General features: G+C 63.0%; 224 protein-coding genes, 1 tRNA gene and 1 pseudogene (1 of these 226 cut by a window edge). 105 read left to right on the plus strand and 121 right to left on the minus strand.

The features are described 5' to 3' along the window. Positions 1-46 precede the first annotated feature (46 nt). Together LPJGGPFB_RS02910 and LPJGGPFB_RS02915 are read left to right on the plus strand one after the other, a co-directional pair. Positions 47-1,474, plus strand: a complete 1,428-nt coding sequence (locus LPJGGPFB_RS02910) for a phosphomannomutase (RefSeq protein ID WP_173418656.1) — start codon at positions 47-49, stop codon at positions 1,472-1,474. 77 nt (positions 1,475-1,551) lie between these two features. Further along, a tRNA-Leu gene (locus LPJGGPFB_RS02915) sits at positions 1,552-1,638 on the plus strand. Between the two features lie 5 nt (positions 1,639-1,643). On the opposite strand, the gene LPJGGPFB_RS02920 is transcribed toward LPJGGPFB_RS02915, so the two are convergent. Continuing rightward, positions 1,644-1,850: a hypothetical protein gene (locus LPJGGPFB_RS02920; RefSeq protein ID WP_173418657.1), complete on the minus strand. Its 207-nt coding sequence runs from the start codon at positions 1,848-1,850 to the stop codon at positions 1,644-1,646. Positions 1,851-1,986: 136 nt separating this feature from the next. On the opposite strand from LPJGGPFB_RS02920, the gene LPJGGPFB_RS02925 reads away from it, so the two are divergent. Then, the gene (locus LPJGGPFB_RS02925; RefSeq protein ID WP_173418658.1) at positions 1,987-2,937 is read left to right on the plus strand and encodes an adenylate/guanylate cyclase domain-containing protein; all 951 of its coding nucleotides are present in this window, start codon (positions 1,987-1,989) and stop codon (positions 2,935-2,937) included. Positions 2,938-2,958: 21 nt separating this feature from the next. Here LPJGGPFB_RS02925 and LPJGGPFB_RS02930 read toward each other — a convergent pair whose 3' ends face one another. The 3 genes from LPJGGPFB_RS02930 to LPJGGPFB_RS02940 all read right to left on the minus strand — a co-directional run bounded on the left by LPJGGPFB_RS02930 (position 2,959) and on the right by LPJGGPFB_RS02940 (position 6,583). After that, positions 2,959-4,926 (minus strand): adenylate/guanylate cyclase domain-containing protein, encoded by a 1,968-nt coding sequence (locus LPJGGPFB_RS02930; RefSeq protein ID WP_173418659.1) that lies wholly within the window; start codon positions 4,924-4,926, stop codon positions 2,959-2,961. A gap of 172 nt (positions 4,927-5,098) precedes the next feature. Continuing rightward, the gene (locus tag LPJGGPFB_RS02935; RefSeq protein ID WP_173418660.1) at positions 5,099-6,130 is read right to left on the minus strand and encodes a hydroxyacid dehydrogenase; all 1,032 of its coding nucleotides are present in this window, start codon (positions 6,128-6,130) and stop codon (positions 5,099-5,101) included. A 141-nt stretch (positions 6,131-6,271) separates the two neighbouring features. Beyond that, positions 6,272-6,583: a hypothetical protein gene (locus tag LPJGGPFB_RS02940; protein WP_173418661.1), complete on the minus strand. Its 312-nt coding sequence runs from the start codon at positions 6,581-6,583 to the stop codon at positions 6,272-6,274. 111 nt (positions 6,584-6,694) lie between these two features. Between LPJGGPFB_RS02940 and LPJGGPFB_RS02945 the strand changes: the two genes are divergently transcribed. Next, positions 6,695-7,321, plus strand: a complete 627-nt coding sequence (locus LPJGGPFB_RS02945; protein WP_173418662.1) for a ribonuclease D — start codon at positions 6,695-6,697, stop codon at positions 7,319-7,321. A gap of 4 nt (positions 7,322-7,325) precedes the next feature. Here the strand turns inward: LPJGGPFB_RS02945 and LPJGGPFB_RS02950 are convergent, their stop codons facing one another. Both LPJGGPFB_RS02950 and LPJGGPFB_RS02955 read right to left on the minus strand, forming a co-directional pair. Then, positions 7,326-7,670 (minus strand): YqaA family protein, encoded by a 345-nt coding sequence (locus LPJGGPFB_RS02950; protein WP_173420932.1) that lies wholly within the window; start codon positions 7,668-7,670, stop codon positions 7,326-7,328. An 83-nt stretch (positions 7,671-7,753) separates the two neighbouring features. Further along, positions 7,754-8,035 carry an Rdx family protein gene (locus LPJGGPFB_RS02955; protein ID WP_025425523.1) on the minus strand — a complete coding sequence of 94 codons (282 nt, stop codon included), beginning with the start codon at positions 8,033-8,035 and terminating at the stop codon, positions 7,754-7,756. 298 nt (positions 8,036-8,333) lie between these two features. Between LPJGGPFB_RS02955 and LPJGGPFB_RS02960 the strand changes: the two genes are divergently transcribed. Continuing rightward, complete coding sequence (locus LPJGGPFB_RS02960; protein WP_173418663.1) at positions 8,334-8,789, plus strand: DoxX family protein; 456 nt, start codon at positions 8,334-8,336, stop codon at positions 8,787-8,789. 143 nt (positions 8,790-8,932) lie between these two features. Here LPJGGPFB_RS02960 and rnk read toward each other — a convergent pair whose 3' ends face one another. Both rnk and LPJGGPFB_RS02970 read right to left on the minus strand, forming a co-directional pair. Then, on the minus strand, positions 8,933-9,340 hold the full coding sequence (rnk, locus tag LPJGGPFB_RS02965) for a nucleoside diphosphate kinase regulator (protein ID WP_173418664.1): 408 nt from the start codon (positions 9,338-9,340) through the stop codon (positions 8,933-8,935). 169 nt (positions 9,341-9,509) lie between these two features. Further along, a complete protein-coding gene (locus tag LPJGGPFB_RS02970) occupies positions 9,510-9,647 on the minus strand; it encodes a hypothetical protein (RefSeq protein WP_173418665.1) in 138 nt (45 codons plus the stop codon). Between the two features lie 77 nt (positions 9,648-9,724). On the opposite strand from LPJGGPFB_RS02970, the gene LPJGGPFB_RS02975 reads away from it, so the two are divergent. Genes LPJGGPFB_RS02975 through LPJGGPFB_RS02990 form a run of 4 tightly spaced genes read left to right on the plus strand, consistent with a single transcriptional unit; the run spans position 9,725 to position 12,054 of the window. Further along, complete coding sequence (locus LPJGGPFB_RS02975; protein WP_173418666.1) at positions 9,725-10,480, plus strand: type 1 glutamine amidotransferase; 756 nt, start codon at positions 9,725-9,727, stop codon at positions 10,478-10,480. Then, positions 10,480-10,959 carry a GFA family protein gene (locus LPJGGPFB_RS02980; protein WP_173418667.1) on the plus strand — a complete coding sequence of 160 codons (480 nt, stop codon included), beginning with the start codon at positions 10,480-10,482 and terminating at the stop codon, positions 10,957-10,959. Before LPJGGPFB_RS02975 ends, LPJGGPFB_RS02980 begins: the two co-directional genes overlap by 1 nt. 20 nt (positions 10,960-10,979) lie before the next feature. Beyond that, positions 10,980-11,522 carry a sugar O-acetyltransferase gene (locus tag LPJGGPFB_RS02985; protein WP_173420933.1) on the plus strand — a complete coding sequence of 181 codons (543 nt, stop codon included), beginning with the start codon at positions 10,980-10,982 and terminating at the stop codon, positions 11,520-11,522. Between the two features lie 40 nt (positions 11,523-11,562). Beyond that, entirely contained in the window at positions 11,563-12,054 is a 492-nt protein-coding gene (locus LPJGGPFB_RS02990; protein ID WP_427858193.1) for a GNAT family N-acetyltransferase, read from the plus strand. A gap of 132 nt (positions 12,055-12,186) precedes the next feature. Here the strand turns inward: LPJGGPFB_RS02990 and lepA are convergent, their stop codons facing one another. Then, the gene (gene lepA, locus LPJGGPFB_RS02995; protein WP_427857525.1) at positions 12,187-14,013 is read right to left on the minus strand and encodes a translation elongation factor 4; all 1,827 of its coding nucleotides are present in this window, start codon (positions 14,011-14,013) and stop codon (positions 12,187-12,189) included. An 82-nt stretch (positions 14,014-14,095) separates the two neighbouring features. Continuing rightward, entirely contained in the window at positions 14,096-15,337 is a 1,242-nt protein-coding gene (locus tag LPJGGPFB_RS03000) for an MFS transporter (protein WP_173418669.1), read from the minus strand. 209 nt (positions 15,338-15,546) lie between these two features. Here LPJGGPFB_RS03000 and LPJGGPFB_RS03005 point away from each other — a divergent pair, with 209 nt between their 5' ends. The 4 genes and pseudogenes from LPJGGPFB_RS03005 to LPJGGPFB_RS03020 all read left to right on the plus strand — a co-directional run bounded on the left by LPJGGPFB_RS03005 (position 15,547) and on the right by LPJGGPFB_RS03020 (position 18,391). Further along, the gene (locus tag LPJGGPFB_RS03005; protein ID WP_173418670.1) at positions 15,547-16,125 is read left to right on the plus strand and encodes a helix-turn-helix domain-containing protein; all 579 of its coding nucleotides are present in this window, start codon (positions 15,547-15,549) and stop codon (positions 16,123-16,125) included. Positions 16,126-16,127: 2 nt separating this feature from the next. Continuing rightward, positions 16,128-16,655, plus strand: coding sequence for a GNAT family N-acetyltransferase (locus LPJGGPFB_RS03010; RefSeq protein ID WP_173418671.1), 528 nt, complete (start codon positions 16,128-16,130; stop codon positions 16,653-16,655). A 222-nt stretch (positions 16,656-16,877) separates the two neighbouring features. Next, positions 16,878-17,902 (plus strand): annotated as a pseudogene (locus LPJGGPFB_RS03015) (histone deacetylase family protein). 141 nt (positions 17,903-18,043) lie between these two features. Then, on the plus strand, positions 18,044-18,391 hold the full coding sequence (locus LPJGGPFB_RS03020) for an antibiotic biosynthesis monooxygenase (RefSeq protein ID WP_173418672.1): 348 nt from the start codon (positions 18,044-18,046) through the stop codon (positions 18,389-18,391). A gap of 82 nt (positions 18,392-18,473) precedes the next feature. On the opposite strand, the gene LPJGGPFB_RS03025 is transcribed toward LPJGGPFB_RS03020, so the two are convergent. Next, complete coding sequence (locus LPJGGPFB_RS03025) at positions 18,474-19,112, minus strand: exopolysaccharide biosynthesis protein (RefSeq protein ID WP_173418673.1); 639 nt, start codon at positions 19,110-19,112, stop codon at positions 18,474-18,476. A 205-nt stretch (positions 19,113-19,317) separates the two neighbouring features. On the opposite strand from LPJGGPFB_RS03025, the gene LPJGGPFB_RS03030 reads away from it, so the two are divergent. Then, on the plus strand, positions 19,318-19,983 hold the full coding sequence (locus LPJGGPFB_RS03030) for a YiaD family glycine zipper/OmpA-like lipoprotein (protein ID WP_173418674.1): 666 nt from the start codon (positions 19,318-19,320) through the stop codon (positions 19,981-19,983). Positions 19,984-20,070: 87 nt separating this feature from the next. On the opposite strand, the gene LPJGGPFB_RS03035 is transcribed toward LPJGGPFB_RS03030, so the two are convergent. From LPJGGPFB_RS03035 to epmA, 5 genes are all read right to left on the minus strand, one after another. Then, positions 20,071-20,886, minus strand: a complete 816-nt coding sequence (locus LPJGGPFB_RS03035) for a class I SAM-dependent methyltransferase (RefSeq protein WP_173418675.1) — start codon at positions 20,884-20,886, stop codon at positions 20,071-20,073. A 153-nt stretch (positions 20,887-21,039) separates the two neighbouring features. Beyond that, the gene (locus LPJGGPFB_RS03040) at positions 21,040-22,482 is read right to left on the minus strand and encodes an MFS transporter (protein WP_173418676.1); all 1,443 of its coding nucleotides are present in this window, start codon (positions 22,480-22,482) and stop codon (positions 21,040-21,042) included. Positions 22,483-22,677: 195 nt separating this feature from the next. Continuing rightward, the gene (gene sigJ, locus LPJGGPFB_RS03045; protein ID WP_210264343.1) at positions 22,678-23,562 is read right to left on the minus strand and encodes an RNA polymerase sigma factor SigJ; all 885 of its coding nucleotides are present in this window, start codon (positions 23,560-23,562) and stop codon (positions 22,678-22,680) included. A gap of 112 nt (positions 23,563-23,674) precedes the next feature. Next, on the minus strand, positions 23,675-24,727 hold the full coding sequence (locus tag LPJGGPFB_RS03050; protein ID WP_173418678.1) for a lysine-2,3-aminomutase-like protein: 1,053 nt from the start codon (positions 24,725-24,727) through the stop codon (positions 23,675-23,677). After that, positions 24,724-25,776: an EF-P lysine aminoacylase EpmA gene (epmA, locus tag LPJGGPFB_RS03055; RefSeq protein WP_173418679.1), complete on the minus strand. Its 1,053-nt coding sequence runs from the start codon at positions 25,774-25,776 to the stop codon at positions 24,724-24,726. Before epmA ends, LPJGGPFB_RS03050 begins: the two co-directional genes overlap by 4 nt. A 177-nt stretch (positions 25,777-25,953) precedes the next feature. Here epmA and efp point away from each other — a divergent pair, with 177 nt between their 5' ends. Next, positions 25,954-26,523 carry an elongation factor P gene (efp, locus tag LPJGGPFB_RS03060; RefSeq protein WP_065773805.1) on the plus strand — a complete coding sequence of 190 codons (570 nt, stop codon included), beginning with the start codon at positions 25,954-25,956 and terminating at the stop codon, positions 26,521-26,523. A gap of 285 nt (positions 26,524-26,808) precedes the next feature. Continuing rightward, complete coding sequence (locus LPJGGPFB_RS03065) at positions 26,809-28,050, plus strand: SAM-dependent methyltransferase (RefSeq protein WP_173418680.1); 1,242 nt, start codon at positions 26,809-26,811, stop codon at positions 28,048-28,050. 16 nt (positions 28,051-28,066) lie between these two features. On the opposite strand, the gene LPJGGPFB_RS03070 is transcribed toward LPJGGPFB_RS03065, so the two are convergent. Next, positions 28,067-28,876: a C40 family peptidase gene (locus LPJGGPFB_RS03070; RefSeq protein ID WP_173418681.1), complete on the minus strand. Its 810-nt coding sequence runs from the start codon at positions 28,874-28,876 to the stop codon at positions 28,067-28,069. A 164-nt stretch (positions 28,877-29,040) separates the two neighbouring features. Here LPJGGPFB_RS03070 and mbfA point away from each other — a divergent pair, with 164 nt between their 5' ends. Beyond that, positions 29,041-30,024 (plus strand): iron exporter MbfA, encoded by a 984-nt coding sequence (mbfA, locus tag LPJGGPFB_RS03075; RefSeq protein WP_173418682.1) that lies wholly within the window; start codon positions 29,041-29,043, stop codon positions 30,022-30,024. 70 nt (positions 30,025-30,094) lie between these two features. Here mbfA and LPJGGPFB_RS03080 read toward each other — a convergent pair whose 3' ends face one another. Both LPJGGPFB_RS03080 and LPJGGPFB_RS03085 read right to left on the minus strand, forming a co-directional pair. Then, entirely contained in the window at positions 30,095-30,715 is a 621-nt protein-coding gene (locus LPJGGPFB_RS03080) for a transglutaminase-like cysteine peptidase (protein ID WP_173418683.1), read from the minus strand. A gap of 286 nt (positions 30,716-31,001) precedes the next feature. Then, positions 31,002-31,811, minus strand: a complete 810-nt coding sequence (locus tag LPJGGPFB_RS03085; RefSeq protein WP_173418684.1) for an alpha/beta hydrolase — start codon at positions 31,809-31,811, stop codon at positions 31,002-31,004. Between the two features lie 218 nt (positions 31,812-32,029). Between LPJGGPFB_RS03085 and infC the strand changes: the two genes are divergently transcribed. The 10 genes from infC (at position 32,030) to pheT (ending at position 41,857) form a co-directional block, all read left to right on the plus strand. Next, entirely contained in the window at positions 32,030-32,566 is a 537-nt protein-coding gene (gene infC, locus LPJGGPFB_RS03090) for a translation initiation factor IF-3 (protein ID WP_077503129.1), read from the plus strand. Positions 32,567-32,782: 216 nt separating this feature from the next. Continuing rightward, a complete protein-coding gene (locus LPJGGPFB_RS03095; RefSeq protein ID WP_173418685.1) occupies positions 32,783-33,367 on the plus strand; it encodes a hypothetical protein in 585 nt (194 codons plus the stop codon). 133 nt (positions 33,368-33,500) lie between these two features. Further along, positions 33,501-34,226, plus strand: coding sequence for a PepSY domain-containing protein (locus LPJGGPFB_RS03100; RefSeq protein ID WP_234902756.1), 726 nt, complete (start codon positions 33,501-33,503; stop codon positions 34,224-34,226). A gap of 7 nt (positions 34,227-34,233) precedes the next feature. After that, on the plus strand, positions 34,234-34,899 hold the full coding sequence (locus LPJGGPFB_RS03105) for a response regulator transcription factor (RefSeq protein WP_173418686.1): 666 nt from the start codon (positions 34,234-34,236) through the stop codon (positions 34,897-34,899). Then, on the plus strand, positions 34,896-36,263 hold the full coding sequence (locus LPJGGPFB_RS03110) for a sensor histidine kinase (protein ID WP_173418687.1): 1,368 nt from the start codon (positions 34,896-34,898) through the stop codon (positions 36,261-36,263). The genes LPJGGPFB_RS03105 and LPJGGPFB_RS03110 overlap by 4 nt, the downstream gene beginning before the upstream one ends. Positions 36,264-36,434: 171 nt before the next feature. Beyond that, positions 36,435-36,638: a 50S ribosomal protein L35 gene (gene rpmI, locus LPJGGPFB_RS03115; protein WP_025425550.1), complete on the plus strand. Its 204-nt coding sequence runs from the start codon at positions 36,435-36,437 to the stop codon at positions 36,636-36,638. 39 nt (positions 36,639-36,677) lie between these two features. Next, positions 36,678-37,082, plus strand: coding sequence for a 50S ribosomal protein L20 (rplT, locus tag LPJGGPFB_RS03120; RefSeq protein ID WP_025425551.1), 405 nt, complete (start codon positions 36,678-36,680; stop codon positions 37,080-37,082). A 91-nt stretch (positions 37,083-37,173) separates the two neighbouring features. Continuing rightward, entirely contained in the window at positions 37,174-38,001 is an 828-nt protein-coding gene (locus LPJGGPFB_RS03125; RefSeq protein WP_173418688.1) for a BUD32 family EKC/KEOPS complex subunit, read from the plus strand. A 317-nt stretch (positions 38,002-38,318) separates the two neighbouring features. Further along, the gene (gene pheS, locus LPJGGPFB_RS03130; RefSeq protein WP_173418689.1) at positions 38,319-39,401 is read left to right on the plus strand and encodes a phenylalanine--tRNA ligase subunit alpha; all 1,083 of its coding nucleotides are present in this window, start codon (positions 38,319-38,321) and stop codon (positions 39,399-39,401) included. Between the two features lie 29 nt (positions 39,402-39,430). Then, positions 39,431-41,857: a phenylalanine--tRNA ligase subunit beta gene (gene pheT / locus LPJGGPFB_RS03135; protein ID WP_173418690.1), complete on the plus strand. Its 2,427-nt coding sequence runs from the start codon at positions 39,431-39,433 to the stop codon at positions 41,855-41,857. 108 nt (positions 41,858-41,965) lie between these two features. On the opposite strand, the gene LPJGGPFB_RS03140 is transcribed toward pheT, so the two are convergent. Together LPJGGPFB_RS03140 and LPJGGPFB_RS03145 are read right to left on the minus strand one after the other, a co-directional pair. After that, entirely contained in the window at positions 41,966-42,325 is a 360-nt protein-coding gene (locus tag LPJGGPFB_RS03140) for a nuclear transport factor 2 family protein (RefSeq protein ID WP_173418691.1), read from the minus strand. A 105-nt stretch (positions 42,326-42,430) separates the two neighbouring features. Continuing rightward, positions 42,431-43,426 (minus strand): aldo/keto reductase, encoded by a 996-nt coding sequence (locus LPJGGPFB_RS03145; protein ID WP_173418692.1) that lies wholly within the window; start codon positions 43,424-43,426, stop codon positions 42,431-42,433. Between the two features lie 220 nt (positions 43,427-43,646). Between LPJGGPFB_RS03145 and LPJGGPFB_RS03150 the strand changes: the two genes are divergently transcribed. Continuing rightward, on the plus strand, positions 43,647-44,537 hold the full coding sequence (locus LPJGGPFB_RS03150; RefSeq protein WP_173418693.1) for a LysR family transcriptional regulator: 891 nt from the start codon (positions 43,647-43,649) through the stop codon (positions 44,535-44,537). Between the two features lie 6 nt (positions 44,538-44,543). Here the strand turns inward: LPJGGPFB_RS03150 and LPJGGPFB_RS03155 are convergent, their stop codons facing one another. Then, positions 44,544-44,999 (minus strand): GNAT family N-acetyltransferase, encoded by a 456-nt coding sequence (locus tag LPJGGPFB_RS03155; RefSeq protein WP_173418694.1) that lies wholly within the window; start codon positions 44,997-44,999, stop codon positions 44,544-44,546. Between the two features lie 19 nt (positions 45,000-45,018). Then, entirely contained in the window at positions 45,019-45,969 is a 951-nt protein-coding gene (locus LPJGGPFB_RS03160; RefSeq protein ID WP_173418695.1) for an aldo/keto reductase, read from the minus strand. A 177-nt stretch (positions 45,970-46,146) separates the two neighbouring features. Between LPJGGPFB_RS03160 and LPJGGPFB_RS03165 the strand changes: the two genes are divergently transcribed. Continuing rightward, entirely contained in the window at positions 46,147-47,133 is a 987-nt protein-coding gene (locus LPJGGPFB_RS03165) for a Gfo/Idh/MocA family protein (RefSeq protein ID WP_173418696.1), read from the plus strand. 350 nt (positions 47,134-47,483) lie between these two features. Here the strand turns inward: LPJGGPFB_RS03165 and LPJGGPFB_RS03170 are convergent, their stop codons facing one another. Beyond that, positions 47,484-47,891: a hypothetical protein gene (locus LPJGGPFB_RS03170; protein ID WP_173418697.1), complete on the minus strand. Its 408-nt coding sequence runs from the start codon at positions 47,889-47,891 to the stop codon at positions 47,484-47,486. 195 nt (positions 47,892-48,086) lie between these two features. Between LPJGGPFB_RS03170 and LPJGGPFB_RS03175 the strand changes: the two genes are divergently transcribed. Continuing rightward, positions 48,087-48,866: a helix-turn-helix transcriptional regulator gene (locus LPJGGPFB_RS03175; RefSeq protein WP_173418698.1), complete on the plus strand. Its 780-nt coding sequence runs from the start codon at positions 48,087-48,089 to the stop codon at positions 48,864-48,866. Positions 48,867-48,872: 6 nt separating this feature from the next. Here the strand turns inward: LPJGGPFB_RS03175 and LPJGGPFB_RS03180 are convergent, their stop codons facing one another. Beyond that, positions 48,873-49,100 (minus strand): hypothetical protein, encoded by a 228-nt coding sequence (locus tag LPJGGPFB_RS03180; RefSeq protein ID WP_173418699.1) that lies wholly within the window; start codon positions 49,098-49,100, stop codon positions 48,873-48,875. Positions 49,101-49,276: 176 nt separating this feature from the next. Between LPJGGPFB_RS03180 and xseA the strand changes: the two genes are divergently transcribed. From xseA to LPJGGPFB_RS03195, 3 genes are all read left to right on the plus strand, one after another. Beyond that, on the plus strand, positions 49,277-50,875 hold the full coding sequence (gene xseA, locus LPJGGPFB_RS03185) for an exodeoxyribonuclease VII large subunit (RefSeq protein WP_173418700.1): 1,599 nt from the start codon (positions 49,277-49,279) through the stop codon (positions 50,873-50,875). A 135-nt stretch (positions 50,876-51,010) separates the two neighbouring features. Next, positions 51,011-51,595: a chloramphenicol phosphotransferase CPT family protein gene (locus tag LPJGGPFB_RS03190; protein WP_173418701.1), complete on the plus strand. Its 585-nt coding sequence runs from the start codon at positions 51,011-51,013 to the stop codon at positions 51,593-51,595. A gap of 184 nt (positions 51,596-51,779) precedes the next feature. Continuing rightward, on the plus strand, positions 51,780-52,370 hold the full coding sequence (locus tag LPJGGPFB_RS03195) for an NAD(P)H-dependent oxidoreductase (protein WP_173418702.1): 591 nt from the start codon (positions 51,780-51,782) through the stop codon (positions 52,368-52,370). A 31-nt stretch (positions 52,371-52,401) separates the two neighbouring features. On the opposite strand, the gene LPJGGPFB_RS03200 is transcribed toward LPJGGPFB_RS03195, so the two are convergent. Beyond that, entirely contained in the window at positions 52,402-52,884 is a 483-nt protein-coding gene (locus LPJGGPFB_RS03200; RefSeq protein ID WP_173418703.1) for a MarR family winged helix-turn-helix transcriptional regulator, read from the minus strand. A 105-nt stretch (positions 52,885-52,989) separates the two neighbouring features. Between LPJGGPFB_RS03200 and LPJGGPFB_RS03205 the strand changes: the two genes are divergently transcribed. Beyond that, positions 52,990-53,868: an EamA family transporter gene (locus LPJGGPFB_RS03205; RefSeq protein WP_173418704.1), complete on the plus strand. Its 879-nt coding sequence runs from the start codon at positions 52,990-52,992 to the stop codon at positions 53,866-53,868. Positions 53,869-53,961: 93 nt separating this feature from the next. Here the strand turns inward: LPJGGPFB_RS03205 and LPJGGPFB_RS03210 are convergent, their stop codons facing one another. From LPJGGPFB_RS03210 to LPJGGPFB_RS03225, 4 genes are all read right to left on the minus strand, one after another. Beyond that, positions 53,962-54,756: a pyrroline-5-carboxylate reductase family protein gene (locus tag LPJGGPFB_RS03210; RefSeq protein ID WP_173418705.1), complete on the minus strand. Its 795-nt coding sequence runs from the start codon at positions 54,754-54,756 to the stop codon at positions 53,962-53,964. After that, positions 54,753-56,006: an aminopeptidase gene (locus LPJGGPFB_RS03215; RefSeq protein WP_173418706.1), complete on the minus strand. Its 1,254-nt coding sequence runs from the start codon at positions 56,004-56,006 to the stop codon at positions 54,753-54,755. The genes LPJGGPFB_RS03210 and LPJGGPFB_RS03215 overlap by 4 nt, the downstream gene beginning before the upstream one ends. An 80-nt stretch (positions 56,007-56,086) precedes the next feature. Continuing rightward, the gene (locus LPJGGPFB_RS03220; protein ID WP_173418707.1) at positions 56,087-56,974 is read right to left on the minus strand and encodes an MBL fold metallo-hydrolase; all 888 of its coding nucleotides are present in this window, start codon (positions 56,972-56,974) and stop codon (positions 56,087-56,089) included. Positions 56,975-57,052: 78 nt separating this feature from the next. Next, on the minus strand, positions 57,053-57,724 hold the full coding sequence (locus tag LPJGGPFB_RS03225) for a glutathione S-transferase family protein (protein WP_173418708.1): 672 nt from the start codon (positions 57,722-57,724) through the stop codon (positions 57,053-57,055). Between the two features lie 86 nt (positions 57,725-57,810). Between LPJGGPFB_RS03225 and LPJGGPFB_RS03230 the strand changes: the two genes are divergently transcribed. Beyond that, positions 57,811-58,266, plus strand: coding sequence for a MarR family winged helix-turn-helix transcriptional regulator (locus LPJGGPFB_RS03230; RefSeq protein WP_234902757.1), 456 nt, complete (start codon positions 57,811-57,813; stop codon positions 58,264-58,266). 4 nt (positions 58,267-58,270) lie between these two features. Here the strand turns inward: LPJGGPFB_RS03230 and LPJGGPFB_RS03235 are convergent, their stop codons facing one another. The 5 genes from LPJGGPFB_RS03235 to LPJGGPFB_RS03255 form a co-directional block, all read right to left on the minus strand. Further along, the gene (locus tag LPJGGPFB_RS03235; protein WP_173418709.1) at positions 58,271-58,855 is read right to left on the minus strand and encodes a dual specificity protein phosphatase family protein; all 585 of its coding nucleotides are present in this window, start codon (positions 58,853-58,855) and stop codon (positions 58,271-58,273) included. A gap of 68 nt (positions 58,856-58,923) precedes the next feature. After that, complete coding sequence (gene ybaK, locus LPJGGPFB_RS03240) at positions 58,924-59,397, minus strand: Cys-tRNA(Pro) deacylase (RefSeq protein ID WP_173418710.1); 474 nt, start codon at positions 59,395-59,397, stop codon at positions 58,924-58,926. Between the two features lie 16 nt (positions 59,398-59,413). Further along, positions 59,414-59,773, minus strand: a complete 360-nt coding sequence (locus LPJGGPFB_RS03245) for an ArsC family reductase (protein WP_173418711.1) — start codon at positions 59,771-59,773, stop codon at positions 59,414-59,416. Between the two features lie 78 nt (positions 59,774-59,851). Beyond that, positions 59,852-60,472 carry a YitT family protein gene (locus LPJGGPFB_RS03250; protein WP_173418712.1) on the minus strand — a complete coding sequence of 207 codons (621 nt, stop codon included), beginning with the start codon at positions 60,470-60,472 and terminating at the stop codon, positions 59,852-59,854. 30 nt (positions 60,473-60,502) lie between these two features. After that, entirely contained in the window at positions 60,503-61,672 is a 1,170-nt protein-coding gene (locus LPJGGPFB_RS03255; protein ID WP_173418713.1) for an amino acid aminotransferase, read from the minus strand. A 230-nt stretch (positions 61,673-61,902) separates the two neighbouring features. On the opposite strand from LPJGGPFB_RS03255, the gene LPJGGPFB_RS03260 reads away from it, so the two are divergent. Continuing rightward, positions 61,903-62,376, plus strand: a complete 474-nt coding sequence (locus LPJGGPFB_RS03260) for an Lrp/AsnC family transcriptional regulator (protein ID WP_115418698.1) — start codon at positions 61,903-61,905, stop codon at positions 62,374-62,376. A 44-nt stretch (positions 62,377-62,420) separates the two neighbouring features. Here LPJGGPFB_RS03260 and LPJGGPFB_RS03265 read toward each other — a convergent pair whose 3' ends face one another. Next, positions 62,421-63,479, minus strand: coding sequence for a M14 family zinc carboxypeptidase (locus tag LPJGGPFB_RS03265; protein ID WP_173418714.1), 1,059 nt, complete (start codon positions 63,477-63,479; stop codon positions 62,421-62,423). Positions 63,480-63,645: 166 nt separating this feature from the next. Here LPJGGPFB_RS03265 and LPJGGPFB_RS03270 point away from each other — a divergent pair, with 166 nt between their 5' ends. Beyond that, positions 63,646-64,272, plus strand: coding sequence for a glutathione S-transferase family protein (locus tag LPJGGPFB_RS03270; protein WP_173418715.1), 627 nt, complete (start codon positions 63,646-63,648; stop codon positions 64,270-64,272). Positions 64,273-64,362: 90 nt separating this feature from the next. On the opposite strand, the gene LPJGGPFB_RS03275 is transcribed toward LPJGGPFB_RS03270, so the two are convergent. The 6 genes from LPJGGPFB_RS03275 to LPJGGPFB_RS03300 form a co-directional block, all read right to left on the minus strand. Continuing rightward, positions 64,363-65,274, minus strand: coding sequence for an alpha/beta fold hydrolase (locus LPJGGPFB_RS03275; protein ID WP_173418716.1), 912 nt, complete (start codon positions 65,272-65,274; stop codon positions 64,363-64,365). A gap of 162 nt (positions 65,275-65,436) precedes the next feature. Beyond that, positions 65,437-65,850, minus strand: coding sequence for a GFA family protein (locus tag LPJGGPFB_RS03280; protein WP_173418717.1), 414 nt, complete (start codon positions 65,848-65,850; stop codon positions 65,437-65,439). 206 nt (positions 65,851-66,056) lie between these two features. Then, the gene (locus tag LPJGGPFB_RS03285; protein WP_173418718.1) at positions 66,057-66,521 is read right to left on the minus strand and encodes an SRPBCC family protein; all 465 of its coding nucleotides are present in this window, start codon (positions 66,519-66,521) and stop codon (positions 66,057-66,059) included. Further along, positions 66,518-66,847 (minus strand): ArsR/SmtB family transcription factor, encoded by a 330-nt coding sequence (locus LPJGGPFB_RS03290; protein WP_173418719.1) that lies wholly within the window; start codon positions 66,845-66,847, stop codon positions 66,518-66,520. The genes LPJGGPFB_RS03285 and LPJGGPFB_RS03290 overlap by 4 nt, the downstream gene beginning before the upstream one ends. Before the next feature lie 186 nt (positions 66,848-67,033). After that, the gene (locus LPJGGPFB_RS03295; protein WP_173418720.1) at positions 67,034-67,438 is read right to left on the minus strand and encodes a nuclear transport factor 2 family protein; all 405 of its coding nucleotides are present in this window, start codon (positions 67,436-67,438) and stop codon (positions 67,034-67,036) included. Positions 67,439-67,513: 75 nt separating this feature from the next. Further along, positions 67,514-68,569 (minus strand): SDR family oxidoreductase, encoded by a 1,056-nt coding sequence (locus LPJGGPFB_RS03300; protein ID WP_173418721.1) that lies wholly within the window; start codon positions 68,567-68,569, stop codon positions 67,514-67,516. Between the two features lie 136 nt (positions 68,570-68,705). On the opposite strand from LPJGGPFB_RS03300, the gene LPJGGPFB_RS03305 reads away from it, so the two are divergent. After that, positions 68,706-69,278 (plus strand): TetR/AcrR family transcriptional regulator, encoded by a 573-nt coding sequence (locus tag LPJGGPFB_RS03305; protein WP_234902758.1) that lies wholly within the window; start codon positions 68,706-68,708, stop codon positions 69,276-69,278. Between the two features lie 92 nt (positions 69,279-69,370). Here the strand turns inward: LPJGGPFB_RS03305 and LPJGGPFB_RS03310 are convergent, their stop codons facing one another. The 5 genes from LPJGGPFB_RS03310 to LPJGGPFB_RS03330 all read right to left on the minus strand — a co-directional run bounded on the left by LPJGGPFB_RS03310 (position 69,371) and on the right by LPJGGPFB_RS03330 (position 73,413). Continuing rightward, complete coding sequence (locus tag LPJGGPFB_RS03310) at positions 69,371-70,117, minus strand: class I SAM-dependent methyltransferase (protein WP_173418723.1); 747 nt, start codon at positions 70,115-70,117, stop codon at positions 69,371-69,373. Positions 70,118-70,130: 13 nt separating this feature from the next. After that, the gene (gene guaA / locus LPJGGPFB_RS03315; RefSeq protein ID WP_173418724.1) at positions 70,131-71,693 is read right to left on the minus strand and encodes a glutamine-hydrolyzing GMP synthase; all 1,563 of its coding nucleotides are present in this window, start codon (positions 71,691-71,693) and stop codon (positions 70,131-70,133) included. Positions 71,694-71,787: 94 nt separating this feature from the next. Continuing rightward, on the minus strand, positions 71,788-72,426 hold the full coding sequence (locus LPJGGPFB_RS03320; protein ID WP_173418725.1) for a 5'-methylthioadenosine/S-adenosylhomocysteine nucleosidase: 639 nt from the start codon (positions 72,424-72,426) through the stop codon (positions 71,788-71,790). Further along, positions 72,423-72,875, minus strand: coding sequence for a PaaI family thioesterase (locus LPJGGPFB_RS03325; protein ID WP_173418726.1), 453 nt, complete (start codon positions 72,873-72,875; stop codon positions 72,423-72,425). Before LPJGGPFB_RS03325 ends, LPJGGPFB_RS03320 begins: the two co-directional genes overlap by 4 nt. An 85-nt stretch (positions 72,876-72,960) precedes the next feature. Continuing rightward, positions 72,961-73,413 carry a TspO/MBR family protein gene (locus LPJGGPFB_RS03330; protein ID WP_173418727.1) on the minus strand — a complete coding sequence of 151 codons (453 nt, stop codon included), beginning with the start codon at positions 73,411-73,413 and terminating at the stop codon, positions 72,961-72,963. An 83-nt stretch (positions 73,414-73,496) separates the two neighbouring features. Here LPJGGPFB_RS03330 and LPJGGPFB_RS03335 point away from each other — a divergent pair, with 83 nt between their 5' ends. After that, positions 73,497-74,051, plus strand: coding sequence for a GNAT family N-acetyltransferase (locus tag LPJGGPFB_RS03335; RefSeq protein WP_173418728.1), 555 nt, complete (start codon positions 73,497-73,499; stop codon positions 74,049-74,051). A 9-nt stretch (positions 74,052-74,060) separates the two neighbouring features. Here the strand turns inward: LPJGGPFB_RS03335 and LPJGGPFB_RS03340 are convergent, their stop codons facing one another. The 10 genes from LPJGGPFB_RS03340 to LPJGGPFB_RS03385 all read right to left on the minus strand — a co-directional run bounded on the left by LPJGGPFB_RS03340 (position 74,061) and on the right by LPJGGPFB_RS03385 (position 85,760). Beyond that, positions 74,061-75,152 (minus strand): DUF1513 domain-containing protein, encoded by a 1,092-nt coding sequence (locus tag LPJGGPFB_RS03340; protein ID WP_173418729.1) that lies wholly within the window; start codon positions 75,150-75,152, stop codon positions 74,061-74,063. A gap of 83 nt (positions 75,153-75,235) precedes the next feature. After that, complete coding sequence (locus tag LPJGGPFB_RS03345) at positions 75,236-76,225, minus strand: magnesium transporter CorA family protein (protein WP_173418730.1); 990 nt, start codon at positions 76,223-76,225, stop codon at positions 75,236-75,238. A gap of 310 nt (positions 76,226-76,535) precedes the next feature. Next, a complete protein-coding gene (locus LPJGGPFB_RS03350; protein WP_173418731.1) occupies positions 76,536-77,660 on the minus strand; it encodes an imelysin family protein in 1,125 nt (374 codons plus the stop codon). Further along, positions 77,660-79,201, minus strand: a complete 1,542-nt coding sequence (locus LPJGGPFB_RS03355) for a di-heme oxidoreductase family protein (protein ID WP_173418732.1) — start codon at positions 79,199-79,201, stop codon at positions 77,660-77,662. The genes LPJGGPFB_RS03350 and LPJGGPFB_RS03355 overlap by 1 nt, the downstream gene beginning before the upstream one ends. Before the next feature lie 48 nt (positions 79,202-79,249). After that, on the minus strand, positions 79,250-80,530 hold the full coding sequence (locus tag LPJGGPFB_RS03360) for an imelysin family protein (protein ID WP_173418733.1): 1,281 nt from the start codon (positions 80,528-80,530) through the stop codon (positions 79,250-79,252). 198 nt (positions 80,531-80,728) lie between these two features. Continuing rightward, positions 80,729-82,018, minus strand: coding sequence for an RsmB/NOP family class I SAM-dependent RNA methyltransferase (locus tag LPJGGPFB_RS03365; protein ID WP_173418734.1), 1,290 nt, complete (start codon positions 82,016-82,018; stop codon positions 80,729-80,731). Positions 82,019-82,176: 158 nt separating this feature from the next. Then, positions 82,177-82,551 carry a septal ring lytic transglycosylase RlpA family protein gene (locus LPJGGPFB_RS03370; RefSeq protein WP_077503071.1) on the minus strand — a complete coding sequence of 125 codons (375 nt, stop codon included), beginning with the start codon at positions 82,549-82,551 and terminating at the stop codon, positions 82,177-82,179. 470 nt (positions 82,552-83,021) lie between these two features. Then, positions 83,022-83,897 (minus strand): SDR family oxidoreductase, encoded by an 876-nt coding sequence (locus LPJGGPFB_RS03375; RefSeq protein ID WP_173418735.1) that lies wholly within the window; start codon positions 83,895-83,897, stop codon positions 83,022-83,024. Further along, positions 83,885-85,057 carry a tRNA epoxyqueuosine(34) reductase QueG gene (queG, locus tag LPJGGPFB_RS03380; RefSeq protein ID WP_345790956.1) on the minus strand — a complete coding sequence of 391 codons (1,173 nt, stop codon included), beginning with the start codon at positions 85,055-85,057 and terminating at the stop codon, positions 83,885-83,887. Before queG ends, LPJGGPFB_RS03375 begins: the two co-directional genes overlap by 13 nt. A 10-nt stretch (positions 85,058-85,067) precedes the next feature. Next, entirely contained in the window at positions 85,068-85,760 is a 693-nt protein-coding gene (locus LPJGGPFB_RS03385) for a glutathione S-transferase family protein (protein ID WP_173418737.1), read from the minus strand. A 162-nt stretch (positions 85,761-85,922) separates the two neighbouring features. On the opposite strand from LPJGGPFB_RS03385, the gene LPJGGPFB_RS03390 reads away from it, so the two are divergent. After that, positions 85,923-86,729, plus strand: coding sequence for an undecaprenyl-diphosphate phosphatase (locus LPJGGPFB_RS03390; protein WP_173418738.1), 807 nt, complete (start codon positions 85,923-85,925; stop codon positions 86,727-86,729). A gap of 177 nt (positions 86,730-86,906) precedes the next feature. Here the strand turns inward: LPJGGPFB_RS03390 and LPJGGPFB_RS03395 are convergent, their stop codons facing one another. From LPJGGPFB_RS03395 to dnaN, 7 genes are all read right to left on the minus strand, one after another. Beyond that, positions 86,907-87,068, minus strand: a complete 162-nt coding sequence (locus LPJGGPFB_RS03395) for a hypothetical protein (protein ID WP_173418739.1) — start codon at positions 87,066-87,068, stop codon at positions 86,907-86,909. 241 nt (positions 87,069-87,309) lie between these two features. Beyond that, a complete protein-coding gene (locus LPJGGPFB_RS03400; RefSeq protein WP_173418740.1) occupies positions 87,310-88,290 on the minus strand; it encodes a complex I NDUFA9 subunit family protein in 981 nt (326 codons plus the stop codon). Positions 88,291-88,410: 120 nt separating this feature from the next. Next, positions 88,411-88,698 carry a DUF1330 domain-containing protein gene (locus tag LPJGGPFB_RS03405; RefSeq protein WP_173418741.1) on the minus strand — a complete coding sequence of 96 codons (288 nt, stop codon included), beginning with the start codon at positions 88,696-88,698 and terminating at the stop codon, positions 88,411-88,413. Positions 88,699-88,838: 140 nt separating this feature from the next. Then, positions 88,839-89,543 carry an orotidine-5'-phosphate decarboxylase gene (gene pyrF, locus LPJGGPFB_RS03410; RefSeq protein ID WP_173418742.1) on the minus strand — a complete coding sequence of 235 codons (705 nt, stop codon included), beginning with the start codon at positions 89,541-89,543 and terminating at the stop codon, positions 88,839-88,841. 7 nt (positions 89,544-89,550) lie between these two features. Continuing rightward, entirely contained in the window at positions 89,551-90,135 is a 585-nt protein-coding gene (locus LPJGGPFB_RS03415) for a histidine phosphatase family protein (protein WP_173418743.1), read from the minus strand. Positions 90,136-90,147: 12 nt separating this feature from the next. Further along, entirely contained in the window at positions 90,148-90,750 is a 603-nt protein-coding gene (gene pmtA, locus LPJGGPFB_RS03420; RefSeq protein ID WP_173418744.1) for a phospholipid N-methyltransferase PmtA, read from the minus strand. A 221-nt stretch (positions 90,751-90,971) separates the two neighbouring features. Continuing rightward, entirely contained in the window at positions 90,972-92,090 is a 1,119-nt protein-coding gene (gene dnaN / locus LPJGGPFB_RS03425) for a DNA polymerase III subunit beta (RefSeq protein ID WP_173418745.1), read from the minus strand. Positions 92,091-92,345: 255 nt separating this feature from the next. On the opposite strand from dnaN, the gene rsmI reads away from it, so the two are divergent. From rsmI to LPJGGPFB_RS03470, 9 genes are all read left to right on the plus strand, one after another. After that, on the plus strand, positions 92,346-93,275 hold the full coding sequence (gene rsmI, locus LPJGGPFB_RS03430; protein ID WP_173418746.1) for a 16S rRNA (cytidine(1402)-2'-O)-methyltransferase: 930 nt from the start codon (positions 92,346-92,348) through the stop codon (positions 93,273-93,275). Next, positions 93,265-93,633, plus strand: a complete 369-nt coding sequence (locus tag LPJGGPFB_RS03435) for a YraN family protein (RefSeq protein ID WP_173418747.1) — start codon at positions 93,265-93,267, stop codon at positions 93,631-93,633. The genes rsmI and LPJGGPFB_RS03435 overlap by 11 nt, the downstream gene beginning before the upstream one ends. A gap of 160 nt (positions 93,634-93,793) precedes the next feature. Continuing rightward, positions 93,794-95,092, plus strand: coding sequence for an extracellular solute-binding protein (locus LPJGGPFB_RS03440; protein ID WP_173418748.1), 1,299 nt, complete (start codon positions 93,794-93,796; stop codon positions 95,090-95,092). 5 nt (positions 95,093-95,097) lie between these two features. Beyond that, a complete protein-coding gene (locus LPJGGPFB_RS03445; RefSeq protein WP_234902759.1) occupies positions 95,098-96,093 on the plus strand; it encodes an ABC transporter permease subunit in 996 nt (331 codons plus the stop codon). A gap of 10 nt (positions 96,094-96,103) precedes the next feature. After that, the gene (gene ugpE / locus LPJGGPFB_RS03450) at positions 96,104-96,946 is read left to right on the plus strand and encodes a sn-glycerol-3-phosphate ABC transporter permease UgpE (protein WP_173418749.1); all 843 of its coding nucleotides are present in this window, start codon (positions 96,104-96,106) and stop codon (positions 96,944-96,946) included. A 64-nt stretch (positions 96,947-97,010) separates the two neighbouring features. Continuing rightward, positions 97,011-98,126: a sn-glycerol-3-phosphate import ATP-binding protein UgpC gene (locus LPJGGPFB_RS03455; protein WP_173418750.1), complete on the plus strand. Its 1,116-nt coding sequence runs from the start codon at positions 97,011-97,013 to the stop codon at positions 98,124-98,126. Continuing rightward, complete coding sequence (locus LPJGGPFB_RS03460) at positions 98,123-99,115, plus strand: endonuclease/exonuclease/phosphatase family protein (protein ID WP_173418751.1); 993 nt, start codon at positions 98,123-98,125, stop codon at positions 99,113-99,115. The genes LPJGGPFB_RS03455 and LPJGGPFB_RS03460 overlap by 4 nt, the downstream gene beginning before the upstream one ends. Positions 99,116-99,280: 165 nt before the next feature. Beyond that, a complete protein-coding gene (gene gshB, locus LPJGGPFB_RS03465) occupies positions 99,281-100,228 on the plus strand; it encodes a glutathione synthase (protein ID WP_173418752.1) in 948 nt (315 codons plus the stop codon). A gap of 270 nt (positions 100,229-100,498) precedes the next feature. Beyond that, positions 100,499-102,031: a YifB family Mg chelatase-like AAA ATPase gene (locus LPJGGPFB_RS03470; protein WP_173418753.1), complete on the plus strand. Its 1,533-nt coding sequence runs from the start codon at positions 100,499-100,501 to the stop codon at positions 102,029-102,031. A gap of 139 nt (positions 102,032-102,170) precedes the next feature. On the opposite strand, the gene cysK is transcribed toward LPJGGPFB_RS03470, so the two are convergent. Beyond that, entirely contained in the window at positions 102,171-103,139 is a 969-nt protein-coding gene (gene cysK, locus LPJGGPFB_RS03475; RefSeq protein WP_173418754.1) for a cysteine synthase A, read from the minus strand. Between the two features lie 138 nt (positions 103,140-103,277). Continuing rightward, positions 103,278-103,895, minus strand: coding sequence for a LysE family translocator (locus LPJGGPFB_RS03480; RefSeq protein ID WP_173418755.1), 618 nt, complete (start codon positions 103,893-103,895; stop codon positions 103,278-103,280). 174 nt (positions 103,896-104,069) lie between these two features. On the opposite strand from LPJGGPFB_RS03480, the gene LPJGGPFB_RS03485 reads away from it, so the two are divergent. After that, entirely contained in the window at positions 104,070-104,702 is a 633-nt protein-coding gene (locus LPJGGPFB_RS03485) for a LysE family translocator (protein ID WP_173418756.1), read from the plus strand. 22 nt (positions 104,703-104,724) lie between these two features. Here the strand turns inward: LPJGGPFB_RS03485 and LPJGGPFB_RS03490 are convergent, their stop codons facing one another. Both LPJGGPFB_RS03490 and LPJGGPFB_RS03495 read right to left on the minus strand, forming a co-directional pair. Further along, positions 104,725-105,030, minus strand: a complete 306-nt coding sequence (locus tag LPJGGPFB_RS03490) for an NIPSNAP family protein (RefSeq protein ID WP_173418757.1) — start codon at positions 105,028-105,030, stop codon at positions 104,725-104,727. After that, a complete protein-coding gene (locus tag LPJGGPFB_RS03495; RefSeq protein ID WP_173418758.1) occupies positions 105,027-105,941 on the minus strand; it encodes a DMT family transporter in 915 nt (304 codons plus the stop codon). The genes LPJGGPFB_RS03490 and LPJGGPFB_RS03495 overlap by 4 nt, the downstream gene beginning before the upstream one ends. 134 nt (positions 105,942-106,075) lie before the next feature. On the opposite strand from LPJGGPFB_RS03495, the gene LPJGGPFB_RS03500 reads away from it, so the two are divergent. Beyond that, positions 106,076-106,513: an Lrp/AsnC family transcriptional regulator gene (locus tag LPJGGPFB_RS03500; RefSeq protein ID WP_173418759.1), complete on the plus strand. Its 438-nt coding sequence runs from the start codon at positions 106,076-106,078 to the stop codon at positions 106,511-106,513. Positions 106,514-106,576: 63 nt separating this feature from the next. Here LPJGGPFB_RS03500 and dut read toward each other — a convergent pair whose 3' ends face one another. Beyond that, positions 106,577-107,044: a dUTP diphosphatase gene (gene dut / locus LPJGGPFB_RS03505; protein WP_173418760.1), complete on the minus strand. Its 468-nt coding sequence runs from the start codon at positions 107,042-107,044 to the stop codon at positions 106,577-106,579. A gap of 96 nt (positions 107,045-107,140) precedes the next feature. Between dut and LPJGGPFB_RS03510 the strand changes: the two genes are divergently transcribed. After that, the gene (locus LPJGGPFB_RS03510) at positions 107,141-108,724 is read left to right on the plus strand and encodes a peptide chain release factor 3 (RefSeq protein WP_173418761.1); all 1,584 of its coding nucleotides are present in this window, start codon (positions 107,141-107,143) and stop codon (positions 108,722-108,724) included. A 65-nt stretch (positions 108,725-108,789) separates the two neighbouring features. On the opposite strand, the gene LPJGGPFB_RS03515 is transcribed toward LPJGGPFB_RS03510, so the two are convergent. From LPJGGPFB_RS03515 to LPJGGPFB_RS03530, 4 genes are all read right to left on the minus strand, one after another. Then, the gene (locus tag LPJGGPFB_RS03515; RefSeq protein WP_173418762.1) at positions 108,790-109,158 is read right to left on the minus strand and encodes a hypothetical protein; all 369 of its coding nucleotides are present in this window, start codon (positions 109,156-109,158) and stop codon (positions 108,790-108,792) included. 188 nt (positions 109,159-109,346) lie between these two features. Further along, positions 109,347-110,075, minus strand: coding sequence for a B3/B4 domain-containing protein (locus LPJGGPFB_RS03520; protein WP_173418763.1), 729 nt, complete (start codon positions 110,073-110,075; stop codon positions 109,347-109,349). A gap of 33 nt (positions 110,076-110,108) precedes the next feature. Then, positions 110,109-111,011 (minus strand): DMT family transporter, encoded by a 903-nt coding sequence (locus LPJGGPFB_RS03525; RefSeq protein WP_173418764.1) that lies wholly within the window; start codon positions 111,009-111,011, stop codon positions 110,109-110,111. A gap of 152 nt (positions 111,012-111,163) precedes the next feature. Next, positions 111,164-111,976, minus strand: a complete 813-nt coding sequence (locus LPJGGPFB_RS03530) for an AraC family transcriptional regulator (RefSeq protein WP_173418765.1) — start codon at positions 111,974-111,976, stop codon at positions 111,164-111,166. 230 nt (positions 111,977-112,206) lie between these two features. Between LPJGGPFB_RS03530 and LPJGGPFB_RS03535 the strand changes: the two genes are divergently transcribed. Continuing rightward, entirely contained in the window at positions 112,207-112,908 is a 702-nt protein-coding gene (locus LPJGGPFB_RS03535) for a DUF2268 domain-containing putative Zn-dependent protease (protein WP_173418766.1), read from the plus strand. A 6-nt stretch (positions 112,909-112,914) separates the two neighbouring features. Here the strand turns inward: LPJGGPFB_RS03535 and LPJGGPFB_RS03540 are convergent, their stop codons facing one another. The 7 genes from LPJGGPFB_RS03540 to LPJGGPFB_RS03570 all read right to left on the minus strand — a co-directional run bounded on the left by LPJGGPFB_RS03540 (position 112,915) and on the right by LPJGGPFB_RS03570 (position 121,772). Next, positions 112,915-113,319 carry a GFA family protein gene (locus LPJGGPFB_RS03540; protein WP_173418767.1) on the minus strand — a complete coding sequence of 135 codons (405 nt, stop codon included), beginning with the start codon at positions 113,317-113,319 and terminating at the stop codon, positions 112,915-112,917. Between the two features lie 349 nt (positions 113,320-113,668). Next, complete coding sequence (gene iolB, locus LPJGGPFB_RS03545; protein ID WP_173418768.1) at positions 113,669-114,469, minus strand: 5-deoxy-glucuronate isomerase; 801 nt, start codon at positions 114,467-114,469, stop codon at positions 113,669-113,671. A 201-nt stretch (positions 114,470-114,670) separates the two neighbouring features. Next, entirely contained in the window at positions 114,671-115,573 is a 903-nt protein-coding gene (iolE, locus tag LPJGGPFB_RS03550; protein ID WP_173418769.1) for a myo-inosose-2 dehydratase, read from the minus strand. Positions 115,574-115,666: 93 nt separating this feature from the next. Beyond that, on the minus strand, positions 115,667-117,520 hold the full coding sequence (iolD, locus tag LPJGGPFB_RS03555) for a 3D-(3,5/4)-trihydroxycyclohexane-1,2-dione acylhydrolase (decyclizing) (protein WP_173418770.1): 1,854 nt from the start codon (positions 117,518-117,520) through the stop codon (positions 115,667-115,669). Between the two features lie 89 nt (positions 117,521-117,609). After that, the gene (locus LPJGGPFB_RS03560) at positions 117,610-119,547 is read right to left on the minus strand and encodes a bifunctional 5-dehydro-2-deoxygluconokinase/5-dehydro-2-deoxyphosphogluconate aldolase (RefSeq protein WP_173418771.1); all 1,938 of its coding nucleotides are present in this window, start codon (positions 119,545-119,547) and stop codon (positions 117,610-117,612) included. Between the two features lie 115 nt (positions 119,548-119,662). Continuing rightward, the gene (locus tag LPJGGPFB_RS03565; RefSeq protein ID WP_173418772.1) at positions 119,663-120,526 is read right to left on the minus strand and encodes a MurR/RpiR family transcriptional regulator; all 864 of its coding nucleotides are present in this window, start codon (positions 120,524-120,526) and stop codon (positions 119,663-119,665) included. Between the two features lie 115 nt (positions 120,527-120,641). After that, the gene (locus LPJGGPFB_RS03570) at positions 120,642-121,772 is read right to left on the minus strand and encodes a Gfo/Idh/MocA family protein (RefSeq protein WP_173418773.1); all 1,131 of its coding nucleotides are present in this window, start codon (positions 121,770-121,772) and stop codon (positions 120,642-120,644) included. A gap of 277 nt (positions 121,773-122,049) precedes the next feature. Between LPJGGPFB_RS03570 and LPJGGPFB_RS03575 the strand changes: the two genes are divergently transcribed. Further along, a complete protein-coding gene (locus LPJGGPFB_RS03575) occupies positions 122,050-122,856 on the plus strand; it encodes a class II glutamine amidotransferase (RefSeq protein ID WP_173418774.1) in 807 nt (268 codons plus the stop codon). A 257-nt stretch (positions 122,857-123,113) separates the two neighbouring features. On the opposite strand, the gene coaBC is transcribed toward LPJGGPFB_RS03575, so the two are convergent. Then, complete coding sequence (coaBC, locus tag LPJGGPFB_RS03580; RefSeq protein ID WP_173418775.1) at positions 123,114-124,334, minus strand: bifunctional phosphopantothenoylcysteine decarboxylase/phosphopantothenate--cysteine ligase CoaBC; 1,221 nt, start codon at positions 124,332-124,334, stop codon at positions 123,114-123,116. 398 nt (positions 124,335-124,732) lie between these two features. Here coaBC and LPJGGPFB_RS03585 point away from each other — a divergent pair, with 398 nt between their 5' ends. The 3 genes from LPJGGPFB_RS03585 to LPJGGPFB_RS03590 all read left to right on the plus strand — a co-directional run bounded on the left by LPJGGPFB_RS03585 (position 124,733) and on the right by LPJGGPFB_RS03590 (position 127,056). Further along, positions 124,733-124,924 (plus strand): hypothetical protein, encoded by a 192-nt coding sequence (locus LPJGGPFB_RS03585; protein WP_173418776.1) that lies wholly within the window; start codon positions 124,733-124,735, stop codon positions 124,922-124,924. A gap of 164 nt (positions 124,925-125,088) precedes the next feature. After that, complete coding sequence (locus tag LPJGGPFB_RS33415; RefSeq protein WP_268833697.1) at positions 125,089-125,211, plus strand: hypothetical protein; 123 nt, start codon at positions 125,089-125,091, stop codon at positions 125,209-125,211. A gap of 231 nt (positions 125,212-125,442) precedes the next feature. Continuing rightward, positions 125,443-127,056: an ABC-F family ATP-binding cassette domain-containing protein gene (locus LPJGGPFB_RS03590; protein ID WP_173418777.1), complete on the plus strand. Its 1,614-nt coding sequence runs from the start codon at positions 125,443-125,445 to the stop codon at positions 127,054-127,056. A gap of 21 nt (positions 127,057-127,077) precedes the next feature. On the opposite strand, the gene LPJGGPFB_RS03595 is transcribed toward LPJGGPFB_RS03590, so the two are convergent. From LPJGGPFB_RS03595 to ubiE, 9 genes are all read right to left on the minus strand, one after another. Further along, the gene (locus tag LPJGGPFB_RS03595) at positions 127,078-127,980 is read right to left on the minus strand and encodes a cation diffusion facilitator family transporter (RefSeq protein ID WP_173418778.1); all 903 of its coding nucleotides are present in this window, start codon (positions 127,978-127,980) and stop codon (positions 127,078-127,080) included. A 236-nt stretch (positions 127,981-128,216) separates the two neighbouring features. After that, positions 128,217-129,485 carry an MFS transporter gene (locus LPJGGPFB_RS03600; protein WP_173418779.1) on the minus strand — a complete coding sequence of 423 codons (1,269 nt, stop codon included), beginning with the start codon at positions 129,483-129,485 and terminating at the stop codon, positions 128,217-128,219. 264 nt (positions 129,486-129,749) lie between these two features. Next, complete coding sequence (locus LPJGGPFB_RS03605; protein ID WP_173418780.1) at positions 129,750-130,220, minus strand: nucleoside deaminase; 471 nt, start codon at positions 130,218-130,220, stop codon at positions 129,750-129,752. Positions 130,221-130,234: 14 nt separating this feature from the next. Next, complete coding sequence (locus LPJGGPFB_RS03610) at positions 130,235-130,828, minus strand: ankyrin repeat domain-containing protein (protein ID WP_173420938.1); 594 nt, start codon at positions 130,826-130,828, stop codon at positions 130,235-130,237. Between the two features lie 242 nt (positions 130,829-131,070). Next, positions 131,071-131,850 carry an SDR family oxidoreductase gene (locus LPJGGPFB_RS03615; RefSeq protein ID WP_173418781.1) on the minus strand — a complete coding sequence of 260 codons (780 nt, stop codon included), beginning with the start codon at positions 131,848-131,850 and terminating at the stop codon, positions 131,071-131,073. A 174-nt stretch (positions 131,851-132,024) separates the two neighbouring features. Further along, positions 132,025-132,282, minus strand: a complete 258-nt coding sequence (locus LPJGGPFB_RS03620) for a hypothetical protein (protein WP_173418782.1) — start codon at positions 132,280-132,282, stop codon at positions 132,025-132,027. Positions 132,283-132,447: 165 nt separating this feature from the next. Continuing rightward, on the minus strand, positions 132,448-132,957 hold the full coding sequence (locus LPJGGPFB_RS03625) for a GNAT family N-acetyltransferase (protein ID WP_173418783.1): 510 nt from the start codon (positions 132,955-132,957) through the stop codon (positions 132,448-132,450). Positions 132,958-133,197: 240 nt separating this feature from the next. Further along, complete coding sequence (gene ubiB / locus LPJGGPFB_RS03630; RefSeq protein ID WP_173418784.1) at positions 133,198-134,772, minus strand: 2-polyprenylphenol 6-hydroxylase; 1,575 nt, start codon at positions 134,770-134,772, stop codon at positions 133,198-133,200. A gap of 4 nt (positions 134,773-134,776) precedes the next feature. Further along, the gene (ubiE, locus tag LPJGGPFB_RS03635; RefSeq protein ID WP_173418785.1) at positions 134,777-135,553 is read right to left on the minus strand and encodes a bifunctional demethylmenaquinone methyltransferase/2-methoxy-6-polyprenyl-1,4-benzoquinol methylase UbiE; all 777 of its coding nucleotides are present in this window, start codon (positions 135,551-135,553) and stop codon (positions 134,777-134,779) included. A 174-nt stretch (positions 135,554-135,727) separates the two neighbouring features. Here ubiE and mutM point away from each other — a divergent pair, with 174 nt between their 5' ends. The 4 genes from mutM to dnaA all read left to right on the plus strand — a co-directional run bounded on the left by mutM (position 135,728) and on the right by dnaA (position 140,391). Next, the gene (gene mutM / locus LPJGGPFB_RS03640; protein ID WP_173418786.1) at positions 135,728-136,618 is read left to right on the plus strand and encodes a bifunctional DNA-formamidopyrimidine glycosylase/DNA-(apurinic or apyrimidinic site) lyase; all 891 of its coding nucleotides are present in this window, start codon (positions 135,728-135,730) and stop codon (positions 136,616-136,618) included. Positions 136,619-136,672: 54 nt separating this feature from the next. Continuing rightward, the gene (locus tag LPJGGPFB_RS03645; RefSeq protein WP_173418787.1) at positions 136,673-137,446 is read left to right on the plus strand and encodes an enoyl-CoA hydratase; all 774 of its coding nucleotides are present in this window, start codon (positions 136,673-136,675) and stop codon (positions 137,444-137,446) included. 192 nt (positions 137,447-137,638) lie between these two features. Next, positions 137,639-137,905, plus strand: a complete 267-nt coding sequence (rpsT, locus tag LPJGGPFB_RS03650) for a 30S ribosomal protein S20 (RefSeq protein WP_053248916.1) — start codon at positions 137,639-137,641, stop codon at positions 137,903-137,905. A 1,040-nt stretch (positions 137,906-138,945) separates the two neighbouring features. Next, positions 138,946-140,391, plus strand: a complete 1,446-nt coding sequence (gene dnaA, locus LPJGGPFB_RS03655; RefSeq protein ID WP_427857557.1) for a chromosomal replication initiator protein DnaA — start codon at positions 138,946-138,948, stop codon at positions 140,389-140,391. A 57-nt stretch (positions 140,392-140,448) separates the two neighbouring features. Here the strand turns inward: dnaA and gcvA are convergent, their stop codons facing one another. Further along, the gene (gene gcvA / locus LPJGGPFB_RS03660) at positions 140,449-141,333 is read right to left on the minus strand and encodes a transcriptional regulator GcvA (protein WP_173420939.1); all 885 of its coding nucleotides are present in this window, start codon (positions 141,331-141,333) and stop codon (positions 140,449-140,451) included. A gap of 143 nt (positions 141,334-141,476) precedes the next feature. On the opposite strand from gcvA, the gene LPJGGPFB_RS03665 reads away from it, so the two are divergent. The 8 genes from LPJGGPFB_RS03665 to LPJGGPFB_RS03700 all read left to right on the plus strand — a co-directional run bounded on the left by LPJGGPFB_RS03665 (position 141,477) and on the right by LPJGGPFB_RS03700 (position 147,282). After that, positions 141,477-142,439, plus strand: a complete 963-nt coding sequence (locus LPJGGPFB_RS03665) for a DMT family transporter (protein ID WP_234902760.1) — start codon at positions 141,477-141,479, stop codon at positions 142,437-142,439. A gap of 150 nt (positions 142,440-142,589) precedes the next feature. Next, positions 142,590-142,964: a YciI family protein gene (locus tag LPJGGPFB_RS03670; RefSeq protein WP_173418789.1), complete on the plus strand. Its 375-nt coding sequence runs from the start codon at positions 142,590-142,592 to the stop codon at positions 142,962-142,964. Beyond that, positions 142,961-144,235, plus strand: a complete 1,275-nt coding sequence (locus LPJGGPFB_RS03675) for an RNA polymerase sigma factor (protein ID WP_173418790.1) — start codon at positions 142,961-142,963, stop codon at positions 144,233-144,235. The genes LPJGGPFB_RS03670 and LPJGGPFB_RS03675 overlap by 4 nt, the downstream gene beginning before the upstream one ends. Positions 144,236-144,310: 75 nt before the next feature. Continuing rightward, positions 144,311-144,787, plus strand: coding sequence for an SRPBCC family protein (locus LPJGGPFB_RS03680; protein ID WP_173418791.1), 477 nt, complete (start codon positions 144,311-144,313; stop codon positions 144,785-144,787). A 58-nt stretch (positions 144,788-144,845) separates the two neighbouring features. Then, positions 144,846-145,712, plus strand: a complete 867-nt coding sequence (locus tag LPJGGPFB_RS03685; protein ID WP_173418792.1) for a nuclear transport factor 2 family protein — start codon at positions 144,846-144,848, stop codon at positions 145,710-145,712. A 40-nt stretch (positions 145,713-145,752) separates the two neighbouring features. Then, positions 145,753-146,178 (plus strand): DoxX family protein, encoded by a 426-nt coding sequence (locus tag LPJGGPFB_RS03690; RefSeq protein WP_234902761.1) that lies wholly within the window; start codon positions 145,753-145,755, stop codon positions 146,176-146,178. Positions 146,179-146,191: 13 nt separating this feature from the next. After that, positions 146,192-146,560: a DUF1801 domain-containing protein gene (locus LPJGGPFB_RS03695; RefSeq protein WP_173418793.1), complete on the plus strand. Its 369-nt coding sequence runs from the start codon at positions 146,192-146,194 to the stop codon at positions 146,558-146,560. 107 nt (positions 146,561-146,667) lie between these two features. Further along, a complete protein-coding gene (locus LPJGGPFB_RS03700; RefSeq protein ID WP_173418794.1) occupies positions 146,668-147,282 on the plus strand; it encodes a glutathione S-transferase family protein in 615 nt (204 codons plus the stop codon). A gap of 51 nt (positions 147,283-147,333) precedes the next feature. On the opposite strand, the gene hemW is transcribed toward LPJGGPFB_RS03700, so the two are convergent. From hemW to rph, 4 genes are all read right to left on the minus strand, one after another. Further along, complete coding sequence (hemW, locus tag LPJGGPFB_RS03705; RefSeq protein ID WP_173420942.1) at positions 147,334-148,515, minus strand: radical SAM family heme chaperone HemW; 1,182 nt, start codon at positions 148,513-148,515, stop codon at positions 147,334-147,336. A 124-nt stretch (positions 148,516-148,639) separates the two neighbouring features. Then, on the minus strand, positions 148,640-149,284 hold the full coding sequence (gene rdgB / locus LPJGGPFB_RS03710; RefSeq protein WP_173418795.1) for an RdgB/HAM1 family non-canonical purine NTP pyrophosphatase: 645 nt from the start codon (positions 149,282-149,284) through the stop codon (positions 148,640-148,642). A 42-nt stretch (positions 149,285-149,326) separates the two neighbouring features. After that, on the minus strand, positions 149,327-149,746 hold the full coding sequence (locus LPJGGPFB_RS03715) for a VOC family protein (protein WP_173418796.1): 420 nt from the start codon (positions 149,744-149,746) through the stop codon (positions 149,327-149,329). A gap of 17 nt (positions 149,747-149,763) precedes the next feature. Then, positions 149,764-150,483 carry a ribonuclease PH gene (rph, locus tag LPJGGPFB_RS03720; RefSeq protein WP_173418797.1) on the minus strand — a complete coding sequence of 240 codons (720 nt, stop codon included), beginning with the start codon at positions 150,481-150,483 and terminating at the stop codon, positions 149,764-149,766. A 159-nt stretch (positions 150,484-150,642) separates the two neighbouring features. On the opposite strand from rph, the gene hrcA reads away from it, so the two are divergent. After that, entirely contained in the window at positions 150,643-151,722 is a 1,080-nt protein-coding gene (gene hrcA, locus LPJGGPFB_RS03725) for a heat-inducible transcriptional repressor HrcA (protein WP_173418798.1), read from the plus strand. 165 nt (positions 151,723-151,887) lie between these two features. Then, positions 151,888-152,499 (plus strand): nucleotide exchange factor GrpE, encoded by a 612-nt coding sequence (gene grpE / locus LPJGGPFB_RS03730; protein WP_173418799.1) that lies wholly within the window; start codon positions 151,888-151,890, stop codon positions 152,497-152,499. 87 nt (positions 152,500-152,586) lie between these two features. Here the strand turns inward: grpE and LPJGGPFB_RS03735 are convergent, their stop codons facing one another. Together LPJGGPFB_RS03735 and LPJGGPFB_RS03740 are read right to left on the minus strand one after the other, a co-directional pair. Continuing rightward, complete coding sequence (locus LPJGGPFB_RS03735; protein WP_173418800.1) at positions 152,587-153,822, minus strand: D-arabinono-1,4-lactone oxidase; 1,236 nt, start codon at positions 153,820-153,822, stop codon at positions 152,587-152,589. Between the two features lie 14 nt (positions 153,823-153,836). Continuing rightward, entirely contained in the window at positions 153,837-154,604 is a 768-nt protein-coding gene (locus LPJGGPFB_RS03740) for an SDR family NAD(P)-dependent oxidoreductase (RefSeq protein WP_173418801.1), read from the minus strand. A 136-nt stretch (positions 154,605-154,740) separates the two neighbouring features. Between LPJGGPFB_RS03740 and LPJGGPFB_RS03745 the strand changes: the two genes are divergently transcribed. Beyond that, positions 154,741-155,547, plus strand: a complete 807-nt coding sequence (locus LPJGGPFB_RS03745; protein WP_173418802.1) for a response regulator transcription factor — start codon at positions 154,741-154,743, stop codon at positions 155,545-155,547. Between the two features lie 35 nt (positions 155,548-155,582). On the opposite strand, the gene ptsN is transcribed toward LPJGGPFB_RS03745, so the two are convergent. The 6 genes from ptsN to lptC all read right to left on the minus strand — a co-directional run bounded on the left by ptsN (position 155,583) and on the right by lptC (position 160,802). Then, on the minus strand, positions 155,583-156,047 hold the full coding sequence (gene ptsN, locus LPJGGPFB_RS03750) for a PTS IIA-like nitrogen regulatory protein PtsN (RefSeq protein ID WP_077503002.1): 465 nt from the start codon (positions 156,045-156,047) through the stop codon (positions 155,583-155,585). A 172-nt stretch (positions 156,048-156,219) separates the two neighbouring features. After that, positions 156,220-156,789 (minus strand): ribosome hibernation-promoting factor, HPF/YfiA family, encoded by a 570-nt coding sequence (gene hpf / locus LPJGGPFB_RS03755; protein WP_077503001.1) that lies wholly within the window; start codon positions 156,787-156,789, stop codon positions 156,220-156,222. 238 nt (positions 156,790-157,027) lie between these two features. Further along, positions 157,028-158,587, minus strand: coding sequence for an RNA polymerase factor sigma-54 (rpoN, locus tag LPJGGPFB_RS03760; protein WP_173418803.1), 1,560 nt, complete (start codon positions 158,585-158,587; stop codon positions 157,028-157,030). A gap of 142 nt (positions 158,588-158,729) precedes the next feature. Next, on the minus strand, positions 158,730-159,548 hold the full coding sequence (lptB, locus tag LPJGGPFB_RS03765; RefSeq protein ID WP_173418804.1) for an LPS export ABC transporter ATP-binding protein: 819 nt from the start codon (positions 159,546-159,548) through the stop codon (positions 158,730-158,732). A gap of 13 nt (positions 159,549-159,561) precedes the next feature. Next, positions 159,562-160,119 carry an LptA/OstA family protein gene (locus tag LPJGGPFB_RS03770; protein ID WP_077502998.1) on the minus strand — a complete coding sequence of 186 codons (558 nt, stop codon included), beginning with the start codon at positions 160,117-160,119 and terminating at the stop codon, positions 159,562-159,564. Between the two features lie 14 nt (positions 160,120-160,133). Beyond that, entirely contained in the window at positions 160,134-160,802 is a 669-nt protein-coding gene (gene lptC, locus LPJGGPFB_RS03775) for an LPS export ABC transporter periplasmic protein LptC (protein WP_173418805.1), read from the minus strand. 261 nt (positions 160,803-161,063) lie between these two features. Here lptC and sppA point away from each other — a divergent pair, with 261 nt between their 5' ends. The 3 genes from sppA to LPJGGPFB_RS03790 all read left to right on the plus strand — a co-directional run bounded on the left by sppA (position 161,064) and on the right by LPJGGPFB_RS03790 (position 162,880). Next, the gene (gene sppA / locus LPJGGPFB_RS03780) at positions 161,064-162,023 is read left to right on the plus strand and encodes a signal peptide peptidase SppA (RefSeq protein WP_173418806.1); all 960 of its coding nucleotides are present in this window, start codon (positions 161,064-161,066) and stop codon (positions 162,021-162,023) included. 129 nt (positions 162,024-162,152) lie between these two features. Then, positions 162,153-162,452: an integration host factor subunit beta gene (locus LPJGGPFB_RS03785; protein ID WP_077502995.1), complete on the plus strand. Its 300-nt coding sequence runs from the start codon at positions 162,153-162,155 to the stop codon at positions 162,450-162,452. A gap of 83 nt (positions 162,453-162,535) precedes the next feature. Beyond that, positions 162,536-162,880: a DUF1049 domain-containing protein gene (locus tag LPJGGPFB_RS03790; protein WP_173418807.1), complete on the plus strand. Its 345-nt coding sequence runs from the start codon at positions 162,536-162,538 to the stop codon at positions 162,878-162,880. A gap of 18 nt (positions 162,881-162,898) precedes the next feature. Here LPJGGPFB_RS03790 and LPJGGPFB_RS03795 read toward each other — a convergent pair whose 3' ends face one another. Beyond that, a complete protein-coding gene (locus LPJGGPFB_RS03795) occupies positions 162,899-163,357 on the minus strand; it encodes an SRPBCC family protein (RefSeq protein ID WP_173418808.1) in 459 nt (152 codons plus the stop codon). 314 nt (positions 163,358-163,671) lie between these two features. Here LPJGGPFB_RS03795 and LPJGGPFB_RS03800 point away from each other — a divergent pair, with 314 nt between their 5' ends. The 5 genes from LPJGGPFB_RS03800 (at position 163,672) to olsB (ending at position 169,505) form a co-directional block, all read left to right on the plus strand. Beyond that, positions 163,672-164,823: a class I SAM-dependent methyltransferase gene (locus tag LPJGGPFB_RS03800; protein WP_173418809.1), complete on the plus strand. Its 1,152-nt coding sequence runs from the start codon at positions 163,672-163,674 to the stop codon at positions 164,821-164,823. Then, entirely contained in the window at positions 164,823-165,683 is an 861-nt protein-coding gene (locus LPJGGPFB_RS03805; RefSeq protein WP_173418810.1) for a TrmH family RNA methyltransferase, read from the plus strand. The genes LPJGGPFB_RS03800 and LPJGGPFB_RS03805 overlap by 1 nt, the downstream gene beginning before the upstream one ends. After that, on the plus strand, positions 165,680-166,171 hold the full coding sequence (gene lspA, locus LPJGGPFB_RS03810; RefSeq protein ID WP_173418811.1) for a signal peptidase II: 492 nt from the start codon (positions 165,680-165,682) through the stop codon (positions 166,169-166,171). The genes LPJGGPFB_RS03805 and lspA overlap by 4 nt, the downstream gene beginning before the upstream one ends. A 55-nt stretch (positions 166,172-166,226) precedes the next feature. Next, the gene (locus tag LPJGGPFB_RS03815; RefSeq protein WP_173418812.1) at positions 166,227-168,494 is read left to right on the plus strand and encodes a hybrid sensor histidine kinase/response regulator; all 2,268 of its coding nucleotides are present in this window, start codon (positions 166,227-166,229) and stop codon (positions 168,492-168,494) included. Positions 168,495-168,614: 120 nt separating this feature from the next. After that, complete coding sequence (olsB, locus tag LPJGGPFB_RS03820) at positions 168,615-169,505, plus strand: l-ornithine N(alpha)-acyltransferase (RefSeq protein ID WP_173418813.1); 891 nt, start codon at positions 168,615-168,617, stop codon at positions 169,503-169,505. A 347-nt stretch (positions 169,506-169,852) separates the two neighbouring features. On the opposite strand, the gene LPJGGPFB_RS03825 is transcribed toward olsB, so the two are convergent. After that, on the minus strand, positions 169,853-172,138 hold the full coding sequence (locus LPJGGPFB_RS03825; RefSeq protein WP_173418814.1) for an NADP-dependent malic enzyme: 2,286 nt from the start codon (positions 172,136-172,138) through the stop codon (positions 169,853-169,855). 103 nt (positions 172,139-172,241) lie between these two features. On the opposite strand from LPJGGPFB_RS03825, the gene mutS reads away from it, so the two are divergent. From mutS to trmB, 17 genes are all read left to right on the plus strand, one after another. Beyond that, a complete protein-coding gene (gene mutS, locus LPJGGPFB_RS03830; RefSeq protein WP_173418815.1) occupies positions 172,242-174,986 on the plus strand; it encodes a DNA mismatch repair protein MutS in 2,745 nt (914 codons plus the stop codon). A 201-nt stretch (positions 174,987-175,187) separates the two neighbouring features. Further along, the gene (locus LPJGGPFB_RS03835; RefSeq protein ID WP_173418816.1) at positions 175,188-178,031 is read left to right on the plus strand and encodes a [protein-PII] uridylyltransferase; all 2,844 of its coding nucleotides are present in this window, start codon (positions 175,188-175,190) and stop codon (positions 178,029-178,031) included. Continuing rightward, positions 178,028-179,632 carry a murein biosynthesis integral membrane protein MurJ gene (gene murJ / locus LPJGGPFB_RS03840; RefSeq protein WP_173418817.1) on the plus strand — a complete coding sequence of 535 codons (1,605 nt, stop codon included), beginning with the start codon at positions 178,028-178,030 and terminating at the stop codon, positions 179,630-179,632. The genes LPJGGPFB_RS03835 and murJ overlap by 4 nt, the downstream gene beginning before the upstream one ends. Before the next feature lie 155 nt (positions 179,633-179,787). After that, positions 179,788-180,852: a tryptophan--tRNA ligase gene (gene trpS / locus LPJGGPFB_RS03845; RefSeq protein ID WP_173418818.1), complete on the plus strand. Its 1,065-nt coding sequence runs from the start codon at positions 179,788-179,790 to the stop codon at positions 180,850-180,852. A gap of 52 nt (positions 180,853-180,904) precedes the next feature. Then, positions 180,905-181,396 carry a universal stress protein gene (locus LPJGGPFB_RS03850; RefSeq protein WP_077502983.1) on the plus strand — a complete coding sequence of 164 codons (492 nt, stop codon included), beginning with the start codon at positions 180,905-180,907 and terminating at the stop codon, positions 181,394-181,396. A 106-nt stretch (positions 181,397-181,502) separates the two neighbouring features. Then, positions 181,503-182,069 carry a NifU family protein gene (locus LPJGGPFB_RS03855; protein ID WP_077502982.1) on the plus strand — a complete coding sequence of 189 codons (567 nt, stop codon included), beginning with the start codon at positions 181,503-181,505 and terminating at the stop codon, positions 182,067-182,069. 119 nt (positions 182,070-182,188) lie between these two features. Next, positions 182,189-182,848, plus strand: a complete 660-nt coding sequence (gene tsaB / locus LPJGGPFB_RS03860; protein ID WP_173418819.1) for a tRNA (adenosine(37)-N6)-threonylcarbamoyltransferase complex dimerization subunit type 1 TsaB — start codon at positions 182,189-182,191, stop codon at positions 182,846-182,848. 6 nt (positions 182,849-182,854) lie between these two features. Then, complete coding sequence (locus LPJGGPFB_RS03865; RefSeq protein ID WP_173418820.1) at positions 182,855-183,352, plus strand: GNAT family N-acetyltransferase; 498 nt, start codon at positions 182,855-182,857, stop codon at positions 183,350-183,352. Positions 183,353-183,445: 93 nt separating this feature from the next. Then, complete coding sequence (gene olsA, locus LPJGGPFB_RS03870) at positions 183,446-184,237, plus strand: lyso-ornithine lipid O-acyltransferase (protein ID WP_173418821.1); 792 nt, start codon at positions 183,446-183,448, stop codon at positions 184,235-184,237. 72 nt (positions 184,238-184,309) lie between these two features. Beyond that, positions 184,310-185,707 (plus strand): tRNA (N6-isopentenyl adenosine(37)-C2)-methylthiotransferase MiaB, encoded by a 1,398-nt coding sequence (miaB, locus tag LPJGGPFB_RS03875; RefSeq protein ID WP_173418822.1) that lies wholly within the window; start codon positions 184,310-184,312, stop codon positions 185,705-185,707. A gap of 26 nt (positions 185,708-185,733) precedes the next feature. Continuing rightward, a complete protein-coding gene (locus LPJGGPFB_RS03880; protein WP_173418823.1) occupies positions 185,734-186,792 on the plus strand; it encodes a PhoH family protein in 1,059 nt (352 codons plus the stop codon). A 14-nt stretch (positions 186,793-186,806) separates the two neighbouring features. After that, positions 186,807-187,313, plus strand: coding sequence for an rRNA maturation RNase YbeY (ybeY, locus tag LPJGGPFB_RS03885; protein WP_173418824.1), 507 nt, complete (start codon positions 186,807-186,809; stop codon positions 187,311-187,313). A gap of 12 nt (positions 187,314-187,325) precedes the next feature. Beyond that, on the plus strand, positions 187,326-188,489 hold the full coding sequence (locus tag LPJGGPFB_RS03890; RefSeq protein ID WP_173418825.1) for a hemolysin family protein: 1,164 nt from the start codon (positions 187,326-187,328) through the stop codon (positions 188,487-188,489). Positions 188,490-188,711: 222 nt separating this feature from the next. Beyond that, positions 188,712-190,307, plus strand: coding sequence for an apolipoprotein N-acyltransferase (lnt, locus tag LPJGGPFB_RS03895; protein WP_173418826.1), 1,596 nt, complete (start codon positions 188,712-188,714; stop codon positions 190,305-190,307). A gap of 147 nt (positions 190,308-190,454) precedes the next feature. Then, positions 190,455-190,871 (plus strand): helix-turn-helix domain-containing protein, encoded by a 417-nt coding sequence (locus tag LPJGGPFB_RS03900; protein WP_077502973.1) that lies wholly within the window; start codon positions 190,455-190,457, stop codon positions 190,869-190,871. Positions 190,872-191,069: 198 nt separating this feature from the next. Then, complete coding sequence (gene metK, locus LPJGGPFB_RS03905; RefSeq protein ID WP_173418827.1) at positions 191,070-192,308, plus strand: methionine adenosyltransferase; 1,239 nt, start codon at positions 191,070-191,072, stop codon at positions 192,306-192,308. A 100-nt stretch (positions 192,309-192,408) separates the two neighbouring features. Then, on the plus strand, positions 192,409-193,107 hold the full coding sequence (trmB, locus tag LPJGGPFB_RS03910; protein WP_173418828.1) for a tRNA (guanosine(46)-N7)-methyltransferase TrmB: 699 nt from the start codon (positions 192,409-192,411) through the stop codon (positions 193,105-193,107). A gap of 111 nt (positions 193,108-193,218) precedes the next feature. Here the strand turns inward: trmB and LPJGGPFB_RS03915 are convergent, their stop codons facing one another. Next, positions 193,219-193,476: a BQ00720 family protein gene (locus LPJGGPFB_RS03915; RefSeq protein WP_053248868.1), complete on the minus strand. Its 258-nt coding sequence runs from the start codon at positions 193,474-193,476 to the stop codon at positions 193,219-193,221. A 47-nt stretch (positions 193,477-193,523) separates the two neighbouring features. Beyond that, a complete protein-coding gene (locus tag LPJGGPFB_RS03920) occupies positions 193,524-193,955 on the minus strand; it encodes an Hsp20 family protein (protein WP_077502970.1) in 432 nt (143 codons plus the stop codon). 159 nt (positions 193,956-194,114) lie between these two features. Between LPJGGPFB_RS03920 and LPJGGPFB_RS03925 the strand changes: the two genes are divergently transcribed. Beyond that, on the plus strand, positions 194,115-195,059 hold the full coding sequence (locus LPJGGPFB_RS03925) for a nucleoside hydrolase (protein WP_173418829.1): 945 nt from the start codon (positions 194,115-194,117) through the stop codon (positions 195,057-195,059). Between the two features lie 72 nt (positions 195,060-195,131). Here the strand turns inward: LPJGGPFB_RS03925 and LPJGGPFB_RS03930 are convergent, their stop codons facing one another. The 3 genes from LPJGGPFB_RS03930 to LPJGGPFB_RS03940 form a co-directional block, all read right to left on the minus strand. Next, positions 195,132-197,534, minus strand: coding sequence for a methyl-accepting chemotaxis protein (locus LPJGGPFB_RS03930; RefSeq protein WP_173418830.1), 2,403 nt, complete (start codon positions 197,532-197,534; stop codon positions 195,132-195,134). Positions 197,535-198,142: 608 nt separating this feature from the next. After that, entirely contained in the window at positions 198,143-199,042 is a 900-nt protein-coding gene (locus LPJGGPFB_RS03935) for a ribokinase (protein WP_173418831.1), read from the minus strand. A 52-nt stretch (positions 199,043-199,094) separates the two neighbouring features. After that, positions 199,095-200,288 (minus strand): DNA recombination protein RmuC, encoded by a 1,194-nt coding sequence (locus tag LPJGGPFB_RS03940; protein WP_173418832.1) that lies wholly within the window; start codon positions 200,286-200,288, stop codon positions 199,095-199,097. Positions 200,289-200,441: 153 nt separating this feature from the next. Between LPJGGPFB_RS03940 and def the strand changes: the two genes are divergently transcribed. The 3 genes from def (at position 200,442) to truA (ending at position 202,750) form a co-directional block, all read left to right on the plus strand. Then, complete coding sequence (gene def, locus LPJGGPFB_RS03945; RefSeq protein ID WP_173418833.1) at positions 200,442-200,966, plus strand: peptide deformylase; 525 nt, start codon at positions 200,442-200,444, stop codon at positions 200,964-200,966. A gap of 105 nt (positions 200,967-201,071) precedes the next feature. Then, entirely contained in the window at positions 201,072-202,007 is a 936-nt protein-coding gene (fmt, locus tag LPJGGPFB_RS03950; protein ID WP_173418834.1) for a methionyl-tRNA formyltransferase, read from the plus strand. Then, positions 202,007-202,750, plus strand: a complete 744-nt coding sequence (gene truA / locus LPJGGPFB_RS03955) for a tRNA pseudouridine(38-40) synthase TruA (RefSeq protein ID WP_173418835.1) — start codon at positions 202,007-202,009, stop codon at positions 202,748-202,750. The genes fmt and truA overlap by 1 nt, the downstream gene beginning before the upstream one ends. 56 nt (positions 202,751-202,806) lie before the next feature. Here truA and LPJGGPFB_RS03960 read toward each other — a convergent pair whose 3' ends face one another. The 5 genes from LPJGGPFB_RS03960 to LPJGGPFB_RS03980 form a co-directional block, all read right to left on the minus strand. After that, positions 202,807-203,403 carry a hypothetical protein gene (locus tag LPJGGPFB_RS03960; protein WP_173418836.1) on the minus strand — a complete coding sequence of 199 codons (597 nt, stop codon included), beginning with the start codon at positions 203,401-203,403 and terminating at the stop codon, positions 202,807-202,809. Beyond that, a complete protein-coding gene (gene dapE / locus LPJGGPFB_RS03965) occupies positions 203,390-204,583 on the minus strand; it encodes a succinyl-diaminopimelate desuccinylase (RefSeq protein ID WP_173418837.1) in 1,194 nt (397 codons plus the stop codon). Before dapE ends, LPJGGPFB_RS03960 begins: the two co-directional genes overlap by 14 nt. 186 nt (positions 204,584-204,769) lie before the next feature. Further along, the gene (locus LPJGGPFB_RS03970) at positions 204,770-207,955 is read right to left on the minus strand and encodes an efflux RND transporter permease subunit (RefSeq protein ID WP_173418838.1); all 3,186 of its coding nucleotides are present in this window, start codon (positions 207,953-207,955) and stop codon (positions 204,770-204,772) included. Between the two features lie 139 nt (positions 207,956-208,094). Further along, a complete protein-coding gene (locus LPJGGPFB_RS03975) occupies positions 208,095-209,300 on the minus strand; it encodes an efflux RND transporter periplasmic adaptor subunit (protein WP_173418839.1) in 1,206 nt (401 codons plus the stop codon). An 83-nt stretch (positions 209,301-209,383) separates the two neighbouring features. Next, on the minus strand, positions 209,384-210,208 hold the full coding sequence (locus LPJGGPFB_RS03980; RefSeq protein WP_173420943.1) for an alpha/beta hydrolase: 825 nt from the start codon (positions 210,206-210,208) through the stop codon (positions 209,384-209,386). Positions 210,209-210,348: 140 nt separating this feature from the next. Here LPJGGPFB_RS03980 and LPJGGPFB_RS03985 point away from each other — a divergent pair, with 140 nt between their 5' ends. Continuing rightward, the gene (locus LPJGGPFB_RS03985) at positions 210,349-211,260 is read left to right on the plus strand and encodes a LysR family transcriptional regulator (protein WP_173418840.1); all 912 of its coding nucleotides are present in this window, start codon (positions 210,349-210,351) and stop codon (positions 211,258-211,260) included. Positions 211,261-211,262: 2 nt separating this feature from the next. Here LPJGGPFB_RS03985 and LPJGGPFB_RS03990 read toward each other — a convergent pair whose 3' ends face one another. Then, a complete protein-coding gene (locus LPJGGPFB_RS03990) occupies positions 211,263-211,658 on the minus strand; it encodes a winged helix-turn-helix transcriptional regulator (RefSeq protein ID WP_173418841.1) in 396 nt (131 codons plus the stop codon). A gap of 88 nt (positions 211,659-211,746) precedes the next feature. On the opposite strand from LPJGGPFB_RS03990, the gene LPJGGPFB_RS03995 reads away from it, so the two are divergent. Continuing rightward, positions 211,747-212,064, plus strand: a complete 318-nt coding sequence (locus LPJGGPFB_RS03995; RefSeq protein WP_173418842.1) for a DMT family transporter — start codon at positions 211,747-211,749, stop codon at positions 212,062-212,064. Between the two features lie 90 nt (positions 212,065-212,154). On the opposite strand, the gene LPJGGPFB_RS04000 is transcribed toward LPJGGPFB_RS03995, so the two are convergent. The 3 genes from LPJGGPFB_RS04000 to dapD all read right to left on the minus strand — a co-directional run bounded on the left by LPJGGPFB_RS04000 (position 212,155) and on the right by dapD (position 215,524). Next, the gene (locus tag LPJGGPFB_RS04000; protein WP_173418843.1) at positions 212,155-214,122 is read right to left on the minus strand and encodes a DEAD/DEAH box helicase; all 1,968 of its coding nucleotides are present in this window, start codon (positions 214,120-214,122) and stop codon (positions 212,155-212,157) included. A 156-nt stretch (positions 214,123-214,278) separates the two neighbouring features. After that, positions 214,279-214,662: a DUF805 domain-containing protein gene (locus LPJGGPFB_RS04005; RefSeq protein WP_173418844.1), complete on the minus strand. Its 384-nt coding sequence runs from the start codon at positions 214,660-214,662 to the stop codon at positions 214,279-214,281. Between the two features lie 4 nt (positions 214,663-214,666). Beyond that, a complete protein-coding gene (gene dapD, locus LPJGGPFB_RS04010) occupies positions 214,667-215,524 on the minus strand; it encodes a 2,3,4,5-tetrahydropyridine-2,6-dicarboxylate N-succinyltransferase (protein ID WP_173418845.1) in 858 nt (285 codons plus the stop codon). 310 nt (positions 215,525-215,834) lie between these two features. On the opposite strand from dapD, the gene LPJGGPFB_RS04015 reads away from it, so the two are divergent. Then, positions 215,835-216,734 (plus strand): LOG family protein, encoded by a 900-nt coding sequence (locus LPJGGPFB_RS04015; protein WP_173418846.1) that lies wholly within the window; start codon positions 215,835-215,837, stop codon positions 216,732-216,734. A 185-nt stretch (positions 216,735-216,919) separates the two neighbouring features. Here LPJGGPFB_RS04015 and LPJGGPFB_RS04020 read toward each other — a convergent pair whose 3' ends face one another. Both LPJGGPFB_RS04020 and LPJGGPFB_RS04025 read right to left on the minus strand, forming a co-directional pair. Then, a complete protein-coding gene (locus LPJGGPFB_RS04020) occupies positions 216,920-217,441 on the minus strand; it encodes an EF-hand domain-containing protein (RefSeq protein WP_173418847.1) in 522 nt (173 codons plus the stop codon). 128 nt (positions 217,442-217,569) lie between these two features. Next, on the minus strand, positions 217,570-218,283 hold the full coding sequence (locus tag LPJGGPFB_RS04025) for a pyrimidine 5'-nucleotidase (RefSeq protein WP_173418848.1): 714 nt from the start codon (positions 218,281-218,283) through the stop codon (positions 217,570-217,572). Positions 218,284-218,439: 156 nt separating this feature from the next. On the opposite strand from LPJGGPFB_RS04025, the gene LPJGGPFB_RS04030 reads away from it, so the two are divergent. Then, positions 218,440-219,009, plus strand: partial view of a sterol desaturase family protein gene (locus tag LPJGGPFB_RS04030; protein WP_173418849.1) — the 5' portion only. Its footprint extends 222 nt past the window's final position; 570 of the gene's 792 nt are visible here — the first part of the coding sequence; it begins with the start codon at positions 218,440-218,442; its stop codon lies off the right edge, out of view.

Genomic DNA, 219,009 nt, shown 5'->3' on the forward strand with positions numbered 1-219,009 from the left:
CTGTTATTCTTGCTATTGCCGGTCGTCAGCGATCACGGAGTATGAGATGCAATTGAAGTTCGGTACCAGCGGCCTGCGCGGCCTGTCGGAAGAGCTGACGGGCGAGCCGTCTGCACGCTATGCGAAGGCCTTCGCGCGGCACCTGATCGCCTCCGGGCAGGCGAAGGCGGGGGATCCGATCCTGATTGCCCGCGATTTTCGCGATTCCAGCCCCGAAATCGCGGCCGTATGCACCGACGCTCTGAAGAGCGAAGGGTTTCGCGTCTTCGACTGCGGTACTGTGCCGACCCCGGCACTGGCCCTCTATGGTCTTGTCCATCAGGCCGCGGGCCTGATGATCACCGGTTCGCATATTCCCGCCGACCGCAACGGCATCAAGTTTTACCGGCCGGACGGTGAAATCGACAAGAACGACGAACTGGCGATCAGCGCTCTTGCCGATGCGATCGTCGGCGAGGCCGTGCCTTCGGCTGGCGTGGGAGAGGACCATGTGTCGTTGGCCGCAGAGCAGTTCCTTCAGCGCAACCGGGATCTGTTGCCGCCGGGCTCGCTTGCCGGTCTGCGCATCGGCGTCTATCAACACAGCACCGTCGCCCGCGACCTCCTGGTCGATGTGCTCTCGTTTTATGGTGCTGAGACGGTGGCCTTGGGGCGTTCCGAGGATTTCGTGCCTGTCGATACCGAGGCCGTTTCGTCTGAAACGCTTTCCAGGCTTGCCGCCTGGGCGCCGGAACATGGCCTGGATGCGATCGTCTCGGCCGATGGCGATGGCGACCGACCGCTGGTGGCCGACGAGAAAGGCGCACCGCTGCGCGGCGACCTCTTGGGTCTTGTCGCCTGCGAGTTCCTCGGCGCGCAGGTGGCCGTGACGCCGGTTACCTCCAACTCCGGCCTCGAGCGGGCCGAGGGGCTGTCGGTCGTCCGCACCCGTGTCGGCTCGCCCTATGTGATTGCCGGGATGGCGCAAGCGGTCCGCGAGGGCGCGACGAAGGTCGCCGGCTTCGAGGCGAACGGCGGTACGCTGACGGCGAGTGATTTCTCGGTTGGCAATGGCGTCCTCAAGGCCCTGCCCACCCGCGACAGCTTCCTGCCGATCCTTGCGCTGCTTGCACGCGCGGCCGAGCGCCGGATGACCCTCTCGGCGCTGGCGGCGTCCTATCGCCTTCCGGTCGCGCTCAGTGACCGGCTGGAAAACTTCCCGGTGGAAACCAGTGCACGCCTTATGGCGCATCTGCGGGGTGGGGCAGAAAATCTCGGCGAGTTCCTCGCTCCGATCGGTCGTCCGGCCGCGGTCAGCGACATCGACGGCCTGCGCGTGACCCTCGCCGATGGTCGCACCATCCACTTCCGCCCATCCGGAAACGCACCGGAGATGCGCTGCTATGTCGAGGCCGAAACGGCGGCAGAGGCGGAAGAGCTGCTTGCTCAAGGACTTTCCACAATCAGGTCCTGGGCAAAAGCGACACCAAACTGACTTTTTTGCGTCCTGACACGAAAACTTCAAAATGCCTGTTGACACTTCGGCTCGGGCCTTTTACACCCCCGCTCGTCGCCCAGATGGCGGAATTGGTAGACGCGCCAGCTTCAGGTGCTGGTACTCGAAAGGGTGTGGAGGTTCGAGTCCTCTTCTGGGCACCATTCCTTTAACCAAACATTTGTTTTGGTTTGAAAAACCCCGGCTTGCCGGGGTTTTTTCGTTTCTGGCTTTTGGCCTGCCCCGACGGCATCACCACCAGTTTCCCTGATGAAAAGTGGCCTGTTTCGTGCGCCCGAAGCGGCGCAGTCGAGGCTGCGTTGCTGCATCGGGTTTGCGGGCCTGCCAGCACGCCACAGGCGCCGTTTCGAAGCATCTGGTGTTCTTGCGCGGTCGTGGGTCGTTCATCCTTCAGGAGGGCCCTTGTGGCGGCGCATCTTGCGATCCGTGTCAGGCTCACTACTATCTCATGATCCGCTGCGGCGGCGGATTTCAAGCGAGGATCAACCGTGATGGCTGAAACGCGTCGCAAGCTGACGACCATCTTCTCCGCTGACGTCCAGGACTACTCCCGCCTGATGCGTGCGGACGAGGAGGGTACGCTTGCCACTCTCAAGCGGTACCGGGATGCCATGACACGCCTGATCGAGGCGCATGGCGGCCGGGTCATCAATACCTGGGGCGATGGGCTGATCGCCGATTTCCCGAGTGTCGTCGAGGCTTTGCGCGCGGCGATCGACGTCCAGAGCGAGCTTGCCGGATACAACGCGAAAAGCGCAGACAGCGCGCCGATGCTTTTTCGTATCGGCATCAACCTCGGAGACGTGATCACCGAGGATGACGACATCTACGGCGATGGCGTCAACGTGGCCGCGCGCCTGCAGGCCTCCGCCCCCGCCGGCGGCATCGTGATTTCCAATACAGTCTACGACCAGGTGCGCAACAAGGTTGCCGTCGGCTTCGAATTCTTGGGCCAGCTCGAGGTCAAGAACATCGACGGCGGCGTGCCGAGCTACGCCGTGCGCATCGGCGCGGCCGATGACGCCGCGGGCGGATCGGACCCTGGGGGCGAATGGGGGCGGCCGGTCGAGCGTCCCGTTCAGCCCGCACTGGTACCTGTCGAAACCACCGCCAGACCGACGAGCCTGACCGGCAAGCTTCTGGGCGCGCTGGCCGTGATCGGAGCCGGCCTCGTCGCGCTCAATCTGTTGAGCTGGCGCGGTGTGTTCTGGGCGACCTGGCCACTTCTGGGACTTGCGGTCGTCGCTGCCCTGGAATGGGTGCGGGCAAACAACAGGATAGACCGGGTGATTGGCACGCTCGCGATAGTTGGTCTGACGCTCGTCGCAATCAATGTCCTGTCCTGGCGGGGAGTGTTCTGGGCGGTGTGGCCGCTGCTTGCCATCGCTGTTGCCGCCGGCATCCGTTGGGTCATGCGCGGGAGAGATGGTGCGAAGTTTTGACCGAGCGAGCAGTCCAGCCCGTCAGGAGGGCGCTTCCGGCGGCGTTGCCTCGACAACCGGGCGCGCGCTGACCACCTCGTAGATTTCCAGCGCCGTGGCGCGCCCCTTGGCCTGCGCAGTGCCGAGAGGCCGGAAGGTGATCGCATCGGATGCCTGGGCGACTACGGCATCGCTTGCCATGATTGTCGTGCCGTAGTTCTTGTTCATGCCTTCGAGCCGCGAGGCGACGTTCACCGTGTCGCCCATGGCCGTGTATTGCAGCCGCTCTTTCGCGCCGACGCTGCCGACGACGGCGGTGCCGGTGTGAATGCCGAAGCGGGTACGGAACTCCGGCAATCCCTTCCTGCGCTGCGCGTCGTTGAACACCTGCAGCCGTGCCTCGACCGCCAGTGCGCAACGACAGGCATTTTCCGCATGGCGCTCATCAGCGGCAGGCGCGTTCCACATGGCAAAGACCGAATCGCCGAGGAACTGGATGATCGTGCCGTCATGGGCATCGACCACTTCGCTGAAGATGTCGAAATATTCCGAAAGCATCGCCACCACCTCTTCCGGCGCGTGCTGCTCGCTCAAGGTGGTGAAGTCGTAGATGTCGGTGAAAAGCGCCGTCACCTCCTGGCGCCAGGCCGCGCGGCCACTGAACTGACCGGATTCGATGCCCTTGCGCACCAGTTCCCTCGGGACGTAGAGCGCGAAGGTGAAGATCGCGTCGCGCGCGCGGTTCATCGCGCCGCCGAGGGTGGAGATCTCGCTGACATGCGACGACACGTCGATTGGCGTGGTGAAGTCCAGGTCCTGCAGCCGGTTGGCGCTGGCGGTCAGCTGGTTGAGCGATTTGGTGATCAGGTGCGCAAGCACGAGCGACGACAGCACGGCAAGCGCGACGACGGCGCCGGATATGGCCAGTCCCTGGACCAGCGTCCTGTTGGCGTCGGCCATGAGCTCGTCGAGCGGTGCGGCCACCACGGCGCGGTTGCCGGAGAGAAGCAGCGCGGATTCGAGCGGCGTCACCATGACGAGATAGGTTCGGTCTCCGACTTCGACGAAGTCGGCCTTGCCGGGCGCTGGCGGATTGAGACGGATGCTCTTGATCAGGGGGTCGCTCTCAGCCTGAACGATCGGCCCATCCTTATCCTTTGCCGCCATGATGCGTCGCATCATCACCCGGTCGGAATGGATGATCGGTTTACCGACGGCATCGAGAATGAAAGAGACCGAGCCCGCCGTCAGCCGCTCGCGGGCGAGGAAGTCGGTGATCGTATCGAGGACGACGTCGGCGCCAATGACGATCTGCGGATTGCCGCGATGGGCCTGCGAGATCGTCATTTCAAGCGTTTCGGTCGTGGCACTTTCGTAGGGGCCGATCGAAACCGCAGCCTTTCCGTTTACGGCCGCTCGATACCAGGGCCTGGTTCGTGGGTCGAAGCCTGAGGGCGGCACGAGCCGTTCGGAGAATTGCGTACCGTCCTTGTCCAGGAAGAGCACCCGCTGGAGGGGATTGCTGCTTGCATCCTTTTCCATCGAGCGCACGGCAATGGCCGCGCCGCGCGGCGCATCGAGTGCCACGCGCCATGCGACCTGCTTGAGGTCGACCATCTGAAAGAAGGCGCCGTCGGGGTAGCCGACATAGACACCGTCGATATGTGGCGAACGGGTAATGCCCTCGCGCAGGACCGCCACCTTGTCGTTCATCCGCTCCGGTGGCGGCACGAGGAAGGAGTTGGCAACCGATGAGACGAGGCTGACGAGTGCGGAGGTATCACCTGAGAGAACGCCCAGCCGGTCGACCAACCGGCTCATGAAGCCATGCATATTGGCCTCTGCATCCGCGATCGCGGCATTGCGCGAGCGGTTATAGTCAAGTCCGACGAGGATCGTGGAAACGGCGATCAGCATGGCGACCATAACCAGGCTGAACAGTGACCGCAGCGAACTGTTCCAGCCATCGCCTGTTCTGCTTTGTCGAGCGTCGGGCGCCTTGTCTGCCATTACGGGCCTCTGGTTTCGCTCTACCCTACGGTTTGTACTGTTCCGGCGCCTTTTGCGTGTGCCGATGACGCGCATGTCGCCGTTACGTTGAACTCTATATGCAATTCCCATAAAACACGTTAATCGGCGGGAGGAACGAACCCGCCGAAATCCACACGTGAAAAACGGTGGCTCAGTTGACCGTCACCGGCTTGGAGCGCATCCGCGCCACCGTTTCGCGCTCGGCGCGCTTGCAGCGCATCGGCGGCAGATCTCGGTCCATCAGGTCCATGTCTTCCAGTACCATGTCGCCCATCTTCTTGAAGGCGCTGTCGAGCGCGCCCGCCCGGTGTGCCGAGCGCAGGAAGCCGGGCAGGCGGCGTACCTTGTGGTCGAGCGGCAGCGGCTCTTGCGGAAACACGTCGCTGGCCGCAACGATGTGTCCGCTTTCGACGGCCGACATCAGTGCGTCGAAATCGACGACGCCGGCACGGCTGAGCAGGATGAAGGCCGCACCTGGACGCATGCTGGCAAAAGCCCTTGCGCCGAGAAAACCCTCATTTTCGCTGGTGACCGAGGCGACGACGAAGACGAAATCACTTTCCGTTAGCACGGTTTCGAGCGCCGCCGGCTCGACGCCATTTTCCCTGAGGATCGAGGCTGGCATCCAGGGATCGAAGACGCGGATTTTCGCGCGGAAGCCTGAAAGCACCCGGTTCAGCGCCTTGCCCAGGTCCCCGAAGCCGATAATGCCGATGTCCGCGCCGGACAAGAGCCGCGCCGAGCGATTGCCGTCTCCGCCCCAAAGCTCCCGGCCGTCGCGAAAGGCGACATCGGCCTCGACGATGCCGCGCGCGATGTTGAGGGCCATGGCGAGCCCCAGTTCTGCCACCGGCTCGGCAAACACCTGGCCGGTCGTGACCACGTGAATACCGCGTTCGAACAGCACGTCGTAGGGCATGTTGTTGATCAGGTTGCTCTCGACGTTGAGAATGGCGCGCAGCTTCGGCATCCGCCGCAGCGTATCGTGATCGAGCGGCGGCTGGCCGATGATGTAGCGTGCCTGTGACAGCACTTCGTCGCCGAGGCCGGCGATATCTTCGGGGTCGACTTCGACGATGCGGTAGCGCGCGTGCAACTGCTTGAGGGCGTCGTCCGTGAAGATCAGGTCGAGCGTGCGGGGCGCGGGCACGCTGATGGCAAGCGGCCGGTTGGTGTCGAGCATTGTTCCTCCTCGGCGAAGGCATGGCCCCCGCGTTTCCTCTTTCAAATTTCTAGGAACAAATCCACGCCTTGCCAAGCGCGAGCCGGAATGGCCCGGAGCATCTCTCCTTCAAGCGGCTTCATTGAAGGCGGCTACGTTGCTTCAGTAGCCGAGCCCGCGCTTCTGCCGGTAGAGCGACGGTGGCAGATCGGTACCCTGGAACACCGGACCGTCGCCGCGGCGGCAATTGTAGATCGTGTCGTATCGCGGTCCGCCGCGTGAACTCGATTCGAACGGATAGTCGCGGTCGATCAGCGACTGTTCGCACACCACCTTGTCGCCGTTGTCGTTCAGAGGATCCATAGGGCGCACGCCCGGCAGATCCGTATAGTTCTGTGCCAGCGCCGGCATGGTGAAGAGGCCAAAAGCGACGGTGAGGACTGAAAGAGCGAGGGCAGGGCGGCGGGATGTCATCAATGCGAGCTTTCGAAGACAGCACCCGCAGGGAGGTGCCATGACACGGTTTCGCCAGAACCCAACTTGCGCTATAGGCGACACCACTTCCGTTTCATCTGGGGATTTTCGATGGCGAATGCAATACGGTTTCACGAAGGCGATATTTCCGCAGCCGATGCCGCTCGCTACAGAGGCGCGATTGCTATCGACACCGAAACGCTTGGCCTTGTCCCCCGCCGTGACCGGCTCTGCGTGGTCCAGCTTTCACCGGGAGACGGCACGGCCGACGTGATCCGGATTGCCGCCGGCCAAAAGGAGGCGCCGAACCTCGTCGCCATGCTCGAAGACCCGGCGCGCCAGAAGATCTTTCATTTCGGCCGTTTCGATATCGCCGTGCTGTTCCACACCTTCGGCGTGACGACGACGCCGGTGTTCTGCACCAAGATCGCCTCCCGCCTGACCCGTACCTATTCGGACCGCCACGGATTGAAGGACAATCTCAAGGAAATGCTCGACGTCGACATTTCCAAGCAGCAGCAGTCCTCCGACTGGGGGGCGGCGGTCCTGTCGCCGGCGCAGCTCGAATATGCCGCATCCGACGTGCTGTACCTGCATGCGCTGCGCGAAAAACTGACGGCGCGGCTCTTGCGTGATGGCCGCATGGAGCACGCGGATGCCTGCTTCACCTTCCTTCCGACCCGCTGCAAGCTCGACCTGCTCGGCTGGGACGAGACCGATATTTTCGCACACAGCTGAAGCGTCAGGGTGTCAGCCAGAGAACGACGCCGTAACGCGCTGCCTTGCCGATCGCCACGAACACCAGGAACAGCGCGAAAGGCATGCGCAGCAACCCGGCGACGAGCGTCAGCGGATCGCCGACAATGGGCAGCCAGGAGAGCAGCAGCACCGGCTGGCCGTAGCGCGCAAACAGCGTCTCCGCCTTCTGTCGCGCTGCAGGCGAAATCGGGAACCAGCGTCGCCCCTCAAAGCGGATCAAAAACCGTCCAAGCACGAAGTTGACGACAGCGCCGAGCACATTGCCGGCCGTGGCCGCAACGAAAAGGGCGAAACGGCTCGTTTCACCATGAAGCGCCGCAGCGACGATCGCCGCCTCCGACATGCCGAACAGAAGTGTCGCTGAGAGGAAGGCTGCCGAAAAAACGCCAGCAAGAATGCCGAAATCCAGGATCAGCTCCTGTCCGTATGGCCGAGATCGCGCTCCGGCTCGATGATGTCGCGGATGCGCTGCTTCAGTTCCTTGGGTCCTGGGAAACCGCCGTCGCGCTTGCGCTCCCAGATCAGTTCGTCATTGACGCGGATTTCGAAATTGCCGCCGGTGCCGGGAATGAGCGCCACTTCGCCCAGCGATTGGCCGAAGGTCTGCAGCAGCTCCTGCGCCATCCAGCCGGCGCGCAAAAGCCAGTTGCACTGCGTGCAATAGAGAATGGTTATCCGCGGTTTCTCATCCATCTGTGCTTCCCGGGTGGTTTGTGCGCGGCAACATACTGCATAACGCCGCAAGACAGGAACCTGTCTGCGCAGAAAAATAGGCTGTAAATTTCGGGCGTTACCGCGTCCTTTGGCGAAAATGGCCGTCTGTTGCGCAGACACGACGACGGACAGCAACTTGTGGTCACGCGCCTCTCACATATTTGTCAACTGAATTAGTCATGTTTTTATCGATGGCACCCTTGCAAAGGGAAAGGCGCCCGGCGAGACATTGCTGCATTGCACATATTGTCGCAGCCACCTCCAAGAGGACTTAACCATGACTGATGCCACCGTTTCGACTTCCCGTCCCCGTGCAATCCTGCCGGCACTGGAAAAGATCTATCTGCCGCTCGACACCTTTGCTGAAACGCTGCTGCGCGTTCTGTGCGGCGTGCTGCTCGTAACTCACGGTTACGGCAAGATCGTCAATCCCTTCGGCGCCGTCGGCATGGTCGAAAGCCTCGGCTTTTATCCCGGCGTCTTCTGGTCGCCGTTGCTTGCCGCGACCGAGTTCTTCGGCGGCATTCTGATCGCCATCGGCCTTTTCACCCGCCCGGCCGCTTTCGCCGCCACGATCGTGCTGCTCGTTACCGTCTACTTCCACGGCATCGTGCAGGGAGAAGGCCTCGGCGGTGCCGAGAAGTCGATTCTCTGGGCAGCGATCCTGTTCTTCTTTGCCATTCGCGGCGCCAACAGCCAGTCCGTCGACGCCAAACTCGGCAAGCAGTTCTGACAGGCTTCTGCCTCGTGAAATGCGGGGAGGGCGGTTTGACCACCGGCCTCCTCGACTCGTTTTTGGGGAAGGGATGCGCATCCTCAAACTTCCCCATCGGCCACCGCGAGGATTTTCGCCACCCGGCGGTTGAAGCAACACGTTCAGGCCTTCTCGGCGGCGGTCACGTTGCGGATCGTCATCCGGTGAACCTTGCCGGAGCGGTCGTGCCAGTCGATCGACTGGCCGACGGAGAGTCCGATCAGGGCCGCGCCGATCGGCGTGAGAACTGAAATGCGCCCAGCCTCGATATCGGCTTCGCCGGGATAGACCAGCGTCACCTGCTTGGCAAAACCATTGTCGGCCTCGAAGGCGACGGTGGACCCCATCTGCACGCTGTCGGCCGGGAGCTTTGCTGGCGGGGCAATGCGCGCCCGCTCGAGCTCCGTCAGGAGCGCTTCGGCGACTTCGGGAATGCGATCGAGGGCGGAAGAGGCAAGCGCCGTCAGGCGCTTGTGGTCCTCGGCATTGATGATGATTGCGGGAAGCTTGTTGCGGGCGGTGGTCGCCATGATGATACCTGACATTTTCTGCGACGGGCCATGAGCGCCGTCGTTGCTGTTCTAGGATAATTCTATCGGGAAAAACTCGGCGCTCGGATCGCGGCCTGGGAACGGGCGTTCTCATTTGCCGACGCGAAAGGCTCCCCTGACCCGGAGAGCGCAAGCATCCGGGCTGGGGTCAGGTTCCTGCGATCGGGCACACCCGGAAGCAGCGAAGAGAAGAAATCGCGAGCATCATGATGCCGGGAAGGTCGGAAAGTTTGGCGCGGAAGTCAAGTCCCGGATGCTTCGTGCCCGATTGCCTGGCAATGCGCATGGCGTGCTTTCTCGCCTCTTGAACCGAGACGCCTGTCGTGTTCAATCTTCAGCCGAGACGGCGAAGGGAAGGTTCTGATGCGGGTACTGGTGGTGGAAAACATGGCGAAGACCGAGCTCGGCCAGGTCGGCACGGCGCTTCGCGAGGTCAAGGCGGAGATCGAGGTTCGCCGCGCCTATGCCGGCGACCCGGTTCCGGAAACACCCGATGGTTTCGATGCGCTGGTGGTGCTGGGCGGCGAGCAGAGCGCGCTTGATGACGCGGCTTTCCCCTACCTGCCGCAGCTCGCGGCTCTGATGCGCCGGTTCGGCGACAGCGAACGTTCCGTGCTCGGCATCTGCCTCGGCAGCCAGCTGCTCGCGCGTGCCTATGGTGCGAAAAACCTGCTCGGTGAAGCCAAGGAATTCGGCTGGCACGAGGTGCGGGTGCGTACCGAAGGGCAGAGCGATCCGGTGCTGGCATCCGTCGGCGAAAGCTTCCCGATCTTCCAGTGGCACGGCGATACCTTCACGCTTCCGGAAGAGGCCGTGCACCTTGCCGAAAACGACGTAACGCGGCATCAGGCATTTCGCGTCGGGCGTGCGGCCTATGGAACGCAGTTCCACTTCGAGGCCGATACGGATCTTGTCGAAGACTGGAACCGTTCGTTCCCGCAGACCATCAATCGCCTCGATCCGACCTGGCTGGCGCAGTATCCCGCCCATGCAAAGCGGCATGGCGAGAAGGCCAATGCAGCGGGCCTCGCCTTGGCGCGCGCCTGGGTCGCCACCATCAGGCGCGAAGATGCCTCTGTCGCGGCGCCGAGCAACGAGGTGCTGGAGGAGGCCTGCTGATGGACGAGGGGATTGACGGTGGCTGTTTCTGCCGACGGATCCGCTACCGGCTGAAACGCAAGCCGATGTTCGTCAATTGCTGCCATTGCACCGATTGCCAGCGCCAGGTCGGAAGCGCCTTCGTCGTCAACGGCGTCATCGAACGGGAGAATATCGAGCTGACGGCCGGCGACCCCATCGTTGTGACGCTGCCGACCGAGAGTGGCCGTCCGCACGACGTCTATCGCTGCGCTGAATGCCAGACGGCGCTCTGGAGCGATTACGGTCGGCGCGGCTGGCTCGCCTTCCTGCGCATCGCAAGCCTCGATCGCCCATCGGATTTCCCGCCGGATGCCCATATCTTCACCCGCTCGAAGGTCTCCTGGCTGTCGCTGCAAGGTGGGGCCCCGGCCTTTGAGATCTACTACGACACGAAGACGCTGTGGCCGGCCGAGAGCCTGGCGCGGCGGGAAGCAGCCGAGGCAATGGCAAAGACGTGAGCGTCGGCGAGCGCGACAAGATGGCGGCGGGCGAATGGTATTGCTGCCTCGATCCGGAGCTTGAGCGGCTGCGCCAGCGGGCGCGTGACGCCGTGCACCAGCACAACACCATGGCCCCCGATGCGCGTGGCTCGATGGCTCCAGCACTCCGGGCGCTTTTTTCCAGCGTTGGCGACGATGTCTTCATCGAGGCGCCGTTTCACTGTTCCTATGGCATCAACATATCGCTCGGCCCCCGCGTCTATCTCAATGCCGGCTGCACCATGCTCGACAGCGGTCGCATTTCGATCGGCGAAGGCTCGATGCTCGGTCCAGGCGTGCAGATCTATTGTGCCGAGCACCACAAGGACGTGCCGCTTCGAAGCCGCGGCATCGAGATCGCGAGGCAGGTCGTGATCGGCAAGGACGTCTGGATCGGCGGCGGCGCCATCATCCTCGGGGGTGTAACCATCGGCGACGGTGCCATCGTCGGGGCCGGATCTGTGGTCACGAGAGGCGTGGCGGCCGGTGCGACCGTTGTCGGCAACCCGGCGCGGCTTCTTCCGCCATCCGGCAAGCGATAATTCAACAAGGAGATTTTTAGTGGTCGACGAGATGGCAACGATCAAGGTGCGCCCGGCAACCCCTGGCGACGTGCCGGAGCTCTGCAGCTTCCTCAACGAGATCATCCGGATCGGCGGCACCACCGCCAACGAAACGCCGTTCACATCAGAAAGCTTCACGGCGCATTATCTCGCCGGCCCGGGCTTCGTCAGCTGCTTCGTCGCCGAGGATACGGATGGCCGCCCCTGCGCGTTCCAGGCGCTCGAGCGCTATGACGCATTGCCGGAGGGCTGGGCCGATATCGGCACGTTCTCCCGACCCGACGCCAAGGTGCGCGGCGCCGGCACGGCACTCTTTGCCGCGACGAAAGACAATGCCCGTGCGCTGGGTCTGACGGCGATCAACGCCACCATCCGCGCCGACAATGTCGGCGGCCTCGCCTACTACGGCAAGATGGGCTTCGTCGAATACAAGGTCGACAAGGCGGTGCCGCTGAAAAGCGGCCGACTGGTGGATCGGGTTTCCAAACGGTACTTGTTGACCGAAACCTGAGGCGAGCGTTTCCGCTTCCGCTTGTGCGTGTTTAGCTCACGCGTTCCCACTCTTGGCCGATGCATGGATCAAACAGAACGGGCGACCCTCAGGTCGCCCGTTCTCTACGTTGATGGAGCGGCAGTCGAACCGCTACTCGTCGCCCATCTTGAGCGCAGCGATGAAGGCTTCCTGCGGGATTTCCACCTTGCCGAACTGGCGCATGCGCTTCTTGCCGGCCTTCTGCTTTTCCAGAAGCTTGCGCTTGCGGGTGGCGTCGCCGCCGTAGCACTTGGCCGTCACGTCCTTGCGGAGCGCTGAAATGGTTTCGCGGGCAATGACGTTGCCGCCGATGGCCGCCTGGATCGGGATCTTGAACATGTGCTTCGGGATCAGCTCCTTGAGCTTCTCGCACATTTCACGACCACGCTTTTCGGCCGCCATCCGGTGCACCATCATCGACAGCGCGTCGACCGGTTCGCCGTTGACGAGGATCGACATCTTCACAAGGTTGCCTTCCTTGTGGTCGGTGATCTGGTAGTCGAACGAGGCGTAGCCCTTGGAGATCGACTTCAGCCGGTCGTAGAAGTCGAACACGACTTCGTTGAGCGGCAGATCGTAGGTCAGCATCGCGCGGGTGCCAACGTAAGTCAGCTCGATCTGGATGCCGCGCCGGTCCTGGCAGAGCTTCAGGATGCCGCCGAGATAGTCGTCGGGCGTCAGGATCGTCGCGCGGATCCACGGCTCGTGGATCTCGGCGATCTTGACGACGTCGGGCATGTCGGCCGGGTTATGCAGCTCGCGCTCGGTGCCGTCGGTCATGAACAGCTTGTAGACGACCGAAGGCGCCGTCGCGATCAGGTCGAGGTCGAACTCGCGCTCCAGGCGTTCCTGGATGATTTCGAGGTGCAGCAGGCCGAGGAAGCCGCAGCGGAAGCCGAAGCCGAGAGCGGCGGACGATTCCATTTCGAACGAGAACGACGCGTCGTTGAGGCGCAGCTTGCCCATGGCCGAGCGCAGGTCCTCGAAGTCGGCGGCATCGACCGGGAACAGGCCGCAGAACACCACCGGCTGCGCCGGCTTGAAGCCCGGCAGGGCCTTGGCGGTCGGGCGCTTGTCTTCGGTGATGGTGTCGCCGACGCGGGTGTCGGCCACTTCCTTGATCGAGGCGGTGATGAAGCCGATCTCGCCGGGGCCAAGCGCATCCATCGCCACCATCTTCGGCGTCAGCACGCCGATGCGTTCGACGGAATACTTGGCATCCGTGCCCATCATGCGGATGGTCATGCCCTTCTTCAGCGTGCCGTCGATGATGCGCACGAGAACCATGACGCCGAGATAGGTGTCATACCAGCTGTCGACCAAGAGCGCCTTCAGGGGAGCCGCATCGCCGCCCTCGCTCTTTGGCGCCGGCAGCTTGGTGACGATCGCTTCGAGGACGTCAGGAATGCCGAGGCCGGTCTTTGCCGAGATCAGCACGGCGTCGGACGCGTCGATGCCGATCACTTCCTCGATCTGTTCCTTGATCCGCTCCGGTTCGGCGGCGGGAAGGTCGATCTTGTTGAGCACGGTAACGAGCTCGTGGTTGTTGTCGATCGCCTGGTAGACGTTGGCGAGCGTCTGGGCTTCGACGCCCTGGGAGGCGTCGACGACCAGCAGCGAACCTTCGCAGGCCGACAGCGAACGCGAGACTTCGTAGGCGAAGTCGACGTGGCCGGGCGTGTCGATGAGGTTCAGCACGTAGGTCTCGCCGTCATTGGCCTTGTAGTGCAGACGCACGGTCTGGGCCTTGATGGTGATGCCGCGCTCGCGCTCGATATCCATGCTGTCGAGCACCTGCTCGGACATTTCCCGCTCGGCAAGGCCGCCCGTCGACTGGATCAGTCGGTCGGCCAGCGTCGATTTGCCGTGGTCGATATGGGCCACGATCGAGAAGTTACGGATATGCGACAGGGGCGTCTTGGAAGATGTTGTGCTCATGGGCCGCATATAGCAGTGCCTTCAAGCCGCGCAAAGCGGGAAATGAAGGCTTCGTTCACTATAAATCGCAGGGCGCGCGCGGTTATTCGGCTCTCGCCTCGGCGTCGATCAGCGCACCGGCATTCGGGATCTGCGCGCTCTTCAGTTCGAAGGTCTCGCGCTCGCCCGCCGGCACCTCGTCGCGTTTCCTCAGGCGGGCAAGCACGAACAGCGCGTAGAGGGCAGCAACGGCCATGGCGGCATAGATGAAGGTACGTGGCCCGAACACCGGCGTCAGCACCGTCACCAGCATTGGCACCAGGGTTGCGGCCACCGACCAGGCGACAAGCATGGTGCTTGCCAGCGGTACGAAATCTGCCGGATCGGTGCGGTCGTTGGCATGGGCGTTGGCGATGGAATAGACGGTCTCGACGGCACCGGCAAAGAGCGCGAAGACCACCATCAGCAAGAGGAGATTCCCGAAGGTTGCGGAAAGCGCGAAGAAGCCGGCGATAACGATGATGAGGCAGGTGGCGATCAGCACCAGCCGGCGGTCGACCCGGTCCGACAGCGTGCCCATCGGATACTGGATGGCGATCAGCCCGAGCTGCATCACGAACATCAGGTTGGCGACGTCGCCCTGGCTGACCTGGTTGGCCGCCGCATAGATCGGCGTGAAGCCCTGCACCACCATCGACAGGCCGCCGGCGGCAAGCACGCCGATGAAGGCGACGGGCGAAGCGCGCCAGACCATCGGGATGTCGATGCTGACCTTGGCCGGCGCCGGCGGCGTCGGCAGGCGGGTGAGGCCGATCGGCAGGATGGCAAGGGCGGTGAAGAAAATGGTGATGAGCGGCGGCAGATTGCCGTCGGCGGGGATCTGTCCAAACAGCCAGGCGCCTGTGCCGAGCCCGATCACATAGGCCATGTAGAACATCGCCATTGCCCTGCCGCGCCAACGATTGTCGCTGGCATGGTTGAGCCAGCTCTGGCTGATGATGAAATTGGTGTTGCCGGCAGCGCCGTAGAGGCCGCGGGCGAGCACCCAGAGGATCGGGTGCATGCCGAGGCTGATGGTCAGCGCCGAAAGGATGACGAGCGCCATCGAGCAGGAGAACGCCCGGGCATGCCCGACGCGGCGGATCATCGGCCCGGCGATGACGCAGCCGACAAGGCCACCAAAGGCAATCATGGTGACGGCGGCGCCCGGAACCCATTCCGGCGCATCGGATCGGGTGAGCATGAAAGGCACATAGGCGAGCATCATGCCGTTGCCGATCGCCACGGATGTCATCGACGTCACGATGCTGGCGATCGAGGTCAGCGAGGAGGGTTGCTTGTCCATGTCGTGCCGATCCGTTTCGTAAGGCGCAACGGTTTGTTGCATGAGGGGCGTCTAAATTATTGAGGCGGAACGTCTTTTCGCTTCGGATACTCGTTGCCGACCTTAGCCGAAATCGCCTCGTCGCAATGTCGCCAAAGCGGCATCTGCCGCCTCTATTTTCAGATGGTTATGGTCTTGACTCCAATATATGAGAAATGCAATCTCAAATAATGGAAAACATGACCGATCCACTCGAACAGGCCATCGGCGACCGCGTCCGTTCGCTGCGCATCGAACAGAACCTGACGCTCGACGATCTGGCGACGCGGTCGGGCGTCAGCCGGGCGATGATCTCGCGCATCGAGCGCGGCGAGGTGAGCCCGACGGCGCAATTGCTGGCAAAGCTCTGCAGCGCACTCTCGACCACGCTCTCGGCGCTCTTCGCCTTTGAGGTCGAGCAGGCTTCGCCGGTTGCGCGGCGCGCCGATCAAAGACTTTGGCGGGATCCGGAATCCGGCTATCTGCGCCGCTCGGTCTCGCCCGAAGGTGTCGGCTCGCCGGTCGATATCGTCGAGGTCGAGTTTCCTCCGGGCGCGCGCGTCGTGTTCGAGCGGCAACCGGCCGACCGCGGCATCACTCAGCATCTCTGGCTTTTCTCCGGCCGGCTCGAACTGACGATGGAATCGGGGCTCTGCGTGCTCGAGGCAGGCGACTGCCTGTTCATGGGGCTCGAACAGGCCCACGTCTTTCACAACCCTCATGATGAGCCGGCTCACTATGCCGTTATCCTCAGCCGAACCAGGAACTGACCATGCCTGACATCAAAATCCGTCTCCTCGAGGAAATCGAGGCCCGTTCCGCCATGCCGGCGCTTGCCGAAGTGCTGTCCGATTGCGTTGAGGGTGGCGCATCCGTCGGCTTCATGCAGCCCTATCCGCCGCAGGCAGCGCTCGCCTACTGGCAGGGCGTTGCCGATGCGGTCGCCGCCGAGGAAACGCTGTTGATGGTCGCCGAAGACGAAGGGCGGATCGTCGGCACCGTCCAGGTCGGTGTCGCGCAGATGCCCAACCAGCCGCATCGCGGCGACCTGAAGAAGCTGCTCGTCCATCGCGCCGCCCGCGGCAAGGGCGTCGCCCGGCTGTTGATGCAGGCCGTCGAGCAGGAAGCAGCTCGGCGCGGCAAGACGCTGCTGGTGCTTGACACGGCAACCGGCAGCGAAGCCGAAGCGATCTATCCGCGACTTGGATGGGAGCGCGTCGGCGTCATCCCCGATTATGCGATGTGGCCGGAAGGCGGCCTTTGCGCCACCACGCTCTTCTACAAGCGCATCGCGGCTTAGGGATTGTTGCTCTTTTTTTGCATGCGCCCCTCACCCCGACCCTCTCCCCGCTTGCGGGGAGAGGGTGAACGGGAGGCTGCCGCATGTCTCCTTCGCCCCGCGTGCGGGGAGAAGGTGGCCGGCAGTCCGGATGAGGGGTGTCCGCGGCGGTAGCCAGCGGCCCGGACCCTGGGCTAGGTTGACGACGCTTCTTTGCTTCGCCAACTCAACCGGGACATTGCCATGCGCGTTTTCTTTTCCGAGGACCATAAGCTCCGTGACGCCAGGACCGAACTGTTCGGCGGAGAGCTCGTGTCGCCGTTCGAAGCGCCGTTTCGGGCCGAATGGATCCTCGCGGCGGTGAAGGAAGCGGGCTTCCGTGACGTTGTCGCGCCGGCTCGCCATGGGTTGGAAACGGCCGCCAAGCTGCACGCGGCCGACTATCTCGAATTCCTCGAAACGCCTGGTCGCGTTGGGTCGCCGACGGCTATCGCGGCGAGGCGATCCCGACCAGCTTTCCTGCCCGCCGCATGCGCCAGCACCCGCCCAGGGATATCGACGGCGCACTTGGCTACTACGCCTTTGCCGCGGAAACGTCGATCACCGAAGGCACCTATGCGGCCGCGCGAGCGGCGATGGATTGCGCGCTTTCGGCGGCCGAGCACATCAATGGTGGCGCAAAAGCAGCCTTCGCGCTTTGTCGTCCGCCCGGCCATCACGCGGCGATCGATCTCTACGGTGGCTATTCGTTCATCAACAATGCCGCCTGCGCCGCTGAGCGTCTGCGCGATCTCGGTGCCGCCAGGGTGGGCGTGCTCGATGTCGATTTCCATCACGGAAACGGCACTCAGGACATTTTCTACGAGCGTGGCGACGTCTACTTCGCCTCCCTGCATGGCGATCCCGTCGACGCCTTCCCTTATTTTCTCGGCTTCGCCGACGAGGAGGGGGCAGGCGAAGGGCTCGGCTCCACGAAGAACTACCCGCTGCCGCGCGGCACCGAATTCGCCGCCTGGTCGGCCGCGATGGACGATGCGCTTCACCGCATCGAAGCCTTCGGCGCCGAAGCGCTGGTGGTCTCGCTCGGTGTCGACACCTTCGAGCGCGATCCGATTTCGACATTCAAGCTGAAGTCGGAGGACTATCTTCTCATGGGCGAGCGGTTGAAGAAGGCCGCCCTGCCTGTTGTCGTCTGTATGGAGGGCGGTTATGGCGTGCCGGAAATCGGGCTCAACGTCGCCAATGTGCTCAAGGGCATTGCCTCCTGAGCTGCTCCGGCCGTCAGGCGGTAATGAAGATTTTTCCCGACTCCCTGTTGACCTCAACTTTGCTTGAGGTCGTAGGCATGTTTCTGCCCGCTGCCGAATGGTCGCCGGTGGGCCTTGAAGAGACACGTAAGGGAGAATTTCATGAGCAGCAGCACACAGGCTGACGTCATCGCGCCACTCTATCGCATCAACAAATTCGTCGTCCCTGCGTCGGCGCGAGCCGATTTCGTGGACCTGGTGGAAAAGACGCTTGCGGTCATCCGCAGCCAGGAAGGCTACGTCAAGGATCTGTTCCTCGAGCAGCATGCCGGCCCGGGAAAGTTCAACTTCTGCACCATGATCGAATTTGCAAGCGAAGAGTTTGCGCCGAAGGTCGCGGCAACGATCGCCGGCTTCGATCAGAGCCTCGGCATCGACCGCGCCACGCTAATGGCAAAGCTCGGGGTCGAGACCGATTCCGCCAGCTACAAGAGCTTCCAGGCGGCCTGACATTCCGTCGCTCCGACCTCCCTGCCGGACTGGCACCCGGCGCGTCGATCGTGACGCGTCAGGATCGCTGTGGCGATGCGGATTAGGAAACGAAGAAGGTGGACAGGCCCTGGCCGGCCGCAAAGGCCATGTAGGCGAGAACGGTGAAGTAGATCGTCGTGGCAATCAGGAACAGATAACCGCCGGCGACCATCAGCCCGTCGCGTTGGATGATGCCGAGCGACAGGAGCAGGATAGCAATGCCCGGCAGCGTGTTCGATAGCGGAATGAGGCCGAGCGGGAACATCAGGAGCACGCCACCGGCCATGATCATCAGGCCGTTGAAACGGTTCATCAGCGCCCCTTGCGTCAGGAAGCCGAAGCGCGGCCGCACGAAACGGTCGAGCTTGGAGACGAGCGCCGCCCCCTTCTTGAGCGTCGGCACGAGTTTTTCCGTCTCGATCTGCCGGTCGAGGATGCGTTGCGGCATCCAGGGCAGGCGGTTGAGCGTGATCGAAATCGAAATCAGGATGATGGCCGCGCCAAAAACGGTGCTGACGCCGGGAATGGAAACCGGCAGCAGAAACGGCAGTGTCAACAGCGCGCACAAGAGCAGAAAGCCCTGTTCGCCGATCCCCGTCATCAGGTCGCGAAGGGTGATCGTGTTGCCGCGGATGGAGCCGATCATGCCGTTCAGCGTGTCGCTGAGACTGCGTTGCGTGTCGCCAAACTCGATTGCCATCAGATCGTCCGCCTCGATTTTTCCAGAACGCCCTTGCTATCAACGGCGTGTGAAGGATCGGTTAGTGTCCGGCCGTTTCGTGACTTCGTTGCGGCCGATGCGCCATTTGTCGTCAAACCGTGGCATCAGTGGGACGCCTCTTCATCTTCCTGCCGCAATCGCTAGTATGAAGCACTTTAGAGCACGAATAGGGACCATTGATTCTATGATCAAGAAATGCGCCATATTGGCTGTTGCGGCCATCTATCTCTCGGGATGCACGACCACCGATCCCTATACGGGTGAGCAGAAGATGTCGAACACGGCCGGTGGCGCGCTGATCGGCGCGGGCCTCGGTGCGGCGACCGGCCTTCTCGTTGGCGGCAGTGCTGCAGGGCGGCGCGATGCAGCGCTCGTCGGCGCCGGCATCGGCGCGCTCGGCGGCGGCCTCGTCGGCAACTACATGGACAGCCAGGAATCGGAACTGCGCGCCCAGCTGCAGGGTACCGGCGTTTCGGTCACCCGCGCCGGCGACCGCATCATCCTGAACATGCCGTCGAACATCACGTTTGCCACCGACCGCGACCAGGTAATCCCGGCCTTCTACGACACGCTGAACTCCGTGGCGATCGTGCTGCGCAAGTTCAACAGAACCTTGATCGACGTCGACGGCCATGCCGATTCCACCGGCAGCGCCTCGCACAACCAGGGCCTCTCCGAGCGCCGCGCCGCGTCCGTTGCCAACTATCTGGCAAGCCAGGGCGTCGACCAGCGCCGCATGGCCACCATGGGCTTCGGCCCGCAACGGCCGGTCGCCTCCAACAGCACTGAAGCCGGCCGGGCGCAGAACCGCCGCGTCGAAATCTCGATCGCGCCGATCAAGCAGGGCTGATCGGATCGCATCGATCGCTGATATCGAAGGGTTGCGCCGCAACCGGTGCGGCCCTTCTTCTTTTCGGGTAACTCAGCGGCAGTGGCGTCAGAAGCGGTAGCGCAAGAGCCGCCCCATCCGGTGCAGGGTGGGAACCATGCTGAAGACGTGGACGGCGATGCGGGCGGCGGCCGACATCCTGTCGATCTGGCCCGGATCGTAGGCCGTGACCTCTTCCAAAAGGCTGAGACCCGGCACCTGGCGCTCCAGCATGCGGGGATCGTCGATACCCCAGGAAAGCGCGGCACCCGTGGCGCGGATGGCCGGATTGAAGCGCAGCAAATGCAGGCCGAGATGGCTGTATCCGTCGAAGACGATCTCGCCAGCGGGCAAATGATCGACAAGACGCCGGAGCAGGCCGTAGACGTCGTCTGCCGCCAGATAGGGCAGGAGGCCTTCGGCGACGACGATCGCCGGCCTGTCGTCTGGTATGGTCGCAAGCCATCCAGCCTCCGTCACCGATGATCCGATCAATGTGGTGTTGGCGCGATCCGGATAGAGCCGGCGGCGCAAGCCAATCACATCAGGGAAATCGATGTCGAACCACCGCACCTCGGGCGCCGGGTCGATGCGGAAAACTCGGCTGTCGAGGCCGCAGCCGAGATGGAGGACGGTGGCATCCGGGTGCCGGGTGATGAAGGATTGCGTCCATTGGTCGACCAGATAGGCGCGCATGGCGATGCCGATCGTCATGTCGTGGCTGACGTCGAGATGTGGTGCCGCCTGCCCGAGCCGCCGCATGGCATCGGCGGCGAACCGGTCGCCGAGCAACGAATCGGGCAGCGCGCTTTCGGCGGCCTTTGCCTGCAGAGTGATCAGCAGCGTTTCCCGAGCACCGCTCAGGCCGATCCCGTCGGCATCCATCGTTTCCTCCACTAAAGTGCCGCGTGTCCGATAGGACCCGCAGAGGACGTCGCAGCGCTTCAAGCCTGCCGCATATTTTATCCCCGAATCCGCTTCGATTTAAGGGTTTATGCAGGACAGGCGGCCGAGGAGGCGACGGCGCAGATCTGCGTCTTACGCGTCAGCGGCTCTTGCCGCTCGCGCCCGTCGGACGCGCCTCGCCGTCAGCATCGCCAGCGCCGGTGCCAGCGCAAACAGCCAGAAGAGCCACTGCGTCGCGCGCGCGACGCCTTCGGCGCTGCTCGCCTCGATACCCGCCAGGTTGGCGGTCAGGCCGGCAAGCGCGGCGCCGAGGGCAGCGGCGAAAAGCTGCACGGTGGTGATCGAGCTCGATGCCTTCTCCTCTTCGCCCTTGGGCGCCAGCTCGTAGACGGCCGTGACGATATGCGGCCAGGCGAAGCCCATGCCGAAGCCGACCGCCATGATGCCGATGGACAGCGGTATTGCGATGGTAGCGAAGCCGAAACCGGTCATCGGCATGAACACGGCGATCAGCGCCAGGCCGGCAAAGCCGAAGCCTGGTCCGGCGAAAATCGTGCGCTGCGCCCTGTCGCCATGCCAGTGCGCGCTCGTCATCGATCCGGTGGTCCAGCCGATCGACATCAGCGCGGCGATGTAGCCGGCTACAAGTGGCGACAGCCCATGCAGTTCCTGCAGCAGATAAGGCACGTAGATCTCCGGCTGCATGCCGATCATCAGAAGCGTGATCGTCGCATAAAGGGCTGCCAGTGGGGCGGTTATGGTGAAGCTGCCGGTCGGCAGGAGCTTGCCGACGGCCCGGCGTTCGGCGAAGAGAAGCACGGCGAACATCACGACGGCCGCGCCGACCGAGGCGAGCTGTTCGCCCGAGGTGGGCAACGTGCTGGCGATCGACAGCGCAAGGACAATGCCGATGAGAAGCAGGAGCTGCAGCACCGGCAGCGGGCTGCGGCTGCCTTCGGACGAGGCGTTGCGCGGCAATGTCCAGAAGGCCAGCGCCGCCAGAAGTGCGGTCAGCGGCAGCAGCGACCAGAAGGCCGCGCGCCAGGTGGCAAACTCCGCAAACATGCCGCCGACGGCCGGGCCAATCAGCGTTGCCGTGCCCCAGGTCGCCGAGATCAGGCCGATGGCGCGGGTCCAGAGAACAGGAGCAAACACCAGGCGGATAACGCCATAGGCAAGCGCGTAGAGCAGGCCGCCGCCAAAGCCCTGGATTGCCCGGCCGCCGAGCAGCAACAGCATATCGGGGGCGGAGGCACAGAGCAGCGTGCCGAGCCCGAAGACAAGCGCGCCGATCGCATAGGCCGATCCGGCGCCGACGGCGGCAAGCAGCCGGGCCGAGAGCGCCGCGCCAAGGATGGAGGCAGCGACGAAGACTGTGGTGCTCCAGGCATAATATTCGAGCCCGCCGATCTCGCGCACGATCGACGGCATGATGGTGGTGACGACATAGATGTTGAGGGCATGCAGCGCTACGCCGCCACTCAAAACGATGGAATGGATGGCGTTTTCGCCAGACAGCAGCGCGAGCCAGCCGCTCTCGGCCTTCTCGGTGGTTTCAGGTGCCTTGTCGAGCATATGTCTGCGCCTTTCCTGTGCGTCACGACGGTGCATGTCGACTGCGGCGCATCTGTCCGCGCCCGTCGACATGACCCTTCGGTCGCAAGAGAACGCTCCCGCCTTGAACAGGGCCGGGGAGCCGCTCTATCCGTTTGTTGCCACGCATGTCCCGGCGGAAGACCGCCTCGCGCTTTTCCCTGGAAATGTTCTAAGTCAATGGACCGCAGCGTCACCGAGATGGGTGAGCTTGTCCGGATTGCGAACGATGAAGATATCGTTGACGTTTCCATCGCCGTCATAGCCGAAGGAAACGCTGGCGGCGATATCATTTTCGGTCTCGCCCCGGAGCACTATGCCGCGGCCGCCGTTGATCTCAGCGATTTCCCAGACGTAGTGCGCCCAGTATTCGGTGAGCCGGTCAGCGATGAAGGCAACCACGGTCTCCTTGCCAGCGAGCACGCCGAGCACGGTCGCCACCTTGCCGCCGCCGTCGGCCGTCAGGCGCACGTCGGCGGAGAGCAGGCTCGAAAGGCTGGCAATGTTGCCGCCGTGGATCGCCGCGTGAAAAGCTGACAGCAATTCGTCCTGGCGTTCGCGCGGCGTCTGGTGACGGCTCTTTTCCACCCCGATATTGCTCTTGGCGCGCGACACCAGCTTGCGCGCTGCTGCCTCCTGCATGTCGAGCGTTTCGGCAACCTCCTCATAGGGTTGCCCGAAGATCTCGTGCAGCAGATAGGCAGCTCGCTCCTTCGGCGTCAGCCGCTCCAGCATCAGGAGGAAAGCGGTGGTGAGCGACGAGGTGAGCGCCAGCTTTTCCTCGGCATTGTCTTCGCTTGCCGTGTGGATCGGCTCCGGCAGCCAGGCCCCGACATAATCGACGCGCTTGCGGTGCGCCGCCTTCAAAAGGTCGAGGCAGCGGCGGGTGCAGGCCGTCGTCAGCCAGGCGGCCGGCGTTTCGATCGCCTTTTGATCGGCTTCCTGCCACTTGACGAACGTGTCCTGCACCGCGTCTTCCGCGTCCGCGCGCGACCCGAGGATGCGGTAGGCAAGGCCGAGAAGGCGCGGACGCGCCGCTTCAAAGATATCGATACTGTTCATGCCACCCATCTCAGCGCCTTGGTTACAGTTCAAACGGCCGATGGCCGCGATCGTTGCTCGTGACCATCTGACGATTGGCATTTCGCAGCTGTGACGCGTCTTGAAAATTTTCTCAGATCTTTGCCGGGTAGGTGTGCTCTTTGCCGCGGAAGTCCGTGACGGTGTAGCAGCCGCCGCCGTCCGCCGCGATCGACGCGGCGCTAATCACTGCCTTGCCGTGGCCGCCGGGAATGTCGAGGATATAGGCCGGCTGGCAAAGGCCGGAGACCCGGCCGCGCAGCGACGCGACAAGGGCCTGGCCTTCCTCGATCGACAGCCGGAAGTGGCTGGTGCCGGGCGCAAGGTCCGGATGATGCAGATAATAGGGCTTGATCCGGGTTTCGACGAAGGCGCGCATCAGGCTGGCCAGCACGTCCGCATCGTCGTTGACGCCTTTCAGAAGCACCGACTGGCTGACCATGACGACGCCGGCATCGATCAGCCGGGCCGAGGCGTCGCGCGCTTCCCGCGTCAGTTCACGCGGATGGTTGGCATGCAGCGCCACATAGGTCGCCTTGCCACTCGCCTTCAGCGCCGCGACAAGATCGGCATTGATGCGCTCGGGCTCGACCACTGGCACGCGCGTATGAAAGCGGACGATCTTGACATGGTCGATCGGCTTCAGCCGTTCCATGATTTCGGCAAGACGGCGCGGCGACAGCACCAGCGGATCGCCGCCGGTGAGGATGACCTCCCAGATCTCCTCATGCTCAGTGATATAGGCGATCGCCGCGTCGAGTTCGGCCGGCGTCAGCGTGCCCAGTCCCTGCGGGCCGACCATTTCGCGGCGGAAGCAGAAGCGGCAATAGACCGGGCAGACATGCACCGCCTTCAAGAGCACGCGATCGGGATAGCGGTGGACGATGCCGGCAACGGGGCTATGCGGTTTGTCGCCGATCGGGTCCTCGCGCTCCTCGGGCAACAGCGTCAGCTCGGCGGCATCCGGCACGAACTGGCGGGCGATCGGGTCGTTCGGGTCGTTACGGTCGATGAGTTTTGCGATCGCCGGGCTGATGGCCACGGCATAGCGCTCGGCCACACGCGAAACGGCGCCGTGCTGCGACGGTTCGACAAGGCCGGCGTCGACGAGTTCTCCGGCCGTCTTGATCGGGCGGTGGACGTTCATGATGCCGTCTCCGCCACCGGCGCCCAGAGCACCTGGTCGATGCGCGTCGCACCGGTCGCCAGCATGACCAGACGGTCGAAGCCGAGCGCGATGCCGCTGGCTTCGGGCATAATGGCGAGCGCTGCCAGAAAGTCCTCGTCGAGCGGGTAGGTTTCGCCATAAACGCGGCACTTTTCCGCCATTTCCATCTCGAAGCGCCGGCGCTGCTCGGAAGCATCGGTCAGTTCACCGAAGGCATTGGCGAGTTCGACACCGCAGGCATAGAGCTCGAAGCGTTCGGCGACGCGGCGGTCGCGCGCGGTCGGCCGGGCAAGGGCTGCTTCTGCAACGGGATATTCATCGAGGATCGTGGCGCGGCCAAAGCCAAGATGCGGTTCGACCTTTTCGACAAGCACGCGGCTGAAGAGATCCGCCCAGGTGTCGTCGGCGGCAACCCGCAGGCCCGCCGATCTCATGGCGGCGGCGAGCATCTCGCGGTCGGTTCCGCCATCGGGCGCGATCGAGGCGAGCAGGTCGATGCCAGCAAAACGCGCGAAGGCTTCGGCCACCGCCAGCCGTTCCGGCTCGGCGAAGGGGTCTGAGGTGCGGCCCTGGAAGGTGAACTGGTGCGTGCCCGTCGTCTCCGCCGCGAGCGCCAGGATCTCGGCACAGTCACGCATCAGCGTCTCGTAGGTCTCGCCGGCCCGATACCATTCGAGCATGGTGAACTCAGGATGGTGCAACGGCCCGCGTTCGCGGTTGCGATAGACATGGGCAAAGCAGGCGATGCGTTTCTCGCCGGCGGCGACCAGCTTCTTGCAGGCAAACTCGGGCGAAGTGTGCAGATAGAGCGGATGGGCCGAGCCGTCATGGTTGAGCGCCTCGGTGGCAAAGGCGTGCAGGTGAGCCTCGTTGCCGGGTGAAATCTGCAGCGTCGCGGTGTCGACTTCGATGAAGTCGCGCGCGTCGAAGAACCGGCGCAAAGCCGACTGGATCCGGTTGCGCCCGAGAAGAAACGGACGCCGGTCGGCATGGACATCAGGCGTCCACCAGGGTGAGGCATGCGACATGGTCGTTCGGTCCAGGCTTTCTTCGCGCCCCAGGGCTTTCTTCGCGCCAATGCCGGCGCAGGCTGGCTATTTGCACGAAATTAGGGTAGTGGCGGCGCGATATCATATTTTCGCGTCTTTCGGGGCCGGCTTTCCCGGCGCGCCGTGTCGCGCATACCTCTGTTACAAGGAAGACTAATGGTCAAGGTCATCGCTTCATCTGTCCGCAAGGGCAACGTTCTCGACGTTGACGGCAAGCTCTATGTCGTTCTTACCGCGCAGAACTTCCATCCGGGGAAGGGCACGCCGGTCACCCAGGTCGACATGCGCCGCATTTCCGACGGCGTGAAGGTCTCCGAGCGCTACCGCACGACCGAGCAGGTCGAGCGCGCCTTCGTCGAAGATCGCGAGCACACCTTCCTTTATGAAGATGGTGAAGGCTTCCACTTCATGAACCCGGAAAGCTACGACCAGCTGGTCATGACCACCGACGACATCGGCGACCTCAAGGCCTACCTGCAGGAAGGCATGGCCTGCATTCTTTCGATCCACGAAGGCCTGGCGATCGCCATCGACCTGCCGCGTCACGTGACGCTCGAAATCACCGAGACCGAGCCGGTCGTCAAGGGCCAGACGGCATCGTCGTCCTACAAGCCGGCGGTTCTTTCGAACGGCGTCCGCACGCTCGTGCCGCCGCATATCCAGGCCGGCACCCGCGTCGTCATCGCGACCGAAGACGGCTCCTATGTCGAGCGCGCCAAGGACTGACACGGTCTGAAGACCGGCACGATCGAACGATCGCATGAAACGGGGACGGCAGGTAGAACCTGCCGTCCCCGTCGTCGTTTCTTCGACAGACCTTTTCCTTGGTCGTTGACATCCCAGGGGGCAGAACCCTTTGCGCGGCCACGGCGTTCCGTGCGCGTCGGCGCGCGCCGTGACCTGCAGGCCGTGCCAAAGGCTCGATAAGCAACCACAAATTTAGGGGGAGCATTTCGAAAAACGGGTGCTAGGATGCCGGCGCACCGACGTTTCTGTCACGAGAGGGTCCGCATGTTTCCATTGTCGCACATGATGAAGTCGTTCATTCGCAAGGGTCGCCTGACGGTGATCGACGCCGATGGCAAGAGGCACATTTTCTCCGGCGAGCCCGGACCTCACGTGACGATGCGGCTCACCGACAAGAAGCTCTATCGCAGCCTCGTCTTCAATGCGGAGCTGGCGGCCGGCGAGGCCTATATGGACGGCACCATGCGCTTCGAGGAAGGCTCGACGCTCAAGGATTTCCTGACGCTGTTTTCGATCAACCGGTTGTCGCTCGGCTCCTACCCGATCCAGAAGGTGCTGCGCGCGATCAAGATGCGCTTCCGCAAGCGCCAGCAGGCCAATCCCAAGGGCAAGGCACAGGAGAACGTCGCCCATCACTATGACCTCGGTAACGACTTCTACAAGTTGTTCCTCGACGAGAACATGCTCTATTCCTGCGCCTATTTCCGCGAGCCGGACGAGAGCCTGGAAAAGGCCCAGCGCAACAAGCTGCGCCTGCTCGCTTCCAAGCTCTGCCTGGAGCCGGGCATGAAGGTGCTCGATATCGGTTCCGGCTGGGGCGATCTGGCCATGTACCTGGCCAAGCTCGAAAACGTCGAGGTGCTTGGCGTCACGCTTTCGAAGGAACAGCAGGCGCTGGCGACCCAAAGGGCAAAGGCCGCAGGGCTTGCCGACCGCGTTCGCTTCGAACTCAAGGACTACCGCGATGTTCAGGGGCCATTCGACCGTATTGTTTCCGTCGGCATGTTCGAGCATGTCGGCGTGCATCACTACGACGAGTTCTTCAAGAAACTCAATGCCTTGATGCCGGATGACGGCGTGGCCGTGCTGCATTCGATCGGTCACATGAGCCCGCCGGGCATGGCGAGCGCGTGGCTGCGCAAGTACATCTTCCCCGGCGCCTATTCGCCGGCACTTTCCGAGGTCTTCGACGTTGTCGAGCGCAACAGCCTCTGGGTCTCCGATCTCGAATTCCTGCGGGTGCATTACGCCACCACGCTGGCGCATTGGGGCGCGCGGTTCGAAGCCAACCGCGACAAGGTGATCGCGATGTATGACGAGCGCTTTGCCCGCATGTGGGAGTTCTATCTGATCAGCGCCGAGATGATGTTTCGCACCGGAAGCCAACTCGTCTTCCACATGCAGCTGTCGCGGTCGCGCGACGCGGCGCCGATCGTGCGCGATTACATCACCGACCGCCAGCGCGACTTCATAGAACGCGAGCAGGCGCTCGACCTCAACATCTGACCGGCTTTTCTGCCGGTCAGTCTCCGTTCCAGCGCAGTCGCTTGTAGTCGAAGCCGAATTCGAGGGTCGGCTTGACGATCGAGAAGAACGGCGAGAGGTCGAAGTCGCGCGGCGTGTAGAGCGAGTAATGGCGGATATGCAGGATTTCTTCGCGTGAATAGGTGGAGGTTGCCGATGCCCGCCCTGGTGCGCGCGTAACCTCCGGCAAGATCGGGTATCGTATCTGCTCGAAGGCTTCGGCAATCAGCGTCGAGCAGATCGCCCGCGTCGGATCGCCGGAGCCGAGCGCCAGCAGGCGTCGTCGCCAGCGCACCGGCACCGGCGGTGCCGGCATGAAATAGCGCAGCATGTCGAGAATGTTCTTCAGGTCGTACTTCATGCCGAGCCGGGAGATCATGAAGCCGACCAGCGCGGACCGGTCGTCGGGCGTCAGCGCCACCGGTCGGCAGATGCGGGTGTTGAACGACGCATATTTCTTCAATGGCACGGCGACACAGCCTTCCCCGATGTTCACTTCGATCAGCTGTGGCCTTTCGATGATCGGCAGGGTTGCCTGGTCCAGCGTCAACGGCATCTGGTCGCCGGCAAAAAACGCCGCGTGCGACCAGGTCGACTGGGTCAGATACTTGATCGCAGCGGAAACCTTCTGGTTGCCCTCGATCAGCAGGACGTCGCCGGGGCGCAGCGTGCGTGCCAGCGTTTCCTGGTCGGATGGCGTGTAGGGTTCATAGCCAAGCGTCTGCGTCTGCAGCCTGGCGGCCATGCGGGTGCCAAGCCGGTCCAGAAACGTATCCTTGCTTTCGGAAAGCGGGTAGATGGTCTTCATGGAGGCGATTGCTCCAGCGACGGGAGAGGGATTCGCATGCACGTATATGGTGGCCGAGCCGCGACACTCTGTCGAGTGATTGTCGCGTGATTGCATGGCTTTGGCCTTGACGCACATTCTCGGGGTTTCTATTTTAGAATAATTCTAAAGAAGGTTTTTCGTCGATGTTCTCCCGTCTCTTCTCCCGCTCCAAACGTCCGTTTCTCTCCCTCAACGAACAGGAAATCCTGGCGCTGGCGATTTCCTCCGAGGAGGATGATGGCCGCATCTATCTCGCCTACGCCGATGCGCTCAGAGAAAAATATCCGCACTCGGCAAAAGTGTTCGAGGAGATGGCCGAGGAAGAGAGCCATCATCGGCAATGGCTGATCGACATGCATGTGCAGCGTTTCGGCAACCGCATCCCGCTTATCCGCCGCGAGCATGTTCGCGACTTTCCCGATCGCAAGCCCGACTGGCTGATCGGAGAAATGCCGATCGAAAAGGCGCGCGCGGAAGCCGAGGCAATGGAGGAGACGGCGCACCGTTTCTATGTCGAAGCGGCAGCGCGCACCCAGGATGCGGCGACACGCAAGCTGCTGGGCGATCTCGCCATCGCGGAAAAATCGCATGAATCGCTTGCCCGAAGGCTGGGCGAAAAGCACACGCCGAACGATGTGCGCGAGGAGGAGGATCAGACCGCCCGCCGGCAGTTCATCCTGACTTACGTTCAGCCGGGGCTGGCGGGGCTGATGGACGGCTCGGTATCGACGCTGGCGCCGATCTTCGCGGCGGCTTTTGCCACTCAGGATACCTGGCAGACCTTTCTCGTCGGCCTGTCCGCCTCCGTCGGTGCGGGGATTTCCATGGGCTTCACTGAAGCGGCCCATGACGATGGCAAGCTCTCCGGACGCGGTTCGCCGATCAAGCGCGGCCTTGCTTCGGGCATCATGACGGCGCTCGGTGGTCTCGGGCACGCGCTGCCCTACCTCATTCCGCATTTCTGGACGGCGACCATCACGGCGGCAGTCGTTGTCTTCTTCGAGCTTTGGGCGATCGCGTTCATTCAGAACCGCTATATGGAAACGCCGTTTCTGCGCGCCGCATTCCAGGTTGTGCTGGGCGGCGGGCTGGTGCTGGCCGCGGGCATCCTGATCGGCAATGCCTGATCAGGCGTACGCTTGAAACGAAGAAGGGCCGGTTCGACCGGCCCTTTCATGAAACTCTATTGCTGCGCTATCAGTTGCCGACCGAGCCGACGACCAGTTCCGCTCCGTTGTCGATGGTCACCCAGCGACCGCTGTTGAACGAAGCCTGGCGCTTGAGATAGCGGTAGGGCGTCTGGGTCCAGAGCTTCACGCCGTTTTCGAGATTGTCGAGCACGAAGTCGCCCTGGGCGGTGCGCACCGTCAGAACCGCGTGGCCTTCGCCGTCGGGTTTGCGAACGACGGTGATCAGCAGCTCGCCTGCGGAAAAGCCCTTGCGCATCAGGCGCTTGCGCTTTTCGAGGACAAAGTCCTCGCAATCGCCGGCGTCTTGCGGGTAAGCCCAGACTTCATCCCTGCCGAAGAGCTCCTGATCGGTGACCGGTGTGATCTCCCGGTTCACCTGGGCGTTGACCTGACGGATCGTCGCCCAGCCGCGTTCGGTGACGCGCGGTGCCACGGTCGCCTTCGACTTGACGTTGCATTCGCCCTTGTGCTTCTGGCAGAACTCGTAATGTCCGATCGGCTGCGACGTAACCGAGCCAGTCTGCATCCAAGGAGTGGATCCCGCCTGTGCGGGAATTGCCGTGTTCGCTGAAATGAAAAGTGCGCAAAACGCCGCGATACTTCCCTTAACTCCAGTCCAAGACGCCATTCATGTCCCCTGCGTAACGCGGTATGCCGAACTCTCATGTTCGGACGTATTCGCGCAATCCTGAGTTGCGGGCAGCTTGTTCAGGTCTTCCGCCTCACGCTGCTCTAATCGTTAATAAAGAGTTAATAGCGTTGGGGTCGGAGAGTCAATCTACTGATTCGGGCATTGGACTTTATGGTTAAAGTCGTTGCCGGAAAGCAGCGCAAAGCCCTGCACCGCAGGGGATCTGCAGCGCATGGAGCCGAAAATCGGGGGGAGAAGGGGTGTCGCGCGCCGTCCTTGCGGCTTAAACCGAAGGCAGCATGTTGCCGATTGCCTGCTTCATTTTAGCAATGTCTTCCTCGCGCGAAAGACGATGGTCGCCGTCGCGGATCAGCGTCATGACGACGTCGTCTGCGGGCAGATGCTCCATCAGTTTCAGCGCGTGCGTGTGGGGGACGTCGGGGTCGCGCATGCCCTGGAGGATGTGAACCGGGCAGCCGGTGGTGATCGTGCCGACGAGCACGCGGTTGTCGCGGCCATCCTCGATCAGGGCGCGTGTATAGATGTTGGGCTCGGGGCTGTATTCGGACCGTTCCTCGAAATAGCCGCGCTCTTCAAGCGAGCGCTGCTCTGTCTCGGTCAGGTTCGGTTCGATGAGGTCGGCGGTAAAGTCGGGGGCGGGGGCGATCAGCACCAGCCCGGCGACGCGCTCGCCCATGCCACGCAGGCGCAGTTCCTGGATCAGCCTGAGGGCGATCCAGCCGCCCATCGACGAGCCGATCAGGATCAGGCGTTGCTTGGGCGCCGCGTGTTCGACCACGGCAAGGCTCTCTTCCAGCCAACGCGAGATCGTTCCGTCCTTAAAGGCGCCGCCGGAGGCGCCATGGCCGGAATAGTCGAAGCGGATGCAGTCGGTTGCGCGGTCTCTCGCCAGGTGTTCGACCGCGACGGCCTTCGTGCCCGTCATGTCGGAGCGGTAACCGCCGAGCCACACGAGAGCCGGCCTTTCGGAAGGCTTTTGCGCACGCAGAATCCGCATGGCGATGCGGCGACGGGCGGCATCCTTGCCAACCTCGATGAAGGTCGTTTCGGTTTCGGCTGTCGTCGTTTGCATCGCAATTCTCTCCAAATGCCCGGATTGGCGGCGAATTTCTTTCTAAAACAGATTCGTCTTGGCTTCGACAGGTGGTGATTTTCCCTGCAAGCCATGCTATTGACTCTCGCGTCGCAATTCACACATTGCCGTCGGCGGCAGATTGAAGCATTTCGGCCAAGGCCGCGCCGACTATTAATTGAACCGCATTTCGGAAACAGCTCGAGGAGAGTACGACCATTCGCAGACCGTTCAAAACGGACGCCCCCGTCAAGGAGGGACCGCGCTCAAACAAGGAAATCCGGGTACCCCGGGTTCAGCTTATCGATGCCGAAGGCCAGAATATCGGTGCCGTCCCGATCGACCAGGCGCTCCGCATGGCGGAAGAGGCCGGTCTTGATCTGGTTGAGATCGCACCGAACTCCGAACCGCCGGTGTGCAAGATCCTCGATCTCGGCAAGCTGAAATACGCCAACCAGAAGAAGGCGGCCGAAGCGCGCAAGAAGCAGAAGATCGTCGAGATCAAAGAGATCAAGATGCGTCCCAACATCGACACGCATGACTATGAAGTGAAGATGCGGGCGATGAATCGTTTCTTCGAAGAAGGCGACAAGGTCAAGGTGACCCTGAAGTTCCGCGGTCGCGAAATGGCGCACCAGGAACTCGGCATGAAGCTCCTGCTTCAGGTCAAGGACGACACCCAGACGATTGCCAAGGTCGAAGCCGAGCCGAAGCTCGAAGGCCGCCAGATGATGATGGTCCTCGCTCCGCGTTGACCGCCGCTGTCGGACGGATCGTCCGTGCACCGTATCAGGTAGGAAGCCGCCCTTGGGGCGGCTTTTTGCGTTTGAGCGCATCCCGATGTCCCAAACGATCTCCAGTGGCGTCATTCTCTTCGCCTCGCTGACAGAATGCTGACAACCGGCCTCAGCGAGCTGTCAGCGGCGGCATGGCAATCTGGCGTCATCGAATTCAGGAGAAGGACGAAAATCATGTACGTCACGCTTCGAAAAGCTTTGCTTGTGTCCACCATGGGCGTTTGCGGCCTCGTCTCGGCGCCTGTCGGGTTCTCGCTGGTGGCCACCGGTCCGGCGCATCCATTTGCCATGTCCGCACTTGCCAGCGGCGACGACGACAACAGCGGTCGTGGCGGCAGTGATGATCGTGGCGGCGACGACCGCAGCAGCGAAGATCGCAGCCACGACGATCGGGACGATCACGGCGGCAACAGCGGCCGCGGCAGCGATCATGATGACAACGACAACGACAACGATGATGACAACGATCATCGCGGTCGCCACGGCCATGACAATGCCAATGACGATGATGCGGACGATGATCGCGACAATGACCGCAATGACCGTGACGAAGTCACACTCAGCGTTTCCGAGGACAGCCTGCGCGGACTGCGCGACGGCTCATTGGTTGCAGTCGACAATCTCGGCCGTGCGCTTGAGGTGGAAGTCGAGTTCGAACACGGTCAGCGCGTGGTGACGGTCAAGCCGCATGGTGGCGATGCCCGCCGCAATCCGGGTCCCATTACCAGCGTTTCGATCGTGCCGGCTTCGGCTCGCTGATCTGAACAACGAATGTCCGGTGCATCCGCCCCCGTAGTGCACCGGAATGATGGGCTCCTTCCGCTTAACGCCCGCCCAGCGGATTGGCCCAAGGAACGCATGACCCCCTGCGCCGGAACCGACGCAGGGGGTCATGCGCTTTTCCATGTCTTGCCCACGCATCTGGCCTCTTGCGCTCGGCAGCGCAGGGGATCAGTCTGAGGCCAGACGAGCGAGGGGATTTTACAAGCGCATTGGGGGAATGCGCCTTCGGAATGCGGGCCGCCGGACGATGTCGCGAAGGACGCGGCGTTTTTCGCAAAGGTTTGAAAATGTGGAACTGGACGAAACCATGCCGATGACGCGACGAAATCTGATTGCGATGGCCTGCTGCTCGTTGCTGCTGTCGCTTGCGCCGCAGGTGGCAGGCATTTCCGCCTTTGCCAAGGACGGTCGCGATGATGACGACAGCAGCGGCAGCGGCAGCAGTGGCAGCAGCGGCGGTAGCGGGTCGAGCGGGTCCAGCGGCCACGGCGGCGATGATTCCGACGACGACCGCAGCGGTCGCGGCGGCGGCGATGACGACGACAACAGCGGGCCTGGCGGCGGTCACGATGACGATGACGATGACGACAACTCCGGCCGCGGCCGGCGCAGCGATCAGGAACGGGCTCGCGACGGCGTCGAGAAGGGGCGCATCCTGGCGTTGAAAGATGTGCTGCGGCTCGTCGACGAGGACAAATACGGCGCAGTCATCGCTGTGGATCTGAGAAACAATGGCGAAGTCTACCGGCTGCGCACGCGCGACCGGCAGGGCACCATCCGAAATCTGCGTATCAATGCGCGCACGGGAAAATTCATGAACATATTCGGATTCTGAGGACAGAATGCGCATTCTTCTGGCGGAGGACGATCGCAACATCGCCACCCATGTGGTGACGAAGCTGGAGGCCGAAGGTTACGGCGTCGATACGCTGGCCAATGGTCCCGACGTGTGGGAGCAGGGTGAAAACGGCACCTATGCCGCGATCATTCTCGATCTGGGCCTGCCGGGCATGGACGGCCTGTCGATCCTCAAGCGCTGGCGCAAGGCAGGGCTGGAAACGCCGGTGCTGGTGCTGACGGCGCGCGGCTCCTGGATGGAGCGGGTCGACGGTTTCGACGCCGGGGCCGACGACTACCTGCCGAAGCCGTTTCGGGCCGAAGAACTGGTCGCGAGGTTGCGCGCGCTGCTCAGACGCGCCGGTCCGCGACTGCAATCCGTGCGCTCCGCCGGACGCTTCACCCTTGATGAAACGACGCGCCGGGTCACGTTCGACGGTCAGGTTCTGGAGTTGAGCCCGCTCGAGTACCGCATGATCGCGCTGTTCATGGAGCGCAAGGGCCAGGTTTTGACGCAGCTCGAACTGGCAAGTCACGTGCAGGGTCGAGAGGACGACGCGGCCAAGAATGCTGTCGAGGCGATGATTGCGCGGCTGCGCAAGAAGACCGAGAGTTCGGCGATCGAGACCCGGCGGGGCTTCGGTTACCTGTTGCCGGACGACGGCAGATGATCCGTTCGCTTCGGCTGCGACTGGCGATCGGCGCGCTGATTGCCGTCGGCGTGGTGCTGCTGGTGGTCTGGTTCTCGCTTTCTCGCCTTTTTACCGATTATGTCGTCGGCCGCTATCGCGCGGAAATGATCACAACCGTCGATACGATTGCCGCCCAGGTGGTCGTCAGGGACGGCGAACTCGCTCTGCCGCGCGAGCCGGCGGATCCACGCTTTTCGCTGCCGGCCGGCGGTCGTTACTGGCAGCTCACGCCGAAAGCGGGCACGCCGATCCGATCTCGTTCCCTTTGGGATACCGTCATCGATCCCAAGACCCCCTCCGCCGGTCATTACAAAGACTTTGTGGAACTCGAAGGTCCTGACGGCGCGCCGATGCTTGTTCATACCCAGACGCTGGCTCTCGGCGATGGCCCCGACGCCGAACGCTTTTCCGTTCAGGCCGGATTTGGTCGCCAGGAGCTCGACGATGCGCTCGAGTCATTTCACGGGCGGATGCGGCTGATGCTGCTTGCGACCGCCGCCGTGCTTGCCGGCGCGGCCTTCCTGCAGGGCGCACTCGGTCTGGCGCCGCTGCGAAAACTGCGTGAGCGGGCAGCGCTCGTGCGTGCCGGCGGTGAAAAGGACTTCGGTTCGGCCGGCCCCAGCGAGGTCGGACCCGTTGTCAACGAGATCAACCTGCTGCTGGCCGAGCGCGAGCAGGCCGTCGAGCGCGCCCGCGCTCGCGCCAGCGATCTCGCCCATGGCCTGAAGACGCCGTTGACCGTGCTTGCCCAGCTTGCCGAAAGCCTGCCCGACAACGAACGCCGGCTGGCCTTGCAGCAGGTCGATCTGGTACGCCAGCGTGCCGACCGGCAACTGCAGGCCGCCCGCATGGGCGTCGAGCGCATGGCGACCACATCGGTCGCCAGCATGGCGGGCAAGCTCGTCAGCGTGTTGCGGCCGGTCACCGCCGAGCGTGGCATCGCCTGGGACGTGACGATCGATCCTGGCCTGTCTCTCGATATGGATCCGGCCGATCTGGCGGAATGCCTTGGCAACCTGCTCGACAATGCCGTCAAATGGGCGCGCTCGCGCATCCGCGTTTCTGCCGCGCGCAACGACGATCGATTGCACATCGTCGTCGGCGACGACGGACCGGGCATCGCCGACGGCGATCGCGAGAGGGTGATGCAGCGGGGCGGCCGCGTCTTGGATGGCGAGGCTGGCCAGGTGCCCGGCACCGGGCTCGGCCTTGCCATCAGCGCGGATATCGCCGATGCCTATGGCGCGACGCTGACACTCGGGCAGTCGCCGCTCGGCGGGCTGGAGGCGGTCCTGACCTTTGAAACGGTGGGCCGGCGCAAGCGTCCGCGCGATCCGGTTTGATGCGGCCTGTCGCTTCTGCAGCGCTTCTTCGATTCCGCAGTTGCGCTTTTGGGGATGTCCGGGTATAAGCCCCCGTCCGAACGGTCCGGCAGGGCATGCCGTGGCCGTTCTTAACGCTGGAAATGGACCTCGTCTGTCCGTTTCGAATTCTTAAGAAAATGGAGTAGCAAAATGCCCAAGATGAAGACGAAATCGTCTGCCAAGAAGCGGTTCAAGATCACCGCTACCGGCAAGGTTCGTGCAGCTGCTGCTGGCAAGCGCCACGGCATGATCAAGCGTTCCAACAAGTTCATCCGCGACGCACGTGGAACCATGGTTCTCGCGGAGCCCGATGGCAAGAAGGTCATCAAGAACTACCTGCCCAACGGTCTCTAAGACTTTCAGGCATTTTGGACACGTTAAGGAGATCATGACATGGCACGTGTAAAACGCGGCGTAACCGCTCACGCCAAGCACAAGAAGACACTCAAGGCAGCCAAGGGCTTCTACGGCCGCCGCAAGAACACCATCCGCGCTGCAAAGGCTGCGGTTGATCGTTCCAAGCAGTTCGCTTACCGCGACCGCAAGGTCAACAAGCGCAACTTCCGCGCTCTCTGGATCCAGCGCATCAACGCTGCCGTCCGCGAATTCGGCCTGACCTACGGCCGCTTCATCGACGGCCTGAACAAGGCTGGCATCGAAGTCGACCGCAAGGTTCTGTCCGACATGGCTATCCATGAGCCGGCAGCATTCGGCGCCCTCGTCGAAGCTTCCAAGAAGGCGCTTGCCTACCTCAAGGAAGCCGGTACGACCAACGAGTTTGAAAGCGCTGTTCGTTAAGCCAGCGTTTTCCCAAAACCGTTCTTGAATTTTGTTGGGAAACCCGCGCTGGCAGGGCTAGCGCGGGTTTTTCTTATTTTGCGAGACGAAAGTGCACGACGATCGAAGAGGGCCGCTTGCGGTTCCGCAGCTTGACGACGACGACATGGCGGCTCTGCTGGCAGCACTTGCCGGCGGATCGTCCCGTGTCGAGCACTGCCAGCTCAAGAAACGTGCGGTCTGGATCAAGCGTTACCAGCGCCTCGGTGCCCGTATCGGCCAACGCCTGCAGTGGCTTGCCTCGCGTCTGACCGGCGTTACCATTCTTCGCCCGGCGCCCATTCTCGATCCGCAGGGCATGCTCGACCGCGAGGTCCGGCAGATCAACGCTTTCTCCGCCGCCGGCTTCAAGACGCCGCAAATCCTCTATCGCGGCACGACGGCGCTGGTGCTTTCTCATCTGGGCCTTCCAGTCAGCAAACAAATGGGCGCATTGCGCGACACGGATGCCGACGGGCACGACGCGCTCCTGGTGCGCTGCGCCGCCGAGCTCGGCCGTCTGCATGCAGCAGGGCTTTGCCATGGCCGCCCGCATCCCCGCGATTTCATCATCGACGACGGCGAGTTCTGCTTCCTCGATTTCGAGGAGGAGCCAGCGGCGGTCATGCCGCTTGCCACCGCTCAGGCGCGCGACGTCTGGCTGTTGTTCCTGCAGATCGCAAGCCGCGCGCTGAAGGCCGAAACGCCGGATCGGGCCTTTGCCGCCTGGAAACTTGCCGCTCCGGCCGAGACAGCCGTCGCTCTCTCGCAGATCATGCCATTTTTCACGCGACTGCTTCCGCTGGCGCGCTTCCTCCTGCGTATCCAGAACGGCCAGGATCTCGTGCGCTTTGTGGCGGCCACGGACTACCTGGCAGGCGCGACGCAATCACAATCCTGAAGACAACAACCGATTGATACCAAGTCTCGATGATAGGAACCTATAGGATGGACCATGGTTGACCTCTGGCTAGGCGCGGTGCGCAGCGCGATGCTGACGCATCGGGCAAGCACCGCAACGACGCCGGAGGTCAACCATGGACCACCTTCGGCAGGCTTCTCGGGCTTTCTGGCGGCGTCAAGGTCCTTGACCGATGCATCAGCATCGCTCCGCGTACCTCTCCTGGCCAGAAAACCCGATCGAGCCTGTCCTATAGGTTTCTATCATCGAGACTTGGTATTAGAACCGAACCCATTCCCGCATCGAGGCAGGACAGAATGAGCGAACTGGAAACACTGGAACGGACACTGCTGGCGGACATCGATGCCGCCGGCGACGAAGGATCGATCGAAGCGGTGCGCGTTGGCGCGCTCGGCAAGAAGGGCTCGATCTCCGAGCTCCTGAAGACGCTCGGGACGATGACGCCGGAAGAACGCCAGACCCGCGGCGCCCAGATCAATGCGCTGAAGACCACGGTTGCAGACGCGATCACCGCCCGCAAGTCGGCGCTGAAGGACCAGGCGATTGCCGAGCGCCTTGCCCGCGAAACCGTCGATATCAGCCTGCCGGTGCGCTCGTCGCCGGCCGAGCGTGGCCGTATCCATCCGATCAGCCAGATTGTCGACGAGATCACCGCGATCTTCGGCGACATGGGCTTCTCGATTGCCGAAGGTCCCGACATCGAGACCGACTACTACAACTTCACGGCGCTGAACTTCCCGGAAGGCCACCCGGCCCGCGAGATGCACGACACTTTCTTCTTCAATGAAGACGAGAAGGGCGAGCGCAAGGTGCTGCGCACGCACACGTCGCCGGTGCAGATCCGCACGATGGAAGCGCAGGACCCACCGATCCGCATCATCATCCCCGGCAAGACCTATCGCCAGGATTCCGACGCCACCCACTCGCCGATGTTCCATCAGGTCGAAGGCCTTGTTGTCGACAAGTCGGCAAACGTCGCCAACATGCGCTGGGTGCTGGAAGAGTTCTGCAAGGCCTTCTTCGAGGTCGACCAGGTGACGATGCGCTTCCGCCCGTCGTTCTTCCCGTTCACCGAACCGTCGTTCGAAGTGGACATCCAGTGCGACCGCTCCGGCCCGATCGTCAAGTTCGGCGAGGGCACCGATTGGATGGAAATTCTCGGCTGCGGCATGGTGCACCCGAACGTGCTGCGCTCCGGCGGTCTCGATCCGGACGAGTATCAGGGGTTTGCCTGGGGCATGGGTCTCGATCGCATCGCCATGCTGAAATACGGCATGCCGGACCTGCGTGACTTCTTCAACGCCGACGTCCGCTGGATGAACCACTACGGCTTCCGCCCGCTTGACATGCCGACGCTGTTCGGCGGCCTTTCGGCCTGATCGCGCAAAATTAGGACACAGGTGAAATCATGAAATTCACGCTTTCCTGGCTCAAGGACCACCTTGAAACCGAAGCTTCGCTGGAAGAGATCTGCGCGCGCCTGACGATGATCGGGCTCGAGGTCGAGGACGTCGACGACAAGGCCGCCTACAAGCCATTCGTCATCGCCAAGGTCGTTTCCGCCGAGCAGCATCCGAATGCCGACAAGCTGAGGGTGCTGAAGGTCGACACCGGAACAGGCGCGCCAGTTCAGGTCGTCTGCGGCGCGCCCAACGCGCGCGCCGGCCTCGTCGGCGCTTTTGCTGCTGCTGGCACCTATGTGCCCGGCATCGACGTCACGCTCTCCGTCGGCAACATTCGCGGTGTCGAAAGCCACGGCATGATGTGCTCGGAAAAGGAGCTTGAAATCTCCGACGACCACAACGGCATCATCGACCTCCCGGACGATGCGCCCGTCGGCACGAGCTATGCGACTTACGCCGGCCTCGACGATCCGATGATCGAGATCAACCTGACCCCGAACCGCCCGGATTGCACCAGCGTCTACGGCATCGCCCGCGACCTTGCAGCCTCCGGCCTCGGCACGCTGAAGGCCCGCCCGGCGCCGTCCTTTGCGGTCGAAGGCGAGACCCCGGTCAAATTGACGATCGATCTTGGCGACGACCGGCACCTTTGCCCCGGCTTCGGCTTGCGCCTGGTGCGCGGTGTCAAGAACGGCCCGTCGCCAAAGTGGATGCAGCAGCGGCTGCTGTCGATCGGTCTTCGCCCGATCAACGCGCTGGTCGACATCACCAACTACATGACCTTCGACCAGGGCCGGCCGATGCACGTCTTCGACGCGGCCAAGGTTGCAGGCAACCTGACTGTGCGCCGTGCCAAGGACGGCGAAACCGTGCTTGCGCTCGACCAGCGCGAATACAAGCTCGGCCCGAACAACGTCGTCATATCTGACGAAAATGGCATCGAGTCGATCGGCGGCATCATGGGCGGCGAACACTCCGGCTGTGACGAAAACACCACCGAAGTCCTGATCGAATCGGCGCTCTGGGATCCGATGAACATCGCCAAATCCGGCCGCACGCTCGGCATCATCACCGATGCGCGCTACCGCTTCGAGCGCGGCGTCGACCCGGAATACATGGTGCCAGGCCTCGAGCGCACAACCGAACTGGTCGTAGAACTCTGCGGCGGCAAGCCGGCCAAGGCCGAAGTCGTCGGCTATGCGGGCTACACCGCGAAGATTGTCGATTTTCCGATGTCCGAGGTCAAGCGCCTGACCGGCCTTGAAGTGTCGTCCGAGGAGAGCGTCGCGATCCTGACGAAGCTCGGCTTCGGCGTCGAGGGTTCGGGCGAGCGCGTCAAGGTTTCGGTGCCGTCCTGGCGCCCTGACGTCGACGGCAAGGCCGATCTCGTCGAAGAGGTGATGCGCATCCACGGCGTCGACAACATCGTCGCCGCACCCCTGCCAAGCCATGGCACCGTCAACGGCAAGATCCTGACGACGCTGCAGATCCGCACCCGCCTTGCCAAGCGCGCGCTTGCAAGCCGCGGCATGCTCGAGGCCGTCACCTGGTCGTTCATTTCGGAGGATCAGGCCAAGCTCTTCGGCGGCGGTTCGCCGGCGCTCAAGCTTGCCAACCCGATTGCTGCCGATATGTCCGACATGCGCCCGTCGCTGTTGCCGGGCCTGCTGTCGGCGGCTCAGCGCAACGCCGACAAGGGTTTTGGCGACGTCGCGCTCTTCGAAGTCTCCGGCACCTACGAGGGTGACGGCCCGGACCAGCAGCGCCGCGTTGCCGGCGGCGTGCGCCGCGGCACCGCATCGCTCACCGGCGCCGGTCGTCTCTGGTCGAATGCGGCCAAGGGTGGCGGCAAGCCGGTTGACGTCTTCGACGCCAAGGCTGACGCGATCGCGGTGCTCGAAGCCTGCGGCGTGCCGATGGGCAATGTCCAGTTCGAAGCCGGTGGTCCGGCCTGGTATCACCCCGGCCGCTCCGGCACGATCAAGCTCGGCCCGAAGATTGTGCTCGGCTCCTTCGGCGAATTCCATCCGAAGACGCTCGAGGCGCTCGACGTTTCCGGCGCGCTCTGCGGCTTCGAGATCTATGTCGACGCCATGCCGGAACCGAAGAAGAAGGCGACCCGCACCAAGCCGGCCCTCGATCTTTCTTCGCTGCAGGCCGTCAAGCGCGACTTCGCCTTCGTCGTCGACAAGGGCGTAGAGGCAGGCGCGATCCTGCGCGCGGCCTCCGGTGCCGACCGCAAGCTGGTGACCGGCGTCAGCGTCTTCGACGTGTTTGAGGGGGCATCGCTCGGCGAGGGCAAGAAGTCGATCGCCATCGAAGTGACGATCCAGCCGATCGAGCGCACGCTGACCGACGAGGATTTCGAAGCCTTGACGGCCAAGATCGTCGCCAACGTCACCAAGACGACCGGCGGCGTGTTGCGCGCCTGAAGGCCGTTCAAGTCATAGTCGCTACAAAGGCCGCTGCTTGCAGCGGCCTTTTTGCATTCGGCGTCCGCACAGCATCGCATCGATGCCAGCCTCCGCTCGACCCGGTCATCAGCCGTGAAGATGGTAGATCTTGTTGACGATGACCCAGCGTCCGTCGATCTTGACCAGCGACAGATAGTCGGAAAAGCGCTCGCCGGCAAAGCTGTCGATCACCTTGACCGTCGCCGCGTCGCCGGCAATGTCGGTCATCTCCACATCCATTTCCGGCTGGGTCCCGGGCGGGGCGCCTCCCTGATCCAGAACCGCTTTGATGAAGCCGTCGCGCGTCATCCATTCGAGCGCGCCTCTGTAGTTGCCGATGATCGCCGCATCAGGGTGAAACGCCTTGCGCAACGCACCCTCGTTGGCAAAGGCCATGCCGTCGACATAGAGATGCACCACCGCGCTGATCGCCTGCTCGTCGGACATTCCCGCTCCTCCGCAATTGTTGGTCACGACGGAAGAGGTAGTGCGCCCGGCTCAAAATTCGATGGGGATATGCCCCGCCTCGGCAAGGAGGCGGGGCCTGGGCGTTCAACGATTGGTGAGCGCCAGCGACGCCTCGCTGTAGCGCTTCCCGGCAACGAGCGCCGGCGACAGCGCATCGCCCAACCGGGCGCGTTCGTCGACGGTGAGAACGATATCGGCCGCCGCCGCATTCTGTTCCAGGTGGTTGAGCTTTCTGGCGCCGGGAATGGGCACGATGAAGTCGCCCTGGTTGATCACCCAGGCGAGCGCCAGTTGCGCCGCGGTCACGCCTTTTTCGCGCGCGAGCGTCTCCAGGGTATCGACGAGGGCGGCATTGGCGCCGAGGTTTTCCGCCTGGAAACGCGGCAGTGAGCGGCGGAAATCGTCGGCGGCCAGATCGTCCGCCTTGCGGATCGTGCCCGTCAGCATGCCGCGCCCGAGCGGACTGTAGGGCACGAAGCCGATGCCGAGTTCGCGGCAGGCCGCAAGCACGTCCTCTTCCGGGTCACGCGTCCAGAGCGAATATTCGCTCTGAACCGCTGTGATCGGGTGCACCTTGTGGGCGCGGCGGATGGTTTCGGCGCTTGCCTCGGAAAGGCCGAGTGTGCGCACCTTGCCCTGGCGCACCAGATCGGCCATCGCGCCAACCGTTTCCTCGATCGGAACGGCGGGGTCGACGCGGTGCTGGTAGTAGAGATCGATCACATCGATCCCCAGCCTTTTCAGCGAGGCATCGGCCACGGCCCTGGCGTTTTCCGGACGTCCGTCGATGCCCTTGATCGCCTCTGCCGCCGGCTTGCCCGGCTCGATGCGGAAGCCGAATTTGGTAGCGATCGCCACCTGGTCACGCAAGGGTTTGAGCGCCTTGCCGACAAGCTTTTCATTCTCATAGGGGCCATAGACTTCGGCCGTGTCGAAGAAGGTGACGCCAAGGTCGACGGCGCGCTGCAGCGTGCGGATCGATTCCGCCTCGTCGGCACCGCCATAGGCAAAGCTCATGCCCATGCAGCCAAGACCGACGGCAGAGACGGTCAGTTCATTCCCGAGTTTGCGGGTCTTCATGTGGTGTCCTTTCGGGGTGGGGGCGGCCATGCAGGCGAGCTGAGGTGGCCCGCAAACGCATGGCATGGAACGCCCATCATTCGTCAGCGGCCTGCCAGCAGGATTTAAGCGGTGCTGCTTCTGCGTGCCGCGTGGCCGTGACGACAGTGAAAGAGTAGGCCCGTGGCGTACGCGTGAAAATCCCTGTCAATTCTCACGGGCCGTTCTATAATTTAGATCAATGAACAGAACCCAGCTTTCTCAACTAGCAGTCCTTGCCGCCGTTGCCGCCCATGGCAGCTTTCGCGGTGCCGCCCGCGAACTTGCGATAGCGCCTTCGGCGGTCAGTCATGCTGTTGGCAGTCTTGAGACAAGCCTTGGTGTTCGGCTTCTGGCGCGCACCACCCGCAGCGTCGCACCGACCGAGGAAGGGCGACGGCTCCTGGAGCGGCTCGCGCCGGCGCTCGACGAGATCGCCCACGCGCTGGAGGCCGTGGCCGATACGCGTGACCGGCCTGCCGGTAATCTGCGCATCACCGCGCCGCGGTTTGCCGCCGATCTCATCCTGGCGCCTCGGCTCGGCGAATTCCTCGATCGCTACCCGGACATCGTGCTGGAAATCGCCAATGAAGACGGCTTCACCGATATCGTCGAGGAGGGATACGACGCCGGCATTCGGCTGGGCGAAAGCCTCGAAGCCGATATGATCGCCGTCAAGGTCGGCCCGGAACTCGAAAGTGCTGTGGTCGCATCGCCCGATTACTTCGCGCGTTTCGGCAGGCCCTCGCACCCGCGCGATCTCGCCGCCCATCGCTGCATCCGGCGACGCTTTTCCAACGGCACGCTCTATCGCTGGGAGTTCGAGAGAGAGGGCGAGGAGCTGACGGTCGCAGTGGAGGGGCCGTTGATCCTCGGTGAAGACAGGCCGATCATCAAGGCGGCGATCGGTGGGGCAGGGCTTGCCTATCTCTTCCTCGCGCGCGTGGAAACTGCGATCGCCGAAGAACGGCTGATCCGCGTGCTCGACGACTGGTGTGCGCCCTATGCCGGCCCGTTTCTCTACTATCCCAGCCGGCGGCAGATGCGCCCGGCTCTTCGCGCCTTCATCGACTTCTTCAAGTATGCCGGATAGGGGGCGTCAGCCGAACGTGCCGAAATTCAGCTTGTAGCGCACGTGCTCGTCGGTTGCCGAATAGCGGTCATAGAGGCGGCGTGCCACCGCATTGTCCCGTTCCGTGTACCAGTAGAGCCGGTCCCAGTCCGACGCCTGGCAGAGCACGATCAGATCGTCGATCATCGCGCGGGCGACGCCCTTTCCGCGTGCCGACGGATCGACATAGAGATCCTCGATGTAGCAGACAGGGCGCCGGAAGAAGGTTGCCAGCTGTTCCTGGCAGATGGCGAAGCCGACCGGTTCGTCATCGAGAATGGCCAGCCGGGCAAAAAGCGGCGCTGCGGGATCGATCAGCCGGCTCCAGGTCAGGCCGATGATATCCTCGGCGAGTTCGGTGCCCGAGAAGGCGACATAGCCGGCCCACAGGCCGCGCCAGTGCGCTTCATCGCGGGCGGTCGCCGCCCGTACATTCAATGCCATGGCCTTCGTCTTGCCTCTGTTATTCGCTGACGTCGTTGAGCTTGCGCATGGCCTCATCGCTCAACGTCAGCTCCGCCGAGCGGATGAGGCTCGCCAGTTGGTCGAGATTGGTGGCGCTGGCGATGGGGGCGGTGATGCCCTTGCGATTTCGGACCCAGGCGAGTGCGATCTCCGCCTGCGTCGCTCCGGTTTCCTCCGCAAGTTCGTCGAGAACGCCGAGAATGCGCATGCCGCGGCCATCGAGATATTTCTCGACGCCGGAGCCGCGCGCTGAGCCCTCCAGATCCTTATGGGTGCGGTACTTGCCCGAGAGGAACCCGCGCGCCAGACCGAAATAGCTGATGACGCCGATTTCTTCGCTGACGCACAGATCGCGCACGGGGCCGTCGAAACTGTCGCGGTCGTAGAGATTGTATTCCGGCTGCAGCACCGCATAACGCGGCAGGCCGCCACTGGCGGCGACATCCAGCGCTTCGCGCAGTTGCAGCGAGTTGAGGTTCGAAGCGCCGATCGCGCGCACCTTGCCGTCAGACAGCAGCTGGTCGTAGGCGGCAAGCGTTTCTTCGTAAGGGGTTTCGGGATCGGGCCAGTGCGACAGGTAAAGGTCGATGTAATCCGTCTGCAGCCGCTTCAGCGAATCTTCGACCGCCTGCAGGATCCAGCGGCGCGACAACCCCTTGCGCTCAGGCCCAAGCTCGGAGCCGACCTTGGTGACGATGACGGCCTTGTCGCGGCTATGACCGGACTGTTTCAGCCATTTTCCGATGATCGTCTCGGATTCGCCGCCCTGGTTTCCTGGCGCCCAGGAGGAGTAGACGTCGGCGGTGTCGATGGCATTGAGGCCGGCATCGAAGAAGGCATCGAGCAGGGCGAAGGACGTCTTTTCGTCCGCCGTCCAGCCGAAGACATTGCCGCCGAAGACGAGCGGCGCGATTGCGAGGTCGGTGCGGCCAAGTCTGCGTTTTTCCATGGTTTCGCTCCATTGGACTGGATGAAAGCAAGTGCGCGATCGGGAGGATTGCCGGCAGGAACATAAGGCAAGCGAACGAAGTTTGTCACCTGCCGCCGGTCTTTTTTATCGCGTGTCGCCGCTTGATAGGTACGTACCTCGCCGCTAATCTCCGGCGCTTAATCAGGGAGCCCCGCCATGTTTCGTTTCGGAATTCTGTCTACGGCCAAGATCGGCCGCGATCTCGTCGTGCCCGCCATCCAGGACGCCGAGAACTGCGTCGTTTCGGCAGTTGCCAGTCGCGACCTTTCAAAGGCGCGCGCCATGGCCGACCGCTTTTCCGCGCCGCATGCCTTCGGCTCCTATGAGGAGATGCTCGCCTCCGACACGATCGATGCGGTCTATATCCCGCTGCCAACGTCGCAGCATGTGGACTGGACGATCAAGGCCGCCAATGCCGGCAAGCATGTGCTCTGCGAAAAGCCGATCGCACTTCGGGCGTCGGAGATCGATCAGCTGATTGCCGCGCGTGACCGCAACAAGGTGCTGATCGCCGAGGCCTTCATGGTCACCTACAGCCCCGTCTGGCGCAAGGTCCGCTCGCTGCTCGAAGAAGGGGCGATCGGCCGGCTGCGGCATGTGCAGGGTGCCTTCACCTATTTCAACCGCGACCCCGGCAACATGCGCAACATCCCGGCGCTCGGCGGCGGCGGCCTGCCGGATATCGGCGTCTACCCGACGATCACCACCCGTTTCGTCACGGGCAAGGAGCCGGTGCGCGTGCAGGCGAGCACCGACCGCGATCCGGAATTCGGCACCGACATCTATTCGAGCGTGCGCGCCGATTTCGGCGATTTCGAACTGAGCTTCTATATCTCCACCCAGCTTGCCGCCCGCCAGGTCATGGTCTTCCACGGCGACAAGGGCTTCATCGAGGTGAAGTCGCCGTTCAATGCCGACCGCTACGGTCGTGAGGAAGTGGAACTGACCAATCAGAACCACGCCCAGTCCCAGCTCTTCCGCTTCCAGGATGCGCGCCAGTACAAGCTGCAGGCCGAAGCGTTTGCGCGCGCGGCCAAGGGGGAGCAGGAGGAAGTTGTGACGCTCGAAAACTCCAGGCTTAACCAGAAGCTCATCGATGCCATCTACCGCGCCAGCGACAAGGACGGCTGGGAGAAGATCTGATCAGGCAAAACGCGTTTTCAGGCGGACTGTGAGGCAGCTTTCTATCGGGACTTGTGTCAGAGCGAATAGAAGAGCGCTTTCGCAGCTCTTCCCGGGCTGTTGAGGTCCCCAGGGAGCTGCAATTGCCACCGGCTTGCGTCGGCGGCCTTGCAAGAATGACAATGTGATTGCGCCTTCCGACCTGTCTCCAGTCATCCTCGGGCTTGACCCGAGGATCCAGCCTTCCCCATGGTGTGCGGCTTGAGGGTACTGGATGCTCGGGTCAAGCCCGAGCATGACGGAGAAGGTGATCTGCTTGCGATCTGTTTCACCCAGCGCGCATTTGTCAGCGGGCTTTTGTCCCCGCGGCTTCACGCAAGCGCTGCGCGCTCCCTCGAAAACCCTTTCAGCTTGAAGAACAGGAAGTCGGCGACCCCGATGATGCCGATGATCACGAGGCCGACGCCGATGGCGGTGAGTGAGTTGTAGGCGGTCGCCAGCAGCGCGAGGCTTGCGACCTGCCACAGGATGTCGCCGCCGATGCTGACACGGGCAGCAGTCGATACAGGCCCGCCGTTGCGGGCGGCGGCGAGATGGAAAATGCCCCAGGCAAACAGTCCGACGCCGAGCAGCTTCATCATCAAGGGTGTGGCGGCCGGGCTGATCAAGACGGCGAGCGGTGCCGCGTCGACGATTAGGATCGCGCCGACGAGGAGCGAAAATGCGCCGTCGGCGATGAAGGTCTTGTTGAGCAGGCTGCGGTTGGAAAGGGTCAACATATCAGGCTCCATTGGTTGTCGATGCCAGGAGTTTGCTGCCGCAGGATCATGAAACCAATTACCTCAGGGGTAATGCGTTCCTTACGCCGGGTGTGTGCATGCATTGCCTCGGCATAATTGTTTCCATTACCCAGGACGTAATGGATTTTCCCTGGCGTCTGCGCCAATCTGCCGGCGCAACGGAGATCGGGATCGATGGAATTCGGCAATCATCTGAAGGAATGGCGCGGGCATCGCCGCATGAGCCAGCTCGACCTCGCGGTCGCCGCCGGCATCTCGACGCGACACCTCTCCTTCCTCGAGACCGGCCGCTCGAAGCCGTCGGAAGGCATGATCCTGCGGCTGGCCTCGGTGCTCGACATTCCCGCGCGCGACCAGGGCACACTGTTTTCCGCTGCCGGCTTCCGTCCGCGCATGACGACCCGTCCTGCTTCGGGCCTCGATGCCATGCCGCCGGCCGTTGCCAATGCCATCCGGCTGATCCTGGCGCGCCACGATCCCTATCCGGGCCTGGTGCTCGATCACGAATACACGCTGCTGATCGTCAACCCGGCGTTGGCGGCGCTCGCCGTTTCGGCCGATGTCCCGTTCAACCCCGGCCAGAACTTTCTCGATGCCTTTCTTTCCTCGGAGAATGTCCGCTCCCTCGTCGTCAATTGGGAGGCGGCCGCGGCCGACCTGGTCCAGCGCGTGCGCACCGAAGCCTGGCTACAGGGGCCAAGGAGCCGTCTTGGCAAGCGGCTCGAGAGGCTTGCGGCCGATCCCGCCGTCAAGCGTGCGGTCGAAAACTATCCGGATACCGACCGTCTGCCGGTCTTGCCAGTCGAGTTGCGGGTCGGGCCGGTGACCTTGAGCTTCATCACCACGCTCCAGACCTTCGGCTCGACGCAGGACGCCCTGGTGGAAGGTGTGCTGATCGAATCCTTCTTTCCCGCTGACGAGGAAACGAAAAACTTCTTCGAAAGAAAGGGCTGAACGGGCCTAGCGGTCGTGTGACAATCCGACGGCGATGGCGCCGCACAATGCGAGCGCGACACCCATGTTGTAGCCGCCAATCGCCGCCGCAATCTCCAGCCAATTGTCGGTTCCGGCGATCGAGCCGGACAGTGCGCCCGCAGCAGCCAACGCCACGGCAATGAGCACGCAGACCGGCGCCGACCGCAGGCAGCAGGTGGCAATGCCAAGAACGAAGGCGGCTATGACGATCATGGAATTCCGTTTCTGGAAGGATGCCGATCATCCTGCCGCAACGGCGCTAAATTTCGTTTAACCGACGCGGCCAACTCTAGCCATGTCCGCTTCAAGCGCGCTTGAAATGGCAAAAGGTCTGTTGAGCGTGGCGCCAAAGGCTGGCCTTCGGCAGGCGCTGGCGGCAAACTGGTGCCATGAGCTCCATCTTCGACAACGATTCTCCGAGCAATCTCGCCGAATACTCGGTCTCCGAGCTTTCCGGCTCGATCAAGCGCACGGTCGAGCAGGCCTTCGATCAGGTCCGCGTGCGCGGCGAAATCTCGGGCTATCGCGGTCCGCACTCCTCGGGGCACGCCTATTTCGCGCTCAAGGACGACCGGGCACGCATCGATGCGGTGATCTGGAAGGGCACGTTCTCGCGCCTTCGTTTCCGCCCGGAAGAGGGCATGGAAGTGATCGCCACCGGCAAGGTCACGACCTTCCCCGGGTCGTCGAAATACCAGATCGTCATCGAGACGCTGGAGCCGGCAGGCGCCGGCGCGCTGATGGCACTGCTCGAAGAGCGCAAGCGCAAACTGGGCGCCGAAGGCCTGTTCGACGCGGCGCGCAAACGACCGCTGCCCTATATGCCCAGGGTGATCGGCGTGGTGACCTCGCCGACCGGCGCCGTCATTCGCGATATCCTCCACCGCATCGCCGACCGCTTCCCTGTGCACGTGGTCGTGTGGCCCGTCAGGGTTCAGGGCGAAGGATCTGGAGACGAAGTGGCGGCGGCCATTCGCGGCTTCAACGAATGCGAACCCGGCGGGCCGATCGCCCGGCCGGACGTCCTGATCGTCGCGCGCGGCGGCGGCAGTCTCGAAGACCTCTGGGGGTTCAACGACGAGGCGGTCGTGCGGGCGGCAGCCGCGTCCGTCATCCCCTTGATCTCGGCCGTCGGCCACGAGACCGACTGGACGCTGATCGACTATGCCGCCGACCAGCGGGCACCGACCCCGACCGGGGCAGCGGAAATGGCCGTTCCGGTCAAGGCCGATCTTGAAGCTGAGGTTTCCGGCCTTTCGGCGCGGTTGAAAGCCGGCATGGTCAGGCAGATGGAAAACCGCCGTCAGGCGGTGCGATCGCTTGCCCGGGCGCTGCCGTCGCTCGACCAACTGCTGGCACTGCCGCGCCGCCGTTTCGACGAGGCCGCTCTCGGCCTCGGGCGCGGCCTGATGATGAACACCGTAAACAAGCGCCGGCTGTTCGAGCGCGCTTCCGCCGAACTCAGGCCGGATCTGCTCAAGGCAAGGCTCGGCGATCGCCGGCAGCGGATCAACGATGCGATGAGCCGTGCGGACCGGGTCGTCGAACGGCAGGTGCACCGGGGGCAGTCGCGCGTGTCGGCGGCGGATGCCGCGCTGCGCGGACTACCCTCGCGCCTGCTCGCCCAGATCCATCGTTCGACCGATCTTGTCGCCGGTCTTGCAGCCCGCTCCGACGCAGCAATCCGCACGGATATCCGCCGGTTGACGGGCGTCATCGCCGCGCAGGACCGCATCCTGCAGTCGCTGTCCTATCGCAATGTCCTGCAACGCGGTTTTGCGCTGGTGCGCGACGGGGAGGGTGGTCCGGTTCGCCAGGCTGCCGCCATCGCGCCTGGCATGGCGCTGTCGCTGGAATTTGCCGACGGCAGCGTTTCGGCGATCGCCGGTGAAGGCGGTGAGCCACCGGCGCAGGCGGCCACCAGGAAGAAGCAGCCGAAACCCGGTAATCCCGGCGGCGATCCGCCGAAACAGGGCAACCTGTTCTAGCGGAGCGTAACGCCATACGGTCGCAAATGCGGTCCGTTGCGCGCCGATCCGCTTGGGTGTGCCTGCCTTCATCCGCCTGTTGCGGGAACGGCATACCCCGACCGACAGCGGCATTCAGCGGAACGGACATCAGACATGGTCGAACGAGCCAGGATCATCTTCATTCACGGCGCTTCCAGCAGCGGAAAATCCACGCTGGCGCGTGCGGTCCAGGCGCAGCTCAACGAACCGTTCTGGCATGTTTCGATCGATCATCTTCGTGACTCGGGCATGGTGCCGATGGAACGGTTCAGGCGCGGCGACTTTCGCTGGAAGGAATACCGGGCCCGTTTCTTCGATGGGTTCCACCGCTCTCTGGTCGCCTATGCCTCGGCCGGCAACAATCTCCTGCTGGAGCATATTCTCGAGGAGCCCGGCTTGGCGTCTGACCTGGCGTTGATGCTCGAGCCTTTCGATGTCTTCTTCGTCGGGCTTCACTGCGAGCTCGAGGAGCTCGTCCGGCGGGAAACGCTGCGCGCGGACAGGCCGATCGGCAGTGCCGCAGACGATTTTCATCGGATCCACGAGGGGCAGCGCTACGACCTTGAGCTTTCTTCGGGACGGCCCGTTGAAGAGAACGTCGCGCAACTGATGTCTGCCTGGGTGTCGCGACGTTCGCCAACCGTTTTCGAGGCGCTTGCGCTGGAAGCACGGGCGTCACGCACCGACCGGTCTGCCTGACTGGGCGGATTTTCCCGGATCCGCAGACGCCCGGAAAGCCGTTGCCTTGCTGGCGTCGGGTTTCCTGTCCTGGAGAAGCACAGTTCTTTGCAAGTGGAGCGAATATGGTTGCAACGAGCTGATTTTTCACAGCATTTGTTCTGCGATCATTTTGATGCCAGCTCTATGCCATGGGAAATAATGGATGCGCATTCTGCTCGTGCTTGCCCACCCGCTCGAAGACAGCTTTGCCGCAAGCGTTGCCCGGCAAGCGCATGAGGTGCTTGTCGGCGGTGGCCATTCCGTCGATCTGCTCGATCTTTATCGCGAGGATTTCGATCCGAGGCTGAGCAAGGCGGAGCGCGACAGCTATTTCACTGAGAACTACGACGCCAGCCTGACGGCCGGGCTGATCGCGCGGCTACAGGCAGCCGATGGGATCGTTCTGGTCTTTCCGCAATGGTGGTTCAATTTCCCGGCGATCCTGAAAGGCTTCTTCGATCGCGTCTTCGTGCCGGGCGTCGCTTTCGACAACGATCCGGCCGGCGGCCGCATCATCCCGCGGCTTAAGAACATCAAGCTATTCTGGGCGTTGACGACGACCGGATCGCCCTGGTGGGTGGTGCATCTCTATATGGGCAATCCCGTGCGGCGGCTGTTGAAGCGCGGCATCGCCGCCTTCTGCGCCAAGGGTCTCGATTTCCGCATGCTCAGCCTGCACGACATGGACCGGGCAACCGACGAGAAGCGCAAGGCGCATCTGGCGCGCGTGCGCCGACTGGCGGCAAGGATCTGAGCCGGTCTGTTCGCCCGGTCTATTCGCCCCGTTATTCGAAAGCCGCGAGATACTTGCGCAGCAGCGCGTCCAGGTTCGCCCGCTCCTCGGGCGACAGCTCGGCAACGACCCGGTGCTGGTTGGACACATGGGCGGTCGCGGCCTCGTCGACGCGTTTCAGCCCTTCCTCGGTCAAGGCGATGATCACGCCGCGCCGGTCATCGGGATTGTCGAGCCGCTCTACCAGGCCTGCTTTCTCCAGCTGGTCGATACGATTGGTCATCGTGCCGGAGCTGACCATGGTGGTCGCCAGGAGGTCGCCGGGGGAAAGCCTGAAGGGTGGGCCGGAGCGGCGCAGCGTCGCGAGCACGTCGAAGCTCGACGAGGAGAGACCGCGTTCGGAAAAGGTCTTCTCGATCTCCCGGCCGATATGGGTCGACAATCGTCCGAGGCGGCCGAGAAGCCCCATGGCAGACACGTCGAGATCAGGCCGTTCCCGGTGCCATTGCGCCAATATCCTGTCGACACGATCCATAACAAAGCCTCCGCTACTTCCGTGCCAGCTATAGAGTATCTTGACGTAGAGAGAAACTCTGTTATCGTCAATTTATCTTGATATAGAGATTCTTGAGGTAAAGATATGAGCGCGACCCGCAACCTCGACCTCGCTTTGACCGCGCTGGCACCCGCCATCTGGGGCAGCACCTATCTGGTTACGACCGAATTGCTGCCGCCGGGCTACCCTTTGACAGTCGCAATGTTGCGTGCCTTGCCGGCGGGGCTGTTGCTCCTCCTCATCGTTCGCCGGCTGCCCTCAGGCATCTGGTGGCCGCGCACATTCCTGCTCGGAGCGCTCAATTTCTCGTTCTTCTGGGCGATGCTGTTCGTGTCCGCCTATCGGTTGCCGGGTGGAGTGGCCGCGACCGTCGGCGCGATCCAGCCGCTGATCGTTATTCTCCTGTCGCGCGTCTTTCTGGGGTCGCCGATCCGGATGCTCAGCATCGTCGCCGGCCTTGCCGGCATTGTCGGCGTCGGCCTGCTGGTGCTGACGCCCGGAGCCACGCTCGATCCGCTTGGCGTGCTGGCCGGTCTTGCCGGCGCCGTGTCCATGGCCTTCGGCACGGTGTTGAGCCGCCACTGGGCGCCACCGGTGCCGCCGTTGACCTTCACCGCCTGGCAACTCGCCGCCGGAGGACTGTTGCTGGTCCCGGTCGCCCTGTTCTTCGAACCGGCCTTGCCGAGCCTGACAGCCGCAAACGTTGCCGGCCTTGCCTATCTCGGCCTTGTTGGCGCCGCCTTCACTTACCTTCTCTGGTTCCGGGGGCTGTCGCGCCTCGAGCCCTCGGCCGTCGCGCCGCTCGGCTTCCTTAGCCCTGTTGTCGCCATCCTGCTCGGCTGGGGCGTTCTCGATGAGCGGCTGACCCCGGTCCAGGCGCTTGGCATTCTGGTCGTGCTCATCAGCGTCTGGCTGAGCCAGCGAGCGCAATTGGCGCCCCGGGTTCGGCCTGCCCGTGCATGAAAGGCCGAGCCTGCCACGGGGCGGGCTCGTTCGGAAAGTCGAGAAGTATGCGGCCGCAACGCAGAGCGAGCGCTTCAGAAAACGACGGCCGACCTATTGCCTTCGCGTGCCGGCCGCCGCCTTCGCCGCGGCGGCCGTCAGGCCGCGTGCGATCGGCGTGCGGATATCGGCCGCGGCCATGGCCTCAAGCCCGGCGGCAGTCGTACCGGCGTAGTCGAGGAACGTTTGTACGATTTCGGCGGGCGTCTGCTCGCTGCCAGCCATCAGCGCGCTGCTGCCAAGGAAAAGCTGGCGCACGGCGCACAAGGCGATATCCCTCCCGATGCCACTGATTACGGCGTCGGAGATCATGGCATCGGCAAAGGCGGCGAGAAACGCCGGGCCGGAGCCGGTCAGCGCCGTAAAGTAGTCGAGCTCCGCTTCCGTCGTGATCCTCTGCGCTTGACCGGATGCATTGAAGAACCGATCGGCAAATGCGCAATCCGCATCCGTCACATCGGGGCTGGCAAGCCAAGGCGTGAAGGAGAGCCGCTTTTCGGCGGCAGCGTTCGGCATTGCCCGGATGATGCGGCGAGCCTTGAAACGGGTGGCAAGGTCGTCAAGCGAAACCATCGCCATCACCGAGATGACCAGCTTGCCGGAGAGGTCGATCGCGATGGCGTCAAGATCCTGCGGGCGCACGGACAGCACTACCACATCTGCATCGGCTGCAAGTTCAGGATTGCTGTTCGTCTGGCGGACACCCGGCCAGGGATCGAACCCTGCCACAGAGCCGCTGCGCGAGGAGACGGTCAACGCCTCCCCGGCAATCACCCCATCGGCAAGGGCGGCCAGCAACAGGGCCTTGCCCAGCCAGCCGCCGCCACCGATGACGCCTAGTCGCGTCAAGCCCACTCGCCCTGGCGCATGACGGGGACGCGGCTGCCGTCGGCGCGCACGCCGTCAATATCCACCTGGCCCGAACCGATCATCCAGTCGATATGGATCAGGCTCGAATTGCCGCCCTGGGCGCGGATCTGCTCCGGGGTCAGGCTGGTATCGTCGACGAAGCAGCCGGAGTAGCACTGCCCGAGCGCGATGTGACACGAGGCATTTTCATCGAACAGCGTGTTGTAGAACAGTATGCCGCTTGCCGAGATTGGCGAGGAATGCGGCACCAGCGCCACTTCGCCGAGCCGGCGCGCGCCCTCGTCAGTATCGAGCACCTTGTTCAGCACTTCCTCGCCGCGCGAGGCCTTCGCCTCGACGATGCGTCCGCCTTCGAAGCGGACCTGGATGTTGTCGATCAGCGTGCCTTGGTGTGACAGCGGCTTGGTCGAGGAGACATGGCCTTCGACGCGCAGCGCATGCGGCGTGGTGAAGACCTCTTCGGTCGGAATATTCGGGTTGCAGATGACGCCGTTTTTCGCTTCCGAGGCGCCACCACACCACAGGTGGCCATCGGCCAGCCCGACGACCAGATCGGTGCCGGGTCCGGTGAAATGCAGCGAGGCAAAGCGTTCGCCGTTGAGCCAGGCGGAGCGGCGCGCCAGGTTGGCGTTGTGCGCATTCCAGGCGGCGACGGGATCGTCGAGATCGACGCGCGAGGCCGCGAAGATGGCGTTTGCGAGCTTCTCCACCGCGATCGGCTCCGGGTCGTTCGGGAACACCAGCCGCGCCCAGGAGGGGTTGGGATAGGAGACGATGTTCCAGTTGATGTCGAAGTTCGAGATCTTTTCCAGCGCCGGTTTGTAGGCAATGGAATTGGCCTTGTTGGCGCGCGCGACTTTGCTCGGGTCCTGGGCGGACAGCATCATCGGGTTGTCGCCGGAAATGGCGAGGCGCGCCGCACCGCCGGCAAAGGCCTTGGCCATGCCCTCGTAGAGCCAGGCGCTCGCCCGGTCGAAGCTTTCGTCGGGCGCATGTTCGTAACGCGCCAGCGTCGTCTCCTCGTCGGAGTAGAAGGTCGTCACCAGCCCGGCGCCGGCCTTGTAGGCGTGCTTGGTGATGTCGCGCACCAGCGGCATGGCGGCGATCGGCGCCGTCATCACCAGGTCCTGGCCCTTCTGCAACTGCAGGCCGACCTTGATGGCGACTTCCGCGAGCTTGTCGAGTTTGACCGGATCGATCGGGGTGGGGGTGTTGGCGGGATAGGTCATGATCTGCCTGTCGTTATGAAATCGGACGCACAAGACTTAGTGCTGTTTGCGGCGAAAATGAAGGCTGACGGTTGCAAACCTCAGTTGGCCTTGGCTGCGGCTCGCATTCTGGCGACATTGCTGTCGTGGACGTCTTCATAGGGCGCGAGATAGAGGATCGAACCGGCAGCGATCTCGTCGGCGACAAAGTCCTTGAGCGAGCCGATCTGCGCTCCCTCCGCTGCCGCCTTCTCCAAGCGTTCAAGGTAGCTTCGGTTCGCATCGATCAGCGTGCCGTCGTAACCGCCGGCCGAGATGCGGTCGCGGTCGCCATGGCTCGGCAGGATGTGGGCGATCGGCAAGCGACGCAGGCGCTTCAGCTCGGCGATATGGGTGGCGACATGCTCGGCTTCGGCGATGAAGGTGGCGCAGTCTTCGACCGTGTCGCCGGCCAGCAGCAGCTTTTCCTCAGGCAGCCAGAGCACATTGCCGTCGGCGCTGTGAATGGCGAAGTGGTGCAGTTCCACCGTCCGCTGCCCGACTTTCAGGTCGAGCCTTCCTTCGAACAGGCGGGTGGGCATGACGAGGGGGTGGATCGGCGGCGTCGCCGTTTCGATTTTTTCGCGGTTCTCGGCAAGCCGTTCTGCCGTCAACGTCAGTGCGATGATCTCGCAATCGGCAAAGACGGCGTTTCCGGCTACGTGGTCCTTGTGCCAATGGCTGAGAACCACCCGGATCGAGGTGACGCCGAGGCTTTCGAGATGGGTCCGGATCGCTTCGGCGTGTGGCAGCGAGATGTGGGTGTCGTAGACGAGCGCTTCGCCGCCATCGACGATGGCATAGGACGCGACGCCGAGCGCATAGGCGCCGTCGTCCAGCCAGTTCGGTCCCTCCGAGTGCAGCCGGGTCCCGGCGATCCGGCCGTCGTAATAGGCGAAGATGCCGGGATAGGGCTGCAGTATCGTCAGGGTTGACGTCATATCAGGCATGGCCGGCTTCTCCTTCGCCAGGTTTGCATCCGTCATAGGACGGCGCGTAGCGAAAAAGAAGTGCGAGCACGCGCTCTGTTACGCGCGCAGCAGATAGGCGTCGTGCTGTTTCAGGAACGTCATCAACCGCTCGCCGTAGTCCGATGCCACGGCAGCCTTGACGCTCGGACGCTCCGCCAGGGTCCGCCGCCAGGCGGACACACGGGTAAGGCCGTCGAAAATCCTGTGCTCGACCAGAGTGTCAAAAAGGTCGAAGTAACGGAAGATCGGTGCAAAGACCGCATCGACCAGCGAGAAGCCATGGCCGGCGAAATAGGGGCCGTCGCCGAGCACGGCTTCGACTGTCGCGAATTTTGCCGCGACCGCCTGTCGCTTCTGCTCGAAGATGTCGGCATCCCCGGTGGTCTCGAAGCCCCAGAGGTCCGAGAGGATCGACGAGCCGTATTCCATCCAGCCGCGGTGGCGCGCCCGTTCGAGCGCGTCAGTCGGATGCAGCGGGACACCGGTCTGCGTTTCCTCGAGATATTCGCAGATCACCGAGCTTTCAAACAGCACGGCTTCGCCCGACGTCTGCGGGATCTGCAGCAGCGGCACCTTGCCGAGCGGCGAGATGTTCAGGAACCAGTCGGGCTTGGCCGCGAGATCGATATTGACGCGATCGAAGGCGACGTTCTTTTCCGCAAGCGCGATTGCAGCCCGCTGGACATAGGGGCAGAGATGATGGCTGACCAAGGTGAGGGTGCTTGTCACAGGCGATCTCCAGGGTTGGATCTATATATATGCAATTGCATGTATGTAGGCTTGCCAGCGATTTCAAGTTCGATGTAATTGCATCTATGAACGATTTTTCGGAAAATACGGAGCCGCATCCGACACAGGCTGTCACCCAGGCCTGGATCGGCCTTATGCGCGCACAGCGGCGCGTGCTCCAGGCGATCGAAGTCGATTTCAAGAAGGCTGGCCTACCGCCGCTTGGCTGGTACGACGTGCTGTGGGAACTGGTACAGGCGGACGGCGGCAAGCTGCGCCCCTTCGAAATCGAGTCCCGCACCCTGCTTGCCCAATATAACCTCTCGCGCCTGATCGATCGGCTTGAGCGGGGAGGGCTTGTCCGTCGCGAGACTTTTGATGCTGACGGCCGCGGGCTCTGGGTGGTCGTCACAGACGAGGGGCGCGCCATGCGCAAGCGCATGTGGCAGGTCTATTCCGGCTCGATCGAGACCCACCTGGGCGCGAAACTGAGCGCAGATGAAGCGCAAGAACTGGCGCGGCTGCTCGGTAAATTGCGCTGAAACGCTAGCTGTCGAGCCCGAAGGATTTCTCCAGCGCTTCCCAGGTCTCGTCCATGGCGAAGGTCGGGGAAAAGTAGGGCAGGGCCACATGGCCGTAGATCGGCGACAGCTGCCATTCAGCCGTCTCTTCATCGACGCCGGCAATCTGTTGCAGGTAGATCGTCGACACCAGGCCGGTCCGGTCGGCGCCGGCCTTGCAATGGATCAGGAGCGGCTTCGGCGCATCGCGCAGGATCGCCATTAGCGCTTCTGTTTGCTTCAGGCTGATGGCCGATGACGAGGACATCGGGAAATTGATGAGACGGATGCCGTTGCGCTGGGCGGCTGCCGCTTCGTCGCGGTACCAGCGGGCATCACTCTCGCCGCGCAGGTTGAGAATGGTGCGGATGCCGTAGGCCTTGGAATAGGCGGCAATCGAACGCGAACTCGGCTGGGCCGATCGGTAGACCTCGCCCGCAACCAGGGTGTGGAAGTTGCCCGTCCATTGCAGTGCCATGAGATAAAGCACGCTGACTGCGGCGGCGACCGCCACCGCAAGGATGAGGCGACGGGCAAAGCGCTTCGGGCGCCGGATCAATCCTGATAACATGGACGGGCTTTCAAAAACCTCGAGGATTTGAGATGTAGCCAGCATCCGTGATGTTTTGATGGCGTGTTTCAGGCAATCAGCGGCACTGCCGCTGCCTTCAGGACATCCCGCGCGTCGGCAGGCGCAAGCCGCACCTGCAGCCCGCGCTGGCCGCCATTGATATAGACCTGCGTTTCGGAAAGGGCGGCCTCTTCGATCGCTGTCGGCACCAGCTTTTTCTGCCCGAACGGGCTGATGCCGCCGACATGATATCCGGTCAGCCGTTCGGCATCGGCCGGCTTCATCATCGCCGCCGACTTGCCACCGAAGGCTGCGGCCAGCCTCTTCATGCTGACCTCACGATCGGACGGCACGACGCAGCAGACCGGCTTGCCGTCGACCTCGGCCATCAGCGTCTTCAGCACCCGGCTCGGATCCTCGCCCAATGCTTCCGCCGCCTGCAGGCCGACGCGCTCGGCATTCGGGTCGTAGTCGTAGGTGTGGACGCTGAAGGCAACACCGGCCTTGGCCAGCATCTGCGTCGCGCGGGTGGTCTTGGACATCGTGCGGCTCCGGGCGTCAGGCGTTCGCCTTGTCGAACAGGGCTTCGTAGAGGTCGGGCTTGAAGCCGATCATCAGGTTGCCGTTGGCCTCAAGCGCCGGGCGCTTGATCATCGACGGCTGGGCCAGCATCAGCGCGATGGCCTTGTCGGCATCGAGGTTCTGCTTGTCGGCGTCCGGCAGGTTGCGGAAGGTGGTGCCGGCGCGGTTGAGCACGATTTCCCAGCCAGCCTGCTCGCACCAGCGATCGAGATGGTCGCGGTCGATGCCCTCGGCCTTGTAGTCGTGGAAGCGATAGGCGATGCCCTGCCCGTCGAGCCAGGTGCGTGCCTTCTTCATCGTGTCGCAGTTCTTGATGCCGTAGATCGTGACCGTCATTCCCATGCCTTTCCTGCCTTGCGGGCAATTCGTGCCGGGAGTGATAGCCTCCCTCGTTCACAGAGGGAAGACGTTGTCTCAGGTCACGCCGGCATAGCGACCCGGCTTGTGGTTGATGGCAAGGGTCATGTTGACGACGGCAGCACCCACCACGGACAGAACGAGGTTCGCTGGTGGCAGTATGAAGAAGGCCGCAGCCAGGATCGCGAGGTCCACGGCCAGCTGGAAATAGCCGGCGCGGATGCCGAACTTCTCCTGCAGATAGATCGCCAGAATGTTGATGCCGCCGAGCCCGGTGCGATGGCGAAAGAGGATCAGCAGCCCGGTTCCCATCAGCCCGCCACCGACGACGGTCGCGTAGATCGGGTCGAGCCTGGCGAACTCCACCCATCCCGCCGTCAATTTCGAAAACAGCGCCACAAGGGTGACGGCAAGAAAAGTGCGCAGCGCAAACATCCAGCCGAGCCGTTTGATCGCCAGCACGTAGAACGGCAGGTTGATCAGCGAGAACACCAGCCAGAACTGTGCGCCCGTCGCATACTGCAACAAAAGCGCGAGGCCGGAGGTGCTGCCGGTCAAGAGCATCGCTTTGCTGTAGATGATGACGCCGAGCGACATGATCAGCGTGCCCGTCAGGATCGCCAGCGCGTCTTCATAAAGGCGGTGGCGTTCCGTGGGGACTTCGGTTGTATCGATCATGCGCTCGGTCTTCATCCTGGCTGCCGGTCCTTAGAGGTTCTTGAGCTTGCCGATGACGTCACCGACTTCGGCGGTCTTCAGTCCGGCAATGTTGATGCGGCCGGAGCCCGGCATGTAGATGCCGTGTTCGTTGCGGAGCCGCATGACATCCGCCTCAGCCAGCGGCAACAGCGAGAACATGCCCTCTTGGGCCGCGATGGCGCCAAGTGCCTGCCAGCGGTCGCGCAGGCCCTCCGCCAGCGACTGCCGGATGCCGGATATGCGCAGGCGCATGGTTTCGAGCTCTTCTTTCCAGTCGCGCGCCAGGTCCGCGTCCGACAGGATGGTGCGCACGATCGCGGCACCGTGGTCCGGCGGCATCGAATAGCTGGTGCGGGCGAGACCGGCGAGGTTGGAGCGAACCGTGTCGGCCGACGAGGATGAGGTTGTGACGGCAAAGATTGCGCCGGTGCGTTCGCGGTAGAGGCCGAACGACTTCGAGCAGGAGACGGCAATCAGCGTTTCCGGAACGATGCCGATGAGATGGCGAAGACCGACGACATCTTCCTCGAGGCCGCGGCCAAAACCCTGATAGGCAAGGTCGACCAGCGGCAGCAGGCCGCGCTCGGCGACGACGGCCGCGATCTCCAGCCATTGCGCCTCGGTGATGACGCCGCCGGTCGGGTTGTGGCAGCCGGCATGCAGCAGTACCGCGTCGCCGGCCGAAGCACCCTGCAGCGCGCTCATCATGGTGTCGAAGAGAACGGTCTGGGAGGGCACGTCGAAGAATGGATAGCCGGCTGTCTCAAGGCCCGCAGCCTTGAAGATGCTGGCATGGTTCATCCAGCTCGGCAGGCCGATCCAGATGCGCTTGCCGCCCATCTGGCGGACCAGGTCGGCGGCAAGTCTGAGTGCGCCGGAGCCGCCGGGCGTCTGCACGCCGGCAAGATGGCTGCGATTGATCGTGTCGCCGCCAACTAGCGTCCAGAGATGATCGACGAAAACGAGATCGCCCTCGGGGCCGACATAGGCCTTGCTGTCCTGTGTTTCGTGCAGGCGCTTCTCCGCTTCCTTGACCGCGCGGAAGATCGGCGTGTGGCCTGTCTCGTCGCGGTAGACGCCGACGCCGAGATCGACCTTTCCGGGGCGCTCGTCCTTGCGGTAGAGCCCGATCAGGGCCAGCAACGGATCGTCGGGTTGGCGGGTCAGAGCGTCGAACATGCCGGAATTCCCCCTTGGCAGTGACAGAGTAGCGATGAGCGGTCGAGAAAGGTCGTGCCGGTGGCCGCCCTCCGGCCGCCCGACTGGCCTCTTCATTAAGGCAACCACCGCGCAAAATCGACGACGTATTTGCCACAGGGACAATATTCGCATAGATCGAATTGCGTAGATCGATGCATTTCTTTTGCCGATTTGCGCGGATCGCGGAAAATGCAGGAGAGGGTTGTCTGATGGCGGAGCGCGGAGCCACCGAACTCGATGCGATCGACAGACGGATCATCCGGCTGCTTGTCGAGGATGCATCGCGAAGCAACAACGAGCTTGCCGCGCGGGTCGGGCTGTCGCCGGCGCCGCTTTCACGCCGTCTGGCGCGGCTCTATTCGGCAGGCGTTATCCGGCAAACTGTCGTGGTCGATCCGAAGGCAGCGGGCGTCGGCTTCCAGGCCTTTCTCGAGGTGACGCTGGAGCGGACGGCCAGCAAGGTCGGGCAGCGTTTCATCGAGCTGGTATCGCGCATGCCCGAGGTGGTGGAGTGCCACACGGTGGCCGGCGATTTCGACTTCCTCTTGAAGATCGCGGTGCGCGATGTCGCCGACTACAAGCGCCTGCTTTGGAGCGAGTTCGAGCAGATCGGCGAGATCAAGACGCTGCGCTCGACAATCCTGCTCGATAGCCCGAAGATGTCTGCGACGATGGCACCCTGAAATCCGGAACGCCTTGAGGGCGTTCCGGACCAAAGACACGGGGGTCAGGCTTCCAGCGGTCCTGGCTTGCGTGCGGCGCTGGAAGCTGTTGCGCAGGCGATCTTCATCAGGTCCGAGCGGCGGCGGGCGTGGCGTGTCGATACCCGGGTAACGATCAGTCCGTCCTGCGGCGCGCGGACTTCGATGGCGCCGTCTGGCTGGCCGGGGCGATTGAGGATCGTCACCAGCAGATCGCCGGCCTTTACCTTGTCGCCGATGTCGCGGTGGAAGAGAATGGCGCCCGATTCCGGTGCGCGGATCATCTCGATATTGTCGAGCGGCGCAACCATGCCGCCGAAGGCGGGAAGTGCAGCCTGGTCGCCCGCGACCACGCCGCGCGCGACGAGGAAGCGCAAAAGACCTTCGGCGTCCTTGCGTGCCACATCGGGATAGACATCGCGCGTGCCGCGAAGCTCCACCGTGACCGAAAGCCGTCCGGGCAGGCTGGTCTTCTTCTGACCCGTCTCGTATTTCCAGGCGTAGGCCACGGCCTCTTCGAAGGCCGAGCTTTCGCCGTCGGAAAGAAACACCGCTTCCATGTCGAGCGCTGCCGCGAGGTCGGCTGCTTCCGGCCAGAAGGCGTCGTCGATATAGGCGTATTGCAGCGCTTCGTCGTCGCAGTGCAGATCGAGCATCAGTTCGGCGCCGAGCGCCATGTGCAGCAATTGCCGCTTCAGGCGGTCCGTCGCCGAATGGCGATCAAGGTCGGACAGAAGGCTGTCACGCTCGCCAAGTGCGATCAGCGGAAAATCGCGGTTGAAATTGGTGCGCGAGCCGAGATCGAACCGGCCCTGCAGCTCGCCGAAATGCGATTGCGCCGTGCCGATGGGGTTTGCCTGCGGCACCACGGTGATATCCCCGAGAATGGCGCCGTTCTTCTCGGCCTCGGCGAGCATCTGCAGGAGGAAATGCGCGGCCGCCGTTCCGGGCAGTTCGTTGGCGTGCAGTGCCGCCTGGATATAGGTCTTCGGTGCGTCCGGGCTCTTGCCCTTGAAGCGGAAGACCGGCAGGCGCCATTCGATGCCTGCGGTGTCGCCGGTGATGATGATTTCCGAGATGTCCATGGTCTCCCCCCGCTTGTCTCGTGTCGATGGCTTATCGGCATTCCCGATACGGTTCGCAAGTGGCTAGAAACGGGGAGCACACAGCGCCAGCGGGCGGAGCGAGGCTTTGACTTTTGCCGTGCGACGGGTGTCTTCTGGTCTCGTTCGCACAAGAGGGAGTTCGCAGATGATCCTGATCGGCCAATACGACTCCCCCTTCGTTCGCCGCGTCGGCATCGCGCTCACGCTTTACGGCATGGAATTCGAGCATCGCCCCTGGTCCTCCTTCGGTGATGCGGACAGGCTGCGCGCCTACAACCCGCTGACGCGCGTGCCGACCCTGGTGCTGGACGACGGAACCGCGCTGGTCGACAGCCACATCATCATCGACTATCTCGACGGCCTTGTTCCCGTTGGCCACGTGATGTTTCCAAGGTCCGAGCCATCACGCCATCGGGCGCTAAGGATCGCGGCGTTCGCCAGCGGGGTCGGCGACAAGGCCGTCAGCCTGTTCTATGAGAAACGCCTGCACAGCGAAGTCTCCGCTCTCTGGGTCGATCGCTGCCGCCGCCAGATCGAAGCGACGCTTGCCGTCCTGGAGGCGGGGCGTGCGGAGGGAACTCAGGAATTCTGGTTCGGGGAGCATATCGGTCACGCGGATATCGCCGTGGCGGTGGTCCTGCGTTTCCTGTGCGAGGTCCACCCTGAGCTGATCGCGATTTCCAACTATCCTGCCCTGCGAGCGCATGCCGAAAAGTTGGAGGCACTCCCCGTGTTCCAGGCGATCAGTCAGCCTTTCGTTGCACCAACGTAAGGCCGTACCGAGCGGATCGACATTGGCGTGGGCCGGCACAAAGCTCTTGCGCCGACCCACGCCAATGTCGAGCTCACATAAGGTGCCCGATCATTCTGTGTCGAGAAAGCTGCGGATCGCCTTCACCGTCGCCTCGGGTTGTTCCTCCATCAGCCAATGGCCGGATGCGGGGATGACCACCTCGGTAACATTATCTGCGGCCGCGCGGGCAACGACCGCCATGGTCGGGCCGAAGGATTTCTCGCCACCGATCGCCAGCACCGGCATGCCGAGCTTGCCCATTTTCAGGAAGCCCTGGTTGTCGATGACGTCCTGGTCGAAGGCGGCGAACTGGGCAAAACCAGCCCGCATTGCGCCCGGCTGGGCATAGAGCTTGGCATAGTGCTCACGCGATGCCTCGTTCCACTTTTTCGGGTCTGCGGAGAATTCGTTCCAGAAACGATCGAGGTAGATGCGCTCGCGGCCGGCAACGAGGCGTTCCATGTCGGGCCCGCCGAAACGGAAATGCCAGAGCAGCGGGCTTTTCAGGATTTCGTCCCAGGGGCCGACGCCGGGCAGCGGCGCGTCCATCAGTACCAGCCTCGTCGTTCGCCCGGGATACTGTGCGGCAAAGGCGTAGCCGACCATGTTGCCGATGTCGTGCGCCACCACATCGGCCTTGTCGACCTTCAATGCGTCGAGCACGCCGGCAATATCCTGCGCTTCTGTTTTCTTGTCATAGCCGGTGGCCGGCTTTTGCGAGAGCCCCATGCCCCTGAGGTCGGGCACGATGACGCGGTGATCGCGGGCAAGCTCGGCGGCAAGCGGAACCCACATGTCGCCAGTCTCGCCATAGCCATGCAAGAGCACGACCGTCGGGCCCGAGCCGCCGACACGCACGTGAAGGGTCGTGCCGTTGGTGGCGATGTCCTCCGTCGTAAAGGTCGGGGGATAGGGCTTGATGTCCGCCAGTGCCGGGACGGCAAAGGCGATAGTGGCAGCGGTGACGAAGGAACGAAGCATGGGTCTCTCCTGTTTGTCGGCGTCTGCCGAATGGCTTTTCGATGGAGAGAACATGACAGTCGCGCGCTGTTCGAACTAGCCGCCAGAAGGCGTACTTACTGTTCGGAAGCTCCGAACGCTGAACAGCGCGCTGGTTGAGATCCGCCGTGATGGCGGACACCGCTACCTCGGCGGCATGGTGTCGAACTTCGGCAGCGCCGGGTCGAGGTGATCCCAGGGATAGCCGCGTGATCCGTAGGTGACCGCGTCGGGCTTGTAGCGGCTCGGATCGTCGAGGCTCGCTGCGCGCACGGTGAAGACGTCGGGCATCGCGGCAAAGGTCATGTAGACCGGCGAACCGCAGGTGGGACAAAAGGCCCGCGTCTTCACGTTGCCACTATCGGCGACCATGTCCCAGTGCGCTGCCTCGCCTTCGAGCTTCACGCCGTCCCGCCTGAAGCTCAGGTGCGATCCGTGCCCGGTGCCGCTCTCCTGCTGGCAGTCGCGACACTGGCAGTCGTTCGAGAAAATCGGTTCTCCGGAGATTTCGTAGCGGATCGCGCCGCAGGCACATCCACCGATATAGGTCTTGCTCATCTCATTCCTCCTGGGTCGGGTGCGTAAAGCCAAGGCGTGCTGCAGCGATCGGCGACGCCGGCCGTTCTCTTCCACTGCTTCAGAATGTTTGGGGCAGGCCCGGCCCCGATATCGGTCCACGCGCGGGATAGCCGCCGCTCGGTGCGTGCGACGATCCGACGTCCTGCTGGTCCGCCTGCAAACGGCGCGCAGTCTGCGCGACGCGATCAGCTCTGTTCGTCGGTGACGGCGCCGATCTTCGAAAGAACTTTCGTCCAGCCCTGGCTCATGTTCTTGAAAGCCGTGTCGTTGCGTGGCGTCACGAAGCCGGAATGGACGAGCCTGAGGCGAGTGCCGCCGTCGACCTTCGAAAGCGTCCAGGTGACGACCGTTTCGAGGCGGGAGCCATAGCCGATGTTGCCCTCGTGTCCGCCTTTCCAGGCGTAAACGAAGCGCTCATTGGGTCGGACCTCCAACACCTTGCAGTGGATGACGCCATCCCATTCGCCGGCCGCTGTCGTCTGGAAGGTGAAACGGTTGCCTTCGACCGCTTCGAAACCTGTCGGCACCATCATCCAGCGGCTCATCAAGGCGCCGCTCGTCAGCGTCTTCCAGATCGTCTCCGGGCTGTGAGGGAAGACCTCGTCGACCACGATGTCCTGCGTTTCGGGCTGCAACGCGATTTCGTTCATGGATCGATCTCCTTCAAGAGAGTGCGCAGATTTGCAAACCGTTCGCGCCAGAAGACGCCGTAATGGCTCATCCAGTCGACCAGCGGCTCGAGGCCCTCCGGCTGGGCGCGATAGTAGACGTTGCGGCCCTCGGGGCGCTCGGTGACGAGGCCCGCCTGCTTCAACGATTTGAGGTGCTGCGAAATGGCGCCTTGCGTCACGCCGCTGCCGCGCGTCAACTCGACCACGGTGATCTCGTCGGCATCGGCGATGCGCTCGAATACGGCGCGCCGGGTGGGATCGGCAAGGGCGCGCATGATGGCGGTAACGGGTGCAGCTTCAATCATGATAGAATCATTAGTGCACGCTGATTGATTAGTCAATACTATTGTTTTGAGGTGTTGTCGTCGCGGCGGCCCCGACGTGGCGGGCGGATCTCGGCGACGAAAAAAGGAGCAGGCCTCGGCCGGTCCCTTCTATGCGTTCTTCGATGATCGCTCCGCAAACGGACAAGGCGCTTGCCGCGCTGAACGCTAGCGGATTGCGGTTGCCTGCGACCACACGACCATCCACCTGCCGTCACGATATTCGTATGCATCGGTGTGCCAGTAGTCGCTGCGTGGGACGGTGTGCCCGTCAAACACGACTTCGAGCTGGGCGCGATAGCGGATGACTGCAGACTGTTCATAGAGGCGTACGGCCATCTCGGCCGGCTGCCACGAGAGGTATTTGATCCGGCCGGCCGCAATTGCTCCCAGATACGCGTCTTTCGAAAGCGATAGGCCGATCGGCGTTATCAATTGGAAGTCGTCAGCGTGAAACTGGCGCGCCCGCGCGACATCGGCGCTGACCAGGGCGCGCAGCCGGGCCTGCTCCGTCTCCCGCAGGGTCTCGGCGTCATGCGCCTGTCGTGTGATGTCGGCTTCTGCTTGCGTCATGGGTCGTCTCCGTCTCAAGGGATGGGAGATCACTGATCACCCCGATATCGTCAATCTTGCCGCCAAGGGGCGATCCTATGCGCCGATCGAAACGGCGGGCACCAGCCCCAGGGCGATGAGGCTTTGCGCGCTGGCGCAGATGCATTCCTCCTCCGGGCGTGAGCGCCAGTTCAGTATGCGCCTGGCCTTCGACGCATCGACGCTGAGGTCGCGGTTAAGCTCGTGAACGATCGTGCGGGCGTTGGGATCGGTCGCAGCCATCGCGCGAATGATCTCGTCGGGAACTTCGCCGACCGGCAGCCGTGCGGCATGCCCGGGAAAGGCGCGCGCCAGCAGGGCGACCAGTTCCTTCAGCCAGAAAAACCGGCCGCCGACAATGAAGCGCTGGCCGCCCGCGGCAGGGTTGGTCATCGCCGCGATATGAGCGTCGGCAACATCGCTTGCGTCCACGACCGAAAAGCCGAAGCGGGGGATACCTTCGAAATGGCCCGTCATCAGATGATGGATCAATCCGACGGAGGTCCCGAAATCGCGCCCGAGCAGCGGACCGAGGATCACGCTCGGATTGATGACGGCGAGATCGAGACTGGTCTCGTGCGCGAATGTCCAGGCGGCGCGCTCGGTCAGGGTTTTTGACTTGTAGTAGGGTGTCGCCCGCGGGCTATCCGGATCGGTCCAGTTGTCTTCGGTAAAGGGCGCATGCCCGTCGCCGTGATTGGTGGCGGCCACGGACGATGTCAGAACGACCCGCTCGACACGGGCCCGGTGTGCGGCGGCGAGGACACGTAGCGCGCCTTCGCGCGCCGTCTCGATCAGCGCCTGCTCATTTTCAGGAAAGCCCGGCGGAAACGGCGATGCCGTGTGAATGACATAGCGGCACCCTTCGACGGCCTCACGCCAACCCTCTTCTGAATCCAGATCGGCTTGGACGAAGCCAAGCTGCTGCACTTCGCCCGGCGCATGCGCGCCAAGCTGGTTTCGGATGGCCTCGCACTTTCCCATGTTCCGCAGGCTGCCTCGAACCCGATAGCCGCGCTTGAGCAATTGCAGGGCCACATGGCCCGCGAGAAATCCGCCGATGCCCGTGACCAGCACGGTGTCCTCTCGGCCTTCTGTTTCGGCAATGCGCATCGAGGCTCCTTCTGACCATGCCGGAATGGCGGCCTTCTTGAATTAGACAAATGGACTAAATCTGTCTAATTGTCTCTTTGACACCTTGGACCCAAAGTGTCAATGTGTCTCAATGATATCGACCGATCCAAAAACGATGCTGATCCTCGATGCCGCATTGCCGGTGTTCGTACGCTATGGCTTTCGCAAGACGACGATGGCCGACATCGCGCGCGCTGCCGGGATTTCGCGGGCCTCGCTCTATCTCAGCTTCAGCAGCAAGGAGGACGTGTTTCGGGCCGGTTCCGCCCGCGCGCACAGGCAAACGATGACCGAGGTCGAGGTGGCGTTGAAAGCGCAGGTCAGCGTTTTCGACCGCATCGAAGCGGCGGTCACGACTTTTCAAAGGGGGCTGATCGTTCCTCTCGGCGCCAGTGCGGATGCAAGGGAACTGTTCGAGATCAATATGGCGCTGGCTGCCGATATTACGCTGGAGACGCGGCAACGCTTCCTCGACCTGATATCGCTGGCTTTGCGCGAAGCTGCGGACAAGGGGGAAATCAACCTGGGCGCGGTTGATACCGAGCCCGCCAATCTTGCCGGCATAATTCTCGCGGCGATGAGCGGCATCAAGGAAATGCGCGGCGCGGAGCCCGGCCTTGGAGACGACACCAGGCTGCTCATGCGGCTCCTGCGCGCGGCGCTGTCGCCACGCCCGATCTCTGGTTAGCCGGTCCGGCGCGCCACGGAGGGGCGCACCCACGCAAATGCTGACCCAGATGGGACTTGGCTGACGCTGACGGGCGTTGTGGAAGGGTTCGGCTAGCGCCGGCGACCGATGGGAATGATCTCCGGTGTCGTTGCCTCGAACGGCCTGCCATCCCATCCGCCGAGCCATTGCTCGACGACGAGGCCTGCCTCATTCATCATCGAGACGAGGTCTTCGTGTGATGGGAAGGCGATCTTCGACTGCGCCGCGAAGGTGCGCCCGCCAGCGGCGATCCGATAAAACGTATCGTATTCCACCAAACCGGTGTCGGGGTCGTGCCGGACATCGTTCCAGGCGAGCACGTCGCCCAATTCCGGATGGACGATCACGCGCTCGGACAAGGCCGGCGTCCATTCCTTCCATTCCTCGACGCGTGGATTTCGACTGTCGAAGATGAAATGTCCTTGCGGGGAGAGATGTGCGGCTATGGTCTTCAGAGCTGCAAGCTGATCGTCTCGGGTGAGAAAGACCTGGAAAGCGTGGCCGCTGAGCAGCACCAGGTCGAAGGCCCCTCCAAGGCGGACGGTTCGCCCGTCGCCTTCAACCCAACGCACGCGGTCGCCGCCGGGCCGCTGCCTTGCGATATCAAGCATCGCGGCGGCCGGGTCGACGCCGACGACCCGTTTGCTGCCCTCTCGGGCGATTGCTGCTGCCAAAAGACCGGTGCCGCACCCGAGATCGAGGATCGAGGTGCGGCTAGCGGCCATAGTCTTGAGGTATTCGCTGTCGGCGGTCCAACCGTTCTCGATGTCGTAGAACTCGACAAGCTCCGGATTGTTATAGAGTTTGTCCGACGTCATCGAGAGGATCGGATCATTCCCACTCGATCGTGCCGGGCGGCTTCGACGTGACGTCGTAAACCACGCGGTTGATGCCACGGACCTCGTTGATGATGCGCGTTGCGGCGCGACCGAGGAATTCCATGTCGTAGTGGTAGAAGTCGGCGGTCATGCCGTCGACAGAGGTGACGGCGCGAAGGGCACAGACGAACTCGTAGGTGCGGCCGTCGCCCATGACACCGACGGTCTGGACTGGAAGCAGGACTGCGAAGGCCTGCCAGATGGCGTCGTAGAGACCCGCCTTGCGGATTTCGTCGAGATAGATCGCATCGGCTTCGCGCAGGATCTCGAGCTTCTCGCGGCTGATGCCACCCGGGCAACGGATGGCAAGGCCCGGACCCGGGAAGGGGTGGCGGCCGATGAAGCTGTCGGGCAGGCCGAGCTCGCGGCCGAGCACGCGGACTTCGTCCTTGAACAGTTCGCGCAGCGGTTCGACCAGCTGCATGTTCATGCGTTCCGGCAGGCCGCCGACATTGTGGTGCGACTTGATCGTCACCGACGGGCCGCCGGTGAAGGAGACGCTTTCGATGACGTCGGGATAGAGCGTGCCCTGGGCAAGGAAGTCCGCGCCGCCGAGCTTCTTTGCCTCTTCCTCGAACACCTCGATGAACAGGCGGCCGATGATCTTGCGCTTGGTTTCCGGATCGCTCTGGCCTTCGAGTTCGCCGATGAAGCGGTCGGAAGCGTCGACGTGCAGGAGGTGCAGGTTATAGTGCTCCTCGAACATGGCGACGACGTTCTTCGCCTCGTCCTTGCGCATCAGGCCGTGGTCGACGAGGATGCAGGTCAGCTGGTCGCCGACCGCCTCGTGGATCAGCAGAGCCGCGACCGAACTGTCGACGCCGCCCGAAAGCGCGCAGATGACCTTCTTGTCGCCGACCTGCTTGCGGATCGCGTCCACCGCCTTGGCGCGGTAGGCCGACATCGACCAGTCGCCCTTGATGCCGGCGATCTTGTGCACGAAGTTGGCAATCAGCTTGGCGCCATCAGGCGTGTGCACCACTTCCGGATGGAATTGTACGGCGTAGTACTTGCGCTTCTCGTCGGCGATGAAGGCGAACGGGGCGTTCGCCGAGGTGGCGACGACTTCGAATCCTTCGGGGATCGCGGTGACGCGGTCGCCATGCGACATCCACACCTGGTGGCGCGAGCCGAGCGACCAGACGCCGTCGAACAGCGCACAGTCCTTTTCGACTTCGAGGAAGGCGCGGCCGAACTCGCGGTGATGGCCGCTCTCGACCTTGCCGCCGAGCTGGGCGCAGATCGTCTGCTGGCCGTAGCAGATGCCGAACACCGGCAGGCCGGAATCGAAGATCACCTGCGGCGCGCGCGGCGAGCCGATGTCGAGGGTGGAGGCCGGGCTGCCGGAGAGAATGACGGCCTTCGGCTTCAGCCGCTGAAAACCTTCTTCCGCCGACTGGAACGGCACGATTTCGCAGTAAACACCGGATTCGCGTACGCGCCTGGCGATGAGCTGTGTCACCTGGCTGCCGAAGTCGACGATAAGAACGGTGTCGGGATGGGCTGTCTGGGTCATGTCGGGCCTTCAAACAAGCTTGATCATGGCGAGCCTTTAATCAAAGCCCGTCTTCTGCGCAACGATTAGATTGCACCCGGACAATCCCGGCCTTTCAGAGCCGGATCTGTCCGGTGCCGATCGCAGTCTCGAGCCTGTCGATGACGTCGGCAAGCTTCTCGTCGATGACATGGAGATATTCGGTCCAGTCGCTGACGTGCTTGAGCTCGGCCTTGCCGTCGGAAATGCCGCGAAGGGCAATGAGCGGGACCTGGAAAGACTGGCAGGCGCGCAAGACCGCATAGGTCTCCATCTCCACCATGTCGGCGTCGATGCCGTCATAGGCGACACCGGAGACGATGTTGGCGCCGGTCGAAAGCCTCGCCTCCTTGACGCCGGGGATGCGCAGCGGCAGCGACACGATGGCCGGAAGATCGAGAAACGGCGTCGCCCCCTTTTCGAAGCCGAGTGCCGACGCGTCCATGTCGCGATAGCCGACCGATACCGCCTGATAGACTTCGGTCTGCTCGAGCCTGGCCGCACCCGCCGAACCGAGCGAGACGACAAGATCCGGGAGGCTGCCTTTGGCGGCAAGGCCGGCCAGCGTCTTCGTCAGGGTTACGGCGGCCTCGACCGGGCCGACGCCGGTCATCAGCGGTGCGATCCGCGCCTTCAGGTGCGGGCCATACTCGGCATCGACAGCCATGACATAGAGAACCTTGCGGCCGGCGACGTCCTTCAGTGCAAAACTCATCCTTCGATATCCTCGCGTCCGCGGATCACCATCATCGTGCCGGTCATCGAGGCGATCAGCTTGGCAGGCCCGTCCGAGCGGATCGCGTAGCCGCGTCCGTCGGAGACGATGATCGTCGTGCCCGGCTTGGTGACTTCGCCGCGAAACAGGAAGCGCTCGCCGCGCCCTGGCGACAGGAGGTTGACCTTGAATTCGATCGTCAGGATCGAGGCATCCGGGTCGATGACCGAATAGGCGGCGTAGGTTCCAGCCGAATCGAGTGCCGCAGAAATCACCCCTGCATGCAGGAAGCCATGCTGCTGCGTCAGCTTTTCGTCGAAGGGAAGTTCGATCTCGACCGTGCCCTGCTCGACCAGCGTCAGTTCCGCGCCGATTGTTTTCATGGCGGCCTGTCTCGCGAAGCTTTCCCTTATGCGTCTACGGAAATCTGGGGGATCGCTGTCGTCCATCAGTCACCACGGCCCTGGTTGTAACGGAAGGCCCGTTGCCTTCCATATCGACGGACAGTGGCATGGCCGCACCGGTGCGACAAGCTCAATTCATGAGGAAAATCGAGCCGTTGAGCACTGTCGCAAACGCCACCCAGGCGAGGTAGGGCAGGAACAGCAGCGCCGAAACGCGATCCCTGTTCCAGCTTGCGACGATGACGCCGGCAACCGCGATCAACAGTGCGATGATGACGATCAGCGCCGAGGAGACGTCCTGCATGCCGAAGAACAGCGGTGACCAGAGAAAGTTGAGGAGCATCTGCGCCAGCCACAGGCGCATGGCCGCCGTGCGGCGATGGTCGAGAAACAACCGCGCGCCGACAAAGCCGATGATCACGTAGAGGATCGACCAGACCGGGGCGAAGATCCAGTTGGGCGGATTGAAGGCAGGCTTTGCCAGAGCCTGATACCATTCGCCGGGAATGTTGTTGTAGCCGATGAGGAGCCCGAGACCGAGGACGGCCGCGATGAAGACTGCGTAGACGAGGGTTCTGTTCATGCGTCGACAGATAGAGCGCCTATCGGCGCTTTCCAGCATCGACTGCCGTTTCGAAGCGGCGAGGCGCTCCCTATATCTCTGCCATGAAAAGCTTCCGCCGCATCGACATCCGTCCGGCCGGACCAGACGACGTCATGATGATCGCCTCCGTCATCGTCGAAACCTGGCGATCGACCTTTCGTGGGCTGATTTCCGACGCCTTCCTCGACGCCATGAGCATCGAGGAACAGGCGCTGCGTCATGCACGGCGCATGCGCGTTGCCGACGTCTTCCATCTGGCTGCGGTCGACATGAGCACCAACAGTGTGATCGGCTTTGCCAACTACGGCAAGGCCCGCTCGATGCCGCCGCGGTTCGATCGCGAACTCTATGCGCTTTATGTCTTGAAGGAGTTTCAACAGGCGGGCATAGGCTCGGCACTGGTGCGCAGTGTTGCAGCCCACTGCCGGGAGATGCGCGCGGCGTCGCTGTTTGCCTGGGTGCTTTCGAGCAACCCGAACCGGGCATTCTATGAGCACCTGGGTGCCGTCGCTGTCGGCCAGGGCCAGGTGAGCCTCGGCGGCGAGAACCACGACCAGACCGCCTATCGATGGGACAATCTGGCGAAGCTCGCCGGTGAAGACCGCTTTTCGGCCTGACGCCTGCGGTCAGGACCGAGCGAGCCGGACGATATGCTGGTCCCAGGCGACGGGGTTTTCATGGTCCCTGAAGCGGCCGTCATAGGACGAAACGGCAAAACCGTGATCGGCGGCGGCGACACCAGCGGCGTCGGTCACGCGCTGTTGCTTCAGCACCGTGCCGGTGCGCGCGTCGAGCGTCACGGCAATGCCGCCCTTGGGCGAGGTGAGGCCGATCAAGCCCTCGTTCCGGTTCACGGCGATGGCGCCGACATAGTTGGCAAGCGCCGCGGTTGTGCTTTCGGGCAGCGACACGAAGGCAAGATCTTCGCCGTGGGAGAAATGGCCGACAAGCGGCGGCAGGTCATCGCGCGCGCCCTCATACTGGCAGGCAAACCAGATCTCGCCGTTCGGGCCGATATCGACATGGCGGGTGGAAAGCCGGCTGAGATCGGCAGGCAGTGTGTGCTTCTGGATCAGGGCGCCGGTCGCGGTGTCGACCAAGGTCAGGCTCGGTTCCATATGGTCGAGATTGAGCTTGGTCCGGCCGAAATCCGGATGGGTCTCGATGCCGCCATTGGCGATGGCGAGCAGCCGACCATCGGCGGAAAGCGTCATGTCGTGCGGGCCGATGCCATAGGTCGGGAATTCACCGATGCGGGCAAAGGCACGGGTGCCGTCGTAGATGCCGATCATGCCGCGGTTGGCGGCAAAGTCGTTTTCGGTGGCGTAGAGCAGCCGGCCATCGGCGGAAAAGCAGCCATGGCCAAAGAAGTGCCGGCTTTCAGCGGCGGCAATGACCACCGGTTCGGCTTGGCCGTCGGTCGAAAGGATCATGGCATAGGTGCCGGGCCGGCGCGCGAAGGCCACCATCCGCTTGCTGGCGGCCGAATGGGCCATGCCGTGGGCACGTGCCGGAAGCACCGTGCGCTCTATGATCGCGCCGGCCTCGGTCAGCGTGGCAACGCCGTAGCGTCCATCCGGGGCCATGAAGGCGGAAGCGAAGATGGCGTCGGTGCGCTCAAGGGCAAAGGCGCCGCGAGCCCCAAGCGTCGCTACCCAGGCGGCGCCGGCCATCTTGATGAAGTTGCGTCGGTCGATCAGACCCGTGGTGGCGCCCATGCCATTCCCGCCTGCCATTTTACCGGACCGGCAGCGCAATTCCGCCGCCGGTCCTTATCGCTACGATGTAGCAGATTACGCGTTCAGAGCCAGCCCCGCCGCTTGAAGTAGAGGAAGGGCACGATCGCCGAAAGCACCATCAGCGCCAGGGCGTAAGGGTATCCGAACCGCCATTGCAGCTCGGGCATGATCTCGAAGTTCATGCCGTAAATCGAGGCAACCAGCGTCGGCGGCAGGAACACGACCGCGGCAACCGAAAAGATCTTGATGATCTGGTTCTGCTCCAGATTGATCAGGCCGAGGGTCGCGTCGAGCAGGAAGTTGATCTTGTTCGACAGGAACAGCGCGTGGTCGCCGAGCGATGTCGCATCGCGCTGAATCAGCTTGATCCGCTGCCGGCTTTCCTTTGCCGCCTTGCGCGGACCGATGCCTTCAAGCGCGACGTGATAGGCAACCAGGCGACCGATGCTGACGAGGCTTTCGCGCACGATCGTCAACAGGTCGCCCTTCTGGCCGATCTGCTCGATCAGCGACTGCAGGTCGCGCGTTTTCTTGGTGGCGCTGGCATTGGTCTTGCGGAACACGTCACGCGAAATGCCGTCAACCTCGCTGCCGGCCCGCTCTAGCGCGTCGGCGGTACGGTCGATCATCGCTTCGAGAAGGCCCAGCATCACCAGTTCGCCCGACTCGCAAGCCTGGCCGTTGGCTTTCTGCAACCGGTTGGCATAGGTCTGGAACGGCTTCGGATCGGCGTGGCGCACGGTCACGAGCGTCGCGCCCTTGACGATGAAGGTCACGGGAACCTTGACCGGATAATCGCTGTCGAGCTTGGCGACCGCCGTCATGGTCATGAACTGGGCGCCGTCTTCCTGGTAGAGCCGGTCGGACAGCTCGATTTCCTGCATTTCGTCACGGGTCGGGATCTCGATACCGAGCTGGCCCTGGACCAGCCGGGTCTCTTCCACGGACGGGTTGAGCAGATCGTACCAGATGACCTGAGACGGCGAGGCGAGGCCGTCGAGCATATCGACGAGCACGAGGTGGCTGTTCTGGCTTTTGTAAATGCGCAGCATATTGGGCTCCATAGGGCGAGTCATCCGACCGCCATGAAGCCCTGATCAATCAGGACCGAACGGTCGTGAGCATGAAGGCTCGACTTCGACTGTCGGGGTTCATTGCAAGTTGATCCTTGTGGTGAAACGTGCCCGCGAGAGCGGACACGGGGAGCGCTTTGCGCCCAAACGGGGGTATTGTCAACACCTCCAGAGCCGTGCGTCTTTTCAGGCGCGGAACGGACGCTGCGGCACGTTGAATCGCCGCATCTTTTTGGCCTTGGGTCGAAGACGATTTAAGCGAACATGCAGTCGGTCCAACGCTGCCTTCTCAGTCGCCGTCGGCAAAGGAGAAGCCGGCGCCAAGGCCGATGGCGCCGCCGAAATCCCTGTTCAGCCGGCCGAGCAGATCGGCGGTGTTGAGGGTCAGAAAATCGAGCTTGGCGCGGCTCTTGTCGTCGGCAATCGCATCAGCGATCGGACCGTCGATGGTCTGCGAGATGCCGATCACCGACTTGAAGACGAAGTCCGCCGACCCGGCGACAGAACGACTGTCCTCGGGCAGCAGGCTTTCCATGTCGGCCACGTCGAACAGGGTCTTGAGGCCGGCGAAGTTGGCGGCGATCGAGGGCATGGTGTTTTGCGACCGCCAGTAGATCGCCGACTTCGGATGACCCTTGTCCGGCGCGCCGTCGACCGTTCCGGCATAAAACGGCTTCAGCCGCTGGTCTTTCACCATCTCTACGCCGTGCACGAAAATGCCGAGCAGCTCGGTTGCCGCTTCCTTGCTGTCGCGAAACTCAGGGTTTCCTGGGCCGGGCTTCTTCCAGGCCGCCTGGATGCCGTCGGGCTTTTGCCATTCCGCCAGGAACTCGTTGGCAATCATGTTGAGGTTCTGCGCGATCGCCACGCCGTAACGGCAGCGGAAGTCGCCTTCCTTGCTTGCCAAGACCTCGGAGCCGTTGCCGTAGAGCACATATTCCAGTGCGCCCAGCCCTTGCGCCGCGACGCTCTTGCCCTTGAGCGATGCAACGTCGGTCGCCGTCTCGTCCTTCTTGGCAAGAATGGCCTGAACCTGCTTCAGGCCCGTACTCTTGCGGTCGGGGTAGAACAGAAAGCGCTCGAAACGGTTCTGCTCGAGTGCCGGGCCAAGGCGGATGATTTCGACCGTGGACCAGGCCTCTACCAGTTCGGAAAATGCGGCTTTCGCATTCTCCCTCGACGCCATCGACGGCGTTTCACAAAGGGCTGCCGATGCCTTCGTCAGCGCCGCGGTCTTGTCCGACAGGTTGCGGTAGCCGGGAATGATGAAGTCGTCGACCGCCTTCGCCATCACGGCCGGCACGGCAGCCTCGTTGACGACGCGCGGCGACAGCGCACTTCCTTCCTGCGCCATGGCGGGCAGGGATAGGGCGGTCAGCGCAAGGCCGAAGGCAAGCGAGGGCATGGGGGACATCAAAGGGACTCCAGGAATGCGATGAGGTCACGGCGGTCGCGCGTGGGTAGGCGGGCGAAGGCGTCGCGGGCAGCCTGCCCTTCGCCGCCGTGCCAGAGGATGGCTTCCGTAAAATTACGGGCGCGCCCGTCGTGAAGCAGATAAGTATGACTGCTGACAGTTTTCGTCAGGCCGACGCCCCAGAGCGGCGGCGTGCGCCACTCGCTGCCGCTTGCGCTGCCCACGGCCTGGCCATCGGCAAGGCCTTCGCCCATGTCGTGCAACAGGAAATCGGAATAGGGCCAGATCAGTTGAAACGCCTGGGCCTTGTGACCGGCATCTCGGCGCGTCACGAATTTCGGCGTATGGCAGGCGGTGCAGCCGATGTCGTAGAAAACCTGCTTGCCGCGCAAAGTCTTGGGAAAGCTCGCCTGGCGGCGAGCAGGAACGGCGAGGTTGGCGGTGTAGAAAGTCACGAGACCAAGCACCGGATCAGGCGCCTCGACCGTGCCAAGGCGTGCTTGCACGCCAGTGGGCATGGCAAGGCAGGCGGTCTGCGCCTGGGTGCAGTCACCGTGGCTACGGTCGGCGTCCGGCGTCGACAGGCCGATGTCGGACGCGAAGGCATCCGCTGTCTGCTGCCGTATCGTCGGGTTTTGCGCCTTCCAGCCGAAACGGCCGAGCATGATGTTGCCGGTGTCGCCGTCGCGGGCAAGCGCCGCACGTCCGCTGATGCCGTCGCCGTCACGATCGTCGGGATCGGCGCCCGCCAGGATGTCGGCCTCGTGAATGGCTTCGATCAGCCCGAGACCGATCATCTGTGGTGCCACGCGAGGAGAGAGCGTCGTTGTCGGGTCGAGATCGCCATAACCGAGCTCAGTCACCGTGTAGGTTGGCTTGCGCAGGAAGACGAGTTCGCCGTCGGCCAATGTCACCGGCAGCTCCGAGTAGGTCATTTTCATCTGACCTTCCGCAGCAAGCCCCGGAACCGCGCTATCCTGCAGCTGGCCACCATAGACGGGATCGGGAAAGTTCGGCAGATCGTAGTTGGCCACCATCTCGCGCTCGCGCTCATTGCTTGGCGCGCGCGCCAGACGGTAGAGCATCGATGTGCCGTCAGGCGAGCCCTCCGGCGGACGGCCACGCCCATCGCGCGGATGACAGCTTTCACAGGCCCGGGCGTTGTAGAGCGGCCCCAATCCATCCGACGCCTGGGTCGAGGAGGGCGATGACACCCAGAGTTTCTCGAAGAGCGCATCGCCGAGCTTGAAGGCTTCCTCGTCCGAGAAGGGAAGATTGGCGGAAAACAGCGTGAAGCTGTCCTGGTCGACGGGGGCGATCGAGGTGCCGGCGCCACCGGACATTGCTTCGTATCGTTCGGCTTTGGAGAAGTCGGTCGTTGGCCGGACGATGGTTTCGACACGGCTGCGGTCGGATTCGGAAAGGTCGTCGCGCGTCCGTGGCAGGTTGGAGGCGTCGTCGGACGCTGCAACGGATGTTGCAAGCAGGCAGAGCAGCGCTGCGAGCTGTCGCGACAGGAATTGGACAGTCCGTGCATTCATCGACTGAGGATCGGGCCGCGTTGTTGCGACGCGGCCCGCCTTTTCAACTCATTGGAACACAGCGTTAGGATTATCCAAGCTGTCGGAACCTTCAAGCTCAATTGTTCCAAGATCGAGCGAAGCGATGACGCGCTGCACAGTCTTGGCCTGGGCGATGAGACCGTCGATCGCAGCCTGGACGGTGGCATTACCCTCGGTATTGCCTTCGCCGATCATCTGGTCGTAGGCCTCGACGGTTTCGGCGCGCTTGGCCATCGCCTGCATCTTCTCGACGGTGTTGGCCAGATCCTTGGTCATTTCCTTGTCGAGAGCCGCATCCTTGGCGGCAACCAGTTCGGAAAGCGAGGCGCCGGTCAGCTTGGTGCCGTCGACGCGGGTATAGTCGCCGGTATAGGCCGACTGTATGCCGATCGCGTCATGCAGGTGCGAGTTGTGGGTGTTGTCGGAGAAGCAGTCGTGCTCTTCTTCCGGATCGTGCAAGAGCAGGCCGAGCTTCATGCGTTCACCGGCAAGCTCGCCATAGGAGAGCGATCCCATGCCGGTCAGGATGGCGGTAAGCCCAGCCTTCGGGTCGGCTTCGACGGCCTTGGTCGCAGCTCCATCCGGCGTCCAGTTGGCGACCATTTCCTTGAGGTCGGCGACGAGCAGCTCGGAGGCGGCCTTCAGATAGGCGGCACGGCGATCGCAATTGCCGCCGGTGCAGGCCTTGGTGTCGTAATCGGTGTAGGGGCGGTTGCCGGCGCCAGCCTTGGTGCCGTTCGTGTCCTGACCCCAGAGCAGGAATTCGATCGCATGATAGCCCGTGGCGACGTTCGCCTCGATGCCGCCGGCTTCCTGGAGGGTGCCTGCCAGCAATTCCGGCGTGATGTTGGTGGCATCGACGTCCTTGCCATCGATCTTGATCGTCTTGTTGGCGATCACGTTGGCGGTGAACAGGCCGTTCTCGTCGCTTTCGCTGCCGTAGCTCGGATCGACGTAGTCGATCAGGCCTTCGTCCAGCGGCCAGGCGTTGACCTTGCCTTCCCACTCGTCAACGATGGCGTTGCCGAAGCGGTAGACTTCCGTTTCCTGGTAGGGGTTGCGGGCCTTGAGCCAGGCTTCGCGCGCCGCCTTCAGCGTCGCTTCGCTCGGGGTCGCGATCAGCGCGTCGATCGCCTTGTCGAGCGCCTCAGCCGTGATCAGCGCATCTTCGAACTTGGCATGCGCAACGACGGTGTAGTGCTTGACGACGGCGGCGGCATCGGTGGCGGCCTGTGCCGGCTGCAGGGCCAGCGTCGACGTTGCCGTCATGAGCGCCAGCGCCGCGGCGCGGATGAAATTCTTGGTCATGACCCTCTCCTGTTCTTTTCCCGGCGGGACCGGAACGGACACCGCGGGACGGCGTCATCGCTCGGCAAGGGTCGTCAGAAATCCCCCGCCGACCCGCCGGAGCCCGATTGTCATGAACCAAAAGTAAACTGGTGTCAAAGTGTATAGTTTAGAACGTTTTCAATCTGATGTGCGTGTTTTGACTGTTGTCAAAAGTCATCAACCCTTGCGCTGCATCAGGCAGAAGAAGAAGCCGTCGGTGCCGGTCGAGGCCGGCGTCAGCGTCACCGTCTTCATGTCGGCAGACCACGGCTGCGGCTTGTCAGTGCCGAAAAGCCCGGCCCAGATGTCGGCGGCCGACAGGATCTCGAATTCCGGATTGTCCTCGCAGAAACCGTAGACCTGCGCCTCGTTCTCTTCGGGAAGGACCGAGCAGGTGACGTAGATCAGGTGTCCGCCTGGCCGCACGAACTGCGCCGCACTTGCCAGCGCCTCTTCCTGCTGGGCGATGCGCTCTTCGAGGTTCTTCTGGTTGAGCCGCCACTTGGTGTCGGGGCGACGGCGCCAGGTGCCGGTGCCGGTGCAGGGCGCATCGACGAGAACCCGGTCGAAGCGGCCGGCAAGCGGCGCCAGGCTCTCGGTGGATTCGTGCACCTGAACATTGCGCGTTCCCGCACGCTTCAGCCGTTCGATGATCGGCGCGAGACGCTTGCGGTCGGTGTCGTAGGCGTGCACCTGGCCCTTGTTGTTCATGGCTGCCGACATGGCGAGCGTCTTGCCGCCGCCGCCGGCGCAATAGTCGAGCACCTGTTCGCCTTCCTGTGGGAAGGCAAGGTCGGCAACGATCTGCGATCCCTCGTCCTGGACTTCGAACCAGCCCTTCTGGAAGGAAAGCTCGGCGGTGACGTTTGGCAGGCGCGAGGCGCCTTCGCCGGCAGGAATGCGGATGCCGTTGCGCGCGATCGTCGCGGCTTCAGCGCCGCTGCGTTCCAGCGCCTTCAGTACCTTGGCGCGCGTCGCCTTCAGCGTATTGGCGCGCAGGTCGAGCGTCGGGCGGCCGGCAAGCGCCTTGGCTTCGTCGAGCCAGTCGTCGGAAAAATTTTCCTCGAAGGAGGCCTGCACCCATTCGGGAATGTCGCCCTGGATGTGAGGCGCAGCGTCCTCGAGACGACGGGTGGCGAAAGCCTGCGCCATGTCGGCAGACGGCATCTCGGGCGCGAACTTGTCGCCGTCGAGTTCGGCGGCCAGCTTCTCGGGCGAAAAGCCCCATTGGCGATACATCACCGCATGGCCGAGAGCCGCAGCGCTGTCGCTGTCCATCAGATAGGCGTGGGAGAGCTTCATACGAAGCGCGTCATAGACGATGTTGCCGATCGCAGATCGATCGCCGGAGCCGGCGAACCGATGGGAAAGGCCCCAGTCCTTGAGTGCGTCGGCGACCGGGCGCTTCCGCTTTTCGATATCCTCAAGAACCTCAATGGCTCCAGCGAGCCTGCCGCCCAATCGCATCTTCGATCTACTCCTTTTTCGCCGTGGTAGCGGCGATGGCATCGAAGAGCAAGACGCTGGCCGGGATTAATATCAGTGCTGGTTGTTATAAGCGCGGGGAACAGTACTTATCAAAGCAGAACCGCCCGGATCGGATGTCGGACGGAAGTATTCCGTGATCAGGAATTGACGACGCGGTAACAGATGCTGGCGTGGCCGGAGCTGATCATGCCGATCTGCGAGGCGGCTGCCTTGGAAAGATCGATCACACGGCCACGGATGAACGGCCCACGATCGTTGATGCGAACGATGACACTCTTGCCGTTGCGCTTGTTGGTGACCTGCACCTTGGTGCCGAATTTCAGACTGCGATGGGCGGCGGTGAGGCGGGCGGCGTTCATGCGTTCGCCGGAAGCCGTCTTGGAGGTCAGCGCATACCATGAGGCGCCACCGCAGCCGGCGCCTGCTGCCTGGCTGTCGGAAACGGAAACGAGGCCGATCCCGGCGGTGAACAGCGCTGCCGCGGCAACAGTCTTGATTTTCGCTGGCGTCAAACTGGCGACCCTTGGTTAGAGCCCTTGGGCAGAGGCTCTTGGTTAATTCTTTCAAGGATCGGTAATTGGGGCGAAAAATGGCGAAAACGTGCTTCAACCATTTACGTTCTATTAGGATTTATTGAAAAAGGACGAAAATTAAAAATCGAAGATTGTTTGAAATAGTTTAAATGATGCCCGGAAGTTCTTTGGAATCAGCGGTTGAACATCATTGCCGGCACGCACGTGCGCCGAGATCTCGGCCTCGCGATAAAAATCATTAAAAATTTCGATTTGAACGATTCGCCGGGAATCCGAATGGTTCAAAACGCGCTACTATCGCTCAGGTTGTGCATAATTCACAAAGTATAGAATGAATATCTCACGGGGGTCACAATTGAGCCCGCCGTGAGATTGCCATTACTAAGTTCGTGCAATCGGCAATGTTCCATTGCGAAAGGGATATGTTGACCCTTTCGCGCAGCAATTGTTCACTGGCCGCGCCAGCTGTCCGTCTGCCACATTTGCGCAAGCGAGACGCGATAGTCGGGGTAGGCGAATTCGAAGCCGGTTTCCCGCATGCGTGCATTCGAGACGCGCTTGTTCTCGCCATAGAAGGAGCGCGCCATCGGCGAAAGCTCGGCGGTTTCGAACGGCATCTCCGGCGGCGGCTCGACCCCCATCAGCCGCGCTGCCTCGGCAACGATGTCCTGCGGCGGCGCCGGTTCGTTGTCGGTGATGTTGAAGATCCCGCCCTGAAGCCTCTGCGAGAGGTAGGATGTGGCAGCGCCGATATCTTCCACGCGAATGCGATTGAACACCTGGCCGGGCTTGATCAGCCGGCGGGCCGTGCCATTGGCAAGATTGCAGAAGGCATTGCGGCCCGGGCCGTATATGCCGGAAAGCCTGAGCACCGCGACGGGGATCGCGTGGCTGGCGCCAAAGGCGAGCCAGGCTTCTTCCGCCTCGACCCGCTCAACGGAGCGCGCCGAGACAGGCTTCGACAGCATGTCTTCCGTCACCCACGCGCCGCCATGGTCGCCATAGACGCCGACCGTGGAGAGATAGCCGATCCACTGAAGGGCAGGGGCAAGCGTGGCGAGGTCTTGGCTGCCGGCGCGGAACATCGGATCGCCGTCGCGGCCGGGCGCGATCGACTGGATCAGATGGGTCGTCTGCCGCAAGGCGGCTGCCAGTTCGTCTGAGACCGTGTCGCCGTCAAAGACGATCGGGCGGATGCCAGCCTTTTCCAGCTTCGCGGCCTTTTCCGCGCTGCGGGTCGTACCAGTGACGCTGGCGGCCTTGCCGGCCAATGCGCGGGCGATCGCCATGCCGGAATAGCCGGCACCAAGAACTAGGACATGCATCGGCTCACTCCTGCCATTTGCCATTCGGACAACACTTCCTCGTCGCTCTCCGCGCCGCACTGCCTCTCATGGGCAGCAAGCGCGCCAGGTGATATTAACCGTGACAGAGCCCATACCGCCATTGCCCGCACCACCGGCGAGGTATCGCCGGTCAGCGTCTTGCAGGCTTCCACCAGGCTCTCATCGCCGGAATTGCCCGCTGCGATCAAGACATTTCTGACGAAGCGGTCGCGACCAATGCGCTTGACCGGCGAGCCGGAGAAGAAGGTTCTGAACGTCGGGTCGTCGAGGGTCAGGAGAAAGTCGAGCGACGGCGCCTTCAGGTCGTCTCGCGCCTTCAGTTTCATCTCGGATGCCGTTCGCGCGAACTTGTTCCAGGGGCAGGCGGCGAGACAGTCGTCGCAGCCATAGATGCGATTGCCGATCAGCGGACGCAGCGCCGGATCGATCGGTCCCTTGTGCTCGATCGTCAGGTAGGAAATGCAGCGGCGCGCGTCGATCCGATAGGGGGCCGGGAAGGCGGCGGTGGGGCAGGCATCGACACAGGCGCGACAGGAGCCGCAATGGTCGCGCTCGGCCGTATCGAAGGCAAGGTCCGCCGTGGTGAACAGGCTGCCGAGAAACAGCCAGGAGCCGAATTCGCGGCTGACGAGATTGGTGTGCTTGCCCTGCCAGCCGAGGCCGGCCTTCTCGGCAAGCGGCTTTTCCATGACAGGTGCCGTATCGACGAACACCTTCACGTCCTCGCCGGCGCGCGCGGCAAAACGCGTCGCGACCTCCTTCAGCCGGCCCTTCATGATGTCGTGATAGTCGCGGTTCTGGGCATAGACCGAGATCGCGCCGCGATCCGGCTGGTCGAGGATGCCGCGCGGGTCTTCCTCGGGGCCGTAATTCATGCCGAACATCACGACCGAGCGCACGTCGCTCCAAAGGGTTCGCGGGTCGGAGCGGCGCTCCGCCGTTTCGGCGAGCCACTCCATCGTCCCGTGAAAACCCTCGTCGAGGAAATCGGCAAGCCGCGCCGGCGCCTCCGGTATGGCATCGGGCCGGGTGATGCGACAGACGTCAAAACCCTTGTCGGCAGCCTCGGCCTTCAGGAACTCCGTCAGCTTCTGCCGCCGTCGCTCCTGGTTTTCAGCCTTGGCAGCACTGCCGGGCACGGCATTATCCTCAGAAGTCGAGATCCGCATAGTGCGGAACCGGGGTGACGCCGCGCACGCGCTCGGACAGGAGGGGGCGGAACGAGGGGCGGGACTTCAGCCGCTGGTACCATTCCTTGGCGGTGGGCGCGTCCGACCAGTCGATCTCGCCGAGATAGTCGAGCACCGAAACGGTCGCCGCGGCGGCAAGATCGGCATAGGAAATCCGGTCGCCGGCAAGCCACGGGCGCGAGCCGGCGAGCCACGACAGGTATTTCATGTGCTGGCGGATGTTGGCGCGCGAGGTGCGCAGCACCTTGCTATCCGGCGCGCCGCCGCCCTGATCCGGCGTCATCTGCAGCTTGTAGATCCGTTCGCGCACCAGCGGCCGCGTCACGTCGGCTTCCATCTTGTGCAGGAACCATTCGGCGAGCCTGCGGATTTCGGCGCGCTGGAACGGGTCCTCGGCCAGGAGCCTCCGATCTCGTTTCATGATGCCGTTCGTCTCGTCGAGATATTCCGAGATGATCGTGGCGCCACAGAGCGCCCTCATACTGTCGTCAACATAGACCGGTAACGTGCCCGCCGGGTTGAGCGTCAGAAAGTCCCGCCGGTTTTCCCACGGCTGTTCCTCGGTCAATTCCGTCTGGTAGCCGTATTCCGAAAGGATCAGGCGCACGAACCGCGAAGCGGATGACATGGGGTGATGGTACAGTGTCGGCATCGATGATCTGGCTTCTTATGGTCTTTTTTCAGGGGACGTCAGCGTGGCGGCGCATGCGTCTGGCCACGGCTCATCAGAAAAAGCTATAGGAACTTGTGGTGGCAAACACAAGCGAATCAGCCTTTTCCTCCCACTCCAAAACTTGTCAGGAAATTCTTATATATGGCGGATCAATCGATCATCAGCGCGCTCGTCCTCGGCCTCATCGAGGGGCTCACGGAGTTCATTCCGGTGTCTTCGACGGCGCATGTGCTCCTTGCCGGGCATTTCCTCGGCTTCCGGTCGCCGGGCAACACCTTCGCTGTTCTGATACAGCTCGGCGCCATCCTGGCGATCCTGCTCGTCTATTTCCAGAGGCTTCTGTCGATCGCGCTGGCGTTGCCGACGAGCGTCAAGGCCCGCCGTTTTGTCGTGTCGGTGCTGCTTGCCTTCCTGCCGGCGGCCGTCATCGGCGCGATTGCCCATGACTTCATCAAGACCGTGCTGTTCGAAACGCCCGTGCTGATCTGCCTCGTGCTCATCGTCGGCGGTTTCATCCTGCTGGCGATCGATCGCCTGCCGCTGACGCCGCGCTACACCGATGTCATGGACTACCCGCCATCCTTGGCACTCAAGATCGGCCTGTTCCAGTGCCTGGCAATGATTCCCGGGACGTCGCGCTCGGGCGCGACCATCGCCGGTGCGCTGCTGATGGGCACGGACAAGCGGTCGGCGGCGGAATTTTCGTTCTTCCTGGCCATGCCGACCATGCTCGGCGCCTTTACGCTCGATCTCTACAAAAACCGTGATGCGCTTTCGTTCGACGATTTCACCGTCATCGCGGTCGGTTTCATCGCGGCGTTCGTTGCCGGCATCTTCGTCGTGCGCTCGCTGCTCGACTTCGTCTCGCGCCGCGGTTTCACGCCGTTTGCCATCTGGCGCATCATCGTCGGCACGGCCGGCCTCATCGGCCTCTGGATGCTCGGCTGAGTCTTCCGCTTTGCGCGTCTGCTGAGGCGCGCAAAGCCCTGCATGATGCCTTGGATCGGCCTCGACTTCATGGGCCATGCTGCAGCCAAAACAAAACCGCGTGCGTTTCAGATGAAACGCACGCGGTCCCTGGCCCCCGCCAAAAACTTTAAAGTCTATCGCCCTGTGGGCGCCGGCTTACTTGCCGGAAAGGTCGATCGACGCCGTGGTGCACGGGTCGACGCCATAGGCCGGCGTGCATCCCTTGCGGCTGCTCGCGACCGTATTCGGCGCGATGAATGAGCCAGCCAGAATGATCAGTGCCGCACACGCAAAAAAGATTGCGATCGACTTGCCCATGGACGCTATGCCTTTCGAGAGTGATGCTGTTGCCGCCGAGACGTACCTTGCGATCGGGGCGCGGGGCGGTTTTTATGCGTTGGATATGTCTTGATCAATATCAGGACATGTTGAATCTGCGGTAAATGCCATTCGCTTTTGTGAGTGCGGCAGAACTGCAACGCTGTTGCCCTGATGCCACAACGAAAAACGCCGCCGGCAGGGCCGACGGCGTTTGAAAATGCCTAACGAGGCTGGTCGATCAGGCGGCGCGGCCGCTGCGCGTGTACTGGCCCTGCGGGCGATAGCGCACGAGATAGGTCGACAGGATCGATTCCAGCATCGTCGGCGTAATGCCGATGCCACGAAGTGTGCGGCCTTCGGATTCGGCCTTGGCCGAGACGATATTGTCGGATTTCAGCAACACCACCTGGTCGGGTGTGATCGGCGGCGTGATGAAGGGGATCATCGACGCGACGCTGCCCATCAGCGAGGCGATGCCGAAGGGCACCGAGACCAGCGGGCGCTTGCGGTCGATCGTCTGCAGCATGATCTCGAGACATTCGCGGAAGGTGAGAACGTCAGGTCCGCCGAGTTCGTAGGTCGCGCCAGCCGACAGCGTGCCGTCGACGGAGCGGGCAACCGTTTCGGCGACGTCGGTGACATAGACAGGCTGGAACTTGGTGTTGCCACCGCCGATCAGCGGCAGGGCCGGTGCGAACCGAGCCATCTGGGCAAACTTGTTGAAGAAGCCGTCTTCCGGTCCGAAGACGATCGACGGGCGCAGGATGATGGCATCCGGCAGCGTTTCGCGGATGGCGGCTTCGGCGCGGCCCTTGGTGCGGGCATAGCTCGATTCCGACTTGGCATCGGCGCCGATCGCCGAGATGTGCGTGAGCTTCGCGCCGACATTGCGGGCGGCTTCCGCAACCGCGCGAGCGCCGAAATCCTGCACGGCGTCGAAGGTGTTGCGGCCGCTCTCGAACAGCACGCCGACGCAGTTGATGACGTGATCGGAACCTTCGACAGCGCGGTCGACCGACTTGCGATAGCGCAGATTGGCCTGGACGAAGGAGATCTGTCCGACATTGCCGAGCGGCTGCAGGTGACCGGCAAGATCGGGACGGCGCACGGCGACCCGGATGCGATAGCCGCGCTTGGCAAGCGCGCGCACGACATGACGGCCGACGAACCCGGATCCGCCGAAAATCGTCACCAGCGGCGGAAGGTTGGACAAGGTCATGGGAAACGCACTCCTGATCTCATTTGGAAGAATTGTCTGCTACATAGCCCAACAGCCGCGAGAGGTGAAGGCCAATCCTCGCGGCGGCGGCGTTGCATCCGCTTGGCAGCGTTCGGCGCGTCAAACGCCCTCGACGACCACCATCTCGGCGTCGGCCACCTCTTGGCGGATCGCCGCGGCAATCTGGTACTCGGGCGAATTGTAACAGTCGACGGCGGCCTGCAGCGATGGAAACTCGATGACGACGTTTCGGGCGCGAACCCCACCTTCAAGGCGTTCGAACTGACCGCCGCGCGCCAGAAAATTGGCGCCGTATTTCTCAAAGGCAGGCTTTGCGGCCGCCACATAGTCCTTATAGCGTTCCGGGTCCCGCACATCGACCCGCGCGATCCAGTATCCCTTTGCCATGCTGAACTCCTCGTCTTCAGGCATCAAAAGCAGACGGGAGTGTTACTTCCGGCAAATTCCGATCAAGGTCAAGCGCAACGGTTGCAGTGGTCGACGATGCATGACGTTGATCGTCGACCTGTTGCAAGAGGGTGCCATGATCAGCGCGAAAGCGCGCCTGTCATTTCGTCGAGAATGCCGCGGGCGGCGGCGAGCGGGTCTGCTGCTGCGACGATTGGGCGCGCAACCACCAGGTGGCTCGATCCGGCCTTCAGGGCATCTGCCGGCGTCATGACGCGTTTCTGGTCGCCCTTGTCGCTGCCGGCCGGACGAATGCCCGGGGTCACCAGCGCCATGTCGGGGCCGATGATCTTGCGAACGGCGGAGGATTCCTCGGCCGAGCAGACGATGCCGCCCATGCCGGCGATGCGCGCCTGTTCGGCCCGGCGCAGGACCAGCGTGTGCGGGTCGTATTCGTAGCCCGCATCGATCACGTCCTGCTCGTCCATCGAGGTGAGCACCGTAACGCCAAGCAGACAGAGGTCCGATCCCCTGGCCGCTTCGACGGCCGCCTTCATCGCCTTGGGATAGGCGTGCAGAGTGAGCATCGACATGCCCATCTTGGCGATGTTCTCGACGCCCTTGGCCACCGTGTTGTCGATGTCGAGCAGCTTCATGTCGAGGAAGACCTTCTTGCCGCCTGCGGCCAGATCGCGGGCGAACTCGAGGCCGCCGGCAAACACCAGCTGGTAGCCGATCTTGTAGAAGGCCACGTCGTCACCGAGCGTGGTGACGATCTTTTCGGCCTCTGCGATTGTCGGAAGATCCAGGCCGACGATCAGTCGGTCGCGTGCGGTCTCGGTCATGTCGCGGTCACCCCTGCCAGAATTCCATCGGGGTCCAGTCGCATGCGAGGGCACGATCCGCAAGGCGGAATGCGAAGAGATTGCCGCCGCCGCCGCCCTTCTGGTCGGCGCTCCGGCTGATGGCGGTAGCGCCCAGCTTGCACTTCAACAGCGTCCCGACGCCGCCATGGCCGACGAAAGCGATGGGAATGCCCGGATCGTGTTCATCAAGGATGCGGAAGACGGCAGCCGAGATGCGGGCCTGCGCGTCGATGGCGCGTTCCCAGCCGTTAAAGCTTTCGCTGGGGTTGGCAAAGAACCAGTCTGCCGCCTTCTCGAATTCGGGAGGCGGCAGGAAGCCGGTGGCCGAGCGATCGTTCTCGCCCATCGTCTCGTCGATTTCGACGGCGATGCCGGCAGCGCCGGCCAAAAGGTTCGCCGTCTCGATCGCCTTGGTCTCGTCGCTCGACACGATCCGTCCGAGCGACCGAACCCAGGGCTGCCGCGTCGTTACCTCCGCTCGGGCGCGTCCGATCTCCGACAGTCCCCATTTCGGCACGGGCGCTGCCGGATCGATCTGCACCTGCGGGTGCGTGATGTAGAGGCCGAACAAGGTCGTGCTCCGTCAGTGCGCCTTGCGATAGACCCAGAGCTGCGCCGGCGGAATGTTGCGCACGACGAAGTCGAGATGCTGGATGCTGTAGCGATCGGGCATGGCAACGACCGGCGATAGCGGACCGTAGGAAATCTGCACGACCGGACGACCGACCGGGATGCGCGACAGAAGATCCTCGATCAGCTCGACGCGACGGTACATCGGGAAATTGAGCAGCGGCACGGCGGAGATGACGCTGTCGAAGGTTCGGTCCTTCATCGCCCCAAGCGTCTGCTTCAGATCGAACGCGTCGCCGTTGATGAAGTTGACGTTGGCGTAGTTCGCCTTCAGCTGCTGGTAGAAGTCGGTGGAGTACTCGACGGAAACCAGATCTTCGGGTGCGATGCCGCGCTCCAGGATCGCTTTGGTGATGACGCCGGTGCCGGGCCCAAGTTCAAGAACCGGCAGTCCGGAATGGGGATTGATGACGCTCGCCATGCGGCGTGCCGTGACGGAAGACGTCGGCAGGATGGCCCCGACCGCCTTCGCATTGCTCATCCACCCCTTGAAGAAACGGATCTCCTCGTCGAATTTCCGGCCAAGCCGTTCCTTCACCTTCACGCGCAAATTCATTGAACCCCTCAAAACCGTCGTCCTCTCATACGGATCGTCCGGTCTCGCTGATTCGAGCGGGGCACGGACATTGCGAATATAATGTGATCCCATCTGCGGCAAAAACAAGTCTGTCTACGCCTGAAAGCGTCGTCTTATCAACAACGCACGAATATCCACGCCAACAAAAAACCCGCCACGCGGGGCGTGACGGGTCGCTGTCTTCATCGCGGCACGGGCGACTAAACCCGCATTGGCATCAATACGTAAAGCGCATCTTCGGCCGCCAGATCGCGCACCAGCGTCGGCGAGCCCGGGTCTGCGAGCATGAAGATGGCGTCGGTTCCGGTCAGCTGCGAGGTGATGTCGAGCAGGTACTTGGCGTTGAAGCCGATTTCGAGCGGATCGTGCTCGTAGCCCACAGGCAGCTCTTCGGTCGCACTGCCCGAATCCGGGTTGTTGACCGTCAGTGTCATCTGGCCGTCTGTCAGCGCCAGCTTCACGGCGCGTCCGCGCTCGGAGGAAATCGTCGAAACGCGGTCGACGGCCTGGGCGAAGGACTGGCAGTCGACACGCAGTTCCTTGTCGTTGTTGGCGGGGATGACGCGCTGGTAATCCGGGAAAGTGCCGTCGATCAGCTTCGAAGTCATCACGATCGAGCCGATCGTCAGGCGGATCTTTGCGTCCGAGACTTCGACCGTCACGACGATATCGGGATTGTCGAGCAGCTTCTGCAGCTCGCTGACGGTCTTGCGCGGAATGATGATGCCGGGCATGCCCTCGGAGCCGGACGGCGCCTCGACGTCGGCGCGCGCAAGGCGGTGACCGTCTGTCGCCACGGCGCGCAGCTTCAGGTCGCCCTTGCTCTCGACCGTGTGCACGAAGATGCCGTTGAGATAGTAGCGGGTTTCCTCGGTCGAGATCGCGAACTGCGTCCGGTCGATCAGCATCTTCAGGTCTGTCGCCTTGAGGCGGAAGGTATGGGAGAAGCTGCCGGCCGTCAGGTCGGGGAAGTCGGATTGCGGCAGGCACTGCAGCGAGAATTTCGACCGGCCGGACTGGACCGTCATCGCCGTGCCCTCGGCGTTGGTCGCCAGCAGGACTTCCGAGCCATCGGGCAGCTTGCGCACGATATCGTAGAGCAGATGCGCGGGAACGGTGGTGGCGCCGGCCTGTTCGACCTGCGCCGGTGTCGCCTCGGTGATCTCGAGGTCGAGGTCGGTCGCCTTCATTTCGAGGCTGGCACCGTCGGAGCGCAACAGGACGTTCGAGAGGATCGGGATCGTATTTCGCCGTTCGACCACGCGGTGAACGTGGTTCAGCGACTTCAGAAGATTGGACCGCTCGAGAGTAATGCGCATGGGATGCTACCGCTTTCAACCGTTGCTCGGCGGGCGAGGCTCCCGCCGCAGCGTCAACTGCGAGTGTCCCGGCCGACCGACCGGAAGGATGTGGACCGGCAAAATGGCAGAAACATCGCCTGAAAAGCAAGGGGTTTGACGGGCGCTGTCCCCAGATGACGCGCGCGCCGGGTGCTTGCCGCCCTTGCCCTGCCATGTCGGCTCACTCATAAAGGCTAAAACCGGTCAGCCGGCACAGTCATCAGGAAGCTGCAGTTGGAAAAACACAAGACGTCGGACGCTACGGACGGGCAGAAGCAGCGCGGCTACCGCCTGCACAATGCCACCATTCCTGCGCGCCCGCTCGATGTTGCACTTTATCTCGTGGCGACGCCGATCGGCAATTTGGGCGACATTACCTTGCGTGCGTTGGAAACGCTTGCGGGCGCTGATGTGCTCGCCTGCGAGGACACGCGCGTGACCCGCGTGCTGCTCGACCGCTACGGCATCGTCAATCGGCCCTATGCCTATCACGAGCACAACGCCGACGAGGTCGGCCCGCGGTTGCTGGCAGCTCTTGGCGAAGGCAGGTCGGTGGCGCTGGTCTCCGATGCCGGAACACCACTGGTCTCCGATCCCGGCTACAGGCTGGCGCAACTGGCCATCGAGGCCGGCCACCGCGTCGTGCCAATCCCCGGCGCCTCGGCGCCGCTTGCAGCCCTCGTCGGTTCCGGTCTGCCGAACGATGCCTTTCTCTTTGCCGGCTTCCTGCCGACAAAGGACAAGGCCAAGCGCGATCGGCTGCAGGAGCTGGCGGCGGTGCCGGCGACGCTGATGTTCTTCGAATCGCCACACCGGATCGCGGCCACGGTAACGGCTGCCGCCGCCGTGCTCGGCGAAAACAGAAGGGCGACGGTCTGCCGCGAACTGACAAAGACCTTTGAAGAGTTCCGCCGCGGTACGCTGGGTGAGCTCAAGGCGTTCTATGACGACGCCGGCGCGGTCAAGGGCGAGATCGTGTTCGTCATCGGCCCGCCGGATGCGCCGCCGGAGCCGGAGGCCGCCGACGTCGACGCGCTGCTCGTCCGGCTGATCGCCGACATGTCGACCGGCAAGGCGGCGACCGAAGCCGCCAAACAGACGGGCCTTCCGCGCAAGGAGCTTTACGACCGGTTGCTGGAACTGAAGGACCGCGATGGCGACTGACGGCCCCGATCGACGCAAGCTTCAGGCTCAGAGGCGCGGTCGGTTCGCCGAGTATCGCGCGGCCCTTTGCCTGATCGTCAAGGGCTATCGCATCGTCGCCATGCGCTATCGCACCAGGCTCGGCGAAATCGATATCATCGCCAGGCGGGGCGATCTCATTGCCTGCGTCGAGGTCAAGGCCCGCCGCTCGGCTGACGACGGCGTCTTTGCCGTCACCGCAACAGCGCAGCACCGCATTCGCGCCGCCAGCGATCTCTGGCTCGCGCGCCAGCCCGATTTCGTCAGGCTTTCCGTGCGTTACGACATCATCACGGTGACACCCTGGCGCTGGCCGCGGCATCTGCCCGATGCGTTTTGAACCGACGCCGGACGAGGGAAAATGATTGTGGTGTTCCGCCTGCATTCCGTCTTGGAACAAATTTGCGAATTTGTAATCGTCCCGACATAAAAGCGTTACCGGCCTGTCATGGAAGGCCACTAGTCCACTGCCATCCGCAATCCGGTGGAGAGGACCAGTCATGTTCAAGAAAATTTCGCTCGCAGCTTTCACCCTTGCTTTTTCGGCAACCTCGTCGCTTGCCGCAACCGATATTACCTGGTGGCACGGCATGGCCGGCCGCAACGGCGAAGTCATCAACGAGATCTCGCAGAAGTTCAACGAAGCCCAGAGCGCCTGCGCGCTGACGCCGGTTTCGAAGGGCACCTATGAGGAAGCGCTGGCTTCCGGCATCGCCGCATTCCGCTCGGGCGAACAGCCCAACATCCTGCAGGTCTTCGACGCGGGCGCCGCGACCATCATCAACGCCAAGGGCGCCGTCGTTCCTGCCGAAGACCTCATCATCAAGGCCGGCCATACCTTCGACCGCAACGCTTTCATTGACGGCGTGCGCTACTTCTACGCTGACAGCGAAGGCAAGTTCGTCGGCATGCCGTTCAACTCCTCGGCGCCGATCATGTACGTCAACGACGAAGCCCTGAAGAAGGCCGGCGTCGAAGCCCCGAAGACCTGGGAAGAGTTCGAGGCCGCTGCACCCAAGCTGAAGGCTGCCGGCTACATCCCGCTCGTTCAGTCGCAGCTGACCTGGCAGTTCACCGAGAACTTCTTCTCGCGCAACAACATCCAGTTCGCCACCAACAACAACGGCTACGACAGCGTCGTCGACACCACGTTGAAGGTCACTGACCCGAACCTCATCATGATGTTCGACAAGCTCAAGGCCTGGAAGGACGAAGGCTACTTCGCCTTCTACGGCGCCGGCTGGAACGACAACCAGAAGGTCTTCGAAGAAGGCAAGGCTGCATTCTGGATCGGCTCGTCCGGTTCGTTCGGCGGCCTGCAGAAGACGGCGCAGATGCCGTTCTCGGCAACGTTCCTGCCCTATTGGAACGCCATCGAGGGTGCCGGCACCAACTCCTTCATCGGTGGTGCTGCCCTGTTTGCGATGTCGGGCAAGACCGACGAGGAAAACAAGTGCGTTGCCGACTTCTTCCAGTTCCTGACCTCGCCTGAAATCCAGTACTTCTACCACAAGGCTACCGGCTACGTGGCCATCACCAAGGCAGCCTACGAACTTGCCCAGAAGGACGGCTACTACAAGGAAAAGCCGGTTGCGGAAGTCGGCATCAAGCAGCTGATGCTGCCGGCTGGTGACTGGTCGAAGGGCTACCGCCTCGGCTTCTACCCGCAGATCCGCGAGATCATGGAGCGCGAATACGGCCGCATTTTCTCCGGTGAAACCACCGTCAAGGACGCCTTCGACACCATCGAGAAGGAAGGCAACGACCTGCTCGCCCGCTTCGCCAAGACGGCCGGCTGATCTCGATGACAACTGGAACGGAACGCCTCCCCGCGACGCGGGGAGGGACTGCAACGGATGGGCGTCGCTCGGGCGCCCTCCGGCTGTTCGGCGGCAAGGCGAAGGGCGGCGATGAAGCGGCCAAGCGCGTGCAATTCTCTTCGCCCTACCTGCCCTACCTCTTCCTGGCGCCGCAACTGGCGATCATCTTCGTATTTTTCTATTGGCCGTCGATTCAGGCGATCCAGTCGTCCTTCTATCTGGAAGACCCCTTCGGCTTCGGCTCGACCTTCGTCGGCATGGCGAACTACACCGACGTGCTGAAATCCGGCGAGTATCTGGGTATCGCGCGCTTCACGGCGATCTTCACCGCGCTCGTCACCTTCTTCGCGCTGTCGATCGGCCTGCTGCTGGCCGTCAAGGCGGATGGCGTCATCCGCGGCAACGCCAGCTACAAGACGCTGCTCATCTGGGTCTATGCGATCGCGCCGCCGGTTGCCGGCCTGATCGGCATGATGTTCTTCGACCAGCATATCGGCCCGATCGTCGAACTTGCTCGATGGTTCGGCTGGGACATCAAGGTCGGCCTCAACTATTCCGATACTGCCTTCGCGATGATCGTCGTCTCGGTCTGGAAGCAGATCCCCTACAATTTCATCTTCTTCCTCTCCGGCCTGCAGGGCATCCCGGTGGCGGTGCGCGAGGCCGCGGCGATGGATTGCCGCTCGGGCTTCCGTCGCTTCTGGACGGTGATCCTGCCGCTGCTCGCACCGACCGCCTTCTTCCTCCTGATTATCAACGTCACCTACGCGCTGTTCGACACCTTCGGCGTCATCGACGTGATGGTGAAGGACAAGGCGGCGAATAATCCGATCACCCTTGTCTACAAGGTCTACATGGATGGTTTCCGCGGCAACGACCTCGGCGGCTCCTCGGCCCAGTCGGTCATCCTGATGCTCATCGTCTTCGTTCTCACCATCTTCCAGTTCCGCTTCATCGAGCGGCGCGTGCACTACAATTGAGGCGGGGCCGATGTATCGCACCAAGTTTTTCGACCACGTCATCCTGCTCTTCGGCGTCTTCATCATGGTGGCGCCTGTCGTGGTCGCCTTCATGACCTCGACACACGAGGCGGCCGATATCCACCGCAACGGCCTCAGCCTCACCTGGGGTGGTCACTTCGTCGAAACCTACGAGACGGTTCTGACCCGCAAGGGCGGGTTCACGGGCAAGATCACCGGTCTCAACATGATGATGAACTCGATGATCCTGGGCCTCGGCTTCGCGGTCGGCAAGATCGTCCTGTCGATGCTGGCCGCCTATGCGATCGTCTATTTTCGCTTCCGGCTCGGCACCTTCTTCTTCTGGATCATCTTCACGACGCTGCTGCTGCCGCTCGAAGTGCGCATTCTTCCGTCCTATGAAGTGATGAACACGCTGAAGCTGACCAACACCTATACCGGCCTGATCGTGCCGCTGCTGGCGTCGGCGACGGGCACCTTCTACTTCCGGCAGTTCTTCAAGTCGGTGCCGGATGAGCTGCTCGAGGCGGCGCGCATCGATGGCGCCGGGCCGTTCAAGTTCTTCATCGACGTGCTGGTGCCGCTGTCGCGCACGATGATGGCGGCGATCTTCATCATCATGTTCGTCTATGGCTGGAACCAGTATCTCTGGCCGACATTGATGACCACCGACGAAGGCTTCTTCACGCTGGTGCGCGGCATCAAGCAGATCCTGCTCGTCTGGGTCGGCTCCAACATCCCCGATTACAACGAGGCCTTTGCGCTGGCGATCCTCGCCATGCTGCCGCCGGTGCTGATCGTGGTGATCTTCCAGCGCTGGTTCATCAAGGGCCTGACGGAAAGCGACAAGTAGACAACGCTGCGGCGGGATCGTCCTCGCCGCGCGCTCAAACGCAATTTTACCAACGGAGGCAGCCATGGCGGCCATCACCATAGCCGAGGTCTCGAAGATCTATACCGGCAACGTCGAGGCGGTGAAGTCCGTCTCGATCGATATCGAGGACGGCGAATTCATCGTGCTGGTCGGTCCATCCGGCTGCGGCAAGTCCACGCTCCTGCGCATGGTCGCGGGGCTTGAGGGCATCTCGAAGGGCACGGTGAAGATCGGCTCGCGCGTCATCAACGAGGTTGACCCGGCCGAGCGCGACATCGCCATGGTGTTCCAGAACTATGCGCTCTATCCGCATATGACCGTCTACCAGAACCTCGCCTACGGTCTGAAGAACCGCAAGACGCCGAAGGCCGAGATCGACGCGCGCGTCGCGGAAGCCGCGCGCATGCTGGAGATCGAGCCCTATCTCGACCGCAAGCCGCGCGCGCTTTCCGGCGGCCAGCGCCAGCGTGTCGCCATGGGCCGCGCCATTGTGAGAAAGCCGGCGGCGTTCCTCTTCGACGAACCCCTGTCCAATCTCGATGCGAAGCTGCGTGTCTCCATGCGCGGCGAGATCAAGCGGCTGCAGAAGCGCCTCGGCACCACGTCGCTCTACGTCACCCACGACCAGCTGGAGGCGATGACGCTTGCCGACCGGCTCGTGGTGCTGAACGGCGGCCGGATCGAGCAGATCGGCCGTCCGCTCGATGTCTATCATCGCCCGGCCTCGACCTTCGTCGCGAGCTTCATCGGCTCGCCGGCCATGAACCTGATCAAGGGCAATATCAAAGGCGCAAGCCTGCATATCGGCGCCTACCGGATCGAGCTTGGCGATCATGCTCCGGTCGAAGGACCTGTAACAGTCGGCCTGCGCGCCGAGGATCTGAGGCTTGCCGGCGTCGGCGAGGACGCGATGCTGTTCCAGGTCGACTATGTCGAGGAGCTGGGCGCACAACGCCTCGTCCACGGCACCCTCGAGGATCAGGCGCTGACGGTGGCGCTTTCTCCCGAAATCCCGCTCTCCGGCGATCTCGCCGTGACCATCGCGACAGACCGCCTGCATTTCTTTTCGCCCGACAATGGCAAGCGACTGGAGCGCGGCGCGTCGTTCGCCAATATGGGCGAAAGCGCACGTCCCCTCAGCCTGGAGCCGGCATTGTGATCGAAAAGACCGTCAGCATCCTTGCCGTGCCGTCGCAGGAAACCCGCGCCGGTTTCACGGCGATCGAGCGCTCGATCGCGGCCCACGACGCCGTGCTGGCGACGTTGCCCGAGATGAGCAGCATCGAAATCGGCGGCGAACCATCGTCGCGTGAACCGCTGTCCTACCCGTTCACCGTTGCTGCCTGGAACCTGGAACGCTGCCTGTTTGCGCCGGAGAGTGCGGCCCATCTGGCGGCAACCGCAGCGCCGGTCGTTCTGCTTTCGGAAATGGACAACGGCATGGCCCGCACCGGCCAGCGCCACCCGACGGCAGAAGTCGCCGCCATCCTTCAGATGCAATATGCCTATGGTGTCGAGTTCATCGAGCTTGGCCTCGGTTCCGATACGGAACTGGAATTCTGCAAGGACGATTTTAACGCGAAGGGCTTTCACGGCAACGCACTGATGGCCGCGGTGCCGCTCGCGCGACTGTTCATGCTCCGTCTCTGGGGCGAGCGGCCCTGGTTCATGGATGGCGGCGACCAGCCGCGTGTCGGCGAACGTTTTGCCGTCGGTGCGGTGATCGAGACCGAAGCCGGCCCCTTCGTTGCAGTCTCCACCCATCTCGAAAGCGCCACAACGGCGCCCTACCGCGAGCGGCAGGTCAATGAACTCATCGATGCGCTCGATGAAGCCTTCCCCGACATGCCGGTCCTGATCGGCGGCGATCTCAACACTGGCAACCATGCCGGCGGCGATTTCGAGGCCGAAGGGCTGTTTGCCATGAGTGCGGCGCGCGGCTTCACCCGCCATGGCGGACCGATCGATCAGATGACCACCCGCCCCAGCCTGATCACACGCTGGCCGGAGCGGGCGATGAAGCTCGACTGGTTTCTGTCACGGGGCCTGAAGATCGGCGAAAGCCGGATCATTTCCTCGCTCGACGCAAACGGCCGCCCGCTGTCTGATCATGATCTCATCACCTGCGTCGTCGAGGGCTTCGAGTAGCCTTGCCTAAGGCGGGTCCGCATTCTACATGTTGCGGGCTCTTTTGGAGCGGGGCGATGAAAAGGGTGTGCGACCTTCTGCACGACCCCGCTCTAACGTATTAGATTCGATCGCGATCTTGGACGAACTGATCCAATGTCATCGTGATCCAACGGGGACGGGAAGATGGCGAAAATCGTCAATGTCGGGGTCCAGATGGACCATGTTTCGGGCATCAATATCGCGGGCGATTCCACCTTCGCGATGAGCCTCGAGGCACAGGCCCGCGGCTACCGGCTCTTCCACTATACCCCCGAGAAGCTGTCGCTGCGCGACGGCAAGGTTTTCGCGACGACGCAGCAGATGACGCTTCGCGACGTCAAAGGCGACCACTTCACGCTCGGCGAGCCCGAGCGGCTCGACCTTTCGACAATGGACGTGATCATGCTGCGGCAGGATCCGCCCTTCGACATGGCCTACATCACCTCGACCCACCTGCTCGAGCGCCTGCATCCGAAGACGCTTGTCGTCAACGACCCGGCCTGGGTGCGCAATTCGCCGGAAAAGATCTTCGTCACCGAATTCGCCGACCTGATGCCGAAGACGTTGATCACCCGCGACGCGGCCGAGATCGCGCGTTTCCGCGAGGAGATGGGCGACATCATCCTGAAACCGCTCTACGGCAATGGCGGCGCCGGCGTGTTCCACTCGGCGCGTGACGATCGCAACATGTCGTCGCTGCTCGAAATGTTCGGCCAGATGTTCCGCGAACCCTTCATCGCGCAGGAGTATCTGCCGGCGGTGCGCAAGGGCGACAAGCGCATCCTGCTCGTCGACGGCGAGCCGGTGGGAGCGATCAACCGCGTGCCGGCGGAACACGACGCCCGCTCCAACATGCACGCCGGTGGCCGGCCCGAGCCGACCGAACTGACGGCGCGCGAAAAAGAAATCTGCGCCCGCATCGCCCCGGCGCTGAAGGAGCGCGGCTTCCTCTTCGTCGGTATCGACGTCATCGGCGACTACATGACCGAGATCAACGTGACGTCGCCGACCGGCATCCGCGAAGTCAAGAAGTTCGGCGGCGCCGATGTTTCCAGCCTGCTTTGGGATGCGATCGAGCGCAAGCGCGCCTGACGCTTGGCGCGCAACAGCGCGGTTTGCGATAGCGACATGGACGAAACAGCACCGTGCTCTAAGCGGACCTGAGGGATCGCACAGCAAGGGCGGTGCCTCGACCGTTCATTCGGCCTTCCGGTCGTACCCCGCCACCCGAAGCGGGTGACGTTCGGTGAATGCAATGTTCTATTATTGTTCTTGTTTTTGTACGTGTTCCGTGCAAGATTTTCCGCTGCAACCAAAAGGGTTGCGGCGGCACGGCGGGCCGCCCCGTTGAAAGAGGCGGTGATGGTTGCGCGTGTCAGTACGATTGCATTCCAGGGAATAGAAGGCGTGCCGGTCGACGTTCAGGTGATGGTCGCGCCCGGACGGGTCGGCATGCAGATCGTCGGTCTGCCAGACAAGGCTATCGCCGAAAGCCGCGAGCGGGTGCAGGCAGCCCTTCATGCATCTGGTCTGGCGCTGCCGGCAAAGAAAGTCACCGTCAATCTCGCGCCCGCGGACTTGCCGAAGGAAGGCAGCCACTTCGATCTGGCGATCGCGCTTGGCCTGATGGCGGCACTCGGCGCCATCCCCGGCGATGCGCTTGCCGGCTATGTGGTGATCGGCGAGCTTAATCTCGACGGCACGGTCGCCGCTGTCGCCGGCGCGCTGCCAGCGGCAATCGGCGCCAATGCGCTCGGCAAGGGATTGATCTGCCCGGCCGAAAGCGGACCGGAGGCGGCCTGGGCCGGCGCCGACATCGATATTCTGGCACCCCGCAGCCTGATCGCCGTCGCCAATCATTTCCGGGGAACGCAGGTGCTTTCCCGGCCCGAGCCGGCCATCCGCGCCGGTGCCGCGGATCTGCCCGATCTTGCCGATATCAAGGGGCAGGAGAGTGCCAAGCGCGCGCTCGAAGTGGCGGCAGCCGGCAACCACAATCTCTTGATGATCGGCCCACCGGGCTCGGGCAAATCGATGCTGGCTTCGCGCCTGCCGTCGATCCTGCCGCCGTTGACCCCGGCCGAACTGCTCGAAGTCTCGATGATCCACTCGATCGCCGGGCAACTTCCGGGCGGCAAGCTATCCGACCGGCGGCCGTTCCGCACCCCGCATCATTCCGCCACCATGGCGGCCATGATCGGTGGCGGCTTGCGCGCCAAACCCGGCGAGGCGTCGCTCGCCCACAACGGCGTGCTGTTTCTTGACGAGTTTCCGGAGTTCACGCCGCAGGTTCTCGACGCGTTGCGCCAGCCGCTGGAAACGGCCGAATGCATCATTGCCCGTGCCAACCACCGGGTCAGCTATCCCGCCGCAATCCAGCTGGTGGCGGCGATGAACCCATGCCGGTGCGGCATGGCGGGTGAACCCGGCCGCAGTTGCGCCCGCGGACCGCGCTGCATGAGCGATTACCAGGCGCGCATCTCCGGCCCGCTGATGGACCGGATCGATCTTCGCATCGACGTGCCGGCCGTCAGTGCCGCCGACCTGATCCGGCCGATGGCGGCAGAGGCGAGTTCGGTCGTGGCGCGACGTGTGGCCCGCGCCCGCGAGCTGCAGCTCGATCGCTTCGTCGCGCTCGGCAGTCGCGAATCCACAAGCAACGCCCGTTGCTCGACGGCGATGATCGAGCGCATTGCCGAGCCCGATGCGTCGGGGCTGCAATTGCTGCGGGACGCGGCCGAGAAGCTGAAGTTTTCCGCGCGCGGTTATCATCGCGTGCTGAAGGTCGCGCGCACGCTTGCGGATCTCGACGGGGCGGCGACGGTCGGTCGCGTTCATCTTGCCGAGGCGATTTCCTACCGCATCGCCGGCGAGCGTCTGCAGGCGGCGGCGTAAAGCTATCGTCGGGTGCGGTGTCTGTTACCGCAGGTGCGGCAGTCGGCGTCCTTGCTTTCATACCGCCGCCTGAAAAGCATCGCCGAGCAACAAAAAGGGCGCCACAGCGCCCTTTCGTGTATCGCCTATAGCAAAACGCTTACGCGCCCAGACCGTCGAAAAGCACTGTCGAAAGATACCGTTCCGCAAAGGACGGAATGATGACGACGATGTTTTTGCCGGCGTTTTCCTCGCGTTGGCCGATCTCGATGGCCGCGGTGAGCGCAGCACCCGAGGAGATGCCGACTGGCACGCCTTCGAGCCTGGCGACGAGCCGCGCGATCTCGACGGCTTCGCCGCTGTTGACGGTGACGACTTCGTCATAGATGCCGGTGTCGAGGATCGCGGGCGCAAATCCGGCGCCGATGCCCTGGATCTTGTGCGGGCCGGGGTTGCCGCCCGAAAGCACAGGCGATTCCTCGGGCTCGACGGCAATCACCTTGATCGACGGCTTGCGCGCCTTCAACACCTGGCCGGCGCCGGTGATGGTGCCGCCGGTGCCGATGCCGGAGACGAAAATGTCGACTGCGCCGTCGGTGTCGTTCCAGATTTCCTCAGCCGTCGTCTTGCGGTGGATTTCCGGGTTGGCCGGGTTTTCGAACTGCTGCGGGATGATGGCATCCGGCAGCGTCTCGACGAGTTCCTGCGCCTTGGCAATCGCCCCCTTCATGCCCTTGGCGCCCTCGGTCAGCACGAGTTCGGCGCCAAGCAGCGCCAGCATCTTGCGGCGCTCGACCGACATGGTTTCCGGCATGGTCAGGATCAGCTTGTAGCCCTTGGCGGCGGCGACGAAGGCAAGCGCGATACCGGTATTGCCCGAGGTCGGCTCCACCAGCGTGGTGCGACCGGGTACGATCTTGCCCTGCGCTTCCAGGCTCTCGATCATGGCGACGCCGATGCGGTCCTTGACCGAAGCGATCGGGTTGAAGAATTCGAGCTTGGCGAGAAGGTTGGCTTTGACGCCCTTTTCCTTGGCAAGCTTGTCGAGCCGCACGATGGGAGTGTCGCCGATCGTTTCCGTGATCGAGGAATAGACGCGGCCGCGGCCGGGCTTGCGCGTGTCAGACATTGAGTTTCTCCCTTGGGTTCGATCTGGTTGGTTGTGACAATAGGGACAATGCTCGTTCTATTCCAGAACGGTAACCGCGACGGGGCGATCCGCCGAAGGAAAAAACACCGGCGTAAGTGCTTTCAAGGGAATGTTTTTTCAGGCAGCGCGGGTGGCGATATAGGCCGCAGTGCCGGCAAGCACGCCTGCCGCAACCCGGTTCAGCGCCTGCAACGCCTTCGGCTGCTTGAGCAACGTGCGCGCCCGGGCAGCAAGCAGGATATAGGGCAGAAGCACGGTCAGCAGCACAAGGAAGGTCGCGATCAGCAACAGCCCGTATTCGCGCGGTCCGATCACGGCGATGTCGATCAGCGTCGGAACCAGCGCCACATAAAACAGCATGGTCTTCGGATTGCCGAGCGTGACGAGCAGACCGGAAAGGAACGATATCGACATGCTCTTGGACGTCTTCGCCTTGATGTCCTGTGGCAACAGGCCTGATGTCCAGAGCTTCCAGGCGATGTAGCCGAGGTAGAGAACGCCGGCGAACTTGACGATCAGGAAGGCGGTGGTGAAGGTCTGGGCGATCAGCGCCAGGCCGAGCACCACGGCGGTCAGGTAAACCATGTCGCCGACGATCAGGCCGAGTCCCATGAAGAAGGTCTCGCGAAAGCCGGAGCCGAGCGCCCGTGCGACGAGCGCGGTCACGCCGGGGCCGGGAATGATGGCCGCGATGAACAGAGCGCCACTATAGGCAAGCAGGGCTGCAAGCGTCATGATCGTTCCTCATGGGTGGCGACGCCGCTTTTTAACGCAGAGCGTCGAAAATGGAAATCGGGATTGGCGGGCGGGCGGCAATTTCGCGACAAAATTGATCGGGTGACAAGTCCGGCATTGTCCGGGCTCTGCGGATGCGTAGAGCTTTGGCAGACACTCAATGAAGGCGCCCTCATGCCCGAGCTCCAGAACCTCATCGGCTTTGCCCTTATTGCCCTCGGCATGGTGCTGACACCAGGGCCGAACATGATCTACCTGATCTCTCGCTCGATCAGCCAGGGGCCGGCCGCGGGCCTGATCTCGCTTGGCGGCGTCGCGCTCGGCTTTGTCGTCTACATGATCTCCGCGGCTCTCGGCATCACCGCGCTGCTCCTAGCCGTGCCTTTCGCCTATGACGCCCTGCGGCTGGCCGGTGCCGCCTATCTCGTCTATCTCGCCTGGCAGGCGGTCCGACCCGGCGGGCGCTCGCCGTTCCAGGTCAAGAACCTGCCGAAGGACGGCCCGCGCAAGCTGTTCCTGATGGGGTTTCTGACGAGCCTTCTGAATCCGAAAGTCGCCGTCCTCTATCTCTCGCTTCTGCCGCAGTTCATCCGCCCGGAGGCGGGCAACGTGCTCGCGCAGTCGATGATCTTCGGCTCGATCCAGATTGCCACCAGCGTCACGGTCAATGCGATGATCGCGCTTGCCGCAAGCTCGATCGCCGCCTTCCTGGCCGGTCGCCCGATGTTCATGGTGGTACAGCGCTGGGCGATGGGCACGGCTCTGTTCGGCTTCGCCGTCAGCATGGCCGCCGAGGCGCGCCGCTGACGGGCCTCGGCCAAGGTCTCTCCTATTCGAACATCGGCCGCATGAAGCTGCGTTCGTAGCTGACGATGCAGCGTGTCTTTTCGCCGTAGGCGAAAGCCTCCAGGCATTCCGGATCCTTGGCCATCTTCTCGCGATAGATCTCGTATTCGGCGAGGCTGGGGAAGGTGAAGAGCGCCAGCGCGATGTTGTTGGCGCCCTCGTGCGGCATGAAGTAGCCGTGGTGGGTGCCACCCAGCCGGTTGACGAGCGGTATCCAGAGTTTGGCGTAGTGCTCGAACTCGGCCAGCTTGTAGGGGTCGATAACGTATTTCAGATAGCAGGTGATCATGCGGTTCTCCCTTCGCGTCTGCGCTTGATAGGGGAGGCGATCCGAAGTTTCCAGCCGAGATTCATGCCGGCAGCAGCCAGCAGGATGGCGATCGATCCGAGGATCTGGATCGGCTGCAGCGCATGCCCGAAGGCGAGACGATCGACGACGATGGCGGCGATCGGGTAGATGAAGGACAAGGCCCCGGTCATGTGCGTCGGCAACCTCTGAATGGCGCCATAGAGCAGCACGTACATGATGCCGGTATGGATGACGCCGACGGCAATCAGGATCGACCATTGCTCGGCACCGGAAGGGGTGGGGGCGGCAAGGGCCATCGGTGCCAGCATCAGCGTTCCGGTCACCACCTGGATCAGGGCGATCAGGTGCGGCGGCGTTCCCTTGAGCAGCTTGGTGAGCAAGGCCGCGATCGCGTAGAAGAAGGCAGCACCGATCGAAAGCGCGATGCCAACAAGATAATCATCCGGCGCAAAGCCGCCGCCGGGCTTGGCCGAGATGATCGCCAGCATGCCGGCAAAGGAGATCGACAGCCAGAAGACCTTGGTCGCGGTGATCTTTTCGCCGAGGAACAGGGCGCCGAGCCCGAGAAGCATGAACGGCTGGGTGTTGTAGACCATCGTCGCGATCGAGATCGACGCATGCGAATAGGCGGCAAACAGCAACAGCCAGTTGACGACGATGGCGATGCCGCCGGCAATCGACAGCAGCACGACCCGCCGGGTGAAATGGCGCCGGTCGAGGAGGCCGAGCATGGCCGCGATCGCCACCAGCGTCACCGCGCCGAAAACGCAACGCCAGAAGACGACGCTGGTCACCGGCTGACCTGACATCAGCACGAACCAGCCGATCGTGCCCGATATCAGCATCGCCGCCGTCATTTCGGCACTGCCTCTTTTGATGTCTGCGCCCATGGCGATCACTCCTCGATTGATGGCCCAAGATTAATCGGCATCATCAGCAGTTTATATGGAAGATCGCAGGCATTTAGGTTATTTTACCTAAACATCGAAGACGGTTTCGATGTTTTGGCTTATGAGGTTTGCCGATGCTGGATGAACTCGATCGCCGCATTCTGGATATCCTGGCCGCAAATGCGCGCGTGTCGCTGAAGGAGCTGGCGCAGCAGGCGGGCCTGTCCTCGCCCAGTGCCGCCGAGCGCCTGCGCAAGCTGGAGGAGCGCGGCGTGCTCGACGGTTTCACCATCGCCCTCAACCCTGTGAAGCTCGGCTATCCCCTGCAGGCGATCATCCGCGTCCGGCCGATGCCGGGCATGCTGCATATCGTCGAGAAACTGATCCAGGAGACGCCGCAGGTCGTCGAATGCGACAAGGTCACCGGCGACGACTGTTTCATCGCCAAGCTGTTCGTGCGGGATATGGCGGAGCTGGACACGCTGCTCGATCGCATCGCCGAGAAGGCGCAGACCAACACGTCGATCGTCAAGTCGACGCCGGTGAAGCGGCGCTTGCCGCCGCTTATCTGATCGGGCTTTTCAGATCATGCAATTGCGGACGGGCAACCGCTTCGCGCTTTTCCTGGAAATGCTTCAGACGCCGGTCGAGCCGAAGCCACCGGCGCCGCGTTGCGTCTCGCTGGCGCTGTCGGCCTCGCGCACGCTCACCTGCGTCACCGGCGCAATCACCATCTGCGCGATGCGCATGCCGCGCTCGATGACGAAATCCGCGTCACCGAGATTGACGAGCAGCACCTTCACTTCGCCGCGATAATCGCTGTCGATCGTGCCCGGCGTGTTGAGGCAAGTGATGCCGTTCTTGAAGGCAAGGCCGGATCGCGGGCGGATCTGCGCCTCATAGCCCGCCGGGATCTCGAAGATGAAGCCGGTCGGCACCAGCGCCCGTTTTCCCGGTGCAAGCGTCATCGGCTCGTTTGCGCCAACTGCGGCGCGCAAATCCATGCCGGCTGCACCCTCGGTCTCATAGGCCGGCAGGTCCAATGCCTCGGCATGCGGCAGGCGAATGAGGGTCAGGGCGGGTTTTGTCTGGGGCGTGTGCATGGTCATTGATCCATAAGCCGGGCGCTCGCAGCACCGGTCAATTGCATAATGAGGGCCGAGCCTGTAAAGACGCCGCAACTCACAGGATTCTACGATATGGCCGAAAGTCTCGCCGAGGCGGTATCCCGCCGCCGCACATTTGCGATCATCGCCCACCCCGACGCGGGTAAGACCACCCTCACCGAAAAGCTGCTGCTGTTCGGCGGCGCCATTCAGCTCGCCGGCGAAGTCAAGGCCAAGAAGGATCGCATCCAGACCCGTTCGGACTGGATGAAGATCGAGCGCGAGCGCGGCATCTCGGTCGTCACCTCGGTGATGACCTTCGAATATGGCGGCAATGTCTTCAACATCCTCGACACGCCCGGTCACGAAGACTTCGCCGATGACACCTATCGCACGCTGACGGCGGTCGATGCCGCGGTCATGGTCATCGACGCCGCCAAGGGTATCGAGCCGCGGACGCTGAAGCTGTTCGAAGTCTGCCGCATGCGCGACATACCGATCATCACCTTCGTCAACAAGATGGACCGCGAGAGCCGCGACCCCTTCGAGATCCTCGATGAGGTCGAAGAAAAGCTGGCGCTCGACTGTGCGCCGGTGACCTGGCCGATCGGTCGCTCCAAGACCTTTTGCGGTTCCTACCACCTTGCCGACAACACCGTGCGCGGCGCCGATACGCAGGAAGTGCTGACCCGGGTCAACGGTCCCGAGATGGTCGCCCACCGCCTGCCGGAAAACGAACGCGAGGCCTTCATCGAAGAGACGTCGCTGGCGATCGAGGCCTGCAAGCCGTTCGACAAGAAGGCCTTCCTCGAAGGCCATCTGACGCCGGTATTCTTCGGCTCGGCGCTCCGCAACTACGGTGTGCGCGACCTGATCAATGCGCTTGGCGAGATCGCCCCGCCGCCGCGCGACCAGGTCGCCGATACGCGTACCGTACATGCGACCGACGACAAGATGACCGCCTTCGTCTTCAAGATCCAGGCGAACATGGACCCGAACCACCGCGACCGCATCGCCTTTGCCCGTGTCTGCTCCGGCAAGCTCGAGCGTGGCATGAAGGCGCGTCTGGCGCGCACCGGCAAGCAGCTGGGCCTGAGCGCCCCGCAGTTCTTCTTCGCTTCGCAGCGCCAGCTGGCCGATACGGCCTATGCCGGCGACGTTGTCGGCATTCCGAACCACGGCACCTTGCGCATCGGCGATACGCTGACGGAAGGTGAACATCTGGTCTTCCAGGGCGTGCCGAACTTCTCGCCGGAAATTCTGCGGCGCGTGCGGCTCGAAGATGCGATGAAGGCGAAGAAGCTGAAGGAAGCGCTGCAGCAGATGGCCGAAGAGGGCGTCGTTCAGCTGTTCTCGCCGGAAGACGGCTCGCCGGCGATCGTCGGCGTCGTGGGCGCGCTGCAGCTCGACGTTCTGAAGGAGCGCCTGCAGGGAGAATACGGCCTGCCGGTGTCGTTCGAAATGTCGCGCTTCTCCGTCTGCCGCTGGATTTCGTCCGACCAGCCCGCCGAACTCGACAAGTTCGTCACCGCCCGCCGCGGCGATATCGCTCGCGATCTCGACGGCGACCCGGTTTTCCTGGCGCAGGACAGCTTCTCGCTGCGTTACGAGGCCGAGCGTTACCCGGCGATCAAGATGGTCGCGATCAAGGAGTACCACGTCGCCAAGGCGGCGTGATCGATACCACTCTCAGCCGGCGGCATACGCCGGCTGACCCCCAGCCGTTCAGGGAGTGTGGCCCCTCAGAGGGTCGACATGCGCAGAGCCAGCACCAGCTGTGTCACCCGGAGGGTGACGAAGGCATAGATCGCCAAAAGCAGGATCTGCAGCGCCAGATGCCGACGCACCTTCGACAGCCTGTGCAGGCCATCCGCCAGATTGAGCAGAAATAGAACGACGCCGATGGTGGAGACGATGTAACCCGCCACGGCGGTGTTCGGCAGCCCCTTGATATCGAGGGTGCGACCGTTCTCGACCGCATGCATGCCGGCGGCGATCACCAGCGTCGCGACCACCAGGTTGCGCACGTGGCGAAAGATCTCCTCGAGCCCGCCGTTGTCGAACAGCATCCGCCGCGCCAGGCTGAATTTCGAACGCATGCCTTCTGTCATCGTCGCCTCTTGTTGAGTGCATAAACCTTCAGATCAGCCTTGATCCAAGGGCGTAACCCTGTGGCATATCCGGTGAGCGGCGGTGTCGCGCCCGATGTCTACGCGCACGCTGCCTCTTGCCGCGATGCCGCGATGCCGCGATGCCGCGATGCCGCGATGCCGCGATGGTATGTCCGCCTGGCCCTGCGTCAAACACTTTCGCTGCGCGCTGCCTGCCCGCGGGACGCAAGGGCAAAGCGCGGTGCGCTTCGGCTGAGCTGCGCCGACGTCGGGCGAATGTGCCAGGTGGCGCCGATGGCCTCCTCGAGGGCCGCAACAAGCTCGGCCATATCCGCAGCCGCGGTTTCATGCAGCGCTTCTGCGACGATGAGGGCTGACGTCGTCTGCGGGCGGATCGCCGAATGGCCGCTTTGCCGGTTGGTCCACCGGCGCGCATGGGCGCATCCCGCCGCGTCGCGAAAGATCACTTCATCCGGTTCAGGGTGCTCCGTGTCGCCGGAGAAGGTGGCGTAGACCTCGTCCCCTTTCGCACGGGTCACTTCTAGATCGCCGTCGATGCGCGAAAGATCGAAGACGGCGATGGGAATGGCAAAGGCCAGCGACACGGCGTTGCAAAGGTCGATCAGCGGATGGATCGACGGCAGGTCGCCCTCTTTCCGGAACCGGCGCAGCAGGGCTTCCGATGCGCAGCGATACTGCGTCGGCTTCAAGTCCATTCTGGAAAACGTCCGGCGCCAGGCCTGAATTTCCAAGAGTTCGCCTTCCGCACGCGTTGCAAGGAAGGTCCTGGCGATCGCTTGAAACCGCGCAACGGCGTCGGCGACCGAAACGTCGCTGCTGATACCTTCGACATGGAGCGCACCCGCCGCAAGCTCGGGAAAATCGCGCCAGATGCTGTCTGAATGCTGGAAATGCATGGAATGCCTCGAAAGAAGGGGATGAGAATGGCGTCAGATCTGGGCCTGACCGGCAGTCTTGGACCGGAGATGCGGCATGGCAAGGCTGAGGACGGCGACAAGCACGCAGCCGATGCCGGCGAGCTGGTTGATACTGACGGGTTCGCCGAGAAGAACGAAGGCCAGCAAGACGGCGGAGACGGGCGCGAGAGCGGTAAAGACCGAGGCTTCCGTTCCGCTGACCCTGGCGGAACCCGCGTACCAAAGGATGAAGCCGGCGACCGTGGGTACCAGGGCATAATAAAGCACGGCCGCCAGAGATTGCTCCGCGACGCCCTGCATCGAAGGAACCTCGAAGAGAGCGGGGACGATCGCCACGGCAACGCCCATGCCGGCCATGATGGTTGAAAGGGCGAGAGGCGCGATCGGCGTTCGGATACGCTTGTTGATCAAGATGAACAGCCCTTCGCAAACCACCGCGCCAAAGACGAGCGTGATGCCGAGGGCAGAATGGGATGTGCCTTCGCCGGGCCGAAGCACGATCGTCAGAACGCCCGCTGCCGCCAATCCGATCGCGATCAGGGTCGACCGGCTGGGGCGTTCGCCGAGAAGCAGGATGGCGATGGCAGCGGAGACGACCGGAAGCGTGCCGATGACGACGCCGGCATCCGTCGCCGAACTGTAGCGCAATCCGGCAATCAGAAGCGTCGTATAGCCGACGCTGCCGGCGCCTGCCTGCAGGAAGAGGATCAACCACTCGCGCCGTTCAAGCCTTGGCCAGGGCGTCCGTGTCAGGCGCATCAGGGCGAGGAACAGCGGAAAGGCGACAGCAAAGCGTAAGGCCGTGGCAACAAAGGGCGGCAGGCCGGAAGCGATCAGCTTGCTGGCGATCACTGTGCTGCCGACCATGATCATCGCCAGCGAAAGATAGAGATATCCTTGAAATTTTTCCGACATGCGGCCACTCCTGCGTTGGTGCGCAAGAGACCTCATCCAGGTCTTTCGGTCTTGAACGGAATTGCAGGCGGCGATGCCGTTTGTGCGGAAATGTTCGGCGGGCCTGCATCAATGACCCGCACGAAAACGAGAGTTCAAGGCACGGCCTTGGCTCAGTGGAAGGAACCGGCGTAGGCGCCGGGCGAGATGCCGTATTTGCGCACGAAGATCCGCGTCATGTGGCTCTGGTCGGCAAAGCCGCCTTCCGCCGCGGCCTCGGCCAGCGGCATGCCGCTGGCGATCAGCCGCCGCGTCAGATCGATCCGGCGCTGCACGAGATAGGCATGCGGCGTCAACCCGAAGCTTTTCGAAAATCCGCGCACCACCTGAAACCGGCTGAGGCCCGCTGCCTGTGCAAGATCGGTCAGGGTGACGGGGACGGCCGGATCTTCGTCGATCAGGCTCTGCGCCCTGGCGACCGCCGACGGCACGTGCCCGCCATGGCATTGCCCGTCCCGCTCGTGCATTACGTCGGCCAGCAGCAAAAGCGTGCACTCCTCGTCGAGCATCTCGCCTCGATCGCCACCGGGCGCGGTGATCGCGCTGAAGAGGGTCTGAAAGTGTCTCGACGTCCGCACATCATGGAAGGCGGGGGCGGTGAACTCCGCAATCCGCGTCCGGCCCTGGCTGATGTCCTCCATGGCGTTGCCGATCACGGCAGGGTCGAAATAGAGCATCCGCCACGACCGACCGGCATCGCCGATCGGCATGCCGTCATGGACCTCGCCGGGGTTGACCGTGATCATGTCGCCCGCACCCGCTTCGACCACGCCGCGGCCGCTCAGCGATTTCTGAGCGCCCTGGTGGATGAGGCCGATGCCGAATTGCTCATGGGTGTGGCGTGCAAACACGTGCCCCGACGAGGCAGCGACGGCCTCGACGCCGGCAATGCGGCAACGGAGTATCGTGAACTTGCCCTTTGTCATCGCCACGCCTGTTCGGGCACCGACGGCCCGTCGGATGTATCTGTCTTTCTCTTACAACGGCCGCGGCTTTCCGGCCATGGGGATCGGCCAAAACTGCCGGCCGGATCTGCCGGGCGGCGCGACGAAAGGCACCGGCCGGGGCTGATGCTTTCGCCCTTGCGGCGTTGCAATCGGCGTCCGCATGGGTAAATTCCGCCGTCGAAAGACGATGACGACCGGAGAATTGCCGAATGCTGGACCTGCGCCTTCACTTCCTCGAAGCCGATGGATCCCTTGCACCCTGGCGCGAGACGATTCTCAACGACGTGCGGACGACGGCTGAGCGTGTCGGCGGCAGCGTTTCAGCATCCGACAGGTCCGCACCCGTCGATGTCCTCGTCGAGCGCCGGCCGGGGGAAACGATTCCGGAGCTTGGTTTGTCGGGCGCCTGCTACCGCCGTGGGCTCGTCACGGTCACGCTGGATCCGGATAACCCCAACTTCGAGACCAACCTCGTAAGAGGCGAATTCCGAAAGACACTTACACACGAACTTCACCATTCCTTCCGCCACGCGACTTGCGGCTATGGTCTCAGGCTGGGAGAGGTGCTCGTCACCGAAGGCCTGGCCGACGCCTTCGACGCGGAAATCAACGGTGGCGACGGCAATCCGTGGAACCACGCTATTCCCGCGCAAGACTGGTTGGGGCTTATCGAGCGGGCCGAACTGGAGCTGTGGGCTGACGGCTACAACCACAGCGCCTGGTTCTTCGGCTGGAGCGGACAAGGTAGCCCGCTGCCGCGCTGGGCCGGCTACTCGATCGGCTACCATCTCGTGAAGACCTACCTGGCCGCCAATCCGGACGCCCGTCCGTCGCGGATGACGGCGACCCCGGCGCCCGAGGTGATCGGCCGGGCGTGGGCGCATCTGAAGGCCAGGATAGCGATCGCCTGACGTCGATCAGTCCCGGTCGTGACCGGGCAACGTGCCGACGCTGTGGATCCAGGGCAGGGCGGAAGAACGCCAGATCTGTGATTTGGGAGCAAGGTCGCGGCGCTGATTGATCGTGCCGAGGCGAATGCCGACCTCTTCGGCGTCCTCATCCGTGCCGGTGGTGTAGACCGGCGAACCGCAGTTCGGGCAGAAGAACTGCAGGCGCTTGCGGCCGTTTTCCGCGGTCTTGACGTAAAGCTTCGGCTCGCCACCGGTGAGCCGGAAATTTTCGCGCGCTGTCCCCGCACTCACGCGGTAGGCCGTTCCCGTCAGCTGCTGGCAATCGGTGCAGTGGCAGATCGCGACATCGTCCGGATCGATGTCCGCCTCATAGGTCACGAAGCCGCAATGGCATTGTCCGTCGATCCGCATGGCACAGCCTCCCTGAAAGGCCATAACCTAGGACGGAGACGCGCGTCCGTCCATCGTGCTTGCGCCGGAGGCGATCGGCCTAGAGCGCTTCATCTTTAAACGGAAGCATTCTGCCGGAAGGAATTTCGGCCAGAACCAAGTCGGCTGGCGAAGAGCGCAGCAGAAGCTGCGGTCGAGACGGACGCCGCCGGTAATGGCCGAAATTCATCCGGCCCTTCGGGTTGGCTGAAAACGGCCGTCCACTGTGTCGGATGGCTTGACCGATGGGTCCGCATCGCTCTGCGCCATCCTTCGTGTGGAACGGCCGTTTTGAGCCAACAGAATCGCTTCCGTTTAAAGATGAAACGCTCTAAACGCCGGTAAACAGCCACTCGTGTTCGCGGGCGTTGTGGAATTTCCACACCCGCTTCGGCCCGGCCATGACGTTGAGATAGTAGACGTCGTAACCGTGTACGGCGGCAACCGGGTGATATCCCCTCGGTACCAGCGTCACGTCGCCGTCTTCCACGGCCATGGTCTCGTCCAGCGAGCGGTCGTCGGTATAGACGCGCTGCATGGCAAAACCCTGCGGCGGGTTCAGGCGGTGGTAATAGGTCTCTTCCAGATAGCTCTCGGCCGGCAGATCGTCCTGATCGTGCTTGTGCGGCGGGTAGGAAGAGGTGTGTCCGCCCGGCGTGATCACTTCGACCACCAACAGCGACTGGGCGGAGCTGTCGTCCTCGGGCATGATGTTGGTGACATAGCGGGTGTTGGTGCCCTTGCCGCGCGTCATCTGCGGGTGCGTGCCCGGCTTGATCACCTTGGCCTTGAAACCGTCGCCGCCGGGGGCCGAGCAGATCGCGAGATCGAGATCGGTCGTCGCCGCCACCTGCCAGCGGCTGCCCTTCGGCACGTAGACGGCATAGGGCTGTCCCTCGAAGGGTGTCATGCGCTCGCCAAGCTCGCCGAAGTCCTCGCCATCGACCGAAATCTTCGCCTTGCCGGTGACCAGCACGAGGCAGATCTCCTTGTCGCCGGCCTCGCCGTCAGCCGTCTCGCTCGGCTTCAGCCGGTTGAGCGCGAAGCCGACATAGGTCCAGCCGGCGCTTTCCGGCGTGACGTTCTGCATCAGGCCGGAGTTGGCCTTCGGTTTGACGAGCAGCTTGGACATGTGACGGTCTCCTGATTCATTTTATCGAGCGCGCCGAGTCTTTGGCTTGCCCCTCACCCTAACCCTCTCCCCGCAGGCGGGGAGAGGGGACTTTCGCGCTTACCGTTTCTCTTCTCCCATATCGCGGGAAACCTGGACGGTGCGGCATACCCCTTCTCCCCACGAGCGGGGAGAAGGTGGCGGCAGCCGGATGAGGGGCGGCTACGCCCGGTCCAAGCCCGCTTCCTTGGCAAACGCCTTCAGCGACTTCAGCCCCAGCGACTGATACTCGAAGGGGTTGCGCACGGCCGAGTCCTGTTCGGCCTCGATCACCAGCCAGCCATCGTAATTGTGCTCGGCGGCGATTTTCAGGACGGGCAGGAAATCGACGCCGCCTTCGCTGTCGCCGGGAACGGTGAAGACACCGCGGCGCACACCCTCGAGGAAGGAGAGGCCTTCGCCTTCGACGATCTTGCGCACGGCGGTGCGGACGTTCTTGCAATGGATGTGACGGACGCGGTGCATGTACTTCTTCGCGACCTCGGCCGGGTCGGAGCCGCCGAACCAGGCGTGACCGGTGTCGAGCAGGAGCTTGGTCGCCGGACCGGTGTTCTGCATCAGGAGGTCGATTTCCTCGCCGGTCTGGACGATCGTGCCCATGTGGTGGTGATAGACGAGATCGATGCCCTGGTCGGCGCAATATTGCGCGATCGCCTCAAGGTCGGCGCCGAACTTCTTCCACTGGTCCGCCGGCAGCACCGGCTTGTCGTTGGCCACCGATTTGCTGTCGTCGCCATGGATGGCGTTCGAGGTCTCGCAGACGATCGCTACCTTGCAGCCGTTGTGCTTCAACAGGTCGAGATGCGGCTGGATCGCCTTCTTCTCCGTTTCGACGTCGTGGGTGAGCAGGTTGGTCGAGTGCCAGCCGGAAACGAAGACCAGGTCGTAGGAGGCAAGTTTCGCCTTCAGCGCTTCCGGGTCGGAAGGCATCTTGTGGCCCTTCTCGATGCCGTCGAAGCCGATCTTCTGGCAATCGGACAGGCAATCCTCGAGCGTCAGATGCGCGCCGATCGAATGGTCGTCGTCGTTGCTCCAGGCGATCGGGTTGGTTCCGTAGCGGATCATGTTTCTTCACTTTCTGATGCCATCCGCAACCATGCGGACAATGGACGTGGAAAAGCGCCTGCGATGGGGTCGCAGGCGCCGGATTGTTTGTTCTCAGCCGAAGCGTTGCGACGCGAGCGCCTTCTCGTAACCCTTGCGGGCCTCGTTGACCTGGGCGCGGTCCGAAACCTCGGGGACCGCGACATCCCACCAGTGGCCGCCTTCGTCGGTGGTAACAAGCGGGTCGGTGTCGATGACGATGACGGTGGTGCGGGCTTCGCCGGCCGTTTCCTTCAGAGCCGATTCCAGCTCCGAGATCGAGCCGACCTTGCGCGTCAGCGCACCCATCGCGCCGGCATGGGCGGCGAAATCGATCTGCGGCAGTTCGACATGGTGCGTATCGGCGAGCAGGTTGTTGAAGTTGGCGCCGCCGGTTGCCATCTGCAGCCGGTTGATGCAGCCGTAGCCGGCATTATCGAGCAGCACGATGGTGATCTTGGCGCCGAGCATGATCGACGAGGCGATCTCGGAGTTCAGCATCATGTAGCTGCCGTCACCGACCATGACGATGACGTCGCTATCCGGCCGGGCGAGCTTGGCGCCGAGGCCGCCGGCGACTTCATAACCCATGGTCGAGAAGCCGTATTCCATGTGGTAACCCCCAGGCGTTTCCGCCTGCCAGAGCTTGTGCAGCTCGCCGGGCAGACCGCCCGCCGCGCAGACAAGCACAGTGTCCGCTCCACCGCGGGCGCGCTGGACGGCGCCGATCACCTGTGCATCCGACGGCAGCGTCGCATTGGTGGTCGCCGTCGCCTTGTCGGCGGCTTTCAGCCACTCGGTCTTTCCGGCCCTGGCCTTGTCGGTCCAGGCGGCGTCGACCTTGTGGTTGCCGAGCCCGGCGGAAATTCGCTCGAGGCCGATGCGTGCGTCAGCCACCAGCGGCAGCCCCTCATGCTTGGCGGCATCGAACGGCTGGACATTGAGGCCGACAATCTTCAGGCCCTCGTTCTTGAACAGCGCCCAGGAACCGGTGGTGAAATCCTGCAGCCGTGAGCCGACGGCGAGCACGACGTCGGCAGCCTCCGCCAGCTGGTTGGAGGCCGACGTGCCGGTCACGCCGACGGAGCCCATGTTGAGCGGGTGGCTGTGCGGCAGAGAGGACTTGCCGGCCTGGGTCTCGACGACGGGAATGCCGTGCTTTTCCGCAAAAGCGGCCAGCGCCTTGCTGGCTTCCGAATAGAGCACGCCGCCGCCGGCGATGATCACCGGGTGTTTCGCCGCCTTCAGCGCCGCAATCGCCGCTGCCAGTTCGTCGGCATCGGGCTCGATGCGGCGGGAAGACCAGACCTTCTCGTCGAAGAAGGCTTCCGGATAGTCATAGGCTTCCGCCTGCACGTCCTGGCAGAGCGAAAGCGTGACCGGCCCGCAATCGGCCGGGTCCGTCAGCACCTGCATGGCGCGGCGCAACGCCGGGATGATCTGCTCGGGCCGGGTGATGCGGTCGAAATAGCGCGAGACCGGACGGAAGCAGTCATTGGCCGAGATCGTGCCGTCGGCAAAACCTTCCACCTGCTGCAACACCGGATCGGGCCGGCGATTGGCGAAGACATCGCCGGGCAGGAACAGGACCGGCAGGCGGTTGACATGGGCAAGCGCCGCCGAGGTCACCATGTTGAGCGCGCCGGGGCCGATCGAGGTGGTGCAGGCCATGAAGCGGCGACGGAAGCTCGCCTTGGCAAAGGCGATCGCCGCATTGGCCATGCCCTGTTCGTTCTGGGCGCGGTAGGTCGGCAGCGTGTCCTTGATGCCGTGCAACGCCTCGCCGACGCCGGCGACATTGCCGTGGCCGAAGATGGCGAAGACGCCGCCGAAGATCGGCACCTTGTTGCCGTCGATGACGGTCATCTGGCGGGTCAGGAACCGCGCCACGGCCTGTGCCATGGTCAGGCGCACGGTCTTCTGGCTCATACTCTGTTTCCTCCTCGTGGCGAAATCATCCCGTTTCGCCCACTGTATCGTTGCCTGGACTGGGGCCGGTACGAGAACCAGCCCCGATCCTATGCCGCCTTTGTTTCACCCAGCTGCAGCCAGAGATCGACCAGCGCCTTGAATTTTCCCGCCATCTCGGCGACCGCCTGTTCGTCGGTCATCGTGCCGCCGAGCCAGGCCTTGCTGGCATCGGCAAAGATCGTGCGGCCGACGGCAAAACCCTTCACCGTCTTCGACGTGCGGGCCGCGGCAAAGCCGTCCTTCAGCGCCTCATAGGGCGCTTCGAGGCCGAGCAGCACCACGCCGCGGCAGAGCGGGTCTCGTTGTTCGATGACCGCGTCGATCGCGGCCCAGGCGCCACGGCTTGCCTGGGGCTCGAGCTTCCACCAGTCGGGTTTGAGGCCGGCATCGTAGAGTTCGTTAAGGGCACGCGGAATGGTCTGGTCGTCGAGCTTGCCGTGCTTGCCGGCGATGATCTCGATCAGGATTTCGCGGCCGACCTTGCGTGCCGCCTCGAAGGCCGAGCGGAGCTTGGCAACCTGCGTCGCCTTCATCTCGGCCGGATCGTCCGGGTGGTAGAAGGACAACACCTTGATGCAGTGGTCGACCGGCCAGTCGATCAGGCGGCTGCCGAGATCCTGGCTGAATTCGAACTGCAGCGGCCGCGAGCCCGGAAGCTCGATCGGTTTGCCGATCCAGAAATCGCGGTGGGCGCCGGCGGCATAAAGCGCGTCGCGGCCGTATTTGTCGTCGATCAGCATGCCGAAGCCGGAGCGCCCGGCGGCAACTTGCGCGGCAGCCTTGACCGCCAGAACCTTGAAGGCGGGGATGCGGGCAAGCAATTCCGGATTGCCGGCGGCTGCGTCTTCCAGCTGGCTGCGATGGTCGATCGCCAGCGCCATCAACAGCGGAATCTCGCGGCGGCGGGTCGTCGCCCAGTGAACGTGGTTGATCGCCTCGTCCTTGCGCAGCGCCCGTTCCGTGCTGCCCTTCTCCAGGAAGAATTGCAGTTCGGTCCAGGTCGGGATCTCCGGCGCGCAGAGCAGGCGGGAAACGGCAAAGGCGCCGCAGGCATTCGCCCAGGTGGCCGAGGTCGCGTGCGGTTCGTTCTTAAGCCAGCCGCGCAGGAAGCCGGACATGAAGGCGTCGCCGGCGCCGAGCACGTTGTAGACCTCGATCGGGAAGCCTTTGCCAATGATGCCGTCTTCAAGATCGTCGGAGATCGGACCGTCATAAACGATGCAGCCCATCGGACCGCGCTTGAGCACGATCGTCGCCTTGGACAGCGAACGGATGGTCTTCAGCGCCTGCAAGAGGTCGCTTTCGCCCGATGCGATCAGCACCTCTTCCTCGGTGCCGACAATCAGGTCGCAATCGGCAAGAACTGTCTTCAGATGTGCCGAGACGCGGTCAGAGGCGATGTACCGGCTTTCGCCGGCGTCATGGCCGGCAAGGCCCCAGAGGTTCGGGCGGTAATCGATGTCGAAGACGATCTTCGCGCCGGTTTCCTTGGCGATACGCATCGCCTTGCGCTGCGCCGCATCGGTGTTGGGCTTGGAGAAATGCGTGCCGGAAACGAGGATCGCCCGTGCCGAGCGGATGAACTCTTCGGAAACGTCGTCTTCGCACAGCGCGTTGTCGGCGCAGTTGTCGCGGTAGAACAACAGCGGGAAGGACTTGTCGTTCTCGACGGCGAGGATGGCGAGCGCCGTCAGGCGCTCCGGATCTGTGACGATGCCGCGGGTCTCCACACCTTCGCGCGTCAGCTGCTCCCGGATGAAGCGACCCATCTGTTCGTCGCCGACGCGGGTCAGAAGCGCAGACTTCAGCCCGAGGCGCGCCGTGCCGACGGAGATGTTGCAGGGGCAGCCGCCGACCGATTTGGCAAAGCTCGAAACGTCCTCGAGCCGGGTGCCGATCTGCTGACCGTAAAGGTCGACCGAGGCCCGGCCTATGGTGATGAGGTCGAGCGGCTTTGCTCCCTGTGACGAAACGTTCTGGCTCACTGCTTCCTCCCCGCGGACGCCTTTGCGGCCCCGACCATTCTCGTTCTGTGGGTGATGCAGGTATGAAACATAAATTCCGGCGTTTCGTCAATATAGAATTTTCATTCTATCCGTTCTATTCCGTCCTCGCCTCTTCCTGCAGGCGGTGGCGCTTCTCGGCGATGGCCACCGTCAGCGCCATGGCGAAGGCCATGCTGGCGGACAGCGAGCGGAAACCGGCATGGTCGGCCTCGACCAGCTCGAACCAGACTTTCGAGGATTCGGCGAGCGGCGAGAATGCAGAATCGGTCAGCGACACGACCGGCACCTTGCGCTCGGCGAGCAGCCGCGCCTGGGCGGCGCTTTCGGAGGCATAAGGGGAAAAGCTGACGGCAAATGCCGCATCGTTCTTGCCGGCCATCGCCAGCATGTCGTCGTCGATGCCGGCGGCCGTGCCGACCAGCTGGTACTTCACCTTCAGCTTGCCGAAGGCATAGGCCATGTAGCTGGAGATCGGATAGGAGCGGCGCTTGGCGATCAGGTAGACCGTCTCGGCCTTGGCGAGGATATCGACCGCGCGCTCGAAGGCTTCCGGGTCGACGGAGGTCGCGATGTTGTCGAGCGAGCGGTGGGCGGCGGCGACGAACCCGTTGAAGATCGAGCCGCTCTCGAGCTTGCTGTGCTCGTTTTCGCTGAGCGCCTTCAGCCGGTCTTCGTAGCCGGGCGTGCGCTCGCGCAACCGGGCACGGAAGATCTGCTGCAGGCTGGAGAAGCCTTCGAAGCCGAAGTGCTGGGCGAAGCGCACCAGGGTCGACGGCTGGACGTCGGCCGAGGTAGCGATGCTCGCGGCCGTGCCGAAGGCGATCTCGTCGGGATTGTCGAGCGAATAGGCGGCCACCTGCTTCAATCGTTTCGGCAGCTGCGCCTTTCGCTCCAGAATGACCGTCTTCAGCGCCTCGAAATCCTGCGGGACCTCCGTCGTCGTTTCAGGCGTTGCCATTCTTGTCCGTCTCCAGTGTGACCCGAGTTGCGTTATGCCCTCACACTAATCGATTGGTGATCATTGGGATAGAACAGGCGTTCCATTTTTTGTCGCCTCTTCCATTTTGGCTTTCTCAGCCGATCTGCACCCATTCATTGGTCTTGGCAGACTGGTAGGTCGCCGACAGCACCTTCTGGACTTCGTATCCTTCGCGGAAATCGGTCGATGGCGATTTGCCCTTGGCGATCGCCTCCAGAAACTCGTTGACCTCGATCGCCTTCAGATCGTTGAAGCCGATCTGGTGGCCGGGGGCGACGCAGAAGGCGCCATAAGGCGGATGCTCTGGGCCGGCCCAGATGGTGCGGAAGCCGCGCGTGCGGATATCGTCGCCAGTCTTGTAGAGGCGGATCTCGTTCAGCCGTTCCTGGGTAAAGACGATGCTGCCCTTGGAGCCATAGATCTCGAAATCGTGCTGCATCTTGCGGCCGGTGGCGATCCAGTTTGCCTCGAAGCTGCCGGTCGCGCCGCTCTCGAAGCGCACGAAAGCGCGGGTGATGTCGTCGACCTCGACGGCGCGCATCTCGGTGGCACCGGCAGAGACCGGGCGCTCGGGGATCTGGATGATGGTTTCGGCCAGCACCGAGCGGATCGGCCCGACGAGGTGGCGCATGGAGGCGATGATGTGGCTGCCGATATCGGCAAGCGCGCCGCCGCCGCTGGCCGGGTTGAGCCGCCAGCCCCACGGCACGGAGGCATCCGCCATGAAGTCCTCGGCGTGCACGCCGCGCATCGAGCGGATCTCGCCGATCTCGCCGCTTTCGATGATGTCCTTGGCAAGGAAGATCAGCGGGTTCTTCAGGTAGTTGAAGCCGACCTGGGTGACGACGCCGGCCTTCTCGGCGGCTGCGACCATTTCGGCGCAATCGGCGACCGTCGGTGCCAGCGGCTTTTCGCAATAGACATGCTTGCCGTGGGCAATCGCCGCCAGTGCCATCTCCTTGTGCAGGAGGTTCGGCGTGGTGATGTCGATGATATCGATGTCGGGATCCGTAAGCAGCTCACGCCAGTCGGATGTCGCCTTGCGGAAGCCGAGGCGTTGCCGGGCGTTCTCAGCGCTCTCGGTGGTCACATCGGCGACCGACACCAGGTCCAGTTCGAACGGCAGGTCGAACACCCGCGCGGCGATGGTGAAGCCGAGCGCATGCGCCTTGCCCATGAAGCCCGTGCCGATCAGGCCGACGCCCAGTTTTTTCTTGCTGCTCATGCCATTCCTCCGGGGCCAGCGACCTGTGTCGCGGCTCAGAATGAAATGAAATGTGCATGATTTGTCAATATGGAATATTTGTTCGAAAATGCGTTTGGACACGATCGAAGGCTATTGCCCCATGTTTCGATCAAAACGGCGCGACCCGTTCGCCTAAGATGCGCTCGTCAGCGCGCAGATGAATTTGTTAACGCATTTTTACCATGTTTCGTCGGAACATCCCCCATGGTTAACGAATCGCATCCGTATGAGCGGGCGAAACCGGAGTGATGTCAGCATGTGCCGCTGGGCAGCCTATCGCGGGGAGCCGCTCTATCTCGAGGAACTGGTGACTTCTCCGGCGCACTCGCTGATCGAGCAGTCCCATTGCGCCACACGGGCGAAAACGGCGACCAACGGCGACGGCTTTGGCGTCGCCTGGTATGGCGACCATCCGGAACCCGGGCGTTACCGCGACATTCTTCCCGCCTGGTCCGACTGCAATCTGAAAAGCATCGCCCGCCAGATCCGCTCGCCGCTGTTTCTGGCCCATGTGCGCGCCGCAACCGGCGGCGGCACGCGCCGCGACAACTGTCATCCTTTCGTCTTCGGTCGCTGGTCGTTCATGCACAACGGCCAGATCGGCGACTTCGAGCATCTGCGCCGGCCGATGGAGAGCATGCTCGACAACGACCTCTATTCGGCCCGCACCGGCACGACGGATTCGGAGTTGTTATTTCTGCTCGCCATGCAGTTCGGGCTCGATCACGATCCGCTCGGCGCGATCGCCGAGGCACTGGCCTTCATCGAGCAACTGGCGTCGCATCTGGAGCGGCAGGTGCTGGTGCGCTTTACCGCCGCCTTCTCCGACGGCCACGATCTCTACGCCGTGCGCTACGCCTCCGACTGGAAGGCGCCGACGCTCTATGCAGCCCCGATGGGGCCGAGCGGCGGCTACTGCCTCGTCTCCGAACCGCTCAACGACGATGACAGCGCCTGGGTCGAAATCCCCGATGGCACCGCCGTGATCGTCGGCGAAAACGGCGTCGATGTGCGGCTGTTTTCGACGCAGGGGACGCCGGTGCGGAAGTATCGCTCGGCCTGAGACATTATCCTGTCTGGCGGGTGAAGGCGTCCGCATGGTTCGCGACGCCATCGCTGCCCCTCATCCCGCTACCGCGACCTTCTCCCCGCAGGCGGGGAGAAGGGATATGCCGCACTCTCACCGAACCCATCAATCGACTGCGAACGCTTTGCCCGCGCAGGGCACGTCCCCTCGCCCCGCTGGCGGGGAGAGGGTTAGGGTGAGGAGGCCCTTTGTTGGAAAGGTGAGGGGCGCTGCCTGACCAAGGAACAACTGGATCAGCCCCGCTCTTTCCGCTCCAGCTCCGCCGCAATCAGCGCCGCCAGCTTCTCGGCGACCGCGTCCTTGTCCATGTCAGGCCAGTCGTCGTTGCCGCCGGCCGAGATCAGCTTCACCCGGTTGCGATCGCCGCCCATGATGCCGGTTGCCGGCGAGACGTCGTTGGCGAGGATATAGTCGGCGCCCTTGCGCTCGAGCTTGGAGCGGCCATTGTCGGCGACGTTCTCCGTCTCGGCGGCAAATCCGACGACCAGCTTCGGCCTGTCGGCATGATGGCCGATCGTCTTGAGGATATCCGGGTTCTCCGCCAGTTCGAGCGGCGGCGGTGCTTCGCCGGACTTCTTCTTGATCTTGTTGCCGGCGGCACTGGCCACCCGCCAGTCGGCAACGGCCGCCACCATCACCGCGATATCGGCGGGAAGGGCGGCAAGCACCGCATCACGCATTTCCTCGGCGCGCTCCACATGGATCACCTTGACCCCCGACGGGTCGGGGATGGTCACCGGACCGGAGACCAGCGTCACGTCAGCACCGAGCCTGGCAAGGGCGGCGGCAATGGCGTGGCCCTGCTTGCCCGAGGAACGGTTGGCGATGTAGCGCACCGGATCGATCGGCTCATGCGTCGGGCCTGATGTCACGATTGCCTTGCGTCCGGCAAGCGGCTTCGCGCCGCCCGAAAGCAGAGTCTCGACGGCAGCGACGATCGCCAGAGGCTCGCTCATCCGGCCTTCGCCGGCTTCGCCGCTTTCCGCCATTTCGCCGGCTTCCGGGCCGATGAAACGGATGCCGTCCGCGCCAAGCGTCGCACGGTTGCGCCGGGTGGCCGGATGAGCCCACATCTTCGGGTTCATGGCCGGAGCAACCAGCACCGGACGATCGGTCGCCAGCAGAATGGTCGAAGCGAGGTCGTCGGCATGGCCGTTCGCCATCTTCGCCATCAGATCGGCAGTGGCGGGCGCGACGACGATGAGATCGCATTCCCGCGCCAGCCGGATATGGCCGACGTCCTGCTCGTCCTCACGCGAAAACAGGTCGACGTAGACGTGTGAGGCCGAGAGTGCACCGACGGCAAGCGGCGTGACGAACTGCTGCGCACCCGCCGTCATGACCGGACGGACGCTGGCGCCGCGCTCGCGCAGGCGGCGGATCAGATCCAGGCTCTTATAGGCCGCAATGCCGCCGGAGATGATCAGGAGAATGCGTTTGCCCGACAGTGTCATCGCGTCCCGGCCTTCCAGCCGCCTTCTTCACCGGCGCTTTGCGCCGGTCCAGCCATGTTGTTCGACAGCATCCTTCCAGCAGGTTTGCCGAAGAAGAATGCGGTTGGCGGCGACCCTACTTGAGCGTTTCATCGGGCGCAATGTGCCTGACGGAACGCCGCGATGGCAGTCGCCGCGGCAGGGCACGGCGAACGCACGGGCAAACCATCCGGCAATCGGTGCACGGTGCCAGTCGATCACGGGAGCCTGATGGCGCCGCGTGGCCAGACGGCTTCAAACGGCGAATATCCCTTGGTATCGCGCCGTCGAAGGCGCATAGTGCAGTCATCATCGACCGATCGAACGGGCGTCGATGGCTGAGAGATCGTAGCGCTTTCGCCCCAACAGGAGATCGCGTGATGTATCCCATCGACGGATTTCGCGGGCGACCGATCCTTCCCAGGGAATTCCCGATGGTTGCCGATGTTTTTCGGGATGCTGTCCAGGTGCGATACTCCGCGCTCGACCATGAAGAAGGCGAGGCAATCCTTGCCGGGCTCATGGACTTGCACCGGACCGTTATCAAGACTTGGTTGCCCTCCGTCCAATAGCTGCTGGCCTGCGGATCCGAGGTCCTCAATCGTCGAAGTGCCGCCCAACCGCCACTTCAGACCCGAGCGCGGCCAGCATCAGAGCACTTACAAAGCGACACGCAGGCGATCGCGTGGCCCCGGCTGCAACGGCCGTCGGGCATTTCGACGCCAGGGAGAATGCGATGCTTCATACCTTCGCCACGCATATTCGCCGCTACGACTACGCACTCGCGGCCATCAAGATCTCGCTCGTTCTGTCCCTGCTGGTGGTCGCGCTGATCACGCTGAACGGCCTTGCATGGTAGTTGCTCAAGAGGCGGTGCAGACGACCTGTGACCGGTTGCTTACGCATGCGTGCCGTCCACGCCGTTTTTTCGGCTCCCTCTCCAATCGGCCGACGCCGAACGGCTGGCCTTGAAGAAGCCACGATCGGTGCTATCTTTGCGCCGATAGAAATTGCCACAGGATACACGCATCGATGGATTTCCACCTGACAGCAAAACCCACTCCTTTTGCCATCAGGGACATCCGTATCCATGCCTGTTTCGATTTCTCTCTCCCACCTCTCTTGGTCCACGCCTGACGGCCGCAGCCTCTTTTCCGATCTGAACCTGACCTTCGGGCCGGGCCGCTCCGGCCTCGTCGGACGCAATGGCGTCGGCAAGAGCACGCTTTTGAAGTTGATTGCCGGATCGCTCCAGCCGCAAGCCGGTACCGTCTCCGTTGATGGCAGCCTCGGCATTCTGCGCCAGACGGTGCAGGTCGCCGATCATGAAACCGTTGCCGACCTCTTCGGTATTTCCGACGCACTGGCACTTCTCGGCCGCGCTGAGAACGGCACCGCCAGCATCGACGAGCTGTCGATTGCCGACTGGACGCTCGAGGCTCGGCTGGAAACCGCTTTGGCGCGCCTCGGTCTTGCGGCAGAAGCACGTACACCGCTGACATCGTTCTCGGGCGGGCAGCTGACACGGGCAAAGCTTGCCGCACTGGCTTTTGCCGATCCCGATTTCATTCTTCTCGACGAACCCACCAACAACCTGGATCGCGCCGGCCGCGAGGCGGTGATCGAGTTGATGGCCAACTGGCGCGGCGGCGCCGTCGTCGTCAGTCATGATCGCGAACTGCTCGACAGGATGGATGCGATCGTCGAGCTCACGTCTCTTGGCGCCACCAGCTATGGCGGGAACTGGAGCCTCTATCGTGAGCGCAAGGCGATCGAGCTCGCCTCTGCCCGGCACGATCTTGCCGATGCCGAACGACGCCTTGCCGAGGTCGACCGCAAGACGCAGGAGATCGCGGAGCGCAAGGCCCGCAAGGACGGCGCCGGCCGTCGGAAGCGCGCCAAGGGCGATGAACCGCTGCTGTTGCTCGATGCTCGGAAGGAGCGCAGCGAGAAGACCGGCGGCGACAATGCGCGCCTTGCCGAACGCCGGCGCGACCAGGCGCTCGGCGATCTCGCAACGGCCCGCGACCGCATCGAGATCCTGCAGCCGTTTTCGGTGCGGCTCCCTTCGACGGGGCTACCCCCCGGCCGAATCGTTCTACAGGTTGACGATGTCAGCGCCGGCTATGTCACCAACCACCCGGTGCTCGCCGATCTTTCCCTGACGATATCAGGGCCGGAACGGGTGGCGATCACCGGCCGCAACGGTTCGGGCAAGACGACGTTGCTGTCGCTGATATCGGGCAGGCTTGCACCGTGGTCGGGTCATGTCAGGATCCTGACGGACTTTGCCATGCTCGATCAGCAGGTGAGCCTGCTCGATCCGGAGATCTCGATCCGCGACAATTTTCGTCGGCTCAATCCCGGGGCGGGCGAAAATGCCTGCCGCGCGGTGCTCGCGCGCTTCATGTTCCGCGCCGACACGGCGCTTCAGCGCGTCTCCAGCCTCAGCGGCGGCCAGATGCTGCGGGCGGGACTTGCCTGCGTGCTTGGTGGCGAACGCCCGCCACCGCTCCTGATCCTCGACGAGCCGACAAACCATCTCGATATCGATTCCATCGAGACGGTGGAGGCGGGGCTGCGGGCTTACGACGGCGCACTTATCGTCGTCAGCCACGACGAGCCGTTCCTGGAGGCGATCGGCATTACGCGTCGGGTTGATCTATTCGGAGTGTCGGAGGGCCGCCGCACCGTTGCCCGTTAGAGGTGGACGGTCTGGGCTCGGCTACTGAGCCCACTTCACGTCACCGGTGAAGGCGATCGTCAGCCAGCGGTCGCGCCCGGCCTCGCCGATCTCCGTGCCGATCTCGGCGCGGATCGCATCGAGGCTCGCAAGCGTCTCCACTTTGGTGTCGGCCGATCCGATCAGATAGATCTCGATCAGCCGGGCGCGGCCGACCTTGGCGACATAGGTGCGGTAGTCGGCAAAGCCGTGGCGGCTGGCAGCGCCCCGGGCGGCCTCACGCACTTTTTCGTCCAGCTCGGCCGGCGCCACGAGGAAGATTTCCTTCAGTGCGGCATAGACCGTTTTCAGCGGCAGCGGGATCAGGCAGAGCGTCAGGACCACCAGGATCGCCGGGTCGGCATAGGGCGTCCAGCTTTCATAGGCCGTGCCCTTCAGCATCGCGGCGACGACGAAGGCGGCGAGCAGGGCTGCGGTGATCGTGCCGGACATCGCCCAGGCGCGCACATCCAGTGCCAGGAATTCCGAGCCGATCGTGCGGTTGGCGCGCCGGCCGTAGAAAAACATCACGATGCAGATGACGACGACGACGGCGGCATAGGCGATCGCCCAGTCGAAGGCGAGTTCGCGCCCGCCTGTCAGCAGCGAGTCGACCGCGTTGATCAGCGCGTAGAAGGAAAGCGTGGCGAGCAGCCCGGCATTGAGCAGCAGCACCATCGGCTCGATATGCCAGAACCCCATCTGGAAGCGGCTGCTTTCCCTCGGGATCAGTCGCGTCACACCGAGCGCCAGCAGCGTCATGGCGGCGTCGACAGCGGAAAACACCCCGTCGAACACGATCGACACCGATCCGGACAAAAGGCCGAAGAGCACGCCTGTCGCACCGACGACAATGGTTGCAGCGATCGATCGCTTGAGGACGGTTTGTTCGGTGGCGGTGGTCATGATCTTGTATTCACTCCTGTTTCGACGCGGTGCTTAGGCGGTGCCGGTGACGAAATGGTGACGGTGATCGCACAGATGGCAGGATGGTAGCGTTTGGCGTGAGCAAGCGAAAGCGACAGGAGCGCTCTCTTGCGGTCATGGTGTGAGGCATCCGCCGGCGAACGGAGGCTACGTAGATCGGCGAGTATCTACGGGGGCGTTGCTGCGGGTGTCAGGGCGCGGGAGCCGGCCTCGTCTTACGCAAGTTGACCCAGTCGCATGAGATCCCCGCCCATGGCGCCGCCATCGACCGTGCCGGGACGTGCGGCTTGCGGGCGTGGCGGCGGCATGGAATGGCCGATCGCAAACAGGAGCGCGCTTGCCGCCGAAAGCAACGCGAACAACAGGAACATGCCGGCGCCGCCGATCGCGCCAAGCGCCAGGCCGCCGATGAGCGGGCCAAGAAAATTGCCGAGCGAAGACAGCGAATGCGCGCCGAAATAGGTGCCGCGATTGCCGGCATTCGAAATGCCATCGACCAGCACATATTCTGAGGGCACGACCAGCACCTCGCCGATGGTGAAGAGGATCATCGAGGCGATGAGCATTTCCATCCCGGACGAGGCTGCAAAGCCGATTTCACCCAAAAGGAACAGCAGGCAACCGAGCGAGAGCGCTGGCAGCGCGCCACTCCGCTCGATGACGAAGCGGGCAGGCGTGCTGGCGATCAGCACGGTCGCGGCATTGGTCGATACGAGGAGCGCGAAGAGCGTGACGCCGTCTTCGAAACCGGTGTTCAGATATTGCGACAACGTCACCGACCACTGACCATGCACGGCCAGGAGCAGGGTGCCGCCGATGACGAAGAAGACCAGGCGGCGGTCGCGCAAGGCGGCGACGAGCCCACGCCAGCCAGCGGTGGCCGGGGAAGCCGTCCCGGTCTCTGCCACCGGCCTGTTGTTGGCTTCGGGCACGGTGAAGAACAGCACGAGGCCGAAGGCGGCGTGCATGAATCCAGCAATGACGAACAGCGTCGCATAGGCAGCCCCGATCCAGACACCGATCAGGGGACCGACGGCCCAGCCGGCATTGATGGCGAGGTAGCGCCAGGAAAACACCCGCAGGCGCAGATGCGCCGGTGCGGCATCGCTCATCAAGGCACGCGACACCGGCTCGTAGACGGCGGCAGCGACCGCGGAAACGATGTGCGCCAGCGCGAAGGCGGCGATCGACTGCGCCAGTCCGAGCCCGGCGAGCGCCAGTCCGGCCATGCAAAGTGCCGCAGTCAGCATGCCCTTTCGGCCGATGCGGTCCGACAGCGTGCCGGCAAAGGGGCTGACGATGGCACCAAGGAGCGGACCCGCGCCGATCAAGGCGCCGATGCCGGCCGGGCTGAGCCCGAAATCCTTTTGCAGGCGGATCGCGAGGAACGTCAGGCTCATGCCTTTGGCAATCGTCACCACGCCGGAGCCGGCGATGAGGAGCAGCGCAATCAGGCGACCGGCACGTTCGGAATAGGCATTCATCGCAGACACTCGCAGACTTGCGACCGCCGATGTTCGGTGACGAACGCCGGCGGCAGGGAGAGATCTCGTTTGCGCGATTACACCCGTCGCGTGTGGGCGACAAGAGGTTGATTGTGGTGCAGTCAGCGGTTGCCGCGCGTGGATGCCGGTACCCACTGCGTTGTTGACCCGCCGGTCCGCCGCGCGAGAGGCAATGATGATCTGTCGGATCGTGGTCGCGGCAGGCTGTTCGGGGATGGGACGCGTTTGCCGGCCCGGGCACGCTTAGTCGTTCTTCATCCTTTGTTGCCATTGCGCATAGAGCGGCACTGCCTCGGCGTCGTCGACAGGATTATGGCGGAAGCGCATGGCCTGCTCACCCAAGGGTTTTGCCAGTTCGGCATAGATGGCCGCCGTCGAGAGGCCATAAGGCTCGGCGTCGGCATTGGAATGGGCGTAGGCAATCTCGGTAATGCCGGCCATGCGCATGGCCGCAAGGCACATCGGGCAGGGCTGGCCGCTGGCATAGATAGCGACTCCTTCAAGGCGGGGAGAGCCGAGGCGCTGGGCCGCCGCGCGAAGGGCGTTCATTTCGGCATGCGATGTCGGATCCCCGGTCTCAAGCATCCGGTTGACGCCTTCGGCAATCACCTCGCCGTTGCGGACGGCAACCGCGCCGAAGGGCCGGCCGCCTTTTTCGATGTTGGCGCGGGCAAGGGCGATGGCCTCGCGGAGAAAGCGCTTTTCCTGATCCATATCCCCTCCGGATTTCATGTGGCGCCAGCAGCGACGAGCAGTTTTTCCATGTTGCCATAACCACGCTGGCGGGCATGGCTGAGCGGGCTCACGCCCTCGCCATCGGCCAGATTGACGTTTGCGCCGGCGTCGATCAGCAGCCGTACGATCTGCGTGTGCTTTTCGCCGCCGGTGCCGAGGATGATCGCTTCGATCAGTGCCGTCCAGCCGAGCCGGTTGACGTGGTCGACATCGACGCCCGCCTCGATCAGCGTCCTGACGGTTTCCACGTGACCGCGTTCGGCGGCCGGGATCAGCGCGGTGCCGCCGTAGCGGTTGGTGCTTTTCAGGTCGGCGCCGTTCTCAAGCGTCAGCTTGAGGATTTCAAGATGGCCGCGCGCGCCGGCATAGAGATAGGGGCTGTCCTGAATGTTGTCCTTCGCGTTGACATCCGCGCCGGCTTCTATGAGGGCGCGCGCCGCATCGACGCGGTTTTCGTGCGTTGCAACGAGCAAGGCGGTGGCGCCGCTTGCATCGCGCGCCTCCAGTGTCGCTCCGCGCTTGATCAGATCATTGAGTTCGGCGGCATTGCCAGCTTGCGCCGCGGCAATCATTTCCTTTTCAAGCATGGCAGCTCCGGCAGAGGCGGGAAGGAAGGTCGAGGCGAAGAGGGAAGCCCCGAGCAGCCACCCGGTCGATGGTGATTTCATCGTTGTCATTCCAGTCCTATGGCAGTCGTGTCTTCAGTCGGGCAAACGTCGCCCGGCTGAAGATTTACTGCATATCCCCTGAGACCGGCATCAAATTGCGGTGAAGGCCATCCTTCCCGGCAAGGCGCTTGAGTGGCAAGCCCGACGAGAAGTACGTCTATTCAGAGCATCGATCGGCTGAGGCCGCCGTCGACTGGGAGCGCCACGCCGGTGACGTAGGCTGCCGGCCGCCCCGCCAGAAACGCGGCGGCGGCGCCGAATTCCGCCGGCGTGCCGTAGCGGCCGATCGGAATGTCGGCCTGGCTGCGTGCGGCAACCGTGGCAATGTCGAGCCCTTCGCTCTCGGCGTCCATGCGGTCGAAGCTCAAGGTGCGGTCGGTCGCAAGCCGCCCCGGCAACAGCATGTTGACGGTGACGCCGTCGCCTGCGACTTCGCCGGCCAATGTCTTCAGCCAGCCGGCAACGGCACTTCGAAGCGCGTTGGACGCGGTCAGCCCCGGGATCGGTTCGCGGATACTGGTCGAGGCGACGGCAATGATGCGGCCAAAACCGCGCTCCCGCATGCCGGGCAGGACCCGGCCGGTGATGCGCATGCCGGCGAGCACCATGATCTCGAACTGCGTCCGCCAGAAGTCCGGCTCGATCGCGGATGCAAGCGATGGCGGCGGTCCGCCGCCATTGAGGACGAGAATGTCGATCGCGCCGAAATCGGCGGAGAGCCGATCGAGCAGTCCGTCGAGGCTCTCTGGCTTGGAGAGATCGAGCGCAAAACCGCGAGCGGTCGGGCTGATCTCGGCTGCGGCCTTTTCTGCGGATCCGGCGTCGCGGCCGGTCAGCGCCACGCCAACGCCTTCGGCGGCGAGTGCTTCGGCAATGCCGCGTCCAAGCCCCTTGCTGCCGCCGAGCACCAGCGCCTTCTTGCCTGCGATCCCGAGGTCCATGGCTGTCTTCCTTCCCATGCGATTTGTGTTGTTGCTTTTGGAGCCCGGCAGCAACGCGGCGTCAATGGGGTAGGCGGCGGAGCGAGCAATTCGGATCCGAGAGGGCGAGGGCCAAACGTCGAAAAGCCCGGCCGAAAACCGACCGGGCTTCGTGCCCCTCGCCCTTGGCCGCCGTCAGCGGCAGACGCGGATGCGCTCGTAATAGACGTTGCCGTAGTGATCGTAGCGCCTGACCTTCTTGATGAAGCAGTAGGGCCGGTACTCGTAATAATCGCCGCCGTAGTAGCCATCGATATAGCCGATCTGGCCACTCCAGCCGTGGCCGTAGGAGCCGTTGCTGAAGCCGATGGTCACGCCGCCAGCCTGTGATGGCGCGGCAAAGGAGATGACTGCGGTGATTGCGAGGGCGGCTGCGATGATGATCCTGCGCATGATGTTCTCTCCTCCAGAGGTCGGGATGAACTCCCTTCATCCATGAAAGGACGATCGCATGGGCTCAGAATATGCGCAGTTCCGAATGGAACATGGGTTGCTGGAGGCCAGCAGAACGCAACGTGCTGCCGGCCTCCAGCTCTCCGGCGCACCGTCCGGGCGCGGTCAGGCACGAATGCGCGCCATGGCGATGACGTCGGCAAGCACGCCGTTGCGCAGCGCATAGGCCCGATGCGTGCCTTCCGCTTCAAAGCCGGCCTTGCGATAAAGCGCGATTGCCGCCTCGTTATCGGTAAAGACGGTGAGTTCGATGCGGCTGATGCCGAGCCAGTTGTCGGCGGCATCGATCAGAGCCGTCAGCAGCGCCTTACCGATACCCTCGCCGCGATGGTTGTCGTCGACGCTGATGCCGAGCATGGCGGAGTGATACCGGCGTCCCTTGTTGCGGTGCAAACCGGCCATGCCGACGATCCGGTCGTCGCGCTCGGCGACGATCACCGTGCTGTCCTCCGACAGGCCCTCCAGCCACTTGCGTGTCTGCTCCGGGGTCGAATAGGGCAGTCTTAGCGTGCCGGAGCGGATGCCCGGCTGGCTCATCAGTGCGGCGATCGCTTCCCAGTCGACAACGCGCGCCGCTCGGATCCTGAATGTCGGGGAGGGGGTTCCTTCGGTCATTGTTTCCTCTGCCTTTAAGGTTCCGAGGAAACAGGACCACACCCTGCTCGCCTCGGCAGGGTTGGTCGGGGGACAGTCCGCTTAGCGCAAATGGTCTCCCGCACACCCCAGGGCGTGCGTGCAAAGCACCATTGCGATCATCGAACGATTGTCCATCCCGCAACGATAACAAGAGGCAGGGGAATTGCAAGCCGGTCGAGCGACCCGCCTGCGGTTGTCGATCAGGTCACCTGATGTCGATCAGGTCACCTGCCAGGCGATATAGACGAGCGTGGCGGCAATCAACCACAGGGCAATCCGGCCGGACCGCGTGTGGCGCGCCTCGGCCTTCCCGATGGCATGCGCCGTCTCTGCATCGAAACGCAGGCCATTTTCGCTCATGGCCATGATGTCGCTCGAGAACTTTTCCGTGCGCGCGGCGATTTCGGGGGCCGCTTCGGCCAGCCGAAGGGCCGCATGCAGGCCGTCGCGCAGGTCGGTGACGATCCGCTTCGGTCCGAGATTGTCGCGGATCCACTTGCCGACGACAGGCTCGGAAGCCTTCCACATGTTGAAGCGCGGATTGAGCGTGCGTGCGACGCCCTCGACGACGACCATGGTCTTCTGCAGCATGACCAGTTCCGGCCGTGTCTGCATGTCGAAAAGTTCGGTGACTTCGAAGAGAAGAGTCAGCAGCTTCGCCATCGAGATGGTTTCGGCCGGTTGGCCGTGGATCGGTTCGCCGATGGCGCGGATCGCCTGGGCGAAGCTGGCCGCATCGTGATGCGACGGCACGTAGCCCGCCTCGAAATGCACGTCGGCGACACGCTGGTAATCGCGAGTGATGAAGCCGAACAGGATTTCGGCAAGGAACCGGCGCTCCTTCTTGCCGAGACGGCCGACGATGCCCATGTCGACGGCGACGATATGGCCGGCGTCATCGACGAACAGGTTGCCCTGGTGCATGTCGGCATGGAAGAAACCGTCGCGCAGCGTATGGCGCAGGAAAGACTGGATCAGTGTATCGGCGAGCGCGTCGAGGTCGTGGCCCGCCGCCTTAAGCCCGTCGATATCCGACATCTTGACGCCGTCGATCCACTCCATGGTGACGACGTCACGGCCGGTGCGCTCCCAGTCGACCTTCGGCACGCGAAAGCCGGAATCCTCTTTGGTGTTCTCGCCGAGTTCGGAAAGCGCTGCCGCTTCCAGCCGGAGATCCATTTCGATCTTGGTCGTCTGCTCCAGCGTCTTGGTGACTTCGACCGGTTTCAGGCGCCGCGTATGGGGCAGGAAACGTTCCTGCATATGACTGACGAGATACATCGCCTCGATGTCGGAGGCGAAGCGTTGACGGATGCCGGGACGGATGACCTTGACGGCAACCTTGTGCGGTTGGCCGTCACGCATCACGATGGATGGGTGCACCTGGGCGATCGAAGCGGCTGCCATCGGTTCGGAGAATTCGGCATAGAGGTCCTCGACCTTGCGACCGAGCGATCCCTCGATTGCGGCTTTCGCTTCGCTTTGCGGGAAGGTCGCCATCTGGTCCTGCAGCAGCGACAGGTCGGCTGCAAATTCCGCGCCGACGACATCCGGTCGGGTCGCCAGGAACTGGCCGATCTTCACATAAGACGGGCCGAGGCGGGCAACGGCGCGCGACAGCCGGTCGCTGCGCTCCTCGCCCGGCACCTTGCGGCGGGCAAGAAGTCCGGCTGCCTTCTGGGCGAAGCGGGCAAAGGGCGGCAGATGTTCTGCCGGGACCGCCGAGACGACACCTTCGCGCACGAGAACCCAGCCGATCCGCGCGAGGCGGACATATGCTCCTGCAGTGCTCATAAGATCAGATTTTCCAGCCGGAATGCAGCGCTGCGATGCCGCCGGTGTAGTTGGTGAAGGAGACGCGGGAGAAGCCCGCCTCCTTGATCATGGCGGCAAAATCGCGCTGGTTCGGGAACTTGCGGATCGATTCCACCAGATACTGATAGGGCGCCTCGTCGCCGGTGATCAGCTTGCCGAACTTCGGGATCGCGTTGAACGACCAGGCATCGTAGATCCGGTCGAGAAGCGGCATCTCCACTTCGGAAAATTCGAGCACAAGCAGCCGCCCGCCACGCTTCAGCACCCGATAGGCTTCCTTGAGCGCGACATCGATGCGAGGCACGTTGCGGATGCCGAAGGCGATCGTGTAGGCGTCGAAGGAATTCGCCTCGAACGGCAGTTCCTCGGCATTGGCCTCGACGAAATCGAGATTGGCCGAAAGCTTCTTCTTCTCCGCCCGCTCGGCACCGACGGCAAGCATCGAGCCGTTGATGTCGAGGACCGTCGAATGCGCCTTGCGGTCGGAGGCTTCGATGATGCGGAAGGCGATGTCGCCGGTGCCGCCGGCAACGTCGAGCGTACGATAGCCCTCGCGGCGCGGCGGGTTGAGCGCGGCAATCATCGCATCCTTCCAGGCGCGGTGCAGCCCGGCCGACATCACGTCGTTCATGATGTCGTAGCGCTTGGCGACCTTATGGAAGACGTCATTGACGAGCGGCTGCTTTTCGCCCGTACCGACGTTGCGGAAACCGAAGGAGGTTTCCATGCCGCCATTGGCCGATACCCGCTGATCCGTCATACGAAAAACTCCACCTGAACCAATTTTGCCGGCACCATAGCGAAATCGCCCGGCCCGCGCTATCTCGGGGGCGGGGCCATGGCTGCGGCATAGCGCACCCCTATAGGATAAGTGGACCGCCAAGGAAATGCCAACCGCCGGGCTTATGGTGGTTAAGAAAAAAGGAGACGACGGATGCCGGAACTGCCGGAGGTCGAAACGGTGAAACGAGGCCTGGCGCCGACCATGGAAGGCGCGCTCCTCGTCAATGCGGAACTGCGCCGGCCGGATCTGCGGTTTCCTTTTCCCGTCGATTTTTCCTCGATTGTCGGCGGCCAGCGCATCGTCTCGCTGTCGCGCCGGGCAAAGTACCTGATGATCGATCTGGAAGCCGGCGATGTCATCATCGCCCATCTCGGCATGTCAGGCTCGTTCCGGATTGAGCAAGGGGCGCTGCCGGAAACACCGGGCGAATTTCACCACCCGCGTGGAAAGGACGAGAAACACGATCACGTGATCTTCCATCTGGAAGGTTCAGCCGGCCCGGCCCGCGTCATCTACAATGACCCGCGCCGTTTCGGCTTCATGGATCTGGCCCGCCGCGAGACGGTCTCGGCCCATGCCTTCCTTCGCGGGCTCGGCGAGGAGCCGACCGGCAACGCGCTCGACGCCGCCTATCTCGCCGGGCGTTTTGCCGGCAAGGCACAGCCCCTGAAGGCGGCCCTGCTCGACCAGAAGAACATTGCCGGCCTCGGCAACATCTATGTGTGCGAGGCGCTCTGGCGGTCTGGCCTGTCGCCGCTGAAGCCGGCCGGCGCGCTCGTCGACGGACAAGGCAAGGCCGGCTCGGCACTGCAGGACCTGACCGTTGCGATCCGCGAGGTCATTGCCGATGCCATCGCGGCGGGCGGTTCCTCGCTCAAGGATCACATTCAGGCCGACGGATCGCTCGGCTATTTCCAACATTCCTTTTCGGTCTACGACCGGGAAGGGGAGGCTTGCCGCACGCCCGGTTGCGGCGGTACGGTCGCCCGCATCGTGCAGGCGGGACGCTCGACGTTCCATTGCCCGCGCTGCCAGAAATGAACAGGAGGGGTCCGGCCGGACCCTGCCGCTGACACGAATTCGGAGGAGACGAGAATGAGTTACGAGACGCTGCTGGTCGAGACGCGCGGACGCGTGGGCCTGGTCACGCTCAATCGCCCGCAGGCACTGAATGCACTGAACTCGACCGTGATGCGCGAGCTCGCCGCGGTGCTGAAGGCATTCGATGCCGACAAGGAGATCGGCGCCGTCGTCCTCACCGGTTCCGAAAAGGCTTTCGCCGCCGGTGCCGACATCAAGGAGATGCAGACGCTCGATTTCGTCGACGGCTATCTCGGTGATTTCATCGGCGGCTGGGACCAGGTGGCCGCCGCCCGCAAGCCGGTCATTGCTGCCGTCTCCGGCTATGCGCTTGGCGGCGGGTGCGAGCTGGCGATGATGTGCGACATCATCATTGCCTCCGAGACCGCAAAATTCGGTCAGCCGGAAATCACGCTGGGCGTCATCCCCGGCATGGGCGGATCGCAGCGCCTCACCCGGGCCGTCGGCAAGGCCAAGGCCATGGATCTGGTCCTGACCGGACGGATGATGGACGCGACCGAGGCGGAACGCGCAGGACTCGTTTCGCGTGTGGTGGCACCGGAAAAATTGATGGAGGAAGCGCTGGCTGCTGCCGAGAAGATCGCGTCGTTCTCGCTGCCGGCGGTGATGATGGCCAAGGAGGCCGTCAATCGCTCCCTGGAGGTCACGCTGGCCGAAGGCCTGCGGTTTGAACGCCGGCTTTTCCATTCGCTGTTTGCGACGCAAGACCAGAAGGAAGGCATGGCCGCCTTTGCCGCCAAGCGCAAGGCGGAGTTCAAACACAGGTAGATCAGGGGCCGACGCGCAGTTTTCTCCAAATTGCGCGTTGACGGGGCGGCTGTTTCTCGTTATATGCCGCCCTCAGTTTGGAACGCCAAATCTGGGCTTTCCGATAATGCTCCCGAATTGCTTTGATGACAGGTCGCAGTGACCCGGCACGGCGAGGGCGGAGTTCATGTCAGTTTTCGAAGAGAGGCATCAATGGCCAATACAACTTCGGCGAAAAAGGCGACCCGCAAGATCGCACGCCGCACTGCAGTGAACAAAGCCCGTCGTTCGCGCGTCCGTAACTTCGTCCGCAAGGTCGAAGAAGCGATCGCAACCGGCGATCAGGCCGTCGCAGCCGCCGCTCTGAAGGCCGCTCAGCCCGAGCTGATGCGTGCTGCCACCAAGGGCGTGCTGCATTCCAACACCGCTTCGCGTAAGGTTTCGCGCCTTGCACAGCGCGTGAAGGCGCTTTCGGCCTAATCCGGCTAATAAAAATCTGTTAATTGAGAGCCCGGCCCTTGCGCCGGGCTTTCTCGATTCATACATCTGTCACAGCGATGGTTAACCTGCGCAGTGTTTCTCGTGTCAATGTGATGACAGAATTTCTATAGTCATTTCAGATGCTTACGAGAGGTCCTTGGCAAAAGGGTGTCTCTGACTGGGGGTCTTCTGGGCCCATGATGAGTCAAGAGAATTTTTATTTTTTTTCTTTTTCGCCAGCTAATCAAAGAGCTGAAAATCAAAACCCTTGATTCAACAGCGATTCTTCCCGGACTCGGATTGCGGCAAGCAAATGGCGGGATGAGAGTCAACGGGCAGCGCTTAAGGTTGCGTAAAAATCGCGATTGATCTTGCCCATCGATCCTGCCTAAATGCCCTCCACAGGGGACACGGACCATATCTGTAAAGGGAAGTGCGGAGGCCATTTCAACGAGATGGTTTCAGGCTTTCTGTTCCCTGTATCAGGGCGGCTCCACGTCGTTCAATCAGACATGTCGAGGACGAAAAACCGGATGGACCAACCATTCCGGACGAGGACCTTTCGACTTCTGGTTGCCGGTGGCGCCGCGCCTCAAAGTCAGGTGCAAGCGGTGCCTGACGCGAGGCAGAATCCAGCGCTCGACTGTCCGCTTCGTACGAGGGTGCGAGACAGTTGTTGACGAGGAGGAGGATCCGGCACGGTCCAGGGCGGACCGGGGGATTTGTTGACATTGAGGCGCGAGGGGACATCAGCCGGCCGATAAGGTCTGGCAGGTGCGCGTAGCGCGCAACCGGTCGGGAGATGAGGAGCCCGGTTGGATTGCGACTGTGACGTTCGGCGAAGCGGCATGACCTCCATGAGGAAGCTGTGGGTGCCGGACATAAGAGATGGGGCCGGCAGAGATGACGGCGTCTGAACATAATCGGAAGGCGGCAAAATGCAGATGAATTTGGCGACGGCGGCGGGCGCGTTTCAAAAGGACGGCGACGCGTTTCAGGCCGGAAGCAATCTATCTCAGGCGGCGGGGGATAAGCACGACATGAGGCATGACGCACTGTTCGAGCGGGTGAGTGCGCGTTTGAAAGCCCAGGTCGGTCCCGATGTCTTCGCCAGCTGGTTTGGGCGTCTGAAGCTCCATTCGACTTCCAAGAGCGTCGTGCGCCTTTCGGTTCCCACGACATTCCTGAAATCCTGGATCAACAACCGTTATCTCGATCTCATCACCCAGATCTTCCAGCAGGAAGACGGTGAAATCCTGAAGGTGGAAATCCTGGTGCGCACCGCCACCCGTGGCGCTCGCCCGGTTTCGCAGGAAGAAGCGCTGCCGCAGGCGACGGAAACGACCCCGGCAACACCGGCACGCCGTCCGACTTCGGCCCAGTCCGTCGCTTCGGTCGCGGCCACGACGGTTGCCAGCGTGCAACGGCCGACCCAGGCGCCGCTTTTCGGCTCGCCGCTCGATCAGCGCTACACCTTTGACAGCTTCGTGGAAGGCTCTTCCAACCGCGTTGCGCTTGCAGCCGCCCGCACGATCGCGGAAGCCGGCGCCGGTGCCGTGCGCTTCAACCCGCTGTTCATTCATTCGAGCGTCGGCCTCGGCAAGACTCACCTTCTGCAGGCGATCGCCATCCAGGCACTGCAGAGCGCCCGCGCTCCGCGCGTCGTCTATCTGACAGCCGAATACTTCATGTGGCGCTTTGCCACCGCGATCCGCGACAACGACGCGCTGTCGCTCAAGGAGTCGCTGCGCAACATTGATCTTCTTGTCATCGACGACATGCAGTTCCTGCAGGGTAAGTCGATCCAGCACGAATTCTGCCATCTTCTCAACATGCTGCTCGACTCCGCCAAGCAGGTCGTCGTTGCCGCCGACCGCGCCCCTTGGGAGCTGGAATCGCTCGATAGCCGCGTTCGTTCGCGCCTGCAGGGCGGTGTCGCCATCGAGATGGACGGCCCCGACTACGACATGCGCCTCGAAATGCTGAAGCGCCGTCTCGACTGCGCCCGCCAGGACGATACCTCGCTGGATATCCCCGGCGACATCCTGAGCCATGTTGCCCGCAACGTCACGGCCAGCGGTCGCGAGCTGGAAGGCGCCTTCAACCAGTTGCTTTTCCGCCGCTCGTTCGAGCCGCAGCTGTCGATCGAACGGGTCGATGAACTGCTCGGGCATCTCGTCAACGCCGGCGAGCCGCGCCGCGTCCGCATCGAAGACATCCAGCGCGTCGTTGCCAAGCATTACAACGTTTCGCGCCAGGAGCTGGTTTCGAACCGCCGCACCCGCGTCATCGTCAAGCCGCGTCAGATCGCCATGTATCTGTCGAAGACGCTGACGCCGCGCTCCTTCCCGGAAATCGGTCGTCGCTTCGGTGGTCGCGATCACACCACCGTTCTGCATGCCGTGCGCAAGATCGAAGAGCTGATCTCCGGCGATACCAAGCTTAGCCACGAGATCGAGCTTCTGAAGCGCCTGATCAACGAATAGGCGTTGGACGCGCTTTCGAATTGAGCCAAAAGCCCGGGAAACCGGGCTTTTGCAGTTTCAGGCGCCGCGCGCCTGCTCGACGATCCACGCGCGGAACGCGGCGACCGCCGGCCGATCGAGCGCCGATGGCGGGTAGACCAGGTGATATGCGAGGTCTGTTGCAATCCCGATCGGAAAGGGTGCGACCAGCACGCCCTCGGCAAGCTCGCGCGAGACCAGCGACAGTCGCACGAGAGCGACGCCATCGCCGGCTCTCGCCGCTTCGATGGCGCCGTTGCTGTTGACGAACACCGGGCCACGCGTCGTCTCGACGCCTTCGGCGCCGACCGCCTCAAGCCACAGCTGCCAATCCAGCCTCTGGACATCATGCAGCAGCACATGGGCCGACAGGTCTGTTGGCGTGGCGAGCGGCCGCTTGCGGGCGAGCGCCGCATTGACCACCGGCACCAACTCGTCGTCGATCAGCCGCTCACTCGCCAGGCCCTCGTAGCGACCGAAGCCATGACGGATGGCGATATCGACGCCATCGGATACGAAGTCGGTCAGCCGGTTTGACGCGCTGATGCGTACATCGATGCCGTTGAGAAGTTGCTCGAAATCGCAGATGCGCGGCACCAGCCATTGGGCGGCAAATGTTGGCGTGCAGCTCACCGTCAGCACCGGCATACGATTTCGTGCCGTCAGTTCCTCGGTCGCCTCCCGCATCATCCGGAAAGCGCGGCGCAGTGTCGAAAAATACGTACTGCCATCCTCGGTCAGGGCCAGTTGTCGCGGTCGCCGCTCAAACAGCGTCACGCCCAGCGCCTGTTCCAGCTCGCGCACCTGAAGGCTGACGGCGCCGGGCGTGACGCTAAGCTCGCGCGCAGCCAGAGTGACGCTCAGATGCCGGGCGGCGGCTTCGAAGGCCCTGAGGGCCGCGAGGGGTGGAAGTGAGGTCATGATGATTTAGCCAAACTCAATCATATAGAGAGGAATGCTCGTTTGATTAAATCATAACACACTGACAATATTCATGTAAATTCCATGATCAATGACGCGATCATGGAGGCGCGAGTGAGAAAATAAATCATGGAAGGGGTGCGAAGATGTCTGGACCGGCGAATGCAAAGGTGATGGGGCCCGGCGAGTGGGCCATGCTGATCGCCCTGTCCATGTTGTGGGGCGGCTCGTTTTTCTTCGTCGGCGTCGCCGTCAAGGCGCTGCCGCCGTTTACCATAGTTGCGCTGCGGGTCGTCCTTGCGGCGGCGGCGCTCCTCATCTTCCTGCGCTTCACGGGTCGCAGGATGCCGGGCGACCCGCGCATCTGGCTTGCCTTCTTCGGTATGGGCCTGCTCAACAATCTGATCCCGTTTTCGCTGATCGTCTGGGGACAGACCCATATCGGCAGCGGCCTTGCTTCGATCCTCAACGCCACCACGCCGCTCTTCGGCGTCGTCGTCGCCCATCTGCTGACCGACGACGAAAAACTGACTGCCAACAAGCTCACCGGCGTGCTGATCGGTTTTCTCGGTGTGGCCGTGATGATCGGCCCGGCAGCGCTCGGTGGCCTTGGCTCCAACGTGCTGGCACAATTCGCCGTGCTGGGCGCTGCGCTTTCCTATGCCTTTGCCGGCGTTTTTGCCCGCCGTTTCAAGCGCATGGGTGTGGCCCCCATCGTCACCGCGACCGGGCAGGTCAGTGCGTCGAGCCTCATGCTGGTGCCGATCGCGCTGCTCGTCGATCGTCCCTGGGCGTTGACCGCGCCGGGCCTTGAGGTGTGGGGTGCAATCGTCGGCATCGCCCTGATCTCGACGGCGCTTGCCTATGTGCTGTTTTTCCGCATCCTCGAAACGGCTGGTGTGACCAACCTGATGCTGGTGACGTTCCTGATCCCGGTCAGCGCCATTCTACTCGGCGCCCTGTTTCTCGGCGAAACCCTCGAGCCCAAGCACGTCTTCGGCATGGCGTTGATCGCAGCCGGCCTTGCCGCCATCGATGGCCGTCTGTTGCGGCGTTTCCGCCGCAAGACACCGGTCGACCCTGATCTCGCCTGCGGTGAAAATATCTGAAATCGACTGCTTTTGCTGATGATCGCGGCGGTGCGCAGGTACGCGCCGCGATCTTCGTGTCTGAACCCGCGGTTGCGGGTATTTTTTTTGTCAACGCTGTCGACTATCTCTTCTTCAGATCGTCCTTGTATCAGGAGCAGGAGAGTTCCAATGCTTTACGCCGTATTTTGCTACAACCAGGAAGACGTGACCGCCAACTGGTCGAAGGAAGAGGACGACAAGGTCATGCGCGACCTTGCCGCCGTCCAGCGCAAATATGGCGATGCCGGCAAGCTCGGGCCGGTGGCCCGCTTGCTGCCGACCACGGCGGCGACCACCCTGCGTCATAGCCCCAGCGAAACTGTCGTGATCGACGGTCCGTTCGCCGAAACGAAGGAGCAGCTGCTCGGCTTCTATGTGGTCGATTGCGCGTCGCTCGACGAAGCGCTCGACTTCGCCCGCGAACTGAGTGCTGCCAATCCTGCAACCGGCTCCTATGAAATTCGTCCCCTTGCCATCTACAAGCCAAGTGAGCTTCCCGCATGACAGACACGACCTGGATCGACCTCGCACTTGTTTCCGCTCGGCCGCAGGCAATGGGCGCGCTTCTGCGCTATTTCCGCAATCTCGATACGGCCGAGGAAGCATTTCAGGAGGCCTGTATCCGGGCATTGAAGGCGTGGCCGAAAAGCGGCCCGCCGCGCGATCCGGCCGCCTGGCTGATCTTCGTCGGCCGCAATAGCGGCATCGACAAGGTACGCCGCCAGTCGCGCGAGACCGCGCTGCCGCCAGAGGAATTGCTGTCGGATCTCGAGGATCAGGAGAGCGATCTGGCCGACCGGCTGGACGGCTCGCACTATCGCGACGATATCCTCAAGCTCCTGTTTGTCTGCAGCAATCCGGTTCTGCCGGCAACGCAGCAGATCGCGCTGGCGCTGCGCATCGTCTCCGGCCTTACGGTCAAGCAGATTGCCCGCGCCTTCCTCGTCGGCGAGGCGGCGATGGAGCAGCGCATCACCCGGGCAAAGGCCCGCGTCGCTGCCGCCGGCATCGAATTCGAAACGCCTGATGCGGCCGATCGCTCGGAGCGGCTGGCGGCCGTCGCAACGATGATCTACCTGGTCTTCAACGAGGGCTATTCGGCGATGAACGGGCCGGACAGCGTCTCGGCCGATCTTTGCGAGGAGGCGATCCGGCTCGCGCGGCTGCTGTTGCGGCTGTTCCCCTCCGAGCCTGAAATGATGGGGCTGACGGCGCTGCTCCTCCTGCAGCATTCACGCTCGCGTGCGCGCTTCGATGCTGATGGCGGCATCATCCTGCTCGACGATCAGGATCGCAGCCTCTGGAAGAAGCCGCTGACCACCGAGGCGCTGGCGATGATCGACAAGGCCGTGCGCCATCGCCAGCCCGGTCCCTACCAGATCCAGGCGGCGATCGCCGCGCTGCATGCGCGGGCGACGCGCCCTGAGGAAACCGACTGGGAAGAGATCGACCTGCTCTACCAGGCGCTGGAACGGTTGCAGCCGTCACCGGTGATCACGCTCAACCGCGCGGTTGCGGTGTCGAAGCGGGATGGGCCGGAGGCAGCCCTCGCATTGATCGAGCCACTTGCCGAAAAACTCGCAAGCTATTTCTACTTCCATGGGTTGAAGGGGGCGCTGCTGAAACAGGCAGGCCGGGTCCGCGAGGCGCGCGTCGCCTTCGACCGTGCGATCGCCCTTGCCACCAACGCCGCAGAAGCCTCCCACATCCGCATGCAACTCGATCATCTGTGCAAGGATGAGTGCGACAAAGACCTCGCAAAAGAAAAAAGATAAAAATCCTGTCGGCGGTTGTCGGAACCGTCGCTGCAACTTCGTCCTTGGAATGAACCCGCTGACGGAGTTGCTAAAATGACCATTGTCACTGAAATCAAAGCCGCCGACGACTGCGAACTGGTCATCACCCGCCTGATCGATGCGCCGCGTGAACTCGTCTACCGCTGCTGGACCGATGCCGAACTCATGAAGAAGTGGTTCGCACCGTCACCCTGGACGACGCCGGAGGCAAAACTCGACGTGCGCGCCGGCGGCGCCAACCGCATCGTCATGCGCTCGCCCGAGGACTATCCCAACCTCGGGGTCTATCTCGAAGTGGTGCCGAACGAGAAGCTGGTGTTCACCGATGCCTTCACGGGTGGATGGGCACCCTCCGACAAGCCGTTCATGGTGGTGACCATCACCTTCGAGGATGTCGGCGCCCAGACCCGCTACACGGCGCGTGTCCGCCATTGGTCCGTCGAGGATCGCGACGCGCACGAAAAGATGGGCTTTCACCAGGGCTGGGGCCAATGCGCCACCCAGCTCGAAAGGGCAGCCAGGCAACTTTGAAATCCGCCGCGTGAAGCTGCGGCCCTCACGCCATCAGCATAGGGAAAGGAGACCCACCATGTCCGTGATCGACAACAAGAGTGCTGCCGTCGCCGAAATCCGTGCGGTGATCGACGATTGGGCGGATGCCCTGCGCGTGAAAGATGCCAAACGCGTTATCGCGCATGGTACGCCCGACTGCGTGCTTTTTTCGCTGGCGCCGCCGCTGAAGACCATCGATGCCGGCGAGGCCGGGCTTCAGCAGTGGTTTGCCTCCTGGCGTGGGCCGTTGGGCTATCGTTTCGAGGATCTCGATATCTCGGCCGGCAGCGACGTCGCTTTCGTCTCGATGCTGACCGAGCTCTCTGGCGAGAAGATCGATGCGGGCAAGATCTCGGTCTGGTTCCGCCAGACCCTCGGTTTGAAGCGCCTGGCTGCCGGCTGGAAGATCGCCCATCAGCACGAGTCCGTGCCGTTCTACATGGATGGCAGCCTCAAGGCGGCCGTCGATCTCAACCCGGCGTCTGCGGTCGACTGGCAGGCGCCGGCATCGCCGCCGATGCCGGGCCCGATCGCCTATCTCTGCGTCGAGGATGCGGCCGCGACCGCCGATTTCTACACACGCGCCTTTGCCGCGACCGATGGCGGACGCATGCTCGCCGAAGACGGCAAGCGGCTCGTGCACTGCCACCTGACGATCAACAACGGTGCCTTGATGCTCAACGACCCGTTCCCGGAACATGGCATGCCCTATGCCGAGCCGCAGGGTGTCGTGCTGCATCTGGTGGTCGAGGACGCGCAATTCTGGTGGGACCGGGCAGTGGCCGCCGGCGCCGAGGTAACGATGCCGCTTGCCGTCGCCTTCTGGGGCGATCTCTACGGCCAGCTGCGCGATCCCTTCGGCATCCGCTGGGGTATCGTCGGGCCGGTGAAGAAGACAGACTGAAAACGATTTGTGATAACGGGAAATGAGGAGTCCTCCCCGAATGAACACTGCGCTTGTGATGCCGGCTCGGACCGGAAAAATGGTAATTCTCGGCCGCGTGCTGAGCGGTCTGGTGATTGCATTCCTTGCATTCGATGGTGCGATCAAGCTCGTGCCGCTGGATGTAGTGACCGAGACTTTGGCGGTCCTCGGTTATCCCGCTGACGTTGGCCTTGCCCGGCTGCTCGGCGTGCTCACGCTCCTGTGCGCTCTGCTCTATGCGATCCCGAGGACATCGGTGCTTGGCGCCATCCTGCTCACTGGTTATCTCGGTGGCGCCATGGCGACACATCTGCGTGCCGACAGTCCTCTCTTCACCCACCTGCTGTTCGGCTTCTATCTCGGCGTCATCGCCTGGGCCGGTCTGTGGCTGAGAGATCGTCGGGTGCGCGCGCTGATCCCGTTCAAGACCGAGACGCAGGCTTAAGAGGGAATCGACGATGAGCAAAACGGTCAACGACTACATCGCAGGCCTTTCCGGTACGTCCGCCGACGTGGCCAAGGCGCTGCACGGCGCCATCCTCGCCGCCGGCGGCACGAAGGAAAGCGTGAAATGGGGGCATCCGATCTATGAGGCCGGTGGCCCGGTCTGCCTGATCAAGGCGGCCAAGGACTACGTAACGCTAGGCTTCTGGCGCGGTGCCGACATGCTTGACCTCGATCCGCGTCTGGCCAAGGGCGGCGGCAAGGGCGACATGGCCTTTATCAAGGTGAAGGCGCTGGGCGAGGTCGACCAGGCTCAGGTGGCGCGGCTCGTGGCCAAGGGCATCGCGCTTAATGCCGAGAAGGGCGATCCGTTCAAATCCTGAGGGACGAAACAAACTTGCGAAAGGCGCTCTGAAACAGAGCGCCTTTCTCTTGGTGGATGCAATACATCTTCGCGGGACCGCCAATTTCCCAACGCTCGCGAGGCATCATGATCCTCTACTACCAGACCCATTCCCCCTTCGCCCGCAAGGCGCTCGTCTTCGCCCACGAGGTCGGCATTGCCGAGCAATTGCAGGTGATCCATCACGAGACGAGCCCGACGCTGCGCAACGAGCAGGTCCATGCGGAAAACCCGCTCGGCAAGGTGCCGGTTCTCCTACGCCCCAATGAGGAGGCGATCTTCGATTCCGACGTCATCTGCGCCTATTTCGATACGCTGCATGATGGCCACAGGCTGATCCCCGAAGGCGGCGAGCCACGCTGGCGCGCCTTGAGACTGCAGGCCGTCGCGCAAGGCCTGGCGCAGGCAGGCATCGGGTTGCGCTGGGAAACGGATCGGCGCCCGGAAGGTCTGCGCTACCCGGCCTTGGCCGACGGCTACACCGAAAAGGTCGAACAGACCTATGACTGGCTGGAGCAGACGCTCGATGTCGACGCGCCTCTCGATATCGGCCACATCGCGCTCGCGACCACCTTGTCCTGGATGGCCTTCCGCCACCTGCCATCGTTCCGTGACCGCAAAAGGCTGGCCGATTGGTTCGATGGCTTCGAAGAAAGACCATCGATGCGGGCGACGCCGCTTTCCGGCGAGACGCACGATTAATTGTAACCCGTTGGACCGTTGCAGGCCGGGCGCCAGCGCGCCTGCAAGACTTCAGCAGGCAAGGTCGGCGACGACGGCGTCGAGGATCAGCATGCCGGAGGGGGTGCATCTCAGCCGCGAATTGCCGAGCCGCTCGATGAAGCCATGATCGATGAGGAACTGTTCGCGGTCCGGATCGGGATCGCGGCCGGACAGTGACTGCCAGCGGGCGAGATCGACGCCTTCCTTGAGCCGCAGCCCCATCAGCAGCAATTCGTCCGACTGTGCCTCAAGATCGAGGACTTCGCGCTCGACCATGCCGTGGCCATAGGTTTCGACCAGCCGCAGCCATTCCTCCGGCTTGCGTTCCGTGGCCGTTGCCACCTTCGCGCCGCCGACGCTGAGGCGGCCATGGGCACCGGGGCCGATGCCGGCATAATCGCCATAGCGCCAGTAGGTCAGGTTGTGCCGGCTTTCGGCACCGGGACGAGCGTGGTTGGAGACCTCGTAAGCCGGCATGCCGATCGACGCGGTGATATCCTGCGTCGCCTCGTACAGAACCGCCGATTGCTCGCCGTCCGGAACGATCAGCTTGCCGGCCTTGTGCAGGCCGTAGAAGGGCGTGCCCTCTTCGATCGTCAGCTGATAGAGCGACAGGTGGTCGACCGCGTAGGAGACGGCCTCCTTGAGCTCGCGCTCCCATTCCTCGACGGTCTGGTTGGGGCGGGCATAGATCAGGTCGAAGGACATGCGCGGGAAGATCTCGCGCGCCAGCCGGATCGCCTTCAGCGCGTCCTCGACATTGTGCAGCCGCCCGAGAAACTTGAGGTCCCGGTCGTTCAGGGCCTGCACGCCGAGCGAAACGCGGTTGACGCCGGCGGCGCGGTAGCCGTGGAAGCGCGTCGCCTCGACGCTCGAAGGGTTGGCCTCCATGGTGATCTCGATACCATCGGGCACATGCCATTCGCGCGCGATGCCCGAAAGGATCGCATCGACCGTGGCAGGATCCATCAGCGACGGCGTGCCACCGCCCATAAAGATGCTGGTGACGGTGCGCGGGCCGGAAAGCTCGCGCGCCTCCGCCATCTCCCTGAGGAAGGCGGCGACGAAGCGCGGCTGGTCGATCGGCTGGTGGCGCACATGGCTGTTGAAGTCGCAATAGGGGCATTTGGCCGCGCAGAACGGCCAGTGCACATAGATCCCGAAGCCGGGATCCATGCCGTCACCGATCGCCGATAGCGTGGCCGTGTGCATTGTCGCGTCTCTCATGCGGTCGATCTCGATGACGTTGGGTCGATCGACCTGGGATCATCGACAAGTTTGGTTCTCATAAACTGGAGCCGGGGCGGCAGCGGAAATCCGCATACACGTTTCCGCGTCACGCTCCAAGGCAGGTTTCGGCGAAGATCTTGAACGCGCGGGCACGGTGCGACAAGGCCTGCGCGTCACCCGGCTTCCACCCGTGTTTCTCGTCAGCGCTCATCTCGCCGAATGTGGTGTCGTAACCCTTCGGCTGGAAGACCGGGTCGTAGCCAAAGCCCTGGTCGCCGCGCGGCGGCCACACGACGTGGCCCTCGACCTCGCCGCGGAACAGTTCGACATGGCCGTCCGGCCAGGCAAGGCAGAGCACCGAGACGAAACGGGCGGTGCGTTTGTCGTGCGCGCTGGCACCCTTGTCCTGGAGAGCGTCCTCGACCTTCTGCATCGCCATGGCGAAATCGCGGCTACCGTCTTCGCGCTCGGCCCAGTTGGCGGTGTAGACGCCGGGCGCACCGTCAAGCGCGTCGATCGCCAGGCCAGAATCGTCCGAAAGCGCCGGCAGGCCCGAGGCCTTGGCCGAGGCAAGCGCCTTGATCGTCGCGTTTTCTTCGAAAGTGGTACCGGTTTCATCGGGTTCGACGAAGTTGAGGTCGGCGGCAGACTTGGCCTCGAAGCCGAGCGGGCCGATCAGGTCTCGGATTTCGCGGATCTTGCCGGCGTTGTGGCTGGCGACGATGAGCGTCTTGTCATCCAGTGTGCGCATGATGTGTCTTCTCTTAAAAGATGCGGGCGCAGGGGCCACGTTTCATTCGATGGACCAGAGGCCCGGTTCCGCGCATTCGAGGCTGTTGCCGGCCGGATCGCGAAAATAGAAGGACCGCGCACCGTTCGGCCAGGCAACATCGGCCTCGATCGCGACGCCCGCCGTTTCCAGCCTGGACTTCCATGCGTCGAGCGCCTCTCGTGCGACGCGGAAGCACATATGGCCCTGGCCGGTGGTCCCGTGCGGCGGCACCTGCAGGGCGGCATCCGGCGAGGGCGGCTTGATCGTCTCCGTCGGATTGAAAACCAGCAGAACGCCCGTGCCGCAGCGGAAGAACACATGCCGATTGCCGGCGCGCGTGATCTTTTGCAGCCCGAGCACACCGCCGTAGAAGGCCTCGGCGCCATCGAGATCCGGCGCGTAGAGCGCAGTCTCGAGAATGCCTTCGAGCGCCGGGGCCATCATTTCCGTCCCTTTTGTCAGCCTGATATCGCCTGCTTCTGCAGCGCGACCAGTTCGGCAATGCCGGTCTTTGCAAGTCCGAGCAGGCCTGCGAATTCCTCTTCCGAGAAGGGCTTGCCCTCGGCCGTTCCCTGGATTTCGACGATGCCGCCGGTTCCGGTCATGACGAAATTCGCGTCGGTCTCGGCAGCGGAGTCTTCGAGATAGTCGAGGTCGATGATCGACTGGTTGGCGAAGATACCACAGGAAATGGCGGCGACGTGGTCCTTCAGGACCTTCTCCACCTTCACCATGTTGCGGGCTTCCATCCATTTCAGGCAGTCGTGCAGAGCCACCCAGGCGCCGGTGATCGAGGCCGTGCGCGTGCCGCCATCAGCCTGGATGACGTCGCAGTCGATCGAGATCTGGCGTTCGCCGAGCGCCGGCAGATCGACGACGGCGCGTAGCGACCGGCCAATCAGGCGCTGGATCTCCTGGGTGCGGCCGCTCTGCTTGCCGCTCGAGGCTTCACGGCGCATGCGCTCGCCGGTGGCGCGCGGCAGCATGCCGTACTCGGCCGTCACCCAGCCCTTGCCGCCATTGCGCAGCCAGGCCGGAACCTTTTCCTCAAGGCTGGCGGTGCACAAGACGTGCGTGTCGCCGAACCGCACCAGACAGGAGCCTTCCGCGTGCTTGGAGAAATTGCGCTCGAACGAAACCTTGCGCATTTGGTCGATTTTTCTGCCGGATGGCCGCATCATCAAACTCCTATCGTATCTGGTGAGCCTTCTAGAGCATGGCAGAGGTAAAGGGAACCGGTGGATACTAGGCGACCGGGGCGATTTTTCCCTTTTGCTATCGGCCGCGGGGATCACTATATTTCCGGCGGCAGGATTGGCCTGCGAACATGGAGCGACATGGTACTGCGCAATCCCGGAGTGACCGATATCGCGGCGGCGCTGGACGAGCGTTCCGGTGAAATCTTCCGTCGCATCGTCGAAACCTATTTGAACAACGGCGAACCGCTCGGCTCCCGCAACCTTTCGCGGTTGCTGCCGATGTCGCTGTCGCCGGCTTCCGTGCGCAATGTGATGAGCGATCTCGAAGATCTCGGGCTCATCTATTCGCCGCATGTCAGCGCCGGTCGCCTGCCGACGCAGACGGGCCTGCGCTTCTTCGTCGATGCCTTCATGCAGGTCGGCAATCTCTCGGCCGAGGATCGTGCCTCGATCGACCGCCACGTGCGGCGCAGCGACCATACCCAGCCGGTCGACACGCTGCTGGCAGAGGCGAGCCAGATGCTGTCGGGCATGTCGCGCGGCGCTGGCCTTGTCATCACCGCCAAGAACGATCCCGTTCTCAAACATGTCGAATTCATCCGATTGGCGCCGACCAAGGCTCTCGCCGTGCTCGTCGGCGAGCACGATCAGGTCGAAAACCGCATCATCGAGCTTCCTGCCGGCGTGACGAGCTCACAGCTGACGGAGGCCGCGAATTTCCTCAACGCCCATCTCGCCGGCCAGACGATCGGCGAGGTGCGCTCGCAGCTTGAAACGGTCAAGCAGACCGTGCGCAGCGAACTCGATGCGCTGTCGCAGGATCTGGTCGAGCGCGGGCTGGCGATCTGGTCGGGCAGCGAGGGCGATGAAAAGCCGGCACGGCTGATCGTGCGCGGCCGGGCGAACCTGCTCGAGGGTCTGGAGGGAACCGAGGATATCGACCGCCTGCGCATGCTGTTCGACGACCTGGAAAAGAAGGACAGCCTGATCGAATTGCTCGATCTCGCCGAAAGCGGGCCGGGGGTGAGGATCTTCATCGGTTCGGAGAACAAGTTGTTTTCATTGTCCGGTTCTTCGCTGATCGTTGCGCCCTATCGCGACAGTGAGGATCGGATCGTCGGCGCCGTCGGCGTCATCGGTCCGACGCGGCTCAACTATTCGCGCATCGTGCCGATGGTCGACTATACCGCGCAGCTGATGTCGCGGCTTTCGCGCTGAACGAGCGCTTTTGGCCGCAGACAGCATTGAACCCTTGATTTTTCGGCCCTAAACCTCGATATCGGCATCAAATCCAGTCACTGGGCATTTTCTCGCCATGCGGCCATCGTTGCGCGCGGGTGTGAAAATGCGAAAGACACGACAGACGATACACCGGAGAACGTCATGACCGACGAAACAAACAAGCACGGACACGAAGCTGCCGCCAACGACGAGGCAGACAACGCTACGCCCGAGGTTGTGGAAGCAGCGCCGGTTGCCGAACCCGATCCGCTGGAACTTGCCAGAGCCGAGAACAACGACCTGCGCGACAAGTATCTGCGGCTCGCCGCCGAAATGGACAACCTGCGTCGCCGCACCGAGCGCGACGTCAAGGATGCCAAGTCCTATTCGGTCGCAGGCTTTGCCCGCGACATGCTGGCCGTCTCCGACAATCTGCGCCGGGCGCTCGATGCCATTCCGGCGGAAGCCAAGGAAGCCGGCGAAACCGGCCTCAACGCTCTGATCGAAGGCGTCGAGATGACCGAGCGCGCCATGCTGTCGGCGCTCGAGCGCCACGGCGTGAAGAAGCTGGAGCCGGAAGGCCAGAAGTTCGATCCGAACTTCCACCAGGCCATGTTCGAAATCCCGAACGCCGATGTGCCGAACAACACGGTACTGCAGGTCGTCCAGGCCGGCTACACCATCGGCGACCGCGTCCTGCGTCCGGCCATGGTCGGCGTGTCCAAGGGTGGCCCGAAGGCCGCCGCGACAGAGGGCGACAGCCCGGCGGCCTGAGCTGCAGTCTGATCTGTTTCAACGCCGCGCGTCCCTTAGGACGCGCGGCGTTTTCGTTTTCGGCGGTCCCGGCGATGCAGGCCGGTATCAGCCAAACAGCTGCCGCAGGTGGTCGTTGAGGAAGCGTCCCTCCGGGTCAATTTTTGCCCGCAAGGCTCGGAAGTCGCCGGCGCGCGGATAGAGCGCTGTCACGTCGTCGGCGCCGAGGAAATGCAGCTTGCCCCAATGCGGTCGCGATCCGTACTGGCGCAGGATCGTGTCGACATCCTTCAAGTACTCCCAGTAATCCGTGCCCGGTTCGCCCGAGACCGATAGCGTGATCGAATCCTGCTCGTAGAACGGGCTGATCCAGCCGGTGTCGCCGGCCGTGAAGCGATACTCGATCGGGTAGATGCAGGTCGGATGCTTTTCCAGCATCAGCTTGCGCACGGCTTTGACGGCATCCTTGCCGTGGGCGACGGGCACCGCATATTCCAGCTCGTGGAAATTCGGAACGTATTCGATCGGATAGATCTCCGAGGAATAGGCGATCTTCTCGAAGCCCTCCTCCATCGGCGGCCGGTCGGTGATGTCGATCACCTTCATCTCGCAGACATCAGAGGTCTTGTCCGTCGTCGACACCGACGCGGTATCGGGCAGGCAATAGCAATGCCGGCTTTCGGGCACCGGGCACCAGAAGAAGCCGAAGTGCCGGTGCCTGGCGGCGAGTTCGTCGTGCTGCTCGATCATCTCGTCGAAAGTGCAGCGCCAGAGCTTTTCATGCAGGTTGTAGCTGTCCATCGCCTGCAGCGTGATCTCGGAGATGACGCCGAGCATGCCGATCGAAACACGCGCCGCCTCCAGGAGGTCGGGCGTGGTCTCGTCCACGACGAGAACGCTGCCATCCGGCTGCACGAGCCGCATGCCGACGATCTGCGAGGCCATGTTGCCGAGCGTGGCCCCGGTGCCATGGGTGCCGGTGGTGAGCGCGCCCGCCAAGGCTTGGCTGTCGATGTCACCCTGGTTGATGAGCGAGAGACCGTTCGACTTCAGGACCTTGCCGAGCTGGTTGATGGTCGTGCCGGCCTTGACGGCGACACGTTTGCGCGCCTGGTCGATATTGACGACGCCCTGCATGTTCGAGAGCGTCAGATGCAGCCCGCTGGTCAATGCCACCGGCGTAAAGGAATGGCCGGAGCCGGCGCAGCGGACGTTGAGCCCCTGCGACGTTGCCTCGCGGACCATCTCGGCGAGCGCCGCCTCGCTCTCCGGCGCGCCGCGCTGGCGCACGATGCATGATTGATTTCCGACCCAGTTACGCCAGTGGCCACCTGATTGAAGCATGTCTTTTCCTCCCCTCAGACCGCTGTGAAGCAATTGTCGACGAACAGATGCGTGCCGTTGACGAAGCTCGCCTCGTCGCTGGCAAGAAACAGTGCGGCGTTCGCCACTTCCTTCGGGTCGCACATGCGGCCCTGCTGGGCGGTAATCGCTGCCTCCGACACGTCGACGCCGTATTTGCTGAGACCGACCAGTTCGCGCTTGCCGTGATCGGTGGCGATGAAGCCGGGGCAGACCGCGTTGCAGCGGATGCCGCGGTCGCGGAATTCGACGGCGATGGCGCGGGCAAACATGTGGCAGGCGCCTTTGGTCGTATCGTAGAGAACCTCCATCGGCGTTGCGGCAACCGCCGAGATCGACGAGGTGCACACGATACTGCCCCCACCGGCGGCGAGCATGCCCGGCAGTACCGCCTTGGTCATCAGGAACATGCTGCGCACGTTGACGGCCATCAGCCGGTCCCACTCGTCCTCTTCCGTTTCGAGGAAGGGGCCGACTGCCAGGATGCCGGCGTGATTGAAGAGAACGGTGATCGCGCCGAAGGCCGCCTCGACCGCCTTGACTGCGGAACTGACCTCTGCCGAGACCGAGACATCCGCCGGCGCAAAGATCGCCTCGCCGCCGTTCGCACGGATGGCGGCGGCCACCTCTTCGCCTTTGCTGCGCGGCAGATCGACGATGCCGACCTTCGCACCTTCACGGGCGAAGAGTTCGGAGGCGGCAAGGCCGCAGCCTCCGGCCCCACCACTGATCAACGCCACTTTTCCCGAAAGCCGGCCTGCCATCGCATCCCCCTTGCGCTCAAGCGCCACACGGTCTCATGCGGCGATCTCTGTCCTCATGGGATGGATTATTGTTGACGAAGTAGGGGCTGTCGATATCCCATGGGGGATACGCGGGCAGGGGGAGAGTTCGACGCGCATGCTGGCTCGGGAATCGGCCGATATTTCGGCCCTGATCGGATTGATCGGAACGCAGGATTTCGGCGGCGCGCTCGACCGCATGCTGCGCTCGGTGGCAAGTTTCGACCTCTCGGTCGCCTTCGCCTATCCCTATGACAAAAGGCCGATCGTGCTGCATGACGGTTATACGGCGAAGGTGTCCGCCAGCGCGCTTTCCGCCTATCTCGGCGGCGCCTATCTGCTCGACCCGTTCTATGTCGCCTGTAGCGGCGGTCAGCCACCGGGGCTGTGGCGCATGCGCGAGCTTGCGCCGGACCAGTTCTTCCATTCGGATTTTTCAAGTTCGGCCGAAGTGCATCCCTGCATCTCGATGGAAAGCGGCGTTCTGGTCGAGGAGATCGGTTTCGTCATTCCGCTCGATGACCAGGTCCAGGCGACGTATTCGCTGATGCGCGGTCGCGGCGCCGCGCCGTTCACCGACGCCGAGCTGGCGAGCCTGAGGATCTACGAGCCGATCGTCAGGGAGGCCGTGCGGTCGAACTGGCGCCAGCAGAGTGAAGTCGTCGCGGCGGCACCTCGGGACGACGACGCGATCGAGACCGCGTTCGACAGTCTCTGTGCCGACCGCCTGACCCGGCAGCAGCGCAACATCGTGCGGCTGATCCTGCGGGGGCATAGCAACCTGTCGATCGGCAAGACGATGAACATCGCCGAAGGAACCGTCCGCATTCACCGCAAGAACATTTACCGCCGGCTCGGTATTTCGAGCCAAGGCGCCCTGTTTCGGATTTTCATAGATCATCTGAACCGCCGGCAGATTTACTGACGGCCAGATTTACTGACCGCAGGTGCGGTGGTTGCTCAGGCAGCGTGCGAGGTCGTGTCCTCGTTGAGCAGCGTGTAGATCGCGTTGGCGGAATCGCTCGATCGGATCTTTGCCACCATATCGTGGTCACGCAGCACTCGGGCGATGCGCGAGAGTGCCTTGAGATGGTCGGCGCCGGCGCCTTCGGGCGCAAGCAGCAGGAAGACGAGGTCGACAGGCTGGTCGTCGAGGGCTTCGAAATCCACCGGCGTGTCCAACCGGGCAAAGATCCCGATGATCGACGGCAGGTTGTTCAGCTTGCCGTGGGGAATGGCGATGCCGTTGCCGACCCCGGTGGAGCCGAGCCGTTCGCGCTGCAGGATGACATCGAAGATTTCGCGCTCTGGGAGCCCGGTGATCTTTGCCGCTTTTGCCGCCAATTCCTGAAGGAGCTGTTTTTTCGAGTTGGCCCTCATGGCCGGGATGATCGCATTTTGGTGCAGTAGACCTGCCAATGCCATTCTTTTGTCCTCGTTCGCCGGTTAGAGCCGGACAACATCATCACAAATGCGTCGCAATGGCTCTAACCATCTTTGTCTTGGCGGGTCCCATGCACAGAAAAGTCGTATTTTCCGGCCTGTCCGCTGATTGAAGTGGAGGGAACGCCGGCACACCGGCGCTCCCCTTTTCCACTCATCCCTTGATATTGGCAGCGTCAATCCAGCCAATGTTTCCGTCGTTGCGTCTGTAGACGATATTCAACTCTGCCTTGCCGGGCGTCCGGAACATCAGGACAGGCTCGTCCGTCATGTCGAGCGCCATCACAGCGCTCGCGACAGACATCGTCCTCAATTGTTTCGAACTCTCGGCAACGATCGTCGGTGCGTAATCCTCGGGGACTTCATCATCCTCGAACGGCACCGAGTCCATCACTGTATAAGCCACCTCGGTACCTTGACCATTACCGTTGTGGTGGTCCTTGAGCTTGCGCTTGTAGCGACGAAGGCGCTTTTCGATGCGCTCCGACGCTGCGTCAAAGGCAGCCTGAGGGTCGTTCGCCTGTCCGCTCGCCTGCATAACCACGCCCGTATCGAGATGAAGCTTGCAGTCGGCGCTAAATCGCGGCCCAGACTTTTCCACAGTGACCTGGCTTGAATATCCTCCGTCGAAATATTTGGTAACGGCCTGCTCGATCTGGTCGCCAATGCGGGCGCGGAACGAATCGCCGATTTCCATTTGTTTACCGGATACACGCACACTCATGGAGTTTCCTCTCTATTTCGTGATTTGCGCAGCCAGTCTATTCCAAGCGCCCCCGTCATCCAAGCCTTTCACGCTTGCGGAAGCCTCTGTGTCGCACCTGCCGGTCGTACCGGCCGCTCGAGGAAGACCGTGTCCTCGGCAATTGCGGCGGGCTCATATCCCCTGCGTCGCGGAGAGTCAATCGAAGGTCGCAAAAAAGTTAACGCGCCTTAACTTAAAGGCGGCTCTTTTGATGGGTTCAGAAGCCCGACACCTTGGCCATCGCCCGCTTTTCCCGGCGTCGCTGGACGGAGGAGGGGATGTTCATCGCCTCGCGGTATTTCGCAACCGTACGGCGCGCGATATCGATGCCGGCTTGCTTGAGGCTGTCGACGATATCGTCGTCGGACAGCACGGCGTCGGCCCTTTCCTCATGGATCATCGTGCGGATGCGATGACGCACGGTCTCGGCCGAATGGCTGTCGCCGCCCTCGGCCGAGCTGATCGAGACGGTGAAGAAATATTTCAATTCGAACAGCCCGCGCGGCGTCAGCATGTACTTGTTCGAGGTGACGCGGCTGACCGTCGACTCGTGCATCTTGATAGCGTCCGCGACGGTTTTCAGGTTCAAGGGCCGCAGATGCCCGACGCCGTGGACGAGGAACGCGTCCTGCTGACGAACGATCTCGGTGGCGACCTTCATGATCGTCTTGGCGCGTTGATCGAGACTGCGGGTGAGCCAGTTGGCGGTCTGCAGGCACTCGTTGAGAAAGGCCTGGTCGGCGCTGTTCTTTTCGGTGCCGCGTGACACTGACGTGAAATAGGCCTGATTGACGAGGACCCTCGGCAGGGCGTCCGGATTAAGCTCTATGAGCCAGGTTCCATCAGGTGCTGCGCGCACGACGATATCGGGAACGATTGCTTCGCTGACGCTGGTCTCGAAGCTCGTTCCCGGCTTCGGGTCGAGTTTGCGGATCTCGGCCAGCATGTCGATCAGGTCTTCTTCGTCGACGCCGCAGATTTTCTTGAGACTGGCGAAGTCGCGCCGCGCCAGAAGCTCCAGGTTGGCGACGAGAGCCTCCATCGCCGGATCGAGGCGATCGCGAAGGCGCAGCTGGATGGCGAGACATTCGCTGAGCGTGCGCGCAAACACGCCTGGCGGGTCGAACTGCTGCAGGGTAAGGAGGACGCGCATCACGTCGGCATCATCAGCGCCGAGGCGTTCGGTGACCTCGCCGAGGTCGGCCTGGAGATAGCCTGCCTCGTCGAGCTGGTCGATCAAGTGCTGGGCGATCAGCCGATCGGATGCGGCGGAGAGCGCAAAGGGCAGTTGCTCCAGCAGCGTCTCGCGCAGACTTTTGCGACTGGCGACGAAGTCGTCGAAATCGTAGTCGCCGCCTTCGCCGCTGCCGGGCATGGACTTCCATTGGCCGAGCAGTTCCGGCGCGTCGGCGCGTTGTGGCGCTGTGTCGTCCTGGTAGATGTTGCCGAAGTCCGCGTCGAGCTGTTCGTTGAGCCGCTCGCCCCCGGTTGCCATGGCGTTGTCGTAGAGGTCTCGCTGGCCGGGCGCTTCCTCCGCTCCACCGAAATCGTCGCCGGATCCGGATGTCGGCTCTTCGCGGCTGCCGTGTTCGGAACTGCCGCCGAAGTCGTCGTCATTGCCCTGAAGCTCGAGCAACGGGTTCTTCTCGACTTCCTGCGCGATGAACTGGTTGAGTTCCAGATGCGTCATCTGCAGCAGCTGAATCGATTGCATCAGCTGCGGGGTCATGACCAGCGACTGGGACTGGCGCAGATGAAGGCTGGCCGACAATGCCATGCGGACCTGAAACTCCCGACGAAATCTCCACCGGACGCGTCATTGGACGGTCCGGTTTTTCATTTGGCCCAAAAATTGCTTATTGGAGGGGTTTGGTCAAGCGCGACCGTGGCCGAGATATCGGATTCGCCCACGGATCACGTCAAAGGCTGAAATTATCGCCGAGATAGAGCCGGCGCACATCCGGATTCGTGACGATATCGTTGGCGCGGCCGTGGGTCAGCACTTCGCCGGCATGGATGATATAGGCCCGGTCGATCAGGCCCAGCGTCTCGCGCACGTTGTGGTCGGTGATCAGCACCCCGATGCCGCGCGACGTCAGATGGCGCACCAGTGCCTGGATGTCGGCAACCGAAATCGGATCGACGCCGGCAAACGGCTCGTCGAGCAGCATGAAGGTCGGGTCGGTCGCCAGCGCCCGGGCGATTTCAAGGCGTCGCCGCTCGCCGCCGGAAAGGGCGATGGCCGGCGACTTGCGCAGGTGCGTGATGTTGAATTCGCCGAGCAGGTCGTTGAGCTTGCTCTCGCGCCGCTCGAGGTTCTTGTCGTGCACTTCGAGCACGGCGCGAATGTTGTCCTCCACCGTCAGCCCGCGGAAGATCGAGGCCTCCTGCGGCAGGTAGCCGACGCCGAGGCGGGCGCGGCGATACATCGGCATCGTCGTGACGTCGTTACCGTTGATCTCGATCGAGCCTTCGTCGACCGGCACCAGGCCGGTGATCATGTAGAAGCAGGTGGTCTTGCCGGCGCCGTTGGGGCCGAGCAGGCCGACGGCTTCGCCGCGGCGAACGACCAGCGACACGCCGTTGACAACGCGCCGCTCGCGATAGGCCTTGGTCAGGCCACGGGCGATCAGCGTGCCGTCGTAACGCGCCTTGTCGACCGCATGGCCGGCGACGGCAGGCGTTGCAGCCGACGGCTTGCGGACGCGCTTGCGCTTGTGAAGGAAGGGGAGTTGCACGAGCGGATCTACGTCAGTTCTTTTTCTGCGACTTCGGGTCGAGCTGGATCTGCACCCGACCACCACAGGCGTCGAGCTGCGCTTCGCCCGTGTTCATCTGCACATTCAACTGGCAACCGACGAACACATTCTTGCCTTCCGACAGCACGACCTTGTCGCCCTTCAGGACGAAGGTCTGCTTGGTCATGTCGAACTCGCCGCTGTCGGCGGTCGCCTGCTGCGTGCCGGAGCTCAGGAAGACGCGCTGGCTGACCTCGATGCGGTCGATGTCGGCGTCGCCGCTCGAAACCGAGCCGCCACCGGACTTGTAGAAGACCGTCATGCTGCCGGCCTGCAGCGTCGTGGTGCCCTGTACGACCTTGACGTTGCCGGTGAAGATCGCCTTGCTTTCCGGATCCTTGATTTCAAGCTTGTCGCTTTCGATCTGGATCGGCTTGTCGTTCGACAGTTCGAGGCCCTTCATCTTGCTCGATGTGGCCTGGGCTGAAGCGCCCGAAACAATCATCAATGCGCCGATGCCGGCAACGGCCAGGCTGGCTGAAATCCTGAAAAAAGTAGCGGGTACCGACATGGATGCACCAGATCCTAATTCGTGTTCTTGCGGATGGAAGTGGGTTCGAGATTGACCCTCACCATGCCCTCAAATGTTACTATGCGTCCCTTATCCGTCATTCGCAGCCGCTGCGCAATGATCGAACCGCCCTTCATGCTGATCGCAATCGGTTGTTTCGTTTCCATTTCGCCGGCATTGATGTCCAGATAGGCCGACTGGAAGTCGGCGTTGACGCCATTATTCATGGTAATCGTGAACGGGGCGTTCATATCGAGCGTATTGGCGCCGCGATCGTAGATGCCGTTGGTCGCGTCCACCGTGGCGATCAGCGTTTCGTTGACAGGCATTTCGGCATGGATCGTCTGCAGCGTGATGATATCGGGATTGGCGATATCCTGCAGCGCGCGCTGCGCCTTCATCGAATAGCTGATGCCCTGTTTGTTGCGCCCGGCAATGGCAGGGTTCTGCATGACGATCTTGCCGTCCTCGATCGTTGCGCTATCGAGTTGCAGATCGACCGGCATGAAGGCGCGCACGAAGGAAATGACCGCAAAGATCGCGGCGATGATGCCGGCCACCACGGGCAGGATGATCTTCAGGCGCCTGACGCGCGCCGAATGCCGCGCGGCGAGCGCGTAGGCGTCCGACGAGCTCGCACCCGTGTCGGCAAAGAAGCCGGGGGCTGGCGCATGATCTAACATGTGAAGACCTGTTGGTTCCGTTGCTTTTCAGCGTTCTCGCGAGAGCCGCCTTTTACATACATTCGTGTAAGTCGTCGCAAATATGGATATTTTTTGTTGCGGTACAATGCTGCCGCAAAAAACTTCGTGAAGACAGGAAAACGGCGGGCACGGCTTTTAACCGTGACCGACCGCGTCTATTGAGTATGCCACTTGCCGTGCAGATAACATGCCCGATCGAAAACGGACAGAAGCTGGGCCAACAATTCGGGAGAAACCCACATGGATGAACTTGCCATTGCCGATCGCCGCAGCCTGCGCAGGAAGCTGAGCTTCTGGCGCTGGATCGTCGCCGGCCTGCTTGCCGTTGTGGCTCTGGTGACGCTTTCCTGGTCGGGCTGGGCCGACAGCGCGGGACGCGCCCGCGATCATGTCGCCCGCGTGACGATTTCTGGCCTGATCCAGGACGATCGCGAATTGCTGGAGCGGCTCCAGCGGATCGAGAAAAATGATTCCGTCAAGGCGCTGGTGGTGACCATATCGTCGCCCGGCGGCACCACCTATGGCGGCGAGGTCATCTACAAGGCGATCCGCAAGGTCGCCGCCAAGAAGCCTGTCGTCTCCGACATCCGCACGCTGGCTGCCTCCGCCGGCTACATGATCGCGCTTGCTGGCGATACGATCGTTGCCGGCGAAAGCTCGATCACCGGCTCGATCGGCGTCATCTTCCAGTATCCCCAGGTCAAGGAGCTGATGGACAAGCTTGGCGTCTCGCTGGAATCGATCAAGTCGAAGCCGCTGAAGGCCGAGCCTTCGCCTTTCCATCCACCGAGCGACGAAGCCAAGGCGATGATCCAGGCAATGATCGACGACAGCTATGGCTGGTTCGTCGACCTCGTTGCAGACCGCCGCAAGCTGTCGCGCGACGAGGCGCTCTTGCTTGCCGACGGACGGATTTTCACCGGCCGACAGGCGCTCGGCCTCAAGCTTGTCGACAAGCTTGGCGGTGACGACGAAATCCGCGCCTTCCTGGCCGACAAGAAGGTGTCGAAGGACCTTGCCGTGGTTGATTGGGAAGAGCCGCGACAGACCCTGCCGTTCGGCCTCGGATCGGCCGTCTCCGAGTGGGTCAAGATGTTGGGATATGACGCTTTTCCGGCGATGAAAGGCCTCGAAAAAATCGGGGGTGACAAGTTGTTTCTTGACGGTCTTGTTTCGGTTTGGCAGGTTGATGCTCAATGAGGATGGCAGCATATGCCCAGCCTGATCCGTAACGTGGCCGTCCGCGCCCGATGAGCGCCGGTCATTTTCTTGCGGCAATCACAATGCAGACCGAAAAAGCAAAACAAACAAGAATTTAAGGGGGCGACAGTGATCAAGTCAGAACTGGTGCAGATTGTTGCAGCTCGCAATCCGCATCTCTACCACCGCGACGTCGAAAACATCGTCAACGCGGTGCTCGATGAGATCACCGACGCGCTGGCTGCCGGAAACCGTGTCGAACTGCGCGGTTTCGGTGCTTTCTCGGTCAAGAACCGGCCGTCGCGCTCCGGCCGCAATCCACGCACCGGCGATTCCGTTTTCGTCGAGGAAAAGTGGGTGCCGTTCTTCAAGACCGGCAAGGAGCTGCGCGAGCGGCTGAACCCGGGCATGAACGACGAAGAAGACTGATCGTCCTGCCCGATCGTCATGAATCCGGATTGTCGTCTTCGCCGCTAAGGCCTGTGCGGTGATCCGGAAAACGGGAGCGCCGAATGCTCAAGAAACTGATCAACATCGTTTTCCTCGTCCCGGTCGGTGTCATCCTGATCGTGCTCAGCGTCGCCAATCGTCAGAGCGTCACGTTGGCCCTCAATCCGTTCCGGCCCGAAGACAGCGTGCTGTCGGTGAGTGCGCCCTTCTTCGTTTTCCTGTTTCTTGCTGTTGTCGTCGGTCTGATCCTCGGTGCTGCCGCCACCTGGTTCAGCCAGGGCAAATATCGCCGGCGCGCGCGCAATGAGGCGACCGAGGCGCTGAAATGGCACCGCGAAGCTGAAAAGCACCGCAGCCAGGCGGAGAAGCTCGCCACGCAGGCAACTCTCGCTGCCCCGCAGAACTGAAGGCGAGGGCGCCGCCCTTTAGCTGACCGCTTCCGCAGGTCCACCGACAGCGGCGCTGAAATCCGTAAAGAACTGCTGCGCCAGCTTCTTGGCGGTCGAGTCGATCAGCCGGGAGCCGAGCTGTGCCAGCTTGCCGCCGATCTGCGCCTTGACGTCGTAGCGCAGGAGCGTCTCCGCACCGTCGTCGACGAGCGTCACATCCGCGCCGCCCTTGGCAAAACCGGCAATGCCGCCCTTGCCTTCGCCGGAGATGGTGTAGCTTTCCGGCGGGTTGAGGTTCGACAGAATGACGTCGCCGGTAAAGGAGGCCGAGACCGGACCGATCTTGATCTTGACCACGGCCGAAAGCTCGGTCGGCGATTTCATCTCGATCGACTGACAGCCGGGGATGCATCGCTTCAGGATATCCGGGTCGTTGAGGCCCCGCCAAACGGCATCACGCGGTGCCGAGATGCGTTCTTCGCCGGTCATGTCCATGCGCATTCCTCCCATTGACGGTGCCACGCGGCCAGAAGGGCGCGCGAAGGTTCATGTAATTCTCTGAATTCGCCTTGCAATCCTGTCCTGAATTCGATTTCGACCGATGGATTGATGCAACTCTCGCTCCCGCGTTGATCTTGGCAAATCGGAAACGGCTTTGCCAAGAGCATGAGCGGTGCTATTTGCACCAACAGAATACGCCTCGCCTCGAAATCCGGGGTGCGGCGGCATACCTCATGGTGCCGGCCCGATTGCATCCGATATTCGGGAGGGTAGCGCCTCGTGACAAAACAAAGCCCAGGGATCTCAGCGTGAAGGAAAAGGACCGGCGGTCGAAGAATGCCTCCGTGACGACGGCGAAGGGCCGCGGAGCCGAGGCGCGTGGTGGTGGCCGCCTTGACAAGAAGCGTACACCTTTTGCCAAGTCAGGCGAATTCAAGGAGCGCGCGGCTGCGCATTCTCCGGCGAAAGCCGCAGAGCCGCGCGAGCGGCCGCCGCGGACACAGTCCGAGAACGAGGCCCCGGCGCGCTTCATCCCACGGCGCACCGGCGACAAGCCCGGCGAGCGCATTCCGCTCATTCTCGAAACATCGGGCGTTTCCGGCTACCACTTGATCGACAGTGGCGCCGGCGAAAAGCTCGAGCAGTACGGACCCTATCGGATCGTGCGCCCCGAGGCGCAGGCGCTCTGGCCGCGAACCCTGCCAGACAGTGTCTGGGAGAACGCGGACGCGATCTTTACCGGCGATACCGACGAGGACGGCATGGGCCGCTGGCGGTTTCCGGGCTCGGTTCTTGGCGAGACCTGGCCGATGCAGCTTCTGGGCACCGACTTCCATGGCCGGTTCACCTCCTTCCGCCATGTCGGCGTGTTTCCAGAGCAGCTGGCGCACTGGAGCTGGGTGAAGGATCAGGTGGAGGCGTCCCGCCGCCCGCTCAAAGTCCTCAACCTCTTCGGCTACACGGGGGTTGCCTCGCTGATCGCTGCCAAGGCCGGTGCCGAGGTGACCCATGTCGACGCATCGAAGAAGGCGATCGGCTGGGCCCGGGAAAACCAGGCGCTGGCGCGCGCGGAAAAGCTACCGATCCGCTGGATCTGCGACGATGCCATGAAGTTCATCCAGCGCGAGGAACGGCGCGGCAGCCGCTACGATATCATCCTGACCGATCCGCCAAAATTCGGGCGCGGCCCGAACGGTGAAGTCTGGCAACTGTTCGACCATCTGGCGGCGATGCTCGACATCTGCCGCGAAATCCTGTCGCCCGAGGCCCGCGGCCTTGTGCTGACCGCCTATTCGATCCGCGCCAGCTTCTACTCGATCCATGAACTGATGCGCGAGACGATGCGCGGCCGTGGTGGCCGGGTCGAATCGGGCGAACTCATCATCCGCGAAGGCGGGCTCGACGGCCGCGAGCCGGGACGGGCGCTTTCTACATCTCTCTTCAGCCGCTGGGTGCCGTAATGAGCAATGACAGAAGCGAACACGGCGCAGGCCGGGTCGGGCAGGTGAAGGAAGTTACCAGCCTCACCAATCCGATCATCAAGGACATCAAGCTGCTTGCGCAGAAGAAGCACCGCGACGAGACGCGGTCCTTCATGGCCGAGGGCTTGAAGCTGGTGATCGATGCACTCGATCTCGGCTGGAAGATCAAGACGCTGATCTACGCCAAGGCGGCCAAGGGCAAGCCGCATGTGGAGCAGGTGGCGGCAAAGACCTTCGCCCGCGGCGGGCTCGTGCTCGAAGTCAGCGAGAAGGTTTTGTCGACGATCACCCGGCGCGACAATCCGCAGATGGTCGTCGGCATCTTCGAGCAGCGCTACCGGGCGCTGAAGGAGATCCGCCCCGAGCTCGGCGAGACCTATGTGGCGCTCGACCGCGTTCGTGATCCCGGCAATCTCGGCACGATTATCCGCACGGCCGATGCGGCCGGCGCCTCCGGCATCATTCTCGTCGGGGAAACGACGGATCCTTTCTCGCTCGAAACCGTGCGCGCGACGATGGGTTCGGTCTTCGCCATGCCGGTCGTGCGCGCCAGCGCCGACGACTTCGTCAAATGGCAGAAGCAGGCGGGCGTGAAGGTAGTGGCGACGCATCTTGCCGGTTCGGTCGACTACCGCACGATCGACTACAAGTCGAAGCCTGTGGTGCTCCTGATGGGCAACGAGCAGGCGGGCCTACCCGAAGAGCTTGCCCGCGAGGCCGGAGCGCTTGCCCGCATTCCGCAGGCCGGCCGTGCCGATTCCCTCAATCTCGCCATCGCCACCGGCATCATGCTGTTTGAGGCGCGACGTCACCTGCTGGCGCTGGATGCCGGCGCATGAGTGAAAAGCAGGTCCTGTTTTCGAGGCCGCTGCCGATCGCGGTCTTCATCGCCCTGGCGCTCGCCGCCGACCAGCTGATCAAGTATCTGGTCGAGGCCTATCTGCCGTTCAATGAAGCGGTTCCTGTCGTGCCGATGCTGGCGCTCTACCGTACCTACAACTACGGCGTCGCCTTCTCGATGTTGTCGGGCATGGAAGGCTGGTTCATCGTCGGCATGCGCCTCACCGTCGTCGCCTTCGTTTTGTGGCTGTGGCGGCGCACGCCGAAGGACCGGTTCTTTGCGCATTTCGGCTATGCCCTGATCATTGCCGGTGCGCTGGGCAATCTCGTCGACCGGCTGATCTTCGGCTACGTCATCGACTACATCCTGTTCCACACGCAGACATGGTCCTTCGCCGTCTTCAACCTGGCCGATAGTTTCATCACCATTGGCGCCGGCGCGATCATTCTCGACGAGTTGCTGCAGGCGAAAAAGGTCAACGCTTAAGATTTTATCGATGCGCTGAAGCCATTCGGAACGCTTGCCGTGTTAGCCAAGGGGCATGAGCGAGCCGTCACGATTGTTGGAGCAGATCGAATCCGGTTTCGGTGCGCAAGCCCGATCCAGCGATGCGATGGCTGCTGGCACCATGGCGGATGGCTCCGAAGCGATATCCAGGGACGGTGCATCCGCTTACGCCCTGCGCCGTGTTTCGCTGGCATCTCTCGGTGTCATCGCGTCCGGTCTCGTGCTGGCGATCGGTATCGCCGCCGGTCTCTATCTGTTTTCCGCAGCGGTTGCGGCAGCCGGCCTTGCAGGTGTGCTGCTGTTGATTGCCGATGGCATCAGGGCTGTCGACAGCGACAGGACGGGTGCGGAAGCCAGGCAGGACGGCGACTGGGATCGCCATGAAACCTCGGCGCTGCTTTCGACCATCCACGATGCGCTCGGAGACCTGGCGATCATGCGTGGCATGGACGGCAAGATCGTCCATGCCAATGCCGCCTTTCATCGCGCCTGCGGAGTTGACGATGCAAGAGGGCTGACCTGCGCTGCCATTGGCCTCAGTTTTGAGCCGAAGATCGAACCGAACCACTATCTCGTGCGGATCGCGGCACCTGAAGGGCTGCGCCTCTACGATTGGCACGATGTCATTGCAAGGGATCCGGCCAGCGGAAGGCTGATGCGCCACAGCATCGCACGCGATGTGACGCAGGAGGCACGCGCCGCGCGCGAACGCGAAGACGCAAGGCGCCGCGCCGAAGAGGCAAGCCAGGCGAAATCACGATTGCTCGCAACCGTCAGCCATGAAATCCGCACGCCATTGTCCGGTATCCTCGGCATGAGCCACTTGCTCGGCCAGACCCGACTGTCGAGCGAACAAAAGAACTATCTGGCCGGCATGCAGCAGTCCGGCCATGCGCTGGTGCAGCTTGTCGAGGACCTGATCGATTTCTCGTCGCTTTCGGCCGGACGCTTCCAGTTCCGCCCTTCGCGGCAGGATCCGCGCGGCGTCATCGAGAGCGTCGTCGAAATGCTCTCCAATCGCGCCCATGAAAAGGGCATCGAGATCGGCGCAACCGTGAGCGCCGATGTGCCGGTGCTGATGGAGTTCGATGCGGCCCGCCTGCGTCAGGTCCTGTTCAATGTCGTCGGCAATGCGGTGAAGTTCACGGAGATCGGCGGCGTCTTCGTCAGCGCCGACATTGTCGAGGATTGTGTGCGCATCCTCATCGATGACACCGGCCCGGGCATGTCGGGCGACGAATTGAAGCGTATCTTCGAAGAGTTCGAGCAGGCCGGCAGCGATGAGCAGCGCGCCAAGGGCACGGGGCTTGGGCTGGCGATCTCGCGCCGGATCATGCAAGCCTGCGGCGGCAGCCTGACGGCGTCGAGCGCGCCGGGGCGCGGTAGCCGCTTTGAGATCCGCCTGCCGCTCGCCGAAGTCGAGCGTGTCACGCCGGAGCGGCGCGTCAGGCTCGCCCGATCGCATGTGCTTGTGATGGCCCCGGATGGCCCGGCATCCGCTGCATTGTCCTCCACCATCGCCACCCTCGGCGGACGTTGCCATCGGGCAACCACGCTGGCGGCCGCGCAGAATGTCATCTCGGACGTCCTTGCCGGCGGCGCTGCGTTGACCGACATCATCGTCGATCACCGCCACGCCGGTCAGTTCAAGCAGCTTCTCGCCCTGCAGCCGGCGGTGGCGCGCCTCGACGTGCGCCGGACCTATCTGATCAATCCGGAGGAGCGCAACAACCATCCGGTCGACCAGATGGATGGCTATGAGGCCTGGCTGATCCGCCCCTTGCGCGAGAAGTCATTGGTCGAAGTGCTGCTCGGGAGGCTGAAAGGCATCGAAAAACGCGACGCCATCAACGACAACCGGCCGATCCTGCGGGAGGAGCCGACGATTGCGCCCTCCAAACAGAGCCCGCGCGGCATCCTTTTGGCAGAGGACGATCCGGTCAATGCGCTGATCGTGCGCACCGTATTGGAGCGCGCCGGACTGACGGTTCGGTTGGCGACTGATTTTGGCGCCGTCGATCAGATCCTTTCCGGCACCGGCGATCCGGCCCAGGCGATGCCGGAGCTTGTCGTCACCGATCTGAACATGCCGGGCGGTGACGGGTTCTCAATGGTCAAGCGCCTGCGCGAGAACGAGGCCATGGGGCCGGGGCGGCGTCTTCCGGTGGTCGTGCTCACATCCGACGTGCGGCCAGAGGTGAGGGACAGGCTGATCGCGGCCGGCGCCGATGTCGTCATGCCCAAGCCCGCGGATCCGCAGCGGCTGATGGCGGAAATAAGCCGCCTTCTCGCGATACGGTAAGCGCTGAAGTCGTAACGGTATCACCGTCCCGGCAGGGGTTGTGCGCCGTTTTCATGTCACTATGTTGTTGCAGAAACGTGGTCTAAGCCCGGCAGATATGAATGATTCGGGATGACGCGGATGACGATCGAGCTTCTGGATTCGACGAGCGTGGTAGACACTTCTCAGGCTTGCGTCGGCAAGACAATGACCGCCCCGACGACCGACGTTCTCGGACGAATAGCCAACCTGGAGACCCGGCTTGCGCGCAACGCATCGGAGATCGATGCGGCACAGGCTGTGCGCTACAAGGTTTTCGTCGACGAGATGAAGGCGCAGGTCGGGCCCGACCTCGATCGTCGCAAGCGCGACGTCGATAGCTGGGACGCGATCTGCGACCACCTGCTTGTGCTCGACACGGCGATCGAGGGCGATCCGGAAGACCAGATCGTCGGCACCTACCGTCTGCTGCGCCAGGATGTGGCCGAGCGGGCGGGCGGCTTCTACTCCGCGTCGGAGTTCGATGTCGGAGCCCTTGTCTCGCGCCACTCCAACAAGCGCTTCATGGAACTCGGCCGCTCCTGCGTGTTGCCGGAATACCGCACGAAGCGCACGGTGGAGCTGCTGTGGCAGGGCAACTGGGCCTACGCGCTCAGATACGGCGTCGATGCGATGTTCGGCTGCGGGTCGTTCCCGGGCACCGTTCCGGCCGAGCATGCGCTGGCGCTCTCCTTCCTTCACCACAACATCCGTACGCGCGACGAGTGGGCCGTCTCCGCGAGGCCCGAATTGCACCGGACGATGGACATGATGCCGGTCGAGGCCATCAATCCAAAGAAGGCGCTGGCCGCCTTGCCGCCGCTGATCAAGGGTTACATGCGCCTTGGCGCGATGGTCGGCGACGGCGCCGTGGTCGATCATGCATTCCGCACCACCGACGTGCTGATCGTTTTGCCGATCAGCAACATCTCCGGCCGCTACCTCAATTATTACGGTGCGGATGCCGGGCGGTTCGCGACTTCGGTATCCTGACAGGCGTCCGACGCAATTAACCAGATATTAAGGATCGATTTGACTTTCGACCTCGAAAGAGACGATAGTCTTGTCAAGAAGAATTTTGGTTTTATGACGAAATAATAGAAAGATCAACGGAGAGAGCCGCCAGCTTCAAATGAGATTGGCGTGTATTTTGCTCTATCTCCACATTATTTCATCGCATAGGAAGTAAGTCTTCCATTATGTATTGAGCTCGACCCCTTTCCCAAGGGTGTCGAGCTCTTCTTTTGTGCGCAGGTCTATGTTGTTTCTGTGTTGGCTCGACACACCCTGCTCCATCGATGGACAGGGTGTGTCTCGAAATCGGACATTGTGCGCCGATGTCACATTCCGGCGTTGTAGGCCGCGATTGCCGCCATGTTGACGATGTCGGAATCCTTCGCCGACATCGAAACGATCTGCACCGATTTGTCGAAGCCGACCAGCAGTGGCCCGATGACGGTCGAGCCGCCGAGTTCCTGCAGCATCTTGGTCGAGATCGAGGCGGAGTGGAACGCCGGCATGACGAGCACGTTGGCCGTGCCCGAAAGGCGGCAGAAGGGGTACTGTTCCATCACCTTCGGATTGAGCGCCACATCGGCGGCCATCTCGCCGTCATACTCGAAGTCGACGCGGCGCTTGTCGAGAATGTTGACCGCCTCGCGCACCCGTTCCGAGCGTTCGCCGGACGGGTGGCCGAAGGTCGAGTAGGCGAGCATCGCGACGCGCGGTATGTAGCCAAGGCGCTTGGCAAGACCAGCTGCTTCCTCGGCGATATCGGCGAGCTCCTCCGACGACGGCATGTCGTGTACCGCCGTGTCTGCGACCAGCACGGTGCGGCCACGGCAGAGCGCGATCGACACGCCGATGACCCGATGGCCCGGCTTCGGATCGATGCAGCGGCGCACGTCTTCCAGCGCCGTCGAATAGTTGCGGGTGATGCCCGTCACCATGCCGTCGGCATCGCCGAGCGCGACCATGCAGGCGGCAAAGTGGTTGCGGTCGTTGTTGATCAGCCGCTGGGCATCACGGAAGAGGTAACCCTTTCGCTGCAGCCGGGCGTAAAGATAGTCGGTGTAAGCGCCGACCCGCTTGGAGACCCGGGCATTGACGATCTGGATCCCGGGGCGGTCGAGATCAATGCCCTCGCGCTCCGCCGTCTCGCGCATGCGGTCCTCGCGGCCGAGCAGGATCGCCGTGCCGAGCTGCTGGTTGGCATAGGCGATCGCCGAACGCATGACCTGCACCTCTTCGCCTTCGGCAAAGACGATGCGCTTCGGCTGGCGACGGACGCGCTCGTAGATCCGCTGCAGCGTCGAGGCGATCGGGTCGCGGCGGGCGGAAAGCTGGCGGCCGTAGGCTTCGAGATCGGTGATCGGCTTGCGGGCGACGCCGCTTTCCATCGCGGCCTTGGCGACGGCCATCGGGATCGCCGAGATCAGCCTCGGGTCGAAGGGAACCGGGATGATGTACTGCGCGCCGAAGCGCGGGCGGTTGCCCTGGTAGGCGGCTGCCACATCGTCAGGCACATCTTCCTTGGCAAGGCTTGCCAGCGCCTCTGCGGCCGCGATCTTCATCGCGTCGTTGATCGTCGAGGCGCGTACGTCTAGCGCACCGCGGAAGATATAGGGGAAGCCGAGCACGTTGTTGACCTGGTTCGGGTAGTCCGAACGGCCGGTCGCGACGATCGCGTCGTCACGGATGCGGGCGACTTCCTCGGGCGTGATTTCCGGATCCGGGTTGGCCATGGCGAAGATGATTGGCCGCGGCGCCATCGAGCGGACCATGTCTTCGGAAAGCGCGCCCTTGGCGGAAAGGCCGAAGACCACGTCGGCGCCCTCGATCGCCTCGGCAAGCGTGTGGCGGTCGGTCTTGACCGCGTGCGCCGACTTCCACTGGTTCATGCCTTCGGTGCGGCCTTGGAAAATCACGCCCTTGGTGTCGCAGAGGATAACGTTTTCAGGGTTGAAGCCCATCGCCTTGATGAGTTCGATGCAGGCGATCGCCGCCGCGCCCGCGCCGTTGCAGACGAGCTTGGTGGTCTTGAAGTCGCGACCGGTCAAGGCCAGCGCGTTGATGAGGCCGGCCGCGGCAATGATGGCGGTGCCATGCTGGTCGTCGTGGAACACCGGAATGTCCATGACCTCGCGCAGCTTCTGCTCGATGATGAAACAGTCCGGCGCCTTGATGTCCTCGAGGTTGATGCCGCCGAAGGAGGGGCCGAGGAAGCGCACGCAGTTGATGAACTCGTCGACGTTTTCGGTATCGACCTCAAGGTCGATGGAATCGACGTCGGCGAAGCGCTTGAACAGCACCGCCTTGCCTTCCATGACCGGCTTGGAGGCGAGCGCCCCGAGATTGCCGAGACCGAGAATGGCCGTGCCGTTGGAAATGACCGCGACCATGTTGCCGCGCGTGGTGTAGTCGTAGGCGGTGGAGGGGTCCGCGGCGATCGCCTTGACCGGCACGGCAACGCCGGGCGAATAGGCAAGCGACAGGTCGCGCTGCGTGGCCATGGCCTTGGTAGGGGAAATCTCCAGCTTTCCGGGGCGACCCTGCGAGTGAAAATCGAGCGCTTCCTGCGCGGTGACGCTCGTCATTGTGCGATCGGTCTTGTCGTTGGCCGGCATGTTTCCTCTATCCTCCTGTGGGCGACCCTGTCGGGCCGCCTCTTTATGGTTGTCGTCTATAATTGCTTGGCGATAGTGTGCCATCTCTTTTTTCGGGACAATCATGAATTTCGTGACAGACCAATCGAGCCGCTCCGGCGAGGTGTTTTCTGCAGCTGAACTGGCGACCGAGGAGAGCCGCTCCACGGCCACGCCGATGATGGAGCAGTTCATCGAGATCAAGGCGAACAACCCGGATTCGCTGCTGTTCTACCGCATGGGCGACTTCTACGAGCTGTTCTTCCAGGACGCCGTCGAGGCATCGCGGGCGCTCGGCATCACGCTGACGAAGCGCGGCCAGCATATGGGGCAGGAAATCCCGATGTGCGGCGTGCCGGTGCATGCCGCCGACGATTATCTGCAGAAACTGATCGGCCTCGGCTTCCGCGTCGCCGTCTGCGAGCAGGTCGAGGATCCGGCCGAAGCCAAGAAGCGCGGCGGCAAATCCGTCGTGCGCCGCGACGTCGTCCGGCTGGTGACGCCGGGAACGATTACCGAGGAAAAGCTGCTTTCGCCATCCGAGACCAACTATCTGATGGCGCTCGCGCGCATCAAGAGCAGTTCGGAACCGGCCTATGCGCTCGCCTGGATCGATATCTCAACCGGGGTCTTCCGGCTTGCCGAAACGGCTGAGAGCCGGCTGCTCGCCGATATCCTGCGCATCGAGCCGCGTGAACTGATCCTCGCCGACACCGTCTTCCACGATCCGGAACTGCGTGCCGTGTTCGATGTGCTTGGCCGGGTGGCGGTGCCGCAGCCGGCCGTGCTGTTCGACAGTGCCACGGCCGAGGGCCGCATCGCCCGCTATTTCGGCGTCAAGACGCTCGATGGTTTCGGCAGCTTTTCGCGCGCCGAAATGGCGGCCGCATCCGCTGCCATCTCCTATGTCGAAAAGACCCAGCTTGCCGAACGTCCCGCCCTCGGCACGCCCGAGCGCGAGAGCGCTGCCTCGACACTGTTTATCGATCCGGCGACGCGCGCCAACCTCGAACTGGTCAAGACGCTGTCGGGCGCCCGCGAAGGCACGCTGCTGAAGGCGCTCGACCGGACGGTGACGAGCAGCGGCGCGCGGCTCTTGGCCGAGCGGTTGATGTCGCCGTTGACGGATCCCGATCGCATCAACCAGCGGCTCGATTCAATCGAGATCCTGGCCGGCCAGCCGTCCTTTGCGGGCGATCTCAGGGATCAACTGCGGCGCGCGCCCGATATGCCACGCGCGCTGTCGAGACTCGCGCTCGGCCGCGGCGGTCCGCGCGATCTCGGCGCCATCCAGGCCGGTCTTCGGGCGGCGGCATCGATCTCGGGGCTGATGGCCTCGGGCAATCTTTCCGAGGAACTCGTTGAGGCGCGCGCAGCGATCGACGCCTTGCCGTCGTCCGTCCTCGACCACCTCGAAGCGATGCTGGCCGACGAGCTGCCGCTCCTCAAGCGCGATGGCGGGTTCCTGCGCGAGGGGGCCAATGCCGATCTCGACGAGGTCAGGGGCTTGCGCGACCAGTCCCGCCGGGTGATCGCCGGGCTGCAGCTGCAATATGCCGAAGAGACCGGCATCAAGTCGCTGAAGATCAAGCACAACAATGTGCTTGGCTACTTCATCGAGGTGACGGCGGGCAATGCCGGCTCGATGACCGACACCGATGAGGGCCGCGCCCGTTTCATCCATCGCCAGACCATGGCGAATGCCATGCGCTTTACCACCACCGCCCTTGCCGAACTCGAGAGCAAGATCGCCAATGCCGCCGATCGGGCGCTGTCGATCGAGCTTGCCGCCTTCGAGGCGATGACGACTGATGTCGTTTCGGCGGCCGAGGTCATCAAGGCGGCGTCGCTGGCGCTTGCGACCGTCGATGTTTCAGCCGGCCTCGCGATCCTTGCGGAAGAACAGAACTATGCCCGCCCGGTCGTCGACCACACGCGCATGTTTGCCATCGAGGGCGGCCGCCACCCCGTCGTCGAGCAGGCGCTGAAGCGCCAGGCGGCCAGTGCCTTCGTTGCCAATGGCTGCGATCTGTCGCCGCCATCTGGCGAAGAGGGTGGAGCGATCTGGCTGCTGACCGGTCCCAACATGGGCGGTAAGTCGACGTTCCTCAGGCAGAACGCGCTGATCGCCATCATGGCGCAGATGGGCACCTTCGTTCCCGCCGCAAGCGCCCATATCGGTATCGTCGACCGGCTGTTCTCGCGCGTCGGCGCCTCCGATGATCTCGCCCGCGGACGCTCGACCTTCATGGTCGAGATGGTCGAGACGGCGGCGATCCTCAATCAGGCGACCGATCGCTCGCTTGTTATCCTCGATGAGATCGGTCGCGGCACCGCCACCTTCGACGGCCTGTCGATCGCCTGGGCCTCGGTCGAGCACCTGCACGAGGCCAACCGCTGCCGCGGCCTGTTTGCGACCCATTTCCACGAGCTGACCGTGCTGTCGGAAAAGCTGGGCCGGCTGTCGAACGCGACCATGCGCGTCAAGGAGTGGCACGGCGACGTGATCTTCCTGCACGAGGTCGGGCCGGGTGCGGCCGACCGCTCCTATGGTATCCAGGTCGCCCGTCTCGCCGGGCTGCCGGCCTCGGTGGTCTCCCGGGCCAAGGACGTGCTCGCCAAGCTCGAAGACGCCGATCGCAAGAACCCGGCAAGCCAGCTGATCGACGATCTGCCGCTGTTCCAGGTGGCGATCCGCCGCGAAGAGGCCAAGCCCGCCGGGAACTCCAGGGTTGACGAGGCGCTGAAGGCGCTCAACCCTGACGACATGACGCCGCGTGAAGCGCTCGATGCGCTCTACGCGCTGAAGAAGGAACTGAGTGCCCGATGACGGGCGCGCTGTTTTTGCTGTGCATGCGCCGATGAAAAAGGCTATACAGCGCCGCGCGCCCTGAAAGGGCGTGGCGATCAGCCGGTAGTAATTCGAACGCTGCACGGTCCCGGTTCGGCCTTGATCGGATGGGAGCATGCAGGAACGCTGTTCAAACAGCGGATCACGCAACCAGTCGGACAGGACGCCCCTCGGCACTTCATGGGCAGACACGAAACTTCCTTTCCCGAAATTCTCGATGTCGCAGCGCTTCGGGCGAAATGCGACTTCATCGCATCGGCCCATGCCGAGCAGCGCGAGCCAATGCGCCAGGCATTGCTTGCCGCCTTCAAGCAGGCAAATGTTGCAGGCCGCGCCAAGGCGCGCGAACTGTTTGCCGGCGACGGCGGCGGCATTCTTTGCGCCGAACGCATTTCGTGGCTGCAGGACCAGCTGATCACGGTGCTGCATGATTTCGTGCTCAACGAGATCTTTGACGCGGCCAATGCGCCGCCGGCAAGCCGCATCGCGGTTGCTGCCGTCGGCGGCTACGGTCGCGGCACGCTGGCGCCGGGCTCCGACATCGACCTGCTCTTCCTGCTGCCGGTGAAGAAAGCCGTCTGGGCAGAGCCCGCCATCGAGTTCATGCTCTATATTCTGTGGGATCTGGGCTTCAAGGTCGGTCACGCCACGCGCACGATCGAGGACTGCATCCGGCTCTCGCGCGCCGACATGACGATCCGCACCGCGATCCTTGAAACCCGCTACATCTGTGGGTCGGAAACGCTGGCGGCCGAGCTCGAAACGCGCTTCGACCATGAGATCGTGCGCAACACCGGGCCGGATTTCATCGCCGCCAAGCTCGCCGAGCGTGACGAGCGCCACCGCAAGGCCGGCGACACCCGTTACCTGGTCGAGCCCAATGTCAAGGAAGGCAAGGGCGGGCTGCGGGACCTGCACACGCTGTTCTGGATCGCCAAGTATTTCTACCGGGTCAAGGATTCGGCCGACCTGGTGAAGCTCGGCGTTCTCTCGCGAACGGAATACAAGCTGTTCCAGAAGGCCGAGGACTTCCTCTGGGCGGTGCGCTGCCACATGCACTTCCTGACCGGCAAGTCCGAGGAGCGTCTGTCCTTCGACATCCAGCGCGAGATCGCCGAGGCACTCGGCTATCACGACCATCCCGGCCTTTCAGCGGTCGAGCGCTTCATGAAGCACTACTTCCTGGTGGCGAAAGACGTCGGCGACCTCACCCGCATCTTCTGCGCAGCGCTTGAGGATCAGCAGGCAAAGGACGCGCCGGGCCTGTCCGGCATCATCGGCCGCTTCACCCATCGCAGCCGCAAGATCGCCGGCACCCTCGATTTCGTTGACGACGGCGGGCGCATCGCGCTGGCGAGCCCCGACGTCTTCAAGCGCGATCCGGTCAATCTGCTGCGCTTCTTCCACATCGCCGATATCAACAATCTCGAATTCCACCCGGCAGCCCTTCGCCAGGTGACGCGCTCGCTCGGCCTGATCAAGCCGCAGCTGCGCGAGAACGAGGAAGCCAACCGGCTGTTCCTGTCGATCCTGACCTCGCGCCGCAAGCCGGAGCTGATCCTTCGCCGCATGAACGAGGCGGGTGTGCTTGGCCGCTTCATTCCGGATTTCGGCAAGATCGTCTCGATGATGCAGTTCAACATGTATCATCACTACACGGTGGATGAGCATCTGCTGCGCGCAGTCGACGTTCTCTCGCGGGTCGAGCGCGGCATCGAGGAGGATGCCCACCCGCTGGTCGCCAAACTGATGCCGGGGATCGAGGAGCGCGAGGTGCTCTATGTCGCCGTGCTTCTGCACGATATCGCCAAGGGTCGGCCGGAGGATCATTCGGTCGCCGGCGCCAAGGTGGCGCGCCGGCTCTGCCCGCGTTTCGGCCTGACGCCGAAGCAGACCGAGCTTGTCGCCTGGCTGATCGACGAGCACCTGACGATGTCGATGGTCGCCCAGACCCGCGACCTCAACGACCGCAAGACCATCGTCGATTTCGCCGAGCGGGTGCAGTCACTCGACCGGCTGAAGATGCTGCTGATCCTCACCGTCTGCGACATCCGCGCCGTCGGCCCGGGTGTGTGGAACGGCTGGAAGGGGCAATTGCTCCGCACGCTCTATTATGAAACCGAACTCCTGCTTTCGGGCGGCTTCTCCGAGCTGTCGCGCAAGGAGCGTGCGGCCCATGCCGCAACGATGTTGAGCGACGCCCTGACCGACTGGCAGGAAAGCGAGCGCGAAGCCTATGTCCGGCTGCACTACCAGCCCTATCTGCTGACGGTGGCGCTTGAAGACCAGATCCGCCACGCCCGCTTCATCCGCGAGGCCGACGCCGCCGGAAAGGCGCTGTCGACCATGGTGCGCACGCACCAGTTCCACGCGATCACCGAAATCACCGTGCTTTCGCCCGACCATCCGCGGCTTTTGACGGTTATCGCCGGCGCCTGTGCGGCGGCAGGCGCCAACATCGTCGATGCGCAGATCTTCACGACATCGGACGGCCGGGCGCTCGATACCATTCTTGTCAACCGCGAGTTTCCGGTTGATGGCGACGAGACGCGACGTGCGGCCAGCATCGGCAAGCTGATCGAGGACGTCCTGTCCGGCCGCAAGCGCCTGCCCGAAGTGATCGCCAGCCGTACCAAGGTGAAGAAGCGCAACAAGGCGTTCACCGTCACCCCCGAGGTGACGATCAGCAACACCCTGTCGAACAAGTTCACGGTCATCGAGGTCGAGTGCCTCGACCGCCCCGGCCTGCTGTCGGAGATCACCGCCGTGCTCTCGGATCTTTCGCTCGACATCGCCTCGGCGCACATCACCACCTTCGGCGAGAAGGTCATCGACACCTTCTACATCACCGATCTCGTCGGCCAGAAGGTCACCAGTGAAAACCGCCAGATGAACATCGCCGCCCGCCTGAAAGCCGTCATGGCCGACGAGGCCGACGAGGTCCGAGACCGGATGCCGTCCGGCATCATCGCGCCTGCTGCAGGCACGTCCTCCGCTCAAAGAACGACAAAAGCCGAAACATGAGTCTGGTCAAGAAATTTGCAACCGTCGGCGGCGCCACGCTCGGCAGCCGCCTCTTCGGCTTCATCCGCGAAACCTTCATGGCGGCAGCCCTTGGCACCGGCCCGGTCGCCGATGCTTTCAACACCGCTTTCCGCCTGCCCAACACCTTCCGCCGGCTATTTGCCGAGGGCGCGTTCAATTCCGCCTTCGTGCCGCTCTTTGCCAAGGAGATCGAGGCGAACGGCATGGAAGGCGCGCGGCGCTTCTCGGAAGAGGTGTTCGGCGTCCTCTTCACGGTGCTGTTGTTCCTGACGATCGCGATGGAACTGACGATGCCCTTCATCGTCAGCAACCTGATCGCGCCCGGTTTCGCCAACGATCCGGCAAAGCTCGGCAACACCGTCATCTTCGCGACGATCATGTTCCCCTATCTCGCCTGCATGTCGCTGGCCGCGATGATGGCCGGCATGCTGAATTCGCTGCACCGCTATTTCGCCGCGTCGATCGCGCCGGTGTTCCTCAACATCATCCTCATCGGTATCCTGGGCTATGCTTGGTACGTGGGCCAGGATCCGATTGCCGTCGGCTATGGCCTCTCCTGGGGCGTGATGGCCGCCGGTCTCGTGCAACTGGCGATCGTCTGGGTCGCCGTGCGCAATGCCGGCATCAAGATCGGCTTTCGCCGGCCGCGGCTGACGGCCAATGTCCGGCGGTTGCTGGTGCTGGCGCTGCCGGCCGCAATCACCGGCGGCATCACCCAGATCAACCTGCTGATCAACACCAACATTGCCTCGGCGCAGGCGGGCGCGGTCTCCTCGCTCGTCTATGCAGACCGCATCTATCAGCTTCCGCTGGGCGTCGTCGGCATCGCGGTCGCAACTGTGCTGTTGCCGGAACTGGCGCGCGCGCTGCGCTCCGGCAACCTCACCGAGGCGTCGAACCTGCAGAACCGTTCGGTGGAGTTCACCCTGTTCCTCACCTTGCCGGCGGCAGCTGCCCTGTTGGTGATGTCCGAGCCGATCGTCCGGCTGCTGTTCGAACGCGGCGAGTTTCACGCGTCGTCGACCGTGGTCGTCGGCCATATCCTGGCGATCTACGGCCTCGGCCTGCCGGCCTTTGTGCTGATCAAGGCCTTCATCCCCGGCTTCTTCGCCCGCGAGGACACGCGCACGCCGATGATCTTTGCCGGTATTTCGGTTGCGGTGAACGTGTCGCTGGCGCTGACCTTGTTTCCTCGGCTGGGGGCAAGCGGTATCGCCACGGCGGAAATCGTTGCCGGCTGGGTCAATGCTGTGCTCCTGTTCGGCATGCTCGTCTGGCGTGGCCACTGGGGGCGCGACATCCCGCTTCTAACCCGCATTCCCCGTCTCGTCATCGCCGCCGCCGGCATGGCCGTCGCCTTGCACTTTGCCCTGCAATGGCTGGCCTACGAAGTGTCGTCGGCAGCGCCCCTGATCGTGCGTGCGACCACGCTCTGCGGCCTGGTCGCCGTTGCCATGGTAATCTATTTCGCGATCGCCTTCGGTATCGGCGGCGCCAATCTCGGCATGATCCGTCGCAACATCAAGCGCAAGGCGAAGGCCAAGGCCGACCCTGCACCGACCCCGGACGCGGACGCCTGAACCATCCGGCGATAAAGCGGCGATGCCTATCTTAATCGGCATCGCCCGCTTGGATTTGGGCCACTTGATTGCGCACCGTCCGACGTGCATAAGCCATGCCGTTAGCTACATGGGCGACAAGCCCTGGGGCCCTCCACCAGCCTATTGAGGACGACATGAACGAATTCAAGCCGCTCGTATTTTCCGGTGTACAGCCGACGGGCAACCTCCATCTCGGCAATTATCTCGGCGCGATCCGCAAGTTCGTGGCTTTGCAAGAAAACAACGATTGCATCTATTGCGTCGTCGACCTGCATTCGATCACGGCCCAGCTCGTGCACGAGGACTTGAAGGGGCAGATCCGCTCGATCGCCGCTGCCTTCATCGCCTCCGGTATCGACCCGGAAAAGCACATCGTCTTCAACCAGTCGGCTGTGCCGCAGCACGCCGAACTCGCCTGGATCTTCAATTGCGTCGCCCGCATCGGCTGGATGAACCGGATGACCCAGTTCAAGGACAAGGCCGGCAAGGACCGCGAGAACGCCTCGCTGGGCCTGCTTGCCTATCCGAGCCTGATGGCTGCCGACATCCTGGTCTATCGCGCCACCCACGTTCCGGTCGGCGATGACCAGAAGCAGCACCTCGAACTGACGCGCGACATCGCCCAGAAGTTCAACATCGACTTCATGGAGCACATCCGCGCCCGCGGCTACGGCGTCGACACGGTCGTTGGCGAAGAGCCCGTTCATGCCTATTTCCCGCCGGTCGAGCCGCTGATCGGCGGTGCTACGCCCCGCGTGATGTCACTGCGCGACGGCACCAAGAAGATGTCGAAGTCCGATCCGTCGGATCTTTCACGCATCAACCTGATGGACGACGCCGAAACCATCTCCAAGAAGATCCGCAAGGCCAAGACCGATCCGGACGCGTTGCCGAGCGAGCTCGACGGCCTCAAGGGACGTCCCGAGGCGGACAACCTCGTCGGCATCTACGCAGCCCTTTCCGACAAGACCAAGGAACAGGTGCTGGGCGAATTCGGCGGCCAGCAGTTTTCGGTGTTCAAGCCGGCTCTTGTGGACCTGGCGGTCGAGGTTCTCGCACCGATCACCGGCGAGATGCGCCGCCTGATGGGCGACACCGCCCATATCGACGCCATCCTTCGCAACGGTGGCGAGCGGGCGCGGGCGCGTGCGGAAAAGACGATGACCGAGGTTCGCGATATCATCGGCTTTCTGCAGTAAAAGGCGAAAATGAGACCTTGCGGCGGATAATCTGGAATGTAATGTTCGCCGCATGGTCTCGACCCGACTCTCACGACTTGAAGGTCACCGCCGCAAATTCATGGCGGTGATCGACGATACCCCGGAATGCGGCCGCGCCGTGCACTATGCTGGCATGCGCGCCAAGAATTCCAATGGCGGTCTCGTCCTGCTCTACATCATCGCCGACGGCGACTTCCAGCAATGGCTGGGGGTCGAGGAAATCATGCGCGCCGAAGCACGCGAAGAAGCGGAAGCCACCCTTGCCAAGGTGGCGCAGGCCGTGCGCGAGCGCATCGGGATAGAACCGGAAATCGTCATTCGCGAAGGGGCGGCGACCGAGCAGATCCACTCGGCCATCGAAGAGGATCGCGACATCGCCATTCTGGTTCTGGCCGCAGGCTCGGCAAAGGAAGGTCCCGGTCCGCTGGTGTCGTCGATCGCCGGCAAGGCGGCAGCCTTCCCTATCCCGGTGACGGTCATCCCGGATCTTCTGACCGACGAGGAAATCGACGCGCTCAGCTGAGCTGCGTCCCTTTGCGCCCTTGCGGGGGCGGAACGAAGATCATATATTCTTTTGAACTATTCTAAAGAGCCGGTTGAGGACCCATCCCGGCGAGACGGAGAAAAACATGTTCATCCAGACCGAAGCCACGCCGAACCCGGCCACGCTCAAGTTCCTGCCGGGCAAGGTCGTGCTGGAAAACGGCACTGCCGAGTTCCGCGACGAGGAAGAAGCCCGCGCCGGTTCGCCGCTTGCTGCCCGGCTGTTCTCGATTCCCGGCGTCAGCGGCGTCTATTTCGGCTACGACTTCATCACCGTCAGCAAGGACGGGCAGGAGTGGCAGCACCTGAAGCCCGCCATCCTCGGCTCGATCATGGAGCACTTCATGTCCGGCGCGCCGATCATGGCCGGTGCCGGCCGTGCCGAGCAACTGGATGAGGAAGACGAATTCTTCGAGCCCGGCGACGAGACCATTGTCGCCACCATCAAGGAATTGCTCGAAACCCGTGTTCGCCCGGCCGTTGCGCAGGACGGTGGCGACATCACCTTCCGCGGCTTCAAGGACGGCACGGTGTTCCTGAACATGAAGGGTGCCTGCTCGGGCTGCCCGTCGTCGACGGCGACCTTGAAGCATGGCGTGCAGAATCTGCTGCGTCACTTCGTTCCCGAGGTGGAAGCGGTCGAAGCCGTCTGATATCGCGATGGCGAACTGCTGCGCCCTTCGGGGCCGTGGCCGGTCTGTTTGTCGAGTAAGCGTGACCGCGATGCCATGGGGCGTCGCGGCAGGATGCGTCTGGAACTGCTGCAACTGAAATGATCGTCCTTGCCATCGACACCTCCGGGTCCGGCTGTTCCGCTGCCATCTATGACAGTGGCTCTGACGCCATTCTCGGACAATCCGGGGCCGATATCGGCCGTGGCCATGCCGAACGGCTGATGGAGTTCGTCGACGAGGCCCTCGCCAGCGCCGATCGCCCGATTGGCGATATCGATCGCATCGCCGTTACCATCGGCCCGGGATCGTTTACCGGCATTCGCGTCGGGGTCGCGACCGCGCGCGGTCTGGCGCTTGCGCTTGGCAAACCGGCAGTCGGCATTTCCTCACTTCACGTTCTTGCGGAGGAAGCCCGCGCCGCGGCGCCGGGCAAAGCGGTGCTGATCGCCATCGACGCCAAGCGCGACGAAGTCTATGTCCAGGCGTTCGATGCGGCAGGCCAGGCCGTCACGGAGCCGGAAGCGCTCGCCGTCATGACCGCCCGCGACCGCTTTGCCGGTTTTGAGGGGGGCGTTGCCGGTTCGGGCGCCGAACTCCTGACCTCCGTGACACCGGTCAAGACCGCCGATCTTGTCGATATTGCAGTGGTCGCACGGCTTGGAGCCGGCGCAGATCCAGCCTCGGCCAAGCCGAAGCCGCTATATCTTCGGGGGCCCGACGCCAAGCCGCAAGCGGGCTTCGCTGTGACCCGAGCCTAGACCCCGATGAGCTTAACCGACTACTTCACGCGCCGTGCCGAGTTCGACATCTTCCCGCTGGAGGAGCCTGATCTGATCGCCGCCGCCGGTCTGCATCGCCAGCGCTTCGCCTCTCCCTGGAGCGATGGTGAAATCCATGCCCTGCTGGTCCAGGACACGGTGTTCGGTTTCGTCGCCCGCCAGACCAACGGTTCGTTGCGGCCCGCCTTTGGCGGTTTCGTGCTGTCGCGCGCTGTTGCCGGCGAGGCCGAAATCCTGACGATCGGCGTCGATCCCCGTTATGCCCGCTCCGGTCTCGGCTGGCGGCTGATGCAGGCGGCGATGCGCGAAGCCTTCGTCAAGGGATCGGACACGCTCTTCCTCGAGGTGGACGAGACCAATCAGGCCGCGATCGGGCTTTACCGTAAGCTCGGCTTCCTCAAGGTCGGCGAACGCCGTGCCTATTATCAGGACAAGGCAGGACAGCGAACCGCCGCGCTTGTCATGCGGCTCGATCTTCGCTAGTGCGAAGCCGACTGGTTTGGCACGTATCGGATGAGCCAAACCTTCGCACAACCATGCGGAGTGGTGCGTGAACGGCGCAGGAAATCCTTTTCGATGATCAATTGGCTGCGCATCGCCCTGTTCGCGCTGGTGCTGGCGCTGGCCTCGCTCGTGCTGATACCGCTGCAGATCGTCTGCCTGTGGCTGGACCTGAAGCCACGCCGCCTGTTGCCGCGCTACTGGCACCGCATGGCCTGCTACCTGCTCGGCATCAAGGTGCGAGTGCACGGCATACCTGACCGCCGGCGGCCCCTGCTTCTGTGCGCCAACCACGCCTCGTGGAAGGATATCCTGGTTTTGTCCTCAGTGGCCGATGTCGTCTTCGTCGCCAAGTCCGAGGTCAAGCAATGGCCGGTCTTCGGCGTTCTCGCACGGTTGCAGGCTTCGATCTTTGTCGTGCGGGAACAGAAGCGTGCAACGGGAAAACAGGTGAGCGAGATCGGTCAGCGGCTGGCCGGCGGCGAGATCGTCGTGCTCTTCCCGGAAGGCACGACCTCGGACGGCAACCGCCTGCTTGAGATCAAGACGTCGCTGTTCGGCGCTGCCGCCTCTGCCGTACCGCATTCGCCGACCGGCCTGGTTCACGTCCAGCCGGTGGCGATCTCCTACACCGGCATCCACGGAATGCCGATGGGACGCTTCAACCGGCCGATCGCCGCCTGGCCGGGCGATACCGGTCTTGCGCCCCATCTGCTCGGCATCCTGCGCGAAGGCGCGATCGAGGTGGATGTCGATTTCGGTGAGGCCGTGGACTACGACCATCACACCAACCGCAAGGAAGTCAGCCGCGTCATCGAGCAGCGCATCCGCTCGATGCTATCGGATCGCCTGCGCGGGCGGGCCTGACGCCGCCAGCAACTCGAAAGCCGGGCAGCGAAAATACTTCAATTCCGGCCCGCTTTGCACTAAAGAACCGGCATGACCCAGGAAACAGCTCTTCTGACGACGCCCGCAGCGGGCGACGAACGCACGCCGGCCCGCAAGGTTTTCGTCAAGACCTACGGCTGTCAGATGAACGTCTACGATAGCGACCGCATGTCGGATGCGTTGACGCGTGACGGCTATATCTCGACGGATGTGCTCGAGGATGCCGACTTCGTCCTGCTCAACACCTGTCACATCCGCGAGAAGGCGGCAGAAAAAGTCTATTCCGAGCTTGGCCGCCTGCGTGATCTGAAAAAGGCAAAGGCGCTCGAAGGCCGGGAGATGGTGATCGGCGTCGCCGGCTGCGTCGCGCAGGCCGAGGGCAACGAGATCCTGCGCCGCGCGCCGGCCGTCGACCTCGTCATCGGCCCGACCACCTACCACCGCCTGCCGGAAGCATTGAAGCGCGCCCGCAACGGCGAGCGCGTCGTCCAGACCGATTACGCGGTCGAAGACAAGTTCGAGCATCTGCCGTCACCCGACAAGGCCAGGACCCGGGCGCGCGGCGTCACGGCGTTTCTGACGGTGCAGGAAGGTTGCGACAAGTTCTGCACCTTCTGCGTCGTTCCCTATACGCGCGGCTCGGAGGTTTCCCGCCCCGTCGCCCATATCCTGTCCGAGGCACAGAAGCTGGTCGAGGCCGGTGTGCGCGAAATCACGCTGCTCGGCCAGAACGTCAACGCCTGGCATGGTCTCGGCCCTGATGGTCGCGAGTGGGGCCTGGGTGATCTCCTGCAGTGTCTTGGCGACATCGAGGGGTTGGCGCGGCTGCGTTATACGACCAGCCATCCGCGCGATATGGACGACAGCCTGATCGAGGCGCATCGCTCGATGCCGAAGCTGATGCCCTATCTGCACCTGCCGGTGCAGGCGGGCTCCGACCGCATCCTCAAGGCGATGAACCGGCGGCATACGGCAGCCGAGTATCTGGCGCTCATCGAGCGCATCCGCGCGGTGCAGCCCGACCTTGCCCTGTCGGGCGATTTCATCGTCGGCTTCCCCGGTGAAACCGACGAGGACTTCGAAGACACGATCCGGCTCATTGAAGCCGTGGGTTATGCACAGGCATTTTCGTTCAAATATTCGACCCGTCCGGGCACGCCGGGTGCCGACCTTGACGATCAGGTTCCGGAGGACGTCAAAGCCAAGCGTCTGGAAAGATTGCAGGCTTTGCTGTTTTCGCAGCAACGCGCCTTTGCCGAATCCTGTGTCGGGCGCGAGATCGACCTGCTTCTGGAGAAGCCCGGCCGCATGCCCGGGCAGCTCGTCGGCCGTTCCCCCTGGCTTCAGCCTGTGAATGTTGATGCAAAAGCATCGCAAATCGGTGACATTATCAAGGTGCGAATCATCAAGGCAGGAAACAACAGTCTGTTTGCCGAGATGATCGGGTAAGGACCGAAAACAGGAGCCTGAACCGCTTGAACGGACACGAACTGATCTCTTCATCATCGCGCCAGTCGAAAACAACTGCGACAGACGCCAATCACTTCGTGCTCACATTTGAGAACAACCGGTTCGCCAGCGAACTCTTCGGGCAGTTCGACCAGAACCTGAAGCTCCTGGAGGAGCGGCTCCGGATCGAAGCGCATCCACGCGGCAATTCCGTTGCGATCTCAGGCGATGTCGTCGCCACCAATCAGGCCCGTCGCGCACTCGATTTTCTCTACGGACGGTTGCAGAGCGGCGGATCGATCGATACGTCGGATGTGGAGGGTGCGATCCGGATGGCGGTCGCTGCCGATGATCAGCTACAATTGCCGACCATGGAGAAAAAAGCCAAATTGACGATGGCGCAGATTTCAACGCGCAAGAAGACGATCGTTGCCCGCACACCGACGCAGGATGCCTATATCCGCGCGCTGGAGCGCTCCGAGCTCGTCTTCGGCGTCGGTCCGGCCGGTACCGGCAAGACCTACCTTGCGGTTGCCCACGCGGCCCAGTTGCTTGAGCGTGGCGCCGTCGACCGCATCGTGCTCTCCCGTCCGGCCGTCGAAGCCGGCGAGCGCCTCGGCTTCCTGCCGGGCGACATGAAAGAGAAGGTCGATCCTTATCTCAGGCCGCTATACGATGCGCTCTACGACATGATGCCGGGCGACAAGGTGGAGCGTGCCATCACGGCGGGCGTCATCGAAATCGCGCCGCTTGCCTTCATGCGTGGTCGCACGCTCGGCAATGCCGCCGTCATCCTCGACGAGGCGCAGAACACCACGTCGATGCAGATGAAGATGTTCCTGACCCGTCTCGGCGAAAACGGCCGGATGATCGTGACGGGTGACCCAAGCCAGGTTGACCTGCCGCGCGGCGTCAAGTCGGGCCTGGTCGAGGCCCTGCAGATCCTGCGCGGCGTCGAAGGCGTTTCGGAAATCCGTTTCAAGGACGTCGATGTCGTGCGCCACCCGATGGTCGCACGTATCGTCAGGGCCTACGAAGCCCAGACGGCCGTGCACGATGAAAGCGAGCAGGGCGACCGCCGATAGCGGTCGTCGCAATCATGAGTGCATTGGATATCCAGATCAGCGTCGAAGAGGGCAATTGGCCCGCCGAAGACGCGCTTCTCGCCTTTTCGTCGCCGGTGCTTGAGGCCGCGGCCGCCTTCCTGAAGGCGGAAGAAGGCCAACCATTCCCGAAGATGCAGCCCGAGCTGTCGCTGGTTTTCACCGACGACGCCTCCATTCGAACGATCAATGCGGAGTGGCGCAGCCAGGACAAGCCGACCAATGTTCTATCCTTTCCGGCGTTCCCGGTAACGCCCGGCAAGATGCCGGGACCGATGCTCGGCGACATCATCGTGGCACGCGAGACGCTGGAGCGCGAAGCGGCGGATCTTGAAAAAACCTTCGACGCGCATCTGACGCATCTTCTCGTGCATGGATTCCTGCATCTTTTCGGTTATGATCATATGGTAGATGATGAAGCCGAAAGAATGGAAAGCCTGGAGACTCGCATTTTAGCGCGTCTTGGCTTATCTGATCCCTACGGGGACCGATCCCCGGATTAACAGTTTGGACCAATGAGCGACTTTAAAACACAGCCCGTCGCAATGGCGACCGAGGAGGCCGATGCCTCCGGAGAGGCGGAGGCGGGCAGTAGTAGCACCGCCACTCGACAAGAGGGCACCAAATCCACATCGTCCTTCTGGAGCCGGGCCGCGCGCATTTTGCGTGGCGCCAATCCTTCGAGCCTCCGCGAGGACCTTGCCGACGCACTGCTGACGGACGCCGACAGCAACACGGCATTTTCGCCCGAAGAGCGGGCGATGCTCAACAACATCCTGCGCTTCCGCGAAGTGCGCGTCGAAGACGTGATGGTTCCGCGTGCCGATATTGAGGCCGTCGACCAGAGCATCACCATCGGCGAGCTGATGGTGATCTTCGAGGAGTCCGGCCGCTCGCGCATGCCGGTCTACAATGAAGGTCTCGATGATCCGCGCGGCATGGTGCATATTCGCGACCTGCTCGCCTATGTGACCAAGCAGGCCCGCAACCGCCGTCGCAACGGCAAGGCGCAGACCGTTGCTGCGTCCGCTTCCGCCGAGAAGGCGCCGCGATCGCCGAAGGCGACCTTCGATCTGTCGCGCGTCGATCTTGGCAAGTCTCTGGAAGAGGCAGGCATTATCCGCCAGCTCCTGTTCGTGCCGCCGTCGATGCTGGCGTCGGACCTGATGCAGCGCATGCAGGCCGCCCGTATCCAGATGGCGCTCGTCATCGACGAATATGGCGGCACTGATGGTCTCGTTTCGCTCGAAGACATCGTCGAGATGGTCGTCGGCGACATCGAGGACGAGCACGACGATGACGAGGTCATGTTCGCCAAGACCTCCGAGGATATCTTCGTCGCCGATGCCCGCGTCGAACTGGAGGAGATCGCCGAGGCGATTGGCTCCGATTTCGACGTGCGCGAACAGCTTGAAGATGTCGATACGCTCGGCGGCCTGATCTTCGCGTCGCTTGGGCGTATTCCGGTCCGGGGCGAGGTGGTGCAGGCACTGCCGGGCTTCGAGTTCCAGATCCTTGATGCCGATCCTCGACGCGTCAAGCGCGTGCGCATCATGCGCAAGCGTCCGCCGGCCCGTCGCCGCGTGGTGCGCCCCGAAGGCGAGTTGTCTCAGGAGCAACTGTCCGCCAATCGCGGCAACGGCACCGAGCCGCAGCAAGCCTCGGCCAGCGAACAATAGCCTTCTTCACAAAATGCATTCCCCGCGAAGCTCTCGATCTCGAACTTCGCTGGGAACGGCAACCGGTCATCGACCGGTGATGTCCCGTTTGCGCATCAAATTCGAAGCCTGGTGCTGCAATGGGGACAAGCAGCCACTTTTTTGGAACACTGCCGGCAACTGATTCGGTTGTTCTTCCCGCGCAGCGTCCGTGTTCTGCGGCCTGCGCCAACAGGAGGCTGCATGGAAAGACTGGCTGGCAGGATCATGCTTCTGTCGGGCGCGCCCCGGCTATTTCTGGCATTTGTCGCGGGGCTCCTGGCTGTTCTGACACAGCCGCCGTTCGGCATCTTTGCGGCCGCCTTTCTGTCCTTTCCGATCCTGGTCTGGCTGCTCGACGGCGCGACCGGTCACCCGGATGGCGGTTTGATCCGCCGGCTTTGGCCGGCAGTGTCGATCGGCTGGGCCTTCGGCTTCGGCTACTTCCTCGGAGGGCTGTGGTGGCTTGGGAACGCGCTGCTGGTGGAGGCAGACAGCTTCGCCTGGGCGCTGCCGCTCGCGGTGGTCGGCCTTCCGGCCTGCCTTGCCGTGTTCTACGCACTCGCAACCCTGATTGCCCGCATCCTGTGGTCGGATGGCATGGGGAGGATCGCGGCGTTGGCATTGGGCTTCGGCCTGGCCGAATGGTTGCGCTCATTCATCTTTACCGGCTTTCCCTGGAACGCCATCGGCTATGCGGCGATGCCGATGCCATTGATGATGCAGTCGGCCAGCGTGGTCAGCCTCGCGACCATCAACATGCTGGCGGTATTCGTCTTCGCGGCCCCGGCCCTTGCCGGGACGGGCAAGGGCGGCCGGATTGGTCTCAGCCTTGCCGTCGCACTCTGTGCCGCCCATATCGGCTTCGGATTTTATCGGCTTGCGCTGCCGGCGCCGGCCGGGCCGGACCAGCCGCTTGCCGTTCGTCTCGTCCAGCCGGTGATCGATCAGGCAAAGAAGCTCGATGATAGCGAGCGCGGCGCGATCTTCGAGGAACATCTCGCCTTGACCGCAGTGCCCGCCGAAGGCGGCGCCAGGAAGCCCGACATCGTCGTCTGGCCGGAAACCTCGATCCCGTTCGTCCTCACCGACAGCCCCGATGCGCTCGCACGCATTGCCGAAGTCCTCGATGACCAGCAGATCCTCATTGCCGGCGCGGTGCGCGCGGAAGATGCAGGCGCCGGCCTGCCGCCACGCTATTACAACTCGATCTACGTCATCGACGGGCGTGGTCAGATCATCGGCGCCGCCGACAAGGTGCACCTCGTTCCCTTTGGCGAATACCTTCCGTTCGAAGATCTGCTGACATCCTGGGGCTTAAGCTCGGTTGCAGCCGCCATGCCGGGCGGCTTCTCGGCCGCCAAGACCCGCTCCCTGTTGACCCTGCCGGGTGGGCGCACCTTCTACCCGCTCATCTGCTACGAGGCGATCTTCCCCGGTGAGATCGGCGCGGATGCGCGCGGCGCCGACGCACTGCTCAACATCACCAATGACGCCTGGTTCGGCGACACGCCGGGCCCGCGCCAGCACTTCCATCAGGCACAGTTGCGTGCAGTGGAATCAGGAATACCCCTTATCCGTGCAGCCAATAATGGTATATCAGCAATTGTTGATGCACGTGGGGTTTTAGTGGTAGGATTAGCCTACAATTATAGGGGAGTGGTCGACACAATTCTGCCGGGAAGGCTTCCTACGCCCACGAATGAGGTCATACGTAGCCGAATTTTCGGGTTGTGCGCAATCTTCCTCCTGTTGGTTGCAGTCTTCTCGCGTGTTAGTTTTAATATTAGGAAGAATTGACCTAAAACCCCTAAAATTGCATAGTGGTCCGCACCATCGGTTTATGCTGTGGCGACACTTTTGTCTTCACCGTTGCGGTTGCAGCGGTGTGCGGTGTTCCCATGTCAGTCCGTGGATGATTGAAACAGCGTGTTTAGGAACGCAGATATGATGGAAAACAAGAAGAAGCCGAACCCGATCGACATCCACGTCGGTAGCCGGATTCGTCTTCGCCGCACGATGCTTGGCATGAGCCAGGAAAAGCTGGGCGAAAGCCTGGGTATCACGTTTCAGCAGATCCAGAAGTATGAAAAAGGCACGAACCGCGTTGGTGCCAGCCGGTTGCAGAACATTTCCGGCATCCTGAATGTCCCTGTTTCCTTCTTCTTCGAAGATGCTCCCGGTGAAAACACCAGCGCTTCCGGCCTGGCCGAAGCCTCGAGCTCGAACTATGTCGTCGACTTCCTCTCTTCCTCGGAAGGGCTTCAGCTCAATCGTGCTTTCGTCAAGATCACCGATCCCAAGGTGCGTCGCAAGCTCGTCGATCTCGTCAAGGCGCTGGCTGCGGAAGCAGAGAGCGAATAGTCCCAAAACCCATCGGAATTGGAAAACAAAGCGGCCATTAGTGCCGCTTTTTTCTTGCCCGCCGTTTCCCTCTGATATTCGAAGTGATTGGCGCCGTTGTCGATATAAAGATATATTTATGTCGTTGTTCGCTTGTTTTTCGGGCGTAAAACCACTAACACGATGCCAGCGCTTTATCTTCTTGAGGGGAATTCCCGCATGCGTTCAAACTACCTGTTCACGAGTGAATCCGTGGCCGAGGGCCATCCGGACAAAGTATGTGACCGTATCTCCGACGAGATCGTCGATCTGGTCTACCGTGAAGCTGCCAAGACCGGTGTCGATCCCTGGGGCGTACGCATTGCCTGCGAAACGCTGGCAACGACGAACCGCGTCGTGATCGCCGGCGAAGTCCGTCTGCCGCCGAGCCTTCTGAAGAAGGACAAGAACGGCAACGACGTCATCAACCCCTCGAAGTTCAAGTCTGCCGCACGCAAGGCGATCCGCGACATCGGCTACGAGCAGGACGGTTTCCACTGGAAGACGGCGAAAATCGACGTTCTCCTCCACTTCCAGTCCGCACATATTGCTCAAGGCGTCGACAACGCGTCTGACAAGCAGGGCGAAGAAGGTGCCGGCGACCAGGGCATCATGTTCGGTTACGCCTGCCGCGAAACCTCGGAACTGATGCCGGCGCCGCTGTATTATTCGCACCGCATCCTGCATCTGCTCGCCGCAGCCCGCAAGAAGGGCGACGGCGAAGTCGCAAAGCTTGGCCCTGATGCCAAGAGCCAGGTCACCGTCCGCTACGTCGACGGCAAGCCGGCGGAAGTCGTCTCGATCGTTCTGTCCACCCAGCATCTCGACGAGAGCTGGGATTCGGCCAAGGTTCGTGCGGTCGTCGAGCCCTACATCCGCGAAGCGCTCGACGATCTGAAGATCGCCGCCGATTGCACCTGGTACATCAACCCGACCGGCAAGTTCGTCATCGGCGGCCCGGATGGTGACGCCGGCCTGACCGGCCGCAAGATCATCGTCGACACCTATGGTGGTGCCGCTCCGCATGGCGGCGGCGCCTTCTCGGGCAAGGACACGACCAAGGTCGACCGTTCGGCTGCCTATGCAGCCCGCTATCTTGCCAAGAACGTCGTTGCTGCCGGTCTTTCCGATCGCTGCACGATCCAGCTGTCCTACGCCATCGGCGTTGCCCAGCCGCTCTCGGTCTATGTCGACCTGCACGGCACTGGCAAGGTCTCCGAGGACCAGGTGGAAGATGCGATCCGCAAGACGATGGATCTGTCGCCGACCGGCATCCGTCGCCACCTCGATCTCAACAAGCCGATCTACGCCAAGACTGCGGCCTATGGCCACTTTGGGCGCAAGGCCGGCCGTGACGGCTCGTTCTCCTGGGAGAAGCTTGATCTGGTCAAGCCGCTCAAGGAAGCCATCGGGGCTTGACGCTTCGACATTTGCCGGACACAGAACGTCCGGCCGCTAAAGCTGAAAGGCGGATGCCCCCGAAAGGGGTGTCCGCCTTGCTCGTTGAAGGAAGATTGTCATGACTGAACCGCGCCGCAGCCGCGCTACGGAAGCCTTCTTCGGACGCCGCAAGGGCAAGCCCTTGCGCGAGCGCCAGGCGGCCCATCTCGAAACCATCCTGCCGAAACTGAAGCTCGATCTCGGTGCGGCCGCGCCGCAGGACATGAAGTCGCTCTTTCCCGAGCCGATCGATCGCATTCGGTTGGAGATCGGCTTTGGCGGCGGCGAGCATCTCATCCACCGTGCGGCGGAAAACCCCTCGACCGGTTTCATCGGTGTCGAGCCTTTCGTCAATTCCATGGCGAAGTTGATCGGGCAGATCGAGGAGAAGGGTGTCTCCAACATTCGTCTCTACAATGACGACGCCACGCAGGTGCTGGACTGGATGCCAGAGGCCTGTGTCGACCAGATCGACCTGCTCTATCCGGATCCATGGCCCAAGCGCAAACACTGGAAGCGGCGTTTCGTCTCAGCCGTCAATCTCGACCGCTTCGCCCGCGTGTTGAAGTCGGGCGGTCACTTCTGCTTTGCGTCCGATATCGATACCTACGTCAACTGGACGCTGCTGCATTGCCGTGACCATGCCGCCTTCGAATGGACGGCGGAGCAGGCTTCGGACTGGTTGACGCCGTTCGATGGCTGGCCGAGCACGCGCTACGAGGCCAAGGCACGCAGGGAAGGGCGGAGTTCCGCCTATCTGACGTTCCGCCGCGTGTAAGCGACGGCTTCTCTCAGAAATCATGCCGCAACCTGAAAGCGTCCGTTACGCGTCAGACCTGACGCGCGGCGCTTTTGCATTCCCATGGCGAAGCGTCGCCGCGGTTGACGGTCAATGCAGGCTGACAGTCCGCAATTCGTCCTCAGCCGCCTTGTAGAAGGTGCTGGAGCGGTTGTCGGTCAAAAGGATCGGTGTGCCGTCGGCACCGAACAGGGCCCACAGATCGATGCCCGGTCCCATTTCCGGCGCTTCCGGGAAGCAACGGGAAACCTCTTCCGACCGCATCTTTCTGATATAGCCGACTTCGCCCTCGCCGAGATGTGCGAGGTCGTTCATGGACAATGACGAGGTGATGGCTTTCAGTCCCATGGTGGTACTCCGTGGTCGCCGGCCAGGGGAAAATCCCGCCGGTTATCCTACTCTGGGACTGAAATGTTAATTTTCTTTACCATACGCACCGGTTCCGGACGAACGAGATCGACCGAAAGCAGGCCGTTGCGCAATTCGGCGCCGAGAACCTTCATGCCGTCGGCAAGCACGAATGTGCGTTGAAACTGCCGGGCGGCAATGCCGCGGTGCAGGTATTCGCGATCGCCGGTATCGACCTGGCGGCCACGAATGACGAGCTGGTTTTCTTCGGTTGTGACGTCGAGATCGTCTTCGGAAAAACCGGCGACAGCAAGGGTAATGCGCAAACGCTCCGGCGCGTCGACCGAATCGTCGCCGCGGATGCGTTCGATATTGTAGGGGGGATACCCGTCATTTCCCTTGGCAATACGCTCGAGGGTTTTTTCCATCGTGTCGAAACCCAGCAGCAGTGGGCTCGTGAAAGGCGTAATTCGGCTCATTCCCAAGTCCTTGTAAGATCAAGCGACCATTAACCGGACCTGCCAAGCAGCATCCTTCCCTTAATATGGTAGCTGTGCGCAATGAGCGCAAGCCGCTTGCCTCCGGCGTGCACGCAAATCATAGTCCGCAGCGCGAGAATCCCAAGGAGGAACACAAGCGTGCCTGTGCCGAGAAAAATAATCATAGACACTGATCCCGGGCAGGACGATGCCGCCGCCATCATGCTCGCTTTCGGCAGTCCGGAAGAGATCGACCTCCTGGGGATCACGACCGTAGCCGGCAATGTTCCCCTGGCAATGACGGCGCGCAATGCCCGCATCATCTGCGAACTGTGCAACAGGACCGAGGTCAAGGTCTTTTCCGGTGCCGACCGGCCGATCGCCCGGCCGCTGGTGACTGCCGAACACGTGCACGGCAAGACCGGCCTCGACGGCCCTGCGCTCGACGAGCCGACGATGGCGCTCGAGGCGCAGCATGGCGTCGATTTCATCATCGAGACGCTGCGTGCCGAGGCGCCGGGTACGGTCACGCTCTGCACGCTCGGTCCGCTGACCAACGTCGCGCTCGCGCTTCAGAAGGCGCCCGACATCGCGCCGAAGGTGCGCGAACTGGTGATGATGGGCGGTGGCTTCTTTGAGGGTGGCAACATCACGCCGGCCGCCGAATTCAACATCTATGTCGACCCGGAAGCCGCCGACATCGTCTTCCGGTCGGGCATTCCGATCGTCATGATGCCGCTCGACGTGACCCACCGCGTGCTGACGCACAAGGCGCGCGTGGCAAAGATCCGCGAGATTGGCAGCGCACCGGCCATCGCCATGGCCGAGATGCTGGAGTTCTTCGAGCGGTTCGATATCGAGAAATACGGCACCGATGGCGGCCCGCTGCACGACCCGACCGTGATCGCTTATCTCCTGAGGCCGGAGCTTTTCACCGGGCGTGACTGCAATGTCGAGATCGAGGTTCAGTCGCCGCTGACGACGGGCATGACCGTGGTCGACTGGTGGCAGGTGACGGGCCGCAAACACAATGCCAAGGTCATGCGCCACATCGATGACCAGGGCTTCTTCGATCTGTTGACGGAGCGACTGGCACGCATCTGATCGTTGCAAGCCGGGACTACAAATGAAAACGGCGCCCCGAGAGGCGCCGTTTTGCATTTCATGGGTTCTGGATCAGAACTCTTCCCAATTGTCCTGGGCGAGCGCATTGGCGCCGGAGGTCTGTGTCAGCACGCGCTGTGTCGATGGCGTGTAGCCGGCACGCGCCGGGCTTGAGGCCGGACGGGCTTCGCGGGCAGGGGCAGGCGCCGGTGTCGGGCGTTCCGCCGTGCGCATGCGCTCGGCCGTGCCACGCAGCATCTCCGCCGAGCTTGGCTGAGCCGTGGTTCCCGAGCGTTGTGCAACGCGGAAGCGGGCGACCAGCGTGCTGAGCGCGCGTGCTTCTTCGTTCAGTGCCATGCCGGCGGCGGTGGTTTCTTCCACCATGGCGGCGTTCTGCTGGGTCACCTGGTCCATCTGGTTGACGGCCGAGTTGATTTCCTTGAGGCCGACGGCCTGCTCGGAAGCAGAGCTCGAGATCTGGCGGATGAGGCCGTTGATCTGCACCACCTGTTCGGCGATCTTTTCAAGCGCGCCACCGGCGCGACCGACGAGGTCAACGCCTTCGCGCACCTGGCCGGCCGAGGTGTTGATCAGCGTCTTGATCTCCTTGGCGGCGTTTGCCGAGCGCTGAGCCAGTTCGCGGACTTCCTGGGCGACGACGGCAAAACCCTTGCCGGCATCGCCGGCGCGGGCTGCTTCGACGCCGGCGTTGAGCGCCAGCAGGTTGGTCTGGAAGGCGATCTCGTCGATGACGCCGATGATGCGGCTGACCTCGTGCGACGACTGCTCGATGCCCTTCATCGCGGCGATCGCCTTCTGAACGACTTCGCCGGACTGCCCGGCATCGCTGCTGGCGACGTCCACCGACTTTGCGGCGACCTTGGCGTTTTCGGCGCTGGCGTTGACCTGCGAGGTCAGCTCGTCGAGGGCTGCTGCCGTCTCTTCGAGGCTTGCCGCCTGCTGTTCGGTGCGGTGCGACAGGTCGTTGGCGGCACTGCTGATCTCGCTGGTGCCGTTGCCGATGTTGACGACCGAGTGGTTGACGGTGCGGATCGTCTCTTCGAGGCTATCCATCGTCGCGTTGAAGTCGCGCTTCAGCTGGGCATATTCACCGGGGAATTCGTCGGTGATGCGGAAGGCGAGATCGCCGGAGGAGAGGTGGGACAGACCCTTGCCGAGGCGGGCGACGATGTCGCGCTGAAGGGCGCTGGACGAGGCCCGCTCCGTCTCGGAACGGCTGCGCTCATGCTCGGCCTGCTCACGTTCGTGGCGGGCTTCGCCCTCAAGACGCTTGGTATCGGCCAGCTGGTGGCGGAAGCCTTCGAGCGCCTTTGCGACCTGACCCGTCTCGTCGGAGCGGTCCTGGCCGGTGATCGAATTGCCGTAGTCGCCGTTGCTGAGGTTGCGGACATCCTTGACGAGGCCTGCAAGCGGCTTCTGAACGAAGCCACGGACAGCGAAGTAAAGGCCGAAAAGCACCGCGGCGAGGACGACGAGGCCGCCGATGATCATCATGTAGGTCTGGTCGCGGACCGGAGCGTTGATCGCGCTGCGCGGTACGTCGACGAGTACGATCCAGCTGGTGTTCACGCCGGATAGGGCAAAGGGATAGACGACGCGATCGAACGGTTCGTTGCCGTCATAGGACAGGTTCTTGATGACGCCCGACGCGCCGGAGGCCAGCGCCTTCTTGACGACTTCGTTGCCTTCGCCGTCATATTCCTTGAGCAGCAGGTCCGGGATCGGGGCCACCAGCCACTTGCCGGATTCAGAAAGCAGGTAGACGCGGCCGGTATCAAACGGCTTCAGCTTGGAAAGGCCGTCGGCCAGCGATGCAAGCGAAATGTCGACGCCGGAGACGCCGATCAGCTTGCCGTTGGACATGACGGGGTAAGCGATCGAGCTCATCGCGGTGGGCACGTCAGTGTCCTGCGCGGTGTAGGGCGGCGTGATCGCGCCCTTGCCGCTCTTTGCCGCAAGGCTGTACCATTCCGCATTGTAGTCCGCGCCGAAGGTCGAGAACTGGATCTCGTTGTTGCGGTTTTTCGACCAATAGGGAGCGAAGATGCCTTCCTTGTTGGCGCCCAGCTCCTTGTTGTCGGCGATTTCCTCCTTGCGGCCGTCGAAGGCCTTTGGCTCCTCGGCAAACCAGCTGCCGAAGGCAAAGGGGTTCTGCTCGACATTGGCCCTGAGGATGTTGATCACACCGGCGCGTTCCATCGATTTTTCCGCATGGGCGCGGCCAAGAATGCCGGCCATCGAACGCGACGCGCTTGCAAGCTCGCCGATGCCGCCGGCGATATCAGAGGCAATGGCTTTTGCCTCGCCGCTTGCCTGATCGAGCACCAGCGTTTCGACGCGGTCCTGTGTCTGGGAGATGAGAACGAAGTTCGAGGCGAGCAACACGAGCGCGATCGTGCCGCCTGTCACCGCGATCAGCTTGGTCGCCAGCGATTTGGCTTGGAACTTGAACATGAAATCCTCACGTGCTGGGAGGTCCGCAGGCGCAAACCTGCGGCGAACGCATTTCACAATGTGGGTGAAACTCCATCATGGAGCGCCAGATGCCGACCGGCATATTGGAGGCTGCCCATTCCCTAGGGGAAATGGCTTTCTCAGGGTCTTGAATAGACGAGCAAATCTTAAGATAGGGCCAACGCGATGGCTAATTCATGCCCCGCTCATGGAGAATCTGCGTCCAGAGTTTCGCCTCCGCGACATAGGCTGTCCGGATTGCGCAAAGGCCGATAATGCGGTGGTTTCAAGCGCTTCTGGTGCTGCGGATCGCGCATTATGCACGAGCGCTCTGCTCGATAGAGACAGTGTGCATGCGTCGTGCGAAACAGTTTCCTCACGACGCGTGGTAATTCAAGTCGGCCAAGACTGCGCAACCATTCTTGACCGGGTCCCACTAAAGCGCGTCGCGATCTTTCTGATACGCTTGGCGCGCTATAAGTTCTTGTTTTTGCGCCTGTCGTTATCGCAAAACCGCGGCACACTTTTGCGCCATGCTTTAGGGAAACGGGCGCTTGACGTGCGGTCGGCGAGTGATCGCGCCGCACGTCAAGATGGAAGTGGCGTCCTCAGATGCGCGGTTCCACCTCGGAGGCAAGCGGGATCGAGGGCTGGGCGCCACGCTTGAGGCAGGCGAGCGATCCGGCAACGGCGGCACGACGGAGCGCGTCGGGAAAGGCGAGCTTCTCGTCGAGGCTTGCGGCGAGATAACCGCAGAACGTGTCGCCGGCGCCGACGGTGTCGACCGGATCGATCTTCAGGCCACGGGCGCGATGGACCTCGCCCTCGTGCACGGCGACGACGCCTTCGGCACCCAGCGTGACAATAACGGTGTGACCGGTTTCGGCGTGCAGCGTCTTCATCGCCTCTTCCCGTTCAGTGCTTCCGATGCCGGTCTTGCCGGCCAGAAGTTCGAACTCCGTTTCGTTGGCGATGACGATATCGGCCAGTCGACCGAGGCGGGCCGCTTCCGGGGTTAGGGGCGCGATGTTGATGACCGAGCGAATGCCTTTGCGTCGTGCCTGGGCGAGCGCCTTTTCCACCGATGCGGCCGGGATTTCCAGCTGCAGCATCAAGGTGTCGCCAGCGTGCATGCCGTCGACGGCGGCAACGGCATCGGCTTCGTTGACGGTCGCGTTGGCGCTGGCAACGACGACGATGACATTCTCGCCGTCACCGCCGACGAGAATGTGGGCCGTGCCTGTCGGCTCGTCCACCGTTTTGGTCAACGACAGGTCGGCGCCAGCTTCCTTCAGCAATTCGAGCGCGCCATCGGCAAAGCTGTCCGAGCCGACGGCGCCGGCCATGTGGACGATGGCGCCGGCGCGGCGGGCGGCCAGCGCCTGGTTAGCGCCCTTGCCGCCGGCCGCGGTCGAAAAGCCCGAGCCGGCAACGGTTTCACCCGGCTTCGGCAGGCGCGCGGTCGTGGCGATCAGGTCCATGTTGATAGACCCAAATACAGTGATCATGTGAAGATGTCCCGTCGATTTGCTGATTTTGGCCGGAGAGTGCCCGAGACCGTCAGTCCTCGTCAACCACCCTGAGGCGCAATTGCCCGACGCGATTGTCGACCGCATGACGTGGTTCGTCGTCCGGCCGACCGGCGCCATCGGCCTGAAGCTCCAGCGCCTCGATCTTGGCACCGCGGCGCGCAAGCTTGCCCGAAGAGATGAGGATCTCCTCGACATCCTTCTGGCTCATGGCAAAGTGGCCCTGCAATTTGCGAACCCGTTCATCGAGGCGCGTCAGGTCCTCCATCAGGCGCGCGACCTCGCCCTGGATGAGATGCGCCTGCTCGCGCATGCGGGCGTCCCGCAGGATCGACTGGATAACCTGGATCGACAACAGCAGCAGCGATGGCGAGACGATGACGATGCGCTGCCGGTGCGCTTTCTGGACGATCGCTTCGAAGTGCTCGTGGATCTCGGCGAAGATCGATTCGGAGGGAACGAAGAGGAAAGCCGTCTCCTGCGTCTCACCGGGGATCAGGTATTTGCTGGCGATATCGCGGACATGCACCTCCATGTCGCGGCGGAAGAGCTGCACCATCTGCTGGCGCCGTTCCGGGGTGGCCGCGTCGCGCATGCCGTTCCAGGCTTCGAGCGGAAATTTCGCGTCGATCACCAGCGGCGGCTGGTCGTTGGGCATGCGGATGGTGCAATCCGGGCGGGCACCGTTGGAAAGCGTCGTCTGGAAGGCAAAGGCCCCCATCGGCAGGCCGTCGGCGACGATCGTTTCCATCCGTGACTGGCCGAAGGCGCCGCGCGTCTGCTTGTTCGTAAGGATCGCCTGCAGCCCGGCCATGTCCTTCGCCAGCGACTGGATGTTGTTCTGGGCAGTGTCGATGACGGCAAGCCGCTCCTGCAATCGCCGCAGGTTCTCGTGCGTTGCCTTGGTCTGCTCGCTGATCGAGGTGCCGATCCTGTGGGTCATGCCGTCGATGCGCTGGCTCAGCGTCTGGTTTAGTTCCGCCTGGCGGGTGCCGAAAACGTCGGCCATGGCGGCAATGCGACCCTGCATTTCCGCTTGTGCCGCCAGAAGCATGGCCATCTGTTCGTGACGCTCGTCGTCACCTGCCCGACGCCGCCGCGAAACGGACATCAGCACGAAGCCGACGGCCAGCACGGCCAAAAGCATGCCGAAGTGAACGACGGTGACCGGCACGGTGCCGATGAGAAAGACGGGCTGATCGAAAGAAATGGGCGCAGGTTCCATGCGGCGAGCCTAACAGATTCTCTTTTGAAGGCCAGATCAAAACAAGAACATTTGCGCCGAGCGGTTAACGAGATCCGGGCATTCGCACTGAGCACTCAAGAGTGCGCGCCAATTTTCTTGCACCGGCAAGGAAAGATCGGTTATGGGAGCGATATGACGATCAAGCCACTCATCATCCTCCCCGATCCTGTCCTGCGTCAGGTCTCGACCCCGATCGAAACCATCGACGCCGACATCCGTCGCCTGGCCGACGACATGCTCGAGACCATGTATGACGCCCCCGGCATCGGGCTCGCCGCCATCCAGATCGGCGTGGCGAAGCGCATGTTGGTGCTCGACGTCTCCAAGGAAGGCGACGAGAAAACGCCACACGTCTTCATCAATCCCGAAATCGTCGCTTCGTCCGACGAGTACTCGGTTTATGAGGAAGGCTGCCTCTCCATTCCGGACTACTACGCAGAAGTCGAGCGTCCGGCCGAGGTGACCGTCAAGCATCTCGATCGTGACGGCAAGGAACAGATCGTCAAGGCCGATGGCTTGCTTGCGACCTGCCTGCAGCACGAGATCGATCATCTGAACGGCGTGCTGTTCATCGACCACATCTCCAAGCTCAAGCGCGACATGGTGATCCGCCGGTTCACCAAGGCCGCCAAGACCCGCGGCGCCAAGGCGATCTGACCCCCGAGCAAAGCGCGGCAGCAGCGCTTTGTCATTGAAGGGCTTGATTTGAGGCGCGTAAACCCGTTTGAAGGGGCCTGATTTCAAACGGTCGGAGTACGCGCCTTGTCGCTTCGCATCATCTTCATGGGAACGCCGGAATTTTCCGTGCCGACGCTCGCAGCACTTGCCGGCGCCGGTCACGAGATCGTCGCCGTCTATACCCAGCCGCCCAGGCCCGGCGGCCGCCGCGGGCTCGATCTGCAGAAGTCGCCCGTACACCAGGCAGCCGAATTGCTCGGCATTCCCGTGCTGACGCCTGTCAATTTCAAGGACGAGGCCGACCGCCAGACCTTCCGCGAGTTCGATGCGGATGTCGCCGTCGTCGTTGCCTATGGCCTGCTGCTGCCCGAGGCGATCCTGACCGGAACGCGGCTCGGCTGCTACAATGGCCACGCCTCCCTGCTTCCGCGCTGGCGCGGTGCGGCTCCGATCCAGCGCGCCATCATGGCCGGAGACCATGAGACCGGCATGATGGTGATGAAGATGGACAAGGGGCTCGATACCGGCCCGGTCGCGCTCACCAAGGCCGTGCAGATCGGTGAGGCGATGACCGCGGGCGAGCTGCACGACAAGCTGATGCAGGTCGGCGCCACCTTGATGAAGGAGGCGATCGGCAAGCTCGAAGCCGACGACCTGCCACTGACCGCGCAGCCCGAGGAAGGCGTCGTCTACGCCCAAAAAATCAGCAAGACCGAGACCCGCATCGATTTCAGCAAAACCGCGCGTGAAGTGCACGACCACATTCGCGGCCTTTCGCCTTTTCCAGGCGCATGGTTCGAGCTTGAGATCGCCGGCAAGCCGGAGCGCGTCAAGGTTCTGAATTCCGAGTGCATGGATGCCGAAGGGCCTGCCGGTACCGTACTCGACGACACCTTGACCATTGCCTGCGGCGAAGGGGCCGTGCGGCCGACGCGGCTGCAGCGGGCCGGCGGCAAGGCGCTTGATCTCGCCGACTTCCTGCGCGGCACACCCGTCGTCGCCGGCACGAGGGTCGGCTGATGCCGCGGTTTCGGCTGACCGTCGAGTATGACGGCTCTGATTATGTCGGCTGGCAGCGGCAGGATAACGGCGCCTCCGTCCAGGGCGCGATCGAAAAGGCGATCCTGTCCCTGACCGGTGAAACCGTCTCGATCCGCGGTGCCGGGCGCACCGATTCCGGCGTCCATGCCGTCGGCCAGGTGGCGCATGCGGACCTGACGCGCCAGTGGAAACCGCACACGCTGCGCAATGCGCTGAACGCCCATCTCGGCATGGCCGGCGAGGGTGTCTCGATCCTCGATGCCCAGGAGGTGACGGACGCCTTCGACGCGCGGTTTTCGGCGCTGCGCCGCCACTACCTCTACCGCATCATCTGCCGGCCGTCGCGGCTGGCGCTGGAGGCAAAACGCGCCTGGTGGGTGACGAAGCCGCTCGATCACGAGGCGATGCATGAGGGCGCGCAGCGGCTTATCGGCCATCACGACTTCACCACCTTCCGCTCGGTCCATTGTCAGGCGACAAGTCCGATGCGCACGCTTGACCGGCTGGACGTGACCCGCTCCGGCGATCTGATCGAAATTCGCGCGACCGCGCAAAGCTTCCTGCACAATCAGATCCGCTCCTTCGCCGGCTCGCTGAAGCTGGTGGGCGAGGGAAAATGGACGCCGGACGACCTGCAGGCGGCGCTTGAGGCGCGCGACCGGAAGGCCTGCGGCCCGGTGGCGCCGCCCGACGGGCTTTATTTCATGCAGGTCGATTACTGAGAAAGAGACCGGCGCGCGCAAACGGCGCGCGGACGTCGAGGTTGGCGTACTGTTTGTCAGCTCGGGATCAGGCCGAAAAACCGCTGCAGAAATTCACCCATCATCATCGACGGCAGCAGGAATAGTGCCGTCAGTGCCGTGGCCAGCAGGGTCTGGTTTCCCGTGATGATGCGCATCAGCCGGAAGAGCACACCGATGCTGACGAAGAGCAGCACCAGCCAGATCAGGCTGGTCAGCCCCTCGCTGCCGGGAATGACGAGGCGGATCGCCGCCGGCACCGCCATCGCGTAGGATAGCGGTACGGACAGCCAGTTGGTGGTGACAATGATCGGCACGACAGCGGTGGTAAAGCCGAGCGGGCGGGCCAGCATGAAAACCAGCACCAGCGGCAGCAGCCAGCTGACGAGATCGACGACCAGAAGCTTGAAGACGAAGCCGAAACCGACCGTGGTTCCCGACGGCATCGCCGAGAGGTAGTAAAGCCGCCAGGACGCCCAGGTGACGGCGATCGCCGGCAGGCACCAGAGCATCGCCGCAAACGAGCGCCAGAGGCCGCTCTCGCTGAAATCGAGCCAGCGGAACCCTTCGCCATTGCCCTGGATCAGCAGCCAGAGCCCCTTGATATAGGCGAGAACCTCCTCAAGCAGCGGCATGGCCGAACCAGCTGAAGATGAAGGTTTCGTAGATTTGCGTCAGCGTTTCGAGATCGGCGACGGCGACGCGCTCGTCGACCATGTGCATGGTCTGGCCGACGAGGCCGAATTCGACGACGGGGCAATAGTCCTTGATGAACCGCGCGTCCGAGGTGCCGCCAGTGGTCGAAAGCTTCGGCTGCTGGCCGGTGACCGTTTCGACGGCGCCCGACAGAGATGAGATCAGCGCATTGTTGCGCGTCAGGAAAACGTGGCTCGGCCGTTCGTTCCAGTTGAGCTCGTAGCGGACCGGATCGCGACCCGGTCGCAATGCGCCGTCGGCCGCCGCACGGTCGAGCCGGGCGATGATCTCCGCCATCAGGCTGTCGGCGGTCCAGGTGTCGTTGAAGCGGATGTTGAAGGCCGCACTCGCCTTTGCCGGGATGACGTTGACGGCGCCGTTGCCGACATCGATCGTCGTCACTTCCAGGTTCGACGGCTGGAAGTTTTCCGTACCGTTGTCGAAGGGCGGGTCCATCAGCGCCTGGGTCAACTGCAGGATGCCGCGCACCGGGCTGTCGGCGAGATGCGGATAGGCCGCGTGACCCTGAACGCCGTTGACGGTGATCCGTCCGGAAAGGGAGCCGCGCCGGCCGATCTTGATCATGTCGCCGAGACGATCCGGGTTGGTCGGCTCGCCGACCAGGCAGGCATCCCAGCGTTCGCCCTTGGCGGCCGCCCAGTCGAGGAGTTTCGTCGTGCCGTTGATGGCCGGGCCTTCCTCGTCGCCGGTGATGAGGAAGGAGACGGAGCCCTTCGGCAACCCATGCTTTTCGATGTGACGGGCAACGGCTGCGACGAAGCAGGCGATGCCGCCCTTCATGTCGACGGCGCCGCGGCCATACATTTCACCGCCCGCGATGTCGGCCGAGAAGGGGCCGTGGGTCCACGCATTTTCGTCACCCACCGGCACCACGTCGGTATGGCCGGCAAACATCAGGTGCGGGCCATCATTGCCGAGCCGGGCATAGAGGTTCTCGATATCGGGCGTGTTCGCGTCCGTCGCGGTAACCCGGTCGACGGTAAAGCCGAGCGGCTTCAGCATGGCTTCGAGCGCTGAGAGCGCGCCGCCTTCGGCAGGGGTAACGGAGGGGCAACGGATGAGGGTAGCGAGATTGGCGATCGGATCGGTCGAGGTCATGTAGCGATATGCCGTCTGCGTGGCGCTAAGGCCAATGGGATTGAGGCTGCTGGTTTATCCGATCGTTGCGCGGCTGTCACGCAGGATGCAACGCGGCGCTGCATCGGGGGCGGAGATGCAGCGCCGCAGCGTCAGCGGGCCGGATTGGATCCGGCCCGCCCGAAACGCATATGGGGCAGGGTTACCTCATTCTCCGGGTGCGAGATGAGGCGCTTCGATATGCGCTCCGGCGTGCTTCAAAGGCCGCTCGCCCGAAAGCTTACGGATCAGCACGTAGAACACCGGGGTCATGAAGATCCCGAAGGCGGTGACACCGATCATACCGGCAAAGACCGCGACACCCATGGCCGAGCGCATTTCAGCACCGGCGCCGGTGGAGATCACCAGGGGCACGACACCCATGATGAAGGCCATCGAGGTCATCAGGATCGGCCGCAGGCGCAGCCGGCTCGCTTCGATCGCCGCCTGGACGGCGGTGCTGCCCGACAGCTCCAGTTCGCGGGCGAACTCGACGATCAGGATGGCGTTCTTGGCCGATAGCCCGACGAGCACGATCAGGCCGATCTGGGTGAAGACGTTGTTGTCGCCTCCCGTCAGCCAGACGCCGGCAAGGGCAGCCATGATGCCCATCGGCACGATCAGGATGATCGCGATCGGCAGCGTCAGGCTCTCGTACTGGGCGGCTAGCACCAGATAGACCAGGAGCAGCGCCAGCGGGAAGACGAGCATGCCCGAATTGCCGGCAAGGATCTGCTGGTAGGTGAGGTCCGTCCACTCGAAGGCGATGCCCGGCGGCAGAGTTTCGGCAGCGATCTTCTCGATTGCCGCCTGCGCCTGGCCCGAGGAGAAGCCCGGTGCCGGACCGCCGTTGATGTCGGCCGACAGGAAGCCGTTGTAGCGGATCGCCCGTTCGGCGCCGACCGTCTGCTCGACCTTCAAGAGCGCCGACAGCGGGATCATCTCGCCCGACTGCGACCGCACCTTCAGTTTGCCGATGTCGTCGGCGTGGCTGCGATAGTTGGCATCGGCCTGGACGCGGACGCTGTAGGTGCGGCCAAAGGCATTGAAGTCGTTGACGTAGAGCGAGCCCAGATAGATCTGCAGCGTCTCGAACACATCGGTTACCTCGACGCCAAGCTGGCGCGCCTTGACGCGGTCAAGATCGGCATAGAGCTGCGGCACGTTGATCTGGAAGCTCGAGTAGATCCCAGCCAGCTCGGGTGTCTGGTAGGCCTTTGCGAGGAACGCCTTGGTCGCCTCGTCGAGAGCCTGGTAGCCAAGACCGTTCTTGTCCTCGATCTGCAGCTTGAAGCCGCCGGTGGTGCCGAGACCCTGCACGGGCGGTGGCGGGAACATGGCGATAAAGGCATCCTGGATCGCGCCGAACTCCTGGTTCAGCTGCATGGCGATCGCTCCGCCGGAAAGCTCAGGCGTCTTGCGCTCCTCGAACGGCTTCAGCGCCACGAAGACGATGCCGGAGTTCGACGAGTTGGTGAAACCGTTGATCGAGAGACCCGGGAAGGCGATGGCGTTTTCGACGCCGGGATGCTTGAGGGCGATATCGCTCATACGGCGGATGACGTCTTCCGAGCGGTCGAGCGTCGCGGCATCCGGCAGCTGGGCAAAACCGATCAGGTATTGCTTGTCCTGCGCCGGCACGAAGCCGCCGGGAACAGCACGGAACAGCACGAACGTGACGCCGAGCAGCAGGACGTAGACGACCATGATCAGCGACTTGCGCGACAGGATGCGGCCGACGCCGCGGCCATAGGCCTCGGAGCTCCGACCGAAGAAGCGGTTGAAGCCGCGGAAGAACCAGCCGAACACCTTGTCCATGGCGCGGGTCAGCCAATCCTTCGGCGCGTGGTGATCGCGAAGAAGCAGGGCCGCGAGCGCCGGCGAGAGCGTCAGCGAGTTGATGGCGGAGATCACCGTCGAAATGGCGATGGTCAGCGCGAACTGGCGATAGAACTGCCCGGTCAGGCCGGTGATGAAGGCCAGCGGCACGAACACGGCGACGAGCACCAGTGCGATCGCGATGATCGGCCCGGACACTTCCTGCATCGCGCGGTAGGTCGCTTGAACAGGCGAAAGGCCCTGCTCAATGTTGCGCTCGACGTTTTCGACCACGACGATGGCGTCGTCGACGACGATGCCGATCGCCAGCACCAGCCCGAACAGGCTGAGCGCGTTGATCGAGAAGCCGAAGACGTACATCACCGCGAAGGTGCCGACGATCGAGACGGGAACGGCGACGAGCGGGATGATCGAGGCGCGCCAGGTCTGCAGGAAGACGATGACGACGATGACGACCAGCGCGATCGCTTCGAGCAGGGTATGGATGACCGACTCGATCGAGGCGCGTACGAACTGGGTGGTGTCGTAGACGATCTCATAGTCGACGCCCTCAGGCATGGTCAGCTTCAGCTCGGCCATCGCCTTGTGGACGTTTTCCGAAATCTGGATCGCGTTCGAGCCCGGCGCCTGGAAGACGCCCATGCCGACAGCGGCCTTGTTGTCGAGCAACGAGCGCAGCGAGTAGTCGGCAGCACCCATTTCGACACGGGCGACATCGCCGAGGCGCGTCACCTCGCCGCCGGTGCCCGACTTGACGACGATGTTGGCAAAGTCCTCAGGCGTCTGCAGGCGGCCTTGCGCGTTGACGGAAAGCTGGAGGTCGAGGCCGGGAACCGAAGGAGAGGCACCGATGACGCCGGCAGCCGCCTGGACGTTCTGCGCCCGGATGGCGTTGGCGATGTCGCTCGCCGCCAGGCCGCGCTCGGCCGCCTTCTGCGGGTCGATCCAGACGCGCATCGAATAGTCGCCACCACCGAAGATCTGCACCTGGCCGACGCCGTCGATCCGGGCCAGCCGGTCCTTGACGTTGAGAACGCCGTAATTGCGCAGGTAGTTGATGTCGTACTGGCCGTTGGGCGAGAGCAGATGCACCACCAGCGTCAGGTCCGGTGAGCTCTTGACGGTGGTAACGCCGAGACGGCGCACTTCCTCCGGCAGTCGCGGCTCGGCCTGCGAAACGCGGTTCTGGATCAGCTGTTGCGCCTGGTCCGGGTCGGTGCCGAGCTCGAAGGTGACGGTGAGCGTCATCAGGCCGTCGGCCGTCGCCTGACTCTGCATGTAGAGCATGCCTTCGACGCCGTTGATCTGTTCTTCGAGCGGAGTTGCTACGGTTTCGGCGATGACAGCCGGGTTGGCACCGGGATATTGCGCCCGCACGACGATCTGCGGCGGAACGACTTCGGGATATTCGGAAATCGGCAGGCCGGTCATGCCGAGCAGGCCGCCCACGAAAATCAGGACCGAAAGAACGCCCGCGAAGACCGGGCGGTCGACGAAGAAGCGTGAGAAATTCATTGACGTATCCCCCTTGGGACGAGTTCAGGCAAACCTCCAGCGGTCGCGGCAAGAACTCTCGCCACGCGCCGGGTTTGCAGAGTGATGTCTGGGCGGCCAGATCCGCGTCGGCCATAGCCGAGGCGGATGCCGTCATGTCCTACTTGGTGGCGATCGACGCCGTCGTTTCTTCCACCTGCTGCGGCGCCACGAGCACGCCCGGGCGCACCCGCTGCAGGCCGTTGACGACGATGTTTTCGCCGGTCTTCAGGCCACTTTCGACGATACGCAGCCCGTCGGAGTTCGGGCCGAGTATCACCTGGCGGTACTCGACCTTGTTGTCGGCGCCGACGACAAAGACGAACTTCTTGTCCTGGTCGGAGCCGATGGCGCGATCGCTGATGACAAGCTTTTCCTCGGGCTCCGGTTCGCCGATGCGGATGCGGACGAACTGGCCGGGGATCAGACGCCCGTCGGCATTCTCGAGTGCTGCGCGAACGCGGATCGTGCCGGTTGCCGCATCCACCTCGTTGTTGATGAGCTGGATATGGCCCGAGATCGGCGTGCCCTCGTCGGCAGCGGTGCCGACCTGCACCGGGATGCGCTCGATGGCGTTGCCGCCGGCCGAGGCCTGGAGCCGGGCGAGTGCGGTCGTCACCACCTCTTCGCTGGCGCTGAAGCTTGCATAGATCGGGTCGACCGAAACAAGCGTCGTCAGGACTGGCGAGGCGGAGCCGGCGGCAACGAGGTTGCCGGCGGTCACTTCCAGCCGACCGACGCGGCCGGAGATCGGTGCCCTGACCTCGGTGTATTGAAGGTCAAGCTCGGCCGTGCGCAACGCCGCCTTGGCCGAGCGAACGCTTGCCTGCGCCTCGTCGAAGGCGCTGAGGCGCTGGTCGACGCCGCTCTGCGGTATCGCACTTGTGGTGACGAGTTTGCGCCCGCGGTCAAGTTCGGTCTTGGCAAGGGCGACGCGGGCTTCAGCCGCCGAGACTTGGGCTGCGGCTCGGTCGACGGCCGCCGCATAGGGCTCGGGATCGATGGTCAGCAGCAGGTCGCCCTTCTTCACCAGGGCGCCCTCGCGGAAGTGGCTTTCCAGAATGGCGCCGCCGACGCGGGGACGGATCTCGACGCGTTCGATCGCTTCAAGTCGCCCGGAAAAATCCTCCCAGGTGGTGATGCGGCGCGATTGGGCCTTGGCCACCGAAACCGGTACGGCCGGCGGCGGGGCCGCTGCCGTTTCGGTCGCGGCGTCCGCCTCGAAATGCTGCGGCAGGCCGAGAAGAACGGCGGCTGCGCCAGCGGTAGACAATAGGATGCTCAGGCCGGCGCCCCAGAGGGCCCGGCGGGTCACTGTCGATGTCATTTTTCTCTCCTTGCCGGTTGGGAGCCGGCGCTTTTGCTGCTGTCGTCAGCGAAGGGGAGGGCCGGCGGCCCTGTCGTCCGTTGCTAACGCATCGTCATTTCCGCCGGCTTTGCCCCTGCCTGTTGAAAGAAGCGGGAAAAGATGCCGGTAATCGTTTCTTCCTGGGCGGCCCAGGTTTCGGCGTTCACGGTATTTTGCGGTATCCACCCGGCCCGGCCGGGAAGAATTTGGGATTGAACGCTCACACCCGCCTGGCGCAGGCGCTCCGCATAGGCCGCGGTCTCGTCGCGCATCGGGCATTCCTCGCTGGTCAGGATCAAAGCGGGCACCAGACCGGCGAGCCGCGTACAGTGCGCGGGCGCAGCGTAAGGGTGCGTGAAGCCACCGCATTCGCCGAGATAGCGTTGCCAGCCCTCGGCGATCGATTGCACCGAGGTCTCGGGACAGTATTTGCGAAATGACGCGGTCGCCAGGCAAGGGTCGAGCATCGGCGACAGCAGGATTTGCCCCTTGAGGTCGGTCAGGAACTGGTCGCGGGCCATCAGCGCCACGCCGGCGGCAATGTTGCCGCCGGCTTCTTCGCCGGCGATGAACAGCATCGACTTCTTGTGCGCGAATTGCGGGCAACGCGCCCGCATGGAGGACAGCATCGAATAGGTGACGTCGAGTGCTGCCGGAAAGGGATTGAGGCAGGCCGAGGAATATTCCGGCGAGATAACGACGGCGCCAGCCGCCGCAAGCGCCTTGGCGACGCGCTCGCCGGCGGCAATCGAACTGCCGACGAAGGAACCGCCATGCAGGTGCAGAACCACCGGCGGCGGATTGAGCAGCGTGTCGCCACTATAGACACGCGCCGGGCACGCGCCTTGGCCCGTCTGCATCGTCTCTAGTTTAAAGCGTTCACCCATCTCTCTTGCCTTTGCCACGGGGTCATCCCACATGAGGCGACAACCCGCCATGATGGGAGAATAACATTGTCTTCTGTCTGGAATAGTCAGTTCAATCCGACTACACTATTCATTATCTCGAACAATCACGGCTATTGAAAATGGACCAGCTCACGGCCATGCGCGCGTTTCTCCGCGTTGTCGAAACCGGCAATTTCACACGGGCTTCCGCATCGCTCAATATGCCCAAGGCAACCGTCACCAATTTGATCCAGGGGTTGGAAGCGCATCTGCGCACCAAATTGCTCAACCGAACGACCCGTCGGGTTCTCGTCACGCCGGATGGCGCGCTTTATTATGAACGCGCCGCCCGGCTCGTCACCGATCTCGACGAGCTCGACGGCAGCCTGTCGAGCGCCCAGACCTTGCCGAAAGGGCGGCTGCGCGTGGAGATGGCCAGCGCCATCGCCAACCTCGTCATCATCCCGGCGCTGCCGGAGTTCCACAAGCGTTATCCCGACATCCAGATCGACCTCGGCGTCTCGGACCGCACTGTCGATTACGTTGCCGAGAATGTCGACTGCGCCATTCGCGTCGGCACCCTGACCGACCAGTCGCTGATTGCCCGTCGCATCACCGACATGAGCTTCATCGCCTGTGCGGCGCCCGACTATCTCGACCGCTGCTCGACGCCGCAACATCCGTCCGACCTTTCGAAGAATTGTTATGTCGTCGGCTATTTTCGCCCGCAGACTGGTCAGCAGATGCCGTTCTATTTCAAGCGCGGCGCCGAGGAGATCGAGGTTCACGGCCGTTATGCGGTCGCCGCCAACGAATCGACCACCTATCTTGCCGCCGCCCGCGCCGGCCTCGGCGTCATCCAGGCGCCCCGCTTCATGGTGCGCGACGATCTGCAGAGCGGCGCCATGCGGCCGGTTCTGACCGACTGGCAAATCGATTCGATGCCGATCTATCTGGTCTACCCGCCCAACCGACACCTGAGCAGCCGGCTGCGCGTCTTTGCCGACTGGGTGGTGAAAGTCATCGCCCAGTCGCAGCTCGACGGCGAATAGACCTATTTGGCGCGTTCCGCGTCATAACGTTCACGCGCCGCATCGAGCGTGCCGAAATGCGTCTCGGCCCAGCGATCAAGCACCAGCAGGGTTTCGCTGAGCGAACGGCCGACAGGGCTCAGGCTATATTCCACGTGCGGTGGCACGGTCTTCTTGTCCTCGCGCATGACGAGGCCGTTGCGTTCCAGCTCCTTCAGCGTCTGGGTCAACATCTTCTGCGAGATGTCGCCGAGGCGGCGCATCAGTGCGGCGTTGCGCATCGGCCCTTCTTCGAGCGCCGAGATGATCAACATCTGCCACTTACCGGCGATCAGCTCCAGAGCGTGGCGAGACGAGCAGGTCGGGTCGAAGACGTCAGGAACGGAGGCAGCGTGTGCTTGCGGCAGGTCTGTCGACATTTTCATAGTTACCAAAAGGTGCGTAATTGCTCTTCGGTGCCTATCCTACCAGATTGGTCTCCAGATGGAAATTTCGATGGAGAGGGCAATGGCATGGATCATCCTGATAGCGGCGAGCCTGATTGAAATCATCATGGGCCTGGCGCTCAAATATGCGGAGGGCTGGACGAAACTGGTGCCGAGCGTCATCGGCATCGCCGCGGCCCTCGGCAGCGTCTACCTGCTGACGATCGCCATGCGCGACCTGCCGGCCGGCACCGCCTATGCCGCCTGGACCGGCATCGGCTCGGTCGGCATCACCGTGCTCGGCATCGTGCTGTTCGGCGACCCCGTCTCCTGGATGCGGCTCACCTGCATCGCCATGATCATCGTCGCCGTCGCCGGCCTTCGCTTCCTCGAAGCCTGACGCGGTCAGCCTCGATAGCCGAGACGAAAAAGCGCCGCGATCGGATCGCGGCGCTTTTTGATTGGTTATGGCGGTGTGCCTGGACCGAACTTAGCTCTGGCGGTTCTTGGCGTTGTTGCCCTTGGGCTTCGGCTTGAAGCCGCCGTCCTTGCCGGCGTTCGGCTTGGGCTTCTTTTTGGTCCAGGCCTCGCGGTTTTCCGGCGGCTTGTCGTCGGTGTGGGCCGGGGCGGCGGCGTAGGCCGGCTTCTTGTCGAACTTGCGCTTCGGCTTGAAGTCGCCGTCGCTGCGCGCCGCATCGTCGGAATAGGGGCGCTTCTTGGCAAAGGCCGGCTTGTCCTTGGAATAGGCGGGCTTGTCCTTGGAGAAGGCTGGCTTGTCTTTCGAGAAGCTCGGCTTCTCCTGGCGCTGTTGCGACATATCAGGCGCGCCGGGAAGCGTCTTAACCCGGATACCCTTCTCCAGCATGCCTTCCTTGCCGATCGACGACAGGAAGCGCTCGGCGCCGTCGGCCGTCATCTCGACGAAGGTTTCGTCCTGCTGCATGCGGATCGCGCCGATGTCGCGCTTGGTCAGCTTGCCGTGACGGCACAGCATCGGGATCAGCCAGCGCGGCTCGGCGCTCTGCTTGCGGCCGACCGAGAGCGAAAACCAGCTGCCGTCGCTGAAGTCGGCGCGCGGCGCGTCATAATCTTCGCGCGGCGCGGATTTCTCGTCGCGACGCGGCTTGGCGCGGCTGTCGCCGACGGCAACTTCGATCAGGTCTTCAGGCGCGGAGCGGCCCGAGCGGAATTGGCGCACGAAGGCGGCAGCCATTTGTTCGGCACCATGAAGCTCGATCAGGGCGCGCACGATTTCTTCTTCGTCTTCACGGATCGGCTCGGCAAAGCTGGTGTCGGCAAGCAGGCGCTCGTCGTCGCGGCGGCTGACTTCGTCGGCCGACGGCGGACGGGCCCAGTTGGCGGTGATGCGGGCGTTTTCGAGCAGGCGCTCGGCCTTGCGGCGCTGGCTCACCGGCACGATCAGGGCGCTGACGCCCTTCTGGCCGGCACGGCCGGTGCGGCCGCTGCGGTGCAGGAGCGTATCCGGATTGGTCGGCAGGTCGGCGTGGATGACCAGCTCCAGGCCGGGCAGGTCGATGCCGCGGGCGGCAACGTCGGTGGCGATGCAGACGCGGGCGCGACCGTCGCGCATGGCCTGCAGCGCATGGGTGCGTTCGTTCTGGCTGAGCTCGCCCGACAGCGCCACGACCGAGAAGCCGCGGTTGTTGAAGCGGGCGGTCAGATGGTTGACTGCTGCACGGGTCGAGCAGAAGACGATCGCGTTCTTGGCTTCATAGTAGCGCAGGACGTTGATGATCGCGTTTTCGCGGTCGTTCGATGCGACGGTCAGCGCGCGGTATTCGATGTCGACGTGCTGCTTCTGTTCCGAAGCAGTGCTGATGCGAACGGCGTCGCGCTGATAGTTCTTGGCAAGCGTAGCGATCGAGCGCGGCACGGTTGCCGAGAACATCAGGGTGCGGCGATCGTCCGGCGATTCCTCGAGGATGAATTCGAGGTCTTCGCGGAAGCCGAGGTCAAGCATCTCGTCGGCCTCGTCGAGCACGACGGCGCTGAGCGACGAGATGTCGAGCGAGTTGCGGCGGATGTGGTCACAAAGGCGGCCGGGGGTGCCGACGACGATGTGGGCGCCGCGCTCCAGCGCGCGCTTCTCGGTGCGCATGTCCATGCCGCCGACGCACGACGTGATCGTCGCGCCGGTCTGTTCATAGAGCCATTCGAGTTCGCGCTTGACCTGCAGCGCCAGTTCGCGCGTCGGTGCGATCACCAGCGCCAGCGGCGCGCCGGGGGCGCTGAAGCGACGCTCGTTGCCGAGCAGGGTCGGGGCCAGCGCCAGGCCGAAGGCGACGGTCTTGCCGGAGCCGGTCTGGGCCGATACCAGCGCATCCTTGCCCGCAAGCTCGGGATCGCGCATCGCCTTTTGAACCGGCGTCAACTCGTTGTAACCGCGTTTTGCCAACGCCTCGGCGATCGCAGGCGCGATCCCTTCGAATTCTGTCATCTCTCGTCTTTCGGATTTCGGTTTTCGCGCCGGTAAACGAACAAGACCTTGGATCAGGTCGTCATCAGGCGCCGATTGCCGCGGCCAGCATCTTGTCGCCGGCCTGTTCATGGCGCGCTACATACCCGTTCGGGCCTTAAATGTACAGTGCGCCGCTCAGGCGCCGGGTTCGTCGCTGCGCCGACCGAATTCGTTCGGCCCGTTGACGCCCGGCCAGAGGCAGAGCGCGATGAAAACGACGGGGCTCAACACCGGGATGAACAGGCAAAGCGCGAGCGGTCCGGGATAACCGATGTCGTGCAGCCGCTTGATGGCCAGCATGGCGATCGACAGCGTGGAAGCGAGGCCGGACACGATCAGCGCCAGCGTCCAGAGTGCCAGCGCTGTGTTGTGATTTTCGTTGGCGAACATCTGCGCGACGACAAAACCGCCGATCAGAAGCCAGAAGAGCCAAGACAGGAAAAAGGGCAGGCGGGTGATGCGGCCGGAGGGGCTGAAGAACAGCCAGATCATGTTCGGCTGCCGCCCCTCCGGCGTCATCTCATCAGTCTCGAAGCAGTTCGTTGATGCCGGTCTTGGAGCGGGTCTTCTCGTCGACGCGCTTGACGATGACGGCGCAGTAAAGGTTCGGGGCCGGCTGGCCATTGCCCATGGTCGAGCCCGACGGCATCGAGCCGGCGACGACGACGGAGTAGGGCGGCACTTCGCCATAGGTCACTTCGCCGGTGGCGCGGTCGACGATCTTCGTCGACTTGCCGATGAAGACGCCCATGCCGAGAACCGAGCCTTCGCGCACGATGCAGCCTTCCACGACCTCGGAGCGGGCACCGATGAAGCAGTTGTCCTCGATGATCGTCGGACCAGCCTGCATCGGTTCCAGCACGCCGCCGATGCCGACGCCGCCGGAGAGATGCACGTGCTTGCCGATCTGGGCGCAGGAACCGACCGTTGCCCAGGTATCGACCATCGTGCCTTCACCGACATAGGCGCCGAGGTTGACAAAGGACGGCATCAGGATCGCGTTCGGGGCGATATAGGCCGAGCGGCGCACGACGCAGTTCGGCACGGCGCGGAAGCCGGCCTTTTCGAATTCGTTGACGCTCCAGCCGTCGAACTTGGAGGCGACCTTGTCCCACCAGACGGATTCTCCCGGGCCGCCCCGCACGATCTCCATCGGGTTGAGACGGAAGGAGAGCAGCACGGCTTTCTTCAGCCATTGATTGACGGTCCAATTGCCGTCGGCGCCGCGCTCTGCCACCCGCACCTTGCCGCTGTCGAGCAGGTTCAGTGCCGTCTCCACGGCATCGCGCACCGCTCCGCGCGTTCCGGTGTTAACGGAATCGCGGTCATCAAAAGCGGTGTCGATCGTCTGCGACAGGGAGGTCAGGTCGTGGTTCGTCATCGGAATTCCTTAAAGTTCGGCGGTTATCCTGGCAAAGCTCTACTGCATAATTCCGCAAATCGGAATCGATTTAAGGACAAAATTAAGCAGCAACACGATCTGCGGCTAAGGGTGTTCCCAGCCGGCTGGAGCCACGTGGCGCCCGAGGCCGTTCCGGAAAAGTTGAACCGCTTTTCGGCGCGACCGTCCCGCCAGGGCTTGGCAAGCTCGGACGACTCCGGCATCAGGGGCATTCATGACCGATGAAACAGGATAGGACGCGTCCGCCCGAGATGCCGATTGTCCGGAACGCGACGGGAAAGACGATAGCATGGCACGCATGAAGAAGCGCAACCTGCGCCGTAAGGATGGGGTTTGGGATCCGCTGGCGGATAGCTCGCAGAGCCGGCAACGGGCGCAGACGGTTCCGCTGACGCCCCAATCGGCTTCGCCAGCCTATCGCCTCGCCTATATCGACGATGATTTTCTCTGCCGCGAGGAGCTGCGCCCGGTGCGTTTGCAGCTCGAACTCTTGAAGACCGAAATGATGCTGGAGGAACACGGCATCAACTCGACCGTGGTGATGTTCGGTGGCGCCCGCATCCCCGAGCCCGGCGGTGACGCCTGGGCGGCCAAGAACGAAACGCAGCGCAAGAACCTCGAGGCAGCCTCGGTCTACTACGACGAGGCGCGCAAGTTCGCGCGGCTTTGCTCGGAGCATTCAGCCAAGCTGCACCACAAGGAATACGTGGTCGTCACCGGCGGCGGGCCGGGTGTGATGGAGGCGGGCAACCGTGGCGCCGACGATGTCGGTGCTCCGTCGATCGGTCTCAACATCGTCTTGCCGCACGAGCAAGCGCCGAACCGCTTCGTGACGCCGGAGCTGTCGTTCAACTTCCACTATTTCGCCATCCGCAAGATGCATTTCCTGCTGCGCGCAAAGGCAGTGGTGGTCTTCCCGGGCGGATTCGGAACGCTCGACGAGTTGTTCGAGACAATGACGCTGATGCAGACGGGACGTATGGCTCTGGTCCCGCTGATCCTCTTCGGCGAGAAATTCTGGCGCACCATCATCAATTTCGAGGCGCTCGCCGAATTCGGCACGATCGCACCGAACGATGTGGACCTGCTGCGCTTCGTCGATACCGCCGATGAAGCCTGGGAGATCATCTCCAGCTTCTATCAGACCGTCGATTCCAAAACCGTGCCGATGGCAAACGGCAGGCGCTAGAGAGCTCTGCTTGTTCGGGTGCAATGCTCGTTTGGCGGATAGACAACGCGGCGTTGTCGTATCGGGATCTGAAATTCACGCCTCCCCCTTGCGATCGTGTCCGATGCCAGGGGGAGGCGCCACGCAGACGACACGCTCCACCGGGGGGAGGGAGAGTGTCGTCATCCGGGTTTGATTTTGCTGGCTTAGACCTTCTTGCTGAAGTCGGCCGCGTCGATGACTCCATCGCCATTCTTGTCGCGACGCTTGAACATCTTCTCGGAAGCACTTGCGACCTCGGCAGCGCTTAGAGAGCCGTTGCCGTCGGTATCGACGCGCTTGAAGGCCTTCGGCCGCATGCCGGGCACCATGGCGGGCCGGGCTTCCCTAAGTTGGGCAAGGGCTGCGTCGCGCTCCTTGCCGTCCTTGCCCTTGGCTTCGTGCCACGCCTTGCGGGCGTCGCGGAACGCCTGGCGCTTCGCCTTCATCTCGTCGGCGCTGATCTGGCCATCGCCATTGGTGTCGAACGTCTTGAAGTTCGTGGTCATGCGCGCCTGAAACTCATCGAGCGAAACCTTGGAATCACTGTTGGTGTCCAGTCGCTTGATCATGCGCTCGGCGCGCTGTTCGGGCGTCATCTTGTCTCTGGCGGCGAATGACGGCGCAGCCACTCCCGTGACGGCTACGGCAAGGGCGGTCACACCAAGGATCAGGGCTCTGTTACGCATTATGCTTCCTTTCGCTAGGGGTATCCCTGAGCGAATGATAGGCAGCTGGACGATGCGCACCAGTTAAACTTTGGTAATTTAAGTCTTTGGCGGGAAAGGGGTTTTTCCCTAGCCAAATTGTGTCGGCGTCAGAGGTCGGCGATCACGCGCTTGAGGAAGCCGGCGAGATCCTCGGTGACGTAGTCGATCTGCTCGTCCTGGTCGTTGGACTGCTCCCAGGATTCGGCGAACTCGTATTCGAAGTTACGCGGCACCAAGAGAACCGTCGTCATTCCCAGCGTCTTGGGGACGAGCAGGTTGCGCGGCAGGTCCTCGAACATCGCCGCGTTGCGGGTATCGACCCGGTGCAGGCTCATGAACTTGTCATAGGTTTCGCCCGCCGGCTTCGGCACGAAATCGGCAGCGACGATATCGAAGATATCGTTGAAGTGATCGAGGATGCCGAGCGCCTGCGCGGTCATCTCCGCATGCGCGACGCTGCCGTTGGTGAAGATGAACTTGCGTCCCGGCAGCGCCTTGATGGCGTCGCCCAGCGTCGGGTCCGGTGGCACGATGCTGTAGTCGATCGCGTGGGCCTTTTCGAGGAACTCGTTGGGGTCGATCCCGTGGTGGATCATCAGGCCTTTGAGCGTCGTGCCGTGATCGCGGTAATAGTCCTTCTGCAGCTTCTTCGCATCCGCCGGCTCCAGCGACAAAAGCGCGGCAACATAGGCCGTCATGTTGCGGTCGATCTGCGAGAACAGATTGACGTGGTGCGGATAGAGCGTGTTGTCCAGGTCGAACACCCAGTCGGTGACATGGGAGAAATCGTCGTGGGTCGGCAGGCGATCGAGCTTTTTCATGACTGCCTTATGACATGGCGGTGATGGGCGGCAAACGACAAAATGCAAAGCGCGGCACGGGTTGTCCTTCAGGTGAAAACATTTCCACTTTGAATTGCCAAAACGGCATGGCATCTTTCGTCCGGGGCGGTTCTTCACGCGGGACGGCAGATGCACATGTCGGACGAAGTGTTCTCTCTGCTGTTTCTGTTCGGGTTTTACGCAACGACCGTCGTCACCTATTTCGCTTTCGGCTACGGTCTGACCTGGTTCAACGCGTGCAATCCGGAGCGCAAGATCCAGAAGGGGCGTAGCTCAGACAGGCGCCGCAAGGCGGAGATCCGCCAGAGCCTGGCGTCGATGTTCAGCGCCTGCCTGCCGCTGACCATCGGCCTCTACGTGCAGCAGAAGGGCTGGGCGCCGGCGCCCTGGGCTCTGCGCTGGTGGGCAGCGGTGCCGCTCTTCGTGCTCTGCATGTTCCTCTACGATACCTGGTTCTATTTCATGCATCGCCTGCTGCACACCAGGTGGCTCTTCCCGTTGCACGCCCTTCATCACAAAAGCGTCGCGCCAACGATCTGGAGCACCTATTCGGAAGATGTCATCGACAACTTCCTCTTGCAGAGTTATTCGGCCGTCATCGTTTTCATCGTTCCGTTCCCGCCGGCAATCCTCATCGGGCACCGATTGTTCGAACATTTCAACGGCATGATCGGCCACTGCGGCTTTGAGTATTTCGCCGCGTCG

The organism is Ensifer adhaerens, assembly GCF_013283195.1.
In the GTDB taxonomy this organism is placed as follows: Bacteria; Pseudomonadota; Alphaproteobacteria; order Rhizobiales; family Rhizobiaceae; genus Ensifer; species Ensifer adhaerens_G.

Bases quoted from the DNA above. Each gene is read 5' to 3' on its own strand.
- LPJGGPFB_RS03850 (WP_077502983.1), top strand. From the start codon at position 180,905: ATGGTCTCGACCCGACTCTCACGACTTGAAGGTCACCGCCGCAAATTC.
- LPJGGPFB_RS03100 (WP_234902756.1), top strand. From the start codon at position 33,501: ATGCGCTTTTCCATGTCTTGCCCACGCATCTGGCCTCTTGCGCTCGGC.
- LPJGGPFB_RS03960 (WP_173418836.1), bottom strand. From the start codon at position 203,403: ATGCCGCTGCTTGAGGAGGTTCTCGCCTATATCAAGGGGCTCTGGCTG.
- rpmI (WP_025425550.1), top strand. From the start codon at position 36,435: ATGCCCAAGATGAAGACGAAATCGTCTGCCAAGAAGCGGTTCAAGATC.
- LPJGGPFB_RS03970 (WP_173418838.1), bottom strand. From the start codon at position 207,955: ATGAATTTCTCACGCTTCTTCGTCGACCGCCCGGTCTTCGCGGGCGTT.
- LPJGGPFB_RS03275 (WP_173418716.1), bottom strand. From the start codon at position 65,274: ATGCTTCGTTCCTTCGTCACCGCTGCCACTATCGCCTTTGCCGTCCCG.
- LPJGGPFB_RS03035 (WP_173418675.1), bottom strand. From the start codon at position 20,886: ATGGATGCCGACGGGATCGGCCTGAGCGGTGCTCGGGAAACGCTGCTG.
- LPJGGPFB_RS03220 (WP_173418707.1), bottom strand. From the start codon at position 56,974: ATGCCTGATATGACGTCAACCCTGACGATACTGCAGCCCTATCCCGGC.
- LPJGGPFB_RS03685 (WP_173418792.1), top strand. From the start codon at position 144,846: ATGTCCGTGATCGACAACAAGAGTGCTGCCGTCGCCGAAATCCGTGCG.
- LPJGGPFB_RS02930 (WP_173418659.1), bottom strand. From the start codon at position 4,926: ATGGCAGACAAGGCGCCCGACGCTCGACAAAGCAGAACAGGCGATGGC.
- LPJGGPFB_RS02955 (WP_025425523.1), bottom strand. From the start codon at position 8,035: ATGGATGAGAAACCGCGGATAACCATTCTCTATTGCACGCAGTGCAAC.
- LPJGGPFB_RS03815 (WP_173418812.1), top strand. From the start codon at position 166,227: ATGAGCGAGCCGTCACGATTGTTGGAGCAGATCGAATCCGGTTTCGGT.
- tsaB (WP_173418819.1), top strand. From the start codon at position 182,189: ATGATCGTCCTTGCCATCGACACCTCCGGGTCCGGCTGTTCCGCTGCC.
- LPJGGPFB_RS03105 (WP_173418686.1), top strand. From the start codon at position 34,234: ATGCGCATTCTTCTGGCGGAGGACGATCGCAACATCGCCACCCATGTG.
- LPJGGPFB_RS03825 (WP_173418814.1), bottom strand. From the start codon at position 172,138: ATGCCGGCCAACGACAAGACCGATCGCACAATGACGAGCGTCACCGCG.
- LPJGGPFB_RS03745 (WP_173418802.1), top strand. From the start codon at position 154,741: ATGCTGGCTCGGGAATCGGCCGATATTTCGGCCCTGATCGGATTGATC.
- LPJGGPFB_RS03490 (WP_173418757.1), bottom strand. From the start codon at position 105,030: ATGATCACCTGCTATCTGAAATACGTTATCGACCCCTACAAGCTGGCC.
- LPJGGPFB_RS03695 (WP_173418793.1), top strand. From the start codon at position 146,192: ATGAGCAAAACGGTCAACGACTACATCGCAGGCCTTTCCGGTACGTCC.
- ubiB (WP_173418784.1), bottom strand. From the start codon at position 134,772: ATGAGCACTGCAGGAGCATATGTCCGCCTCGCGCGGATCGGCTGGGTT.
- LPJGGPFB_RS02980 (WP_173418667.1), top strand. From the start codon at position 10,480: ATGGACGAGGGGATTGACGGTGGCTGTTTCTGCCGACGGATCCGCTAC.
- LPJGGPFB_RS33415 (WP_268833697.1), top strand. From the start codon at position 125,089: ATGCTTCATACCTTCGCCACGCATATTCGCCGCTACGACTACGCACTC.
- dnaA (WP_427857557.1), top strand. From the start codon at position 138,946: ATGAGGCATGACGCACTGTTCGAGCGGGTGAGTGCGCGTTTGAAAGCC.
- def (WP_173418833.1), top strand. From the start codon at position 200,442: ATGACGATCAAGCCACTCATCATCCTCCCCGATCCTGTCCTGCGTCAG.
- LPJGGPFB_RS03175 (WP_173418698.1), top strand. From the start codon at position 48,087: ATGGAATTCGGCAATCATCTGAAGGAATGGCGCGGGCATCGCCGCATG.
- LPJGGPFB_RS02960 (WP_173418663.1), top strand. From the start codon at position 8,334: ATGACTGATGCCACCGTTTCGACTTCCCGTCCCCGTGCAATCCTGCCG.
- LPJGGPFB_RS02940 (WP_173418661.1), bottom strand. From the start codon at position 6,583: ATGACATCCCGCCGCCCTGCCCTCGCTCTTTCAGTCCTCACCGTCGCT.
- LPJGGPFB_RS03195 (WP_173418702.1), top strand. From the start codon at position 51,780: ATGCGCATTCTGCTCGTGCTTGCCCACCCGCTCGAAGACAGCTTTGCC.
- LPJGGPFB_RS03645 (WP_173418787.1), top strand. From the start codon at position 136,673: ATGAGTTACGAGACGCTGCTGGTCGAGACGCGCGGACGCGTGGGCCTG.
- LPJGGPFB_RS03310 (WP_173418723.1), bottom strand. From the start codon at position 70,117: ATGACGTCGGACAAACTCTATAACAATCCGGAGCTTGTCGAGTTCTAC.
- LPJGGPFB_RS03980 (WP_173420943.1), bottom strand. From the start codon at position 210,208: ATGGGTGAACGCTTTAAACTAGAGACGATGCAGACGGGCCAAGGCGCG.
- iolE (WP_173418769.1), bottom strand. From the start codon at position 115,573: ATGATCCGCTACGGAACCAACCCGATCGCCTGGAGCAACGACGACGAC.
- LPJGGPFB_RS04020 (WP_173418847.1), bottom strand. From the start codon at position 217,441: ATGCGTAACAGAGCCCTGATCCTTGGTGTGACCGCCCTTGCCGTAGCC.
- LPJGGPFB_RS03670 (WP_173418789.1), top strand. From the start codon at position 142,590: ATGCTTTACGCCGTATTTTGCTACAACCAGGAAGACGTGACCGCCAAC.
- LPJGGPFB_RS03040 (WP_173418676.1), bottom strand. From the start codon at position 22,482: ATGCTCGACAAGGCACCTGAAACCACCGAGAAGGCCGAGAGCGGCTGG.
- sigJ (WP_210264343.1), bottom strand. From the start codon at position 23,562: ATGAACAGTATCGATATCTTTGAAGCGGCGCGTCCGCGCCTTCTCGGC.
- LPJGGPFB_RS03515 (WP_173418762.1), bottom strand. From the start codon at position 109,158: ATGACAGAAGGCATGCGTTCGAAATTCAGCCTGGCGCGGCGGATGCTG.
- cysK (WP_173418754.1), bottom strand. From the start codon at position 103,139: ATGTCTGACACGCGCAAGCCCGGCCGCGGCCGCGTCTATTCCTCGATC.
- LPJGGPFB_RS03920 (WP_077502970.1), bottom strand. From the start codon at position 193,955: ATGAGCCGAATTACGCCTTTCACGAGCCCACTGCTGCTGGGTTTCGAC.
- coaBC (WP_173418775.1), bottom strand. From the start codon at position 124,334: ATGACACTGTCGGGCAAACGCATTCTCCTGATCATCTCCGGCGGCATT.
- LPJGGPFB_RS03690 (WP_234902761.1), top strand. From the start codon at position 145,753: ATGAACACTGCGCTTGTGATGCCGGCTCGGACCGGAAAAATGGTAATT.
- LPJGGPFB_RS03285 (WP_173418718.1), bottom strand. From the start codon at position 66,521: ATGAACGAAATCGCGTTGCAGCCCGAAACGCAGGACATCGTGGTCGAC.
- LPJGGPFB_RS03080 (WP_173418683.1), bottom strand. From the start codon at position 30,715: ATGGCGTCTTGGACTGGAGTTAAGGGAAGTATCGCGGCGTTTTGCGCA.
- LPJGGPFB_RS03340 (WP_173418729.1), bottom strand. From the start codon at position 75,152: ATGGGCGCCACCACGGGTCTGATCGACCGACGCAACTTCATCAAGATG.
- LPJGGPFB_RS03500 (WP_173418759.1), top strand. From the start codon at position 106,076: ATGCTGGATGAACTCGATCGCCGCATTCTGGATATCCTGGCCGCAAAT.
- LPJGGPFB_RS03215 (WP_173418706.1), bottom strand. From the start codon at position 56,006: ATGACCTATCCCGCCAACACCCCCACCCCGATCGATCCGGTCAAACTC.
- hemW (WP_173420942.1), bottom strand. From the start codon at position 148,515: ATGCACACGGCCACGCTATCGGCGATCGGTGACGGCATGGATCCCGGC.
- LPJGGPFB_RS03020 (WP_173418672.1), top strand. From the start codon at position 18,044: ATGAGCAGCAGCACACAGGCTGACGTCATCGCGCCACTCTATCGCATC.
- LPJGGPFB_RS03095 (WP_173418685.1), top strand. From the start codon at position 32,783: ATGTACGTCACGCTTCGAAAAGCTTTGCTTGTGTCCACCATGGGCGTT.
- LPJGGPFB_RS03050 (WP_173418678.1), bottom strand. From the start codon at position 24,727: ATGAACGTCCACCGCCCGATCAAGACGGCCGGAGAACTCGTCGACGCC.
- LPJGGPFB_RS03610 (WP_173420938.1), bottom strand. From the start codon at position 130,828: ATGCTTGAAAAGGAAATGATTGCCGCGGCGCAAGCTGGCAATGCCGCC.
- LPJGGPFB_RS03940 (WP_173418832.1), bottom strand. From the start codon at position 200,288: ATGGAACCTGCGCCCATTTCTTTCGATCAGCCCGTCTTTCTCATCGGC.
- LPJGGPFB_RS04005 (WP_173418844.1), bottom strand. From the start codon at position 214,662: ATGACGCCGGAGGGGCGGCAGCCGAACATGATCTGGCTGTTCTTCAGC.
- rpoN (WP_173418803.1), bottom strand. From the start codon at position 158,587: ATGGCATTGTCGGCCAGCCTTCATCTGCGCCAGTCCCAGTCGCTGGTC.
- LPJGGPFB_RS03025 (WP_173418673.1), bottom strand. From the start codon at position 19,112: ATGGCAATCGAGTTTGGCGACACGCAACGCAGTCTCAGCGACACGCTG.
- LPJGGPFB_RS03455 (WP_173418750.1), top strand. From the start codon at position 97,011: ATGGCGGCCATCACCATAGCCGAGGTCTCGAAGATCTATACCGGCAAC.
- hpf (WP_077503001.1), bottom strand. From the start codon at position 156,789: ATGAGTGTGCGTGTATCCGGTAAACAAATGGAAATCGGCGATTCGTTC.
- LPJGGPFB_RS03485 (WP_173418756.1), top strand. From the start codon at position 104,070: ATGCCCGAGCTCCAGAACCTCATCGGCTTTGCCCTTATTGCCCTCGGC.
- trpS (WP_173418818.1), top strand. From the start codon at position 179,788: ATGAACGAATTCAAGCCGCTCGTATTTTCCGGTGTACAGCCGACGGGC.
- iolB (WP_173418768.1), bottom strand. From the start codon at position 114,469: ATGTCCAAGCTGCTCGTCAAACCGAAGGCCAACTCCGGCCTGATGCAG.
- ptsN (WP_077503002.1), bottom strand. From the start codon at position 156,047: ATGGCATTGGCAGGTCTACTGCACCAAAATGCGATCATCCCGGCCATG.
- LPJGGPFB_RS03585 (WP_173418776.1), top strand. From the start codon at position 124,733: ATGTATCCCATCGACGGATTTCGCGGGCGACCGATCCTTCCCAGGGAA.
- LPJGGPFB_RS03070 (WP_173418681.1), bottom strand. From the start codon at position 28,876: ATGAAGACCATCTACCCGCTTTCCGAAAGCAAGGATACGTTTCTGGAC.
- gshB (WP_173418752.1), top strand. From the start codon at position 99,281: ATGGCGAAAATCGTCAATGTCGGGGTCCAGATGGACCATGTTTCGGGC.
- xseA (WP_173418700.1), top strand. From the start codon at position 49,277: ATGAGCTCCATCTTCGACAACGATTCTCCGAGCAATCTCGCCGAATAC.
- LPJGGPFB_RS03995 (WP_173418842.1), top strand. From the start codon at position 211,747: ATGGCATGGATCATCCTGATAGCGGCGAGCCTGATTGAAATCATCATG.
- miaB (WP_173418822.1), top strand. From the start codon at position 184,310: ATGACCCAGGAAACAGCTCTTCTGACGACGCCCGCAGCGGGCGACGAA.
- LPJGGPFB_RS03400 (WP_173418740.1), bottom strand. From the start codon at position 88,290: ATGACCTTGTCCAACCTTCCGCCGCTGGTGACGATTTTCGGCGGATCC.
- LPJGGPFB_RS03620 (WP_173418782.1), bottom strand. From the start codon at position 132,282: ATGCGCAGGATCATCATCGCAGCCGCCCTCGCAATCACCGCAGTCATC.
- pmtA (WP_173418744.1), bottom strand. From the start codon at position 90,750: ATGAATTTGCGCGTGAAGGTGAAGGAACGGCTTGGCCGGAAATTCGAC.
- rdgB (WP_173418795.1), bottom strand. From the start codon at position 149,284: ATGCGCACACTGGATGACAAGACGCTCATCGTCGCCAGCCACAACGCC.
- LPJGGPFB_RS02935 (WP_173418660.1), bottom strand. From the start codon at position 6,130: ATGCTCGACACCAACCGGCCGCTTGCCATCAGCGTGCCCGCGCCCCGC.
- LPJGGPFB_RS03290 (WP_173418719.1), bottom strand. From the start codon at position 66,847: ATGATTGAAGCTGCACCCGTTACCGCCATCATGCGCGCCCTTGCCGAT.
- LPJGGPFB_RS03445 (WP_234902759.1), top strand. From the start codon at position 95,098: ATGACAACTGGAACGGAACGCCTCCCCGCGACGCGGGGAGGGACTGCA.
- ubiE (WP_173418785.1), bottom strand. From the start codon at position 135,553: ATGACGGATCAGCGGGTATCGGCCAATGGCGGCATGGAAACCTCCTTC.
- dut (WP_173418760.1), bottom strand. From the start codon at position 107,044: ATGCACACGCCCCAGACAAAACCCGCCCTGACCCTCATTCGCCTGCCG.
- LPJGGPFB_RS03865 (WP_173418820.1), top strand. From the start codon at position 182,855: ATGAGCTTAACCGACTACTTCACGCGCCGTGCCGAGTTCGACATCTTC.
- LPJGGPFB_RS03795 (WP_173418808.1), bottom strand. From the start codon at position 163,357: ATGGACATGACCGGCGAAGAACGCATCTCGGCACCGCGTGATGCCGTT.
- LPJGGPFB_RS03890 (WP_173418825.1), top strand. From the start codon at position 187,326: ATGAGCGACTTTAAAACACAGCCCGTCGCAATGGCGACCGAGGAGGCC.
- rplT (WP_025425551.1), top strand. From the start codon at position 36,678: ATGGCACGTGTAAAACGCGGCGTAACCGCTCACGCCAAGCACAAGAAG.
- LPJGGPFB_RS03435 (WP_173418747.1), top strand. From the start codon at position 93,265: ATGGCGACTGACGGCCCCGATCGACGCAAGCTTCAGGCTCAGAGGCGC.
- lptC (WP_173418805.1), bottom strand. From the start codon at position 160,802: ATGTTAGATCATGCGCCAGCCCCCGGCTTCTTTGCCGACACGGGTGCG.
- LPJGGPFB_RS03085 (WP_173418684.1), bottom strand. From the start codon at position 31,811: ATGCAAACGACGACAGCCGAAACCGAAACGACCTTCATCGAGGTTGGC.
- LPJGGPFB_RS03625 (WP_173418783.1), bottom strand. From the start codon at position 132,957: ATGACCGAAGGAACCCCCTCCCCGACATTCAGGATCCGAGCGGCGCGC.
- olsB (WP_173418813.1), top strand. From the start codon at position 168,615: ATGACGATCGAGCTTCTGGATTCGACGAGCGTGGTAGACACTTCTCAG.
- LPJGGPFB_RS02945 (WP_173418662.1), top strand. From the start codon at position 6,695: ATGGCGAATGCAATACGGTTTCACGAAGGCGATATTTCCGCAGCCGAT.
- LPJGGPFB_RS03735 (WP_173418800.1), bottom strand. From the start codon at position 153,822: ATGCTTCAATCAGGTGGCCACTGGCGTAACTGGGTCGGAAATCAATCA.
- pyrF (WP_173418742.1), bottom strand. From the start codon at position 89,543: ATGACCGAGACCGCACGCGACCGACTGATCGTCGGCCTGGATCTTCCG.
- LPJGGPFB_RS03520 (WP_173418763.1), bottom strand. From the start codon at position 110,075: ATGCATTTCCAGCATTCAGACAGCATCTGGCGCGATTTTCCCGAGCTT.
- LPJGGPFB_RS03975 (WP_173418839.1), bottom strand. From the start codon at position 209,300: ATGACATCGACAGTGACCCGCCGGGCCCTCTGGGGCGCCGGCCTGAGC.
- LPJGGPFB_RS03935 (WP_173418831.1), bottom strand. From the start codon at position 199,042: ATGATCACTGTATTTGGGTCTATCAACATGGACCTGATCGCCACGACC.
- LPJGGPFB_RS03525 (WP_173418764.1), bottom strand. From the start codon at position 111,011: ATGTCGGAAAAATTTCAAGGATATCTCTATCTTTCGCTGGCGATGATC.
- LPJGGPFB_RS03010 (WP_173418671.1), top strand. From the start codon at position 16,128: ATGCCTGACATCAAAATCCGTCTCCTCGAGGAAATCGAGGCCCGTTCC.
- LPJGGPFB_RS03355 (WP_173418732.1), bottom strand. From the start codon at position 79,201: ATGAATGCACGGACTGTCCAATTCCTGTCGCGACAGCTCGCAGCGCTG.
- trmB (WP_173418828.1), top strand. From the start codon at position 192,409: ATGACTGAACCGCGCCGCAGCCGCGCTACGGAAGCCTTCTTCGGACGC.
- ugpE (WP_173418749.1), top strand. From the start codon at position 96,104: ATGTATCGCACCAAGTTTTTCGACCACGTCATCCTGCTCTTCGGCGTC.
- sppA (WP_173418806.1), top strand. From the start codon at position 161,064: ATGGATGAACTTGCCATTGCCGATCGCCGCAGCCTGCGCAGGAAGCTG.
- LPJGGPFB_RS03320 (WP_173418725.1), bottom strand. From the start codon at position 72,426: ATGAGTTTTGCACTGAAGGACGTCGCCGGCCGCAAGGTTCTCTATGTC.
- pheT (WP_173418690.1), top strand. From the start codon at position 39,431: ATGAAATTCACGCTTTCCTGGCTCAAGGACCACCTTGAAACCGAAGCT.
- mutS (WP_173418815.1), top strand. From the start codon at position 172,242: ATGAATTTCGTGACAGACCAATCGAGCCGCTCCGGCGAGGTGTTTTCT.
- rph (WP_173418797.1), bottom strand. From the start codon at position 150,483: ATGCGGCCATCCGGCAGAAAAATCGACCAAATGCGCAAGGTTTCGTTC.
- LPJGGPFB_RS03390 (WP_173418738.1), top strand. From the start codon at position 85,923: ATGGCGGATCAATCGATCATCAGCGCGCTCGTCCTCGGCCTCATCGAG.
- LPJGGPFB_RS03065 (WP_173418680.1), top strand. From the start codon at position 26,809: ATGTTTCCATTGTCGCACATGATGAAGTCGTTCATTCGCAAGGGTCGC.
- LPJGGPFB_RS03295 (WP_173418720.1), bottom strand. From the start codon at position 67,438: ATGACGCAAGCAGAAGCCGACATCACACGACAGGCGCATGACGCCGAG.
- LPJGGPFB_RS03305 (WP_234902758.1), top strand. From the start codon at position 68,706: ATGCTGATCCTCGATGCCGCATTGCCGGTGTTCGTACGCTATGGCTTT.
- LPJGGPFB_RS02910 (WP_173418656.1), top strand. From the start codon at position 47: ATGCAATTGAAGTTCGGTACCAGCGGCCTGCGCGGCCTGTCGGAAGAG.
- mutM (WP_173418786.1), top strand. From the start codon at position 135,728: ATGCCGGAACTGCCGGAGGTCGAAACGGTGAAACGAGGCCTGGCGCCG.
- LPJGGPFB_RS03235 (WP_173418709.1), bottom strand. From the start codon at position 58,855: ATGTTATCAGGATTGATCCGGCGCCCGAAGCGCTTTGCCCGTCGCCTC.
- LPJGGPFB_RS04015 (WP_173418846.1), top strand. From the start codon at position 215,835: ATGGCACGCATGAAGAAGCGCAACCTGCGCCGTAAGGATGGGGTTTGG.
- pheS (WP_173418689.1), top strand. From the start codon at position 38,319: ATGAGCGAACTGGAAACACTGGAACGGACACTGCTGGCGGACATCGAT.
- LPJGGPFB_RS03030 (WP_173418674.1), top strand. From the start codon at position 19,318: ATGATCAAGAAATGCGCCATATTGGCTGTTGCGGCCATCTATCTCTCG.
- LPJGGPFB_RS03835 (WP_173418816.1), top strand. From the start codon at position 175,188: ATGGGCAGACACGAAACTTCCTTTCCCGAAATTCTCGATGTCGCAGCG.
- LPJGGPFB_RS03855 (WP_077502982.1), top strand. From the start codon at position 181,503: ATGTTCATCCAGACCGAAGCCACGCCGAACCCGGCCACGCTCAAGTTC.
- LPJGGPFB_RS03150 (WP_173418693.1), top strand. From the start codon at position 43,647: ATGAACAGAACCCAGCTTTCTCAACTAGCAGTCCTTGCCGCCGTTGCC.
- LPJGGPFB_RS03250 (WP_173418712.1), bottom strand. From the start codon at position 60,472: ATGATCGATACAACCGAAGTCCCCACGGAACGCCACCGCCTTTATGAA.
- LPJGGPFB_RS03570 (WP_173418773.1), bottom strand. From the start codon at position 121,772: ATGAGCAGCAAGAAAAAACTGGGCGTCGGCCTGATCGGCACGGGCTTC.
- LPJGGPFB_RS03155 (WP_173418694.1), bottom strand. From the start codon at position 44,999: ATGGCATTGAATGTACGGGCGGCGACCGCCCGCGATGAAGCGCACTGG.
- lepA (WP_427857525.1), bottom strand. From the start codon at position 14,013: ATGAGCACAACATCTTCCAAGACGCCCCTGTCGCATATCCGTAACTTC.
- LPJGGPFB_RS03190 (WP_173418701.1), top strand. From the start codon at position 51,011: ATGGTCGAACGAGCCAGGATCATCTTCATTCACGGCGCTTCCAGCAGC.
- LPJGGPFB_RS02985 (WP_173420933.1), top strand. From the start codon at position 10,980: ATGGCGGCGGGCGAATGGTATTGCTGCCTCGATCCGGAGCTTGAGCGG.
- LPJGGPFB_RS02975 (WP_173418666.1), top strand. From the start codon at position 9,725: ATGCGGGTACTGGTGGTGGAAAACATGGCGAAGACCGAGCTCGGCCAG.
- LPJGGPFB_RS03350 (WP_173418731.1), bottom strand. From the start codon at position 77,660: ATGTCCCCCATGCCCTCGCTTGCCTTCGGCCTTGCGCTGACCGCCCTA.
- olsA (WP_173418821.1), top strand. From the start codon at position 183,446: ATGATCAATTGGCTGCGCATCGCCCTGTTCGCGCTGGTGCTGGCGCTG.
- ybaK (WP_173418710.1), bottom strand. From the start codon at position 59,397: ATGTCCAAGACCACCCGCGCGACGCAGATGCTGGCCAAGGCCGGTGTT.
- LPJGGPFB_RS03325 (WP_173418726.1), bottom strand. From the start codon at position 72,875: ATGGACGACAGCGATCCCCCAGATTTCCGTAGACGCATAAGGGAAAGC.
- LPJGGPFB_RS03530 (WP_173418765.1), bottom strand. From the start codon at position 111,976: ATGACAAAGGGCAAGTTCACGATACTCCGTTGCCGCATTGCCGGCGTC.
- LPJGGPFB_RS03255 (WP_173418713.1), bottom strand. From the start codon at position 61,672: ATGTTCGACGCTCTGACCCGCCAACCCGACGATCCGTTGCTGGCCCTG.
- iolD (WP_173418770.1), bottom strand. From the start codon at position 117,520: ATGAGCCAGAAGACCGTGCGCCTGACCATGGCACAGGCCGTGGCGCGG.
- LPJGGPFB_RS03790 (WP_173418807.1), top strand. From the start codon at position 162,536: ATGCTCAAGAAACTGATCAACATCGTTTTCCTCGTCCCGGTCGGTGTC.
- LPJGGPFB_RS03575 (WP_173418774.1), top strand. From the start codon at position 122,050: ATGTGCCGCTGGGCAGCCTATCGCGGGGAGCCGCTCTATCTCGAGGAA.
- LPJGGPFB_RS03270 (WP_173418715.1), top strand. From the start codon at position 63,646: ATGATCCTGATCGGCCAATACGACTCCCCCTTCGTTCGCCGCGTCGGC.
- LPJGGPFB_RS03365 (WP_173418734.1), bottom strand. From the start codon at position 82,018: ATGCGATTGGGCGGCAGGCTCGCTGGAGCCATTGAGGTTCTTGAGGAT.
- LPJGGPFB_RS03470 (WP_173418753.1), top strand. From the start codon at position 100,499: ATGGTTGCGCGTGTCAGTACGATTGCATTCCAGGGAATAGAAGGCGTG.
- LPJGGPFB_RS03375 (WP_173418735.1), bottom strand. From the start codon at position 83,897: ATGCATGTCCTAGTTCTTGGTGCCGGCTATTCCGGCATGGCGATCGCC.
- LPJGGPFB_RS03715 (WP_173418796.1), bottom strand. From the start codon at position 149,746: ATGGCCCCGGCGCTCGAAGGCATTCTCGAGACTGCGCTCTACGCGCCG.
- LPJGGPFB_RS03140 (WP_173418691.1), bottom strand. From the start codon at position 42,325: ATGTCCGACGAGCAGGCGATCAGCGCGGTGGTGCATCTCTATGTCGAC.
- LPJGGPFB_RS03900 (WP_077502973.1), top strand. From the start codon at position 190,455: ATGATGGAAAACAAGAAGAAGCCGAACCCGATCGACATCCACGTCGGT.
- LPJGGPFB_RS03480 (WP_173418755.1), bottom strand. From the start codon at position 103,895: ATGACGCTTGCAGCCCTGCTTGCCTATAGTGGCGCTCTGTTCATCGCG.
- LPJGGPFB_RS03335 (WP_173418728.1), top strand. From the start codon at position 73,497: ATGAAAAGCTTCCGCCGCATCGACATCCGTCCGGCCGGACCAGACGAC.
- LPJGGPFB_RS03595 (WP_173418778.1), bottom strand. From the start codon at position 127,980: ATGACCACCGCCACCGAACAAACCGTCCTCAAGCGATCGATCGCTGCA.
- LPJGGPFB_RS02970 (WP_173418665.1), bottom strand. From the start codon at position 9,647: ATGCGCATTGCCAGGCAATCGGGCACGAAGCATCCGGGACTTGACTTC.
- LPJGGPFB_RS03770 (WP_077502998.1), bottom strand. From the start codon at position 160,119: ATGTCGGTACCCGCTACTTTTTTCAGGATTTCAGCCAGCCTGGCCGTT.
- lnt (WP_173418826.1), top strand. From the start codon at position 188,712: ATGGAAAGACTGGCTGGCAGGATCATGCTTCTGTCGGGCGCGCCCCGG.
- LPJGGPFB_RS03000 (WP_173418669.1), bottom strand. From the start codon at position 15,337: ATGGACAAGCAACCCTCCTCGCTGACCTCGATCGCCAGCATCGTGACG.
- lspA (WP_173418811.1), top strand. From the start codon at position 165,680: ATGAGTGAAAAGCAGGTCCTGTTTTCGAGGCCGCTGCCGATCGCGGTC.
- dnaN (WP_173418745.1), bottom strand. From the start codon at position 92,090: ATGCGCATTACTCTCGAGCGGTCCAATCTTCTGAAGTCGCTGAACCAC.
- LPJGGPFB_RS03200 (WP_173418703.1), bottom strand. From the start codon at position 52,884: ATGGATCGTGTCGACAGGATATTGGCGCAATGGCACCGGGAACGGCCT.
- dapD (WP_173418845.1), bottom strand. From the start codon at position 215,524: ATGACGAACCACGACCTGACCTCCCTGTCGCAGACGATCGACACCGCT.
- rpsT (WP_053248916.1), top strand. From the start codon at position 137,639: ATGGCCAATACAACTTCGGCGAAAAAGGCGACCCGCAAGATCGCACGC.
- LPJGGPFB_RS03170 (WP_173418697.1), bottom strand. From the start codon at position 47,891: ATGTTGACCCTTTCCAACCGCAGCCTGCTCAACAAGACCTTCATCGCC.
- LPJGGPFB_RS03615 (WP_173418781.1), bottom strand. From the start codon at position 131,850: ATGGACCTCGGGATCGCAGGCAAGAAGGCGCTGGTGCTCGGCGGCAGC.
- LPJGGPFB_RS03930 (WP_173418830.1), bottom strand. From the start codon at position 197,534: ATGTTCAAGTTCCAAGCCAAATCGCTGGCGACCAAGCTGATCGCGGTG.
- LPJGGPFB_RS03360 (WP_173418733.1), bottom strand. From the start codon at position 80,530: ATGACCAAGAATTTCATCCGCGCCGCGGCGCTGGCGCTCATGACGGCA.
- LPJGGPFB_RS03145 (WP_173418692.1), bottom strand. From the start codon at position 43,426: ATGAAGACCCGCAAACTCGGGAATGAACTGACCGTCTCTGCCGTCGGT.
- murJ (WP_173418817.1), top strand. From the start codon at position 178,028: ATGAGTCTGGTCAAGAAATTTGCAACCGTCGGCGGCGCCACGCTCGGC.
- LPJGGPFB_RS03245 (WP_173418711.1), bottom strand. From the start codon at position 59,773: ATGACGGTCACGATCTACGGCATCAAGAACTGCGACACGATGAAGAAG.
- rnk (WP_173418664.1), bottom strand. From the start codon at position 9,340: ATGGCGACCACCGCCCGCAACAAGCTTCCCGCAATCATCATCAATGCC.
- LPJGGPFB_RS03330 (WP_173418727.1), bottom strand. From the start codon at position 73,413: ATGAACAGAACCCTCGTCTACGCAGTCTTCATCGCGGCCGTCCTCGGT.
- LPJGGPFB_RS03440 (WP_173418748.1), top strand. From the start codon at position 93,794: ATGTTCAAGAAAATTTCGCTCGCAGCTTTCACCCTTGCTTTTTCGGCA.
- LPJGGPFB_RS03165 (WP_173418696.1), top strand. From the start codon at position 46,147: ATGTTTCGTTTCGGAATTCTGTCTACGGCCAAGATCGGCCGCGATCTC.
- LPJGGPFB_RS03985 (WP_173418840.1), top strand. From the start codon at position 210,349: ATGGACCAGCTCACGGCCATGCGCGCGTTTCTCCGCGTTGTCGAAACC.
- LPJGGPFB_RS03005 (WP_173418670.1), top strand. From the start codon at position 15,547: ATGGAAAACATGACCGATCCACTCGAACAGGCCATCGGCGACCGCGTC.
- LPJGGPFB_RS03280 (WP_173418717.1), bottom strand. From the start codon at position 65,850: ATGAGCAAGACCTATATCGGTGGATGTGCCTGCGGCGCGATCCGCTAC.
- epmA (WP_173418679.1), bottom strand. From the start codon at position 25,776: ATGTCGCATGCCTCACCCTGGTGGACGCCTGATGTCCATGCCGACCGG.
- LPJGGPFB_RS03345 (WP_173418730.1), bottom strand. From the start codon at position 76,225: ATGCTGCGCATTTACAAAAGCCAGAACAGCCACCTCGTGCTCGTCGAT.
- LPJGGPFB_RS03665 (WP_234902760.1), top strand. From the start codon at position 141,477: ATGTCTGGACCGGCGAATGCAAAGGTGATGGGGCCCGGCGAGTGGGCC.
- LPJGGPFB_RS04000 (WP_173418843.1), bottom strand. From the start codon at position 214,122: ATGACAGAATTCGAAGGGATCGCGCCTGCGATCGCCGAGGCGTTGGCA.
- LPJGGPFB_RS03805 (WP_173418810.1), top strand. From the start codon at position 164,823: ATGAGCAATGACAGAAGCGAACACGGCGCAGGCCGGGTCGGGCAGGTG.
- LPJGGPFB_RS03300 (WP_173418721.1), bottom strand. From the start codon at position 68,569: ATGCGCATTGCCGAAACAGAAGGCCGAGAGGACACCGTGCTGGTCACG.
- LPJGGPFB_RS03160 (WP_173418695.1), bottom strand. From the start codon at position 45,969: ATGGAAAAACGCAGACTTGGCCGCACCGACCTCGCAATCGCGCCGCTC.
- LPJGGPFB_RS03205 (WP_173418704.1), top strand. From the start codon at position 52,990: ATGAGCGCGACCCGCAACCTCGACCTCGCTTTGACCGCGCTGGCACCC.
- LPJGGPFB_RS03260 (WP_115418698.1), top strand. From the start codon at position 61,903: ATGGCGGAGCGCGGAGCCACCGAACTCGATGCGATCGACAGACGGATC.
- LPJGGPFB_RS03230 (WP_234902757.1), top strand. From the start codon at position 57,811: ATGAACGATTTTTCGGAAAATACGGAGCCGCATCCGACACAGGCTGTC.
- LPJGGPFB_RS03740 (WP_173418801.1), bottom strand. From the start codon at position 154,604: ATGGCAGGCCGGCTTTCGGGAAAAGTGGCGTTGATCAGTGGTGGGGCC.
- LPJGGPFB_RS03495 (WP_173418758.1), bottom strand. From the start codon at position 105,941: ATGGGCGCAGACATCAAAAGAGGCAGTGCCGAAATGACGGCGGCGATG.
- LPJGGPFB_RS03700 (WP_173418794.1), top strand. From the start codon at position 146,668: ATGATCCTCTACTACCAGACCCATTCCCCCTTCGCCCGCAAGGCGCTC.
- ybeY (WP_173418824.1), top strand. From the start codon at position 186,807: ATGAGTGCATTGGATATCCAGATCAGCGTCGAAGAGGGCAATTGGCCC.
- dapE (WP_173418837.1), bottom strand. From the start codon at position 204,583: ATGACCTCGACCGATCCGATCGCCAATCTCGCTACCCTCATCCGTTGC.
- LPJGGPFB_RS03565 (WP_173418772.1), bottom strand. From the start codon at position 120,526: ATGGCAACGCCTGAAACGACGACGGAGGTCCCGCAGGATTTCGAGGCG.
- LPJGGPFB_RS03680 (WP_173418791.1), top strand. From the start codon at position 144,311: ATGACCATTGTCACTGAAATCAAAGCCGCCGACGACTGCGAACTGGTC.
- grpE (WP_173418799.1), top strand. From the start codon at position 151,888: ATGACCGACGAAACAAACAAGCACGGACACGAAGCTGCCGCCAACGAC.
- LPJGGPFB_RS02920 (WP_173418657.1), bottom strand. From the start codon at position 1,850: ATGCTTCGAAACGGCGCCTGTGGCGTGCTGGCAGGCCCGCAAACCCGA.
- guaA (WP_173418724.1), bottom strand. From the start codon at position 71,693: ATGACCCAGACAGCCCATCCCGACACCGTTCTTATCGTCGACTTCGGC.
- LPJGGPFB_RS03385 (WP_173418737.1), bottom strand. From the start codon at position 85,760: ATGCCGACACTGTACCATCACCCCATGTCATCCGCTTCGCGGTTCGTG.
- LPJGGPFB_RS03540 (WP_173418767.1), bottom strand. From the start codon at position 113,319: ATGCGGATCGACGGACAATGCCATTGCGGCTTCGTGACCTATGAGGCG.
- mbfA (WP_173418682.1), top strand. From the start codon at position 29,041: ATGTTCTCCCGTCTCTTCTCCCGCTCCAAACGTCCGTTTCTCTCCCTC.
- LPJGGPFB_RS03395 (WP_173418739.1), bottom strand. From the start codon at position 87,068: ATGGGCAAGTCGATCGCAATCTTTTTTGCGTGTGCGGCACTGATCATT.
- LPJGGPFB_RS03110 (WP_173418687.1), top strand. From the start codon at position 34,896: ATGATCCGTTCGCTTCGGCTGCGACTGGCGATCGGCGCGCTGATTGCC.
- LPJGGPFB_RS03265 (WP_173418714.1), bottom strand. From the start codon at position 63,479: ATGGACATCTCGGAAATCATCATCACCGGCGACACCGCAGGCATCGAA.
- hrcA (WP_173418798.1), top strand. From the start codon at position 150,643: ATGGTACTGCGCAATCCCGGAGTGACCGATATCGCGGCGGCGCTGGAC.
- LPJGGPFB_RS03990 (WP_173418841.1), bottom strand. From the start codon at position 211,658: ATGTCGACAGACCTGCCGCAAGCACACGCTGCCTCCGTTCCTGACGTC.
- LPJGGPFB_RS03600 (WP_173418779.1), bottom strand. From the start codon at position 129,485: ATGAATGCCTATTCCGAACGTGCCGGTCGCCTGATTGCGCTGCTCCTC.
- LPJGGPFB_RS03675 (WP_173418790.1), top strand. From the start codon at position 142,961: ATGACAGACACGACCTGGATCGACCTCGCACTTGTTTCCGCTCGGCCG.
- LPJGGPFB_RS03180 (WP_173418699.1), bottom strand. From the start codon at position 49,100: ATGATCGTCATAGCCGCCTTCGTTCTTGGCATTGCCACCTGCTGCCTG.
- LPJGGPFB_RS03590 (WP_173418777.1), top strand. From the start codon at position 125,443: ATGCCTGTTTCGATTTCTCTCTCCCACCTCTCTTGGTCCACGCCTGAC.
- LPJGGPFB_RS03915 (WP_053248868.1), bottom strand. From the start codon at position 193,476: ATGGGACTGAAAGCCATCACCTCGTCATTGTCCATGAACGACCTCGCA.
- LPJGGPFB_RS03510 (WP_173418761.1), top strand. From the start codon at position 107,141: ATGGCCGAAAGTCTCGCCGAGGCGGTATCCCGCCGCCGCACATTTGCG.
- truA (WP_173418835.1), top strand. From the start codon at position 202,007: ATGCCGCGGTTTCGGCTGACCGTCGAGTATGACGGCTCTGATTATGTC.
- metK (WP_173418827.1), top strand. From the start codon at position 191,070: ATGCGTTCAAACTACCTGTTCACGAGTGAATCCGTGGCCGAGGGCCAT.
- LPJGGPFB_RS02925 (WP_173418658.1), top strand. From the start codon at position 1,987: ATGGCTGAAACGCGTCGCAAGCTGACGACCATCTTCTCCGCTGACGTC.
- LPJGGPFB_RS04025 (WP_173418848.1), bottom strand. From the start codon at position 218,283: ATGAAAAAGCTCGATCGCCTGCCGACCCACGACGATTTCTCCCATGTC.
- LPJGGPFB_RS03535 (WP_173418766.1), top strand. From the start codon at position 112,207: ATGCTGGACCTGCGCCTTCACTTCCTCGAAGCCGATGGATCCCTTGCA.
- LPJGGPFB_RS03605 (WP_173418780.1), bottom strand. From the start codon at position 130,220: ATGGATCAGGAAAAGCGCTTTCTCCGCGAGGCCATCGCCCTTGCCCGC.
- efp (WP_065773805.1), top strand. From the start codon at position 25,954: ATGGTCAAGGTCATCGCTTCATCTGTCCGCAAGGGCAACGTTCTCGAC.
- LPJGGPFB_RS03405 (WP_173418741.1), bottom strand. From the start codon at position 88,698: ATGGCAAAGGGATACTGGATCGCGCGGGTCGATGTGCGGGACCCGGAA.